Origin of the sequence: Streptomyces sp. Wb2n-11, from assembly GCF_001049855.1 — a bacterium.
GTDB classification, from domain to species: Bacteria; Actinomycetota; Actinomycetes; order Streptomycetales; family Streptomycetaceae; genus Streptomyces; species Streptomyces altiplanensis.
The window spans coordinates 928,695-1,154,290 of record NZ_CVPB01000001.1; the positions used below are offsets into that span (position 1 = coordinate 928,695).

Below are 225,596 nucleotides of genomic sequence, written 5' to 3' on the forward strand. Positions count from 1 at the left end.
GGCGGTGAATCCCCAGTCCTGCATGCCGTTGGCCACCAGGGCCCCGCCCAGCGAGGGGCCGACGACCGCGCCGAGCCGGCCGACACCGGTGACCCAGCCGAGGCCGGTGGCGCGCTGACCGGGCGCGTACACCGTGTTGGTGGCGGCGTAGACCATCACCTGGGCGCTGAACAGCCAGACGCCGGTGAGGAACACGACGCCGTACATCAGGGCCAGTCCCAGCTCCTGCCCCATCAGCAGCGCTCCGGCGGCGGTCAGGACGAACCACAGGGCGGAGACGCGCACCGCGCCGAAGCGGTCGGCGGTGCGTCCGGCGACCAGCATGCCGACGATGCCGCCCGCGTTGATGACCATCAGGAAGCTGATGGAGGAGGTGAGGCCGTAACCCGAGGCGCGCATCAACTGCGGGAGCCAGGTGCTGACTCCGTACACGAGGAGCAGGCCGCAGAAGGACGCGACCCACAGCAGCGGGGTCGCCCAGCGGCAGCCGGGGGCGAACAGCGCGAGCACCGAGTCCCAGCGGCCCTTGGCCCCGGCGGCCGGCGCCTCGGCGGGCTCGGGGCGCTCCAGTCCGTACCGGTCGGCGATCGCGTCGGCCTCGGCGCGTCGGCCGCGGGCGAGCAGCACGCCGGGCGACTCCGGCAGGTGGCGCACGATGAGCGGTACGGCGACGATCGCGGGAGCGACACCGGCCCAGAACACCCAGCGCCAGCCGAACGCCGGGGCGAGGGACAGGCCGAGGCCGGTGGCCACCATGCCCCCCGCGTGGTACGAGGTCATCAGCAGCCCGGTCGCGAGGGCGACCCGGCCGCGCGGGGCGAACTCCATGACCATGGCCAGGCAGGTGGGCATCAGCCCGCCGAGCCCCAGGCCCGCGACGAAGCGCCCGGCGCCGAAGAACGCGGGCCCCTCGGCCAGCGCGCAGAGCGCCGAGCCGAGCGAGAAGAGGATCACGGACCAGATCACGACGGGCCGCCGGCCCAGCCAGTCGGTGAGGTTTCCGGCGGCCAGCGCGCCCAGGAGCATGCCGAAGGTGGTCCAGCTGCCGATGGTGCCCGCACTGGCCGGAGTCAGGCCCAGGCCCTGGTCGTCGAGCATGTGCGGCATGACCGCGCCGTAGATGTTGACGTCCATGCCGTCGAAGAAGACGGCCAGCCAGCACAGGCCGAGTACGAGCGCCACGGGGCGCAGGGATCTCTGGGGCATGGGAAACCTTCGGATCGGGGCGGGCAGATCGGGGGCGGGGCGGATCAGGGCGGGGCAGGACAGAAAGAGCGTGCGTTCGCTCAGTGAACTTAAGTTCGCGATCAGTTCGCCCCGCAGTTTCCGCCCGCCCTCCGCGCGTGTCAATGGGTCTGCGGGCAGCGGCGCACTCAGAGGCCGGGGCTCATCGCGTACACCCGCCGGACGCTCGTGCCGAGACGCGACAGGTCCGCGCCGTACACATGGAGGGAGATCGCCACGTCCGTGCCCGCGTTCCAAATCTGGTGAATGTCTCCGGGCGGCGCGAGCCCGCACACCGTTCCCCGTGGGTTGACGACGTCCTCCGTCGCGACCAGCCGCGCCGCCGTACCGCCGCAGGACGGGACCAGCCGGTAGCGCCGCTCGTGTTCGGCGGTGAGCAGGTCGTCGGCGCCGAGGCGCGGCGCGATCCGCTCGCCGACGAGGTACGCCGTCGGGTCGGGCGGCAGGCCGAGGGCGACGGCCTCGCGGACTTCGGAGATCAGTACGGCGAGACGCGTGGTCGCGCGCCCGGTCATGGCTGTGGTCTCGGTGGTCATACGGGCAGCCTCGCGCCGCCCGGCCGCGGCGTCCAAGGAGGGTTTGTGCGGCAACGGCCAAGCTCCGCTTATGGGTTTACGGGCGGGGCGCCGTCAGCAGCCGATCCTGTTCGCCGCGACCGTCCTGAGCTCCCCGAGCACCAGCGCCGTGGCCGGAATCCGCAGCCGCTCGCGCAGGACGTACGCCGAAATCCGACGCCGGGACGCCGGTTGCAACGCCCGTCCCGCCACTTTCGGGTGGCGGAGGAAGTCGAGGACCAGGCCCGGCATCATGGCCACCCCGAGTCCCTCCGCGACGAGGCTCTGCACCACGAGGTTGTCGTCGGTGGTGAAGGCGATGTCGGGCGCGAAGCCCTGTTCGGCGCACTCGTGCAGGAAGTGGACCCGGCAGCGGGGGCAGCCGGCGATCCAGCGTTCGTCCGCGAGGTCGACGAGCCGCACCGCGCGCCGCCGCGCGAGCGGATGCCCGGCCGACAGCAGGACCAGCAACTGGTCTTCCATCAGCGGTACTTCGCCGACCTCGTCCGGCACGTCCTCGTGCGGCCCCGGATAGGTGAAGGCAAGCGTGACGTCGCATTCGCCGCGTACGAGGCGCCGCAGCGACCGGGGCGGCTCGTCCTCCAGGAGTTCCACTCCCACCCCGGGGTGGCCGGCGGCCAGCAGGGCCACGGCCTCGGGGACGAGGGTGGCGCTGGCGCCGGGGAAGGCGCAGACGCGTACCCGTCCCGCGCGCAGCCGGGCGAGGGAGTCCATCTGCTGCCGGGCGGCGGACATGTCGTCGAGGATGACGGCCGCGTGCCGCGACAGCGTCTCCCCCGCTTCGGTGAGCCGCAGGCCACGGCCGGCCCGGGTGAACAGGGGCGTACCGGCGTCGCGTTCGAGCGCCTTCATCTGCTGGGTGATCGCGGGCTGCGTGTACCCCAGGGCACGGGCTGCGGCGGAGTACGAGCCGGTCCTGACCACTTCGTGGAAGGTCCTGATGTGCCGCGTGTCGAACACCCGTGAAGCACAAGCAGGTTTTGGGGTCTGCGGACATTGCTCATTCAGCCGTGACGGACGGCCCGGCCGGCGGCGGCCCGGCCGGTGAGGCGGGCGGCGATGCGCAGGTGCCGGCCGCCAGGGTGGCCGGTGGCAGGGAGCTCGGCCGGCGGATCAGCCGGCGCGGGGTGGCAGCGTGGAGCGGCGTACGACCAGTTCGGGCTGGAGCACCACGCGCTGGTGCTCGTGCTCGTGGTCGGGGCCGGGGTCCGGCGCGGTGGCGGTCCCGGTCTCCTCCAGGAGGAGACCGGTGGCCATGGCGCCCATGGTCGGAGCGGGCCGGCGCACCGAGGTGAGGGGGACGGCGGCAGCGGCGGCGAATTCGATGTCGTCGTACCCGACGATCGCCAGCCGGTCCGGCACGCCGACACCCGCCGCGTACATCGCCTGGAGCACGCCGAGCGCGAGCAGGTCGTTGGCGCAGAAGACGGCGGTGGGCCGGTGCGCGTCGGGCAGGCCGAGCAGCCGGGCGCCCGCGTCGCGGCCCGCCGCCACGTCGAGACGGTCGGTGGGGATCTCCTTGAGCGCACCGGGCTCCAGGCCCGCCTCGGCGAGTGCCGTGCGGGCGCCGTCGCGGCGGTCCTTGACCTGCTGGAGCCGGACGGGGCCGCCGACGAACGCGATGTCGCGGTGGCCCGCGTCGACGAGGTGGCGTACGGCGAGCGCCCCGCCGGTGACGTCGTCGACGGAGACGGAGCATCCGTCCCGCCCCTCGGCGACGCGGTCGACGAGGACGAAGGGGATGCCGTGGCGACGGAAGTCCTCGATGGTGCGGCCGGTGGCGTCGGCGGGTGTGAGCAGCACGCCGCGTACTCGCTGTTCGGCGAAGAGGCCCAGGTAGTCGGCCTCCTCGGCGGGGCTCTGGCCGCTGTTGCAGAGCATGACGCCGAGCCCTGCCGCGCGCGCCGCGCGTTCGGCGCCGCGCGCGACCTCCACGAAGAACGGGTTGCCCATGTCGAGTACGAGCAGGGCGATCATGCGGCTGCGGCCCGCCCGGAGCTGGCGCGCGGAATCGCTGCGCACATAGCCCAGCCGGCTGATCGCGGACAGCACCCGGATCCTGGTCGGCCCGGCGACGGTATCGGGCCGGTTGAGGACGTTCGACACCGTGCCGACCGAGACCCCGGCGGCGCGGGCCACGTCCTTGATGCCCGGCGGCTGTGCCATGGCCAAGTCCATGCCTTCTTCCTTCGGCCGGCGGGCGTCGGTCCCGGCCTCCGCCGCACCGCGCCCGCCCGCCCATGAGTCGTTGTGAATGGTTCGGTCCGCAGAGCCCGTCGGCTCCAAAAATTCTGACGGTGTGTCAGGTGCCGGGCCGCACGACCCGCACTGCGCCGGCCGGCCGTCGAGCGGCGCCTTCGTGGCCGGCGCGGTGCCGTGGACGCGAAGAGGTGGCTGCCGGCGTCCTCGGCCGCGGCGGACAGGGCCGGGTCCGGTCCGGCTCCCGGGCGCCGAGGCGGGTGGAGACGGACCGGGCGATCCCCTTGCCGCACCGGTGCCGGACGACGGCGGGCCCGGCGGGGCCTGCGGCGTCCGGCACCGGCCTGCTGTGTACGGCCTGCGGCGCCCGGTCGTACGGCCTACGGCATCCGGTCACCGATCAGCGCCAGGTTCTCGATGGCGGCGAGGCCGTACAGCGCGGTGTCGTTGGTGTAGACCCAGTTCGCCTCGCTGCCCGGCACGAGCGTGACCGGCCCGCTCACCTTCTCCGTGGCCCACGGCGACGACTCCTTGTAGCCGTCGCTGTTGTAGAACTTCTCCCAGGCGCGCCTGGCCAGCTTCTCGTCGCCGCTCTGCACCGCCGCGTACGCGTCGAGCCGCGAGTGTCCCTGGAAGAGGATCAGCGAGCCGAAGTTCTTGCCGTAGCGCGCGGCCTGTTCGGCCTTGGTGGCGTTGAAGTAGCGGCAGTAGTCGAGGTACGCCTCCTTGAACTCCGGCATGTCGACGAGGTGGATCAGCTCGGCGCACAGCTCGTTCAGTCCGAAGACCGCCGACAGGTGCGAGACCTCGACCTTGGCCTCCTTCGCGACGGCGAACCGGCCGGTGTCGAGGTCGTACAGGCCGCTGCCCTGGACGAAGCCGTTGGGCTGGGCGGCGATCGTCTCCATGGTGGACAGCACCCGGGCCTTGGCCTTCGCCGCCTTGGGGCCGCCGCGTTCCCACTCGGTGAGCCAGGCCGAGACCAGTCCGCTCCAGTCGGTGCCGAAGCCGACGGACAGGGCGTGCCGGTCGGGGGTGTACGGCTCGGTGCGGATCTTGCGGATCGGGTCGAGGGCGAGGAAGGTCTCGTCGGAGTCGACGTTGGCGTGCATGAGGTCGCCGGTGCGTTCGTCGGCGGTGAGGAAGTAGTAGAAGCGGCGGTAGGTGGTGTTGGCGATGCGCTGCTGCTTGGCGCTGTCCGCGTAGTGCTGGATGCCGTGCCGGGTGCCGAGGCCCGCCCAGGTGCCGAGGTGGTAGACGTCGACCTCGCCGGTGTGGCGGGTCATGGCCTCGGCGAAGCGGAAGATGTCGGCGCGGCCGGAGCGCAGGTAGGCGTACCAGAGCCAGAGGTCGGGCGAGAGCTCGGAGTTGTCCCAGGCGTAGCCGCCGACGTCGTAGCGCCACTGGTGGCGGGCCGGGTCGTAGCTGTGCATGACGTCGCCGTAGTCCCAGAAGCCGTACCAGCGCCGCATCTCGACCTGGTCCTTGTAGTAGGTGAAGAGGAAGTCCAGGTGGTCCTCGATCTTCGCCTTGGCGGGCACGGACCGGTCGGGCTCGGAGAACAGGCCGCCGAAGACCTTGGCCTTGATCAGCTGCTTGGGCGGGGCGGCGAGCTGGGGCGGGGTGCGGACGGCCGTCACCTCCTGCGCCAGCGCGGCGGCGTCCGGTGTGGAACCGTGGGCCCAGAAGAGGAGTTCGCTGGTGCGGGCGATGCCGTACGGGGTGCCGAAGCCGGGCTCGTAGTCCTCGTAGGTGATGTTGAGGCCTTCGAGCTGTTCGGCGTAGGTGTCCTGGCCGAGGCCGTCGTGGTAGAAGCGCAGGTCCATGGGCGGGGCCTCGGGCGACCAGAGCCAGAGCGTGACCTCGGCCTCGTCGGTGTGCGCGCCGCGGATGTCGAGTCCGGCCGGGTGCTTCTCCCAGAAGTCGCGCAGCCCGAAGGAGAGCCCGCCGCTCGCCCCGCCGACGTAACCGAAGCCGGAAGCGCGGCGTCCGCCGCCGGCCGGGATCCAGCCGTGACCTTCCTTGGTGCGCTTGCGCAGGGTGAAGCCGTCGGCGGAGAGCTGGCTGAGGGTGTAGTCGCCCCAGGTGGGGATGAGGTGGAGGCGGCTGGTGACGCGCTGGTCCCAGGTGGCCGGGTCGGGCAGCTTCTTCCCCTCGAACTGCGCGGCCTGGACGGCGGCTCCTGGGTCGCGGCGCAGGCCCGTGATGCCCTTGACGGCTTCGCGCAGCAGGCCCGTGCCGTCGCCGCCGATCCGGATGTGGCGGTCGTACGCCTCGTCGCGCATCGGCACGGTGAAGCGGACGCCGAGGCCGCGGATGAAGTCGCCGCTCGCCCTGCCGGGCTCCTGGGTGCCGTCGTACGTGATGGTGTGCACCATGCGGAACGACTCGGCGCCCGCGTAGAAGTAGAGCCGTACGGAGAACGGCAGCCAGCTGCGGTTTCCGCGGCGGTGCCTGCCGTCGATACGGACGACGGCGCGGACGGGCCCGTCCTGCTCCACCTCGGTCCTGGAGATGGCGCTCTCGAAGCGTTCGTACTTCGTGCTCCCCTGGTCGCCGTCCTCGATCTCGCCCTGTCTGAGGAGGACGAGCCGTCCGTCCCCGGCGATCTCGGTGGCGCCACGGCGGACGGACTTCACCAGGGTCGAACCGCTCTTGCCGATCTTCGCGGTGATGACGCCCGTGGACACGTCGATCGTGCCGCCGCCGGCGGAGACCGTGACCTTGCGGGCGGGCGCGGCCGGCGTCCCGGCGCTGAGCGTGAACGCGGCGGCGGTCGCCTCGGGGCCGACGGCGTGCGCGGTCCACTTCAGCGAGCCGTCGGGCCAGTGGGCGAGCGGCCAGGACTGGACGGGGACGTCCTTGCCCTCGGCGGTGGTGAGCGCGAACGTCTGGTCCTTGTCGTACGCGCCCTTGGGCCACGGCACTCCGAGGGTGGCGCCGGGGGCGGCTCCCAGGCCGGTGTCCTCCAGCCACTTCAGGGTCACCGGGTCCGTGTCGGCGGCGTCGGCCCGGGGCGCGGCCTGGGCGTCGGCGGTGCCCAGGGCCCAGCTGAACTGGGCGGCGGCGCCGGCGACCGCCGCCGCCTTGAGGAGGGACCTGCGGGGGATCGGAGACATCGTTGTGCCCTTCCGTTGGGGGAAGCGTGGTGTGAGGCGTGGTGGGGTGAGGGAGGCGGCGGCCTCAGCGGGTCGCGTACCGCTGCTCCACGGCGACGGCCGCCGCCGTGACGGCGCCGGTCACCGGCACGGCCAGCGGCGCCACGAACCAGGCGGAGGCGGCGACCACCGCGAATCCGCCGACGATCAGGAGCGATCCGGCGGGGTCGAGGACCGTACGCCGGCCCGCCGCCCCCAGCAGGACGCGCCAGGAGGCCGACGGCCGCCAGTCGGCGGCCGCCCGCAGCACCGCCACCGCGCAGCCGATGAAGGCGAGGATGCCGACCGTGCCGACGAGGGGGCCGCCGGGCAGGCCCGCCCGTACCGCCGCGAGGTCCAGCCACAGCAGCCAGGCCACCGCCCAGCCGGCCAGGCCCACGGCCCAGCCCCGGCGGGCCGCGAGACGGAAGTCGGCGGCGAACTCCCGCCATCCGGCGCTCTCCTCGCCGGCCAGATGGCGGCGCAGGTGCCGCGCCCCGGCGGCGAGCGCCGCGGGCCACGTCACCAGCGGGAGCGAGGCGAGTGCGATCCACACGCCGGTGAGCAGGCACTCGGCGAAGACCCCGAAACGCTCCTGGAAGCGGGACACGGCCGCTCAGCCCTTCAGGCCGGAGGTGGCCATGCCGTCGATGAGGTAGCGCTGGAAGGCGAGGAAGAACGCCAGCACGGGCAGCAGTGCCACCAGCGACATGGCGATCATGCCGCCGTAGTCGGCGACCGCGTCCTGGTCGACGAACATCTTCAGCCCCAGCGAGACGGTGTACTTCTCGGGCTCGTTGAGATAGAGCAGCGGGCCCATGAAGTCGTTCCAGGCGTTGATGAAGGTGAAGATCGCGCTGGTGATCAGGGCGGGGCGGCACAGGGGCAGCACGATCGACCAGTAGATCCGGAAGTGTCCGCAGCCGTCCAGGCGCGCCGCCTCGTCCAGCTCCTTGGGCAGGGCACGCATGAACTGCACCATGAGGAAGACGAAGAAGGCGTCGACGGCGAGGTACTTGCCGAGCAGCAGCGGGACCATCGTGTTGATCAGTTCCAGCTTCTGGAACAGCACGTACTGCGGGATCATCAGGACGTGGTACGGCAGCAGCAGCGTGCCGATCATCAGGGTGAAGAGGAGGTTGCGCCCCGCGAACCTGATCCTGGTGAAGGCGTAGGCGGCCAGCGAGCAGGAGATCACCACTCCGCCGACCGAACCCACGGCCAGGATGGTGGAGTTGACGAAGAAAGTGGAGATGGGGATGCCCGCGATGCCTTCGGTGAGCCGCGTGTAGTTGGCCACGATCGGATCGGTCGGCAGCAGGTCGAGGCTGCCGATGATCTCGTTGCCGGGCTTGAAGGACCCGCCGAGCACCCAGACCACCGGGTAGAGCACGACGGCGAGTACCGCCAGTGCGCCCAGGTGCCAGCCGAGTGATCCGGCGTGGCTGCGCCGGCCTGACGAGGTGGGGTCGAGAGTAAGGGTCACCGGGCGTTCTCCTCGTAGTGCACCCAGCGCTTCTGCGACCAGAACAGCACCGCCGTCACCAGGCCGACCGCTATCAGCAGCATCCAGGCCATGGCGGAGGCGAAGCCCATCCGGCTGTTCTCGAAGCCCTGCTGGTAGAGGTAGCAGGTGTAGACGAGCGTGGCGTCGGCGGGCCCGCAGGGGTTGCCCTGGCCGCCGAGGATGTACGCGGAGCCGAAGATCTGGAAGGAGTGGATGGTTTCCAGCAGGACGTTGAAGAAGAGCACCGGGGAGATCATCGGCAGGGTGATGTTCCAGAACCGGCGCCAGGGGCCGGCGCCGTCCATCTCGGCCGCTTCGTACAGCTCGCGCGGCACCTGCTTCAGCCCGGCCAGGAAGATGACCATGGGCGCGCCGAACTGCCAGACGGTGAGCGCGACCAGGGCGTACAGGATCATGTCGGGGTCGCCGACCCAGCCGCCGGCGTCCATGCCGAAGAGCTGCTGCGTACGGTCGACCACGGCGTCGTCGGTGAAGAGCGCCCGCCACACGACGGCGACGGAGACGCTCGCGCCGATCAGCGACGGGGCGTAGAACGCGGCCCGGTAGAAGGCCTGGCCCCGGCGGCTCTGGGCGAGCAGCAGGGCGACGCCGAGCGCGGCGGCGAGTTTCAGCGGCGTACCGATGACGACGTACTTGACCGTGACCTCGACCGACTTCTGCCAGCGGGGGTCGGCGAACATGTCGCTGAAGTTCTGGAGGCCGATCCACCGGGGTGCGTCGAAGAGGTTGTAGTCGGTGAAGGCGAAGTAGAGCGAGGCGGCCATGGGGCCCGCCGTGAGGAGCAGGAAGCCGGCGATCCAGGGCGACATGAAGAGGTAGCCGGCCAGGTTCTCGCGGCGGTTGCTGCGCCGCAGTTCGGCGGGGCGCTCCGTGCCGCCCCGCCCGGCACCGGGCGGGGGCTCGGCGCGGGCGGCCGCCGGCGGCGGGGCGTGTCCGGTGTGCGTCACTGTCCGCCCCATCAGGCGTTCGCGGTGAAGGCCGTCTTCGCCTCCGTGAAGAACTTGTCGACCGCCTCGCCCGGTGACGCCTTGTCGAGGCTCATCTCGGTGGCGAGGCGCAGGAAGGCCGCCTCGATGACGTCGGCGCCGGCGGGGTGCGGGGTGATGGGTTCGAGCACGCCCGTTCCGGCGATCTTCGTCTCGTACTCCGAGATCTGCTTGCTCACCTTGTCGGTGGGCTCGAACGCCTCGAACTGCTCGGTGGTGGAGAGCACTCCGCGGTCGTAACCCATGATCCGGCCCACCTCCGGGTCGTGGACCATGAAGTTGATGAAGGTGGCCACTTCCTTGGGGTGCTTGGTGCGGGCGGTGCCGCTGAGCATCAGGGAGCCGAGGTACTGGCCCGTCTTCTTGCCGTCGGTCGTCGGGATGGGCGCGATGCCGTACGAGCTCTTCCCCTCGGCGGCGTAGCGGACGGTGAAGTTGTCCCAGGTGAACTCGCCCGCCGAAAGTCCACCGGCGGTCGCGGCCTTGGGCTTGATCTGCTCGACCCTCTTGGCGTCGCTGTAGACGCCGGACCTGATTCGTTTCATTGCTTCGGTCCACTCGGCTTCGAGGTCGCTCTCCTGGAAGCCGAGTCCGTCCTCGGTGAAGAACGCCTTGCCCTGCTGCCGCAGCTTCAGGTCGTAGTAGTACATGATCGAGTGCGGTCCCGAGTCGCCGGGGACGCCGGTCCTGCTCTTGATCTTCTGCAGGCCGGCGTACCACTCGTCCCAGGTCCAGCCGAACTCGGGCGTGACACCGGCCTTCTCGTAGACCTTCTCGTCGATGATGTAGCCCATCGAGTTCGAGCCGACCGGCAGGCCGAGCAGCTTGCCGTCGATCTCGGCGAACTTCTCCAGGCCGGCGCGGAAGTTGTCGGTGCTGAGGTTGCCCGCCTCGACCTGGGGGTTCAGGTCGAGGAGCACGTTGCGGGCGGCGTACTTGCGCAGGAAGGTCACCGCGTTCTGGATGACGTCCGGCGGGTTCCCGCCCGCCGCCTGCGTGTTGAACTTCTTCCAGAAGTCGACGTAGGGCTGGAAGTCCGTCTTGACCTTGATCTTCGGGTGCTTCTTCTCGAAGAGGGCGATCGACTCGTTGATCTTCTTGGCGCGGTCGTCGGCGCCCCACCAGGCATACCTGATGGTGACGGGGCCGCCACCGGAGGAGCCGCTGCCGCCCCCGCACCCCGCGGCGGTCAGCCCCACGGTCGCCAGTGAGGCGCCGGCCGCCTTCAGGAAGGTACGCCTCTCGACATGCCTGGTTGTGCGCATGGTTCACCCCTTCGGCTGGCGATTGAATCGTTTTAGGAAAGCGCTTGCCGGGGCAATGTACGAGTGCCCGCCGGGCCCGTCAACGGTTTGCGCAGGAGGTCGGTGAATCAGCTGCCGGGCGCACGGCCCAGCACTGCGCCCGCGTCGGCGGCGGAGCCGCGGACGCGGGCGGGAGAGTGGCGCCGGCGTGTCAGGGGCGTCCCTTGCCGACGAGCCTGACCGGCCCGTCCGCGACGGGGACGCCGAAGTCCGGGGTGCCGTCCGGCTTCCAGCGCAGACGCTGGATGCGGGTGTGCCGGTTGGGGTCGTGCAGCGGGTCGCCGCTGATCTCCTTGTACTGCCGGGCGTGGTAGACGAGGACGTCGGTACGGCCGTCCTCGGCGACGGTGAAGGAGTTGTGCCCCGGGCCGTACTGGCGGGTCGTGTCGTTGCTGGTGAAGACCGGCACCGGCGACTTCGCCCAGGCACCGGGGGCGAGCAGGTCGGCGTCCTCGTCGGCGGTGAGCAGGCCCATGCAGTAGTTCGCGTCGGTCGCGCTCGCCGAGTACGTCATGAAGAGGCGGCCGTTGCGCCGGATCACCGCGGGCCCCTCGTTGACCTTGAACCCGATGCGCTCCCAGTCGTACTCGGGCGTGGTCAGGCGCACCTGGGGTCCCGTGAGGGTCCACGGGTTCGCCATCCGGGAGAGGAAGACGCCCGTGTTGTGGTCGATTCCGGGCTCGTGCTGCGCCCAGGCGAGGTAGCGGCTGCCCCGGTGGGTGAAGGTGGTGGCGTCGAGCGAGAAGGTTTCCCAGGCGGTGGTGAGCTGCCCCTTCTCGGTCCAGGTCCCCTCGAAGGGATCGGCGTTCCGGTTCTCCAGGACCCAGATGCGGATCTTCCAGACGTCGTCGGCGGGCGCGGCGGCGAAGTAGATGTACCAGGCCCCGTCGATGTGGTGGATCTCGGGCGCCCAGATGTGCGCCGCCATGTCACCGGTGGTGTGCCGGCGCCAGATGACGGACTCCTCGGCCGTCGCCAGACCGGCGAGGGTGCGGGAGCGGCGCAGGATGATCCGGTCGTACTCGGGCGAGGTGGCGGTGAAGTAGTAACGGCGGTCGGTGTGGCGGTGGATGTGCGGGTCGGCGCGGTGGCGGACCAGGGGGTTGGCGGGGGCGGCGACGGCGTGGGCGGGGGTCGCGACGGCGGGAACGGCGGCGACGGCGCCCAGTGCGAGGGCGCCCTTCAGCACTCCTCGGCGGGTGGCCGGTATGTGATCGCGGCTCACGGAGCCCTCCTCAGGGAAATGTTCGACATGTCGAACGACGTACGAAATCCTGTGCAGCGGAGACGGTAATCGGCAGCGGGCGCGCACACCAGCCCCCTTGGAGCGCGACCGAAGGGTTTTTCCGTCCGACCACCCGAACGCCGCGCTTGATTTCGAACGGATTCCGCCCGGGGCCCTTGTCGGCGTGTCGGGCGGGGGGTTAGCGTCCGGCACCGTCAGGGCGTTGCGCCCTGCGGGGCTCTTCCCTCCTGCCCGCCCCTTCCCGGACCGGGGCGAGTCCCGGACCTCCGACCTCCCTTCGGGCGTGTCCCCGAACTCCCCGGGCTTCGTCCGGGGCCCCGACGAGCCCGAAGCCGCCGCTCACGGCACCCCCGAAAGGACCCGCGCCCTTGCGCCCACGCATCCTGTTGCCCCTGCTGTCCCTGCTCGTCGGCCTGCTGGCCGTACCGGGGAGCGGCCTCGCCCACGCGGGGCCGGCACCCGGCGACGACACCGCGGCCACCGCCCTGGCCGCCCGGGAACTCACCGTCCACAACCTCGACGACGTACGCGGAAATCTCACCCTGCCCACCGCGGGCTCCCACCGCACGGCCGTCCGCTGGGCCTCCGACGAGCCCTCCGTCATCGACGCCACCGGTCTCGTGCACCGGCCCAAGCACGGCAAGGGCCCCCGCGCCGTGGAGCTCACCGCGACCGTCACCCGCGGCGAGGCCCGGACGCGCCGCACGTTCACGGCCACCGTTCCCGCACTGCCGAAGAAGCGGAAGTACACCGGCTACGCCTTCAGCTACTTCACCGGTGAGGGAACGTCCGACGGCGAGCAGGTCCGGATGGCGCTCAGCCGGGGCAACGACCCCCTGCACTGGCAGGAGCTGAACGGCGGCAGGCCGGTCCTCACGTCCACGCTCGGCACCAAGGGGCTGCGCGACCCGTTCGTCATCCGCTCCCCCGAGGGCGACAAGTTCTACCAGATAGCCACCGACCTGCGGATGCACGGCGGCAGCGGCGGCAGCTGGGACCAGGTGCAGCGCACCGGCAGCAAGTCCGTCATGGTGTGGGAGTCCACCGACCTCGTCCACTGGACCGACCAGCGCCTGGTGAAGGTCTCCCCCGACACCGCGGGCAACACCTGGGCGCCGGAGGCGTACTACGACGAGAAGCTCGGTTCGTACGTCGTCTTCTGGGCGTCCAAGGTGTACGCCGCCGACGACCCGGGCCACACCGGCACCACGTACAACAAGATGCTGTACGCCACGACGCGCGACTTCCACACCTTCAGCGAGCCCGAGGTGTGGCACGACCCCGGCTACTCCGTCATCGACTCGACGGTGATCCGCCACGACGGCAGCTACTACCGCTTCACCAAGGACGAGCGGAACAACTCCTCCACCACTCCGTGCTCCAAGTTCATCACCGCCGAGAAGTCCGACGACCTGCGCTCCACGTCGTACGGCTTCGTCGCCGACTGTATCGGCAAGGGCGCGATCGCGCGCGGCGAGGGGCCGACGGTCTTCAAGTCCAACACCGAGGAGAAGTGGTACCTGTTCATCGACGAGTTCGGCGGCCGCGGCTACATCCCCTTCGAGACCACCGACCTCGACTCGGGCAGGTGGACGGTGCCCGAGAACTTCGAGCTGCCGACCAGTCCCCGGCACGGCACGGTACTGCCGGTGACGAAGGCGGAGTACGACCGGTTGCTGGACGCGTACGCCCGCTGAGGCAACTCACCGGCCCGGCGCGGAAGTTCTTTTGCGCGAAACATTGACGGCACATGGCTGCGGGCTTAGCTTCATCGCGTCGTACTTCGTACGTCATATATGAGACGCGATACACGAGATATGTGAGTGCCCATGGCTTTCGCTCCGAGCCCGATCCCCTCCCGCACGCAGTACGTGCTGGAGGGGATCAAACACGCCATCCTCACCGGCGGCCTCAGTCCCGGGCAAGCCCTGGTCGAGACCGAACTGGCCGCTCAGTTCGGGGTGTCCAAGACCCCGGTGCGCGAGGCGCTCAAGACCCTGGCCGGCACCGGGCTCGTCGTGATGAACCAGTACAAGGGCGTCACCGTGCGGACCGTCGACGCGGCCATGGCGCGTGAGGTGTACGACGTACGACTGCTGCTCGAACCGGAGGCGCTGCGCCGCACCATCGCCTCGCAGGCCTCCCTGGAAGCGGCCCGCGAGGCGCTCGTCAGGGCCGCCGAGGCCACCGACCGGGCCGAACGCTCGCTGGCCAACCGGGAGTTCCACCGCGCGCTCTACCTGCCGTGCGGGAACCCGCTGCTCGCCAGGATGCTGGACGAGGTGCGCGACCAGGCAGCCCTCGTCTCGGCCGTCGCCTGGGCCGCCGTCCCGTCCTGGGAGCAGGAGGCGCGTGAGCACATGGAGATTCTGCGGCTCGCGCTCGACGGCGACGCCCCGGGCGCCGCCCGCGCCCTGCACGCCCACATCGCCGACTTCGTCCAGCGAGCCTTCCCGGAAGGGGACCCCATATGACCAGCGCAGACTTCTCCGCCCTGCGGAGCGCCCTCGCCGATGTGGTGGCGATCCCGGTGACCCCGTTCGCCGCCGACGACTCCCTGGACACCGCCGCCCACCGCGCCCTGCTCGGCCGGCTGCTGGACGGGGGCGTACGGACCCTGACGCCGAACGGGAACACGGGCGAGTTCTACGCGCTGTCCCCGCAGGAGCGCCGCGCCGTCACCGAGCTGACCATCGAGGAGGCGCGCGGCCGGGCCATGGTCCTCGTCGGTGTCGGGCACGACGTGCCGACCGCCGTCGCCGCCGCCGAGCACGCCCGGGACGCGGGCGCCGAGATGCTGATGGTGCACCAGCCCGTCCATCCGTACATCTCGCACGACGGCTGGACCGACTACCACCGCGCCATCGCCGACGCCGTCCCCGGGCTCGGGGTCGTGCCGTACGTCCGTGATCCGCAACTGAGCGCGGAGAGCCTCGCCGCGCTCGGCGAAGCCTGTCCGAACGTCATCGGCGTGAAGTACGCCGTGCCGGACACGGCGCGCTTCGCCGCCTTCTCGCGGGACGCGGGCCTGGACCGTTTCGTCTGGATCGCCGGGCTCGCCGAGCTGTACGCCGTTCCCTACTTCGCGGTCGGCGCCACCGGGTTCACCTCGGGCCTGGTCAATGTCGCCCCGTCCGTGTCGCTGGGCATGCTCGACGCGCTGCGCGCGGGCGACTATCCGGCCGCCATGAAGACCTGGGAGCAGATCCGCCCCTTCGAGGAGCTGCGGGCGGCCCGGCAGTCCGCCGACAACGTCACCGTGGTGAAGGAGGCCCTGGCCTCCCTCGGCCTGTGCCGGCGCGAGGTGCGCGCACCCAGCCGGGTCCTGCCCGAGGACCGGCGCGCCGAGATCGCGGAGCTCGTGGCGGGGTGGGCCGTATGAGCGACAGGGCGCCGGAGGAGCTGCGCAGCCATCAGTGGTACGGGACGGACGGGCTCCGCTCGTTCAGTCACCGCGCCCGCACCCGCCAGCTCGGCTACCTCCCCGAGGAGCACCTGGGCAAGCCGGTCATCGCGGTCCTCAACACCTGGTCCGACATCAACCCGTGCCACGTCCATCTCCGGGACCGGGCGCAGGCGGTGAAGCGCGGGGTGTGGCAGGCGGGGGCTTCCCGCTCGAATTCCCGGTCTCCACTCTCTCCGAGACCTTCCAGAAGCCGACCCCGATGCTCTACCGGAACATGCTCGCGATGGAGACGGAGGAGCTGCTGCGCTCCTACCCCGTCGACGGCGCCGTGCTGCTCGGCGGCTGCGACAAGTCCACGCCCGCGCTGCTGATGGGCGCCGCGTCCGTCGACCTGCCGGCCGTCTTCGTCCCCGCGGGCCCATGCTGCCGGGCCACTGGCGCAACGAGGTGCTCGGCTCCGGTACGGACATGTGGAAGTACTGGGACGACAAGCGGGCCGGGCTGATCGGCGACACCGAGATGGCCGAGCTGGAGAACGGGCTCGCCCGCTCCCCCGGCACCTGCATGACCATGGGCACTGCCTCGACGCTGACCGCCGCGGCCGAGGCGCTGGGCGTCACCCTGCCCGGCGCGTCCTCCGTACCGGCCGTGGACTCCGGGCACGACCGGATGGCGGCGGCCTCGGGCCGCCGGATCGTCGAGCTCGTGCACCGCGATCTGAAGCTGTCGCGGATCCTGACCCGCGACGCGTACGAGGACGCGGTCGCGACCGTGCTGGCGCTGGGCGGTTCGACGAACGCCGTGATCCATCTGATCGCGATGGCGGGGCGCTCCCAGGTGCCGCTCACGCTCGACGACTTCGACCGGATCGCGCGGACCGTGCCGGTGCTCGCGAACCTGCGGCCGGGCGGCCAGTACCTGATGGAGGACTTCCACTTCGCGGGCGGGCTTCCGGCCTTCCTGGCGCAGCTCACGGACGTGCTCCACCTGGACCGGCCGACCGTGGCGCACGACTCGCTGCGCGAGCAGCTGGCGGGCGCGCTGGTGCACAACCCCGAGGTGATCAGGCCACGTTCCAGGCCGCTCGCCGAGGAGGGCGGGGTCGCGGTACTGCGCGGCAACCTGTGTCCGGACGGCGCGGTCATCAAGCACATCGCCGCCGAACCGCACCTGCTCCGCCACACCGGCCCCGCGGTCGTCTTCGACGACTACAGGACCATGCAGCGCACCATCAACGACCCGTCGCTCGGCATCACCGCCGACACCGTGCTCGTGCTGCGCAACGCCGGCCCCAAGGGCGGTCCCGGGATGCCCGAGTACGGGATGCTGCCGATCCCCGACCACCTCCTCAAGGAGGGGGTCCGGGACATGGTGCGGATCTCCGACGCCCGGATGAGCGGCACGAGTTACGGCACCTGCGTGCTGCACGTCGCCCCGGAGTCCTACGTGGGCGGGCCGCTCGCGCTCGTACGGACCGGGGACTCGATCACCCTCGACGTCGCGGCCCGGTCGCTGCGGCTCGAAGTGACGGACGAGGAACTGGAGCGGCGCAGGGGCGAGTGGAGCCCGCCGCCCGCGAAGTACGAGCGCGGCTACGGGGCGCTGTACAGCGAACAGATCACCCAGGCCGACACCGGCTGCGACTTCGCTTTCCTCTCCCGGCCGGGAGAGGTTCCCGATCCGTACGCGGGCTGAGCCGTCCGCCCGCGCTGCCCGCACCGCACCGTCCCGCACCGCACCGTCCTGTCCAGCGATGGCCGGTATCTCGAACGACATCCGGAAAGCGCTTCACCACCCGCACTTATGACTTGAGAACGGAGAAGCAGTCATGGCCTCAGCCTCAGCCGTGGCCGACAAGCCCAGGGCGCCGGGGCGCCGCGTGGGGGCACCACCCCGCCGGCTCCCGTATCTGCTCATCGCGCCCGCCGGGCTGCTGATGCTGGGCTTCATCGCCTATCCGGTCATCAGCGTCTTCTACTACAGCCTGCAGAACTACAACGTCACCAAGCCGTGGCGCAACGGCTTCGCGGGCTTCGACAACTTCACCCGGATCTTCACCGACGATCCGCAGTTCTGGACCACCCTCGGCTTCAGCGCCCGCTGGGTCGTCGTCCAGGTGAGCCTCCAGCTCGCCCTCGGACTCGTCCTCGCCCTGCTGGTCAACCAGACCTTCGTCGGACGCGGTATCGCCCGCGCGATGGTCTTCTCGCCCTGGGCCGTGTCGGGCGTGCTGACCACCACCATCTGGATGCTGCTCTACAACCCGTCCACCGGCGTCAGCCGCTACCTGGCGGACGCGGGCATCGGCTCGTACGGCACCTCGGTGCTCTCCGACACGGGCACCGTCTTCTGGGCCGCCGTCCTCGCCGAACTCTGGCGCGGTGTCCCCTTCTTCGCGATCCTCATTCTCGCCGACCTCCAGTCCGTCCCGAAGGAGCTGTACGAGGCGGCCTCCGTCGACGGTGCCGGCCGGATGCGGCAGTTCTTCCACATCACGCTGCCGCACCTCAGGGACGCGATCGTCCTCGCCACGCTGCTGCGCGGCGTGTGGGAGTTCAACAACGTCGACCTGCTCTACACCCTCACCGGCGGCGGACCGGCCGGCGTCACCACCACGCTCCCGCTGTACGTCGCCAACACCGGCATCGAGGGCCACGACTTCGGCTACGCCTCCGCGCTGACCACGGTCGCCTTCGTGATCCTCCTCTTCTGCTCGATCCTCTATCTGCGCCTGAGCAAGTTCGGAGGCGACACCAAGTGACCGCAGCACTCGCGGAGAAGGACCCCCGCTCCCCCGCGGCCCCGGACTCCGCCACCGACGCCCCCGCACCACCGGGCCGCGGCGCGCGCCGCAGGAACCGGCGCGAGCGCGCCTTCGACGACGTACCGCGCTGGCAGATCTACCTGCCGCTCGCCCTCTACCTCCTCTTCACGCTCGTCCCGTTCTACTGGATGCTGCTGTTCGCGGTACGGCCCGCGGGCTCCACCTCGCTGGTGCCGTGGCCGATCACGTTCGAGCACTTCGAGAAGGTCTGGACCGAGCGCAGCTTCGGGATGTTCTTCGAGAACAGCATGATCGTCGGGGTGGCCACCCTGGTCATGACGACGGGGATCGCGCTGGCCGGCGGCTACGCCCTGGCCCGGTTCGAGTTCCGGATCAAGAACGGCTTCATGCTGGCCCTGCTGTGCTCGCAGTTCATCCCGGGCGCGCTGATGCTCGTACCGCTCTTCGAGATCTTCAAGAACCTCCAGATGATCAACTCCCTGGGGAGCGTGATCATCGCGGAGACGGTCTTCCAGCTGCCGCTGTCGATCATCCTGATCAGCGGATTCATCAAGAACGTGCCGGTCACGCTGGAGGAGGCCGCCTGGGTGGACGGCTGTTCGCGCTTCCGGGCCTTCTGCGCGGTGGTGCTGCCCCTGCTGCGGCCCGGCCTGATCGCCGTCGGCTCCTTCGCCTTCGTCCACAGCTGGAACCACTTCCTGTTCGCCCTGATGTTCCTCAGCGAGCAGGACAAGCAGACCATTCCGGTCGGCCTCAACACCCTGATAGGAGCGGACAGCGTGGATCTCGGAGCACTGGCCGCGGGCGGCGTCATCGCCGCGGTTCCGGTCGTGATCGTCTTCGCCTTCATCCAGAAGTGGCTGATCACCGGCTTCAGCGCCGGGGCGGTGAAGGGATGAGCCCCCTGCCCCTCCCCGTGCCCCTGCCCGTCGTACTCGCCGGCGCACGCGGTCACGGCCGCTGGCACCTGCACAACATCCGCCGCCTCGAAGCGCTGGGCCTGGTCCGGCTCGCCGGGATCTGCGAGCTGAAGCCGCTGGACGCCGAAGAGCTGGACGGCTTCGGTACGCCCGAGCAGTCCGCCGACTTCGGCGGGCTGCTGGACTCCACCGGCGCCCGGGTCGCGATCGTCTGTACGCCCATCCAGACCCACACCGACCTGGCGCTGGCGGCGGCCTCGCGCGGGGTGCACCTGCTGCTCGAGAAGCCACCCGCGCCGTCGTACGCGGAGTTCGAGCGCATGGCGCACGGGGTGCGGGCGGCCGGCACCCGCTGCCAGATCGGCTTCCAGTCCCTGGGCTCGCACGCCCTGCCCGCGATCCGGTCGCTGATCGACGGGGGCGCGATCGGCGAGCTGCTGGGCGTCGGCGCCGCCGGGGCGTGGGTACGGGACACCGCGTACTTCACCCGGGCCCCGTGGTCGGGGCGCCGCCGGCTGGGCGGGACCGACGTGGTGGACGGCGCGCTGACCAATCCGCTGGCGCACGCCGTCGCCACCGCCCTCGCGGTGGCCGGGAGCCCGCGGGCCGAGGACGTGGCGGGCATCGAGTCCGAGCTGCTGCGGGCCAACGACATCGAGTCGGACGACACCTCCTGCGTACGGATCACGACGGCGCGCGGGATCCCGGTCACGGTGGCCGCGACGCTCTGCGCCGAGGAGCCGGGCGAGCCGTACGTCGTCGCCCACGGCGAACTGGGCCGGATCACCTTCTGGTACAAGGAGGACCGCGTGCTGGTGCAGCGCGCCGGGCGTGGTCCCGAGGAGTCCGTGTACGGCAGGACCGACCTGCTGGAGAACCTGGCCCGCCACCTGACCCAGGACGCGCCGCTCCTCGTGCCTCCGGAGCTGACCGGTGCCTTCATGCGGGTCGTCGAGGCGATCCGGCTCGCTCCCGACCCCCTCGCGCTGCCCGCGTCCGCCTGGCGGACCGCGCCCGGTGAGCGGGCGCCGCGCCGGATCGTCACCGGGGTGGACCGCGTGGTCGCCGCGAGCGCCGAGACCCTGACCCTCTTCTCCGAGCTGGGCGCCCCCTGGGCGCGCTCCACCGAAGCGAGCACACCGTGAACCCGACACTGACACTGCGCTGTTCGGGACGTCCCGTCGGCCGCTACACCTACCGGCCCGCGCTCGGCGCCCGGCTCGCGCCGCGCCCGTACCTGCACCCCCTGTCGACACTGGGCGGCGCGGCGGTCACCGAGGAGATGCCCGACGACCACGTCCATCACCTGGGGGTGGGGCTCGCCGTGCCGGACGTGGCGGGACACAACTTCTGGGGCGGGAGCACCTACGTACGCGACCGGGGCCCGACGGAGCTCGACAACCACGGCGCGCAGCTCCACCAGGAGTGGCTGCAACGCGACCCGGACGGCTCCGGCTTCGTGGAGGAGCTGAGCTGGCGCACCGGTACGGACCACGCGGACGAGCTGCTGCACGAGCGGCGCACCGTCGCCGCCGTCGCGCTGGACGACACCGCCTGGGCGCTGGATCTCACCTTCTCCCTCACCAACACCTCGGGCGGCGACCTGTCCATCGGCAGCCCGGCCACCAACGGCCGGGCGGGCGCGGGGTACGGCGGTTTCTTCTGGCGCGCCCCCAAGCAGGCCGCTGCGCCGACGGCCTTCACGGAGGCCGCGGAGGGCGAGGACGCCGTGCACGGGCGGGCCGCCGACTGGCTGGGCCTGGCGGGCGACGGCTGGACGCTGGTCTTCGCGGGGGCGACGGCGGACACCCGCCGCGACCCGTGGTTCGTACGGACGGCCGAGTACCCGGGCGTCGGGTCGGCGCTCGCCTGGTCGGACCGGTTGCCCGTACCCGCCGGGGAGACGGTCGTGCGCCGCGTGGTCACGGTGGTGGCCGACGGCCGGCTGGACCGGGACGCCTCGGCGGCGTACGTCCGCAAGGCGGTGGGCGCGTGAGCCGGCCGTGGACCGCCGACCGGGGCGACGGCACGTACCGCAACCCGGTGCTCGCCGGTGACTGGTCCGACCCGGACGTGGTGCGGGTCGGTGACGACTACTACCTCACCGTCTCCAGCTTCGGCCGGGTGCCGGGACTGCCGCTGCTGCACTCGCGCGACCTCGTCAACTGGACGCTGACCGGGCACGCGCTGGAGCGGCCGGCGCAACCGGAGGGCGCGGAGGAGGGGCAGGAGGCCGCGGAGCCGCGGCACGACGGTGGCGTCTGGGCGCCGTCCATCCGGCACAGCGGCGGCCGGTTCTGGATCTTCTGGGGCGATCCGGACGTGGGAATCCACCAGATCAACGCGGAGGACATCCGCGGGCCGTGGACCGAGCCGCACCTGGTGAAGGCGGGCAAGGGCCTGATCGACCCGTGCCCGCTGTGGGACGAGGAGAGCGGCCGGGCGTACCTCGTGCACGCCTGGGCCAAGTCCCGGTCGGGGGTGAAGAACCGGCTGACCGGACACCGGATGAGCCTGGACGGGCGCACCCTGCTCGACGAGGGCGAGGTGATCGTCGACGCGGACCTGATCCCCGGCTGGTTCACCCTCGAAGGACCGAAGCTCTACCGCCACGACGGCTGGTTCTGGATCTTCGCGCCGGCCGGTGGCGTGGAGACCGGCTGGCAGGGGGCGCTGCGGTCGCGGGAGTTCTTCGGCCCGTACGAGGAGCGGGTCGTCCTGGAGCAGGGCCGCACCGAGGTCAACGGCCCCCACCAGGGCGGCTGGGTGCGCACCGGGGCCGGCGAGGACTGGTTCCTGCACTTCCAGTCGCGCGGCGCGTACGGGCGGGTGGTGCACCTCCAGCCGATGCGCTGGGACGAGGCGGGGTGGCCGGTGATGGGGGACGCGGGCGAGCCCGTGTCCGTACACCCGAAGCCGGACCTGCCGCCGCAGCCGGTCGCGGCCCCGGCCACCGACGACAGCTTCCCCGGCGGGCGTTACGGGCGGCAGTGGCAGTGGACGGCCGCCCCGCGGGCGGGGTGGACGGTGCCGCACTCCGGGGACGGGCTGCTGGCCACCTGTCTGCGGACGGCCGACGCGCACGACCTGCGGCGGCTGCCGAACGTGCTGGTGCAGCGGCTGCCCGCGCCCGAGTTCACCGCGACGGTCGAACTGGCCCTCGACAGCCCGGAGCCGGGGGCCAGGGCCGGGTTCGCCGTGCTGGGAGACGCGTTCTCCTGGATCGGCCTGGAGCGGGGCGCCGACGGCGGCGTACAGCTGGTGCACCGGTACGCCGAACCGGTCGCCGAACGCGAACGGGACGCGGAGTACGCCCGCCCGGCGCCCGGAGGGCGGGCGCGGCTGCGGATCGAGGTCTCGGCCGGGGCGCGCTGCCGGTTCGCCGCCGACACCGGGGACGGATTCACCCCCTCCGGCCAGGTCTTCGCGGCCGTGCCGTGGCGCTGGGTCGGGGCGCAACTCGCCCTGTTCGCCGCCGCGCCGGCCGGGGCGGGCCCCGCCGGCACCGCCCTCTTCAGCAGTTTCCGTATCAACGCCTGAGCACGGCCTGGACACGGCCTGATCAGGGCCCGACCACCGCACGACATCTCCGAGGAGCCGCAATGACGCACACCGAGAGAGAAGAGCAGCCCATGAGAGTTTCTTCCGGCCGACGCCCCCGGGGGCGGGCCACTGCCGCGGTCGCCCTGACGGCGGTGCTCGCGCTGACCGCGACGGCCTGCGGGGACGACGGCAGCGGCGCGAGCGGCACCGAGGGCTCGGGCAAGGGCGAGATCACCTTCTGGGACAACAACGGCGGTCCGCGTACCGCCGTCTGGAAGGAGATCATCAAGGACTTCGAAGCGGCCAACAAGGACATCAAGGTCAAGTACGTCCCGATCCCGATCACCGACGTGCAGTCGAAGTACGACACCGCGATAGCGGGCGGCGGCCTGCCCGACGTCGGCGGTGTCGGCACCGCGTACCTCTCCAACATCGTCGCGCAGGACGCGCTGGAGCCGGTCGGGGACCGGATCAAGGACTCCTCGCTGGACGGCAAGCTGGTGGAGTCGATGGTCGAGGGGGTGCGGACGGCCGGCGGGCGCGGGGACGAGATGTACACCGTGCCGACATCCGCGAACAACGGCACCCTCTGGTACCGGACCGACCTGTTCGAGAAGGCGAAGCTCGAGGCGCCGACGACGTGGGACGCGTTCTACACGGCGGCCGAGAAGCTGACCGACGCGGACAAGAACGCCTTCGGGTACACGATCCGCGGCGGCGCCGGGTCCGTCGCCCAGGCGCTGGACACGATCTACGGGCAGTCCGGCATCACCGAGTTCTGGAAGGGCGAGAAGACCACCGTCAACGACCCCAAGAACGTCGCGGCGCTGGAGAAGTACGTCGGGCTGTACAAGAGGACGACGCCCGAGGCCGACGTCAACAACGACTTCGCCAAGATGGTCGCCCAGTGGGACTCCGGCACCATCGGGATGCTCAGCCACAACCTCGGCTCCTACCAGGACCACGTGAAGGCGCTGGGCGAGGACAAGTTCGCCGGCATCCCGAACCCGACGGGTCCCGGCGGTGTGCGGGTCCAGGTGTCCAACCCCGTGGACGGGCTCGGTCTGTTCAAGGGGAGCAAGAACAAGGCCGCGGCGTGGAAGTTCATCGAGTTCGCCGCGTCCCATCAGTCGAACAGCAAGTGGAACGAGGCGGCGGGCGCCATCCCGGCGAACACCGAGGCGGCGAAGGACGAGTGGATCAACGAGTCCGAGCCGACGAAGCTCGGGGCGCGGTCCCTCACCGACGGCTCCACCAAGATCGTGCAGCTGCCGTACTACCTGCCCGACTGGAACTCGATCACCAAGGCCGACAACGAGCCCGAGTTCCAGAAGGTCCTGCTCGGCAAGACCACGCCCAAGGCGTTCCTGGACAAGCTCGCCGGTGAGCTGAACGAGGCGCAGGCCGAGTGGGAGCAGCAGAACCAGTGACCCCGCACACCCACCGCGCGCGCACGGTCTTCATCGCCGGAGACTCCACCGCCGCCGACAAGCACGTCACGGCCGCGCCCGAGGCCGGCTGGGGCATGGCGCTCCCCTTCTTCCTGCACGAGCACCTGACCGTCGCCAACCGCGCGGTCAACGGCCGCAGTTCGAAGAGCTTCATCGACGAGGGGCGGCTCGCGCCCGTCCTGGAGGCGATCCGCCCCGGCGATCTCCTGCTCGTCCAGTTCGGCCACAACGACCAGAAGCACGACGACCCCACCCGCCTCACCGAGCCGTGGACCGGCTACCAGCAGCACCTGCTCCAGTACGTCGCCGGGGCACGGGACCGCGGCGCGCGTCCCGTACTGCTGACCTCCGTCGAGCGCCGGCGGTTCGACGCCGCCGGCACGGCGCTGGCCACGCACGGCGCGTACCCGGAGGCGGTGCGGGCGCTCGCGGCCGCGCACGAGGTGCCGCTGCTGGACATCGCGGCGCTCTCGCTCGCGTTGTGGCAGAAGCTCGGCCCCGAGGTGAGCAAGGGGCACTTCCACTGGCTGGAGCCGGGCGAATCCCCCAACTATCCGGACGGTGTCGCCGACGACACCCACTTCCACCCGCGCGGCGCCGTCGAGGTGGCCCGGCTGACGGCGCGCGCCCTGGCAGCGGAGGGCGTGCTGGCGGCGGACGAACTGCGGCGCCTGGACGCGGACATACCCGAGACCTGGCTGACCTGGCACGAGGAGTCCTGATGCGCAGAACACAGACACGCCGTACACAGACACGCCGTACACGTCTCGTCTCCCTGCTCGCCGCGGTGGTGACGCCGGGCGTACTCGTCGCCCTGCCCGGCGCGAGCGCCCACGCCTCACCGGTGCGCGACGCCCACGTCCTGCCCGCGCACGACGGCTGGGCCTCGGCCGACGGCGGTACCACCGGAGGCGCCGGGGCCGACGGAGCGCACACCTACACCGTCACCACCTGGGAGGGGCTCAAGCGCGCGCTGAAGGACGGCGGCGACGCCCCGAAGGTGATCAAGGTCAGAGGCACGCTCGACGGCATGGGCGGCCGGAGCTGTGAGAACTTCGCCACCGGCGGCTACTCCCTGGACGCGTACCTGGCGGCGTACGACCCGAAGACCTGGGGCACCGCGCCGCCCGCAGGCCCGCAGGAGGAGGCCCGCGCCGCTTCCGCCGCCGCGCAGGCCCAGCAGGTCAAGGCGTACGTCCCGGCGAACACGACGATCGTCGGCGTGGGCGGCGGCGCGCGGCTGCTCGGCGGGTCCCTCCAGGTCAAGGACACCGACAACGTCGTGGTCCGGGGCCTCACCTTCGAGGACGCCTTCGACTGCTTCCCGCAGTGGGACCCCACGGACGGCGCCGGGGGCGCGTGGAACTCCGAGTACGACAACCTCGTCGTGCACGGCTCGACGCACGTCTGGATCGACCACAACACGTTCACCGACGGCCGCCGCCCGGACAGTGAACAGCCCGTCTACTACGGCCAGTTGTTCCAGCAGCACGACGGCGAGCTGGACGTCGTCAGGGGCGCCGACCTGGTCACCGTCTCCTGGAACGTCTTCGCCGACCACGACAAGACCCTGATGATCGGCAACAGCGACAGCGCGGGCGCCACCGACCGGGGCAAGCTGCGGGTCACCCTCCACCACAACCTCTTCCGGAACATCGTCGAGCGCGCGCCGCGCGTGCGGTTCGGGAAGGTCGACGCGTACAACAACCACTTCGTGGTGGCGAAGGGGTACGCGTACTCCTTCGGCGTCGGCTTCGAGTCCCAGCTGTACGCGGAGAAGAACACCTTCGCGCTGCCGGCGGGGGTGAGCGCGGCGAAGATCCTGAAGAAGTGGAAGGACGCCCCGGTCACGGCCGAGGGCAACCACGTCAACGGCAGGCCGACCGACCTCGTGGCCGCCCACAACGCCGCGAACCCCGGCGACCTGCTCCGCGAGGGCGCCGGCTGGACCCCGGCCCTGCGCACCCGGGTCGACCGGCCGCAGGCCGTCCCGTCCCTGGTCACGCGCCGAGCGGGCGCGCCCCGAACCCACTGATGCACCCAACAGTCTGTCAGGAGCCGCAATGACGCACCCTCACAGCAAGCGATCCAGAACCCGGGTCCTCGGCCTGCTCGTGGCACTGGCCGCGGCCGTGGCCGGACTCCCCCCGACGGCGACGGCGGCAGCACCCGCCGGCGCCGCCGGCCCGGCGCCGTCCTCGCACCGCGCCTGGTCCGACACCCCGCACGGCTTCGCGTCCCTCGACGGGGGCACCACCGGCGGGCGGGGCGGCAAGGTCGTCACCGTCAGGAACCAGGCCGACCTGGCCAGGTACGCGGGCGCCGAGGAGCCCTACATCATCCGGGTGGCGGGCACGATCGCCGTCGAACCGTTCGGGTCGGACATCGACGTCGCCTCCGACAAGACCATCGTCGGCGTCGGGAGCACCGCCGAACTCGTCCACGGCGAGCTGCACCTGAACCCCGGCACCCACAACGTCATCATCCGCAACCTCACCATCAGGGACTCCTACGTCGAGGGCGACTGGGACGGCAAGACGACGGACTTCGACGCCATCCAGATGGACTCCGTCCACCACGTCTGGATCGACCACAACCGCTTCACGCACATGGGTGACGGACTGCTCGACGTACGCAAGGACAGTGAGTACATCACCGTCTCGTACAACCGCTTCGACCACCACAACAAGGCGTTCGGGATCGGCTGGACACCCAACGTCAAGACGCAGATCACCATCGACCACAACTGGTTCAGCGGCACCAAGCAGCGCAACCCGTCCGCCGACAACTGCGCCTACGCCCACCTCTACAACAACTACCTGTCCGCGCAGGTGGAGGACGGCGACCCGGTCTTCTCGTACGGGAACTGGGCGCGCGGCAGGACGAAGATGGTCATCGAGAACAGCTACTACGAGGACGTCCAGCACCCCTACCAGGCCGACGCCACGGCGGAACTGGTCCAGCGCGGGTCGGTCACCGAGAACACCACCGGCCGTCACGACGCCTGGGGCACGGCCTTCGAGCCGCGCGACTTCTACCCGTACCGGCTGGACCCGGCGGCGGCCGTCCCGGCGCTGGTGACGAAGTTCTCGGGGCCGCAGAAGTCGATCGGCACGGACACCGTGCTGCGCCTGAAGGCGGACGGCAGCGGCGACTACCCGACCCTGCAGGCCGCCGTCGACGCGGTTCCGGCCCGCAACGACGGCCGGGTGACCCTGTCCCTGGCGCCGGGTACGTACCGGCAGAAGGTGCGCGTCGGCAAGGAGCAGCACCGCATCACCTTCGCCGGCACCGGCAGGCACCGCGACGACACCCTGATCGTCTTCGACACCCCGGCGGGCGAGGCGAAGCCGGGCGGCGGGACCGTCGGGTCCTGGGGCAGTGCCACCGTCGTCGTCGAGGGCGACGACTTCACCGCGCGCAACCTGACCTTCTCCAACGACTTCGACGAGGCGGCCGTCGAGATCAACGGCGAGCAGGCGCTCGCCGTGAAGACCACCGGTGACCGGCTGCTCTTCGAGAACACCGGTTTCCTCGGCAACCAGGACACGCTGATGACCGACACCCCGGTCCTCACCGAGACCGCGCGCGTCTACGTCAGGGACTCGTACATCGAGGGTGACGTCGACTTCATCTACGGACGGGCCACGACCGTCGTCGAACGGTCCGTCATCAGGGCGCTGAGCCGCGGTTCCGCCACCAACAACGGTTACATCACCGCGGCCAGCACCTGGAAGGGCAACCCGTACGGCTTCCTGATCACCCGCAGCAGGATCGTCAGCGACGCACCGGCCCAGTCCTTCCACCTCGGCCGGCCGTGGCACCCCAGTGGGAACCCCGACGCCGTGGGCCAGGTGCTGATCCGCGAGACGGCGCTGCCCGCGGCGGTCAAGTCCGCCCCGTGGACCGACATGAGCGGGTTCCCGTGGCAGGAGGCCCGGTTCAGCGAGTACCGCAACCACGGCCCCGGCGCGGCGGTCACCCCGCAGCGCCCGCAGATGCCCGCCGGCGAGGCGGCCCGCCACCAGGTCTCCGACTACCTGGCGGGCCAGGACGGCTGGGCGCCGCACCGCACCCGCGCGCGTACCGCCTGAGAGGGCTTGAGAGGGTCCGCAAACGCCCGGGCCGGCTCCACGGCGCTCGCCGTGGAGCCGGCCCGGGCCGGTGGTGTTCCCGCCGTCAGACCAGGCGGATCATGTTCCAGGACATCGGCTCCAGGGTGGCGCTCAGCGTGCCGCCCCGCAGCGTCGTTCCCGTGGCCTCGCGCGGAGTGACGCGATCGGGTTCGGCGAGGGTGTTGCGGGCTTCCGGGTCGGTGTCGGCCAGCACGCTGTGTTCGACGACCGAGGCCGGCGACAGTCCGTGCAGGGCCACTTCGAGCGGCAGCGACTCGCTCTGGCTGCGGTTGACCGCGAAGACGGTGACGGCGCCGTCGTCGCCGCGTACCGCCGTGGCGTGCAGCAGGGGCACCTCGCCGTACTTGCGCGTCTCGTACGTGGGTGAGTCGACCCGTACGTCGAGCACGCGGCCCCGCCCGTACCGGGACGCCTGTGCGAACGGGAAGAAGGTGGTCTGCTTCCAGGCCGGTCCGCCGGGCTCGGTCATGATCGGCGCGATGACGTTGACGAGCTGGGCGAGGCAGGCGACCGTCACCCGGTCGGCGTGGCGCAGCAGCGCGATCATCAGGGAGCCGAAGACGACGGCGTCGGTGACGGAGTAGTTGTCCTCCAGCAGCCGAGGCGCCTCGGGCCAGTCGAGCGGTTCGGCGTCGGCCTGCTCCTGGAAGCGCCTCATGTACCAGACGTTCCACTCGTCGAAGGAGAGGTTGATCTTCTTCGACGACTTGAGGCGGGCGCCGACGTGGTCACAGGTGGCGACGACGCTCTCGATGAAGGACTCCATGTCGACGGCGGAGGCGAGGAAGGAGTCCCGGTCGCCGTCCAGCTCCTCGTAGTAGGCGTGCAGCGAGATGTAGTCGACGAGGTCGTACGTCTCGGTCAGTACCGTCGCCTCCCACTCGGCGAACGTCTCCATGGCCCGGCTGGAGCTGCCGCAGGCGACCAGCTCGACGTCCCGGTCGATCTGCCGCATCGCGCGCGCGGTCTCGGCGGCGAGCCGCCCGTACTCGGACGCGGTTTTGTGGCCGGTCTGCCAGGGGCCGTCCATCTCGTTGCCGAGGCACCACAGCCGGATGCCGAAGGGGTCCTTGTCGCCGTGCGCGATGCGGCGCTCGGAAAGTTCGGTGCCGGCCGGGTGGTTGGCGTACTCCTGGAGCTCCAGCGCCTCGGCGACGCCGCGCGTGCCCAGGTTCAGGGCCATCATCGGCTCGGCCTGCGGGCCGATCTTCTTCAGGAAGGCGATGTACTCGCTGAGGCCGAAGCGGTTCGTCTCGGTGGAGCGCCAGGCCAGGTCGAGGCGGCGCGGCCGCTCGTCGGCCGGGCCGACGGAGTCCTCCCACTTGTAGCCGGAGACGAAGTTGCCGCCGGGGTAGCGGACGGCGGTGACGCCCAGTTCGCGGACCAGGCCGAGCACGTCGGCGCGCAGTCCGGCCTCGTCGGCGGTGGGGTGGCCGGGCTCGTAGATGCCGGTGTAGACGCAGCGGCCGAGGTGCTCGACGAACGAGCCGAACAGCCGGGGGTCGACGTCGCCGACGGCGAAGGCCGGGTCGAGGGTGAAGCGGGCGGCGGGGTCCGCGGGGTGGGTCATGCGTGCGGTTCCTTTCATGGCTGTCATGGGGGGCACGGCGCTCATGGCGGCGTTACTGGCCGGCCAGACCGGTGTGGGCGACGCCGCGCACGATCTGGCGCTGGAAGAGCGCGAAGACGATCAGCAGCGGGAGCCCCGCGATGACGACGGAGGCCATCATCTGGGCGTACCGGAGCCCGTAGCTCGACTGGACGTTGACGAGTCCGACGGGGAGGGTCATGCCGCCCGGGTCGGTGGTCACCAGGAACGGCCAGAGGAAGTTGTTCCAGGTGGAGATGAACGTGAAGATCGCGACGGCCGCGAGGACCGGCCGGGACAGCGGCATGACGATGGTCCAGAAGACCCGCCAGCGCCCGGCGCCGTCGACGAAGGCGGCCTCCTCCAGCTCGCGGGGCACGCCGTCGAAGAACTTCACCAGGATGAACACCATGGCGGGTACGGCGACCTGGGGCAGGATCACGCCCCAGTACGTGTCGACGAGGCCGAGCTGGACCATCTCGGCGAAGAGGGGGGCGATCAGCACCTGCGGCGGCACCATGATTCCGGCGAGCACCAGTCCGTAGAGCGCTTTGCGCCCCCGGAAGTCGGTGCGGGAGAAGCCGTAGGCCGCCATCGCGCACAGGACGACGGTCAGCACGGTCGTCATCACCGAGATGTAGACGGAGTTGAACAGCCACTGGGTGAGATCGCCGGACTTCCACACCTGCCGGTAGGCGTCGAAGGTGATGGTCGAGCCGATCCACTCCAGCGGTGTCTTCGTCGTCTCGCCCTCCGGCTTGAGGGAGGTGGCGACGGCCCAGGCGAGCGGCAGCACCCACACCACCACCAGGGCGAGGGCGGCGAGCAGCATCGCGGCGCGGCCCGGGGTCCAGCGGGCCCGGCGGCCCGTGGTGTCGGCCGGGGCGTGGGCGCTCATCGGGCGTTCTCCTCGCGTGTACGCCGGGACAGCCGCAGCTGCACCAGGGAGACGATCAGGATCAGGGCGAAGAAGATGTACGAGACGGCGGACGCGTAGCCGATCCGGTAGCCGGTGAATCCGGCCTGGTAGACGTACTGGAGGATCGGCCGGGTCGAGTCGTCGGGGCCACCGCCGGTCATGATGTAGACCTGGTCGAAGATCTTCAGGGAGGCGAGCACCTGGAGGACGACGACCACGCCCGTGGTGCGGCTCAGCAGGGGCAGGGTGATGTGGCGCAGGCGGTGCCACGCCCCGGCGCCGTCGAGTTCGGCGGCCTCGTAGAGGTGCTGCGGGATGGCCTGGAGCGCGGCGAGGTAGAGCAGGAAGTTGAAGCCGACGGTCCACCACACGGTGGTGAGGACGATGGAGAGCATCGCGTAGCGCTCGTCGGTGAGCCAGCCGATCCCCGGGTTCAGTCCGACGGCGGCGAGTGCCTGGTCGGCGAAGCCGAAGTCGGACGGGAAGATCACCCACAGGAAGAGCAGGCCGACGACTCCGGAGGGCAGCAGGAACGGCGCGAACCAGCTGAGCCGCCACAGCCACTGGACGATCCGGAGGTGGTGGGAGAGCAGGGCGAGGACCAGTCCGGTGACGACCAGGGGCACGGTGGACAGGACCGTGAACCAGACGGTGTTCCAGAGGGAGGACCAGACGTTCGGGTCCTGGAGGGCTTCGGCGTAGTTGTCGAAGCCGACGAACTCGCCGCCCGTACCGGCGATGTTGTCGCTGCTCAGGCTCATGCCGATGCCGGAGAGCAGCGGCCACACCAGGAAGAGGCCGTAGAAGAGGAGGAAGGGCGCGACGAAGACGAGCCCGTGCTCGCTCCAGTGGCGGCGTACGGTCATGGGCCTGGTGGCGGGCTCCGTCGCGGGGGTCCGCGCTCCGGCGGCCGGTGGCACGGTGGCCGGGTGGGTCACGCTCATGCCGCGCCTCCGAAGGGGTTGGGGGTCTCCAGCAGGGTGCGGACCCTGGCCTTGGCCTCGGTCAGGGCGTTCTCGGGCGTGCGCGATCCGGTGAGGACGCCGGAGAAGACGGCGCCGAGTTCGATCCACATCATGGAGGCCGAGCCGGCGAACCAGGCGGGCTCGTCGAGTACCACGTCGTCCACCACCGACCGGTAGGCGGACTGCGGGGTGAGCTTCAGGTAGTCCGGCCTCTCCAGGGTCGGCAGGTAGGCGGGTACGTGGCCGCCCTTGGCCCACTCGACGGTGTTCTTGAGCATCCAGGCGACGAAGGCGTGCGCCGCCTCGTTGGTCTTCCCGCCGCGCTCCTTCTGGTGGGGCAGGACGAAGGCGTGGCAGTCGGCCTGTGCGGTGGGGCGGCCGAAGAGGTTCGGCACGCGGGTCATCGAGAACGGCAGCCTGGTGGTGAGGAAGGAGCTGATCTCCCATTCGCCGTTGAGGTAGAAGCCGGTCTTCGCGTTGTTGAAGACGCCGATGGCGCCCGCGTAGTCGACCCGGCGGACGGCGAGGCCCTCCTCGACGAGCATGCGCATGTACTTCAGCGCGGTCAGCGCCTTGGCGTCGTCGACGGCGAGGGACTTCCCGTCGGGCGACAGCATGGTGCCGCCCAGCTGGGAGTAGAAGGTGGAGAAGAGCCGCCAGGGGCCGATGCAGTCGGCGCCGAGCGTCTCGGTGACCAGGGCCGGCTGCCCGGTGACCTTCTTGACGGCGCGCAGCGCGGCGGTGAACTGTTCGGCTCCCTCGATGGGCCGGAGGGTCTTGTCGGCGGCGAGCAGTCCGGCCTTCTCGCAGACCTCGGTGTTGTAGAAGAGCACCATGGGGTGGGTGTCGAGCGGGATCGCGTACTGCTTGCCGTCGACCGCGCCGCGCCGCCAGATGCCCTCGGGGAAGTCGTCCGCGTGGACGCCGTGCTCGGCCAGCAGGTCGAGGTCGAAGGGGTCGAGCAGCTTTCCGGGTCCGAAACCGGCGAGGCGGGCGAGGTGGAGCGCGGCGACTTCGGGGGCCCGGCCGCCCGCGCCCGCCATGCCGAGTTTGGTGTAGTAGGGGGCGCCCCACTGGAGGGTGGCGGATTCCAGGGCGATGTCCGGGTGCTCGGCCCGGAAGGCGTCGAGCATCACCTGCATGTTGACGCCGTCGCCGCCGCCGAAGAGGTGCCAGTAGCGGAGCCTGGTCTTTCCGTCGGCGACCGCCTGTGGCGCGGCGCATCCTGTCGCACCGGCCGCGAGAGTGCCGGCTGCGGCCAGTCCGCCTATCCCGGCAAGCACATTCCTGCGGCTCAGGAAAGGTCGTGCCATCCCCACCCCTAGTGTTCGGTATTTCGAATGGTGCTCGTAACTTCGAACGGGACCGTAGATTCAAACACCACGCACGTCAATGGAGTCGCACGGATTTTCTTCAAATCTCCGGACGTCGTTCGAAATTACGAACAATCGGCCGCGGTGCCCGCGGTGCGGGGAGGGTGTCTACGGCGCCGCCGTCGCGGACCTTGCCGGAGGCACGTCGTAAGGCCGCGGTGAGCAGGGGGGAATCGGCAGTCGGCGCCGTGGGGCGGAGAGGCCGGGAAAGGCCGCTGGCTGCGCCACGCCCGCCCGACGGCGGAGGACCCGGTGAAGGCGGACAGGAACCCGGGCAGCTGAAGTGCGTCGACGGCCGCGGCGCCGAAACAGCTCAGGGCCGGCCGCGGCACGAGAACGGCGAGGGATCCCAGAGCGAGGGCTGCGGCTCTCCCGGGCGAGCCGCGTGCCGGTGGACGAGCAGCGAGATCCGGGCGGGAGCGGGAAGCCGTACGGGGATGAGGCTCCCCCAGCAGGCCGGACAGCCACTCGCCCACCACGTCGTCGGGGACGACATGCCGATCGCCTCGGCGGAGGCGGGCAACCCGCTCGGCCGCGACCTCCGCGGCGCGCGGCACAGATGCCGGGCCTGCCTTCGTCGCGGAGGCGCCCTGGTGCTCGCCGGCTCTCCTGTGGCAGACGGGGCAGCCGTCCGGAACACCAAACCCCGGCCGGGCATGGGGAACAGGGACGCCGAGGGCCCGGGCCGGGGTGGAATCCCCCGCGCCCGCGCCCGCGCCCGTCAGAAGAAGACCCCGCAGCGCAGCAGTACGTTCGCGTACGGCCGCGCCTCCCCGGTCCGTACGATCAGGCGGGCCCCCGCCGACAGCGCCTTGAGTTCGTCGTGCGGGACCAGGGTCAGGTCCGGCAGACAGTTCTCCAGCAGCCGCGCCGCCGCCGGGTTCGCCTCCCGTACCTCGTGCGCGGCCGTCGCGCCCTCGATCACCAGCTCGGCCAGCAGCCCTTCCAGTACGTCGGCGAAGGACGGTATCCCGGCCCGGAAGGCCAGATCGACGACGCGCGGACCGGCCGGGACGGGCATGCCCGCGTCGCAGACGAGGACCCCGTCGCCGTGGCCCAGTTCGGCCAGCGCCCCCGCCAGATGGCGGTTCAGAATGCCGGTCCTCTTCACAGCGCGGAGACCTCCTCGGCGGTCGGGAAGGACGCCTGCGCGCCCTCTCCGGTGACGGCGGCAGCGCCCACCCGTACCGCGAAGGCGGCGGCCTGGGCGAGGCCCTCGCCCAGGCTGAGCCTCCAGGCCAGGGCCGCGGTGAACGCGTCACCGGCACCGGTGGTGTCGACGGCGTCGACCCGGGGGCTCGGGACCCGTACGGCGGAAGCGTCCGTACCGCCCTCGGCGACCAGCGCGCCCTCCGCGCCCAGCGTGACGACCACCGACCGCGGGCCGAGCGCGAGCAGCGCCCGCGCCCAGTCCTCGGGGTCGCGCCCCGCCGCGTCGCCGAGCACGAACCTGGCCTCGTGCTCGTTGACGACCAGCGGATCGCAGGCGGCGAGCACGTCCGGGGGCAGCGGCGCGGGCGGCGACGGGTTCAGTACGAACCGGGCGCCGCCCGCCCGCGTACGCACCACCTCGGCCACGGTCTCCAGGGGGATCTCCAGCTGTGCCGAGACGACCCGGGCACCGGCGAGGAGTTCCCCGGCGGCGCGGACGTCCCCGGGGGTCAGCCGGGCGTTGGCGCCGGGCGAGACGACGATGCTGTTGTCGCCCGACGGGTCCACGGTGATCAGCGCGACCCCGGTGGGCGCCCCGCCGACCAGGACACCACCGGTTTCCACACCGGCCGCGCGCTGCGATTCCAGCAGCAGCCGCCCGTGGGCGTCGTCGCCGACCCGGGCGAGCAGCGCGGTCCTGGCACCGAGGCGGGCGGCGGCGACGGCCTGGTTGGCGCCCTTGCCGCCGGGGTGGACGGCCAGGTCGGAGCCGAGCACGGTCTCACCGGGCGCGGGGCGGCGCTCGACGCCGATCACCAGGTCGGCGTTGGCCGACCCCACGACCAGCAGGTCGTAGTCGTTCATGCTCTCCTGCTTTCGCTGTTCGTCGCGGTCACGGTCGCGATCGCGGTCGACCTCACCCTCACCGTCACCGTCATGAGAAGTCGGCGACGTTCTTCTCCGTCACGACCTTGACCGGCACCTTGACCATGCTGTCGATCTTCTTGCCCCGCGCGGCCTCGACCGCGTTCCGGACTGCTATCTTCCCGAGTTCCCTGGGCTGCTGGGCCACGGAGGCGTAGAGCGTGCCGGCCTCGACCGCCTTGAGGCCGTCCGGCGTCCCGTCGAACCCGACGACGTCCACGGACTTGCCCGCCCTGCCGCCGAGCGCCTTGGCCGCGCCGAGCGCCATCTCGTCGTTCTCGGCGAAGACGCCGGTGATCCTGGGGTGGGACTGGAGCAGGTTGGTCATGACGTCCAGGCCCTTGGTGCGGTCGAAGTCGGCCGGCTGGGTGGCGACCACCTTGATTCCCGGGTACGCCTGGAGCCCCTCGGCGAAGCCCTTGCCGCGCTCGCGGCTGGCGGAGGTGCCCGCCGTGCCCTGGAGGACGACGATCTCGCCCTTGCCGCCGAGCTTCTCGGCCAGCGCCTTCGCCGCGAGCCTGCCGCCCGCGACGTTGTCGGAGGCGACGAGCGTGGCGGTGTCCGCCTTGTTGACGCCACGGTCGGCGGCGACCACCGGGATGCCGGCCTTGTTGGCCGCCCGCACGGCGGGGCCCGCCGCGTCGGAGTCGACCGGATTGACGATGATCGACTTCACGCCCTCGCCGGTGAAGTTCTGGAGCTGGTTGGCCTGCTGGGAGGCGTCGTTCTGCGCGTCCGTCACCGTGAGGTCGATGCCCGCCTCCCCGGCCTCCGCCTGCGCGCCCTCCTTCATCTGTACGAAGAAGGGGTTGTTGAGGGTGGAGAGCGACATGCTGACCTTGGTGACCGTACCGGTGGAGCCGGAGTTGAAGAACGACATGGTGCCGACGACGGCGGCCACGCACACGGCGGCGACCGCGAGTTTCGCCGCGCCCTTGCGGCCGGACCCGGACGCACCGGCCCCGGACGAGGCCGCGGGGGCCGCCGATCCGCCGCCGGCCCGGCGCCGCAGCGTGTCCAGCAGGACCGCGAGCGCGATCACGACACCGATGACGACCTGCTGCCAGAAGGCCGAGACGGACAGCAGGTTGAGGCCGTTGCGGAGCACGGCGAGTATGAGCGCGCCGATCAGCGTGCCGGACGCCTTGCCGACGCCGCCCGCCAGGCTGGCGCCGCCGATGACGACCGCGGCGATCGCGTCGAGTTCGTACCCCTGCGCGGCCTGCGGCTGCGCGGAGACCAGGCGGGAGGCCAGGACGATGCCCGCGACGGCGGCGAAGAGGCCGGACAGGGCGTAGATGACGAGCTTCTGCCGCTTGACGCGCAGTCCGGAGAGCCGGGCCGCTTCCTCGTTGCCGCCGATCGCGTACATCGAGCGTCCGATGTACGTACGGCCGAGGACGAGCGCGGTCACGAGTCCCATCACGACCATCACGAGGACCGGCACCGGCAGCCAGCCGCCGAGCGTGTCGCCCAGCACCGACACCGGCTCGGGGAAGGCGATCGGGCTGCCCTGCGAGATGACCAGGGACAGTCCGCGGCCGATCGAGAGCATGGCCAGCGTGGCGATGAACGGCGGGAGTTTGCCGTACGAGACGAGGGCGCCGTTGACGAGGCCGCAGGCGATGCCCGTGGCGACGGCGAGGATCACCGCGATCCACACCGGGACGCCCTCGGACGTGGCCGTCCAGGCGAGCACGGTCGCCGAGAGCGCCGCCACCGACCCGACGGACAGGTCGATGCCCGCCGAGACGATGACGAAGGTGACGCCGAACGCGAGGATCGCGGTGACGGCGGCCTGCACCCCCACGTTGAGCAGGTTCTGGGTGGTGAGGAAGTCGCCGGAGAGCAGCGACATCGCCGCCACCAGGACCACCAGGGCGCTCAGCGCGCCGTTGTCGAGCAGGACGCGGCGGACCGTACTCGCGGCGCTCGCGCCCGTGTTGCTCTTGAGCGTGTCAGTGGCCACGGGGGCCCTCCACTTCGTTCTTCGCTGCGTTCGGGTTCGGGGCGCCGGCCGCCGGGGCGCTGACGGCGAGCGCCATCACCGCGTCCTGGGTCGCAGCGCGTGCCGGGAGTTCGCCGGCGATCCGGCCCTGGGCCATGACCAGCACCCGGTCGCTCATGCCGAGGACCTCGGGCAGGTCGCTGGAGATCATCAGGACGGCGTGCCCGGAGGCGGTCAGTTCGTTGATCAGCTGGTAGATCTCGACCTTGGCGCCGACGTCGATGCCACGGGTCGGCTCGTCGAGGATCAGCACCTTCGTGTCGGCGAGCAGCCACTTCCCGATGACGACCTTCTGCTGGTTGCCGCCGGAGAGGGTGCGGACGTGCTGGCCGAGTCCCGCCATCCGTACGCCGAGCTGTTCGGCGATCCGGGCGGCGGCCGTGCGCTGCCCCTTGAGGTCCACGAGGCCGGCGCGGGTGGCCGAACGCAGCGTGACCAGGCCGAGGTTCTCCTCCACGGAGGCGTCGAGCACCAGGCCCTGGCCCTTGCGGTCCTCGGGCACGAGGCCGATCCCGGCGCCCATGGCGGCGTTCACGTCGCCCTTGGCCAGCCGCTCGCCACGCACCTCGACGCTCCCGGCGTCGTAGGGGTCGGCGCCGAAGACGGCGCGTACGACCTCGGTGCGTCCGGCGCCGACGAGCCCGGCGAGTCCGACGACCTCACCGGCGTGCACGTCGAAGCCGACGTCGTGGAACACACCGTCGCGGGTCAGCCCGCGCACGGAGAGCAGCGGCTCTCCCGTTTCCGGGCGTTCGCGCGGGTACTGCTGCTCGATGCTGCGCCCGACCATCAGCCGTACGAGCTCGGCCTCGGGCGTGGAGGCGGGCACCTGGTCGATGCTGCGGCCGTCGCGCAGGACGGTGACGCGGTCGCCGAGGGCCGCGATCTCCTCCAGGTGGTGCGTGATGAAGACGATGCCCACCCCGTCCTCGCGCAGTTGCCGCACGATCCGGAAGAGCTTGTCCACTTCCTCGCTGGTCAGTACGGCGGTCGGCTCGTCCATGATCAGGACGCGCGCGTCCAGGCTCAGCGCCTTGGCGATCTCCACCATCTGGAGCCGGGCGATGCCCAGTTCGCGCACCTTGGCCTTCGACGAGACCCGCACGCCGACCCGCTTCAGCAGCTCCTCCGCGTCGGCCTCCATCCGCCTGCGGTCGATCATCCCGAAGCGCCGGGGCTGGCGGCCGAGGAAGATGTTCTCGGCCACGGTGAGCTCGGGCACCAGGTTGAACTCCTGGTAGATGGTGGCGATGCCGAGCCGCTCGGCGTCCTGCGCCCCGTGGATGCGGACCTCGCGCCCGTCGACCAGGACCCGTCCGCTGTCCGGGCGGTAGGCACCGGACAGCATCTTGATCAGCGTGCTCTTGCCCGCCCCGTTCTCGCCGAGCAGGACGTGCACTTCGCCGCGCCGCAGGTCGAAGTCGACGGAGTCGAGCGCGACCACACCGGGGAAGGTCTTGCGTATGCCTTCGATGCGCAGCAACTCTCCTGGGCTGCTCACAGGTTGCTCCTCTGGCTCTCGTGCGGAGAATGCGAAGACCGCTCCTCGCCGCAGGACCGGCGTACGACGAGCCGGGCGGGAAGCGTGACGGACTGCGGCGGCCGGCCCTCGATGAGGTCGACCAGGGCCCGTACGGCGGCCCGGCCCAGCTCGCCGGTCGGCTGGGCGATCGCCGTGATCGGCGGATCGGTGTGGACGAACCACGGGATGTCGTCGAAGGCGGCGAGCCCGATGTCCTGCGGGACCCGCAGACCGCGCTCGCGGATCGCGTCCAGCGCGCCGAGCGCCATCAGGTTGTCGGCGGCGAAGACGACGTCGGGCGGCTCGGGCAGGGAGAGGAAGCGCGCGGTGGCGCGCCGTCCGCTGGCCGCCTGGAAGTCGCCCTGGCCGATGCAGGCGTCGGGCAACGGCAGTCCGTGCTCGCGCAGCGCCTCGCGGAACGCCTCGACGCGCTCACTGCCGGTGGTGGTGGCCGCAGGACCGGCGATGATCGCCAGCCTGCGGTGGCCGAGGCGGTGGAGGTGGCCGACGAGGTCGCGTACGGCGGGGCAGCCGTCGGCGCGCACGACCGGCACGTCCACACCCGGAATCCAGCGGTCGACGAAGACCATGGGGGTACCGCCGCGCGCGGCGTCGAGTATCTGCGGGGAGCCGCCGTCGGTGGGCGACACGAGGAGCCCGTCGATCCGGCGGTCGAGGAGCGTACGGACGTGGTGGTCCTGCAACTCGGGCCGCTCGTCGGCGTTTCCGATGATGACGCTGTAGCCGAGCGCGCGCGCCGCCTCCTCGACGGAGCGGGCGAGCGCGGTGAAGTACGGGTTGAGCACGTCGCTGATGACGAGCCCGAGGGTGCGCGTCTGGTCGGTGCGCAGCGACCGGGCCACGGCGTTGGGCCGGTAGCCGAGCGCGTCGACGGCGGCGAGGACGCGGGCCCGCGCGTCGGGGCTGACGGACGGGTGGCTGTTGAGGACGCGCGAGACCGTGGCGACGGACACTCCCGCCTCGGCCGCGACATCTTTGATGCTCGCCACTACCGGACCACCTCCTTGTGGTTTCGGTGAACCTCGGTTCCGGGGGCCGCAGACAGGGTCCGTCCCTCATGGAATCGATTACACGCCTGATTGGAAACGATTACATGCACCGGAAGCAATACCTCCACCCCACAGCGAGACCGGATCGTGACCGACTGCCGCTCAGATGAGCACCTCACCTCACCGCGCCGGACCCGGCCCCGCGAACGTGCGGTCAGCCGACCAGCCCCACGACCGCCCAGGCGGTCTTCGCACCGGCCGGTTCGGGGACGAAGCCCCAGTTGACGGAGAGGGCGGAGACGAGGAGGAGTCCCCGGCCCTGCGCGTCGTCGCCGTCGGCGGGGACATCGGCGGGGGCGGCCCCGGAAAGCGGCAGGAGATCGCCACGGGGGTCCGTGACGTCGATCCGCAGTACGGACGCCCTGGGTGTGACCGGCACAAGGGCGAGTCCCAGCCGGAACCCGCGTCCGGGCACGCGGCCGTGCAGGACGGCGTTCGCGGCGAGCTCCGCGACGACCAGCTCGGCGGCCCGTACGCAGTCGTTGTCCGGCGGCCACCCCCACGCGTCGAGCCGCTGCACGGCAAGCAGCCGCGCGAGGCGGGCGCCGCGTCGGGTGGCACCGAGCAGTTGCGTGAACCGCTGGGCGGAGACGGCTGTTCGAGCCGTGGTGATCCTGGAGTTCATGCGGCTCAGCGTGGCCGGACCGGGGATCCCCCGGCCAGGGGACGGGGTGGTACGGGAGGCACGCGTACCGGCGTGGAGCACCGCGCGTACCACCGGTCGGGCACGGGTGGGCCGACGGTGCACGTGGGGGTGATCTCCACCCTTTGCTCACTGTGCGTGTGCGATCGCTCGTACTCTGGTGACGACAGCGGGCGGTACGGCGGGGTGGCGTACCGGCCGGGGCGAGGATTGGTCGGGGCGGGTCGGACGGTGGACGCGATGGCGGCAGCGGATGCGCGGGCAGTGGTGGAAAGCCGGGATGCGGAGACGGGGGACGACCGGCTGCGGCCCGGCCCCGCACCCGCCGACGAGGAGCACGGGGACGACGGGGACGGTGGCGGGGACCTGTTCCGGACGATCGGCCGCCAGGTGCGGCTGCTGCGGGAGCGGGCGGGGTGGACGCAGCGGGAGCTGGGCGAACGCCTCGGATACGGGGAGGACCTGATCTCCTCCCTGGAACGCGGCAGGCGGACACCGCAACCGGAGTTCCTGCGGGCGGCGGACGGCGTTCTCGGTGCGGGCGGGCTGCTGCGGGCTGCGGAGGAGGACGTCGTACGGGCGAAGGCTCGGGCCCGGGTGCGGCATCCGGCCTGGTTCCGGGACTATGCGCGGCTGGAGCGCCAGGCTGTCGAGCTCTGCTACTACAGCAACCACACGATTCCGGGCCTGCTGCAGACCGAGGAGCACGCGCGTGCTCTCTACATCATGCGGAAGCCGCTTCTGGACGAGGAAACGATCGAGCAGCGGGTGGCCGCACGGCTCGCTCGGCAGGAGATTCTGACCACTTGGCCGGTTCCGATGGTGAGTTGCGTCATCGAGGAAACCGTCCTTCGACGACCCATCGGTGACTGGGCCACACACGCAGGACAGTTGGAAGCGCTACTCCGGCTCGGTGCTCTGCGCAGCATGGAACTGCAGGTGATGCCGACGGACCGGCGTGAACACGCCGGCATGGGTGGCCCGTTCATTCTGCTGACCCCGAAAGGCAAAGCACAGGTGGCGTACCTGGAGGTCCAGAACTCCAGCCAGCTGATCACCGACGCTGAGGAAGTTCGCATTCTGGCTGCACGGTACGGCAGTATCCGGTCTCAGGCCCTCACACCACGTGAGTCCTTGGCCTTGATTGAGAGCTTGCAGGGAGAGCGATGAACACCGACGCACACGGCACGGAAGAACTCGCTTGGTCCAAGAGCAGCTACAGCAGCAACGAAGGCGGCGAATGCGTGGAGGTCGCGGTGTGCGCCGGCGCCGTTCACGTCCGCGACTCCAAGGACCCGGCCAGTGCGCAACTCACGGTGGCGGGGGCCTCGTGGACCGACTTCGTGCGCTTCGCCGCCCAGGCGTAGATTCCCCCCTGTCAGCGGCGCCGTCTACTGTTCAACGCATGGCGCTGACGGACATAACCACCACCGAGATCCTGTGCGCGATCGAAGAGTTCGACCGCGTGGGGCGGGAGTCCTTCCTCCACGGCCGCTTCCGCCCGGCACGCCGGTACCTGCTGGCGCACAACGGCAGGCAGTACGGCTCGAAGGCGATCGTCGGAGTCGCGCACGGCGAACGCCCCCGGCTCGACCGGCTCTCCGCCGCCCGGGTGCCGCAGACCGTCGGTCACGGAGCGGCACTGTGACGGCGGGAGGGACGCACCGGATCCCGGCCGACATGTTCCGGTTCACCGCCGGTGACCGGGCGCCGCTGTACTCCGCCATCCTCCAGGCCTTCGGCGACGCGAACGAGCGGCTGGTGACGGCGCTCGGTCTGGACGACGTACGGGAACGGCTGCGCGGCGTCGGCTGGTTCGACGCGCTGACCGACGACGACCTGACCCAGGCTCTGAAGCAGCTGCGGGAGTGGCAGTTGCTGGACGTGATCCAGAACCACGCGGAGAACTACCGCACCGCACAGGAGTACGAGCGCCGCAACCTCCAGTACTCCCTGACCCGGCGCGGCGAGGCGGCGTTCGCCGGCGTGCAGCACGCTCTCACCGTCCTCGCGTCGACCGGCGCCCTCCAGACCGCCGTGCTGGACGCGATCGCGGACCGGCTCGCGGAGCTGGACCGTCTGCTGGCGGACACCGGTTCCGGCGACCGGCGGATCTTCAGCACCCTCCAGGAGCTGGAAGGGCACCTCGACGCGCTGCGCGGCAACACCAAGCAGTTCAACGGGGAGCTGCAGCGGCTGCTGCGCACCGACGGCGCCGAGCTGTCGACGTTCCACGAGGTCAAGGGCGCCACCGTGGCCTACCTCCAGGAGTTCCTCACCAACCTCGACCAGCGGTCCCACGCCGTCGCGGCGGCCGTCGCCCGGATCGAGGACCGCGGCCCGGAAACGCTGTGGCAGCGGGCGCTGCGCGGCGCCGAGCTTCCGCCGTCCGGCGGCGCCGACCCGGCCTCCGAGTGGCTCGCGCGCCGCCGCGCCCGCTGGGAGGGGCTGCGTGCCTGGTTCCTGCCGGGCGACGGTTCGCCCGCCCGGGTGGAGCAGCTGCACCATGTGGCGCGCCGCGCCATCGTCACCCTGCTCCAGGTGCTCGACAGGATCACCGAGTCGCGGCGCCGCTCCACCGGCGCCGTACAGGACTTCAGGGAGCTGGCGCGCTGGTTCGCCGCCGCGCCCACCGACGACGACCTGCACCGGCTGTGGTCGACGGCGTTCGGGCTCGGGCCGTCCCGCCACGCACATCTCGCGCACGCCGACCCCGAGTTGACGGCGGCCACCGAGAGCTGGCGCGACGCCCCGCCGGTGGAGGTGTCCGCGCTGCTGCGCACCAGTGGCCGTACGGAGCGTTTCACCCGCACCGGCCGGGTGCGCGACGTGGCGGAGCTCAAGGCGGTGAGAGCCGAGCGGGCACGGGCGGAACGCGCCGAGCTGGAGGCCGCCTGGAGTCTGCTGCGCGCTCAGGCCCCGGTGCGGCTCTCGCACTTCGGCGCGCTGGACCACGAGGTCTTCGAGCGGCTGATGGATCTGCTCGGCCGCGCCCTGGCCGTCCGCCCGGACTCCACGGGGGTGCGCCGGGCCGTGACCGGCGACGGCCGGGTGGAGGTGGTCCTGCGGCCACCGGCCGCCGGTGCCGCCCCGGCCATGCTGCGTACGCCGCGCGGCACGCTGACCGGCCCCGATTTCGTCGTCGAAGTACACACGGCCGGGACGGTTCCGGCCGGAGCGGCCCTGGAGGAGGCGACCGGATGAGCAACTTCGCCAATCAGCTGGTCGTCGCCGAACGGGAGGAGCTGGCCCGCTGCATCCGGACACTGCTGGCCCGCCCGCTGCTCACCGAACGCTCCGACCCGGCGGCCTTCGACCTGGTGCGCCGGCGCCGGGACCCGCTGATCCACTGGTTCGACTACCACTGCGGCTGGACGCTGGTCGTCGAACCGCGGCTGGGTTACGCCCGGCTGCTGAAGGTCCGGGCGGACGCGGACGCGACGCGGCCCGCCCGGCGGACCCGCCCGGGACGCGCCCCCTTCGACCGGCGGCGGTACGTCCTGCTCTGCGTCACCGCCGCCGAGCTGCTCTCCGTCCCGGTCACCACCATCGGGCTGCTGGCCGACCGGGTGGTCCAGGCTTCGGCCGCGGACGGGGCGCTGCCCGCCTTCGACACCGCGCAGCGTGCGCAGCGCGTGGCCTTCGTCGACGTGCTGCGGCTGCTGGAGTCGTACGGCGCCCTGCAGGCCGTCGACGGGACGACGGACAGCTTCGCCGACTCGGCCGAGGCGAAGGTGCTCTACCGGGTGGACGCCACCGTGCTGATGCGGCTGCTCGCCGCGCCGTGCGGTCCTTCCCGTCTCGCCGTCCCGGCCGCCGGGATACCCGGCGGGTTCGAGGCGCTGCTGACCGGTCTGGTGCGGGAACGGCGGTACGGGCCCGCGGCCACTGAGGCCACGGCCACCTCGGACGCCCCGGACGCCCCGGAGGCTCCGGACGCCCCGGAGGCTCCGGACGCCCCGGGGACCTGGGAGGACCCGGAGGGCCCGGACGATCCGGGGACCGGCGCCCCGGAAGCCCCCGCCTCGCCGGTGCAGCGCAATCTCTGGCTGCGTCACTCGGTGCTGCGCCGCCTGTTCGACAATCCCGTCCTGCACCGGGACGAGCTGACCGGGGCCCAGCTCGGCTACCTCACCTCCCCCACCGGCCGCCAGATCCTGCGGCGCGCCGCGGAACAGGCGGGGTTCGTGCTGGAGGAGCGCGCCGAAGGGTTCCTGCTGGTCGACCCGGACGCCATCGCCACCGACAGCAAGTTCCCCGACGACGCGAGCCACGCCAAGGTCGCCGCCCTGCTGCTCCTCGACACGCTCACCGCCTCGCCCGCCGGGTGCACGCCCGAGCAGCTGGCCGCCGAGGCAAAGAGCCTGCTGGGGCGTTTCCCCCGCTGGGGCAAGGCGTACCGCACGGAGGACGGGGCCTCGGCCCTGGCCTCGGACGCCGTACAGGTCCTGGCCGAATTCGGTCTGGTACGCAGCGAGGGCGGCCGCGTCGTCCCCCGGCCCGCCGCCGCCCGCTACCGGGTCACCGGTGCCACTCTCGAGGAAGAACCCCCCGCATGACGGTCACCGCACTCCCCCGCCGCGCCTCCGCGGACTCCGAAGGCTCCGGAGCACGCGGCCGTACCCCCCGCTGGCAGCCGTCCCGCGCGGGCGTGCTCAACGTCTGGCGCTACTACGACGAGGTCTTCACCTTCCACCGCGGCCGTCTGCTCCTGCGCGGCCCGAACGGCACGGGCAAGTCCAAGGCCCTGGAGGTGCTGCTGCCGTTCCTCTTCGACGCGAGCCTGCGCCCCCACCGGCTGTCCACCTTCGGCGGCTCCGAGCGCACCATGCACTGGAACCTGATGGGCGAGGGCGCCACCGGCCTCACCCGGGTGGGGTACGTCTGGCTGGAGTTCCGCACCGGACAGGAGCAGGGGCGGGAGCAAGGGGAGGGCCCGGACGGCGGCGGCGACGCCTGGTTCACCGTCGGGGCACGGCTCCAGGCCGGCGAGCGGACCACGTCGGTGACCGCCGACTTCTTCACCACCCGCCGCCGTATCGGCGCCCCCGGCGGCTTCGACCTGGTCAACGACGCGGGCCGGCCGCTGACCAGGGCCGCCCTCGCGCAGGCCCTGGCCGGACAGGGCGAGGTGCACGCCTCGGCCTCCGAGTACCGCGACACCGTACGGCAGACCCTCTTCCCGGGACTGAACGAGCAGCGCTACGACGCGCTCATCACCGCGCTGCTGCAGTTGCGCACGCCGAAGCTGTCCCAGCGCCTGGACCCCTCGCTCCTGTCCGAGCTGCTGTCCCGCGCCCTGCCCCCGCTCGACCGGGGCGAGATCTCCGAGCTGGCCGACGGCTTCGAGCGGCTCGACCGGCGGCGCGAGCACCTGTCCCGGCTGGAGGACGAGGTGCGGGCGGCGCAGGCCCTCGGCGCCCGGCAGCGCGCGTACGCCCAGCGGGTGCTCCGCTCCGGCGCCGCCGCCGTGATCTCGGCGACGACCGAGATGGACAACCGCGCCCGCGCGGCCCGGGAGAGCGAGGAGGCGCACCGGGCGGCCGTCGAGGAGCAGGGGCGGGCCGAGGCGGAGCACGCCGAGGCCGAGGCGCTCGCCGAGGAGCTGGCCTCCAGGATCGAGGGCCTCACGGAGTCCGACGCCTACCGCCAGGGCCGCGACCTCGACCGGCTGCGGCAGCAGGCGGACGACGCCCGCCGGGACGCGCGGGAGCGGCGGGCCAAGGCGGGCGCGGCCCGCGAAACGGCCGGCCAGGACGCCCTGCGCCGGGCGCGGGCCCAGGAGGCGGCCGACGCCCAGGAGGAGAAGGTCCGCAGCGCCGAGAGCGACACCTGGCAGGTCGCCCGGAGCGCCGGAATGACGGCGTCCTGCACGGAGGTGGCCGCCCTGCTCACGGCGGGATCCGCGGACCGGGCCCGGCAGATCCTGCACGGCGCGGTGCGGGGGCGGCGGAGCCAGGTCGAGGAGGTGCGCGGGGCGCTGTCCGCGCACCGGGCCGCGACCGGCGAACGCACGACGGCCGAGGAGCGGCTGGAGGAGTGCCGGTCCGACCTGGCCGCCGCCTCGGAGCGGCGCGCGCAGCGGACGGCTCAGTACGAGCAGGCGTCCGCGGCCCAGGCCGAGCGGCTGCGCGTCTGGGCCCGGCAGTGCGCGGAGCTCGCCTTCGACGGCGGTGCCGTGGAGGAGCTGGCCGCCCGCGCGACGGACGAACCCGGGGTGCTGGCGCTGACCGACGCGGCCGTCCGCGCGGTCGAGCACGCCCTGACCGCCGCGGAGACCACCGCCGCCTCCCGCCGCGCGGCCCTGCGGGCACAGCGCGAGACACTGGCCGCCGAGGCCGGGGCGCTGGAGCAGGCAGCCGAACTGCCGCCCGCTCCGCCGCCGTTCCGTACGGCCGACCGTTCCCGGCTGATGGGCGCCCCGCTGTGGAAGCTGGTGGCCTTCCGCGACGAGGTGCCGGCCGGCACGCGCGCGGCGGTCGAGGCCGCGCTGGAGGCGAGCGGTCTGCTGGACGCCTGGGTCGCCCCGTACGGCGGTGCGTTCGCCCTCGGCCACGACACCTTCGCCGAGGCCGACTGGTCGGTGCCCGCCCCGGGCCGGTCCCTGGCCGAGGTGCTGCGGCCGGAGCCGGGGGCGCCGGTCACGGCGGAACGCATCGGCCAGCTGCTGTCCGGCATCGCGTACGACGACACCCTGCCGCAGGGGCACGGCGCCGCGATCGGCGGGGACGGCACCTGGCGGCTGGCGAGCGCGACGGGAAGCTGGGCCAAGGCGGAGGCCGCCCACATCGGCGCGTCCGCGCGCGCCCGCGCCCGCGAGCAGCGGCTGGCACAGCTGACGGCGCAACTGACCGGCCTGGACCACGAGATCACCGAACTGGACACCGCCCTCACCGCTCTCGCCGGCCGCCGCGCCGCCCTGGAGGCCGACCGGCGCTCGCGCCCCGACCACCGGGCGGTCGTCGCGGCGGAGCGTGATCTCGACCGGGCGCAGGCCGACGCCGCCGCCCGGGACGACGCCGTACGGTCCGCCGTCGCGCGGCTGAGCCGGTGCGAGAGCGCGGCGCAGACCACCCGGGCCCTGCTCGACCGCACGGCGGCCGAGCACGGGCTGCCGGCCGACCCGTCGGCGCTGGACGCGGTGGCCGAGACGGTCCAGAGGCTGCGGGACACCGCCGACCAGTGGTTCTTCGCCCACCTCCAGCTGGCTTCGGAACGGCGTACGGCGGCGGAGGCGAAGGCCCGCGCCGAGCGGTCCGGCGAGGCCGCCCGGGGGCTGGAGGCCGAGGCGGGCCGCGCGGAGTCGGGCGCCCGCGCGCTGGAGGCCCGGCTGGAGGAGATCGAGCACACCGTCGGCGCGGAGTACGAGGAGGTGCTCGCCCGCATCGAGGAGCTGCGCGCGTCGCACCGCGCCGCCCTGTCCGGCCTGCGCGACCTGAACGCGCTGCTGCTGAAGGTCGCGGGCCGCATCGGCTCGCTGGACAGCGAGCGGGGCACGGCCGCCGCGCGGCGGGACGCGGCGGTGACCGCGCGCGACGCGGCCGCGGACCGCTTCCGCCGCCATCTGCGGCTGGGTTTCGCCGTCGACGCGGGGGCGGAGGCGGCGGGGACCGTGCGGGCCGACGAGGGGATCAAGTCCACCCTGGAGGCGGCCCGCACGATCGGGGCGCTGTGGCCGTCCGTGCCGTACGAGCCGAAGAACATCGCGGACGCCCTGGGCCGTCTCGCCGAGACCGTCCACATCAGCCGGCAGGCGCTGGGCGAGCGGGCCGATCTCTCGCTGGAGTCGGACGACGACGTCCAGGTGTTCTCGGCGGCGATGGACGGCATGCGGATGGGCGCCGCCGGGCTGCTGGCCTCCCTGACGGCCGAACGGGACCGCAGCCAGGAGGAGATCACCGCCGACGAGCGCGAGCTCTTCGACCGTACGCTCACGGGCAACACCCGGCGCCACCTGGCGGCCCGTATCCGCCAGGCCAACGAGCTGGTCGACGCGATGAACTCCCGCCTGGAGCGGGTGCGTACCGCCTCCCGGGTCGCGGTGCGCCTGGTGTGGCAGGTCGATCCGGCGCTGCCGCCCGGTACCAGGGCCGCCCGCGACCTGCTGCTGAAGGATCCGGTGCGGATGTCGGACGGCGACCGCGAGGCGCTGCACCGCTTCTTCCGCGACCGCGTCGAGGAGGCCAAGGCGTCCGACACGGCGAGGAACTGGGAGGAGCAGCTGACGCGGGTGCTGGACTACACCGCGTGGCACCGGTTCGTGGTGAAACTGGACCGTGCGAACGGGCAGGGGTGGCAGCTGCTGACGAAGAAGCTGCACGGCGCGCTGTCGGGCGGGGAGAAGGCCATCGCCCTGCACCTGCCGCTGTTCGCCGCCGTGGCGGCGCACTACCAGGCGGTGCCGCGGGCGCCCCGGCTGATCCTGCTGGACGAGGTGTTCGTCGGCGTGGACGCGGCCAACCGGGGCCAGATCTTCGCGCTGCTGTGCTCGCTCGACCTCGACCTGATGCTCACCTCGGACCACGAGTGGTGCACCTACCGGGAACTCGACGGCATCGCCGTGCACCAGCTGATCACGGGCGGGGACGGGGGCGGCGGGGACGGGGGCGGGGGCGGCCCCGCCGACGACGCCGTCACGACGGTCCGCTTCGTCTGGGACGGCACGGACCTGCGGTCCGACGAGGAGCCGCGGTGAGACACCCCGAGGCGGAACCCTCTCCGGCGGGACACCCTGCGGCCGGATTCCCTGCGGCGGGGCACCCGCTGGACCGCCCCGAACTGGCGCCGCTGTGGCGGGCGTTCCACGACCGGCTGTCCACCGGGCAGCCGGTCGCACGGGTACGGACCGGACCACTGGACGAGGCCGCGCAGAACGCCGTCGCCGACCTCCTGGGCCTGGACCGCCTCCCCGGCCCGCGCCCCACCCTCTCGCTGACCCGGCTCGACCAGGCCCTCCGCGACAGCTGCGGCGAGGACACCCGCTCGGTGGTCACCGCGATCGTCGGCCCGGTCGGCGACCGGGCCGCGGCCCGCGCGACCGACCGGGCCGACCGCGCCGCCCTGTGGGAGTGGCTGGCCGCCCACCCGGTGGTCCTGGCGCAGCCCGCACTCGGCGCCTGGGTGGCGCAGGTACGCCGCGCCGGCCTGATCGGCGACTCGGTGGCCACCACCCGGAACGCTCTCACCGACACACTCCGCGCCCTGTCCGAGCTCCCCGCGCGGGGCGAACCGCTACCGGTCTTCGCCACCCGCGTCCTGAACGACTCCCACGCCCTCGACGACGGAACCCGCCTGTCCGGCCTGGTCCTGCGCGCCCTCGCCGCGCTGTACGACACGGCCGCCCCCGAGTCGGCCCCCGAACGGCGCGCCCTGTGGGCCCGGGCCGGAATCGCCGACGACGCCCTGTCCACCACGGTCCTCACCGCCGGCCTGCGCCCCACGGGCGACGGCCCGGTGGCCCGCGCCGTGACGACGTACTCCCGCGCCGGCCACGCCACGCACCTCACCCTGGCCCAGCTGCGCACCCCCGGCGAGCTCCGCTTCCCTTCCACCACGGTCCACATCACCGAGAACCCGAGCATCCTGGCCCTCGCCCTCCAGCGCTTCGGCCCGGCCTGCCCGCCCCTGGTGTGCACCTCCGGCTGGCCGAACAGCGCCGTACTCCTCCTGCTGCGCCACCTCGCCGAGGCCGGAGCACCGCTCCGCCACCACGGCGACTTCGACGGCGAGGGCCTGCGCATCGCCGCCCACGTCCTGGCGAAGACACCGGCCGCCCCCTGGCGCATGTCGGCCACCGACTACCTGACCGCCCACACCCGCACCGGGCCGGGCCCGCCCGCCGGCAGGATCACCGAGGCCCCGTGGGACCCCGCCCTGTCCGAGGCCCTGCTCACCCACCGGACCGCCGTCCTGGAGGAACACGTGGCCGAGGACCTGCTGGCAGACCTGTCCCGGCACACGGACGGCCGGAACGCACCGGCCACCTGATCCGTGCGCAGCACCTACTCTCCCGCGTATGCCTTCTGAAGTGCGGCGACATCGAGCTCGGACATCGAGAACATCGCCTCGGTGGTCCGCCCGGCCTTCTCCGGGTCCGGGTCGCCGAGCATCTCGACGAGCCCGTCGGGGACGACCTGCCAGGACACCCCGTACTTGTCCTTCAGCCAGCCGCAGGGGCCTTCCGAGCCCCCCTCGGAGAGCCTGCCCCAGTAGTAGTCCACCTCGTCCTGGCCGGCGCAGTGGATCTGGAACGAGATCGCCTCGCTGAACGTGAACTCCGGCCCGCCGTTCAGCCCGACGAACCTCTGGCCGTTGGCCTCGAACTCGACGACCATGGCGGGCCCGGCGGGCCCCGGCCCGGCCTCGGTGTAGCGCCCGATCCGTCCGGGCTTCGAGTCCTTGAAGACCGAGACGTAGTGCTCCGCGGCCTCCGCGGCCTCCTCGGCCTGCCCGTCGAACCACAGACAGGTGGGGAATCCCTTGGCAACCATCGGTTCCTCCAGCGCATGAGCGCGTGTACCCATGAAGACCGGCCCCGCGTCCGAAACTCATCGGTAGCGACGCCGCGTCGGCGTCGGTGAACGGCCGCAGTCGCAGGCGGGCGGTGTGCATCTGGGGGGTGGGCACGCTCATGCGGAGCGTCCTGCCGCGTCACGCTCGCCCCGACCATCCGTTTACCCGGACGGTCGGGGGCGCGTACGTCCGCGGTGACGCCGGACGCGCCGGACGGGCGGTGAGTCCGCAGTACCGTGCCGGCACGGTGAGCAAACGGCGGCCATACCGGCGCACCTTCGGGACACCGACCAGCCTCGTCCTGTACCGGACCCCGGACGGATGGAGGTACGCCGTCCACCTCACCGGGCCGGCCGGCATCGCCGACGGCTCGCTCGCCGGTCCTCCGCCCTCGTCCGAGCCGCACATCGCGCAGGCGGCCCTGGTTCGGAAGGCGGGGGAACTCCCCCACCGCCGGCTCGACGTCCTCCGGCACGTACCCGATCAACCGGACTGGTGGACCGGGACGGTCACCGTCGCGGGGCCGCTTACACCTGCCTGGAGCCGGCGCATCGATGCAGTCAGGGCACCGGACCCCGACGGCGTCGGCCATCACACCCAGCAGCAACCCCCCGTGCCCGTGCTGCTGTCGAAACCCGTGAACATTTCCATTCCCGCTCGGGTGGCGGCTGCCTCCCAAACCGGTGTACATCCGCTGCCCGCTCTCGCGGGCGGGAGCCACTGCCTGTTGTCCGTGGCGTGCACGCGGGCGCGGGACGGGTTGTACGTGTCGTGGTCGGGCACGCCCAGCCCGTTCTTCACGGAAGCCGGGCTGACGGGCTGAACCGGAGGATGAACCACCCGGGGGCCGCGTCAGAGGGCGCTGTATCGGAGGAAGGGTTCAGCGGGGCCACCGGGCGAGTCGCAGACCGCTCTCGAAGCGGCGCGGGGCGCCGGTAAGCGGGTCGGTGAACTCCAGGACCCGGGCCAGTAGTTGCAAGGGGCGTTGCCAGTCCTCCGGTGAATCGGCGAGGACCTCGGGGTAGTACGGGTCGTCCAGGATGGGCAGGCCCAGGGTGTTCATGTGCACGCGCAGCTGGTGGGTGCGGCCAGTGGTCGGCAGCAGGCGGTACCGGCCGAGACCGTCGCGCTCCTGGACCAGTTCGACGCGGCTCTCGCTGTTCGGCTCACCCGGCTCCTCACGGGCCGCGAGCACCCCGCGCTCCTTGACGATCCTGCTGCGCACGGTGCGCGGCAGCTCCACGGACGGGTCGTACGGCGCGATCGCCTCGTACTCCTTGCGGACCCGGCGGTCGCCGAACATCGTCTGGTAGGCACCCCGGTCCTGTGGCCGTACGACGAGGAGCAGCAGCCCCGCGGTGAGTCGGTCCAGTCGGTGCGCCGGCTGGAGCAGGGGCAGCTTCAGATCGCGGCGCAGCCGGGCCTGAACAGTGTCGGTGACGTGGCTGCCGCGCGGCGTGGAGGCCAGGAAGTGCGGCTTGTCGACGACGACGAGGTGCTCGTCCCGGTGCACGATGCCGATCTCGAAAGGGACCGGCCGCTCGGCGGCGAAGCGGCGGTGGAACCAGAGGTGGCGCCCCGCGACGTACGGCTCGTCGGCGGTGACCGGCCCGTTCTCGCCGACGATCCGGCCCTCGCGGAACATGGCGTCGACCTGCTCGGCCCCGATGGCGCCGGCGTAGCGCTCGACGAAGTAGCCACGCGCGCTCGCCCACCGCCCACCCGGATCGGCGGGCAGTCTCAGCCGCACCGGGTCGACGCCGTCGCGCTGAGACAGGGGCGCCGGGGGCGGGGCTTTGTGTCTGCGTCTCACCGGGGAGACTGTACAAAAGGCGGACCGGCACCGATCACCCACGGGTGGCACCGCCGGCACGACGTTGCCGATGCGCTGCACCGCCGCGCTGCGCCACGCCACGCGTTGAGCCTTCGCAGGCTTCTCGGGGCGGCCGCCCTGCTCACGGCCGCGTACGCTCGATCCGGTCCGCGGCTTCGGACCGACGGGGCGCAGCGCCGTTCAGGGGCGGGGAATACCGATCTCGTCGAAGCGGCGCATGAGCGCCGGCTTGCTCCGGTGGGTCTCCCGGAGCGCGGTGGTACGCCGGTCGTAGTCGGCCAGCTCCTCGGAGCTGCGCGCGGTGACGGCTCGGAGGTCGGCGAGGAGGGTGGCCGCCCGGTCGTAGGCGGTGGGCTTCTTCTGCCCGATCAGGATGTCGACCTCACGCCAGATCTCGCCGGGATCCGCAGCGATCGTGGCCAGGTGCGCGGCGCGCTGTTCCTCGGCAGCCCGGCGTCGTGCCTGCTCGGCCGCCTCGCGGGCCTGCTGTTCCCGCTCGTGCCGCCCGGTGCGGTGCCGGTGGGCGGCGTCAAGGAGCTCGGCGGCGCTGCGGCGCGTACGGGCGGCTGCCGGATCCGCAGGTCTGTGGGCGGCACGGAATCGGGCCAGCAGACGCGGCCCGGCCAGGTGGCCTCCTCCCCGTACGACATCGACCAGCAGCGCGTCCTTGTCCCGGGCGGGCAGCGCCGCGATGAACGCCTCCAACGCCTCATTCCGTTCTGCCGATGACGTCTGCTCCATGGGCGCGGAGGTGCGCGCGGCGACGGCCAGCAGGTCCTCGTCCACCTGCAGGAAGGTCGTGAGCGCCCGTTGCGCTCCGGTCAACTCGCCGAGCCCGTCCGGTACCTGCGGCTCCAGCTCATGGATGTACTCCTCCTCGTCGTCTTCAGCCAGCTCCCACACCCGCAGGCCCGCCAGCCACGCCAGGTACAGCGGGCGCAGGTCCCCGGCGGCGAGCTCGGCCCGCAGTCCGACGAATTCCGACAGCGAGAAAAACGACCCGGAATCCCACTCCTCGGCGTCCTCCGGGCTCAGCGAGAAGTCCAGCAGGGTGTACCCACCCCTGGTCCGGACCGTCAGGGACTCCTCCAGCACGTACGGCTCGGCCTCCTTCTTCGCGAGGAGCGCGGAGGGCAGACGCAGCAGCAGACGACGTGAGCCCCAGTTCGCGCAGTACAGGTGCGCGTCGTAGAACTGCTCGACCATCTTGGTGGTGTCCCCGTGGAAGTCTCCGAAGTGGTACTCATTGACGAACCTCGTCGCGGTGATCTCGGCCCGCGTGGACAGCGCCCGCACCTGGGCCTGCTCGTCCTTCGTCAGCGGCCGGTCGACGGCCAGGAACTCGTAGTACTGGTACTCGCTCACTTACCCGCCACCCCTGCCGCTGTGGAAGATCGTTCCACCCGTCTGCCCGCCACGTGTCGCGGCCGCCATTCTGAGCGATGTGTCCCACGAGGGCCGCGTCGTGGTACTCGCCCCTCGCGCAGCCGGGGCAGCGCCGCGATCCGCGCAGAGGCCGAACTCACGCCGGGCATCCTCGCATACAACGAAAAATCCCCACGATCTCAGAAAGATCATGGGGATTTCGGTGGTGTCCGAGGGGGGACTTGAACCCCCACGCCCGATAAAGGGCACTAGCACCTCAAGCTAGCGCGTCTGCCATTCCGCCACCCGGACCAGGTGGTCGGCCCCGGTTTCCCGCGGCGACATGGAAAACAATACCAGGGGTTCAGGGTGGCTTTCACCTGCGTATCCCGTGGTCAGTGGCTTGCGGTGGCCCGCCCGGATCGACCCGCCGCCGTTCCGCCGCCGTGCGTACCGCGCGTCGCCGTCCGGGCACGCGCAGCGTTCGGGCGGTGACACACGGATACGGATCCGGTGGGCGCGGGCACCGGCGGCCGCGGGCCCTGTCGCCGGTGCGTGAGCATCTGCGGGACACCTTCTGGTTCGCGCCGAGCCTGGGGCTGATGTGCGCGTTCGCCCTGTGGTGGGCGGCGTCGGAGCTCGACGCGGAGCTCGTCGCGTACCTGCAGGGCGAGAAGGCGTACGACGAGGTCGGCGATCTGATCGGGATCGTCGAGGACGCGAAGACCGTCGTCACCACGATCAGCTCGGCGATGACGACCTTCATCGGTGTGGTCTTCAGCATCTCGCTGGTGGCGGTGCAGATGGCGAGCGGGGGGTTCACGGGATCGACGATCTGTTGCTGCTGGCGCCGGAGGGCAGGAGGGAGCCGCTGCTGCGGCACCGCACGCTCCTCGTCCAGGCCGTGGAGCGCACGGTGCCGGAGGCGGCCGAGCGGGCGTTCGCCCTGCTCCCCGATCACCAGGGGATCGGTTGGCGGGTCACGGCATCAGGTGGTAGTCCGGGAAGTTGCCGGGGAGGCGTTCGCCCCGCGGGCCCTCGGTCACCGAGTGGACCAGGAGTTCGCCGCCCACGAACGCGCCTCGCCACGAGGCGCCGAAGCCGCCGAAGAGTTCGTTCCGGTCGCCGCGTGAACGGGGCTTTCCGTGGCCGACCTTGAAGGAGCGGATCTGGGGCGCCAGCCGTTCGTACGTCGAGGGGTCGTCGGTGGAGAGGGTCGCCACCAGGGCTCCGTTGGAGGCGTTCATGGCGGCGAGGAGTTCCGCCTCCGTGTCCACCAGGACGATCGTGTCCACCGGGCCGAAGGGCTCCGCGTGGTGGAGGGGGGACGAGGGCGGCGGGTTCAGGAGGGTGACGGGCGGCAGGTAGGCGCTGGTGTCCTGGCCGGGGAGGAAGCGCGCGTCGGCGAGGGAGCCCCGGTGGAGCGGGACCGCGCCCCGGTCTATGGCCTCGGCGACCTGGTCGGTCAGTTCCTTGGCCTTGGCCGCGTTGACCAGGGGGCCGAAGTCCAGGGCGGGGAGCGGGTCTTCGGGGTTCTCGACGGCGAGGGGGTGGCCGGTGCGGACGGAGCGTACGGCGGGGAGGTACGCCGCCAGGAACGCGTCGAACAGGGTCCGCTGGACGACGAAGCGCGGGTAGGCGGTGCAGCGCTGCTTGCCGTAGTCGAAGAGCTTGGGGACGAGGGAGGTCAGGGTGGGCCAGTCCGTGTAGTTCCAGACGCCCCAGGTGTTCAGGCCCTCCTGTTCGAGGACGTGGCGCTTGCCGAGGTCGGCCACGGCGGTGGCGATGCGGGCGCCCGTGTCGCGGCCCCCCACGAACGAGACGCAGCCGATCTCGGCCGAGTGGACGAGGGAGGCGGACAGTTCGCTGCCGCTGCCGCTGAGGAGGGTGACGGGGATGCCTTCGCGGGCCGCCAGGGCCGAGGCCAGGGTGAGGCAGGCGACGCCGCCGTCGGTCGGGGTCTTGGCGATGACCGCGTTGCCGGCCAGGGCCTGCACCAGCATGGCGTGGACCAGGACGGACATCGGGTAGTTCCAGCTGGCGATGTTCGAGACCGGGCCGGAGAGGGGGGTGCGGTGGGCGAGCATGGGCTCGATGCCGTCGACGTACCAGCGCACGCCGTCGATCGCGCGGTCGACGTCGGCCTGGGCGAGGCGCCACGGTTTGCCGATCTCCCAGACGAGGAGGAGGGCGAGCAGTTCGCGGTGTTCGGTGAGGGCGTCGAGCGTGGCGGCCACGCGGGCGCGGCGCTCGGGCAGCGGGACGTGGCGCCAGGCGCGGTGCTGGTCGAGGGAGGCGCGTACCGCCCGGTCGGCGGTGGGGGCGTCCAGGCGCGGCGGGCCCGCGACGGGGCTGCCGTCGACGGGTGAGGTGGCGGCGAGCGCGCGGCCGTCGGGCTTCCAGGCCGACGCCCAGAGGTTGAGTACGCGGTCGTCCCGGAACGCCTCGGGGGCGACGGCGGCGCAGCGCCGCCAGGCGTCGGACCAGGCCGTGCCCGGCTTGAGGGTAAGGGTGGGGGCCATCGTGTCTCTCCGCTCGTGAAGGGGGCGGGGGCTGGGGCTGAGTGGCGCGGGGCCGCCCCTGCACGGGGGCGGCCCCGGAAGGACGGTGGTGGCGTGGGCTGCGCGGTGGGAGGCGGCCGGGGCGGCTGTGCGTGGTGTCACGTGAGCCGGGCGAGGGCTTCCAGGGCGAGGCGGGCCGTCTCCGACGGCGTGTCGCCCACCCGTACGCCCGCCGCTTCGAGGGCCTGTTTCTTCGCCTGCGCGGTGCCCGACGAGCCCGAGACGATCGCGCCGGCGTGGCCCATCGTCCTGCCCTCGGGGGCGGTGAAGCCCGCGATGTAGCCGATGACGGGTTTGGTGACGCGGGAGGAGATGTACGCCGCCGCCCGTTCTTCCGCGTCGCCGCCTATCTCGCCGATCAGGATGATCAGTTCGGTGTCGGGGTCGTCCTCGAAGGCCGCGAGGCAGTCGATGTGGGTGGTGCCGATCACCGGGTCGCCGCCGATGCCGACGGCCGTGGTGAATCCGGTCCCGCGCAGTTCGTACATCAGCTGGTAGGTGAGCGTGCCCGACTTGGAGACCAGTCCGATGCGGCCGGGTTTCGTGGCGATGTCGGCCGGGATGATCCCGGCGTTGGACTGGCCGGGGCTGATCAGGCCGGGGCAGTTGGGGCCGATGACGCGGGTGGACCGTGTTCTCGCGTACGCGTGGAAGGCGACCGCGTCGTGGACGGGGATGCCCTCCGTGATGACGACGGCCAGGCCGATGCCGGCGTCCGCCGCCTCGACGACGGCCGCCCCGGCGAAGGGCGGGGGGACGAAGACGACCGTGACGTCGGCGCCCGTGGCGGCCATCGCCTCGGACACCGTGCCGAAGACCGGGACCGTACGGTCGTCGAAGCCGACGGCCTGTCCCGCCTTGCGCGGGTTGACGCCGCCCACGACATCGGTGCCGGCGGCGAGCATGCGGCGGGTGTGCTTCATGCCCTCGGCCCCGGTCATGCCCTGGACGAGGACCTTGCTCTCCTTGGTCAGGTAGATGGCCATGTCGGTCTCTCCTCGGGCTCAGGCGGCGGTGGCGGCGAGGTGGGCGGCTCGGCGGGCGGCGCTGTCCATCGTGGTGGCCTGGTGGACGAGGGGGTGGGGGTGGCTGTCGAGGATCGCGCGGCCCCGGGCGGCGGCGTTCCCGTCGAGGCGTACGACGAGGGGCCGGGTCAGGCGGACCCGCTCCAGGGCCCGCACGATGCCGTCGGCCACCGCGTCGCAGGCGGTGATGCCGCCGAAGACGTTGACGAGGACCGACTTGACCGCCGGGTCCGAGAGGATGACGGACAGGCCGTCGGCCATGGTCTCGGCCGAGGCTCCTCCGCCGATGTCGAGGAAGTTCGCGGGGCGGGCGCCGCAGCCGGCGACGACGTCGAGGGTCGACATGACCAGGCCCGCGCCGTTGCCGATGATGCCGACCTCGCCGTCGAGTCTGACGTAGTCGAGGCCCTTGGCCGTCGCCGCGGCTTCGAGCGGGTCCGTGTGCGGGTCGGCGGCTTCCGACTCCTCGCGGGTCCGGCGGAAGCGGGCGTTGTCGTCGAGGGTCACCTTGCCGTCCAGGGCGAGGATCCGGCCTTCGGTGGTCCGTACGAGCGGGTTGACCTCCACCAGGAGGGCGTCCTCCCGGGTCAGCACCTCCCAGAGCCGGAGGAGTACGGGGGCCGCTTCCGGCGGGAGTTCCGCCGCCGCGGCGATTTCGGCGGCCCGTGCGGGGGTGACGCCCTCGGCCGGGTCGACGGGGATGCGGACCACCGCGTCGGGGCGGGTGGCCGCGACCTCCTCGATGTCCATGCCGCCCTCGGCCGACGCGATGGCGAGGAAGCGGCCGGCGGCGCGGTCGAGGACGTAGGAGACGTAGAACTCGGCCTCGACGGAGACGGGCCGGGCGAGCATGACCTTGCGGACCGTGTGGCCCTTGATGTCCATGCCGAGAATCTGACGCGTGGTCAGTTCGGCCGCCGCCGGGTCGGCGGCGGTCTTCACCCCGCCCGCCCTGCCCCGGCCCCCGGTCTTCACCTGGGCCTTGACGACGACGCGGCCGCCGAGGCGCCGCGCCGCGCGCCGGGCCGCGCGGGGTGTGTCCGCCACTTCGGTGTCCGGTACCGGCACGCCGTACCGCGCGAAGAGTTCCCTTGCCTGGTGTTCGTACAGATCCATGCCGGCTCCTCAGCCCTCGGTCGGTCCGGAAAGTGCCGCACGCCCCCTGGACACCACCCACCGGATGCGGGATAACAAGCTTCATACAGTATTCGTCGACTGTATGCAATGTACCGCGCCACCGCTCCAGCACCGCTCCAGCACCGCTTCACCACGGCTCCAGCACCCCTACGAAGGGAACGGACTTCGCCATGCCCGACGACAGCCAGGAACTCATCTCCGGTGGGCATTTGGTCGCCAAGGCGCTCAAGGCCGAGGGGGTCGACCGCATCTACACCCTCTGCGGCGGCCACATCATCGACATCTACGACGGCTGCGTCGACGAGGGCATCGACGTCGTCGACGTGCGCCACGAGCAGGTCGCCGCCCACGCCGCCGACGGTTACGCGCGCATCACCGGAAAGCCGGGGTGCGCCGTCGTCACCGCCGGCCCCGGCACGACCGACGCCGTCACGGGGGTCGCGAACGCCTTCCGCGCCGAGTCGCCCATGCTGCTGATCGGCGGCCAGGGCGCGCACACCCAGCACAAGATGGGCTCCCTCCAGGACCTGCCGCACGTCGACATGATGGCGCCGATCACCAAGTTCGCCGCGACCGTGCCGGACACGGCGCGCGCCGCCGACATGGTGTCCATGGCGTTCCGCGAGTGCTACCACGGCGCCCCCGGGCCGTCGTTCCTGGAGATCCCGCGCGACGTGCTCGACGCCAAGGTGCCGGCCGACAGGGCGCGGGTGCCGCAGGCGGGCCGGTACCGGGCCTCCACGCGCGCCGCCGGTGACCCCGAGGCGGTCGAGAAGCTGGCCGACCTGCTCGTGCACGCCGAGAAGCCGGCGATCCTGCTCGGCAGCCAGGTGTGGACGACGCGTGCGACGGACGCGGCGACGGAACTCGTACGGACGCTGAACGTGCCCGCGTACATGAACGGCGCGGGACGCGGAACACTGCCGCCCGGCGACCCGCACCACTTCCAGCTCTCGCGCCGCTACGCGTTCACCAACGCCGACCTCATCATCATCGTCGGCACCCCCTTCGACTTCCGGATGGGGTACGGGAAGCGGCTCTCGCCGACCGCGACGGTCGTGCAGATCGACCTGGACTACCGGACGGTCGGCAAGAACAGGGACGTCGACCTGGGGATCGTGGGCGACGCCGGACAGATCCTGAAGTCCGTCACCGAGGCGGCGTCCGGGCGGCTCAACGGCGGCTCCGTCCTGCGCAAGGCATGGCTGGAGGAGCTGCGCGCGGCGGAGCAGGTCGCCCTGGAGAAGCGGCTGCCGCACCTGAGGTCGGACGCGTCGCCCATCCACCCGTACCGGCTGGTGAGCGAGATCAACGACTTCCTGACGGAGGACTCCGTCTACATCGGGGACGGCGGCGACATCGTCACCTTCTCCGGTCAGGTCGTCCAGCCCCGGACCCCCGGCCACTGGATGGACCCGGGACCGCTCGGCACGCTCGGCGTCGGGGTGCCCTTCGTGCTCGCCGCGAAGCAGGCGCGGCCGGACAAGGAGGTCGTGGCGCTCTTCGGGGACGGCGCGTTCTCCCTGACGGGCTGGGACTTCGAGACGCTGGTGCGCTACGACCTGCCCTTCGTCGGGATCGTCGGCAACAACTCCTCGATGAACCAGATCCGTTACGGCCAGAAGGCGAAGTACGGCGACGAGCGCGAACGGGTCGGCAACACCCTCGGCGACGTCCACTACGACAAGTTCGCGCAGATGCTCGGCGGTTACGGCGAAGAGGTCCGCGACCCCGCCGACATCGCGCCCGCCCTGCGCCGCGCCCGCGAGTCGGGGCTGCCCTCGCTGATCAACGTGTGGGTCGACCCGGACGTGTACGCCCCCGGAACCATGAACCAGACCATGTACAAGTGACGGAGGCCAGCCAGTCATGACCAAGGCCCTTGAGGGCGTGCGCGTCCTCGACATGACCCATGTGCAGTCCGGCCCTTCCGCCACCCAGCTCCTCGGCTGGCTCGGCGCGGACGTGGTGAAGCTGGAGGCGCCGGGCGGCGACATCACGCGGAAGCAGCTGCGCGATCTGCCGGACGTCGACTCCCTCTACTTCACGATGCTCAACTGCAACAAGCGGAGCATCACCCTCAACACCAAGACGGAGCGGGGCAAAGAGCTCCTGACCGAGCTCATCCGGCGCTCCGACGTGATGGTGGAGAACTTCGGGCCCGGCGCCGTCGACCGGATGGGGTTCACCTGGGAGCGCATCCAGGAGATCAACCCGCGGATCGTCTACGCCTCCATCAAGGGCTTCGGCGAGGGCCCGTACACCGGCTTCAAGGCGTACGAGGTCGTCGCCCAGGCCATGGGCGGGTCCATGTCCACCACCGGGTTCGAGGACGGTCCGCCGCTCGCCACCGGCGCGCAGATCGGGGACTCCGGGACCGGCGTGCACGCCGTCGCCGGGATCCTCGCCGCGCTCTTCCAGCGCGAGAGCACCGGGCGCGGGCAGCGGGTCAACGTCGCCATGCAGCACGCCGTGCTGAACCTGTGCCGGGTGAAGCTGCGCGACCAGCAGCGGCTCGCGCGCGGCCCGCTCGCCGAGTACCCGAACGAGGACTTCGGCGACGAGGTGCCGCGCAGCGGCAACGCGAGCGGCGGCGGGCAGCCTGGCTGGGCGGTGAAGTGCGCGCCGGGCGGCCCCAACGACTACGTGTACGTCATCGTCCAGCCGGTCGGCTGGCGCCCGCTCGCCGGGCTGATCGGGCGGCCGGAGCTGGCCGACGACCCCGAGTGGGCGACCCCGGCGGACCGGCTGCCCAGGCTCGGCAAGATGTTCCAGCTGATCGAGGAGTGGTCGTCGTCCCTCCCCAAGTGGGAGGTGCTGGAGCGGCTCAACGCCCACAACATCCCCTGCGGGCCGATCCTCTCCACCAAGGAGATCTTCGAGGACGCGTCGCTCGCCGCGAACGGGATGGTCGTCGAGGTCGAGCACCCGGAGCGCGGCACCTTCACCACCGTCGGCAACCCCATCAAGCTGTCCGACTCCCCCTTCGAGGTGGTCACTTCACCGCTGCTCGGGAGCACAACGCGGAGGTGTACGTCGGTGAGCTCGGCCTCGGCGACGAGGAGCTGCGGCTGCTCAAGACGAACGGAGTGATCTGATGGCCACCCCTCACGGCGCCGCCGCGGTACGGGCCGTGCTGGACGCGGCGCGCGGCGAGGGCCGCGGTGCGCTGACCGCCCCCGAGGCGAAGCTGATCGCCGACGCGTACGGCATCCCGGTGCCGGCGGAGGCGCTCGCCGAGACCATGGACGAGGCGGTCTCCTTCGCCGACCGGATCGGGTTCCCCGTCGTGCTCAAGATCGTCTCACCGGAGATCGTGCACAAGACGGACGCGGGCGGCGTGCGGACCGGGCTGAAGTCGCCGAGCGAGGTGCGGGCGGCGTTCACGCAGATCGTGGCCGGCGCCCGTGCGTACGATCCGAAGGCGCGCATCCGGGGCGTCCAGGTCCAGCAGATGGTGCCGGCGGGACAGGAGGTCATCGTCGGGGCCGTCACCGATCCGACCTTCGGGAAGATCGTGGCGTTCGGTCTCGGCGGGGTGCTCGTGGAGGTGCTGAAGGACATCACCTTCCGGCTCGCTCCGGCCTCCGAGGCCGACGCGCTGTCCATGCTCGACTCGATCCGGGCCGCCGAGGTCCTGCGCGGTGTACGGGGCGGGGCGGCCGTGGACCGTACGGCGCTCGCCGCTCTGATCGTGCGGGTCTCGGAGCTGGCCGCGGACTTCCCCGAGATCGCGGAGGTCGACCTCAACCCCGTGTTCGCGACGGCGGGCGGGGTGATGGCGGCCGACGTACGCATCCTTCTCGGCGGCCCCTCCCCCGCGCCCCGGCGCCGGTACGGCCGGGACGAGATCCTCACCTCGATGCGGCGGCTGATGCAGCCCCGGTCGGTCGCCGTCGTCGGCGCCTCCAACGAGCCGGGGAAGATCGGCAACTCGGTGATGCGCAACCTCGTCGACGGCGGTTTCCCCGGCGAGATCCACCCGGTCAACCCCCGGACCGATGACATCCTGGGCCGCAAGGCGTACAAGAGTGTGACGGACGTCCCGGGTGAGGTGGACGTGGCGGTCTTCGCGATCCCCGCGAAGTTCGTCGCGGCGGCTCTGGAGGAGGTCGGGCGCAAGGGGATCCCCAACGCCGTGCTCATCCCCTCGGGCTTCGCCGAGACCGGGGAGCACGCGCTCCAGGCGGAGATCGTGGCCATCGCCGAGCGGCACGGCGTACGGCTGCTCGGGCCGAACATCTACGGCTACTACTCGACGTGGCAGGACCTCTGCGCCACCTTCTGCACGCCGTACGACGTCAAGGGAGGGGTGGCGCTGACCTCGCAGTCGGGCGGCATCGGGATGGCGATCCTCGGCTTCGCGCGGGCGACGAAGACGGGCGTCTCGGCGATCGTCGGGCTCGGCAACAAGTCGGACCTCGACGAGGACGACCTGCTGACCTGGTTCGCCGAGGATCCCCGCACCACGTGCATCGCCATGCACCTGGAGGACCTGAAGGACGGGCGGGCCTTCGTCGAGGCGGCACGCGCGACCGTGCGGAAGAAGCCGGTCGTCGTGCTGAAGGCGGGCCGTACGAGCGCGGGCGCCAGGGCGGCCGGCTCGCACACGGGGGCACTCGCCGGTGACGACGCGGTGTACGAGGACATCCTGCGGCAGGCCGGGGTGATCAGGGCGCCCGGCCTGAACGAGATGCTGGAGTACGCGCGGGCGCTGCCGGTGCTGCCCACGCCGCGGGGCGACAACGTCGTGATCATCACGGGGGCTGGGGGCTCCGGTGTGCTGCTGTCCGACGCGATCGTCGACAACGGGCTGTCGCTGATGGAGATCCCGGACGATCTGGACGCCGCCTTCAAGGCGTTCATCCCTCCCTTCGGGGCGGCCGGCAACCCGATCGACATCACGGGCGGCGAGCCCCCCTCGACGTACGAGGCGACCATCCGGCTGGGGATGGAGGACCCGCGGATCCATGCGCTGGTGCTCGGTTACTGGCACACGATCGTCACGCCGCCGATGGTCTTCGCGGAGCTGACGGCGCGGGTGGTGGAGGAGTTCAGGGCGCGGGGCGTCGAGAAGCCGGTGGTGGCGTCGCTGGCGGGTGACGTGGAGGTCGAGGAGGCGTGCGCGTACCTCTTCGAGCGGGGTGTCGTCGCGTATCCGTACACCACGGAGAAGCCGGTGGAGGTGCTCGGCGCCAAGTACGCGTGGGCGCGCGCGGCGGGCCTGCTGGGCGGTGGGCGATGACCTGAGGGCGGTTCGAACCGCGGGGTCTGCGGCCGACCGCTCGGTCGCGGGCCCCGGCGCGAAGTGAGAACGGGCAGGGGGCGCCGGCCAGACTTCTTCCACGCAAGGGGTTCGATCGACATGGCGACAACAGACATCTCCACACCCGTCCCCTACCGGGAGGTGGCGGACGCCAACGGGCGCGTGTACCGGCTCGGCGAGACCGACATCGACATCATGGGGCGCAAGCGCAAGTGGATGGTCATCCTGCCGTGGGTCGGCATGATGGGCATCAGCTCGGCGGAGTACGCGTTCGCGTCCGCCGAGGAGACACTGCACATCGCGCACAGCTGGAACAGCCTGCACATCTTCTGGATGCTCGGCGTCTGGGTGTTCTTCCAGGCCGCCGTGGCGTTCCCGGCGGGCAAGCTCAGGGAGAGCGGCAGGCTGCCGGCCCGCTGGGCGATGATGCTGGGGGCACTCGGCACGCTGCTGGGGTACCTCTCGCTCGCGTTCGCGCCGCATGTGATCGTCGCCTACGTCGGGTTCGGCATGTTCAGCGGCATGGGCGCCGGAATGGTGTACGCGACCTGCGTCAACATGGTCGGCAAGTGGTATCCGGAGCGCAAGGGCGGCAAGACCGGGTTCGTGAACGGCGGTTTCGCCTACGGTTCGGTGCCGTTCGTGTTCATCTTCAACCAGTACATGGACCTGACGAACTTCCGCTGGGTGCTCGTCTCGGTGGGGGTGTTCCTGGCCGCCACGGTCGCGGTGGCCGGTCACTTCTTCAGGGACCCGCCGAAGAACTGGTGGCCGGCCGAGGTGGACCCGCTGCGTCCGCCGGACGACCCCCGGGCCCGGCGCGCGATGGCCATGAACCCGCCGGCCGTGAAGCAGTACACGCCCAAGGAGGCCTGGCAGACCGGCCGGGTGGCACTGATGTGGTTCTGCCTGCTGTGCACCTCGGGCGTGAACATCTTCGGTATCGCCTTCCAGGTGGAGATCGGTGAGGAGGCCGGCTTCGCGGGCGGCATCGTCTCCATCGCCATGTCGCTGAAGGCGATCGTCAACGGCACCGGGCGCGGGGTGATCGGCTGGCTGTCGGACCGTTACGGGCGCAAGCGGTGCCTGATCTTCGTCTGCATCGTGCTGGGGCTGTCGCAGTACGGGATCCTGTGGGCGGCGAACACCGAGAGCCTTCCGCTGTTCCTGCTCTTCTCCTCGGTCTCCGGCTTCGGCGGCGGTGCGATCTTCCCGATGTTCGCGGCGATGACCGCCGACTACTTCGGTGAGAACAACAACGCCTCCAACTACGGCCTGGTCTACAGCTCGAAGCTGGTGTCGGGTCTGCTCGGGTCCGGTATGGGGGCCGTGGTCGTCGCCAACTGGGGGCACGGCGGGGCGTTCACGCTGGCGGGGTCGATCTCGTTGTTCGCGGCGTTCATCGCGCTGTTCCTGTCGCAGCCGGGACGCCCCCGGAGCAAGGGCGTCACGGCCAATCCGAGGCCGATCAGCCGGGACGCGGACTGACGGAGGACGGCAGGAGTGCGGGGCCCGGAATCCTCCCGGGCCCCGCACTCCTGCCGTGCCGTGGGTGTCAGTCGCCGCAGCGGCCCTCGCGGAGCGAGTGCAGGTGCGCGCTGGACTTGCGGGCGAAGGCGAAGGACTCGGCGGGGTTGTCGTGCTCGGCCTGCCAGTGGTGGTACGTGCGGCCGCGACGGGAGCGCCCGGTGACCGCCGACAGGAACTTCCTGTAGTCGATGTCGCCGTCGCCGACGTCGGTCATGCGGTAGCCGTCGCGGACGGTGTCGTCCTTGATGCCGTCCTTGACGTGGAACAGCGGGTAGCGCTCGGGCTGGTCGAGGACGTACTTCAGCGGGTCGAAGGGAGCGGGGGTGCCGTCCGCCCTCTTGCCGAAGCGGAACTGGCCGGCGTACGCCCAGTAGATGTCCATCTCCAGGTAGACGAGGTCGGGGTCGGTCTCGGCGAGCAGGACGTCGTAGAGGCGGACGCCCGGCTTGTCGGTGGCGAAGGAGAACTCCTCGGCGTGGTTGTGCTGGTAGAACTTCATGCCGCGCTCGCGGGCCGCCGCGCCGTAGGTGTTGAAGTCCTCGGCGGCGCGCTTCCAGCCGTCGACGGTGGAGCCGTAGCGGAACGGGCCGGACGCGGTGCCGATGTGCTTGAGGCCGAGGGCCTGGGCGTCGTCCATGACCTGGGTGAGGCTGGTCGCGAAGGAGTACGCCTTGGGGTCGGACGAGTAGTAGTTGACGTGGCTGCCGATGGGGTCGAGGCCGTGGTCCCCGGCCAGCCGCCTGAGCTGGGCGAGGGTGATGGCGCCCGCGGACCCCTGGGTGTACCCGGCGAGTTCGATCTCGTCGTAGCCGTACTTCTCCAGTTCGGCGAAGACGGGGGCGAAGCCGAGGGTGGAGACCTTGTCGCGGAGGCTGTAGAGCTGGATGCCGAGGCGGCCGGGCGGCAGGACGGGGCGGCCCTTGCCGTGCCCCTTGCCATGGGCCTTGCCCCGGTCCTCGCCGCGGTCCTTGCTGTCGGCGGCGGCCGGGCCGATGCCGAGGAGGGCTGCCGCGGTGGCGCCCGCCGCGACGCCGAGGACGTTGCGGCGGCTGAGTCGGTGGGCGAGTTCGGGGTCGTGCGGAGTGCGGCTCATGGGTCTCACGGTGGAACTCCCTTGGTCAGTGCAGTCCGGCGAGCTGAAGGAGCAGGGCTTTCACATCGGTGGCCGCGACGCGGCCCTCGACGGCGCGGGGGGTGGAGCACAGGATGAGCGGACCGTCCTCGTCGCGCTCGGGCAGGCGGCCGTGGCTGCCGCGGACGGGTGAGGGGTCGAGGGGTACGACCGCCATGCGGTAGCGCATGCCGAGTTTCTTGCGGGCGAGGGCCTTGGCCGCCTTGACGCGTACGTACGGGTCCTGGGGGTCCATGAAGAGCTCGACGGGGTCGTAGCCGGGTTTGCGGTGGATCTCGACGAGCTGGGCGAAGTCGGGTGCCTTCGCGTCGTCGAGCCAGTAGTAGTACGTGAACCAGGCGTCGGGTTCGGCCACGGCGATCAGTTCGCCGGAGCGCGGGTGGTCGAGGCCGTGCGCCTTCTTGCCCTCGTCGTCGAGGAGTTCACCGATCCCGTCGACGCCCTCGAGGACTTCGCGCACGGCTGTCATGTCCTCGGGCCTGCGTACGTAGACGTGCGCGAGCTGGTGGTCGGCGACGGCGAAGGCGCGGGAGGTCATGGGGTCGAGGTACTCCATGCCGTCCTGGGTGTGAACCTCGACGAGGCCGGCGCGGCGCAGGGCCCGGTTGATGTCGACGGGGCGGCTGACGCGGGTGATGCCGTACTCGGAGAGGGCGACGACCGTGCGGCCCTCGGCCTTCGCGTCGGCGAGCAGGGGCGCCAGGGCCGTGTCCAGGTCGGTGGCCGCCCGGTGGGAGCGGGGGTCGTCGGGGCCGTACCGCTGGAGGTCGTAGTCGAGGTGGGGGAGGTAGCAGAGCGCCAGGTCGGTGGGGCGGGTGCGGAGGATGTGGCGGGTGGCGTCGATGATCCACCGGGAGGAGACGATGTCTGCGCCCGGACCCCAGAAGTGGAAGAGGGGGAACGTGCCGAACTCGTCGGTCAGTTCGTCGTGGAGCGCGGGGGGTCTGGTGTAGCAGTCGGGTTCCTTGCGGCCGTCGGCGTAGTAGACGGGGCGCGGGGTGACGGTGATGTCGGTGTCGGCGCCCATCGCGTACCACCAGCAGATGTTGGCGACGGTGTAGCCGGGGTGGACGCGGCGGGCGGCGTCCCAGATCTTGTCGCCTTCGACCAGTCCGTTGTGCTGGCGCCAGAGGAGGACCTCGCCGAGGTCGCGGAAGTACCAGCCGTTGCCGACGATGCCGTGCTCGGCGGGGAGGGTGCCGGTGAGGAAGGTGGACTGGGCGGCGCAGGTGACGGCGGGGAGGACGGTGCCGAGGGCCGCCCCGGAACCGGACTGCCCGAGCGCCTTGAGGTGCGGCATGCGGTCGAGGAGCCGGGGGGTGAGGCCGACGACGTCCAGGACCAGGAGCGGGGTGGGCTTCCGGGCGGGAGCGGGGCTCATGGCAGCTCCTTGAGGCCGAGGCCGGCCAACAGGTCGCGGGCGAGGGTCAGTTCGGCGGCGATGCCGTCGGCCAGCTGGGTGCGGGTGCGGGGGCGCAGCTCGGGCGGGAGCGCCTGCCAGGTGTACGTCTCCACCTCCAGGTGGCGGGTGAGCGGTTCCGGGCCGCCGACGAGATGGGTGAGCGCGTCCTGGAGTACGGGGAGGGTGGAGGTGAGCGGCGGGGCGGGCGGGGCGTGCAGGGGTACGTGGAAGTGGGCGCGCCAGGGGGCGCCGTCGGGGAGGGCACCGCCGGTGAGGGCCTCGTCGAGGTCGTCGGTGCCGCGCGGGCCGGCGGTGGTGCGGGTGCGGGTCTGGTGCAGGAAACGGGGTTCGGCGAAGGCGGCGAGGGCTTCGCGCACTTCGGGGAGGTGGGGTTCCTCGGCGTGCAGGGCGGCGGAGAGCTGCGCCTTGGGAATGGTGACGCCGGCGGCGGTGAGCGCGCCGAGGGCGGTCGCCGGGTCCTCGAAGGAGGTGGCGAGGTGGCAGGTGTCGACGCAGACGCCGATGCGCGGGGCGGCCAGGTCGGTGAGCGGGCCGATGGCGTCGGCGGTGGTCTCGACGGTGCAGCCGGGTTCCGGTTCGAGGCCGATGCGGAGGGACTTGCCCGTCAGCTCCTCCAGGGCGTCGAGGCGCTCGGCGAGGGTGGTGAGGGCTGCGCGGGCGGCCTGGGCGCCGGCCGCGTCGAAGGGGGTGCGCCAGGCGATCGGGAGAGTGGAGACGGTGCCTTCGGTGACGTCGTCGGGCAGGAGGGCGGCGAGCAGGCGGGCGAGGTCGGTGGTGTGGGCGAGGCGCTCGGGGTCGGTCCAGTCCGGCTTGTAGACGCGGTACTTGACTTCTCCGGCGCCGAACCCCTCGTACGGGAAGCCGTTGAGGGTGACGACTTCCAGGCCGCGCCGGTCCAGTTCGGCGCGCAGGCCGCGCAGGGCCGCCGGGTCGGTGGTCAGGGCGCGCGCGGCGTCCTTCGCGAGCCACAGGCCGATGCCGAGGCGGTCGCGGCCGAGGCGCCTGCGGACGGGTTCGCAGTGGTCGCGGAGCTGGGCGAGTACGCCGTCGAGGGTCTCGGCGGGGTGGACGTTGGTGCAGTACGCGAGGTGGACGGTGGAGCCGTCCGGGTGGCGGAAGCGCATCGTTCACTCCCCGCCGCGGAGGATGGAGTTGCCTTCGTGGAGAGGTGCGGGGGCGCCGGGCACGTCGAGCTGGAGGCGGCCGCTGAGACCGTAGAAGGCGACCGGGTTGCGCCACAGGACCTGGTCCACGTCGTCCTCGCCGAAACCCGCGGCAAGCAGGGCGTCACCGACCCGGCGGGTCTTGAGGGGGTCGCTCTTCCCCCAGTCCGCGGCGGAGTTCACCAGCACCTTCTCCGTGCCGTACTCCCTGATCACCGCGACCATGCGCTCCTCGTCCATCTTGGTGTCGGGGTAGACGGAGAAGCCGAGCCAGCAGCCGCTGTCGGCGGCGGCCTTCACGGTCGTCTCGTTGAGGTGGTCGAGGAGGACACGGTCCGGGGGGAGGTCCGATTCGCGGATGACGTCGACGGTGCGGTGCAGACCGGCGAGCTTGTCGCGGTGCGGGGTGTGGACGAGGGCGGGCAGCCCGTGGCCGGCGGCCAGCTGGAGCTGGGCGGCCAGGGCGGTGTCCTCGGCGGGGGTCATCGAGTCGTAGCCGATCTCGCCGACCGCGACGACCCCGTCCTTGACGAGGTAACGGGGGAGCGCGTCGAGGACGGGGACGCAGCGGGGGTCGTTCGCCTCCTTGGGGTTCAGGGCGATCGTGCAGTGGTGGGCGATGCCGTACTGGGAGGCGCGGAAGGGTTCCCAGCCGAGGAGCGCGTCGAAGTAGTCGAAGAAGCTGGCCGGCGAGGTACGGGGCTGGCCGAGCCAGAAGGACGGCTCGACCACGGCGCGCACCCCGGCGGCGTACATCGCCTCGTAGTCGTCGGTGGTGCGGGAGGTCATGTGGATGTGGGGGTCGAAGATGCGCATCAGGACTCCTGGGTGGGGGCGGCCGTAAGAGCCAGGACGCGGTCCAGGCCCTCCGGAACCGGGCGGCCGGCGGCGGTGCGCTCGGCGGCGTAGTCACGGAGCATCCGGGCCAGTTCGGCATCGCCGGCGGCCCGGCCGGCCAGGTCCGCGACGGCGCCGACGGGGACGCCGGTGAACAGGCACTTGAGGACGGCGTGCCGCCAGGCGTGCTGATCGAGATGAGCGGCGGCGTACCCGCCGACCGCGGCGGCGACCAGACGCGTGTCGTTCGTCCGCAGCGCGTCCTCGACCAGCGGGAGCGCGGAACCGGCGGGCACGTCGCTCAGGTGCGGCAGCGCGAGCAGGACCGCGCGGCGCTCGGCCGCGGTGCCGTGGGTGTAGAGCCGGGTGGCGGTGGCGTGGTCGGCCCGCACGGCGTGCAGGAGGAGGACACGGGCGGCGTCGGCCAGGTCCTGGGCGCCCGGGCCGGGCGGGCCGGCCTGGGCCGGGTGGCAGTGGCGGCCTGCTTCGGCGAAGCGGGTCTCCCAGGTGGGAAGGGACCACGGGGGGCGGTCCGCCGGTCCGGGCGACCCGGCTTCCGCCTCGGCCTCCGCCTCCGCTTCGGCCAGGGCCTCGTGCAGCCAGGCGCGGTCCGCGCCGGCGAGTCGTTCTTCGAGTGCGGCCTGGAGGGCGGCGGGCGGTGCGCCGTCGGTCAGCCCGGTCAGCCCGGTCAGCCCGGTCAGCATCGTGCGCCTCCTGTCGGGAGGGCCTGTCCGGTGGGCAGTGCCGCGCGGAGGAAGTCGAGGGAGCGTGCGGCCAGGTCGGGGCCGGCGTGCGAGTGGCGGGGCAGTTCGACGACCGTCAGGCCCTGGTAGCCGATGGCCGCGAGTGCCTCCAGGACGGGTGGGAAGTCGATCTCGCCCTCGCCGAACGGCAGGTGCTCGTGCACGCCGCGCCGCATGTCCTCGATCTGCACGTGCCGCAGCCAGGGCGCGGCCTCGCGTACGCAGTCGGCGGGTGGGGACGGTTCCAGGCACTGGCAGTGCCCGATGTCGAGGGTCAGGCCGAGGGGGGACGGGTCGCCGAGGGCGCGGCGCAGGTGGTGGAAGTCGGTGAGGGTGGCGAGGAGGTGCCCGGGTTCGGGCTCGACGGCGAGCGGTACGCCGGCGGTGGCGGCGGCGTCGATGACGGGGGCGAGCGACTCCGTCAGCCGCTGCCAGGCGGTGCCGGGCGGGGTGTCCGCCGGGGTGACGCCGCTGAAGCAGTGCACGGCGTGGGCGCCCAGGTCGGCGGCGACGCGTACCGCCGTGAGGAGCAGCCCGGTGCGGGCGGCACGGCCTTCGGGGTCCGGGTCGAGCAGGGACGGGCCGTGCTTGCGGCGCGGGTCGAGGACGTACCGCGCACCGGTCTCGACGGTCACGCCCAGGCCCAGGCGCGACAGTCTGCGGGCGACCTGGCCGGTGCGGGCGGCGAGTCCGGGGGCGAGGGGATCGAGGTGCATGTGGTCGAGGGTCAGGCCGACCCCGTCGTAGCCGAGGCCGGCGAGGAGGGCGAGGGCGTCGTCCAGGCGGAGGTCGGTGAGGCCGTTGGTGCCGTAACCGAAGCGGACGGGGGCGGGAGTCGGGGTGGAGGTGGGGGCGGGAGTGGGGCTCATGTGGGGCTCACCTTTCGCGACAGCTTCCGGGCGACGGGTACGAGCCCCATGAGCGCCGCCCCTGCCCCGGCCCCGGCCGCGCCACTGCGGGCCGCGAGCGCCGCCTGCAGCGGGATCATGGCCCGGATCCCACCGCCCACGGCGCGCTGGGTGAGGGGCGGGGAGGGGTTGAGCGCGGCGTGGAGGAGGGGCTTGGCCGCGGTGCGGAAGTAGGCGGCGGCCGCGAGGGCGGCGGGGCTCGCCAGGCGGGTGGCGAGGCGTACCGCTCCGTGGCGGGAGGCGGCGGCGTGCGCGTACGGGGCGCGGCTCGTGGCGCCGGGGCGTTCGCGGGCGGCCAGGGCGGCCAGTACGGCGGTCGCCGCGAGGGCGGCGAGCGGCGCGGCCGTCGAGCCGCCCCGCGTCTCGCGGCGCGAGACCGCCGTGACGGCGTAGGTGTGCGCGCCGAGCATCGCGGCGGCGGTCAGGGTGTCCCGCGCACCGAAGTCGCGGGCCGCGCCCCCCGCGGGACCGGGGCGTGCCCGGCGGAGCCCGCTCCCCGCACCGGGGCTCCGCACCGGGCCCCGGCCCGCGGGCTCCCCCGGAGCCTCGGGAGCAGGGGAGGGCCCCCCTCGACGGGCCGGGTTTCCCGGGCGCGGCCCGAACCGGGCCGCGCCGCGAGAACCGGTCCCCGCCGGACCGGGCCCGTTCGCCCGCGTGGCCGTCGCGCCGAGGAGCAGGTCCAGGGCCCGGGCCGTCGCCATCGCGGCGGGGGCCGCCGGAGTGTGCTTCAGGCGCAGGTCGTACGCCCAGACCGTGGCGGCCAGCGGGACGGCCACCCCCAGGGCCGGCCGCCCCGCCCCGGCCGCCAGGGCGAGGCCCGCCGCCGTCAGCGCGCACGACGCCGCCAGGGCGGCCCGGGGGGTGACCCGGCCCGAGGGGATCGGGCGGTGCGGGCGGTCCACCGCGTCCTCGGCCCGGTCCGCCCAGTCGTTCAGGGCCATGCCCGCCTCGTACAGGCACACCGAGGCCCCGACGGCCAGCGCGGTCCCCCGGTTGGGGCGCGCCCCGGCGGACGCCGCGCCCGCCACCGCGTCGCCCACCACGGTGAACAGCGCCGATACGCGCAGGAGTTCAGCCCACGCAGTGCTGCGCGTGGGTGTCATCGGGCCTCCCGCAGGCGGGTCCCGAAGGCCAGGAGCGCCTCGTACTGCTCCCCCAGCGCCGCCGGGCCGCCGTCCGGGTCCTTGAAGTAGAAGCCCAGCTCCGGCAGGGGGCCCGAGATGCCCGCCTCGTGGGCGCGGGCCAGCAGCCGGGCCAGGTCCAGGACCAGGGGCGCCGCGAGCGCCGAGTCGCACCCCTGCCACGTCGTCTGGAGCGTCATCCGTGATCCCAGGAACCCCTCGAAGGCGATGTGGTCCCAGGCCGTCTTCCAGTCGCCGAGCGCCGGTACGTCATCGATGTGGACCTCGCCCTGGGGAAGCGTGCCGAGGGTGTCGGTCAGGACGCGGTTCTTGCCCGCGTTCTTGGCCGCGGCCGCGGCCGGGTCGGCCAGCGCTGCTCCGTCCCCGCCGCCGAGCAGGTTCGTGCCGGACCATGCCCGTACGGACAGGGCGCGCTGCGTGAACATCGGGGCGAGTACGGAACGGAGCAGCGTCTGGCCCGTCTTGCCGTCGCGTCCCGCGTGGGGAAGGCCACTGGCCGCGACGGCGCCTCGGAGGGCTTCGGCGCGCAGCCCGGTGGAGGGGGTGAAGTTGACGTACGGGCAGCCGGCCCGCAGTGCCGCCGCCGCGTAGAGGGAGCTCGGCGGAAGCGTGTGGTCCGCGGGGACGGGTTCGGTGGAGGCGACGTTGACGACGACGAGCCGGTCGAGCCGCCGCCGGTGCGCGAAGTCGAGCAGGTCCGCGGCGAACGCGGCGATGAGCTCCTCGTCGCCGCGCGTGTCGCCCGGCAGCGGGCCGCCGGTCCGGATCTCCCGTTCCGCCGCGGCCAGTTCGCTGCGTACGGCCGAGGCCAGACCGTGCGGCAGGACGCCGCCCGCCTCCAGTTCCTCGGCCCGCTTGGGCAGGGGGCAGCTCGCCGTGTCGTGCCCGCCGAAGACGAGGGAGGAGAGCGGCGGAAGGCCGCTCCCGGCGAACGGCGGGGTCTCGGTGACCATGCCGTCCGCCGCGTGGAGCCCCGCGGTGAGCGCCGCGCAGCCCGCGACGGCGGTCGTGGCGACGGAACCTCGTGCTCCGACGAACCACACTCCGGTCCGTGCCGTGTGCGCCGTTGTGCCTTCGGATGGGGTGGTCACGGGCTGCCTCCCTGCCAGAGCGGTGAAGAGATGCGGAAGTACACGCGTGCCAGGGGGTGACGGGCGGGGGCTCGGCGTGCTCCCGCCCGCCACCGGTCCTGGCGGTCGTGCCGGTCCAGGAGCTAGGAGCCGTCTGCCGCCGGCAGCTCCTTGACCTTGATGTTGCGGAACGAGACGTCGTCGCCGGCACCGTGGTTCTGGATGCCGACGTGTCCCTGGGCCAGGCTCCGCGCGGGGTCGGTGTTGGTGAAGTCGTTGATCTTCGCTCCGTTGAGGAAGACGCGCAGCCGTTCTCCCTCGACCCTGATCTCGTAGGTGTTCCACTCCCCCGGCGGGTTGAGCGCGGCGTCCCGTGCGGCGGTGTTCGCCGCCTTGAAGCCGTACACGGACCCGGTGGTCCGGTCCGGGGCGTCCGACGCGTCGATCTGGATCTCGTACCCCTTGTCGACGGCCGACCACGGGTCGTCGGAGGCCGGGAAGCCCACGAAGATCCCGGAGTTGTCGTCACCGGTCATCTTCCAGTCGAGCTTCAGGGAGTAGGACGAGAGTTCCTTGGCCTGGTACCAGAGCAGACCCATGCCGCCGACGGAGTTCAGCGTGCGGTCGTCCTTGATCTCGAAGGAGCCGGGACCCGCCTGCTTCCACCCTTCGGAGGTCTCGCCGTTGAAGATCGGCCGGTAGCCCTTGGAGGGCTTGCAGTCGGCCTTGGCGATTCCGGCGGCGTAGAGCATTCCGCCCAGCAGGTGCTTGCGGAAGGCCGGTTCGGCGTACGACTCCTTGGTGTGGCCGCCGCCGGTGTAGAAGGAGCGTCCGCCCTCGTACGGCTGGCACCAGGCGATCGGGTGGTCGCCCTTCATGGTGCCGCCGGTGTAGGTGGTCTCGTCGAGGGTGGCCAGGACGCGGGCCTGCTCACGCGGGTTGGTGCGGTAGTTGTACCACTCGTCGGTGCGCTGCCAGCTGCTGTCCAGGTGCGCGGTGGCGGGGTGGTCGTGGTCCTCGACGCGCACGGTCGCCTTCTGGATCTGCGGGTGCGAGTGGAAGTGCGCGCCGACGAGTCCGCCGTAGAACTTCCAGTCGTACTCGGTGTCGGCGGCGGCGTGGATGCCCAGGTAGCCGCCGCCGTCGGCGACGTACTGCTCGAAGACCGTCTGCTGGTTGGCGTTCAGCACGTCACCGGTCGTCGAGAGGAAGGCGACCGCGTCGTAGCGGGCGAGGTTCTCGGGGGTGAACTGCTTCGCCTCCTCGGTGGCGTCCACGGCGAGGCCGCGCTGCGCGCCGAGCTCCTCGAGGGCCGTGATGCCCGCCCCGATGGAGTCGTGGCGGAAGCCGGCGGTCTTGGAGAAGACGAGGACCCGCTTCTTGGGTGTGGCGTCGCCCTTCGCCGTGGAGAAGGTGAAGTCGTCGATGTCGTAGAGGGCTCCGGCGCCGCCCTTGAAGACGAGGTAGAGGGTGGTGGTCCCGGCCGGGGGCCGCTTGATGGTGGTGGTGACGTCCTGGAAGGTCTCCCAGCCGCCGGTCACCGGCACGACGGTCGATCCGACGAGCTTGCCGTCGGGCGATCCGGTGCGGACTTCGAGCGTGCCGCCCGCGCCGCCGGACGAGATCCGCGCGGTGAGGGAGGTGGCGTCGCCGATCCGGTACGGCTCGAAGGCGATCCAGTCGCCGTTCTCGATGTCGCCGACGGTCTTGCCGCCGTGTGCGGGCGTCTTGTTGAAGACGGTGACGCCCGAAGACTTCGAGAAGTGCTCGGCCTGGCGGTGCTTGGGCTGGGTGACGGCCTGGTCGTGGGTGGTCAGCGGCGCCTGGCCGCCGGCGCCCTTGTCCGTGTACTCCGCGTCGAACGCGCCGAAGATGTTGGCGTTCGGGTCGTGCTCGCCGTCGGCGATCGTCTTGATGGTCCCGGTGCAGCCGAACGCCTCGGTGATCTTGTGGCCGTGGCTGTCGTGACCGAGGAAGTGCGACACCTTGACCTTCGAGCAGTCGATCGCGCCGTCCTCCGCGTCGGTGACCTTCACCCTGAACGGCACCTCGTCGCCGAAGGTGAAGAGCTGGCCGTCACCGGGCAGTTCGAGGGTCACCTTGGGCGCGGTGTTCCCCACGACGACCTGCACGCTCGCCGATCCGGTCCGCCCCGTGGCGTCCTTGGCGGTGACGGTCGCGGTGTACGTGCCGTTCTTCTTGTAAGTGTACGTGGGGTTGGCCGACGTCGACGTACCGCCGTCGCCGAACGCCCAGGAGTACTTCAGGGCGTCGCCGTCGGAGTCCGTCGTCCCGGCCGACGAGAACCTCACGCGCAGCGGGGCCTGGCCCGACGTCTTGTCCGCCGCGGCTTCCGCGACCGGCGAGTGGCCGCCGGTGGCGTTCTCGATGCGGTAGAGGCCGGAGTGCTCGTCGCCGCCGAACCAGGCGGTGCCGTAGTCGAGGACGTAGAGCGCTCCGTCGGGGCCGAAGGCCGAGTCCATGACCTGGGTGCCGGTCCACGGGACGGGGTTGATGGACTGCACGGCGCCGTCGGCGTCCTGCTCGATGCGCTTGATCCAGCGCCGGCCGAACTCGGTCGCGAAGAAGTCGCCGTCGTACGCCTCGGGGAACTTCACCGGGGAGTCGAGGTCCTTGTCGTACCGGTAGACGGGGCCGCCCATCGGGGACTCGGACCCGGTGCCGAACTCGGGGACCGATCCGCCGTCGTACGGGATCCATGCCTCCTGGGCGGGCGGCAGGTCGGTCAGGCCGGTGTTGTGCGGCGAGGTGTTCTTGAGCGCGGCGCAGTCGAACTTCGCTCCGGACTCCTTGGTCGCGAAGTCGTAGTCGACGTAGGCCTCGTTCTTGCCGGTGCAGAAGGGCCAGCCGAAGTTTCCGGGCTGGGTGACGCGGGCGAACTCGACCTGTCCCGCCGGGCCGCGCTCGGGGTCGGCGGCGCCGGCGTCGGGGCCGTAGTCACCGACGTACAGCACGCCGGTGGCCTTGTCGACGCTGAAGCGGAAGGGGTTGCGGAAGCCCATGGCGTAGATCTCGGGGCGCGTCCTGTCGGTGCCGGGAGCGAAGAGGTTTCCTTCGGGAACCGTGTACGAGCCGTCCTCGTTCACCTTGATGCGGAGGATCTTCCCGCGCAGGTCGTTCGTGTTGCCCGAGGTCCGGCGCGCGTCGTACGCCGGGTTGCGGCCCGGGCGTTCGTCGATGGGGGTGAAGCCGTCGGAGGCGAAGGGGTTGGAGTCGTCGCCGGTCGACAGGTAGAGGTTGCCCTGCGCGTCGAAGTCGATGTCGCCGCCGACGTGGCAGCAGATGCCACGGGTGGCGGGTACGTCGAGGATCTTCTTCTCGCTGGCGTTGTCGAGGGTGCCGTCGGCCTTGAGTACGAAGCGTGAGAGCCGGTTGACGCCGTCGAACTTCGCGAAGTCGGCGGCGGTGCCCTCGTTGGGCGCGTCACCCGCCGGGGTGGCCATCGGGGGCGCGTAGTAGAGGTAGATCTGCCGGTTCTGGCTGAACCCCGGGTCGATGCCGATGCCCTGGAGGCCCTCTTCGTCGTGCGAGTAGACCGGGATCGTGCCGACGACGCGGGTGTTGCCCGCGCTGTCGGTCATCCGCAGCTCGCCGTCGCGCGAGGTGTGCAGCACGCTGCGGTCGGGAAGCACCGCGAGCGACATGGGTTCGCCCGTCTCGGGCTCGCCCTTGGCGAGGGTGACCTGCTGGAAGTCCTCGGCGGCGGACGGGGCGGCGCCGCTGCCCGGTGCGGGCATCTCGGCGGCGGTGGCGGTGAGGGTCAGTGAGGTGGCGACCAGGAGGCCGCCGGTGAGGAGTGCGAGGGTCTTTCGGGCCGATCCGGCTCTGAGCCGTTTCCTGTGCACGAGTGTCCTCCGGGAGTGGGCCGGGCGGTGCTCGTCCTGCACCACGCCGGGCGGGGAAGCTCTCTGTAGCGGGAAGTGGAACCGGAGTGCGCCGTCACGCCGGACCCATTTATGTCCTGTACACCTCAGGGACGGTAACCCCGTTCGTCCGGAACGGAAAGGCCTTGCGCAGCAGGTAAGTTGAACTTTCTCCCGCCGCAGGACAAAGCCGCATCCGGGCAGCCGGAACCCGCCCTCGGGCGCCGGAGGGGCTGGAGGGTGCCGCGACCCGGCGATCTCAGCCCCTGCGGTGCCCGAGGAGCGGGGCCCGGGGCAGCGCCCCGTGCGTGAAACCTAGTCGCCGCCCCCGAACGCGGCGTCGAACGAGGCCGACGGCGGGTCGAAGTCGTAGCGCTTCAGCGTGGCGAGCGCTTCCGGGGCGCCGGTGAGGCGGTCCATGCCGGCGTCTTCCCACTCCACCGAGACCGGTCCCTCGTAACCGATCGAGCGCAGCATCCGGAAGACGTCCTCCCACGGGACGTCGCCGTGTCCGGCGGAGACGAAGTCCCAGCCGCGGCGCGGGTCGCCCCAGGGCAGGTGGGAGCCGAGGCGGCCGTTGCGGCCGTCGAGGCGTTTGCGGGCCTCCTTGCAGTCCACGTGGTAGATCCGGTCGCGGAAGTCGTAGAGGAAGCCGACCGGGTCCAGGTCCTGCCACACGAAGTGGCTCGGGTCGAAGTTCAGCCCGAAGGCCGGCCGGTGCCCGACCGCCTCCAATGCCCGCTTCGTCGTCCAGTAGTCGTACGCGATTTCGCTGGGGTGCACCTCGTGGGCGAAGCGCACCCCCTCCGCGTCGAAGACGTCCAGGACCGGGTCCCAGCGCTCGGCGAAGTCCTCGTACCCCCGCTCGATCATGTGCGGCGGCACCGGCGGGAACATCGCCACCAGATGCCAGATCGACGATCCGGTGAAACCGACGACCGTACGGACCCCGAAGGCCGCCGCGGCGCGCGCGGTGTCGGCCATCTCCGCCGCGGCCCGCTGCCGCACTCCCTCGGGTTCGCCGTCGCCCCAGATCCGCGCCGGCAGGATCGCCCGGTGGCGCTCGTCGATGGGCGCGTCGCAGACCGCCTGGCCCACCAGGTGGTTGGAGACGGCCCAGCACTTGAGCCCGTACTTGTCCAGCAGGGCGTGACGCCCGTCGAGGTAGCCGGGCTCGTTCAGGGCCCTGTCGACCTCGAAGTGGTCGCCCCAGCAGGCGAGTTCGAGGCCCTCGTAACCGAAGTCGCGGGCGAGCCTGCAGACCTCTTCCAGGGGCAGGTCGGCCCACTGGCCGGTGAAGAGCGTGAAGGGACGTGGCATACGGGGACGACCTCCTACAGGGATACGGGTGTGTAGACGGCGTTCTTCTCTGCACTCTCCTCCACCGCCGCCAGCACCCGCTGCACCTGCAGCCCGTCCGCGAAGGACGGCTGCGGTCCGGTGCCGGTGGCGATGGCGTGCACCAGATCGCGCGCCTGGTGCACGAAGGTGTGCTCGTACCCCAGGGCGTGACCGGGCGGCCACCACCCCTCCAGGTACGGGTGTTCGGGTTCGGTCACCAGGATCCGGCGGAACCCGGCGGTGACCGCCGGCTCGGTGTGGTCGTGGAAGGACAGTTCGTTCAGCCGCTCCAGGTCGAAGGCCAGCGAACCGCGCTCACCGTTGAGTTCGACGCTGAGCGCGTTCTTGCGCCCCGCGGCCGTCCGCGTCGCCTCGAAGGAGGCCAGCGCCCCCGAGACGAGGCGCCCCGTGAACAGCGCCGCGTCGTCGACGGTCACCTCGCCGCGCTCCGCCTCGGCGCCCCCGGCCCCCGAGATCCCCGTCGTGGCCCCGGCGGGCAGGGGCCTGGACCGCACGAAGGTCTCGGTCAGCGCGGACACGCCCACCAGCGGCTCCCCCGCCAGGAACTGCGCGAGGTCCACGATGTGCGCGCCCAGGTCGCCGAGCGCGCCCGAGCCCGCGTGCTGCCGCTGGAGCCGCCAGGTCAGCGGGAACTCCGGGTCGACGAGCCAGTCCTGGAGGTAGGTGACGCGTACGTGCCGCAGCGCCCCGAGCCTGCCCTCCGCGATCAACCGGCGGGCGTACGTCATGGCGGGCACCCGGCGGTAGTTGAAGCCGACCATCGCCACCTGGCCACGGGCCCAAGCGCGTTCGGCGGCGGCCGTCATGGTCTCCGCCTCGGCGACCGAGTTGGCCAGCGGCTTCTCGCACAACACGTGCTTGCCCGCCTCCAGGGCGGCGACGGCGATCTCCGCGTGGCTGTCGCCCGGGGTGCAGATGTCGACGATCTGCACGTCGTCCCGGGCGATCAGGGCCCGCCAGTCGGTCTCGGCGGCGGCCCACCCGTGCTGGTCCGCCGCCGCCCGTACGGCCGTACGGTCGCGTCCGCAGACGGCCGCGAGGACCGGCCGCGCCGGCAGGTCGAAGACGCGGCCCGCGGTGCGCCAGCCCTGGGAGTGGGCCGCTCCCATGAACGCGTATCCGACCATGCCGACGCCGAGCGTCGGCGGCGCGCCGGACGCGGCCCCGGCTTTCGCCTGCGCACCTGTCTCCGTCTCTTCCTTACCGGCCATACGGATTCCTCCTCGAACTCGTCACTCGCACGGTGGGGGCTGGCGGCGCGGCCCGGTCAGCTGAAGCCGGTCGGCAGGTACTGGTCGACGTTGTCCTTGGTGACGACGGCCGAGTAGAGGGTGATCGACGCCGGGATCTCCAGCTCCGACATGCCGCCCACGCCCTTGCCCTGGCCGAGCGCGCGGGCCAGGTCGATGGCGGAGGCGGCCATGGTGGGCGGGTAGAGGACGGTGGCCTTCAGCACGCTGTTGTCCGCCTTGATGGCGTCCATCGCGGCCTTCGCCCCGGCCCCGCCGACCATCAGGAAGTCGTCGCGCCCGGCCTGCTGGATGGCGCGCAGGGCGCCCACGCCCTGGTCGTCGTCGTGGTTCCACAGCGCGTCGAACTGCTTCTGCGCCTGGAGCATCTGGGCCATCTTGGCCTGGCCGGACTCGACGGTGAAGTCGGCCGCCTGGCGGGCGACGCGCTCGATGTTGGGGTAGTTCTTGAGGGCGTCCGCGAAGCCCTGGCTGCGCTGCTTGGTCAGCTCCAGGTTGTCGAGGCCGGCCAGCTCCACCACCTTGGCGTTCTTCTTGTCCTTGAGCTGCTCGCCGATGTGGTTGCCGGCGTTGAGTCCCATGCCGTAGTTGTCGCCGCCGATCCAGCAGCGGTACGCCTGCGGTGACGCGAAGATCCGGTCCAGGTTGATGACCGGGATGCCCGCCTTCATCGCCTGGAGGCCGACCTGGGTGAGGGCCTTGCCGTCGGCCGGCAGGATCACCAGGACGTCGACCTTCTTGTTGATCAGCGTCTGGACCTGGCCGATCTGTGCCGCGGTGTCGTTCGACCCCTCGGTGATCTCCAGGGTCACCTCGGAGTACTTCCCGGCGCGCGACTTGGCGTTCTCGTTGATGGCGTTGAGCCAGCCGTGGTCGGCCTGCGGTCCCGCGAACCCGATGGTGACCGGCTTGCCGGGCTTGTCACCGGCGGCCGCCGGCCCGGTGTCGGCGGCCGGCTCCTTCTTCTTCGGCTCGTTGCTGGTGCAGGCGGTGAGCAGGGCCCCCGCGGACACGGCCGCGGTGCCGAAGAGCAGTCCTCTGCGACTGGTTTGTGGCATGACGGTTCCAACCCTTCAGGTCAGGTCGTACGAGTACGGGCGGAGCAGGGGCGGGGTCACGCCTCGCCATGGAGCGCGGTGCGGCGCTGGACCAGTACGGCGGCGACGATGATCGCGCCCTTGGCGATCTGCTGTACGTCGCTCTGCAGGTTGTTGAGCGCGAAGATGTTGGTGATCGTGGTGAAGACGAGGACGCCGAGCACGGAGCCGACGATCGTGCCCCGGCCGCCACTGAGCAGCGTCCCGCCGATGATCGCCGCCGCGATGGCGTCGAGTTCGTACAGGTTGCCGTTGGTGTTCTGCCCCGAGCCGGACAGGACGATCAGCAGGAAGGCCGCGATGCCGCAGCACAGACCGGACAGCAGGTAGAGGTAGAGGCGCTGGCGCCGTACGTCGATGCCGGCGAGCCTGGCCGCCTCCGCGTTGCCGCCGACCGCGACCGTGCGCCGGCCGAAGGTGGTGCGGTTGAGCAGCAGCCAGCCGACGACGGTGACGAGGGCGAACACCCAGACCAGCGGCGGTACGCCGAGCACGTACGAGTCGGGAACGCCCAGGTCGAGCACCGATTCGACGGTGACGATCTGCGTCTTGCCGTCGGTGATCTGCAGGGCGAGGCCGCGGGCCGACGCCAGCATGGCGAGCGTCGCGATGAACGGCACCATCCCGCCGTACGCGATGAGCAGTCCGTTGACGAGCCCGCAGGCGAGCCCGACGACCACCGCCGTGAAGAGGATGCCCCCGAAGCCGTACTCCTGGGTCGCCAGCGTCGTCGCCCACACCGAGGCGAGCGCCACGATCGCGCCCACCGACAGGTCGATGCCACCGCTGGTGATGACGAAGGTCATGCCGACGGTGACGACGCCGATGACGGATGCCTGGGTGAGGACGAGCTGGAGGTTGCTGCTGTCCAGGAACTGGTCGGGCTTGGTGATGCCGCCGACGAGGACGAGGACGGCGAGTACGCCGAGCAGCGACAAGTTGCGTACGTCGAGGCGCAGCCCGAGCTTGTGCCGGGCCGGCCGCCGGGTGGGCGTCTTGGCCGGGGCGGCGGCCGGTCCGTCCTGCTGCTGCGCCGGCGAGACGGGCTGCGTCATGACGTCGGGCTCCCTTCCATCACGAGGTCGAGTACGCGGTGTTCGTCGAGTTCGCGGGCGGGCGCGGTGTGGACGACGCGCCCTTCCTTGAGGACGAGCACCCGGTCGGCGAGCCCCAGGACCTCCGGGACTTCGCTGGAGACGAGAAGTACGGCGAGGCCTTCGTCGGCCAGCCTGCGGATCACGGCGTACAGCTCGGCGCGTGCCCCGACGTCGACGCCGCGCGTCGGTTCGTCGAGCAGCAGCACCCGGCAGCCACGCAGCAGCCAGCGGGCGAGTACGGCTTTCTGCTGGTTGCCGCCGGAGAGGGTGCGGACGGGGGCGTCGGGGTTGTCGGGGCGCAGGGACAGTTCGCGGGTGGCGGCCTGCGCGGCCCCGCGTTCGGCCGTACGGTCGAGCCAGCCGCCGCGCGAGAAGCGGGACAGGGTCGACACGGACACGTTGCGGGTGACGGATTCGAGCATCAGCAGGCCCTGGGCCTTGCGTTCCTCGGGGGCGAGCCCGATGCCGGCGCGGACGGCGGCGCGGACGCTGCCGGGGCGCAGGGGCTGCCCGTCGACGAGGACGCGGCCGGCGCTGGGCCTGCGCGCCCCGTAGATCGTCTCCAGGACCTCGGAGCGCCCGGAGCCGACGAGACCGGCGAGGCCGACGATCTCACCCGGGTGGACGTCGAGGTCGAGAGCCGCGAACTCCCCTTCCCTGGCGAGCCCTTCGACCCGCAGCACGGGTCCGGCTGCCGGATCCCCGCCCGCGGCCGCCGCCCGCTCGGGGAAGACGTACCCGACGTCGCGGCCGGTCATCAGGGAGACGACCTCGCGGGTCGGGGTGGTCTTGGCGGGCAGTCCGACCGCGACCGCCCGGCCGTCCTTGAGCACGGTCACGCGGTCGCCGATGCGCCGGATCTCCTCCAGCCGGTGGGAGATGTAGACGACGGCGACGCCGTCCGCGGTGAGCGCCGCGACGATGCGGAAGAGGTTCTCGACCTCGTCGGGGTCGAGGGCGGCGGACGGCTCGTCCATCACGATGAGCCGTACGTCGTGGGAGAGCGCCCGCGCCATGGAGACGATCTGCTGCTGGGCGGCGGAGAGCGAGCCGACGAGGGAGCCGGAGTCGATCTCCTGGTGGCCGAGGCGCTTCAGCAGGGCGGTCGCGGACGCGCGGGCCTCCTTGCCCCGTACGACGAAGCCCGCGGTGGTCGGCTCGTGGCCGAGGAAGATGTTCTCCGCGACCGACAGGCCCTCCACCAGGTCGAGTTCCTGGTAGATGGTGGCGATGCCGAGGCGCATGGCGGCGATGGGCGACCTGAGGGTGACCTCGGCGCCCTGCCAGGTGATCTCGCCGCCGTCGGGCTGGTGTACGCCCGCGAGCACTTTGATCAGGGTGGACTTGCCGGCGCCGTTCTGGCCGAGCAGGCAGTGGACCTCGCCCGCCTGGACCTCCAGGTCGACGCCGTCGAGGGCGCGGACGCCGGGGAAGGACTTGGTGATGCCGGACATCGTGAGAAGAAGGGGTGGGGCTGCTTGCGGTGGTGCCATGACGGTTCCCCTCGGCTGGTGCGGCGGCCGGTGAGCGAGCAGGGCAGGAGCAGGGCGGGGCGGATCTGGGCAGGACGGATCCGGGCACGGCGAAGCCGCCCGTGTGCGGTGGTGCTGTGCGGGTCGTACGGATCAGGCAGGCGAGAACAGGTGGTCGCTGATGAGCCTGGCCGCGCCGATCACGCCGGCGGCGGGCCCCAGTTCGCCCAGGACGATGGGCAGGTTGCCGGTCGCCAGGGGCAGCGACTGGCGGTAGACCTGGGTGCGGACGCTGGCGAGCAGGGTGTGGCCGAGGCCGGTCACCCCGCCGCCGATCACCACGAGGCCGGGGTTGAAGAAGCTGACGAGTCCGGCGATGACCTGGCCGACGCGGTTGCCGCCCTCGCGGATGAGGTCGATCGAGGCGGCGTCGCCGGCCGCCGCGGCCGCGGCGACGTCGGCGGCCGTGAGCCGCCCCGCCGCTTCGAGCCGCGCGGCCAGTTCGGGTGAGCTGCCGGAGCGGGCCGCTTCCTCGGCGTCGCGGGCGAGCGCGGCGCCGCTGAAGTGGGCTTCCAGGCACCCCTTGTTGCCACAGGCGCAGGCGCGGCCTTCCGGTTCGACCTGGATGTGGCCGATGTCGCCGGCGCTGCCGGTCGTACCGCGGTAGACCTCGCCGCCGACGACGATGCCGCAGCCGATACCGGTGCCGATCTTGACGCAGAGGAAGTCACCGACGGAGCGTGCGACGCCGGCGTGCTGCTCCCCCATCGCCATCAGGTTCACATCGTTGTCGACCATGACGGGGCAGCCCAGTTCCTGGCTGAGCGCCTCGCGTACGGGAAAGCCGTCCCAGCCGGGCATGATCGGCGGCGCGACCGGCACGCCCTCCGGGAAGCGGACCGGGCCCGGCACCCCGATGCCCGCCCCGTCGAAGCCCTCGGCGAGGCCGGACGCCCTGAGCTTGGCGGCCAGGGCGAGGGCCTGTTCGAAGATGGCGACCGGGCCTTCCCGTACGTCCATGGGGTGGTTGAGGTGGCCGAGCACCTCCAGCTCCGCGTTGGTGACGGCCACGTCGATCGAGGTGGCGCCGATGTCGATGCCGAGGAAGCGCAGGCCGGGCGCGAGCCGGATGTTGTGCGAGCGGCGGCCGCCGCGCGAGGCGGCGAGGCCGTCCGCCACGACCAGACCGGTGTCGAGCAGCCGGTCCACCTCGACGGCGAGTTTCGAACGGGAGAGGTCGACCTGGTCGCCCAGCTGGGCACGGGAGTTGGGTCCGCCGTCACGCAGCAGGCGGAGCAGTCGCGCCTGATGCGCGTTCGCGGGTCGCGCCGTCATCCGCCTCACGTGCCCCTCCCTGCCTGTCGGCCGTTCTCCGTCGGGCTTTGGAGGGGAACGTAGCAGCGGGTGCCGGGAGTGGGAAGAAGTTGAGCAGGAATCCGCCTCAACTTTCTCCACACCGAGGACAAAGCCGGTTTCCCGGGCAGCACACGGGACCCGGGGACCGCGCCCCGGGCCCCGGGCCTCCGGCGTGGGGCTACCGGGCCCCGCGCTGGTGGTAGGTCGTGCGGGTGTGCTCGGTGTGCGCCCGCATGACCTCGGTGGCGCGCTGTTCGTCACGGTCGGAGATCGCGGCGATCAGCGCGCGGTGCTCGGTCCAGGACTGCCTGCCGCGCTGCCGGGCGACGGGGGTGTAGTACCAGCGGACGCGCCGGCCCACCTGCGCCGCCAGTTCGCCGAGGACGGCGTTGCCCGCCAGCTCCATGACCTTGGCGTGGAACTGGGCGTTGAGCGACACGGCGAGGTCCACGTCGTCGTCGGCGACGGCCCGCTCGCCCCGGTCGCACACCTCTTCGAGCGCGGCGATGCCGGCGGACCCCGCGTTGGCGGCGGCGAGTCTGGCCGCCTCCGCCTCGAGGAGCGTACGGACGGAGAGGAGCTGGTCGGCCTCCTCCTCGGTGGGCTCGTGCACGAACGCGCCCTGCGCGGGCCGCAGATCGACCCACCCCTCGGTGTTGAGCCGCTGCAACGCCTCGCGCACCGGCTGCCTGGACACCCCCAGGTGCCCGGCGAGCTCGCTCTCGATCAAGTGCTGGCCGGGCCGCAGGGCCCGGGTCGTGATGAGTTCGAGCAGCGCCTCGTACACGCGCTCGCGGAGCGGCCCCGGCCTCTCCAGCTTGGGTACGGTCCCTTGCGGCAGTCCTGCGGACAACATCGCGGTCCCCTTCTGGCCAACATCGGCGAGCGGTAATTGGCTATCGTCTACAGTCTACCGAGCGCAATCCTCCTCATGCCGAGGTCCTCGCCACCCCGGCTGCGCGTCGGTCGTTGCCACGGCGGCCCACGGCCTCGGATCCGGCAGCACCGACCGCGCGGAACGAGGTGCCTCCATGCCCGCGGACCGCATCAGCCGCCGCATCGGCCGCCGCCCCCTGATGGCCGCCACCGCCGCCCTCGGGGCGGCCGTGCTCGCCCTGACGCTCACCGCCGCGAGCGAGGCCCGGCCCGCCGCTCCCGCTTCGGCGCGGCCCGGCTTCCTCGCCGCCCGGGACCTGCCGCAGGCCGAGGGGATCTCCTGGTCGGCGGGGAGGATGACCGGTGGCGCGCCGGACCCGCGGCGGTTCTGCCTGGAGAGGGTGGTGCCCGTCGGCGACAGCACCCGGCACCGCGGTTTCAGTACGGAGCTGGACACCTGGGCGGTGCAGGTCACGGTGCGGGCGAAGGACGCCGCGGACTGCGCGGCGGACTGGCCGCGCGCCACGCCCGGCGGCACCGCGTCCTGGGAGGACTACGGCCCGGTCCCGGGCGAGGAAGGGGTGCACGTCTACGGCGTCCACACGTCGGTACCGGATTCCGAGCCGGGCGTCCACCCGATCGGCGTGGGCAGGGACGGCCGCACCGTGACGCTCGTGCAGTGGGCGCGGACGGGCGGCCTGAGCGACGCGCCGGTGCCCGCGTTCAAGCGGACGGCCCGCACGGCGGTCGCGAAGCTGCACTGACACCGCTCGCCCGTGGCACGCCGCGTCCGGCCCCCCGGTGGCGCCGGGGGCCGGGCGCGGCGCGCCACGGGCGTTACGGGCGTCACGGGCAGCGGATGACCTGGCCCGCGTACGAGAGGTTCCCGCCGAAGCCGAAGAGCAGCACCGGCGCGCCGGACTCGATCTCACCGCGCTCGACGAGCTTGGACAGGGCCATCGGGATGCTGGCCGCCGAGGTGTTGCCCGACTCGACGACATCGCGGGCGATCACGGCGTTGACCGCGCCGATCTTCTGCGCGACGGGCTCGATGATCCGCAGGTTCGCCTGGTGCAGGACGACCGCCGCCAGTTCCTCCGGCGTCACCCCGGCCCGCTCGCACACCTTGCGGGCGATGGGCGGCAGCTGGGTGGTGGCCCAGCGGTAGACGGACTGGCCCTCCTGGGCGAAGAGCGGGGGCGTGCCCTCGATCCGTACGGCGTGGCCCATCTCCGGCACCGAGCCCCAGAGCACCGGGCCGATCCCCGGCTCCTCGTCCTCGGCGCACGCCTCGACGACCGCGGCGCCCGCGCCGTCGCCGACGAGTACGCAGGTGGTGCGGTCGGTCCAGTCGGCGATCTCGGCCATCTTGTCGGCGCCGATGACCAGGACGCGGGTGGAGGAGCCGGCCCGTACCGCGTGGTCGGCCGTCGCGAGGGCGTGGGTGAAGCCCGAACAGACGACGTTGAGGTCCATCGTGGCGGGAGACGGCATGCCGAGGCGGGCCGCGACGCGGGCGGCCATGTTCGGGGAGCGGTTGATCGCGGTGGAGGTGGCGACCAGGACGAGATCGATGTCGGCGGGGGTGAGTCCCGCGGCGGCAAGGGCCTTGGCGCCGGCGTGCGCGGCGAGCTCGTCGACGGGCTCGTCGGGTCCGGCGACGTGGCGGGTCCTGATGCCCACCCGGCTGGTGATCCACTCGTCACTGGTGTCGACCATGGCCGCCAGATCGTCGTTCGTGAGCACCTTGGCAGGCTGATAGTGCCCGAGCGCGACGACTCGTGAGCCGGTCATTGGCGGTTCCACCCCTCTTTGCGGACAGTCGGAACGGCCCAGTCTTCTTTGTGACTCACCGGTACGGGGGCAGGTGAACCGACAGGATTCGCTCCCGACTCTTTGGAGCTTCCTGCTGACCACGACCTGTTCGCGGCCCTTGACCCCTCTAAAGGCATACTGTAGACAATATTCTGTCGACCCTTTCCGCTCCCCCTCACTCGGTCCCTCAACCGATCGGAGAGCCCCGTGAAAGTCGCAGTTGTCGGCGCCGGAGCCATCGGCGCGTATGTCGGGGCCGCGCTCCACCGCGCGGGCGCCGAGGTCCATCTCATCGCCCGCGGCCCGCACCTGGCGGCCATGCGCGAGGGCGGCGTACGGGTGCTCAGCCCGCGCGGCGACTTCACCGCACGGCCCGCGGCGACCGACGACCCGGCCGAGGTCGGCCCCGTCGACTACGTCTTCCTCGGTCTGAAGGCCAACTCGTACGCGGGCTCGGGCCCTCTCGTACACCCGCTCCTGCACGACCGCACGGCGGTGGTCGCCGCCCAGAACGGCATCCCCTGGTGGTACTTCCACGGGCTGCCGGGACCGTACGCGGGCCGCCGCATCGAGAGCGTCGACCCGGCGGGCGCGGTCAGCGCGACGCTGCCGCCGGCGCGCGCCATCGGGTGCGTCGTGTACGCCGCGACCGAGCTGGAGGCGCCCGGCGTCGTACGGCACCTGGAAGGCACCCGCTTCTCGATCGGCGAACCGGGGCGCGAGGTGTCGCGGCGCTGTCTGGACTTCAGCGAGGCCATGCGGGCGGGCGGACTGAAGTGCCCCGTCGAGCCGGACCTGCGCAACGACATCTGGATCAAGCTGCTCGGCAACATCTCCTTCAACCCGATCAGCGCGCTGGCCAGGGCCACCATGGGCGAGATCTGCCGCCACCCCGACACCCGCGCGCTCGTCGAGTCGATGATGCGCGAAACCCTGGAGGTCGCGGCCGCCGTCGACTGCCGCCCCGGGATCTCCGTGGAGCGGCGCATCGCGGGCGCCGAGCGCGTCGGCGACCACAAGACGTCCACCCTCCAGGACCTGGAGAAGGGCAAACCGCTCGAACTCGACGTACTGCTCGCCGCCGTCGTCGAACTGGCCCGCCTCACCGGTACGTCCGTACCGACCCTGCGCGCCGTGCACGCACTGGCCGACCTGCTGGCGAAAACCTCCTCCTCCACCGGGAGCGCACCGTGAAGAAGAAAGACAGGCAGCCCGAGCAGTACGCGCGGCTGACACACCCGCTCGTACGCGACCCGGGCGGGGCACTGCGACGCGCGAGCTGGGACGAGGCCCTGGAACGGGCCGCGGCCGGGTTCCGGCGGGCGGCACGGACGCACGGGCCGGACGCCTTCGCCCTGCTGTCCTGCGCCCGCGCGACCAACGAGATGAACTACGTCGCCCAGAAGTTCACGCGGGTGGTGATGGGCACCAACAACGTCGACTCCTGCAACCGGACGTGCCACGCGCCGAGCGTGGCCGGCCTCTCGGCGGCCTTCGGCTCGGGCGGCGGAACCTCCTCGTACGAGGAGGTGGAGCACACCGACCTGATCGTGATGTGGGGCTCCAACGCGCGCTTCGCGCACCCGATCTTCTTCCACCACGTCCTGAAGGGCATCAGGAACGGCGCGCGCATGTACGCCGTCGATCCGCGCCGCACCTCGACCGCCGAGTGGGCGGAGGGCTGGCTCGGCCTCAACGTCGGGACGGACATCCCGCTGGCCCACGCGATCGGACGGGAGATCATCCACGCGGGCCTGGTGAACCACGCCTTCGTGGAGCGCGCCACGAGCGGTTTCGCGCAGTACGCCGAACTCGTCGAGGTGTGGACCCTGTCGGCGGCGGAGAAGGTGACCGGCGTGCCGGCGGCCGCGATCCGCGAGCTCGCGCACGCGTACGCGACCGCCGAGCGGGCGCAGCTGTGCTGGACGCTGGGCATCACCGAGCACCACAACGGCACCGACAACGTGCGGGCCCTCATCAACCTGTCGCTGCTCACCGGCCATGTCGGGCGGTACGGCGCCGGGGTGCAGCCGCTGCGCGGCCAGAACAACGTGCAGGGCGGCGGCGACATGGGCGCCATACCCAACCGGCTGCCCGGCTTCCAGGACATCCTCGACCCGGCGGCACGGGGCAAGTTCGAACGTACCTGGCAGACGGTCATCCAGCCGCGGTACGGCAAGACGCTGACGGAGATGTTCGAGGCGATGGAGAGCCGCGAGCTGCGGGCCGTCTACTGCATCGGTGAGAATCCGGCCCAGTCGGAGGCCGACAGCGAACAGGCGGTGCGGCGGCTGGCGGCGCTGGACCACCTGGTGGTGCAGGACATCTTCCTGACGAAGACCGCGCGGATGGCGGACGTCGTCCTGCCGGCCACGGCGGCGTGGGCGGAGACGGACGGGACGACGACGAACAGCGAGCGGCGCGTGCAGCGGGTGCGGGCGGCGGTGAAGCCGCCGGGCGAGGCACGGGAGGACATCGACATCATCTGCGCACTGGCGCGGCGGCTCGGCCACGCCTGGGAGTTCGCGGACGCGGAGTCCGTCTGGAACGAACTGCGGTCCCTGTCCCCCGACCACCACGGCATGACGTACGACCGCTTGGAGGAACACCAGGGGCTGCAGTGGCCGTGTCCCGACACGGACCGCCTCCCCTCCACCTTCCTGCACGCGCGGCTGTGGGAGACGGATCCGCGGCGGCGTGGCCCGGCCGCTCCCTTCGGCCTGGTGGCACACGACCCGCCGGTCGACCTGACGGACGAGGACTATCCGCTGCGGCTGACCACAGGCCGACGGCTGGACTCGTACAACACCGGTGTGCAGAGCGGAAGTTTCGCGTCGCCGCTGCGCCGCGGCGAGTACATCGAACTCTGCCCGGAGGACGCGGCGGCGTACGGCGTCGAGGTGGGCGAGGAGGTCCGGGTCTCGTCACGGCGGGGCACCGTGACCGCCCCGGTGTGGGTGGACCCCGGGCTGCGGCCGGGACTGGCCTTCATGACGATGCACTTCCCCGACGAGGTCGACACGAACCGGCTGACGATCGAGGCGAACTGCCCCATCGCGGGGACGGCCGAGTTCAAGGCGTCGGCGATCCGGATAGAGAAGCTGGTGCCGGAATGGACCTGAAGTTCACGAACGCGGAGCCGTCCGAGGACGAACGGGCGGCGGTGGACGAGCTGCTGGGCGCACCGGAGTCGGGCTGGGAGGGCGCCGACCGGTCGGGGGCCGACCTGCGGTGGGCACGGGGCGGGGCGGCGGCCCGGGAGCGCCGGGACCTCCTCCTTCCGGCACTGCACGCGGTCAACGACCGGGTGGGGTGGCTGAGCGGGGGCGCGCTGGACTACATCTGCCGCCGGCTCACGGTGCCGCCGGCGGAGGCGTACGGGGTGGCGACGTTCTACGCGATGTTCTCGGTGAAGCCGCGCCCGGCGAAGGTCCTGCACGTGTGCACGGACCTGGCCTGCGCGGCACGGGGGTCGGGGGCGCTGTGCGCGGGGCTGGAGGAGCGGATGGGCGCGGCGGGCTCGGCTGCGGGTGGGGCGGTATGGCAGCCGAGCCCGTGCCTGGGCCTGTGCGAACGTGCCCCGGCGGCACTGCTGTTGCAGGCGGGAGCGCCGTCGACGGATGACGGGCGCCCGCACGCACATCCAGCCCGTCAAGGGGGTCCCGCCCCTGCCCTCGAGGCTATGGGGGAGTTCGAGGACCGGGGCCCGGGGCGGAGCCCCGGTGCGGGAAGGGGCGGGGCGGGGGAAGAGCCCGCCGCGGGTGCGGACGTGGCCGCCGCGCCGCACCCCGCCGCACCACGCCACCGTGCGGCCGCCGTCATCGCCCCGGCGACGGCGGACGCCCTCGCCGAAGCCGTCGCCGCACCGGAGCACGCACCGCCGGAACCGGACGCCACCACCGCCGTACCGCAGGCCGGCGACCCGGACCTCGTACTGCTGCGCCGGATCGGGAGCGTGGACCCGTACAGCCTCGACGCCTATCGCGCCGCCGACGGGTACACCGCCCTGCGCCGGGCCTTCGCGCTCGGGCCCGCCGGAGTGATCCGGGAGGTGCTCGACGCCGGACTCGTCGGGCGGGGCGGTGCCGCGTTCCCCACCGGACGGAAGTGGGAAGCCACCGCCCGGCAGCCCGACCACCCCCACTACCTGGTCTGCAACGCCGACGAGAGCGAGCCGGGCACCTTCAAGGACCGCGTCCTGATGGAGGGGGACCCGTACGCGCTCGTCGAGGCGATGACCGTCGCCGGGTACGCCACCGGGGCCCACCGGGGTTTCCTCTACCTCCGGGGCGAGTACCCCCGCGCGTACGAACGCCTCACCCACGCCATCGGCCAGGCCCGGTTGCGCGGCCTCCTCGGGCCGGACGTCCTCGGCCACGGCTACGCCTTCGACATCGAGATCCGGCGCGGCGCGGGCGCGTACATCTGCGGCGAGGAGACCGCGATCTTCAACTCGATCGAGGGGCAGCGCGGCGAACCGCGCAGCAAGCCCCCCTTCCCCGTGGAGAAGGGCCTGTTCGGGAAGCCGACCGCCGTCAACAACGTCGAGACGCTGGTCAACGTGTTGCCGATCCTGACCGGCGGCGCGGCGGCGTACGCCCGTACCGGCACCGAGTCGTCCACCGGGACGAAACTCTTCTGCGTGTCCGGGCAGGTCGAACGCCCCGGCCTCTACGAGCTCCCCTTCGGCGCCCGCCTCCGCGACCTCCTCGGACTCGCCGGCCCGCCCGCCGGCCTCCGGGCCGTCCTCCTCGGCGGCGCGGCGGGCGGCTTCGTACGCCCCGACGAGCTCGACATCCCGCTCACCTTCGAGGGCACGCGCGCCGCGGGCGCCACCCTCGGTTCGGGCGTGGTCCTCGTCCTCGACGACACGGTCGAACTGCCCGCCGTCCTCATCCGCATAGCCGAGTTCTTCCGCGACGAGTCGTGCGGGCAGTGCGTGCCCTGCCGGGTCGGCACCGTACGCCAGGAGGAGGCCCTGCACCGCGTCAAGAACCGTACGGGCGCTGCCGCCGCCGGTGACATCGCGCTGCTGCGCGAGGTCGGCGGGGCCATGCGGGACGCCTCGATCTGCGGTCTCGGACAGACCGCCTGGAACGCCGTCGAGTCCGCCATCGACCGCCTGGGAGTCTTCGAATGACCGCGATTCCGCTTCAACCGCCGCGCCGGCTCGTCCAGTTCACCCTGGACGGGCAGGAAACCCGCGTCCCCGAGGGGACCACGGTCCTCGACGCCTGCCGGGCCGCCGGCAAGGACATCCCGACCCTGTGCCAGGGCGACACGCTCACCCCCAAGAACGCGTGCCGGGTGTGCGTCGTCGAGGTCGAGGGCGCCCGCGTGCTCGCTCCGGCCTGCTCGCGCCGGGCCGAGCCGGACATGGTGGTGCGTACGGACACCGAGCGCGCCCGGCACAGCCGGAAGGTCGTGCTGGAGCTGCTCGCCTCGTCCACCGACCTGTCCACGACGCCGCGCGCCGCCGAGTGGATCAAGGAGTACGAGGCGAAGCCCGAGCGCTTCGGCCCGGACGCGGCCCGCCTCGGCGAACAGCCCAGGATCGACAACGACCTCTACGTCCGCGACTACGACAAGTGCATCCTCTGCTACAAGTGCGTGGACGCCTGCGGCGAGCAGTGGCAGAACACCTTCGCCATCGCCGTCGCGGGCCGCGGCTTCGACGCCCGCATCTCGGTCGAGCAGGACGCCCCGCTGACGGATTCGGCGTGCGTGTACTGCGGGAACTGCATCGAGGTCTGCCCGACGGGCGCGCTCAGCTTCAAGTCGGAGTTCGACATGCGGGCGGCGGGGACCTGGGACGAGGAGTCCCAGACGGAGACGACGACGGTGTGCGCGTACTGCGGCGTCGGCTGCAACCTCACACTGCACGTGCAGGACAATGAGATCGTCAAGGTCACCTCGCCGCACGACAACCCGGTGACCCACGGCAACCTGTGCATCAAGGGCCGGTTCGGCTACCAGCACGTACAACAGCGCTGATCATGAAGATCACGAAGAAGTGAGTGGGACTGATCACCATGGGACGGGTCACCGAGCGCCGCCGCGTCATCCGCGTCAGGGACGGGGCGGTGAGCGCCCGGCCGGACACGCTGGTCGCCGAGGAGCCACTGGAGATACGGCTGAACGGCAAGCCGCTCGCGATCACCATGCGGACGCCGGGCGACGACTTCGCGCTCGCGGCGGGGTTCCTGGTGAGCGAGGGGGTACTGGCGGCCGCCGACGACGTGCAGTCGATCGTGTACTGCGCGGGGGCCACGGCGGAGGGTGTGAACACGTACAACGTCGTGGACGTGAGGCTCGCGCCCGGTGTCCCCGTCCCGGACATCACCCTGGAGCGCAACGTCTACACGACGTCGTCCTGCGGGCTGTGCGGCAAGGCCAGCCTCGACGCGGTACGTACGACCGCGCGCTTCCCGATCGCCGACACCCCCCGGGTCCGGCTGACGCCCGAGCTGCTCGCCGGCCTCCCCGACCGGCTGCGGGCGGCGCAGCAGGTGTTCGACAGGACCGGGGGGCTGCACGCCGCCGCGCTCTTCTCGGAGACGGGTGAGCTGCTCGACGTACGGGAGGACGTGGGCCGCCACAACGCGGTCGACAAGCTGGTGGGCCGGGCGCTCCGGGACGGCCGGCTGCCCTTGTCCCGTGCGGTTCTCCTGGTCTCCGGGCGGGCGTCCTTCGAACTGGCGCAGAAGGCGGTGATGGCGGGGATTCCGGTACTGGCGGCGGTCTCGGCGCCTTCCTCCCTGGCCGTGGACCTGGCGGCCGAGACGGGCCTGACGCTGGTCGGTTTCCTGCGCGGGCCGAACATGAACGTGTACGCGGGCGACGAGCGCATCGCCCTGCACTCCGGGGTCTGACGCGCCCCGCGGCACGGGATGCGGGCCCGGCCGGCGGGGAGCGCCCCCTGCGCCGGCCGGGCCTCTCCGTGGTGGCGCGGTCAGCGCCGCCCGCGCCGGGCCCGCTGCCGGGCCTGTGCCGGGGGCGGGATGAACTGGAGCGCGAGGGCGGCCGGGGGCTTCGCGACGCCGGGGCCGCCGGCCGCGACCCAGGCCAGGATGTCGTCCGTGCAGTCGTCGTCCAGCGCCCAGCCGATCCACGCCGCGCGCCCGCCTCTGCGGCGGCCCTCGGTGGAGGGTTGGACGACCACGACGTTGGCCTGACCGCACGGGCCGAGGCAGTCGCTGGTACGCACGGCGAGCGTCCCGCCGGACGCGGCGGCCGCGTCGCGCAGGCGGCGCAGCTGGCCCTCGTGGTCCGTACCGGGGTTCTTGCGGGCGTCGCCGCAGCAGCAGCCGCGGCACACGGTGAGGGCGCAGGGGCGGGGGCCGAGGGGACGTATCGCGGAAGTCACTCGACGATCTTGCCAGGCCCGGGGCCGGCGCGGGTGCAGGTACGGGCGCGGGTACGGGCGCACATGCGGGTGCGTCGGGGCGGACGCGGGGCGCTCACCCCGCCACCGGTACGGAGGATACGGACGGTGCCGCCTCCGCGCCCTCCCCCGCCGCGTCCCGCGACCGCCGTTTCGCGATCACCGCGCACACCATCAGCTGCATCTGGTGGAACACCATCAGCGGCAGCACGGCCAGGCTCGCCTCCGCCCCGAACAGCACGCTCGCCATGGGAAGCCCCGCCGCCAGCGACTTCTTCGACCCGGCGAACTGGATCGCGATCCGGTCCGCCCGTCCGAAGCCGAGCCGCTTCGCCCCGTACCAGCTCAGCGCCAGCATCGCCGCGAGCAGCACCGCCTCCACCCCCACCAGCGCGCCGAGCCGGCCCGGGCTCACCTGGTGCCAGATGCCCTCGGTCACGCCCTGGCTGAACGCGGTGTAGACGACGAGCAGGATCGAGCCGCGGTCCACATACCCGAGCGCCTTCTTGTGCCGCACCAGGAAACCGCCGACCCACCGGCGCAGGAGCTGGCCCGCCACGAACGGCACCAGCAGCTGGAGCACGATCTTGAGCAGCGAGTCCGCCGAGAAACCGCCCGCGCCGCCGCCGATCAGCAGCGCGGCGAGCAGCGGGGTCAGGAAGATCCCGACGAGGCTGGAGAAGGAGCCCGCGCAGATCGCCGCCGGCACGTTGCCGCGTGCGATCGAGGTGAAGGCGATCGAGGACTGGACGGTCGAGGGGACCAGGCAGAGGAAGAGGAGGCCGCCGTACAGCTGAGGGGTGAGGACGTACGGGACGAGGCCCCCCGCCGCGAGGCCGAGCAGCGGGAAGAGCGCGAACGTGCAGGCCAGGACCGTCAGATGCAGGCGCCAGTGCCGGAGCCCGTCGAGTGCCTCACGGGTGGAGAGCCGCGCGCCGTACAGGAAGAACAGCAGCGCGACGGCCCCCGCCGAGACCCCGCCCACGGCGTCGGCGGCCGTGCCGGACGTCGGCAGCAGTGTCGCGAGGACGACCGTTCCGATCAGCGTGAGGACGTAGGGATCGAAAGGCAGCCAGGACGGCAACTGCAACGTGCGGCGGCTCATGTGCTCCACTTGCTCTCGGTCCGGTACGCGCCCTCTCCATGGTCCACCTGATCCGGGCGATCGGGAATCCCGTACACCGAACTCACTGCCATCACGATCGGTGATGACCGGCGGCGATCGCCGCGCTACCGTCGCTCCATGTACGACCCGACCCAGCTCCGCACCTTCCTGGCGGTCGCCCAGACCCTGAGCTTCACCCGGGCCGCCCGGCGCCTCGGTCTGCGCCAGTCCACGGTGAGCCAGCACGTACGCCGGCTGGAGGAGGCGACGGGGCGCCGGCTGTTCACCCGCGACACGCACCGGGTGGAGCTGACGGTGGACGGCGAGGCGATGCTCGGTTTCGCCCGTACGATCCTGCGCGCCCACGAGCGGGCCGCGGCCTTCTTCACCGGGACCCGGCTGCGGGGGCGGCTGCGCTTCGGCGCGTCGGAGGACTTCGTACTGACCCGGCTGCCCGAAATCCTGGAGTCGTTCCGCCGGGACCACCCCGAGGTCGACCTGGAACTGACCGTCGAGCTGTCCGGCACCCTGCACCGGCGGCTGGAGGCGGGCCGGCTCGATCTGGTCCTGGCCAAGCGGCGGCCCGGCGACACCCACGGCGAGCTGGTGTGGCGGTCGACGCTGACGTGGATCGGCGCGCCGTCCCTGCGCCTCGATCCCGGCCGCCCGGTGCCGCTGATCGTCTTCCCGCCGCCCGGCATCACCCGGGCCCGCGCCCTGGAAGTGCTGGAGGAGGACGGCCGCCCCTGGCGCATCGCCTGTACGAGCGGCAGCCTCAGCGGCCTGATCGCGGCGGCCCGCGCGGGGCTCGGCGTCATGCCCCACACCCGGGACCTGATCCCGCCGGGCCTGGCCCCCGTACCGGCGAAGGCGGGCCTGCCGGAGCTCGGCGGCGTGGACTTCGTCCTGCTGCACGGCCGCAGGCAGGCCGCCGCCCAGGAGGCGGCGGACGCGCTGGCGGCGGCGATCCTGGCGGGCGGCGACCGGCTGCACCGGCCGCCGGCCAGCCGGCGATGACGCCGCCGGGCGCGGACGGGACCGGGGAGTGCGGATGCGCGGCAGGCGTACAGATTCCGTGGAGATTCCCGCGCACCGTACTCACCCCGGCGCCAGAAGCACGCGCGGGCCTTGTCCGTGCGATCGTGTTTCACCTGCTGACCCGTGCGTACACATATGAATCCGGATTTTGCGACCCTCTCCCGCGGCCGGACACCGTGGGATACCGTCACGGCGCCGTGCGGAGTGCCACAAGGAGTAGTCATTGCGCGAGTTCACTGTTCCACCCCTGGTGACGGCGCCTCAGGTCGGCGGACTGGCGGACGCCGTCTTCGACCACGCCGAGCAGGACCCGCACCGTGTCGCGCTCGGGCGCAAGGGCGAGGACGGGCACTGGCACGACGTGTCGGCGGGCCGGTTCCGTGACGAGGTGCTGGCCGTCGCCAAGGGGCTGCTGGCGCACGGTGTGCGGTTCGGTGACCGTGTCGCGATCATGTCACGTACACGCTATGAGTGGACCCTCTTCGACTTCGCGCTCTGGACGGTCGGGGCCCAGCCGGTGCCGGTCTACCCCACCGCCTCCGCCGACCAGGTCTTCTGGACCCTGCACGACGCCGGGGTGACGGCCTGCGTGGTCGAGCACGAGGACCACGCGATGACCGTCGGCTCGGTGATCGACCGGCTGCCGATGCTGGGGCGCCTGTGGCAGCTGGACGCGGGCGCCGAGGCGGAACTGGTCCTGGCGGGGGCGGACATCGACGACGAGGTGGTGCACCGCCACCGGCGGGCGGTGACGCCGGATTCCGTGGCGACGGTGATCTACACGTCCGGCACCACGGGCCGGCCCAAGGGCTGTGTGCTCACGCACGCCAACTTCATGTACGAGTGCGACACCCTGCTGGCCCGCTGGGAGCCGGTGTTCCACTCCACACCGGGCGACGAGGCGGCGACCCTGCTGTTCCTGCCGCTCGCGCACGTCTTCGGACGGATGGTCGAGGTCGCGGCGGTGCGCGGGCGGGTCAGGCTCGGGCACCAGCCGGTGCTCGCGGCGCAGGCGCTGATGCCGGACCTGGCGGCCTTCCGGCCCACGTTCATCCTGGCCGTGCCGTACATCTTCGAGAAGGTCTGCGCCGGCGCGCGGCGCAAGGCGGAGGCGGACGGGAAGGCCGGGGTCTTCGACAAGGCCGTCGAGGTGGCGGTGCGGTACGCCGAGGCGCAGGAGCACCGCGCCTTCGGCACCGGCCCCGGGCCTTCCGCGGCGCTCCGGCTCCAGCACCAGTTCTTCGAGAAGACGGTGTACGCGAAGGTGCGCGAGGCCCTGGGCGGGCGCGTACGGCACGCGATGTCCGGCGGCTCGGGCATGGAGCGGCGGCTCGGCCTGTTCTTCGCGGGCGCGGGCGTGACGATCTTCGAGGGGTACGGGCTCACCGAGTCGACGGCGGCCGCGACCGCCAACCCGCCCGAGCGCACCCGCTTCGGCACGGTGGGGCTCCCCCTGCCCGGTACGACGGTCCACATCGCGGACGACGGGGAGATCTGGCTGCACGGCGGCCAGGTCTTCTCCGGATACCTGAACGACCCCAAGGCCACCGGCGCCGTACTGCACGAGGGCTGGCTGGCCACGGGGGACATCGGCGCGCTGGACGAGGACGGCTACCTGACGATCACCGGACGGAAGAAGGAGATCCTGGTCACGTCGGGCGGCAAGAGCGTGTCGCCGATCGGCCTGGAGGAGCGGGTCCGGGCCCATCCGCTGGTGGCCCAGTGCATCGTCGTCGGCAACGACAGACCGTACATCGCGGCGCTGGTCACCCTCGACCAGGATGCCGTGGACCACTGGCTCCACATGCGCAGCAAGCCGCCGCTGGCCCCGGCCGACCTGGTGCGCGATCCCGACCTGGAGACGGAGGTACGGCGCGCGGTGGTGGCCGCGAACACGCTCGTCTCGCAGACCGAGTCGATCCGTACGTTCCGGATACTGGCCCACCAGTTCAGCGAGGAGCACGGGCTGCTGACCCCCTCGCTCAAGCTCAAGCGCAAGGCGATCGAGGCGGCGTACGCGGTGGAGGTCGAAGCGCTTTACCGCTGACGGGAATGTGCGGGGTTCCGTGATCGTTGACGGGGGGAGTACCAACCGACGACGTAAGGATCGATCGCTCGTGAGCAAGGCCCCTTCCCTCACCCTGAACAACGGCGTCGAGATGCCCCAGCTCGGTTTCGGCGTCTGGCAGATGCCTGACGACGAGGCCGAGAAGGCTGTCGGAACCGCGATCCAGGCCGGGTACCGCTCCATCGACACGGCCGCGATCTACGAGAACGAGACGGGCACCGGGAAGGCCATCGCCTCCTGCGGTGTCGCCCGTGACGAGCTGTTCGTCACGACGAAGCTCTGGAACACGGAGCAGGGTTACGACTCCACGCTGCGCGCCTTCGACAGCTCGCTGGAGAAGCTCGGCCTGGACTACGTCGACCTGTACCTGATCCACTGGCCGCTGCCGGCCAAGGACGCGTACGTGGACACGTACAAGGCCTTCGAGAAGATCTACGCGGACGGCCGCGCCAAGGCGATCGGCGTCTCCAACTTCCTTCCCGAGCACCTCGAGCGCCTGATCGGCGAGACCTCGGTCGTCCCGGCCGTCAACCAGATCGAGCTCCACCCGCAGCTCCAGCAGGAGGCGTCCCGCGCCTTCCACGCCCAGCACTCCATCGCGACCGAGGCGTGGTCGCCGCTCGGCCAGGGCAAGGGCCTGCTGGAGGTCCCGACGGTCGTCGCCGTGGCCCGCAAGCACGGCAGGACCCCGGCCCAGGCGGTGCTGCGCTGGCACCTCCAGATCGGCAACGTCGTGATCCCCAAGTCCGTGACGCCCTCCCGGATCGAGGAGAACCTCGACGTCTTCGACTTCGAGCTGGACGCCGACGACCTGGCGGCCTTCGCCGCGCTCGACGAGGAAAGGCGCCTCGGCCCCGACCCGGCGACCTTCGGCGCCTGACGCGGAGCGCGGAGCCGGAGTCCGGAACCCAGCACGGAGTCCGGAACCCGACGGCGCCTGCCGGACCCGGTCCGGCAGGCGCCGTTCGCCGTCCACAATTGCCTCGACTGCCTCAACTGCCTGAAGGAGCAAGAGACATGAGCGGGGAAGCCCGGGAGCCGCGACTCAAGGTCATCAAGGAAGGACCGTACCGGCTGCGCAACGTGGGCAGCGGACTGCTCCTGGAGGTGTACGGCGGCGGCAGGGGCAGCGGCGTCAACGTCCAGCAGGGCAAGGACACCGGCGCACCGGCGCAGCAGTGGGAGGTGTCGGCCGTGCACAGTGGCGGCGGCCTCTACCACCTGGTGAACGCCGCGAGCGGCAAGCGGCTCGACGTGGCCGGGGCCTCCACCGAGAACGGCGCCAACGTCCAGCAGTGGAAGGCCAACAACTTCGGCGCCCAGGAGTGGATCATCGAGCAGCACCTGGACGCACCGGGCACGGTCACGCTGATCAGTTACGTCAGCGGGCTGCTGCTGGAGGTCGCCGACGGCAGCATGGACGACGGCGCGAACGTGCAGCAGTGGGAGGACACCGACTCCCCCGGCCAGTGGTGGCAGCTGGAGCCGGTGGTCGCCCTTTAGGCCCGGTCCGCCGGCCGGTCAGACGCGGTGCGCGAGGTGCAGGGTGCGCGCCTTCAGCAGGAACATGTCCGGACGATGCGCCAGCCCCGCCGCGTCCTGCGCGTCCAGCAGCCGGTCCAGCGTCGCGGTGTCGTCGGCCGCCAGGTGTTCGGCGAACACGTCGCGCTGCCGTGCGAAGGTCTCGACGACCATCTCGCGCGCCGCGGCCGACAGCGGCGCCGGCAGGTCGAGCAGGAACGAGCGGCTGCCGTCCGGGGTCAGCCCGGCGGCGGCCAGCAGCGCGCTCCAGTCCTCCACCTCGGCCTTCGCGCCGGGCAGCGCCTCCCGCATCGCGGTGAACCACTCGACCGACACGGCCTCCAGTCGCGCCTCCAGGCCCGGCCTGCCGATCCCGACGTCACGGGGCAGGTGGCGCGCCGGCAGGCCGCCCTCGAACAGGGCCACCGCTCCGCCGGGCCGCAGCAGCCCGGCGAAGCCGGTGAGGGCCGCGCGCTGGTCACCCACATGGTGTAGGGAGTTGGAGGCCCAGACCAGGTCGGCTTCGCCCAATGAGCCCAGCTCGCCGGGGACTTCGGCGGTGATGGTACGTACCCGCTCCCCCAGCCCGGACCGCTCCGCCCGCGCCCGGGCGCGTTCCAGGAGCGCCGGGGTGCTGTCGACGGCCACGACCTCCGCGTCCGGGAACGCTTCGGCGAGCAGGCAGGTGATCAGTCCGGGGCCGCTGCCGATGTCCAGGACGCGGCGTACGCCCTGCGGTCCCCGGAAGCGCTCGGCGATCCAGGCGGCGGCCTGCTCGTACACCGGGCGGTGCACCTCGGCCTCGTGCTCCAGGTGCGTGGCGAGCGCGTCCCAGTCGAAGTCGGTGGCGTGGTGGTCAGGGCCGTGGTCGTGGCGGTGACCGTGGCCGGCACTGTGGTGGTCTCTGTGGGGCGTCATGCCCCCACCTTCCCGCCGGATCGCTCCCGCGGCGAATCTTCTTGCCGCTTCGGCAAAACGCCGCCCCTCTGGCACTCCCGCGAGACGGTGGCAGCCGGCGCGCGGGGCGTTTTCACGGCCGGCGGCGAGAAGGCCTGGCCCGCCCCGACCGGTCATGGGCTTCACCCGCCGGACATGGCCTGCCGAACGCGCCGTCCGTCCCGGGTAGGACGCAGAGGTGCGACGCAGACGTATTGCTGAGGCGAACCGGCGGCCATAGCTTGCGGGCATGGAGTTGGAGCTGCGCCACCTGCGGACCGTACGGGCCATCGCCGACGCCGGAAGTCTCACCAAGGCGGCGGCGTCCCTCGGGCTGGCGCAGCCCGCGCTCAGCACGCAGCTGCGGCGGATCGAGAAGGCGCTCGGCGGCCCCCTCTTCGACCGCGACCACACCGGTTCGCGGCCCACCCCGCTCGGCGAACTGGTGCTGGAGCGGGCGCGGGTACTGCTGCCCGCGGTCCGTGAACTCCAGGAGGACGCGGTCCGTTTCGCCAACACCTGGGCGAACATCCAGCGCTTCCGGCTCGGCGGTACGCACGGGCCGCTGCTGGGCGGCCTGGTCGACCGGCTGGCGACCGCCCTCCCCACGACGCCCGTCACCACGTACACCACCTGGTCGGTGGGTGAGATCAGCACGATGCTGGTCGAGGGCAGGCTGGACTTCGGGCTGATCGGGACCTGCGGGCAGAGCTCACCGCCCGCGACGGACCGGCTGACCTGGCAGCTCGTCGGGGTCGATCCGGTCTTCGTGATGCTGCCCGAGTCCCATCGGCTCGCGGGCAGAACGGAGTTGGAGCTGGGATGGCTGGCCGGGGAGTGCTGGACGGACGTGCCGGGCGAGGGCTGCTTCGCGGACTGTTTCGCCGCGGCCTGCGCGCGGGCCGGTTTCGCCCCGGTGTCGGTGTACGAGACGGACACGGCGTCCTGCGTCCACCTCGTCCAGGTGGGGCGGGCGGTGGGCCTGTGCCGGGCGACGTTCCCGCCGACGCCGGGAATCGTCACGCGCCCGCTGGCCGGGGCGCCGCTCAGCTGGCGCCATCTGCTGGGCTGGCATCCGGGGGCGCCGGCGGCCGACGCGGCGGTGACGGTGAGCGGGCACACGCGCGGGGCGTACACCGACGCGGTGGCGCGCAGCGAGAGCTACCCGGCGTGGCTGGCGTCCCACCCGCGCTTCGGCGCGACGTCCTGACGGGTCCTCCACCGCCGCCGGCCGGGCGCCCGTCCCCTCCCCGCGCGGCCCGCGGAGCGAGGGGCGGGCGCCCGGCCGCGTCAGCTCGCCCCGTGTCCCGGCGCGATGTCCTCGATCCGGCGTGCGAGCTCGAAGTCGAGTTCGGTCACGGCGCCTCCCGCGCTGTGCGTGTTGACGGTCAGCGCCACGGTGTTGTATCCGAGTGTCAGGTCGGAGTGGTGGTCCAGCTCGTCCTGGATCCCGGCGACATGGACGACCAGCGCGGTGGCCGCGAAGTGCGTGCCGAGCCGGTACGTACGGGTGATCCGGTCGCCGTCCAGCGACCAGCCCGGGAGTTCACGGAGACGGTCCTCGATCTCCTTCTGCGACAACGGCTCAGTGGGCATGGGGAAGCTCCCTCCACGATGCGGTGTTGCTGGTCAGCCTGCCACTTCCGGCCGGAACGGGCACGCGCGACCGCGGGTCGGTTACCGTCTTGTCCCATGACAACTGTCGCGGTCGACCAGGGGGTGGGCACGCTCCTTCGCGGCTGGCGCGAGCAGCGCCGGCTGAGTCAGCTGGAGCTCGCCCTGCGCGCGGATTCGTCCGCCCGGCACATCAGCTTCATCGAGACCGGCAGGTCGCGCCCGAGCGAGGAGATGGTGCTGCGCCTGGCCGAGCACCTCGACGTACCGGTGCGGGAGCGCAACGCCCTGCTGCTGGCGGCCGGTTACGCCCCCCAGTACGCCGAGACCTCGCTCGACGACCCGGCGCTGGGCGCCCTGCGGGAGGGCATCGGGCAACTGCTGGCGGGATACGAGCCGTACCCGGCCCTCGTCGTCGACGGCTCGTACACCGTCATCGCCGCGAACCGCGGGATCATGATGCTGCTCGACGGCGTGCCGGAGCACCTCCTCGCGCCCCCGCTGAACGCGATGCGGCTGACCCTCCACCCGGAGGGCCTCGCCCCGCGGATCCGCAATCTGCCGGAGTGGCGCGGGCATCTCCTGGCGCAGATGGAGCGCCAGATCGCGCTGGCCAGGTCACCGGTGCTGCGCGCGCTGTACGACGAGGTGGCGGCCTATCCCGTGCCGGAGCCCGGGCCGGGAGAGGCGCCACGTCCGGAGGATCCGCCGTACCCGTACTTCGCGCTGCCGCTCCAGGTCGAGCACGACGGCCAGGTGCTGTCGTTCGTCTCGTCGATCTCGACCTTCAACACGCCGATGGACGTGACGGTCGCCGAGCTGGCCATAGAGACGTTCCTCCCGGCCGACCCGGCGACGGTCAAGTACCTCCGGTCGCTGTCCGTCTGAGCGGGCGGCCACTCCCACCGGCCGCCCGCCCCGGCCCCTCAGCCCCTGGCGCGCAGCGCGAGGTGCTGGAGCCCGGCGAATCCGGCGACGGTGGCGGCCTGCACCGGAATCCAGAACGTCCCGGCGGCCGTCGGCGAGAACCACAGCACGAGCGCGGCGAGACTGGCCACGGCCCACACCAGGTTGGCCTCGATGACGGCCTTGACGGGGAAGGCGGCGGGCTGCCGGCGCGAGGCGAGGTGTCCGACCCCCGCCCCGAACAGCACGAGGAACACCCCGATGGCGAGCAGCTGCCCGGAGCCGACCCCGAGGAGCCGTCCGACGGGGCCGGACGCGGCGACGTACACGAGCCCGTTGGCGGTGGTGACCACGGCGTCGAGCGCGAGGAAGCGGCGCAGCATCGTCTGCGGGTCGGTGGTGCGGGACAGGTTGGCGAGCAGGGTTGCGGACATGACGCGTCAGCCTCCGTCGGGGTCGTACGGACCGGAAGGGGGCCGGGGACCGGGCGGAGTGCGCCGCCCGGTCCCCGGTGACCGCAACGATGCCGGGTCTGCGGGAGGGGGTCGATTACCCCGGGGGTAACGCGGCAGCGGGACGCCCCTCGTATGGCACCGGGTGGAATGCCGCCGCGGGGCGGGCGTGGTGTGCTGGCCGCGGACCAGGCCGTCGGCGCGGCGGCGGGGAGGGACCGGACCTGTTCACACGGAGGAGATTCCCGATGGCGATTTTCATGCAGGCCGAACTGACGGGCGTGACGACCGGGCAGTACGACGAACTGCACGCCAAGCTCCGGTCGCTTCCCGGCAACCCCTTCGATGGCTGTCTGGCGCACGTCACCGTCCCGACCGGATCCGGCCTGCGGATCTTCGATCTGTGGGAGTCCGAGCAGGCCCTGCGGCGGTTCAACGAGACCGTCATGCCGGTCGCGGCGGAGGTCGGCATCCCGCAGGGCGGCATGCCGCAGACCTCGCAGGTGCACAACTACTGGGTACCGGGGATGTAGGCGGCCCGAGCACCCCGGCGGCCGCTCCGGAAAATTCTTCGGAGGATTCCGGGCGGGCTGTCGATCCTGGTGTCTCCCGTTCGACGCAAGGGTGAGAGGCGGGGAAAGCCCCCGCCCTCCCGCACCGAGGAGTCACCGTGCCGCGCTTCCTGACGCTGATCCGCATCGACGAGCAGAACGCCCCCGCCGAAGGCCCCAGCCCCGAACTCGTGGAGCGCATGGGCGCGCTGTTCGAGGAGATCACCAAGGCCGGGGCCATGCTGGACACGGCCGGGCTCACGCCGACCTCCGAGGGCACCAGGGTCACCTGGTCCGGCGGGAAGACGAACTGCACCGACGGGCCCTTCACCGAGAGCAAGGAGGTCATCGGCGGTTACTCCATCATCCAGGCCAAGGACAAGGCCGAGGCGGTGGAGTGGACCAAGCGGTTCCTCCAGACCCACGAGGACTACTGGACCATCACCGCCGAGGTCCGCGAGATCACCGAGGGCTGATCCGGCCGCGCTTGCCCCGCCCTCGTGCGGCTGCTCTGATAAGTGGCCGTGACAGCAGCAAGTGACGTGGCCGAGACGGTCGAAGCGGTGTTCGGGATCGAGTCCGCGCGGATCATCGCAGGTGTCGCCCGCATCGTGCGGGACGTGGGCATCGCCGAGGAGCTCGCGCAGGACGCTCTGGTCGCCGCACTGGAGCAGTGGCCGGAGTCAGGTGTCCCGGACAGGCCGGGCGCCTGGCTCATGGCCACCGCCAAACACCGCGCGATCGATCTCGTACGCCGCAAGGAGACGTACGCGCGCAAGCTGGCGGAGGTGGGCCGGGCACTGGAGGACGTGCCGCCGCCCGAGCCGGCGGACGCCGACGGCATCGACGACGACCTGCTGCGGCTGATCTTCACCGCGTGTCATCCGGTCCTGTCGACGGAGGCCCGGGTCGCGCTCACGCTGCGGCTGCTGGGCGGGCTGACGACGCAGGAGATCGCCCGCGCGTTCCTGGCCTCGGAACCTGCGGTCGCCCAGCGGATCGTGCGCGCGAAACGGACGCTCGCCAAGGCCGGGGTGCCCTTCGAGGTGCCGTACGGCGCCGAACGGGCGGCCCGCGTCGAGTCGGTCCTCGAAGTCATCTACCTGGTGTTCAACGAGGGGTACTCCGCGACGGCCGGCGACGACCTGGTGCGTCCAACCCTGTGCGAGGACGCGCTGCGGCTCGTGCGCGTCCTCGCGGCGCTGATGCCCGGGGAGCCCGAGGTCCACGGTCTGGCCGCGCTCCTGGAGTTCCAGGCGTCGCGCATCGCGGCCCGCACGGGCCCCGGCGGCGAGCCGGTGCTGCTCGCCGACCAGAACCGCGCCAGGTGGAACCGCATGCTCATCCACCGCGGCATCGAGACCCTGCGACGCGCGGGTCTCGGCCCGTACTCCGTCCAGGCCGCGATCGCCGCGTGCCACGCGCGGGCGATCCGCTACGAGGACACGGACTGGGCGACGATCGCCGCACTGTACGGCCGGCTGGCGGCGCTGGTCCCGTCCCCCGTGGTCGAGCTGAACCGGGCGGTCGCCGTCTCGATGTCGGAGGGACCGGCGGCCGGCCTGACGCTGGTGGACGCGCTGGCCGACGAGCCGTCCTTGAAGGACTACCACTTGCTGCCGAGCGTCCGGGGCGACCTGCTGGAGCGTCTGGGGCGGGCAGAGGACGCGCGCGCGGAGTTCGAGAGGGCGGCTTCCCTGACCCGCAACGCACGTGAGCGGGAGCTGCTGCTGAAGAGAGCCGATGCCGCCGGTCCGGCGGAGAAGCGACCGGAACACAAGATCGCTTCACATAGGGTTACCGGCAGGTAATGACCGACCCGCACCAGGGGGAAGCTCTCATGCTTCGACGTATTTCCACGCTCGCCGTGACCGCCGCGACGACCGGCGGCGTTCTTCTCACGGCTCTGCCGGCGCACGCCGCCACGACCGGCCAGCAGGCCGTGGCCGCTCGCGGTGGCGCCCTCACCGTCAACATCGAAGAACCGCGCAAGCAGTCCGCCGATCTGAGGGCCGAGGCCAAGAAGCTGGACCGGATGGGCGAGCCCGAGGCGGCGAAGCGCGCCCGCGCCCAGGCCGCGGCGATCGACCGGCGGATCAAGCAGCTCATCGACGCCGGGAACAACATGTGATCCGCTCCACCGCACGCCGTCGCCCGTCCCCGCGTCCGCCGGGGGCGGGCGATGTGGCGTCCTGCGCCCCGAAAGCGGGCCCGCTGGCTTACGATCACCGCTGACGGCTCGGTCTTCCCCGCCGGCGCCCGCGCCCCGCCCCATGGAGGTCAACCGTGTCCAGGACGGCCAAGGGCCACCGCGCCCGCCGCTTCCGCACTCTCGCCGCCGCCGGTGCCGCGGCAGCCGGACTGTTCCTCGCCGTCGGCTGTTCTTCGGACGACGAAGGGCCGGGCGAGGCCGCCGGGGGCGTACCCGTGGTCGAGAAGGGCAAGCTGACCACCTGCACCCACCTGCCGTATCCGCCCTTCCAGTCGGAGCAGGACGGCAAGGTCGTCGGCTTCGACGTGGCACTCGTCGACCTCGTGGCCGAGAACCTCGAGGTCGAGCAGAAGATCCTCGACACCCCGTTCGAGAACTTCAAGACGGGCGCGTTCCTCAACTCCGGCGAGTGCGACCTCGCCGCCGCCGGCATGACCATCACCGACGAGCGCAAGAAGAACGTCGACTTCTCCGTGCCGTACTTCGACGCCACCCAGGCGCTGCTCGCGACGAAGAAGAGCGGCGTCAAGACGCTGGACGACGTCAAGTCCGGGAAGAAGAAGCTCGGGGCACAGACGGAGACGACCGGCGAGAGCTACGCCACGAGCAAGGGCTTCGACCCGGTGGCGTTCGAGAGTTCCGACGCCGTACTGAACGGGCTGCGCACCGGTCAGGTCGACGCCGTCGTCATCGACTACCCCGTCGTGCAGGGCTGGCTCAAGGACAAGGCCAACGCCGACGCGTTCGTCCTCGGCCAGAACATCGAGACCGGTGAGAAGTACGGGTTCTCGGTGAAGAAGGGCAACACCGAGCTGAAGGCCGCCATCGACAAGGCCATCAGCGACGCCAGGGCCGACGGCACGTACAAGAAGCTCTACGAGAAGTGGATCGGACCGATGCCCAAGGTCCAGTCGTGACCTCCCGGCTCTCCAGGCGGCAGCGGCGCCGCGTCTCGCAGGGCATCCAGTACGCCCTCTTCGTGGCGGTCCTGGTCCTGCTCGGTTTCCTGGCCGACTGGGACCGGCTGCAGAACCAGTTCGCGCAGAAGGACCTGGTCGCGGAGCTCTTCCCGGAGATCATCACCACCGCCCTGCGCAACACGGTGGTGTACACGCTCTCCGGGTTCGCGTTCGGGCTGGTGCTCGGCCTGGTCGTCGCGCTGATGCGGCTGTCGTCCGTGGCCCCCTACCGGTGGGTCGCGAGCGTCTACATCGAGATCTTCCGCGGCCTGCCCGCCCTGCTGATCCTCATCTTCGTGGGCGTCGCGGTGCCGCTCGCGTTCCCGGGGACCGAGATTCCCGGCGGTACGTACGGCAAGGTCGCCCTCGGCCTCGGTCTGGTCGCCGCCGCCTACATGGCCGAGACCATCAGGGCGGGCATCCAGGCCGTGCCCAAGGGGCAGATGGAAGCGGCCCGTTCGCTGGGCTTCTCCCACGCCCGGGCGATGGTTTCGGTGATCATCCCGCAGGCGTTCCGCATCGTCATCCCGCCGCTGACCAACGAGCTCGTCCTGCTGTTCAAGGACTCCTCGCTGGTGCTGTTCCTCGGCATCACCCTCAATGAGCGGGAACTGACCAAGTTCGGCAGGGACCTGGCCAGCCAGACCGCCAACTCCACCCCGATCCTCGTCGCGGGGCTGTGCTACCTGATCGTGACGGTGCCGCTGAGCTTCGTGGTGCGCCGCCTGGAAGCCCGCGCCGACAAGGCCAAGTGAGGACGAGCCGATGCCACAGCCCGAGATCGAGATCGAGATCGAGATCCGTGCCCTGCACAAGTCGTTCGGGGACAACCACGTCCTGCGCGGCATCGACCTGGAGATCGCCCGGGGCGAGGTGGTGTGCGTCATCGGGCCCTCCGGCTCGGGCAAGTCGACGCTGCTGCGCTGCGTGAACCTGCTGGAGGAGCCCAGCAGGGGCCAGGTCTTCGTCGGCGGTACGGAAGTCACCGACATCGAGGTCGACATCGACGCGGTGCGCCGCCGCATCGGCATGGTCTTCCAGCAGTTCAACCTCTTCCCGCACGTCACCGTGACCGAGAACCTCACCCTGCCCCAGCGGCGGGTGCTGGGCCGGGGCAAGGCCGAGGCCGCCGAGGTGGCCCGGGAGAACTTGGAGCGCGTCGGACTCGCCGACAAGGCCGACGCCTACCCGGCGCAGCTGTCCGGCGGGCAGCAGCAGCGGGTGGCCATCGCCCGCGCGCTGGCCATGGGGCCCGAGGTGATGCTCTTCGACGAGCCCACCTCCGCGCTCGACCCGGAGCTCGTCGGCGACGTGCTCGCGGTCATGCGGGTGCTCGCCTCGGAGGGCATGACGATGATGGTCGTCACCCACGAGATGAGCTTCGCCCGGGAGGTCGCCGACCGGGTCGTGTTCATGGACGGCGGGGTGATCGTCGAGGAGGGCCCGGCCGAGCAGGTCGTGGGCGATCCCCGGCACGAGCGGACCAGGAACTTCCTCAACCGCATCCTGGATCCGTCCGCCGCCGCCGCGCCGGGCGCGGGCACCGGCGGGCCCGCGGCGGACTGACCGTGCGGGCGACAACCGTGCGGGCGGCGGTGGAGGCCGGGCGGCCGGAGGCGGTTCAGCGAGCCGTCGGGTAGCAGTGCGCCGGGGCGTCCGGGAGGTCCAGCTCCGGGCGCCAGGCGCGCAGTACGGACGCCGACGGTACGAAGAGGTCCCCGGGCACGTCGTCCGCCCCGAACCACTCCCACCGCACGATCTTGTGCGGCTCGGTGACGCGCGGCGTGCCCGTGGCGCCCTCCAGCACCGCGGCGGCCGTGACCCGGGTGACGCCGCGGACGCCGTCCGTGACGCCGTCCATGAGTACGGCGACGATGCGGACCGCGGCGGCGTCGGCGCGCAGCGAGGTCTCCTCCGCCAGCTCGCGCACGGCGGCCTCCTCGAAGCTCTCGCCGGGGTCGACCTTGCCGCCGGGGAGCTCCCAGCGGCCGTCGTGCGCGAGGCCCAGCAGGACGCGGCCCCCGGGGCCGGCGACGACGACTCCTACGCCGGTGAGCCCGTTCGGCGCGGGGCGGGCCCGCTCGGGGTGCGCGGCGGCGGCAGCGGGGTGGGCCGTCATGTGTACCTCCTGGTCCGGAACGGGTGCGGGGTGCCCGAGGGAGGGTAGCGGGCGCAGGGGGCCCGGGGCACGGGATGCCTGCGGCGCTTTCCCCCGCCCGCCCCTTCCCACGACCGGGCCCCGCCCCGGCCCCCGGGGGATCAGGTACTCAGGCGGCGGCCCCGGCCCTGGCCTTGCGGGCCGCGATCCACGCGTACACCAGCACCCCCGCGAACAGGAACAGCACGCCCTGGTAGACCGCCGCATAGCCCGAGCCCGCGACCAGCCACATCGAGAAGCCGAAGGCGAGGGCCGCGAGGACCGCGTCGCGGACCAGGCGGCGGCGGTCGACGCGGGCGGACCGGCCGGAGGCGAGGAAGTAGATCTGGGCGGCCGTGGACAGCAGATACGGGACGGTGGCCGTGAAGGTCGTGACCAGGACCAGGATCTCGAAGACGCCCTCGGGGCCCGCCGTGTAGTTGTAGACCGTGAGGAGCGAGGCCAGGACGGCCGTGACCAGGACGCCGACCGTCGGGACCCCGCGCCGCTTCGTGGCGAACACGGCGGGGAAGAGGCCGTCCTTCGCGGCGGCGTACGGCGTCTGTGCGCTCAGCAGCGTCCAGCCGTTGAGCGCGCCGACCATGGAGACCAGTGCGGCGCAGGCGACGGCGGTGCCGCCCCACGAGCCGCCGAACATCGCGTTCACGGCGTCGGAGAAGGGCGCCGTGGAGCCGACCAGCTTGTCGTGGGCGACGGTGCCGAAGACCGCGAGCGTGCCCAGCAGGTAGATGAAGGCGGCGCCCAGCGTGCCGAGGATGGTGGCGCGGCCGACGTTGCGCCGCGGGTCGCGGACCTCTCCGGCGCTGACGGCGGCGGACTCCACGCCGAGGTAGCTGAAGAGCAGGATGGCGGCGGAGGCGGAGACGGCGCCGAGCGGGCCCTGGCCGCTCGCCTGGAACGGGCCGAGGTTGGACGGGTCGAAGAAGAAGAGCCCGCCGACAGCGACGAGCAGCAGCGGCGCGAACTTCAGGACCGTCGCCACGAGCTGGACGGCGCCGACGTAGCGCGTGCCGGCCAGGTTGGCGAGGGCGGGCAGCCACTGGAGCACCAGCGCGGCCGTGATCGTGGCGGCGACGGAGCCGTGGACGGGCATGAGGATGTCGAGGTAGCCGACGGCGGCCACCGCGAGCGCGGCGTTGGACACCCAGGTGGTGATCCAGTAGCTCCAGGCGGCGAGGAAGCCGGCGAAGTCGCCGAAGGCCTCGCGGGCGTAGACGTACGGGCCGCCAGTCCGCGGGTGCCTCCCGGCGAGCCGCCCGAAGACCAGGGCGAGCGCGATCGCGCCGAGGGTCAGGACTCCGAAGGCGACCAGGCTGATGGTGCCGAAGGGGGCGACGGAGGCGGGCAGCAGGAAGATTCCGCCGCCGATGATGTTGCCCATGACCAGGGCGGTCGCCACCGGCAGCCCGAAGCGCCGGGCGTGCTTGCCGCCCTCGTCGGCGTCGCTCGCCGGGGTGACTGTGGGGGGTGGGGTGGTCAGGGTGGTCATGGGGGGTGCGCCTCTCTCCGTACCAAAGCCCGACCATGCTCCGGTACGGGAAACAGTGCACCAAATCAGGCGGATTTATCCTGTACGGTGCCGCCCCTGACCGGAAAAGGTCCTTCCGCTTCCGTTTCTGACCGGGGATCCTCCGTCGCCGTCAGCGGCACCTGCGGCCCCTGGCACTCGCGCAGCCAGCGCCGCAGCACCCGGTGCACCTGCTCGGCTCCGGCCAGCTCCCGCCCGTCGGCGACGGGCGGGGAGAGGGTGTACGGCGACATCAGGAAGGGCCGGGCCTGTTCGCCTCCGAGGCCGCCGTGCGAGCCGATCTGCTCCTCGAAGGCGTGCACGCGACCGGTGTCCGGGTCGTACCGGGAGTTCACCATGATGTCGGCGACATGGGGGAAGCCGTCGGTCCGGCGTACGGCGTCGGCGGCGCCCGGGCCGAACACCGCCAGCGGCCCGGTGTCCCCCGTGCCGTCGTCGTCGAGACGCAGCTGCGCGCCGTCGGCCCCGAGCACCAGTGCGCCGTGCTCCTCGCTCCGTACGAGCAGGAAGCCGATGCCGGGGTGGTTGGCGAGCGTCGTCAGCAGCGCGGGGTGGTGCCGGTCGATCTGCTCGCGCGTCGCCCGGCCCGCGGCGTCGGGGAAGGAGATCAGCCCCAGGTTGCCCGAGGCCAGCACGACCGGGTCGGTGCCGGGCTCCGGGCGCTCCTCCTCGTCGTCGGCCACCGGGCGGTGCAGCGCGGTCCGCACGGCGTCGCGCGCCTCCGACGCGCTGACGGTGCGCGCCGCACGGCGCGGGACGGGCAGTCCGCAGCCGGCCCTGACGAGGTTCGCGAGGGTGAGTCCGTACGCGCCCTCGAAGGTCTCCCCCGGGCTCTGCCCGTGGTCGGAGAGGAGGACGATCCGGTACGCGCGCGGGGCATGCTCGGCGACCTTGGCTATCAGCCCCAGCGACCGGTCGAGCCGCTCCAGGACCTTCAGCGCGTCCGGGCTGTGCGGCCCGGAGTGGTGCGCCACTTCGTCGTACGCGACGAGGTCGGCGTAGACGGCGGTACGCCCGGCGAGCATGTCGCCGAGCACCGCGGCGACCACCACGTCGCGCTCGACGACGGTCGCGAAGGCCCTGATGAAGGGGTAGAAGCCGCCCCGCTTCACGCGCGGGCTGTCGCTGCGCAGCCACGCGGCGGTCGACTGGCCGATCTCCCGGGCGACCTCGGCGACGAAGGACATGCTGGTACGCACCGTATTGGCGGGGTCGGAGAAGTACGCGAAGTAGCCGGCGCGGGACCGGTTGGACCTGCCACGCCTGGCGGCGATCGACAGGACGAGGGCGAGCTGGTCGGCGCCGCCGCTGAAGAGGTTGCCGCGGCTCGCGCCGTCGAAGGCGAGCAGGCCGCCGTCGCCGGTGCGTTCGATCGCGCGGCGCTGCATCAGGGCGGCGCTGGCGGGGCGGCTGGAGACGACGACCTCGCCGCTCTCCTTCTCGTACCAGCGGAAGGCGGGGACGTCGAAGTTCGAACCGTGCAGGATGCCGAGCTGGCTGGCGCCGGTCTGGCTGGACCAGTCGGTGCGCCACGGGGTCAGCCGGTGGGTGGGCTCGTCACCGCCGAGCCAGGCGGCGACGGTCGGCATCAGTCCGTCGGCGACCGCCTCGCGCAGCGCCTCGTGGCCGACGCCGTCGAGTTGCAGGAAGAGCGTGCCGGGCAGCCCGTTGCGCCCGTCGTCGCCGACCCGCCGGTGGCGGCGGTGGGCGAGCCGGTAGAGCCTGCGCCGGTACGCGTCGTCGTCGCGTACCGCGAGCGCTCCGGAGGTGGCCGACGCGACGGCGGACATGACGGCGGCGACGACCACGGCGGTCTCGGGGTCGGCCTCGCCGCGCCCGTCGGGGATGAGGCTGAGCGCGACGAGCAGCAGGGAGCCGTTGAGGAAGAAGGCGAGCAGGCCGACGACGAGGGCGGGGACGAGCAGCAGCGCGCGTACGGCCAGCGGCCAGACCAGGGCGCCGAGCAGTCCGAAGGCGCCGGCGCCCCAGACCGCGGTGAGCGCGACCCGGGTGATGCTGTCGCCGTCGTCGTCCTGGAGCTGGAAGTCCGGCAGGATGCCGGCGAGCACCAGCATCGTGAGCGTCGAGACGGCCCACACCGCGACCACCCGCAGCAGGGCACTGACCGCGCTGCGCCATCGCCCTCGGACCACGCCGTCCCCACCTCACGTTCCGGGCCGCACCCGGGCCCGCTTCCCAGCGTGGCACAGCGGGACGGGGTCGCCCCGGCTGTCCGAGCCGGTGGGGAGGGCGGCCGGGTGCAGAAGAGAGTGCAGAAGAAACCGAAGAGAACCGGTGCGCCGGAAACGGTCAGCAGCCGTCGTACCCGGCCGTGGGCATCGACAGTCTCCGGTGCACGCCGGCCTTCATGGCGGCGCTGTACGCGGGCTCGTCGAGGCCCGCCGTCTCCAGGCGCACGCCCCGGCGCCCGCACTCCGCGGAGAATTCCGGCACGGAGGTCAGCGCCCGCGCCAGCACGCGCTCGCCGGGCGCGACGAAGAGGTCCGCCGCACCCGCCTCGATGTCCGCCCACAGCCCGGGGTGGTCGGGGCGCATGCCGTAGAAGAGCAGCTGCCGTACGACGACATAGCCCTGGTCGGCGGCCCAGCGCGCGCACACGGCCTGCTGGCTGCGGGTGTCCACCAGGAACGGGTCCGTGTCGAGCTCCTCGAGCGGAGTCAGGCTGGCGATGACTGCCACGCGTACCTCGTCCATGCCCCCACCCCTTGTGCCGGCTGCCGTCGCCGACGACCCTACTCCGGTCATGCCCAGGGGAGGAGGAGCGGAGTCCCCGCACGCGTGACAGAGCCCCCCGTCGTCCGGAGTGACTGCCCGGACCGGCACCGCCTACGCTCGTACCGGAGACGTTCCCAGCGAGGAGGCCGTTCGTGTCGGTGGAGATCACCTGGTGGGGACACGCCACCTGCACCGTCGCGGACTCCGGGACACGGGTGCTGACCGACCCCCTCTTCGCGCGGCGCCTCGCCCACCTGCGCCGCAGGCGCGGGGCGCTGCCGCCGCCCGAGGCGGCCGAGGCCGAAGCCGTGCTCGTCTCGCACCTGCACTCCGACCACCTGCACCTGCCGTCGCTGCGCCGCCTCGCGCCCGGCACCGCGCTGATCGTGCCGCGCGGCGCCGCGCGGGCCGTGCCCGGCCTGCGCCGGCTCCCAGGGCTCGGGCTGCGCATCACCGAGGTGGAGCCGGGCGACGAGGTGCGGGTGAAGGATCTGGTCGTACGGGCGGTCCCTGCGCTGCACGACGGGCGGCGGCTGCCGATGGGGCCGCACCGCGCCCCCGCGCTCGGTTACGTCGTCACCGGTGAGGCGCGCACGTACTTCGCCGGGGACACCGGGCTCTTCGACGGCATGGCCGACGCCGTGGGACCCGTCGACGTGGCCCTGCTTCCGGTGGGCGGCTGGGGGCCCTTCCTGGGGCACGGTCACCTGGACGCGCGGCGGGCGGCGCAGGCGCTCGCGCGGATCGCGCCGCGCTCGGCCGTGCCGGTGCACTACGGCACGTACTGGCCGATCGGGATGGACGGGGTCAGGCCGCACGAGTTCCACGCCCCGGGCGACGAGTTCGTGCGGCAGGCGGCGCGGCTCGCACCGGAGGTCGCGGTGCACCGGCTCGGACACGGCGAGAGTGTCCGTCCGGAGGCCGGCCGGTGAGCCACGCCGTGCTCGTGCAGGACGTGGTGCGCCAGGTGCCCCCGGAGTCGACCCAGCAGGCGATCGGCTATCCGGCGCTGTTTTTACTGGTGCTGCTGGGGTCGCTGGTGCCGGTGGTGCCGACGGGTGCGCTGGTGAGCACGGCCGCCGTGGTGGCCTTCCACCACAGCGACCCGTTCGCGCTGCTCGTCGTCTTCGCGCTGGCGGCGTCCGCCGCGTTCCTGGGCGACATAGGCCTGTACTGGCTCGGTCTGCGCGGGGTCCGCTCGATGAACGGCTCCCGCCTGCTGGAGACGCTGCGCGGCCGGGCCGCGCCCGACCGTCTCGAACAGGCGCGGCGCAAACTGCACGAGCACGGGGCGCAGGTGCTGGTGCTCTCCCGCCTCGTGCCGGCCGGACGCATACCGGTGATGCTCGCGTGCCTGCTGTCGACGATGCCGATGCGCGGCTTCGCCCGGGGCGACGTCCCGGCGTGCCTCGCCTGGGCGGCGGCGTACCAGCTGATCGGCATCCTCGGCGGTTCGCTCTTCCCCGAGCCGTGGCAGGGCGTGGTCGCGGCGGTGGCGCTGACGCTGCTGATCAGCGGGGCGTCGGCGGTGTGGCGCAGGCTGCGGGGCGCGTAGTACCGGGCTGCCGGGCGCGGCTTCCCCGGCGCACCGTCAGGGTTCCAGTACGCGTGAGCCGCCGATCGGCAGGTCCCACAACTGCTCACGCGGCCGGCCCGCCTGCTGCCAGGCGGCGCGCACCCGGGTCAGCGGCTCCAGGACCGGCTCGGCGGAGAGGACGAACGTGCCCCAGTGCATGGGCGCCATGCGCGCCGCCCCGAGGTCCTGGCACGCCTGTACGGCCTCTTCCGGATCCGTGTGCACGTCGCTGAGCCACCAGCGCGGGTCGTACGCGCCGATGGGGAGCAGCGCGAGGTCGATGCCCGGGTGGCGGGCGCCGATCTCCTTGAACCAGTGGCCGTAGCCGGTGTCGCCCGCGAAGTAGACGCTCTGCCCCGGGCCCTGGCGGTCCGTGAGCACCCAGCCGCCCCACAGCGAGCGGCAGGTGTCGGTGAGGGAGCGCTTGCTCCAGTGGTGGGCGGGGACGAAGTCGAAGCGCACGCCGCCCAGTTCGGCGGCCTCCCACCAGTCGAGCTCGGTGACCCGGGTGAAGCCGCGGCGCCGGCACCAGCGGGCCAGCCCCGCCGGGACGAACAGCGGTGTGTCGCGCGGGAGCCGCTTGAGGGTGGGGGCGTCCAGGTGGTCGTAGTGGTTGTGGCTGATGACCACGGCGTCGATCCGCGGCAGGTCCTCCCAGGGCACGCCGACGGGGGTGACGCGGGCCGGCGTGCCGAGGATCTTCCGCGACCAGACGGGGTCGGTGAGGACCGTGAGCCCGCCGATGCGCACCACCCAACTGGCGTGGCCCGCCCAGGTGACGGCGAGGGTGGAGGTCCCGGCGGCGGGCAACGGGCCGGGTTCGTAGGGCAGCAGCGCGATGTCGCGCAGGCCCTCGGGGCTCGGCCGTATGGCGCCCTCGCGGGCGAATCTGGCGAAGGCCTTCACACCGGGGAGCGGGGTGGTGAGGCGGTCGGCGAACGACCGGGGCCAGGAACGGACCTCACCGAGGGGGCGGGGCGGGGCGGGGGTGCCGGGGACGGCAGGAGGGGCGGGGGCGGCGGGGGCGGCGAGAGAGCGCTCGGCCTGCTGCTGCGTCTCCGTCATCAAGGGTGCTCCGTTCGGTGGCGTAAGCCTGCGTAGGGTCATCGAAGTTCGTCGAAGGCCTTCACGAACGCGCTCAACGCTCGGGCCACGTGGGGCAGTTCCAGTGGGTCGGTTGCTGCAAGAGACTCCAGGCACTGCTCCGGGGTTGACCCGAGCAGCGGGGCGGTCGCGATCCGGACACGCAGCGCGCCCATTTCGTCACCGAACCGGTGGCCTCCGGGGACAAGGGTTTCCAGCCGTGCGCTCAGGTACTCCTCCAGGTCCATGGAGTCGTCCACCCCCCGGGCGGCGAGGCCGGCGCGCAGCGGTCCGAGGTCGGCGTACAGGTGGCGGCCGGCGTGCGGCGGGCGGGCGAGCGCGCCGGAGGCGAGGACCGCGTGGTGCGCGGCGGCGGCCACGCGCGCGTGCAGCGCGGCGGCGGCCCGGATCCTGTCGGCGACGGGCCCGGGCTCACCGAGCGCGTACGCCGCAGCCTCGGCGACGGGCCCCGGCACCACGGCGCCGATCGCGGTCAGGAGGTCGAGGGCCCTGGCGCGCAGCGCCGCCCCCTGCCCGGTGAGGGGGCAGCGGGCGACAGCCGTCGGCCAGCTCGCCGGTGTGTACGCCCCGGCCAGGTCGGCGAGGACGGTCACCTGGCCGGGGAACATCTCGGCGGGGCTGAGGAACACCGTCTCCTGCGGCCGGTGCAAAGTATCGGCCCAGGTCTCGTCGCTGACGATGTGCAGGCCTTCGGAGACCGCCGCTTCGCAGACCTCGTGCACGAGCTCGGGCGGGGCGACGGTGGCGGTCGGGTCGTCGGGGACGCAGAGCAGCATCAGACGCGGGTCGCCGCCCTCGTCGCGGACCCGCCGTACGGTTTCGAGCAGCGCGAACGGATCGGGTACGCCGCCGCACTCGGCCGGCGTCGGCACGTGGTAGGCGGTCCGGCCGAGCATGGTGGCCTGCGGCACCCACCAGGCGGGGCAGGGGCGCGGCAGCAGGACGTCGCCGCCGACGGCCGCCATCAGCGCGAACAGCAGCGGCTGCGCGCCGGACGCGGCGGCCACGCACCCCGCGTCGGCGTGCAGCCCGCGGCGCCGCCAGTACGCGGCGGCGGCCCCGCGCAGCGCGGGGCCGCCGCCGGGCGGCTCGGGGTCGGTGCGTCCGGCGGCGGCGGCGAGCACGGCGGACAGCTCGGGCAGGACGGGCAGGCCGGGCTCGGGGGCGGGCGGCCCGTACTGGACGGGGCCGCGGCCTTCCTCGGCCGTCCGCTGCATGATGCCGTCACCTCCACACCGATCGGATCACCCTGTATACGGTTACTTGCCCCGTATACGGTTATACGGGTGGTTCCAGCGCGGCGCTTCTGGGGCCGGGCCCGGGAGGCGGGCCCCTAGGGACGCGGTGCGAACCGGGCCAGGGTGCTCTCCAGGCCGCGCCCCCTGCTGCGGACGACCGCCTCGGCGACCTCCGCCAGCTTGCGGTTCGTCCGCTGCGACATCTGCCGCAGTACCGCGAACGCCTCGTCGCTGTCGCAGCGCAGTACATGCATCACGATGCCGCTGGCCTGGTCGATCACGGCGCGCGAGCGCAGCGCCGTCTCCAGCTGGCCGACCTCGGCGAGGGCCTCGCGGTAGCGCCGGTCACGGACCAGGCTCGCGGTGGTCTGCTCGCCGAGGACGCCCACCGGGCCGTACGCCGCGCGCTCCAGGGAGCCGGGGCGGAAACTGTAGAGACTGACGGTGACCTCCATGCCGGCCCGGCAGAACGGAATGGTCATGCTGGCCCTCACCCCGGAATCGAGCGCCAGGGCCCGGTACCGGGGCCACCGCTCCTCGTTCAGCAGGTCCTCCGTGTCCACGGGTTCGCCCCGGTCCAGCGCGGTCGGGATCGGTCCGTCACCGAGGTCGAGCTGGACGGAGGCGAGCGCGGCCAGGTCCGGGTGGGTCGCCGTGGTGCGCCGTTCCGTGCCGCCGTCGGCGATCGTCGCCACGGCGCCGCAGCAGGCGGGGGCGCAGCGCGCGGACTGCTGCGCCAGCTCGGACAGCCTGCGCACCACGGAGTCGGACTCCGGTCCTTGGGGTTCCTGCTCGGTCAGCATGGCGGCGTCCTCCCTGTCGTGATGCGGCTTCCCGTCCCCGGGTCCGCAAAACCGCTGGACCGGTTAGCTTTCTCGTATGACGCAGACGGACGACTTCGGCGCGGAACTGGCGGATTTCGTCAGGCGGGTCGGTGAATTGAGGGCGGGCCGTGCCCTGCCTCCCGATGAACATCTCGCCCTTCTGGACGCGGCCCTCTTCGAACTCCGGCACGTCGCCGACACGTTGTGGCCGCGGTACGAGCAGCTGAAGGCGGCCGCCCCCAACGCCCCCTCCCCCGACCGGCAGGAGCGACAGGAGCGACAGGAGCTCAAGGCCCTGTTCCAGCGGCTGCCGCTGCCGGTGGCCCTGGTGGACAGGGACACCGTCGTACGGCGGATGAACTTCGCCGCGACGGGGCTCACCGGTGTACGGGCCGGATATGCGACGGGACGGCCGCTGACGGCCCTCCTCAGCCCCGGTGACCGGGCCGCGTTCCGCTCGCAGGCCGCGGCCGTGGCCCGCGGCGAAGGCGACCGGAGTCTGACCGTCCATCTCCAGCAGCGCCCGCACGAACGGCTGCTGGCCACCATGAGCGCGCTGCGCCCGCCGGACGAGCCGCATCCGGTGGTGCTCACCGTCCTCCAGCCGGGCCTCTCCATCGGTGCGTACCCGGCTCCGGGGGCCGTCGCGGCGGGGCGGCGCCCCACGCTGCCGGACCTGTCGGAGACGACCCGTCACGCGGAACTGATGGATCTCGTCGACGCGATGACCACACAGCTGCTGTCCGTCGCGCCCGGCGACCGGGAGGGGGTTCTCGCGGGCGCCGCGCGGACCCTGCACGGGCGGTTCGCCGACTGGGTGGTCGCCGACGCCGTCGCGGGCAGGCGGCTCAAGCGCGCCCTGGTCCTCGGTCCGGGGGACCCCGGCGCCCAGGCCCTTGCACAGGCGGTGGCGGGTCAGGACCCGGCCTCGTGCCCGCTGGTGAGGGAGGCCGCCCGCGGCGGCTGCGCGTCCCTCCAGGTGCAGCCGGAGGACACGGACGGCTTCGGCCGGGATCCGGCGGGCGACCCCGTGCTCGTACGGGCGGACGTCACCTCACTGCTGTGCGTGCCGCTGACGGCGCCGGCCGACGGCGGGTCCACCGGGCCCGTGCAGGGGGTGCTCACCCTTTTCCGTACGGGCGCCCGACGGGCGTTCTCGATGGCGGAGGGCCAGGCCATGGACCTGGTGTCGCGCCATGCCGCGCTCGCTATGCGGCGTCCCGCAGAGCCTCGTCGCGCAGGCGGGTACAGCAGCGGCTGATCAGCCGGGAGACGTGCATCTGGGAGAGCCCGAGGTCCTCGGCGATGCGGCTCTGCGTCATGTCCCGGAAGAAGCGCATGTAGAGGATCTTCTTCTCGCGCTCGGGGAGCCGGTTGAGCGCCGGCTTGACCGCCTCGCGGTCGACGATGACGTCGAGCGCGCCGTCGAGGCCGCCGAGGGCGTCGCTGAGCGAGTACCCGTCGCCCGTACCGGGCAGCTGGGCGTCGAGGGACAGGGCGGTGAAGGAGTCGAGCGCCTCCATCCCGGTGCGGGCCTCCTCCTCGCTCATGCCGGCGTGCTCGGCGATCTCCGCGACGGTGGGGGCACGGCCCGACACGGTCGTGGCCAGGTCCTGGCTGGCGGCGCGGACCCGGTTGCGGAGGTCCTGGACGCGGCGCGGCACGTGGAGGGTCCACATGTGGTCGCGGAAGTGCCGCTTGATCTCGCCGGTGATGGTCGGCACGGCGAAGCTCTCGAAGGCCGAGCCGCGGTCCGGATCGTACCGGTCGACGGCCTTGACCAGGCCCAGTGCGGCCACCTGACGCAGGTCCTCGATGGCCTCGCCGCGATTGCGGAACCGGCCAGCGAGCCGGTCCGCCATCGGCAGCCAGGCGTTCACGATCTCCCGGCGCACGGCGTCCCGCTCCTCGCCCTCGGGCATGGCGCACAAGCGGCGGAAGGCATCGGTGGTGTCGGGGGCGTCGTCGTGTGGGTGCGTCCTGCGAACGGCGGTTGTACGCATCTTCGTTGCAACTCCCTGAACGGTGCAGACGGCGGACGGGTGTCACCGTGGGGAGGCTGCCGGGCTCCTGGACGTGACACGTCCGGAGCTCATTGCCGCTCCCACGGACGTGCCTCCGGTCCGAAGCACATGGAGCACGTGCCCCCGCCTCGGCACGCCAAACGGGTCGGGTTCGCGGGCGTCCGGTTTCCGTCGCCGCATCCCTGGTACTCGGCACAGTGCTGCCTTTTCGGCCGCTCCGCATGTCCAGCCGCTCCGCACAGCCCGTAGGAGGCCCCCATATGAGCACCGATGTTGCCGACCGGATCCTGTCGCGCCTGCGCGAGTGGGGAGTCGAGTGCGTCTTCGGCTATCCGGGGGACGGCATCAACGGCCTGCTGGCCGCCTGGGGCCGCGCCGAGGACCAGCCGCGTTTCATCCAGTCCCGGCACGAGGAGATGGCCGCGTTCGAAGCCGTCGGGTACGCGAAGTTCGGCAACCGGCTCGGCGTGTGCGTCGCGACCTCCGGGCCCGGCGCGATCCACCTCCTCAACGGCCTGTACGACGCCAAGCTCGACCACGTGCCGGTGGTGGCCGTCATCGGCCAGACCGCGCGCAGCGCGATGGGCGGCTCGTACCAGCAGGAGGTCGACCTGCACTCGCTGTTCAAGGACGTCGCCTCCGACTTCGTGGAGACGGTGACCGTGCCGGAGCAGCTGCCGAACGTGCTGGACCGGGCGATCCGCACGGCGTACGCCCGGCGCTGTCCGACCGCGGTCATCGTGCCGGCGGACGTGCAGGAGCTGGAGTACACTCCGCCGCCGCACGCCTTCAAGATGGTCCCCTCCAGCCTGGACCGCAGCAGCTGGACGGCGATGCCCTCGCCGGACGCGCTGCGGCGGGCGGCCGACGTGCTCAACGCCGGCGACAAGGTCGCGATCCTGGCCGGTCAGGGCGCGGCCGGGGCGCGCGCCGAGGTCGCGGAGGTCGCGGAGCTGCTGGGGGCGGGGGTCGCGAAGGCGCTGCTCGGCAAGGACGTGCTGTCCGACGAGCTGCCGTACGTCACGGGCTCGGTCGGGCTGCTGGGCACCCGTCCGTCGTACGAGATGATGCGGGACTGCGACACGCTGCTGACCATCGGTTCCAGCTTCCCGTACTCCCAGTTCCTGCCGGAGTTCGGCAAGGCGCGGGCCGTGCAGATCGACATCGACCCGCATATGATCGGGATGCGCTACCCGTACGAGGTGAACCTCGTCGGCGACGCGCGGGCGACGCTGCGCGAGCTCATCCCGCTGCTGCGGCGCCAGGAGTCGCGGGACTGGTTCGACGAGATCTGCGCGGGCGTCGCGCGGTGGACCGAGGTCATGGAGCGGCGGGCCTCCCTGTCGGCCGACCCGGTCAATCCGGAACACGTGGCGGCGGCGCTGTCCCCGCTGCTGCCGGACCACGCGATGATCACGGCCGACTCGGGGTCGGCCACCAACTGGTTCGCGCGCCACGTGCGGCTGCGCGGGGACATGCGGGCGTCGCTGTCGGGGACGCTGGCCACGATGGGGTGCGGCGTGCCGTACGCGATCGGGGCGAAGTTCGCCCACCCGAACCGTCCGGCGATCGCGCTCGTCGGTGACGGGGCGATGCAGATGAACGGCATGGCGGAGCTGATCTCCGTCGCGAAGTACCGGCACATGTGGGAGGACCCGCGGCTGGTGGTCGCCGTCTGGAACAACCGGGACCTCAACCAGGTGACCTGGGAGCTGCGCGCGATGGGCGGAGCCCCGTCCTTCCTGCCGTCGCAGTCGCTCCCCGACGTGTCGTACGCGGCGTTCGCCGAGTCGGTCGGCCTCACCGGGATCCGGGTGGAGAAGCCGGAGGAGGTGGAGGGCGCGTGGCGGGCCGCGCTGTCGGCGGAGGGCCCGGTGGTGCTGGACTTCGTCACCGATCCGTCGGTGCCGCCGGTCCCGCCGCACGCGACGTGGGACCAGATCGAGGCGACGGCGTCGGCTCTCGTCAAGGGTGACGCGGAGGCCGGCGCGGTGGTGAGGCAGGGCCTGAAGTCGAAGCTCCAGGAGTTCCTCCCCGGCGGGGACGCGGGCTGACCGGAGGGCCGGATCCGGGACCGGCCCCGGATCCGGCCCCGCAGGGGCCGCACGCGAGCGGCGGGCGGGTTCGGTCCCCGAACCCGCCCGCCGCTCGTGAACACCACGCCCCGAGGGCGTGCGGGTCACTCCGGCCAGTGGCCGGTCGCCCGGTGGACCGCGATCGCTCCGCCGCGCTCCACCGCGGCGCGGACCACCGCGAACGTCGCGCCCTGCAGCGCGGCGGCCGGGAGGATCTCGCGCCAGCGTCCGTCCCGGTCCATGGGCTGGGGGGCCTCGGTCTCGCCCGCGACCGTCTTCCACAGACGCTGGAACGCCATGCCCGCCAGCATGCCCGCGGCCATGCCCAGGAGCATCCCCGCAGGCTTGTACAGCACTGTGCCCTTCTCTGCCATGTACCTCTCCCGCATCAGCTGCCGACGGGCCGGCCGACCGGATCACGGTCCTTCGCCTCCGCCGACAGTATGAATTCTTCGTAGCGGCCGAGTGCGACGATCACGCCCAGCATGAGAACCGGAATGATTACCGGGATCAGCACGGCTAAACCCGCCATGGCTCCGCCCTCCCTGAGGGAACGGCCTGCGACACCGGGCCGCCGGTACGCGCACCCCGGACCGTCGTGCGCGGCCTCGGGCTCCCGTTCCTCTTCCCGCACAGCCGCTCGGCCGCGTACCGGGTCCCCCTCCGCGACCGGGCTCAAACACCTCGTGACGGCGGACGTTTGCCGCCCGTGCCACGGGTACCCGCGCCAATGGCCGACAGCGCGAATGAAGAGATGAGGCGGGCACCCATGGCCCGGTACGTGAGGGAAGTCATGACAGCAGGCGTCGCGGCGGTACGCCCCGACGCCTCGCTGGTGGAAGCCGCGCAGCTGATGCGCGCGCAGGACATCGGTGATGTGCTGGTGGCGCGGGACAACCAGCTGATCGGGGTGCTCACCGACCGGGACATCGCGCTGCGCGCGGTCGCGGACGGCGTCGATCCCCTCACGGTCAGCGCCGAGTCCGTATGCACGCCGGCCACGGTGTGCGTCGGCCCGGACGACGAGGTGTCGACGGCGGTCGCCCTGATGCGGCAGCACGCGGTCCGACGGCTTCCCGTGGTCGAGGGCGGCCTGCCGCTCGGCGTGGTGAGCATCGGCGACCTCGCCGAGATCCGGGACCCGCGGTCGGCGCTCGCCGACATCAGCCGGGCGGCACCCGGCTCAGGTGCCGGCACCTGAGGCAGGACGGCACACAGCACCGAAGCAGTCACACGGAAGGATCACCATGCGGATCGCGTTTCTCGTGGCGCCCGAGGGCGTCGAGCAGGTCGAACTCACCGAGCCCTGGCAGGCGGTGACCGACACGGGTGACACGCCCCGGCTGGTCTCCACGAAGCCGGGCAGGATCCAGGCGTTCAACCACCTCGACAAGGCGGACACCTTCCCCGTCGACCAGGTGGCCGGCGAGGCGTCGGTCGAGGAGTACGGCGCCCTGGTGCTCCCGGGCGGCGTCGCGAACCCCGACTTCCTGCGCATGGACGAGAAGGCGGTGGCGTTCGTCCGCGCCTTCTTCGACGCGGGCAAGCCGGTCGCGTCCATCTGCCACGGCCCCTGGACGCTCGTCGAGGCGGACGTCGTGCGCGGCAGGACCCTGACCTCGTGGCCGAGTCTGCGTACGGACATCCGCAACGCGGGCGGCACCTGGGTCGACGAACAGGTGAAGGTCTGTGACGCGGCCCCCGCCACGCTGATCACCAGCCGCAAGCCGGACGACCTCAAGGCGTTCTGCGAGACCTTCACCCAGGAGTTCGCCCGCTCCTCCGCGAAGTAGCCCGGCGAGCGGGTGGTCCGGGCCGTCAGACGCGGCGCCCCAGCAGGGAGAGCAGCTTGGCCTGTACGCCGGCTCCGGCGGGCGGTTCCACCGGAGCGGCGAACAGGCCGCTCTTCTCCAGTTCGGCGGAGTGCGGCCCCACTTCACGCACCGCGAAGTCGACCAGGCCGTCGGGCAGCCGCTCGTCGGCGCCGATCGCCCGCGCCAGGTCCCACGCGTGCACCACCAGGTCGGTCACCATCTGCGCGCAGTACGCCGCGCACGAGGTCTCCCCGTACGACAGCTGTACGGTCCGCTCCAGCGCTCCCGGCGCGGCGAACGCCTCGTGCGCGCCCGCCGCCGCCCGTTCCCAGGCCGCCACCGGGTCGTCGCCGAGCACGTCGCCGTCGATGTCGACGTCGAAGGAGCCCTCATACGCCTCCTCGATCGTGCGCCGCTCGGTCACCAGCGGCGGCACCCACAGCTGTTCCACGGTCAGGTGGTTGACGAGATCGCGCACCGACCACTCGGTGCAGGGGGTCGGCGCCTGCCACTGGTCCTGCCGTACGGCCCGCACATGGCCGCCGAAGAGGGCGAGCGCCTCGTCGTGGCGTGAGAGGAGCGGGTTCGTGTTCGGTTCCATGGTGTTCATGGTTCACCTTCGGGTACCCGGGGCGCACGCCCCACCAGACATCCCGGAGGGAGAAATGGACCTCTCATTCCTCACCCCACTGTACGAACGTCCCGGCCCCTGGGCATCCGTCTATGTCGATACGTCCACCGTCGACGAGTCCACGCCGGAACGGCGTGAGCTGCACGCCCGCCAGGCCTGCCGCGACCTGCTGGAGCAGGGGGCCGACGAGGCGACGGGGTACGCCGTGTACGACGCCCTGGTCTCGTACACCCACGGCGCGGCGCCGGCCGGCCGCGCCGTCTTCGCACGGGGCGGCGAAGTGGTGCTGGACCCGCCGCTGGCCACCCGCCCACCGGCCCCCGTGGCGAGCTGGTCCGCGCTGCCGCGGGTCGGCCCGCTGCTGGGCCTCGCGGGCGAGGAACCGGTCTGCCTCGTCGCGTACATCGACCGCAAGGGCGCCGACTTCGAACTGCGCACCACCCTCGGCAGCCGTCCCGCCGGGCAGATCCACGGCGAGGACTGGCCGGTGCACCGCACCGCGAGCGACGACTGGTCCGAGCGCCACTTCCAGCTGAAGGTCGAGAACACCTGGGAGCAGAACGCCCGCGACACCGCCGAGGCGCTGAGTGCCTGTCAGGAGGAGACCCGGGCCGGGCTGCTGGTGCTGGCGGGCGACGAGCGCGAGCGGCGCGCCGTGCACGACGCGCTGCCGCAGCGGCTGAAGCCCCTGGTCGTCGAGACGGACCACGGCGGCCGGTCGGCCGGGTCCGGCTCCCGGCTGCTGGACGAGGACGTGGAACGGGCCAGGCAGGCGCACGCGCGCAAGCGGGCCGCCGCCGAACTGGAGCGCTTCCGCGCCGCGCGGACCCCGTCGGCGGACGGCGGCACCGTCGTGGCGGCCGAAGGGGTGCCCGCGCTCGTGGACGCGGCGCGCGAGCACCGGATCTCGGAACTGCTGGTGGACCCCGAAGGACCCGACGCCGGACGCGAGGTGTGGGTGGGCGAGGAGCCCGACCAGCTGGCGGTACGCCGTACGGACGCGCGGTACCTGAGCGAGCGCGAGCCGTTCGCCGCCCGCGCCGACGACGCGCTGCTGCGCTCGGCCGCCATGACCGGGGCCGAGGCGATCCGTGTCCCGCCGGACGGCGACGGCACGCCGGACGCGGGGCCTGCGGGCGGCCTCGGCGCGCTGCTGCGGTGGTCGCGGCCGGACGGGACGTGACACGGGGGGCCGGGACACCGCCCCGCCCCCCGGACCTTGGGGCCCGCCCGGCGTGCCGCTGGATTCGGAAGGCGTCGCGCCGGGTACTCGCGTGCCATGTCTTCACCCAAAGCGCATGACCCGCTCCGAGGGCCGGGGCGGATCGCCGCCTGGCTGAGCGCCCGTGACCGGGGGCTCTTCCACAGCGTCGCGACCCACCACTGGCCGGGCGCCGACCGCGTCCTGCCGCGGCTGAGCCACGGAGCGAACCACGGCGTGCTGTGGTTCGGTGCCGCCGCCGGAATGGCGGTCTTCGGCGGCTCCACCCGCGCCCGCCGGGCCGCGGCGCGCGGGGTGGCCTCGCTGGCACTGGCCTCCCTCACCGTCAACACCGTGGGGAAGCGTTCGGTGCGCCGGGGCAGGCCCGTCCTGGACGCGGTGCCGATGATCCGGCAGCTCAAGCGCCAGCCGATCACCACGTCCTTCCCCTCGGGGCACTCGGCCTCCGCCGCCGCCTTCGCGACGGGAGTGGCGCTGGAGTCCAGGGGGTGGGGCGCGGTCGTCGCCCCGGTCGCGGCGTCCGTGGCCTTCTCCCGCGTCTACACGGGCGCGCACTATCCGAGTGATGTGCTGGTCGGGGCGGCGCTGGGCATAGGGGCGGCGTTCGCGGTGCGCGGGCTCGTACCGACCCGGGCGCAGATCCCCGCGCCGGGGAGGCCGTACGCCGAAGCGCCCGCGCTGCCCGAGGGCCGGGGTCTGGTCGTCGTGGTCAACAAGCGGTCGGGCTCCGCGACGGCCAGGGCGGTCGCGGTACGGGACGCGCTGCCGCGCGCCGAGGTCGTCGAGTGCGAGCCCGACGAGCTGACGGCCACGCTGGAGAAGGCGGCGCAGCAGGGCCGGGCGCTCGGGATCTGCGGTGGGGACGGCACGGTCAACCGGGCGGCGGTGACCGCCGCCCGCCACCGGGTGCCGCTGGCCGTCTTCCCCGGCGGCACGCTGAACCACTTCGCGTACGACCTGGGCATCGAGGAGGTCCAGGACACCTGCCGGGCCCTGGCGAGCGGCGACGCGGTCAGGGTGGACCTGGGCCGGTTCACCCCCGGCCCGGGGCCGGACGGCGAGCCCGGCCACTTCCTCAACACCTTCAGCCTGGGTGTCTATCCCGAGCTGGTGCGGATCAGGGAGCACTGGGCCCCGCGCATCGGCGGCTGGCCCGCGGGCGTACTGGCCGCGGTGGAGGTGCTGCGCGCCGAGCGGCCGCTGGACGCGACCATCGGGCAGCACAAGGGGCGCCGCCGCGCGCTGTGGATGCTGTTCGCGGGCAACGGCATGTACCAGCGCTTCGGCCCGACCCCCGGCCGGCGGCTCGACCTGGCCGACGGGCTGCTCGACGTACGTGTGGTGCACGGCGGCCGGCTGCCCGGCCTGCGGCTACTGGCCGCGGCGCTCGCGGGGCCGCTGAGCCGCTCGCCCGTCCACGCGGCGCAGCGGCTGCGCAGGGTGTGGATCTCGGGGCTGGCGCCGGGGACGCTGCTCGCGTACGACGGCGAAGTGGCGGAGGCGCCCCCGGAGTTCCTCATCGACAAGGCCGACGAAGCACTCACCGTGTACCGTCCGCTCGCCCAGTAGCGGCTCGGAGACCCTGGGAATCATGGGGCTCATGGACCTCCTGGGGCTCCGGAGGTTCTGGGGGCTCTTGGGGGGCCTCGTCGGAAGGGGCCTCCGTGATGTCGAGAAAGACCTGGTCGGCCTGCGGCCAGGTCTTTCGCACGGAGCGCTTGATGCGTACGCAGGCGAGCTCCACCTCCTCGCTGTCCAGCCCCGGCGTCAGGTCGACGCGGGCGGCCACCAGGAGCGAGTCGAGGCCGAGCCGCATCGTCAGCAGTTCGGCGACGTTGTCGATCTCCGGCTGGGCCCCGACGAGCGCGCGGATGCTCTCGCGCAGTTCGGGGTCGGCGGCCTCGCCGACGAGCTGGGCCCTGGCGTCCCGGCCGAGCCGGTAGGCGACGTACACGAGCAGGAGGCCGATGGAGAAGGACGCGACGGCTTCGTAGACGGCGTCGCCCGTCGTCATGTGGAGCGCCATGCCGGCCGCGGCGAGGAGCACCCCGACGACGGCGGTGCCGTCCTCCGCGACGACCGTGCGCAGGGCCGGGTCCCGGACCGGTCCGGTGCCCGGCCGGCGCCGCACCTGGTAGAGGGCGCGGGCCAGGGAGGCGCCCTCGGCGAGGAAGGCGACACCCAGGACGGCGAGCCCGGCGACGTAGCCGGTGTACGACTCCTCGCCGCTGGCTCCGCCGAGCGCTTCGAGGCCCTGGAAGAAGGAGAAGCAGCCGCCCATGACGAAGATGCCGACGGCGGCGAGCAGGGCCCAGAAGTAGCGCTCCTTGCCGTATCCGAAGGGGTGCTTCCCGTCGGCCGGGCGGCGGCTGCGGTGCAGGGACGCGAGCAGGAAGACCTCGTTGACGCTGTCCGCGACGGAGTGCGCCGCCTCCGAGAGCAGGGCGGGTGATCCCGACACCAGTCCGCCGACGGTCTTGGCGGCGGCGATGACGAGATTGGCGGCGAGCGCCACCAGGACCGTGATCCGTGTCCTGCGGTCGGGCTTTTCGGTCACACCAGGTCTCCCTGCATTCGTGTACGAGGGCAAAATTCGGGGAACTCAAGAGTTCAGGAGGTGCACGCCATGGTTCCCATCCTTCTGGTCCTGCTTCTCGTACTGATTCTCTTCGGCGCCGGATTCGCAGTGGAGATTCTCTGGTGGATCGCCATCGCGGTTCTCGTCATCTGGCTGCTGGGATTCCTGCTGCGCAGCACATCGTCCACGGGCACCCGGTCCCGCTGGTACCGATGGTAGAAACGGCACAGGGAGAGACAGGAGGAGCGGGGCGGCGGCCTTCGGGCCACCGCCCCGTTTCCATTTCTCTGCCTCTCCCTTCCCTTCCCGCTTCTATTCGCCTCGGGGCAGCAGGGGCCCCAGGGGTCCCAGGTCGATATTGAGGTCCTCGGGTTCGAGGCCGAACCGTGTGCGCAACACATCCATCCGGTCCTCCAGGAGCATCAGCGTCATCCCGATACGCTCCTCCTGTTCCTCGCTGAGGTCCCCGGTCTCCACGCGGCGCAGCGCCTGGCGTTCCATCAGCTGGCGCAGCAGTTCCACGACCGTCAGGACGAGCTTGACGAGATCGCGCTCGACGGTGTCGGCGTCGAGCTCCACACGGCGGCTCTCGGTGGTCACGGGCGCTCCTCCTCTTCCTCCTCGAACGGGGACGGCACGTTGGCGTTGACGGAGCTGATGAGGGCGTTGAGGTCGACGCGCACAAGATCGACGTCGGCGATACGGAGGGTCAGGTCGCCCGCGATCACCACCCCGCCCGCCAGCAGCCGGTCCAGCAAGTCGACGAGAGCGAGCTCACGCTGGGCGAGGGGCGCGGCGTCGGAGGGCACGGTGCCGGGGGGCGTCATCGGCCGGCCTCCCCCCGCACCGGCTGTTCCGGCTGCCCCGGTCGTTCCGGCTGTTCCGGGTGCCCGGCCTGCCCCGCGAAGGAGTACGGGGCCCAGGGCCCGGTGAGTTCCACCCGTACGCCCCGGTCCTTCGGGGTGAGCCGGCCGACCTCCTCCACGAACTCCTCGCTGGTCCCCCGCGGCACCAGGTACGCCGCGTTGAGGATGTTCTGCCCGGGCGCCTCGGAAAGCCGTGCGTCCTGCGGGCGGTGCAGGGCGGCGGCCTCCGCGCGCAGGGAGAGTTCCGCGTGCAGCCTGCGCGACAGGGCGTCGGCGCGCTCGAAAGAGCTCTCGCGCGCCTGGCGCCGGCTGAGCCGTCGGCGCAGGTAGTCCCGGCCGGTCGTCGCGGGGGCGGCATCGGCGGCTTGTGCCTGAGGCGCCTCGGGCGGCTCCCGCGCGGGCTCCGGCTCGGGTTCAGGCTCGGGCTCGGCGTACACCTTGATGCCCCATTCGACCCGCCCGTCCAGCCGTTCCAGCGTCTGCACGAAGCGGTCCCGGCCCGTGTCGAGCAGCCGGCGTACACCGCTGTCGTCGACGCACACGGTGGCCAGGCGCAGCGGCACGGGGCAGGTGACGGTGGTCAGGGCGCCGACGACGGCCTCGTGGGTGCGGGCGGTCGCGGAGAGCCAGTCGAGGTTCTCCAGGTGCTTCTTGAGCGGTGCCTCACCGAAGTCCTCGGCCGGGACCGGGCTGACCACGGCGACGAGGCCGTCGTGGTGGAGCAGGCGGGGCGGCTCACCGTCGAGGCCGCGTACGCCTTCGGGGAGTACGCCCTCGAAGGGCCGGGTGACCGCGTACACGTAGCGCAGTTCGTTCATTCCTGGTCCTTGCGGTCCTCAAGTGCGGGCGCCGCCTCCAGATCGGCGATGCGCCGCTGCAACCGCTCGTTCTCCTCGGCGAGTTCACGGCGACGGGCACCGGAGGAGAGGGACGGATCGTCCTCCCACCAGTCGATTCCCATTTCCTTCGCCTTGTCGATGGAGGTGACGATGAGGCGCAGCTTGATGGTGAGCAGTTCGATGTCGAGGAGATTTATCTTGATGTCTCCCGCGATGACAATTCCCTTGTCCAGTACCCGTTCAAGGATATCGGCGAGATTCGCGCCCCCATTGGAACCGTACGAGTCGGGAAGGCCGTTCACCGGGGACGTCATCGGCTGTCCCGGATTCCGCTGTCCGCGTATTCACGCTGCTTTCGCGTGTCGGGGTCCTCTTCTTCGTATTCGCCTTCGTCCTCGGCCTCGTCCTCGTCCTCGGCCTCGTCTTCCGCGGCGTATTCCTCCTCTTCCTCTGCCCCTGCTTCCTCCGCCTCGGGCTCGTCGTCCTCGTCGGCGTACTCCTCGTCCTCGTACTTGCCCTCGGGCTCCGCCTCTTCCTCTTCTTCCTGCGGCTGCTCTTCGCCCTCCTCCTCCACCACCGCGTCGTCGTGGCTGCGCACGACCTCGCCGTCCCGTATCTCGCCGCGCCAGCCGTCCTCGGCCTCGCCCTTGATCGAGATGTGCCGGGCGAAGTGCTTCAGGTCCAGACGGACCCGCCGGCCCTGGGCGCGCCAGAGGTTGCCGGTCTTCTCGAACAGCCCCTTGGGGTAGTACTCCATGACCAGCAGCACCCGGGTGAGGTTCTCGCCCAGCGGGTGGAAGGTGACGACGCCCTTCGTGGTGCCCTTGGCGCCCTCGGACGTCCAGGCGATCCTCGTGTCCGGCACCTGCTCGGTGGTGTGCGCCTTCCAGCTGCGGTTGGACCAGAAGACCTTGAGCTTCCAGTCCGACGTGGTGTCGTCGGCGGAGCCCGCGCTCCTGACGCCCTTCGCGAAGGTGGAGAAGTCCTGGTACCGGGTCCACTGGTCGTACGCGTCACGGACCGGAACGCCCACGTCGACGTGCTCCATGATGACGACCGGCTTGTTGCCGCCGCCGCCCTTCCTGCTCTTGTCGCCCAGGCCCTTGAGCGCGTCCATCGCGTTGTCCTTGAGGTGGGAGGCGCCGATCTCGAGGGCGCCGCGCACCGGCCCCTTGCCCTCGGCGAGCTTCTGGCCGCCCTTCTTCGCGAGTTCGGCGAATCCGGGGCTCCTGCCCTCCGCGATGTCGTTGAGCTTGAGGGTGCTCTCGCCGAGCTTGCGGCCCGCGCCGGTCAGCATCCGTACGGCCTGCGCCATGAGGTACGACTGGAGTTCCTCCTTCAGCCGCTGCGTCGCCTCGTTGTCCCCGCTCAGCAGGGACTGGGACCCCTTGGTGTCAGCCACGGCTCCGGCCTCCCTTCGGGGCGGCGGCGGTCCTCTTCGCGGCGGTCTTCTTCGCCGCGGTCTTCTTCGCCGCGGTCTTCTTCGCCGCGGTCTTCTTCGCCGCCGCCGGGGCCTTCCTGGCCGGTGCCTTCCTGCGGCGTTCACGCCGCTCACCGTCCGGCTCCGACCGCTGCCGGGGCTCGTCGCGCTCCTCCGGCTCTTCCTCCCGGACCTCGTCCTCGCCGTCGTCCTCGTCCTCGTCCCGCAGATCCGGTACGTCGTCGGGGACCACGCCCGCGAGCCGGTCCTCCACGTCCAGCCTCCGGTCGTGCAGCCGGTCGGCGACCGCGTTGATCTGCCGGGTCACGAGCGCGCCCGTCGCGGCCTTGCCGACCCCGCGCAGGTCCTCGCGCAGCTGGTCGCCGATCTCCTTGAACTGGGGGTTGTTCTGGAGCTGCGAGGACGCGAGCTCCGCGAGCGCGCGCGGGCTGAGCTGGAGCTTCTTGCCCATCACCATGGTGCCGATGCCGAAGGCGAGCTTCGCCTTCTTCGTGCGTCCGAGGAAATAGCCCGCGCCCACCGCGAGGCCCATCGCGAGTCTGTTGTTCATGTCGTCGGGTTCCTCTTCTCCAGCCGGTCGAGGAGCTCGTCCTCACGGCGGTCGAATTCGGCCTCGTCGATCTCCCCCGCCTCGAGCTGCCGCTCCAGGGCGGAGAGTTCTCGCTGGATGGCCGAGGGGTCGTAGTACTGCCGCTCCGCCTCCGTGACCACCTGCCGCAGCACCCATGAGGTGCCGCGGACAGGGGCCAGGGGCAGGAGCAGCAACTCTCCCAGGAGGCCCATCAGGCCCTCACTCCACGAAGCTGTAGGGCGGCAGCGGGCCGTTGACCTGGAGGACGAGGTGGGGGTGCTCCTTGCGCAGGGCGTCCACCGCCTCCACGAAGTCCGCGGTGCGGTCGCGGTCGACCAGGAAGGAGACGTTCGCCAGCCAGCCGGAGCTCTCGGGCCCGGGGCTGACGGCTCCCGCCGCCGCCTCCAGGGCCTGCCTCACCAGTTCGCCGTCGCGCTTCTCGCGCTGCTGCACCGCGGCCACGACGCGTTCGCCGAGCCGCAGCTTCTGCTCGTACGTGCCGCCGCCGGCCGCACGGTTGGCCTCGTTGAGCGCGCGCAGTTCGGCGTCCTCCGCGAGGACCTGGTGGAGGACGGCCTCCTCGTCGTGCGAGGCCTTCACGTTGTACTCGACCTTGTTGTCGAGTGCGTCGAGGCGCTCCAGGTAGTGCTTCTCGCGTTCCGCGAGGACCGTGCGCACCGACTCGTCGTCGGACGACAGGCTGCCGAAGCGCATCGGCAGCACGGCGCCCACGGCGCCCGCCTCCGAGAGGACGGTCTGGTGCGCCAGCAGGTCGCGGCGCTTGGGCCTGAGGTCCTCGGGCGCGTCACTCACCAGGGCGGCCAGTTCACCGACCCTGAGGGCGCGCACGGGCATCGGCGGGTTTCCGACGCCGGTCGTCTGCTCGGGGAGCTCCGGGTGACTGCCGCGTGCGATGCCGTAGACGTACGTACTCACTCCTGCTCCTCCTTCCGGCGGGACGTGGTGGTGCGGCGGGCGCGGGGCTTCGACTCGGACTGGCCGTCACCGCCGCTGCGGGCCTGCTGGAACGCGTCCGAGATGGTCTCGGCGGCGCCGGACAGCGCGCCCTTGGACTTGCCCCTGGCGCCGGATTCGGTGACCTCACCGACGATCTCGGGCAGGCCGGGGCTCTTGTTGGCGCCGGTTTCGAGGTCGAGGCGGTTGCACGCCTCGGCGAAGCGCAGATACGTGTCGACGCTCGCCACCACGACCCGGATGTCGATCTTGAGGATCTCGATGCCGACCAGGGAGACACGTACGAACGCGTCGATGACGAGACCCCGGTCGAGGACGAGCTCCAGGACGTCGTAGAGGCCGCTGGTACCGCCGCCGCCTCCGCCTTGCTGTGCCGGGACTACGGTCATGCTGACCGGCCCTCCTCTTGTCGGGTGTACCGGACTTGCCGGTTTGTCAGATGTATCTAATGTTTCCGTTTTGTCAGATATCTATGGGTGTCTATGAACGGTCCGCCCGGCCGCGCTCGTAGCGGTGGACACGTCGGTACCCGGTGAGTGCTCCTTGGGCGTCGAGTGTGACTTCGTACGACGCGAGCAGGCTCATCGTGTCGGGGACCCGGGCGAGTTCGAGCACCTCGACCCGCAGCATCCAGCCGTCGCCCTCCGTACGCTCGAAGGAAGAGACGGACTCGGCTTCCATACCGGTGAGCTCCGCCAGCTGTGCCCGCGCGCCGCGCAGCACTTCCATCGGGCCCGGCCGGCTTTCCGCCGGGGACTGCGAACTCTCTTTGTTCTTAGGCGTGTTGCTGTTCTGAGATGTCATGTCACCCTCCGACTTCGGGTAACCCGCCACACCGGATCCAAACCCTCTGCGTCAGCGCACGGACTCGACAGGGCGGTCGGCGGTCTCGTCCGCGGGCCGGGTCCGGCGGAGGTGGAAGGCGATCGCGGCGCCCGCGGCGAGGACCGAGGCCGCACCGCCGACGAGGAGACCGGACCGGGCGCCCAGGGTTTCGGACAGGCCGCCGACGAGAAGCGCGCCGAGCGGGGTGGTGCCCTGGAAGACCAAGGTGTAGAGCGCCATCACCCGGCCGCGGTAGGCCGGATCGGTGCCGAGCTGGATCCGGTGGTTGGCCGCCTGCGCGAAGCAGACGGACGCGAAGCCCGTGAAGAACAGCGCCACCGCGGCCATGGTGTAGGTCGGCGCGAGACCCGCCAGGATCTGCACCGCACCGAACGCGGCCGCCGTCCCGATGACGAGACCGAGCGGCGGTCTGCCCCGGCGCAGGGTCGTGGCGAAGGCCGCGCCGAGCGAACCCGCCGCCAGCGCCGTGGTCAGCAGCCCGAAGGCGGCGGCATCGGCGTGGAAGACCGTCTTGGCGAGCAGCGGCAGGGTGAGCTGGAAGTTGAAGCCCAGCATGCCGACCACCGCGACCAGCGCCATCGGCAGCAGAAGGTCGGGCTGGGCCACCACGTGCCGGATCCCGTCCGCCACGCGGGCGCGCCGGGGCGCCGGGCGCCACGGTGCAGTTCGTCGGGGCGGATCAGCCACAGTCCGGCCACTGTCGCCAGATAGCTCACGGCGTTGACCAGCATCACCGTTCCGGTACCGAACCAGCTGATCAGCAGGCCCGCCGCAGCCGGGCCCAGCACCCGCGCGGTGTTGAAGTAGGCGGCGCTGAGCGCGGACGCGTTGGGCAGCAGGTCGGCGCCGACCAGTTCACTGACGAACGACATCCGGGCCGGTATCTCGACGGCGTTGACCAGGCCGATTCCCAGCGCGAACAGACCGACATGCCACAGCCGCACCCCTCCCGCCAGCACCAGCACGCCGAGCAGCACGGCCAGCACGCCCGAGGCGAGGTTGGCGCCCATCAGCAGCCGGCGCTTGTCGTGACGGTCGGCGAGGCCCCCCGCGTGGAGCGTGAACAGCAGCAGGGGTGCGAACTGCAGGGCGGTGATCACGCCCAGGGCGGAGGCCGAGTCGTCGGTCAGGGAGAGCACGAGCCAGTCCTGGGCCACGATCATCATCCAGGTGCCGCCGACGGAGACCAACTGCCCGGCTGCGAACAGCCGGAAGTTGCGGACGGTCAGAGACTGGAACATTCCGGCGAGGGTGTTCCTCATGGTGCTCCTCCCCCGGCCCGGGGGCGGACCGGGTCGCGGGGGTGACTCGTCGTCGCTGTCGTTACCCGGCTCCGTCAGTCGGTGCCGCGGAAGATGTGGCGGTCGGGGTTCTCCCCCTCCTCACCGGCGAGGAGCGCCGGCCGTGGGGCGTGCGGCTCTTCGCGGGGCGTGGCTTCGTGCTCGATGACGTCTGCGCCCACCTCTGCCTGCCTCTCCTTCGGATCTGCTGGAAGGACCGGACGGATCACCGGCCGGTTCAGACCGGACTGCTCACACACTCCAGGCCGGCCGCCGCCCGCCGCTCGGCGGATCCGTGGCGGGCCTCCGGGAGCGCCGCGTCGTGGGCCAGGAGGCATTCCTCCAGGAAGGCCAGCGCGCGGAGGTGATACGTACGGGCCGCCCACCCGAGGCTGATGTTGTGGCCGGCGTTCGGCTGGTGGTCGACCAGCACCTTCGGCGCGGCCAGCGGATGCCTGAGCGCGGCGACGGCCTCCTCGTCGAACCGCCACCACTGCTCCTGCTCGGCGAAGGTGAAGCGGACCGGCACCCGGACGCGGGCGGCGATGCCGGGATACAGCTCGGGCCACAGCGGGCCCTCCGCCACCTCACTGGCCGGCACCGGCGACAGCAGTTCGCGGCCGAGCCGGAAGGCGTCCGGCGGGTAGAGCCGCAGGGCGCCCCAGTGCCGGCGCCACTCACCGTGCCCCGCCGCGCCGGGCAACTGGTGCGGGTACACGGCGAACCGGTTGCCCAGGCCCGACACGTCCAGGCCGAGCAGGGTGTCGCCGCGTTCGTGCGCGGCGGCGGCCAGCGCGAGCTTGCCGCCGTTGGAGTGGGCGACCATGAAGAAGCCCGCTCCGGTGTCGTGGGTGGCCGCGAAGTCGGCCAGCGCGGCGTGCAGGGTCACCGCCTGCTCCTGGAGCGTCTGCCCCTCGGGCAGACACGGAGCGGACCGGCCGTAGCCGGGGCGGTCCACGGCCAGCACGGTGTATCCGAGCTCCGCGCCGAGGGTCAGCAGCGAAAGCCCGGGGCGGGACCGGCTGTCGAAGTAACCGGCCCGCATCCCGCCGCCGTGTACGGCGACCACCACGGCCCGCGGCGGCCGGGGCCATGTCTCGGCGACCAGGCCCGAGACGGGGATGCCCCCTGCGTCAAGAGTGATGCCACGGACTTCCGGAGCACTCGAATCCAGTAGCTCTGCCATCTGATCAGTACTCCTGAGGGGAGGAGGCTTGGTCCGGCGGTCGAGGAGTTCCCTGCTTATGCGGCCCTTCCGTGCCCGCCGGGAGCGGCGCTTCGCCAACTGCGCGGGGTGCGGTGGCCGGAGGAGCGCTCCGGACGGCGCCAGCGGACGACGGCCCGGACCTCGTCCGTCCCGGTGCCGGCGCCGTCCGCCCGGGCGGACGCCCGGGCGAGCAGGACCGCGGTGAGCGCGGCCAGCTCGTCGGCGTCGGGGGCGCCTTTCTCGATGCGTATGAACGTCTCAGCAGTCGCTCCGGACATGTCCATGGCCGTCGCCTCCGTCTTCGCGGTCCTGGGCGGGAAAATCGGGGGAGCGGGCCGTACGGGCCCGGGGAAGGCGCCGGGCCCGTACGCCCGGTCGGTGCGGTCACGCGGACGGGCCCCGGCGACCGGGGGTCATCGGGAGGTCACTTCACCTCGAAGATCTTCCAGTGACCGCGCTTGATGAGGCTGCTGCCGTCCTTGGCGTCGCTGAAGAAGTCGACCACCACGTAACGGCCCGGCTGGAAGGTGAGTTCGAGCAGCGAGGTCTCGCCGGAGTTCATGGGCAGCCCACCGGTGCCCTGGTCCAGGTCGAGGGGGCCGGTGTAGTCCGGGAACGCGCCGGTGTCGCCGAAGTCGTTGACGTAGGCCCGTACGTCTTCCTCGGTGGTGTCCTCCGCGAGGCGGAAGAAGATGGCCTCGATGTTCTGACCGGCGGGCATGGCGTTGCGGAAGCGGACCGCGTGGCCCGCCTGCACGGTGCCGTCGAGGTCCCAGTACGGCCGGCCGTCGACCAGCTTGCCCGTGAGGGTGGCGGTGGGAGTCGGCCTCGCGGCGGTGCCGGCGGCGCCGCTGACCTCGAGGACGCTGTGGCGCGGGTTCTCGGCCCGGATGTGCTGGTAGTCGAAGAACCAGTACGTGCCCGGCTCCACGGTCCTGGTGAAGGACGCCGGGAGGTTCGGGTGGATGACCGTACCGCCGAGCAGTTCCGCCTTCTGCTGGATCTCGGCGCTGCCTCGACGATGTCGGGCCCGACCGCATTGATGATCTTCAGCAGGGAGGAGCGGAAATCCCCGAAGCTCACGCCGGGCTTCGGGCGGACCAGCGATATCCAGCCCGACGCGGGGTCCGTGGTGGAGACCCGGAAAGTGATCTGGCCGGGGCGCGCGGTGGCCGGCGCGTCCATGCCGCCGGCGGAGGACTTGATCTCCAGGACCTGGCGGCCCTGCTCCTCGGCGGCGGACTGGACCACGGCGGACCGGGCCGCGGGCTGGACCGCGGCGGCGGTGCTCAGGCCCGTCGTCGCGGTGAGGACCAGCAGCGCGCCGGTGGCGGTGGCGGCCCATATATGACGTGGACGCTTCAATCTCATACGAGTGCTCCTACGGGTGGGAAGGACGGTGCCGAGGTAAGGGGGGAAGCGGTGGAAAACGACGGAACATCGAGTTCAGGCGACGGAACACTGGATTCAGCGGTCGGCCGCGATGGCGGCCGCCAGTACGTTCCGGAAGGCCTCCTCGGACTGCGCACCGGCCACCAGAGCCCCGCCGTCGAAGCGGAACACCGGCACGGAGCGGATACCGAGGGACCGCACCCGGGTCAGTTCGGCCCGCAGCTCCTCGGCCCCGCCGGGGGCCGGCCGGACACCGGTCTCGGCGGCGAGCCGGTCGAGTGTGGCGCGGTCGCCGATGTTCAGCCCCTCGGTCAGGTACGCCCGGAACAGGCGCTCGGCCATCGGCTCCCCCAGCCCCTGGCCCGCCGCGGCGGCCAGCAGGCGGTGGGCCTCGAAGGTGTTCACATGCACGGCGCGCGCGAAGTCCAGCTCCAGGCCCTCCTTGGCGCCGACGGCCGCCATGCCCGCGGTCGCCTGGGCGGCCCGCTCCGCGCTGCCGAAGAAACCGAGGTGCACCTCGGACAGCGGCATTCCCTCCGGTGGCGCGTCGGGAGAGACCTGGAAGGGGAGGAACACCACGTCGAGTTCCCCGCCCGCCGCACGGTGGCGGCCGGCGACCCGCTCGAAGCGGGTGAATCCGATGTAGGAGTGGACGCAGGTGAGATCGAGGGCGATCTCGACCCGCAGGGATGTGCTCTTGACAGCGGTCACTGCTGGTGGCCCTTCAGTTCACAACGGTCTGGAAACCGGGTTCCGGTGCGACGGATCGCCCCGGGGACGGTTGTCCCGTCGTCCGGCGCGGTTTCAGGCCGCCTCGATGTCGGCGGCCACGGTGCACAGTACGTATGCGGGCGGCGCCTCTTCGAGGCGTGCGATCTCCTCCTGCCCCTCGGAGATCCTCGGGTCGGCCATCCACGCGTGATACGAGCTCTCGTCGGCCCACATCACGTAGTTGACGAATGTCCTGCCGTCAGGGCTGATGTGCGGCGTGGTCGAGATGAACCCGCGGTGGCGGCGCTTCCATTCACCGCTGCGGGCCAGCAGGCCCATCAGGGTGTCGAAGGACTCGCGGCCGTGCAGGTGCCGGGTGGCGACGGCCACGTACTCCGGTCGCGCGCCGAGCCGGGGACCGTCGATGCCGGGGGCCGGAGCCCCCCGGAAAGCCGTCACCGCCCGTACGTCCGGCCTGTTCGACAGCGCCGTCAGCACGTCGGGGGTGCGGCCGTCCGCGAGCGCGGCCCGGTGGTCCGCCGCGCCGCGCCACTGGCCGCGGTGCACCACCGTCCGCCGGTCCGTGCTCACGTGGACGCGGGAGGAGATGAAACCCGGGCTGTGGCGCGTCCGCGCCGTGGACTCGGCGGTGATGGCGTCGACCAGTTCGTCGGCCGTCTCGGGCCGTTCGGCCGCCAGGACGTCAAAGGTGACGAAGCCGGCCTCGGGCGCGGGGATGTCTGTCATGTCGGAACTCCGTACGTGGTGTTCATGGGACTGGTGCCGCTCGGTCGCTGTCGCTCAGCGGAAGGCGTCGGCCCGCGCCGCGGCCCATGAACGGAAGTTCCGGGCCGGCCTGCCGGTCACCTCTTCCACGACGTTCGAGCCGACCTCCGGCTCCTTGGTGAGCGTCGCGAAGTAGTCGAGCGCCCCGTCCGCGTACGAGGGCGGCCAGCCGCTGTCCACCATCGCCTGCCGAGCGGCCCCGTGCTCGACGTCCTGCCAGGACAGTTCGCGCCCGATCACCTCGCCGATGATGCGGACCTGCTCCGCCTGGGAGAGCTCTTCGGGGCCGGAGACCAGGTACTTCTTCCGGGCGTGCCCGTCGCTGGTGAGCGCCTTGGCTCCGACGGCGGCGAGGTCGCCCTCGTCCACGGAGGTGCGGGTGGCCTCGCCGTACGGGTACCGCACCACGTCGCCGGTACTGATCTGGGCGGCGAACCCCAGGGCGTTGCAGTGGAATCCGGTGGTCCGCAGGAACGTCCACTCGAGGGTCGTCCGCTCCAGCAGTTGCTCGATGTAGGCGTGGCAGTTGTTGTCCACCGGTTCGAGGCCGATGTGCACGCCGACGGACGAGACGAAGGCGACGCGCCGTGCTTTCGCCTCGATCTTCTTCAGGACCGCGGGCGCGGTGTCGACCGGAAGCGCGAAGAAGGGCCACATGAGGAAGACGCCGTCAACGCCTTCCAGGGCCTCGTCGAGGCTGTCCGGTTCGGCGAGGTCGCCGTAACAGATCTCGACGCCCTGCGGCAGACGGCCGATGTTCGGGTCGTCCCGAAGGACCAGGGCGCGGACCCTGGCACCGGCGTCGAGCAGGTGGGCCACCGCGTGCGGCCCGACATTTCCGGTGGCCGCGGTGACCAGGACAACATTGCGTGCAGTCATGATGACTCCCTCGTGGAAACGGATGTGACACCGGAGACGCGGCAGCTCAGCCGACCGGGCGCTGCGCCCACGCCGAGACCATGAGCGTCGTCATGTCCCGCCCCTCCGGACGCCCCAGCAGACCCATGAAGTCCGCGAGTTCGTCCGCGGTGACCATGCCGCCGTCCACCAGCGCATGACCCTCCTGCCTGAGCCGCAGGCCGATCAGTTCGTCGTCGGCCGCGGACTGGCCGGGGCCCGCGGGCGTGAGCCGCACCTGGGGCGACACCAGTCCGGCCCGGGCCAGTGCGGCGGGCAGGTGCCGCGCCCACCCCATGTCGGCCCCCTGCTCCTGCATGCGCCGCACGTACCCGCCGACCAGGGTGCGTCCCACTGCGGTCGCGGCGTGCTCGGCGGGCAGGTAGTAGAAGTCCTCCACCACCAGCCAGCCACCGGGGGCCAGCCAGCGCGTCGCACGGGCCAGCAGCTCGTCGGGGTCCTTCAGGTGTTCCAGTACGGCCCGCGCGAGGACGAGGTCGTAGGCGCCTTCCTGGAACTCCTCGGTGACTATGTCGGCCTGATGGATCGTCATGTTCCTGGCGCGGCCGGTGTCCAGCCGGCTCGTGTCGATGTCGACAGCGAGCACGCCGCCCTCGGTGACCCGTTCCGCCAGCCAGTAGGACATCGACCCGGCTCCGGCACCCAGTTCGAGGCACTGCCAGTCGCGGCTCACGGGAAGTGCCTCGACGACGGCCCGGGTCACCGGATCGTATTTCCTCTCGAACAGCTGCATCTGGTCGAGCTGCGAGAATTGATTCCGGGTCAGCGATCCCGTGCTGTAAGACTGCGCCGGAGCACCGTCCGCCATATTCAATGCCTTTCACGTCCGATGGCGTTTCTTCGCCTGTGCAACCAGCTTCTTCGGTCACGGAGAGCTGTTCAAGGATTTCCGTATCAGATGTATCCGCGACTCTGTCACGCTTGCGTCAAATTCAGCCGGGCACTACGGACGCCGGCCGGCACGGGCCGCGCGGAGCGGAGCGCCGGCCGTGGGGGCGAGGAGGACACGGCCGGCGCTCCGGTCCGCGGGAGGGGGGAGGGTCACTGCGGGGGGTTGCCGTGCTTGCGCGAGGGCAGGTCCGCGTGCTTGGCCCGCAGCATGGCGAGCGAGCGGATCAGGACCGACCGGGTCTGACGCGGGTCGATGACGTCGTCGATCAGGCCGCGTTCGGCCGCGTAGTAGGGGTGCATCAGCTCGTCCTTGTACTCCGCGATCCGCTGCTCGCGCACGGCCTGCGGGTCGTCGGCCGCGTTGATCTCGCGCCGGAAGACCACGTTGGCCGCGCCCTCCGCACCCATCACCGCGATCTCGTTGGTGGGCCAGGCCAGCGCCAGGTCGGCGCCTATCGAGCGGGAGTCCATGACGATGTAGGCGCCGCCGTACGCCTTGCGCAGCACCAGCGAGATCCGCGGCACGGTGGCGTTGCAGTACGCGTACAGCAGCTTGGCGCCGCGCCGGATGATGCCGTTGTGCTCCTGGTCCACGCCGGGCAGGAAGCCGGGCACGTCGACCAGGGTGACCAGCGGGATGTTGAAGGCGTCGCAGAACTGAACGAAACGGGCACCCTTTTCGGAGGCTTCGATGTCCAGCACACCCGCCATGGAGGCGGGCTGGTTGGCGACGACGCCGACGACATGGCCGTCGAGGCGGGTGAACGCGCAGACGATGTTGGTCGCCCAGGCCGGGTGCACCTCGAAGTACTCGCCGTCGTCGGCGAGCTCCTCGACGACCTTGCGGATGTCGTACGCCTGCCCCGATCCGGCCGGGACCAGGTCGAGCAGGGCTTCGTTGAGCCGGTCGGCCGGGTCGGCGCAGCGCTCGACGGGCGCCAGCTCGCGGTTGTTGGCGGGCAGCAGCGACAGCAGGTACCGCACGTCCTCGATGCAGTGCTCCTCGTCGTCGTACGCGAAGTGGGAGACGCCCGAGACACCGGCGTGGACGTCGGCGCCGCCGAGGCCGTCCTGGCTGATCTCCTCACCGGTGACGGCTTTGACGACGTCGGGTCCGGTGATGAACATCTGCGAGGTCTCACGGACCATGAACACGAAGTCGGTGAGCGCCGGGCTGTAGGCGGCGCCGCCCGCGCAGGGGCCGAGCATCACCGAGATCTGCGGGATGACCCCGGAGGCGCGGGTGTTGCGCCGGAAGATGCCGCCGTACCCGGCCAGCGCGGTGACGCCCTCCTGGATCCGGGCGCCCGCCCCGTCGTTGAGGCTGACCACCGGTGCGCCGGCGGCCTCGGCCAGGTCCATGATCTTGTGGATCTTCTGCGCGTGCGCCTCGCCGAGCGCGCCGCCGAAGACCCGGAAGTCATGGGCGTAGACGAAGACCGTACGGCCGTGGACGGTGCCCCAGCCGGTGATGACACCGTCGCCGTACGGCTTCTTGTGCTCCAGGCCGAAGCCGCTCGCCCGGTGCCTGCGCAGAGCTTCGACCTCGTTGAACGATCCCTTGTCCAGGAGCAGTGCGATGCGCTCGTGGGCGGTCAGCTTTCCCTTGGCGTGCTGGCGTTCGGTGGCCGCCGGATCGGGCCCGCGCCGTGCCGATTCCTTGATGTCGGTCAGTCTGCCGATCCGGGACAGGATCGTCTCTTCTACTCCGGACATGAGGTGTGCACCTTCCGTGGGTAGGTGGTGGCCGCGGCGAAGGCGCCGTCGGCCGGCTCCAGCCGACGGATCTCGACCGTCCGTGGAGCGGGCCCCCGGACGGCGGCCGCTGCGGCGTGCGTAGGGGGGCAGGCGACGTCGAACACGGCCCAGCCGGGCGGGTGCCCGCCCCGGTCGGCACCGAGGTAGTCGTGGGCCGGAGAGCGGCTCAGCCCCGTTCCGATGCCTTTGAGGTAGGCCTCCTTACGGGTCCAGAGCCGGCCGAACGGCTCGCTCCTCTCCCCGGGGGGAATCCGCGCCAGCTCGGCGCGCTCCCGCGGGTGCAGCGACGGGGTGCAGACCTCGACGGTCTCCTCGCGGGGCAGCCGCTCCACGTCCACGCCGACGGGGACGGCCGCAACGCCGACGAGGGCCAGACCGGCGCTGTGGGAGAGGGAGAAGTGGAGGGGCGGCGAAGCCCGGGCCAGGGCCGGGCGGCCGTGCGCCCCGCCGCAGCCGGGGCAGGGCTCGCGGACGAACCGTACGTCCTGGGGCGCGATGCCCGTGTAGCGGCCCAGCAGCCGGCGCAGTGCGACGTGGGCGGTCGCGTAGAGCAGCGCCTGGGCCGGACGGACGAAGGACCCTGCCCGGCGCCGCTCGGTGTCGTCGAGTTCCGAGAAGCCGGGTCCCGAGAAGTCGGTTTCCGGGAGGCCGGGTTCCGGGAGGCCGCGCGCTGCCGCTCCGCTCCCCCGGGGGCCGGGCACCAGCCACAGGTCGAGCCGGTCCGGGGGGACGGGGCCCGGTACGCCGGCGTGTCCGCTCACCGCAGGCCGCGCAGCGCGACGAGGAAGCCGGCCAGGCCGACGGCCGTGAGCAGCCCCAGGGCGGGGCCGTACCCCACGGTGTACAGCGCGGAGGTCAGCCCGATCATGAGCGCGGCGCCCAGTTGCACCGCCGTCTGGTACAGCCCGCTCGCCGCCGCCTGCCGCTGGGCGGCGACCGATCCGGTGGCCTGGAGGTGGAGCGCCGTGAAGGCGAGCACGAACGCGGCGCCGACGAGCAGCATGGTGGGCAGTACGTCGGTGAGGTACCGCACCTCGGCGGGGGCGCCGCGCGGGTAGAGCAGGTAGCCGACGGGTGCGGCGGCGGCACCGGCCGCGATCAGCCGGGCCGGGCCGAACCGGGCCACGACGCGGCCCGAGTGCAGCGCGGTGAGCGCGAGCGGGACGCTGGCCGGCAGGAAGGCGAGCCCGGTCTCCAGCGGGCTCCACCCGGCGCGTTGCTGCAGGTGCAGGGTGCTCAGGAGGAGCAGTCCGAGGTACGAGCCGTTGAACGCCGCGGCACCGAGTGCGGAGCGCAGCAGCGGCCCGTGGGTGAGCAGCCCCAGGTTCAGCAGCGGCTCCCGGGCCGTCAGCTCGCCGCGTACGTACACCACGCCGAGCAGCACCGCGAGGGCGAACGCCCCGGCCGTACGCGGATGCTGCCACCCGGTGCCGGGCACGGAGGTGATCGCGTACACCAGCAGCAGCGTCGCGCCGGTGAGGCTGAGCGCGCTCGTGAAACCGTACCGCCCGGTGGTGTCCTTGCGCGGTGCGTCGTGCGGGACCAGCCACAGCCCGGCGGCGAACAGCAGCAGGGCGACCGGGGCGGGGAAGGCGAAGGTCCAGCGCCAGCTCACCTCGGTGAGCAGCCCCGAGAGCAGCAGTCCCGCCGAGAAGCCGCTGGCGCCGAAGAGGGAGTAGACCGACACCGCCCTGCGGCGGGCGGGGCCCTCGGGGAACACCGAGGTGATGATGGCGAGTCCGGTGGGCGCGGTCAGCGCGGCGCAGAAGCCCTTCACCAGGCGAGTGGCGATCAGCAGCGGCCCGCTGTCCGCGAGGGCGCCCGCCAGCGACGCGGCGGAGAAGACGAGGAGCGCGGCGAGGTAGACGCGGCGGCGTCCGAGCAGCGTCACCACGCGCCCGCCGAAGAGCAGCAGCCCGCCGAACCCGACGGCGAACCCGCTGACCACCCACTGCAGTTGCGCCACGGGCAGGCCGAGGTCGCCGCCGACGGCGGGCAGTGCCACCAGTGCCACGGACACCTCGAGGGCGTCGATGAGCATGTTGCCGGCGAGCACGAACAGCAGGCCCCACAGGGCCGGGCTCCACTGCCGGGCCGTCGTGTCCGGCACGGTCGGGGGGCGGGGCGTCGTCGGAGGTGTCATAGTCCCGTTCCGCCGTAGTGGCTGGGTGACTGGCAAGGGGAAGGGCCGGCCGGCCGGCGGGGGTCCGCCGGCCGGCCCGGTGTGCCGGCTGTTTCAACCGAGCAGCGTGCCCCCGGTGGCGTCCACGAAGGAGCCGGTGATCCAGCGGGCCTCGTCGGTGGCGAGGAAGGCCACGACGTCGGCGACGTCCTCCGGCTCGCCGATCCGGTTGAACGCGGAGAGCTGTGCCATCTGCTCGACCGCCTCGGGGATGCCGAAGACGGGGTTGTCGTTGCGGGTGATGCCGGGCGCCACGCTGTTGATGGTGATGTTGCGCGGCCCGAGGTACTTGGCGAAGTGCAGCGCGAGCTGGTCGACGGCTCCCTTGGTCATCGCGTACGCGATCTCGTCCGGATTCGCGAAACGGGTGAGGCCGGAGGTGATGTTGATGATGCGTCCGCCGTCGGGCATGTTCTTCAGGGCCCGCTGGATGAGGAAGAACGGCGCCTTGGCGTTGACCGCGAAGAGCTGGTCGAACTTCTCGGGTGTGGTGTCCTCGGGCTTGACGCCGCCCATGACGCCCGCGTTGTTGACCAGGATGTCGAGGCCGGTGGTTCCGGTGCGCTCCCGCAGCCCGCTCTCCAGGCCCAGGAACAGCTCGTGGACGTCACCGGGGACGCCCAGCTCCGCGCGGACGGTGAAGGCCCGGCCGCCGTCCTTCTCGATCAGCGTGACGACGTCGTCGGCCGCTTCCCGGTTGGCGGTGTAGTGGACGGCGACGAGCGCGCCCTCCTGTGCCAGCCGCAGGGCAGCCGCACGGCCCATGCCGCGGCTCGACCCTGTGACGAGCGCGGTCTTGCCCGTGAGCCTGTTCATGTGTGTTCTCCGATTCTTCTTCGCGGGTGCCGGTGCTGTGACCGGCGCTGTGACTGGCGCTGTGAACGGGACTGCGGCCGGGGCCCCGGCCGCTCGGGGCGGCTCCTTGAACCAGCGGTCCAGGGCCGTCGCAAGGTCCGTGCCGTCGGTGTCGGCCCACACCACATGGCCGTCGGGCCGCACCAGGAGAGCGCCGGTGTCCGGCGCCGTGAGGCCCTCGGACACGGAAGTGGCCGTCACCGTGCGCACCAGGTCCGCCCAGGGGGCGGCGAGGGTGCGCAACTCCTCGCGGCGGGCGTCGTCGCCCGGCAGGAGGAGCAGCACACCGCGCCCGCTGCGCAGCAGGGAGGCACTGGTGGTGGTGGACTCGGCGGTGGTGATGTCCGCGTGCGGGAGGCGGCGGCCGAGCAGCGGGTGCCGGCCGGGGCCCACGTCGTAACGGATGTCGAGACCGGAGATCATTCCGGCCAGGTGCGCGCGTACGTTCTCGCTGCCCGCGGCCAGTTCGGCGAAGACCTGCCGGACCGGCTCGACCTCGGCGGAACCGAGCAGCAGCAGCGCCTGCGCCCTGATGTTGTTCAGGACCCGCCGCCCGACGGCGTGCCGCTCGCGGTGGTAGCTGTCGAGCAGGCCGTCGGGGCCCCGCTGCCGCACCTGGGCGGCCAGCTTCCAGCCGAGGTTGACGGCGTCCTGCAGGCCCAGGTTGAGGGCCTGGCCGCCGATCGGCATCTGCTGGTGCGCCGCGTCACCGGCCAGGAAGAGCCGGTGGTCGCGGTAGCGGCCGGCCTGCCGGGAGGCGTCACCGAAGGAGTTCACCCACAGCGGGGTCCCGGCGCTGATGTCCTCCCCGGTGACGCGCTTCCAGGTGTCGGCGACCTCCGCGAAGCCGGGCTGCGCGCCACGCGGCCGGGCACCGAACTCGTGCACCATCACCCGGGTCACACCGTCGGGACGCCGGGCGGCGACGGCGAGTCCGCCCTCCAGCCGCTCGAAGCGGCGGTTGGGCACGTCGATGCCGGCCACGTCGGCGCGCAGCATGTCACGGGTGGCGTCGCCGCCGGGGAAGCCGAAACCTCCCAGGCGGCGCACGGCGCTGTCCTCGCCGTCGCAGCCGACGACGCACAGGGCCCGGAAGGTCGCCGTCGTACCGTCCGGGAGGCGCACCCGGGCCTCGGCGCGGTCCTCGGTCACGGTCAGCCCGGTCAGCTCGTGACCGCGCCGGACGTCCGCGCCCAGGTCCTGCGCCCACTGGCCCAGCAGCTCCTCGATCCGGGTCTGCAGGACCTTCCACTGGCCCGGGTAGGGGCCGGGGAGCGTGAGGTCGAGCGGGATGCCCCCGAAGTGGCCCCTGCGGTCGTTCGGCACCTCGCCGAGCGGCCGCAGCAGGCCCCGGCTGTCGAGGATCTCCATGGTGCGGGCGTGCAAGGTGGACGCCCGCGACTCGGTGGTCGGCGCGGTGAGCTTTTCGAGGACCACCACGTCCGCGCCGGCCAGCCGCAGCTCCCCGGCGAGCATGAGCCCGACCGGGCCCGCGCCGACCACGATCACCTGGGTGCTGGTGCGGTCCTCCCCCATGATCAGGCCTTGGCTTCCGCGTAGTCCTTGGCGTGGTTCAAGGTGGCGCGGCTGTTGGTGCTCAGGGCCGTCCGTACGTACTCCCGGGCGTCGGCGACGGTCGCGTCGGCGCCCAGGATCCGGGTGATGTTCTCGGTGTTGATGGTGACGGTGTGCTGCGAGGACGCGGCGACCCCGGCGCCGCTCTCCGCGAACGTCCAGTAACCGGTGTGCAGGGTCATCAGCGCCGGCAGGGTGACCTGCTTGTAGGCGATCTTCTGGTGCGGGAAGGTCACCCGGTAGGACTTGGTGGTGTGCACCGAGCCGTCCTTGGCCCGGGTGTCCATCTCCAGCGTCTGCAGGCCCGGGGTGTCCTCGTCGAGCCGGACGGTGGCCACGTGCGGGAGCCGCTCGGACCACAGGTGGGCCTCGTTGATGAAGTCGTAGACGTCCTTGGCCGAGCCCGCGACGTGGACCGTGTCCTCGAAGGAGAAGGTCAGCTCCTCGGACGCGTGGGCCAGTTCGACGTTCGTCTTGAGCGCGGCGAGCTCGGAGCGGGAGTTGCGGTCGACGGCCTCGTCGATCCACCGCAGGCTCTGCGGGTCGTCGTCGACGGCCCGGTAGTCGTGCAGCAGCCGGACCCGGGCGGTGGACCCGGAGAGCGGCTCGATGACCCAGGTGCCGCCCATCGAGGCGACCGGGGGCGCGGAGACCTCCTGGCGGAAGGTGATCCGCAGCTGTTCCGGATCGAGGGTGCGATGCGACGTCCAGTTCTTGGCCTCACCGTTGGCGGTGGCCCAGATGCGGATGCGCTCGGTGCGCCCGCTCTTCTCGACGTGGTCGACGTGGATGGTCGGCGGGAAGATCCTGGGCCAGTTCTGCACCTCGGCGATCAACCGGTAGACGGCGGTGGCCGGGGCCGAGACCGTGATCTCGTGCTCCACCTCGCGCAGGCCGGGCTGCGGCATGGTCATACTCCTCGGGTTCGGGTTCGCTTCTCGGGACCGGCTCAGAAGTTGCCGAGTCCACCGCAGACGTTGAGGGCCTGGGAGGTGATGGAGGCCGCGGTGTCGGAGGCCAGGTAGCCGACGAGGCCGGCCACCTCCTCGGGGGTGGAGTAGCGGCCCAGCGGGATCTTCGCCTGGAACTTCTCGAGGATCGCCTCCTCCGAGGCGTCGTACGCGGCCGCGTAGCCCTGCCGGACGCGCTGGGCCATCGGCGTCTCGACGTAACCGGGGCAGACCGCGTTGACGGTGATGCCGGTGGGGGCCAGCTCGTTGCCGAGCGCCTTGGTGAAGCCGACGACGCCGTGCTTGGAGGCCGAGTACGGGGCGCCGAGTACGACGCCCTGCTTGCCGGCGGTGGAGGCGATGTTGATGATCCGGCCGCGGTTCTTGTGGCGCAGCCCACCGGTGGTGAGCACCTCTCGGGTCAGCCGGAACACGCTGTTGAGGTTGGTGTCGATGACGTCGTGCCACAGCTCGTCGTCGATGTCGGCGGTGACTCCCCCGCCGCTGCGACCGGCGTTGTTGACCAGTACGTCCACGGTGCCGAAGCGCTCGACGGCGGCCTGCACGAAGGCGCGGGCGTCGGCGGACGAGCGGACGTCCAGGGTGGTGCCGTCGACCTGAAGGCCTTCGTCCTGGAGCTGCTTGATGGTGGCGGCGACGTTCTCGGCGTTGCGCGCGCCGATGAACACCCGGTGCCCCTGGGCGGCCAGGAGGCGCGCGACGGCGAGCCCGATTCCGCTGGTCGCGCCGGTGACGAGGGCTACTGGCTGGTCCTGCTGCGACATGTCTCTCTTCTCCGGTGAGTGCTCGTGTCCAGGAGCGGCCGCCGCGGGCTGCGCGGCGGCCGCGAGCGGGCTGTCAGGCGGTGACGGCGTCCTTGATGCAGGCGTTGACCGCCGCGACCAGGGCGCGCGGGGTGCGGTGGTCGGTGAAGATGTCGTCGTCCAGGGAGATGCCGTACTCGCGCTCGATCCGGCCACCGGTCTCCAGCAGGGCCAGCGACTCGTAGCCCAGCGCCTCGAAGTCGGTGTCGAGGATGTCGCCGTCGAGGTCGATGTTCTCGTCGGCCCCGGCGCTCTCCAGCAGGATCTGCTTGAAGGCCTCGATGGTGAATTCCTGCTCGGACATGGGGTCCCTTCATCGGTCGTACGCGGCCGGATGCCCGGCCGCGGAGTGGGGGGTGCCCGCCGCCCCGCCCCTGGGGACGCGGGCGGCGGTGGGCGAAGCCGTGGGGTCAGTCGGCGGCCCGGACGACCACGGCGGAGTTGAAGCCGCCGTAGCCGCGGGCGAGGACCAGCGCGGTGCGTACCGGGGCGGGCCGGGGCTGCCCGGTCACCAGGTCGATGGTGTACTCGGGCGACAGCTCCACGTTGGTGGTGGGCGGGATCAGCCCCTCGCGGATGGCCAGCACGGCGGAGACCACGTCCACCGGAGCGGCGCCGGAGTAGAGCCGGCCGGTCATCGTCTTGGGCGCGGTGACCGGCACCCCGGAAGGACCGAAGACGGCGCTGATGGCGTCGGCCTCCTCGCGGTCCAGCCGCGGGGTGCCCGCGGCGTCGGCGAACACCACGTCGACCTGGCCCGCCTCGACGCCGGCGTCCGCGAGCGCCACCTCGATGGCGCGGCGCAGTCCGGGCTCACGGCCGGTTCCCGGTTTCGGATCGAAGGTCGAGCCGTATCCGGCGATCTCGCCGTAGATGTTCTGCGCGCCGCGCTCGCGGGCCGTCTGCTCGTCCTCCAGGGTGATCAGCGCACCGCCCTCGCCGGGCACGTAGCCGTCGGCGGCCGCGTCGAAGGGCAGGTAGGCCCGGTCGGGGTCGCTGCTGGTGGACAGCCGGCCGCCGGCGATCTGCGCGACCCAGCCCCAGGTGCAGATCGGGGCGTCGAAGCCGCCGGAGAAGATCAGTTTGCTGCCCTTGCGGATCTGCCGGCGGGCCTGGGCGATCGCGTCGAGGCCGCCCGCGTGGTCGCTGACGACCACACCGCTGGGGCCCCGCATACCGTTGCGGATGGAGATCTGGCCGCTGTTGACCGCGTAGAACCAGGCGAAGGACTGGTAGGCGCTGACGTACTCGCTGCCCTGGCTCCACAGTTTCTTGAGCTCGTTCTGGCCGAACTCGAAGCCGCCGGCCGTGGAGGCGGTGACGACGCCCATGTCGAACTCGGGGATGTCGCCGGGCTGTATGCCCGCGTCCTTGAAGGCGCAGTCCGCGGCGACCAGGGCGAGCCGGGTCATCCGGTCCGTCTGCGGGAGCAGTCGGCTGGGCAGGAGTTCCTCGGCGACGAAGTCGCTGATCTCGCCGGCCAGCTGGGACGGGTAGGGCGTCGGATCGAAGCGGGTGACGCGGCCGATGGCGTTCTTGCCGACCCGGGTCGCGGCCCAGAAGCCGTCGACGCCGAGCCCGTTGGGGGTGACGACACCGATGCCGGTGATCACTGTCCTGGCGCTCATGCGGTGCTCCTCTCGGGACGGGCCAGCACCATCGCGCTCTGGAACCCGCCGAATCCGCTGCCGACCGTGAGCACCGCGTCGGTGCGCTGCTCGCGTGCGGTGAGCGGCACGTAGTCCAGGTCGCACTCCGGGTCGGGGGTGTGCAGGTTGGCGGTGGGCGGCACCACCTGGTTCTCCATGGCGAGCACGGAGGCGGCGATCTCGATCGATCCGATCGCGCCCAGCGAGTGGCCCACCATCGACTTGATGGAGCTGACCGGCGTGCGGTAGGCGTGCTCGCCGAGGCTGAGCTTGAACGCCGCGGTCTCGTGGCGGTCGTTCTGCTTGGTGCCCGAACCGTGTGCGTTGATGTAGTCGACGGACTCGGGGTTCATCCGCGCCTCGCCCAGCGCCACCTTGATGGCCTCGGCCATCTCCCGGCCGTCGGGGCGCAGCCCGGTCATGTGGAAGGCGTTGCAGCGGGAGGCGTACCCGGCTATCTCGGCGTAGATGTGCGCACCGCGCTTGCGCGCGCTGTCCAGCTCCTCCAGGACGAACACGGCGGAGCCCTCACCGAGCACGAAGCCGTTGCGGGTGCCGTCGAAGGGCCGCGAGGCGTGCTCGGGGTCGTCGTTGCGCGGGGTGGTCGCCTTGATGGCGTCGAAGCACGCCATCGTGATCGGGGAGATCGGGGCGTCCGTCGCGCCGGTGATCATGACGTCGGCGGTGCCCTCACGGATCAGCTCGGCGGCGTGGCCGACCGAGTCGATGCCGGAGGTGCAGCCGGTGGAGACCACGGTGGCCGGTCCCTCGGCGCCGACCGCCCAGGCCACCTCGGCCGAGATCGAGCTGGGTACGAAGTAGTTGTACAGGTGCTGCGGGGCGTAGGTGTGGTCGACCAGGTCGAGCCGGCCGTCGTCGCTCACCACCCGGTACTCGTCGTCGAGCCCGGTGGTCGCGCCGACCGCACTGCCGATGGTGACACCGGTGCGGTGGGGGTCGAACCCGGCGAGGTCCAGGCCGCTGTCGGCGAGCGCCTCGCGGGCGGTGACCACGCCGAACTGGGCGGCGCGGTCCATACGGCGGATCTCCTGGGGAGACAGCCCGTGCAGCTGCGGGTCGAAGTCGATCTCGGCCGCCACCCGGGAACGGAACGAGGAGGGGTCGAAGAAGGTGATCGCCCGGGTCGCCGTGCGGCCTTCGCTCAGCAGACTCCAGAAGTTCTTGGCACCGATACCGCCCGGTGCCAGCACTCCGACCCCCGTGATCACTACTCGGCGTCCCATCAGTGGTCGCCTCCCCTCGTGTCGGCGTGCTGCGGGCTCATGCGGAAGCCGTCCAGTCGTAGAAGCGGGTGGCCATCGCATCGGCCGGGGAACGCCAGGTCGCCGGGTCGTACGCCCCGATGAACGGCTTGAGGTCCTGGCTGATCTGCATGAACCTCGGGTCCGTCTTGGCGTCCTCGATCAGTTCTCCGCCGTTGTCCGCGTCGAAGTCCTGAAGGTGGAAGTACAGGCCCTTGTAGGCGAACAGCTGACGGCGGCGCGTGCCCATGCGGTGCGGCATCTCGCTCCGGTCGAACTCCGCGAAGAGCTTGCCGACTTCGGCGCTCGACTCGAGGTCCATCCGGGCCACGATCAGGGTGCTGTGCATCTGTTCTCTCTTCCGTGGGTCGACGAGGGGGTGCGAGGGGGGCCGGACGGGGCTCAGACCGGGCGAGGTTCTCCGAACCAGGTCTCCAGGGCCGTCGGCAGGTCGTGGTGACTGCCCGGTGCGGCCCAGGCGACATAGCCGTCGGGACGGACCAGTACGGCCGAGGTCCCCTGGAGGCCGCCGGCCCGGCCGGCCGCGTGCGGCTCGGCGGTGACGATGTCCACCCGGTCGGTCCAGCCGGCGGCCCGGCGCCGCAGGCGCGGGTTGTCCTCGAGGTCGAGCAGCACGCCGCGGGCGGAGTGCAGGAGTTCGGTGCTGCTGGTCCTGCGGACGTCACCGGCCAGTTCGAGGTGCGGCATCCGCCTGCCGAGCAGCGGATGGGTGCCGGCGCCGACGTCGTAGGTGATCTCCAGGCCGCTCACCATGGCGGCCAGGTGCTGGGCGACCTCTTCGTAGGCGAGGAGTTCGGTGAGCACGTCGCGCAGCGGCTGCACCTCGGGGCCGCTGAGGAAGAGCAGCCCCTGGGCCTGGGTGTTCATCAGCAGGCGCTTGCCGACCGCGTGGCGTTCGCTGTGATACGTGTCGAGAAGACCCTGCGGTGCCCGGCCGTTCACGACGGCGGCGAGCTTCCAGCCCAGGTTGACCGCGTCCTGGATGCTGGTGTTCATGCCCTGTCCACCGGCCGGGAGGTGGATGTGCGCGGAGTCACCGGCCAGGATGACGCGCCCCCGGCGGTACTCGGTGACCTGGCGGGTGGCGTTGCCGAAGGAGCTGACCCATACCGGCTCGGCGTGCGAGATGTCGTCGCCGGTCAGCCGCTTCCACGCGTCGGCCACTTCCCCGAAGGACGGCGGGACCTCTCTGCGCTGCGGCGGGGTGCCCCGCTCGCAGACGATGATGCGGGTGGTGTCGCCGGGCAGCGGGCCGGCCATGACCATGCCGCCGGGAAGCGTCTCACCGATCATGCGGGGCTGGATGTCGACGCCCTTGATGTCGGCGAGGAACATCTCCATCGTGGCGGCGGTGCCGGGAAAGTCGAACCCGGCCGCCTTGCGCACCGCGCTGCGCCCGCCGTCGCAGCCCACCAGGTAGGCGGCGCGCAGCGTGTGGGTGCCCGCGGGGCCGCGGACCTCGACCTCGACGCCGTCGCCCTCGTCCGTCAGGGAGAGGACCTCGTGGCCTCGCCGGATGTCGGCTCCCAGGCTGGTGGCCCACTCCTCGAGATGCGTCTCGGTGACGGACTGCGGCACGGTCTTGGCCGCCTGCAGGGCACCTTCCAGGACACCGAAGTCGATGGGCAGGCCGCCGAAGTGCCCCTGGTTGCTGGTCTCGATCTCGCCGAACCGGGAGAGCACCCCCCGCTGGTCGAAGACCTCCATGGTGCGCGCGGTGAATCCCAACCCCCGCGACTCTCCGGTGCGCTGCGTGAGCCGCTCCAGGACGACGACGTCGACTCCCGCGAGCCGCAGTTCACCGGCGAGCATCATCCCGGCAGGACCCGCGCCCACGACAATCACTGCAGCGTCCATATACCTCTCCTCGGCCATCTCAGGGGTTCCTTCAAAGGGTTGGAGCATCGACGGCACCAGTGGCCCGCAAATGCTGGATCACATGCAGCTCAAGACGGTTCAACAGAAGCTGTTAATGAGCCTGTTCGTCCGGCAAAAGAATTTCAAGACGCACCTCTTCATGCCTGCGTGATATTTCCTCATGCAACTGCACACCGGGAAGAAACAGGTGAGGGAAGCGTCAGGAGAATGCAAACCCGCTGTTCCGGCCGCCGGGACCGCCGTACGCACCGCGGCATCCGGGAAAGAATTCAGACGAATACCAGGAGTCCGCGGAGGGAAAATCTCGCGGCGGCCCGCGGGAGGTTCTGGAATCAGCGCCGTCGCGGGCCGGACGCACCGGGTGTGCGCAGGGCCCCGCCGGTTTCGGCGGGGCCCTGGGGTGCTGGTGCGGCCGGTGGTTGTCCGGTGGTCCGCGGCCGTGGCCGGGGTCAGTCCTTGATCTCGCAGATGACGGCGCCGGAGGTCAGGGAGGCGCCGATCTCGACGGCCAGGCCCTTGACGGTGCCCGAGCGGTGGGCGTTCAGGGGCTGTTCCATCTTCATGGCCTCCAGGACGACGACGAGGTCGCCCTCGCTGACCTGCTGGCCCTCCTCGACCGCGATCTTGACGATGGTGCCCTGCATCGGGGAGGCCAGGGTGTCGCCGGAGGCGGCCGGGCCGGACTTCTTCGCCGCCCGGCGCTTGGGCTTGGCGCCGGCCGCCAGGCCGGTGCGGGCCAGGGACATGCCCAGGCTGGAGGGCAGCGAGACCTCCAGGCGCTTGCCGCCGACCTCGACCACGATGGTCTCGCGCCCGGACTCGTCCTCCTCGCCGTCCGCGCCGGGCACGGTGTAGAGCGCAACGGTGTTGACGAACTCGGTCTCGATCCACCGGGTGTGCACGGTGAACGGGTCCGAGGTGAACGCCGGGTCGGTGACCACCGCGCGGTGGAAGGGGATCGCGGTGGCCATCCCCTCGACGGTGAACTCCGCCAGCGCCCGGGCGGCGCGCTGCAGCGCCTGCTCGCGGGTGGCGCCGGTGACGATCAGCTTGGCCAGCAGCGAGTCCCAGGCCGGGCCGATCACCGAGCCGGACTCCACGCCGGCGTCCAGGCGCACGCCGGGGCCGGTGGGCGGGGTGAAGGCGGTCACCGTGCCCGGGGCGGGCAGGAAACCGCGGCCCGGGTCCTCGCCGTTGATCCGGAACTCGATGGAGTGCCCGCGCACCGCCGGGTCGTCGTAGCCCAGCTCCTCGCCGTCGGCGATGCGGAACATCTCCCGCACCAGGTCGATGCCGGTGACCTCCTCGGAGACCGGGTGCTCGACCTGCAGACGGGTGTTGACCTCCAGGAAGGAGATGGTGCCGTCCGCGGCGACCAGGAACTCCACGGTGCCCGCGCCCACGTAGCCGGCCTCCCGCAGGATCGCCTTGGAGGCGGCGTACAGCTCGGCGTTCTGCTCCTGGGTCAGGAACGGCGCCGGGGCCTCCTCCACCAGCTTCTGGTGGCGGCGCTGCAGCGAGCAGTCCCGGGTGGAGACCACCACCACGTTGCCGTGCGCGTCCGCCAGGCACTGGGTCTCCACGTGCCGGGGCCGGTCGAGGTAGCGCTCGACGAAGCACTCTCCGCGCCCGAACGCCGCGACCGCCTCGCGGACCGCGGAGTCGTAGAGCTCGGGGACCTCCTCCAGGGTGCGGGCCACCTTCAGACCGCGCCCGCCGCCGCCGAACGCCGCCTTGATCGCGATCGGCAGCCCGTGCTCGCGCGCGAAGGCCACCACCTCCTCGGCGCCGGAGACCGGGTCCGCGGTGCCCGCCACCAGCGGCGCCCCGGCACGCTGCGCGATGTGCCGGGCGGCGACCTTGTCGCCCAGGTCCCGGATCGCCTGCGGCGGCGGACCGATCCAGGTCAGCCCCGCATCGATCACCGCCTGGGCGAACTCCGCGTTCTCCGACAAGAACCCGTACCCCGGATGGACCGCGTCCGCCCCCGAGTCCTTCGCCGCCGCCAGCACCTTGGCCATGTCCAGATAACTGGCGGCCGGGGTGTCACCGCCCAGAGCGAACGCCTCGTCCGCCGCACGGACATGCACCGCGTCCCGGTCCGGATCGGCGTAGACGGCCACGCTCGCGATCCCGGCATCCCGGCAGGCCCGAGCAACGCGGACAGCGATTTCGCCACGGTTGGCGATGAGCACCTTGCGCACGACGGATCTCCTCATGGCTTGTCCGGAAGCTGAATGTCAGCTTGTTCCGGGCGCTCATCAGGATCAAGGCGCCATTGTCCAGGCTTTGGTGAACTTCCTTCACAGATCCCGCAGTTCCGCGTAACAGGTGAGAGGCCGACCAGCAAATGTCAGGGATACGTCAAAGGTTCGGCCGGGTTACGGAGCCTCTGACGCCCCGTAACCCCCAGGACACCGCTTACGGGTGTCCGAGACGGAAGCCGACTCCCCTGACCGTGACGATCCAGCTACTGGAACCGAGCTTGTTGCGCAGGCTGCTCACGTGCGTGTCGATGGTCCGGCCCGGCCGCGACCAGGAGTCGTCCCACACCTGGACCATGAGCTGTCTGCGCGAGATGACGGCCTCGGGCTGGGAGGCCAGCAGGTGCAGCAGGTCGAACTCCTTGCGGGTCACCTCGACGTGCCGCCCGTCGAGCCGGACCTCGCGCGTCCGCGCGTCGATGCGCAGCGACCCGCGCGTGATGACCTGCTCCACGGGCTGCTGCGGCCGGGCCCTGCGCATGACCGCTTCCATCCTGGCCATCAGCTCACGGAAGCCGTACGGCTTGGCCAGGTAGTCGTCCGAGCCCGCCTGCAGACCCAGCACCCGGTCGAGTTCGGTGTCCCGGGCGGTGACCACGATGATCGGCGTGTCACACGTGGCCCGGATGCTCCGGCAGATCTCCAGCCCGTCCAGGTCGGGCAGTTCGAGATCGAGGAGGACCAGATCGGAGCTGCGGTGCACCTGCAACGCCTTGGCGCCGGTGGCCACGCTCTCGGCCCGGTAGCCGTGCCGGCGCAGCCCCTGGACCAGGGCTTCGGCGGCACGCGGCTCGTTCTCCACGACAAGGACCCGCACGGCTTCCCGCCGGGGACGGGTCCCGGCCTCCGCGGACGGCGCACGGGTGGGCGGCGGAACTAATCGATCTTCATGATTTCGGCCAGGTATGTGAGGTTCCAGTGTGCCAGTGGACTGCTGTGTCATCTGCCGCTCCTGCACATCCGCGCGATGGGCGCATCACCAGTAGACCCTTCCGCCGCGAAGATACAAACCGGTAAGCCGGTTTGTCAAAGTTTAAAAATGCGAAGACATCCTTCCACCCGCCTCACCTTCACCTGACCGGCCCCCCGCGAACTACCGCAACAAGAGAGTGACTGAAGCCCAACTCTTCCCGATTGGCGCGTATTTGCCCCCAGGCATGAACAGGGGCGCCAATAGCCGACCCTTCCCTGTGCGACAGAGCGTCACCGCGAGTATACAAACCATGCAGTTGGTTTTATAGTTGCCGCAGTACCACCCCCTTCCCCAGGCCGCCAGGCCGCAGAGGTAGTCCCAGGACTGGAGCCGTCCGTGACCAAACAGGAACGGGGCATCCGCACCCGCCATGCGCTGATCCGTTCGGCGGCCAAGTTGTTCGAGCGTCATGGATACGACCGGACGCGCCTGGCCGAGATCAGCTCGGACGCGGGTGTGAGCCCCGGTGCACTGCACTTCCACTTCAGCAACAAGGCGGCCGTGGCCGACGCCGTCGTGACCGCTGCCGCACGCGCCCTTCACCGGGCGGCGCACAGGGCCTCGCAGGACCAGCCGAACGCGCTCCAGACGCTCACCGACATCTCGCACACCTTCGCCTTCCTGCTGAGCCAGGACGTGGTGGTGCGAGCCGGCTTCCAGCTCGGCTACGACACCGTCCGGCCCTCCGGCCTGAACCTCCGGCAGGAATGGAGGGAGTGCGTGGAGCGGCTGCTGGCCCGGGCCATGGAGGAGGGCGTCCTCGCCGAAGAAGTGCCCCTGAAGCCGATGGCCGCGACCGTGGTGGCGGCGACCACCGGCTTCGAAGTACTGGGCAGGGGGGACGGGGAGTGGCTGTCGCGCCATTCGCTCACCGGGTTCTGGCAGCTGCTCCTGCCCCGGATGGCCGCCCCGCAGGCGCTGAACACGCTGGCCCCCGGCGGCACGGACTTCGTGATCGACGAGTCACTGCTCACCCCCGAGGAGTTCGTACCGGAAACCGGCCCGCAACCGCACGGTTTCCGTTGCCGCACCGCGCGCTCATGGCCGTAGGACCACCTTGCCCGTGGTGCGGCGGGCCAGCAGATCCTCGTGCGCCCGACGCGCCTCGGCCAGCGGGTACTCGGCGCCGATGACGGGCCGCAGGCGTCCCTGAGCGGTCAGCGAGAGCAGCTCCTTGAGCGGCTCGGTGAAGCCACCGGGGCGGGCCAGGGCGGGGCGCAGCCAGAAACCGACGACTCCCGCGCCGAGGCGGCTGAGCCGCGCGGGATCAACGGGGGTGAACGGGGTGCGGGAGGCGTTTCCGTAGGTCACCAGGCGGCCGGAGTCGGCGAGGGAGTCGAGAGCCCGGTCGAAGAGCGGGCCGCCCGTCGCGTCGAGGATCACGTCGGCAGGCTCGTCCAGCGGGTACTCGGCCACATCATCGGCGCCCAGCGCCAGGGCGAGTTCCCGCTTGGCGGGGGTGGAGGCCATGGCCCGCACCCGCCGTGCGCCGAACTGCTTGGCCAGTTGTACGGCGAGGCTGCCGACACCACCCGCGGCGGCATGGACCACGACGCTCTCGCCGGGCAGCAGACGGGCGGCGGTGCGCAGCAGGTGCCAGGCGGTCAGCCCCTGCATCAACAGGGCCAGCGCCTGGCCCGCGGGCAGGTCGTCGGGGATGTCGATCACCGACTCCGCACCGGCCAGGGCGAGTTCGGCGTATCCGCCCGTCGTCCGGGCCAGGACCCGCCGCCCGTCCCGGGTCCTGCCGACCACCTCGCTGCCCGGTACGTACGGCAGCCGGTCCGGGCTCAGGTAGGAGCCGTCGACCTGGTGGGTGTCGGCGAAATTGACCCCGGCCGCCTCGACGGCGATCAGTAACTCGCCCTGCCGCGGAGACGGTTCGGGCAGGTCGCGGAGGGTCAGCACCTCTGGGCCGCCGAAGCGGTCGAACTGGATGGCACGCATGGCGGGTGAACGCCGCCAGCCCGGGCCGGTATTCCACCGTGTGACGCCGCAGACCGTTTACCCGTTTGGTGTGAACTCGTCAACGTCGGGCTGGAAGACTGCAGAGCATGATCGGAAAAGGCCAACTCCTGCAAGACAAAGTCATATTCATCACGGGAGCGAGCAGCGGCATCGGCGCCGCAGCCGCCTCCGTCTTCGCCCGGGAGGGAGCGGCGGTCGTACTCGCGGCACGCCGGAAGGAGAGACTCTCGGCCGTCGTGGCCGAACTGGGCGACAAGGGATTCGACGCCTCCTACGTGGTGACCGACCTGACCCGCGCCCAGGACGTACGGGAGGCGGTCGGCTTCGTGGTGGAACGCCACGGCCGGCTCGACGGGGCCTTCAACAACGCCGGCATCGGCGGCGACCAGGCACCACTGCACCTGATGAAGGACGACGTCTACGACTCCATCATCGACACCAACGTCCGCGGGGTGTGGAACTGCCTGCGTGCCGAGATCAGCGCCATGCTGGACAACGGCGGCGGCTCGATCGTGAACAACAGCAGTGTCGGAGGTCTGGTGGCCATACCCGCGGCCGCCCCCTATGTGGCCTCCAAGCACGCGGTCGTCGGTTTCACCCGGGCCGCGGCCGACGAGTACGCGCGCCAGGGGATCAGGGTCAACGCCGTGGCGCCGGGGTCGACCCGCAGCGAGATCACGGCCGACTGGTACGACCGCAATCCCGGTCTGGAGGACTCGATCCACGCCATCACTCCCCAGGGGCGCACCGCGGCCCCGGAAGAGATCGCCGAGGCGGCGGCCTGGCTGCTCAGTGACCGGGCGTCGTACGTCACCGGCGTCGTGATGCCGGTGGACGGCGGCTTCGTCAACCGCTGATCCCTGCGGCCGGCCCCTGCGAGGGTGAGGACGCCCCGGCAGAACAGGCGTCCTCACCGGACGGTCTAGGCCACGGAGGCAAGGGTGAGGCTGAACGCCGCCCTGCCGTCCTGCACACCGGTGACCTCGACCCGCGTGACGCCGTCGCCCGCCGGGGGGACGACGGCCGCATCGATCCAGCAAGGGGCGTCGAACTCGATGTAGTGAGCGTACGTGCTGGCCACCTCGACCGGACGGAACGCCGCCGGACCGGTGACGGCCTGTGCGGCCTGGCACGCCGCCTCTATCAGGACCAGCCCGGGAACATGGTCCACGGGGTGGTCGTACAGGGCCACGTTGCCGACGTCCGTACGCAGTTGCCACCGTCCGGGCCAGCCGGTGGGCGCGAGGACCACGTCGGACGCGTGGGTACGCCCGACGGCGGGCGCGGGAACGGGCGCGGGGACGAGGCCCTCGTCCCAGGCGATGTGCAGGTGCTCGCCGCGCAGCCGGCGGTATACCGCGGGAGCTATCCAGCTGAAGTCGACCACCGACTCCCCGACCGGGCGCCCCGCGTGCAGCAGGACCAGCTCGACCCGCATCGAGCGGTGGCCCGTGCTCCGGCAGGACACCTCGACGGTCAGGTCGACCGGTTCGTCCCGGGGGACCCGGTAGTCCCGGTCGAGAGAGAAGTCCAGGCGCTCCATCAGCGTCTGGTGCGCCAGCGGAACCGATCTCTCCGCATGGGCGACGACCAGGCAGCTCTGCCGGATCGTCTGCGTGACTAAGGAGGGTTCGAAGGGCCCGCCCGCCGCCGCGGGCCACCGCGCGGTGACGGTGTACCGGTCGGAACCGCGCGAGGACCAGCCGGTGAGCAGGACGGCTTCCTCCCGGTGCAGATGCACGTACTTCTTGAGAACGCCGATCCCGACGCGCCGCTCCACCTGACCGTAATCTGCAAGCAAACTATTGGACACGTTTCCCCCTCGAAAGGCCGCTGAAGTCCCCTGCCCGAGTTAAGATACCGACCCATCGGTTCTTTTTTAAGAGTTTGACTATTTCCCCAGGGAGCCCAGGCGTGGCGCAACAGGAGCGGGCGGTCCGAACCCGCAGGGTCATCTTGGAGGCCGCTGCCGCCGTTTTCGACGAGCTGGGTTACGAGGCCTCGACCATCTCGGAGATCCTGGAGCGGGCCGGCGTGACCAAGGGCGCCTTCTATTTCCACTTCCGCTCCAAGGAGGACATGGCCCGGGGAGTGCTCAGCGAGGCGGTGACGACCGAAGGCGTCCTGCCCCAGGGGCTCAAGCTCCAGGAAGTCCTGGACATGATGATGCTGATGGCCTACCGGCTGCCTCGGGAGCCCATGTTCAGCGCCGCGTTGCGCCTGGCGGTGGACCGCAACTCACGGAGCATGTTCGGAACGCGCTGGCCCGACTGGACCGATCTCCTGGCGTCGTTGCTGGGTGAGGCCAAGGCGCGGGGCGAGGTGCACGCGTACATCGAGGAGACGGAGACCGCCCGCCTGCTGCTGTCCGCCTGGACCGGCGTCCGCATCGTGTCCGAGGGGATGCCGGGTGAGTACGACCTGCCCACCGAGGTCGCCGCACTGCTCCAGCTGATGCTGCCCAGCATCGCCGTGCCCACGGTCCTCCCCCGGCTGGAGATCTCCGCGGACCGTACCGCCCGGCTCTTCGCCCTGACGGGCAAGGGCGATCCGGAAAGCGCCGGCGACACCTCCGGGAATGCGGCGGACCGGCACCCGTAGGCGCCGGTGACGGCGATCCGCCGCCACCGGCAGGGCCCGGCGGACGACGCTCACCACCGGCACGGGCGGCCCCTCACTTGATCCGGGCGGCGGGCCCGGCGGAAGGGGCCGGCACCGGGCTGCCGGGCTGGGGACCGGCCACGCCCGCCCGGCTGACCCACAGGGCGATCAGGGCCAGTGCGGGCACGGTTGCCGCGAGGAGGAACCCGGTGGTGGGCGAGGTGGCCTGGATCAGCGGGCCGATCAGCAGCGGAGAGGCGAACTGCCCGGCGAAGGTGGCTGTTCCCGACAGCGAGGTGGCCTGGCCGCGTACGGCCGCGGGCACGCCCTCGCCGATCAGCACGGTGGTCACCGGGAAGAACATCCCCTGGCCGAGGCCGAACAGCAACGGCGCCAGGAACAGCAGGGGGCGTTGGGTGCGACGGCGAGCAGCAGGAAGGCCGCCGTCCACAGCGCCAGCGACCCCCGCAGCAGCACGCTGTAGGCCAGGCGGGTACGGAGCGAGGCGTACGCGAGGCCGATGAGGCTCATCGCGCCGGACATGCCCACGGTGTACAGGGAGACCAGCAGCGGATCCTCGACACCGGACTCCGCCAGGCGCTGCGGGAGGAAGACCACCAGCGCGTACAGCAGCAGCGAGCCGCAGAACTGCAGCCCGTACCAGACGAGCAGGATGCGGTGCCGGCGCAGCATCTGCCACGCTCCGAGCCTTTCCCCGGCGGGACGGGCGGCCCCCTTCGGCCGCTCACGGGGCAGGAGCAGAGCGGTGGCGATCCCGAGTGGCACGCCGATCAGATAGACCCCGAAGGGAAGGTGCCAGGAGATTCCCCCGACGCCTCCGGCCAGCAGGGGCCACAGCACCCCGCCCATGCTGGTGGCCGTCCCGCGCCAGCCCATCGCACGGTCCTGCGCGGGGCCCTTGTAGAGGTTGAGCAGGGCCAGGGTGGTGCCCGAGAACACCAGGGCGGCTCCGGCACCGAACGCGACACGACTGGCGATGAGCGCCGGGTAGCTGTCGGCGACCAGGCCGGTGCCCCCCGCCAGCCCGTACAGAACGAGTCCGCCCGCCAGCGGCAGCCGCACGCCCCAGCGGTCGAGCATCCATCCGGCCAGCGGACTGGTCACGGCGATGGAGAGGCTGTGGGTGGTGATGATGAGGCCGGCCTCGGTGCCGCTGAGCTGGAGGTCGCCGCGGATGACCTGGATGACCGGCGCGAGGATGGACCCCGCCATCACCGTCAGGGTCGAGGCGAACAGCAGGAGCGGCAGCGTGCCGGGCCGGACCGGGGCCGGTGCGGGTTCGGGTGCGGGAGTGCTCACCGGACTCCTTCCAGTACGGGGGCTCCGACTCCGCCGGGGCTGGCCAGACCGTGGTTGGTCAGGTGCAGGGTGCGGGTGTTGAAGGCCATGAAGGGCTGGATGAGACCGTCGACGAAGATCAGGAAGGCGAGAGTCCCGATGCCGACGGGTCCGCCCAGCAGCCAGCCGAGGGCGAGCAGGACGGTTTCGACGCCGACCTTGGCGGCCCAGAAGGGCACCTTCAGGCGCTGGTTGAGCGAGATGACGATCAGGTCCATGGCACGGATGCCGGTACCGCTCATGATGATCAGGGCGGAGCCGTAGGAGCACAGCAGGACCGCGACGACCAGGGACGGTACGGAGGCGAACCAGCCCAGGTCGGCCAGGAGCATCAGGTCGATGAGGCTGCCGCACAGGAGGAAGGTGACGAACGGCATCACGACCGGGCGGCGGCGGTTCCACACCGACCAGATGACGATGCACACGGCCGCGATGAGCGCCTGGGCCAGGCCGATGGTCAGCGGGAAGTGCTCCAGGAGGCCGAGGGAGAGGACGTCCAGGGGGTCCACGCCGAGACCGGAGTGGATGAACAGGGTGGCACCGGAGGCGAAGACCAGACACCCCGCGAGATAGAGCGCGTAGCCCTGGAGACGATCGCGCAGGTCGATGCTGTGACGGGGTCGGACGCGGGCGGGGGTGCTGAGTAACTTCGACATGACGGGTTCCTCATTGCGACAGATGGGCGCGGGCCGCCCTGAGGAGCGGAGGAAGGGTCGGACGGCCCGCGGGTGGAGGGGGGTGATCAGGCGTTGACGAAGATCAGGTTGTTCCCCGCGGGGTCGCTGATCTCGAAACGCTCACCCGTCTTGTGCGGGACGACGCCGGTGGGGCGGAGGTCTTCCACGGCCGAGTGGGCGGCGGGGATGTCCACCTGCGTGAAGGCGAGGCTGATGGGCTGGTCGCCCTTCTGGATGATCAGCTCGCCGTCATGGCCGGTGTCGAAGACCACGGAAATACCGGGGTACTCCTCGCGGATCTTCAGGCCGAGCCGGTCGCGGTAGAAGGCGACCATGGTGTCCAGGTCCGTGCAGAAGATCTTGATAACCGTCAGCTTGCCGAACATGACGTCCTACCTCTCGTGAACACCCCTTCTTCAGGGGGCTGTTGATGCGTCGACGGGGCCGGGCAGGCCCGGAGCGGAGACGGGAGGCGCAGGACCTCGCCGGATCTCCCGACAAGAAGGAAACTACACGGTGTAGTTCCGTAAGTAAACCGGGCAGGGCAAAAAGCGGCCCGTCATGAACGAGCGCCCACCGGGGCGCGGCGAGGACGGGGCCCCGGAGGGCATGTCACGTAAACTAGCCGGTGTAGTTTCGTTCGATCCACGCCGGCCGGCGCGATCCGAGGAGTGAGCCGCCATGACGTCCCCCGCCACCGCCGCCCGAACAGGGCGTCCCGCCAAGCGCACCGCGATCGACTGCGCCGCCCGCGCCGTCTTCGGCCGTGAGGGCTACACCCGCGCCAGCGTGGACACCATCGCGGCCGAGGCCGGGGTCTCCAAGCGCACCATCTACAACCACTACCAGGACAAGGAGCAGCTCCTGCTGAGCGTGCTCCAGGAGAGCACGCACGCGGTGGCGGCCCATCAGGAGGAGCTGATCGACCAGCACCTGACCGGCCCGGCCGACCTGAGAACCGAGCTGATGGTGCTCGGCCGCGCCCTGGCCGCTCCGCAGAGCGGGTTCGAGGGGCACTTCGCCCTGGTGCGGGTCATCTTCGCGGAAGCGCCACGACTGCCCTCCGAGGTCATCGAGAGCTGGCGCACCGAGGGGCCTCGACGCACCCAGGCACGACTCGCCCAGCACTTCACCACCCTGACGGCGGCCGGCCGGCTGCACACGGACGACCCCCAGGACGCCGCCGCCCACTTCACCCAGCTGGTCATGTCCGAGGCCTACGAACGGTCCTTCCACGGCGCCCTGCCGCTGCCGCAGGGCGAGCTGGACGCGCTGGTCGCCTCAGGAGTGGCCGCCTTCCTGCGGCTGTACGGAAGCGGGATCTGACCCCTTCCCCCGCGGGGCCGGCCGGCACCCCGGCGCGCCCCCGCGACGCAGCGCGGCAGTCGGCGGGTCTCACCGACCGCCGTGCCCCTTCTGCCACTTCCATGGTCGACGGTGAGGCCGCGCGTTCGGCCGCGCCGCACCCCCACGACCGCTTCGACGCAGTCGGCGAAAGCGGGATGGGGAGGGCCGGGAGACTTTTTGCTCCGCACGGTGTAGTTTACTTTCGAGCCGGGGCAGCATGCCCCACCGGCCCCATCCGTCTCTTCCGGAGGTAGACCATGACCACCCAGCCCCTGTCCCTCGCCGTCATCATCGGCAGCGCCCGCGGCGGACGCCTCGGCGACAAGGTCGGTCACTGGTTCGCCCAGCAGGCCCAGACCCGCGGCGACCTGACGGTCGATGTGATCGACGTCCTGGAGCACCCGCTGCCGATGTCCATGCCGGCGATGGGCGAGCAGCCGGCCGACCACGTGCGAACGGTCAAGGACGCCCTGTCCCAGCGGCTGGCGGCGGCCGACGCGTTCGTCGTCGTCACCCCGGAGTACAACCACTCCTACCCCGCCTCGCTGAAGAACATCATCGACTGGCACCTCCAGGAGTGGGCCGCCAAGCCGGTCGGCCTCGTGTCCTACGGCGGCATGGGCGGCGGCCTGCGCGCCGCCGAACACCTGCGGCAGGTCTTCGCCGAGGTACACGCCATGACGGTCCGCGAAATGGTCAGCCTGCACAACCCCTGGACCGCATTCACCGACGGCGAGGCGCCCCAGGGCGCGGACGCGGCAGCGAAGAAGCTGCTGGACCAGGTGGCCTGGTGGGGCAAGGCGCTGCGCACCGCGCGCGCCGAACAGCCCTACGCCCTCTGAACCCGCCCGCACCGCGGTGCCGTCGGCACGGACAGCGCCGTGGGACCCGTGCGGCTCCCACGGCGCCGGGGCGGCACCGGCGTCCGTTCCCGCAGCAGCCGAACGTCCGGAAGGTGAGGTTCCCATGCCGTCGGTCAGCTACAGCGACGCGGTCAACGAAGCCCTGGAACAGATGGACGACCTCGGGTACGAGCGCGGGCAGGGCGTGGACCTCGCCAACCACGGCCCGATGGGCGCCGAGGCCCTGGCCCTGCTCGGGCAGGAGGACGAAGTCGCCCGGTGGGTACGGCGCTACCGGGCCGCGATGGAGCACCACGAGCCGCCCGCCGCGCGCTTCGCCCTGGACCCCGCGGACGAGTCCTCCTGGCGCCCCGCGCTCGGGAGCTTCGACCGGGCCGGGGACTGGGAGCGGCTCTTCGTCCGCGAACTGGCCGGGGCGCACTGGCGCGAGGTGCTGGTCCGCTGGTGGCCGCGCCTGCTCCCGGGCCTGTTCGCCGGCCTGACCCACGGCCTCATCCGCACCGCGCACGCGGTACGCGGCCTGTACGCCGCCGCCGACAAGCCCACGCGGCTCCAGCTCGACGAGCTGGCCCGCGGACTGGCGTACTGGGCCGCCCGCCACACCGAGCTTCCCGGCCGCCCCCGGCTGCGCGGCCCCTACGGCCTGTCCGCCGCGGTCGCCGCGCTGCCCCGTGTGGCACAGGACGGCCCGATGGGTCCGGGCATCGCCCGCCGGCGGCTGGACAGCCTCGACGAACTGCCCGGCTACAACGCGTCGCTGGAATGGCTGGCCCCGGAGCAGGCGCCCCGGCTGCTGAGCGAGATGACGGCCCAGTTCGCCGACGTCTTCCTCGGCCACCCGAGGTCTACCCGGTCCCGCTGGTCCACGGCGTCACCGCACCGGCCGCCGTACGCATCCTGCTCCCGCACCTGCCGCACGAGCTCCACGAGCCGACGCTGGCCCGGCTGTGGCAGGTGCACACGGCGTTCCTGCTGGCCTTCACCACCGACCGGCGCGACGAGGGCACGGCGGCCTGGCGGTCGGAGGTCCCGGACCTGCCGCCGACGGACGAACTGGGCGCGCGGGCCGCCGAACACGGCGACGAGCACGTCATCAAGTTCACCGAGGCGTGCCTGCGCGAGTACGCCCTGCGGCCCGATCCCCGCTACCCGGCCGCCGCGTTCGCCGCGCAGCGCCGCATCCCCCGCCTGGACGCGGGCGGCGGCGCCGGGGGCGTCCGGCCCGGCAGGCCCTTTCCCGCGTAGCTCCGGGCCGGTCAGCGCAGGGCGCGCAGGCGCCTGCGCGCCGGACCCAGCGCCCGGCCCCGGGAGGACACGTCCGACCAGGGATTCGTGCGGGCCTGCTCCAGTACGGCGCCGGTGTCCGTCAACGCCCAGCTGCGCGCGGTCAGTTCCTTGTCGTCGAGCTGCCCCCACGAGAGGGGCACGGCGACCGGCGCGCCCTCCTTGGGCCGGACCGACCAGGGGGCGACGGCCGTCTGCGCGTAGGCGTTGCGCTGGACGTCGAGGTAGAGGCGGTCGCCCCGGGACTGTTTGCGTACGGCCGTGGTCAGCGCGTCCGGGTGGCGCTCGGCGAGGGTGTCCGCGACCTCCTTGGCGAAGGCGCGGGAGTCGTCGAACGTGGTGTTCCCGTCGAGGGGCACGATCACGTGCAGGCCCTTGGAGCCCGTGGTCATGAGCGTGGACGGCAACCGCAGCTGGTCGAGGAGTTCGCCGAGCCGGTGCGCCGCCTCCCGTACGGCCGGGAAGTCGTCCCCGGGAGGGTCGAGGTCGAAGACCAGCCGGTCGGGCCACTCGACGCGGTCGGCCCGCGAGAGCCAGCGGTGGAAGGTCAGGCACGCCTGGTCGGCCAGGAAGACGAGGGTGGCGCTGTTGTCGCACACGGTGTGCGTGACGGTGCCGCCCTCCTTGGGGACCCGCACCCGGCGCACCCACTCGGGGTAGTGGGCGGGGGTGTCCTTCTGCATGAAGCGCGGGCCTTCGGTGCCGTCGGGCCGGCGCTCCAGCATGAGGGGCCGGTTGCGCAGCTGGGGCACCATGAAGGCCGACATCCGCCGGTAGTAGTCGGCGACATCGGCCTTGGTGAGGCCGCAGTCGGGGAAGAGGACCTTCCCGGGCCGGTGGACGGTCACCGTGCGGTGTCCGGCCCGCACGGTCGTGGTGTCGTCGCTCATCGTCTCTCCTCCTGGGCCCGCTCCGGGCCGTACAGCCACAGCGGCCGTGTCCGAAAAAGCACGAGCGCGGGCCCGCCCCCGGTGGGCGGGCCCGCGCGGCGTGAGGAGGACGGCGGGGTGTTCAGGGCGCCCCGCCGGCCGCTCCCCGCCGCTCTCTCACCGTACGACCGCCTTCTCCGCCAGGAGCTTCACGGCGGCCGCGATCGAGTCCGCGTCGATGCCCGACGCGTTCAGCTGCTCCTGCTCCGTGGCGGAACCCGGCATGTTCCCCACGGCCAGGCGGACCAGCCGCGGCGCCGGGCGCCCGTCGGCGAACACCTCGGCGACCGCGTCGCCCAGGCCGCCCTGCGGGTGGTGGTCCTCCACCGTCACCAGGCAGCCGGTGGCCTCCGCCGCCGCCTGTACGGCGCGCTCGTCGACCGGCTTGACCGAGTACAGGTCGACGACCCGGACCGGCAGGCCGTCCCGGGCGAGCAGGTCGGCCGCGCGCAGCGCCTCGTGGACCGTCACGCCCGCGGCGAGCAGGGTGAGCCTGTCGTCGTCGCCGGAGCGCAGCAGCTTGCTGCCGCCGACCGGGAACTCCTCGTCGGGCCCGTAGAGGACGGGCATCGCACCCCTGCTCGTGCGCAGGTAGCGCACACCCCGGCTCTGCGCGTCGCCCTCCGCCATCGCGGCGACGAGGTGCGCGGTCTGGTTGGCGTCGCACGGGTACAGGACGGTGCTGCCGTGCACGGCGCGGAACATCGCGAGATCCTCGAGGCCCATCTGGGAGGGCCCGTCCTCGCCGATGGCCACTCCGGCGTGCGAACCGACCACGTTGACGCCGGCCCTGCTGACCGCCGCCATCCGCACGAAGTCGTGGGCGCGGGTGAGGAACGCCGCGAAGGAGGAGGCGTACGGGACGTAACCGCGCGTCTGCATCCCGACCGCCGCCGCGACCAGCTGCTGCTCGGCGATGTAGCACTCGAAGAACCGGTCCGGATGCTCCTTCGCGAAGAACTGCGCCCGCGTGGAGTCGCTCACCTCGCCGTCCAGGGCCACGACGTCGGGGCGTGCGGTTCCGAGTGCGGCGAGCGCCTCGCCGTACGCGTTGCGCGTGGCGACCTCGTCGCCCCGCTCGTAGCGCGGCAGTTCCAGGGGGCCTGCGGCGGAGGTGCCCGGACTCCGGTCGGCGTGCGGCTTGTTGACCTCCACCCGGACGAACCGGGGACCGCCGAGCTCCTCGATCGCTTCCCCCGCGTCCTTCAGGGGCTTGCCGTGCTTGCCTTCCTGGTCCTCCACGGCGGCGACGCCGCGCCCCTTGCGGGTGCGCGCGACGACCGCGGTGGGCCGCCCGGTGGTCGAACGCGCCTCGCCGAAGGCGGCGTCGACGGCCTCGACGTCGTGCCCGTCGACCTCGATGGTGTGCCAGCCGAAGGCGCGCAGCCTGCGGGTGTACGCCGCCAGGTCCCAGCCGTGCCGGGTGGGGCCGCGTTGCCCGAGCCGGTTGACATCGATGATCAGGGTGAGGTTGTCGAGGTGCTGGTCGGCCGCGTGCTCGACGGCCTCCCACACCGATCCCTCCGCCATCTCGCTGTCGCCGCTCAGCACCCACACGCGGTAGGGGACCTGGTCCAGGCGCTTGCCCGCCAGCGCCACTCCGACGCCGACCGGCAGCCCCTGCCCGAGCGAGCCCGTCGCCACGTCCACCCAGGGGAGCCTGGGCGTGGGGTGCCCTTCGAGGCGGCTGCCGAGCCGCCGGTACGTCAGCAGTTCCTCGTCGTCGACGGCGCCGGCCGCCCGGTACATGGCGTACAGCAGGGGCGACGCGTGGCCCTTGGAGAGGATGAACCGGTCGTTGCCGGGATGGTCCGGCCGGTCGAAGTCGTAGTGCAGGTGCCCGGCGAGGAGTACGGCCGCGAGGTCCGCCGCCGACATCGACGAGGTCGGATGGCCCGACTGGGCCGCGTCGGCGGCCCGTACCGCGTCCACCCTCAGCTGCTGCCCGAGCTGGATGAGCTGTTCGCTGTCCATGTCACTCCTTGTGGTCACTCCTCGTGGTCACCCCTTGTGCGTGATTGTCGTCCGGCCGCCCGCGTGCGCCGGGGACCTTGGCCAGTTCCGGTGACGAGGTGTCGAGCGGGACCGACCAGGACCGTACGAGGCCCAGCTGGACGGCCTGGCGCGGCAGTACGGCGTCGAGCGCCCAGTCGGCCGCGACCCGGATCCGGTTCCCCGGCATGGCGGCGAGGTGGTAACCGCGCGTCACCGCGCCCGCGACCGGTCCGGACAGGGGTACGCCGAACGGGTTGGCGGCGGCCTTGACCCCGCCGAGGTCCACGAGGAACCCCATGTCGTTGTGGCGGTACGCCTGCCGCTCCCCGTACCCCAGGGACGCGGCGACATTGCGGCCCGCCACCTTTCCCTGCCGAGCGGCGTGCTGCGCGGTCATCGGCGTGAACTCCCCCGGCCGGGTGAGGTCCGGCACGGCCGCGGCGTCGCCGCAGGCGAAGACCTCCGGGTGCCCGGGCACGTTCAGTTCGGGTTCGACGAGCAGGCGCCCGCGTTCGACCGGCAGGCCGACCTCGGAGACCAGCGGGTCGGGTCGCACGCCGACGCACCAGATCAGGGACTTCGTGCCGACGAACTCGCCGTCGTCCAGCCGGACCCCTTCCGGGGTGGCCTCCTTGACGGACGTCCGCGTCCGTACGTCGACCCCGCGCCCGCGCAGCACCCTGTCCGCGGTCTGCGACAGGCGCCGGTCCAGTTCGGGCAGGATGCGCGGCGCGATGTCGAGGAGCAGCCAGCGCGGCTTGTGCTTGGCGTGCCGCCAGGCACTCTGCTTGCGGACGAGGGCGTCGGTGAACATCTTGCCCTGGGCGGCGACCTCGGTCCCGGTGTAGCCGGCGCCGACGACGACGAAGGTGCAGCGCGCGGCGCACTCGTCGGGGTCGCCGGTGGCGGCGGCCAGTTCGATCTGGCGGGTCACGTGGTCGCGCAGGTAGAGGGCTTCGGGCAGACCCCGGAAGCCGTGGGCGTACTCGGAGACGCCGGGGATCGGCAGCAGCTTGTTGACGCTGCCGACGGCCAGCACGAGCCGGTCGTACTCCAGCTCGCCCGTGTCGCCCTCGGGGCCCGTGTAGTGCACGCGGCGCGACGCCAGGTCGACGCGGTCCGCCTCGCCGAGGACCAGCCGTACGCGGGGAAGCGTCCCCGGCAGCGACACCGTCACCCGGCGCGGTTCGAGGATGCCGGCGGCTACCTGCGGCAGGAGGGGGAGGTAGAGGAAGTAGTCGGTGGGGTTGAGGAGGACGATCTCGGCCTTGTCCCGGACCTCCCGGGAGAGGGTCTTCGCGGCCTGATGGCCCGCGAAGCCGGCTCCGACGATCACGATGCGGGGACGTTGACGGGTCACGCTTTCACCTCGTACACGGGGCGGTGGCGATGGACCTTCCCGGTGCCCCCGAGCCCGGGGGCCAAACACCGGGTGGCGCGGGTTTCCCCGGGCGCGCGCCGGTTACCCGCCCGCGGAAACCGTTCAGGCTGGAGGCACTTCCCATGACCGAGTTCGGATACTTCCTGTCGAGCGAGGAGTTCGGCCCCCAGGACCTCGTCGAGCAGGCGCGGATGGCCGAGCAGGCCGGCTTCCAGGCCCTGTGGATCTCCGACCACTACCATCCGTGGAACGAGGAACAGGGGCAGAGCCCCTTCGTCTGGTCGGTGATCGGCGCCCTGTCCGAGGCGGTCTCCCTGCCGGTGCAGACCGCCGTCACCTGTCCGACCGTGCGGATGCACCCGGCCGTGGTCGCCCAGGCCGCGGCCACGGCGGCCGTCCAGCTCGGCGAGGGCCGGTTCCGGCTCGGTGTGGGCAGCGGCGAGGCGCTCAACGAGCACATCCTGGGCGGCGCCTGGCCCAGCACCCGGGCACGGCTGGAGATGCTGGAGGAGGCCGTACAGCTGATCCGCAGCCTCTTCGACGGCAACGAGGTCAGTCACGAGGGCAAGCACTACACGGTGGAGAACGCCCGGCTCTACACCGTGCCCGACGAGCACGTCCCGATCGACATCTCCGCCTTCGGCCCCAAGGCCATGGCGCTGGCCTCGCGCATCGGCGACGGGCTGATCACCATGGCCCCCGACGAGGACGCGGTGACCCGCTTCCGGAGGGGCGGCGGCTCCAAGCCGGCCAGCGGCGGCACCAAGGTCTGTTACGGACCCGACCGTGACGCGGCGGTGCGCACGGTCCACCGGCTGTGGCCGAACGACCAGCTGCCCGGCGAACTGGGCCAGGTCCTGCCCGCACCACGCCACTTCGAGCAGGCGTCGACCCTCGTCACCGAGGACATGGTCGCCTCGAACGTGGTGTGCGGCGACGACGCCGACGCGCACGCGCGTGAGCTGCTGGCCTACGCCGACGCCGGTTTCGACCGGGTGTACGTGAATCAGATCGGCCCCGACCAGCGCGGCTTCTTCGACTTCTACCGCACGAAGGTGCTGCCGCAGGTACGGGGCACATGAGACCGCCGAAGCACGACGTCTCGCATCTTGAGATATGCGTCTCATATTCCGGCATGGCGGCGTAGCGTACGGCGTACCGCTTCCGCGAGAAGCCGAGAACAAGGAGTACGCCATGCCGGAGGAAACCGCGGTCTACACCCATGGGCACCACGAGTCGGTGCTGCGCTCGCACAGCCGGCGGACCGCCGCCAACTCGGCGGCGTACCTCCTGGACGAACTGCGGCCGGGGCTGGACGTGCTGGACGTGGGCTGCGGTCCCGGCACCATCACCGCCGACCTGGCCGCGCTCGTCGCCCCCGGCCGGGTGACGGCGGTCGACGCGGCCGGGGACGTGCTCGGGCGGGCGCGCGAGGTGGCGGCGGAACGCGGTCTGACCACCGTGGAGTTCGCGGTGGCCGATGTCCACGCGCTCGACTTCCCCGACGACTCCTTCGACATCGTCCACGCCCACCAGGTGCTCCAGCACGTCGGCGACCCGGTGCGGGCCCTGCGGGAGATGCGCCGCGTGTGCCGCCCCGGCGGCGTCGTCGCGGCGCGCGACAGCGACTACGCCGCGATGACGTGGTTCCCCCAGGTACCGCTCATGGACGAGTGGCAGCAGCTGTACGGCCGGGTCGCCCGCGCGAACGGCGGCGAACCGGACGCGGGCCGCAGGCTCCTGTCCTGGGCGCGGCGCGCCGGCTTCACCGACGTACGGGCCTCGGCGGCGGCCTGGTGCTTCGCCGCGCCGGACGAGCGCGCCTGGTGGAGCGGGCTGTGGGCGGACCGTACGACGGCATCCGTGTACGCCGAACTGGCGGTGGACGGCGGCCACGCGACCGCGGACGAGCTGGCGGCGATCGCGGGGGCGTGGCGCGAGTGGGGCGGCCGGGACGACGCCTGGTTCATGGTGCCGCACGGGGAGGTGCTCTGCCGCGCGTGACGTACCGGGGTACGGGCCGGCGCCTTGCGGGACCGGTGCGCACCAAGGGCATACGCCGGCCGGACGGCCGGGCCACCAACTACCCTGGCCCCCATGGAGATCCTCGGAACCACGCTGCGCATCTGCGTCGACGACCTGGAGACCACGGTGGCCTTCTACGAACGCCTCACCCAAAGCCGCGCCCTGCGCTTCGAGCGCGGCGGGGTCTCCGTCGCCGCGGTCGGCTGCTTCCTCCTGATGAGCGGCCCCGAGTCCGAACTCGAAGTGCTGCGCAAGGTGTCGGCCACCATCGCCGTCAAGGACGTCGACGAGGCGGGCGCGGCCCTGGCCGGGGCCGGCGCCCGCATCATCGCGGGCCCCGTCCCGACCCCGGTGGGCCGCAACCTGATCGCCGCGCACCCCGACGGCTCGGTCTTCGAGTACGCCGACCGGCGCGCGGCCGTCTGACCGCCGGCTACTCCGCCGCCGGCCGCATCCGGTAGTCGTACGCCTCGGGCAGCGGCTCGTCGCCGGCCACCGCCGCCCACACCTCGCCCAGCACCTCCGCGCCCTCGCGCAGGTCGGGCACCTCGAAGCCGGCGTCGAAGAGCGCACGGGCGCCCTCCCTGTCCCCCTCGGCGACGAGGAGCTGGGCCTCGACGAGCCGGAAGCGGCCGCTCTCGCGTACGGCGGGGAGCAGCCCCTCCCAGACGGCGCGGGCCGCCTCCGGACGCTGTGCCGCGAGAAGCGCGGCGATCGCCTCGCGGCCGAGGGCGGCCGTCGCCGCGGTCCACGCCTCGCCGTCGGCCCGCTCCTGTCCCTCGCCGTCGGCCCGCTCCTGCCGGAGGAGGTCGTCGAACGCCTCGGCGTAATGGTCGGCGGCGCGCCCGGAGTTGCCCGCCTCCCGGTCGGCGACGGCGAGGCAGCGCAGCAACGGCCAGCGAGCGGAGGCCAGTTCGAGCCCCCGCTCCCAGCTGCGCACGGCCTGGGCCACGTCGCCCGCGTGCCACTGGGCGACCCCCAGGTGGTATTCGGTGAGGGGCTCCGCCGGCGCCGTCTCCAGCATGTCCCGCCAGTGCGGCGCGACCAGCGACGGGCCCGGCAGGGTCACCTCGCGCGAGGCCGGGAAGGTGCCGCTGCGCTCCAGCTCCAGCCACGGCAGCTGCTGTTCGCCGAGCGTCGCCTCGTCGAAGGGCGTGCCGGGGAGCACCAGTGCGGCGCGCACGACTTCGAGCGCGCCCCAGCCGGAGCCGGTGGCGAGCGACTCGCCGGGCTCGTGGTCGGCGTACGGCCGCCACGCCTCGTAGGCCGCCTCCACCCGCGCGCGCGGCAGCGCGTCCTCCAGCCGGGCCCCGGCCTCCGCGCGGGCCGCCGCCCAGTCCTCGCCGTGCACCGCCCCCGGGTCGGCGGCCAGCGGACCGTACGCCTCCAGCCAGCTGAACTCGGCGCCGGCCTCCAGCGGTACGTGCTCCAGCTGGGTGCGGGCGAGGCCGGCCTGGATCTCGGCGTACCCCGGGGTCCCCGGTTCGGTCAGCCACTGCTGCCAGCGCCGTCCGCCGCGGCCCGCACCCCACAGGAACAGTTTGCGGCCGCGCAGCAGGTCCGTGGAGGTCTGGACGAGCCCCCGTCCGTCGGCGTCGAGCGAGGCGATCCACTTGCGGGCCCCTTCGGGCACCTCGTAGAAGTAGTCGGCCGGGAACTCGCCGCGCAGCGGGTACGTGCGGTCGATGCCGTCGCCGTGGGACTCCGGCACCGGCACGCGCCGCAGGCGGCGTTCGTACCCGAAGTGCCAGGCTTCGTCCGCCGGGGCGAGCACCCGGGTCCCCTCGTCCTCCGGGACCGCGATGTTGGACCACCAGTAGGTGGGTACGGTCCGCTCGTGCGGGTTGCGTATGCGTACGCCGACGTACAGGAAGTCGGAATCGGCCGGCAGCCACAGGTCCACCTGGAAGGGCAGGTCGCGCAGCCGTTCCCACTCCCAGAGCCTGACCATGTCGCCGCCGTCGGGGGCGGGGACGACCGCGGCGTGCAGCGGGGCGCAGGACAGCGCCGTGTGCCCGGTGGCGCCGATGTTCCACTCCAGCCCGCCGGAGAACCAGGCGCCGTTGAGCGCGAAGTCGGCGGGCTGGAAGACCGGGTTGCGGTAGAGCAGTTCGCGCCCCGACGGCTTGTGGAACAGCGAGTGCACGCGCCCGCCGAGCCCCGGCAGCACGGTCGCGCGCAGCCGGTCGTTCTCGATGACGATCGCGTCGAGGTCCGTCTGCGCGCGCTCGCGTCCGTATCCGTCCAGGACGCGTACGGGCAGGAGGGTGCGCAGCGGTTGGTAACCGGCCTGGCGGGCCATGTCGCGCGGCAGCAGCGCGCGCGAACGCTCGTCGATGACGTGGGTCTCGTCGAGGGGGCGGAGTACCGGCAGCGGGTTCTCCGGCCCCAGAGGGGCGGCGGGCAGGGTCAGTACGGCACGTCGCACGGTCGTGGCCAAGGCAGTCTCACTCCCTCACACGGGCCGCCGTCCACCGGCGCCCGACGCCCATCCGAACACGGCGGACGCCTCTGTGACCAGGGGGTCCTGAGGAGGACCGCCGAGGGTCAGCGGCGCATCTCCGAGGTGATCGCCCACCGTTCGTGGTCGCGCCAGGCGCCGTCGATGTGGATGAAGTCCGGCGAGAAGCCCTCCAGCCGGAACCCGGCCCTGCGGACGAGCGCGATGGACGCCTTGTTCGCGGGCTGGATGTTGGCCTCCAGCCGGTGCAGGCCCATGGGGCCGAAGGCCTGGTCCATGACCAGGCCGAGGCCCTCGCTCATCAGGCCGCGGCCCGCCGCGTGCGCGAACGCGCCGTAGCCCAGCGCGCCGCACAGGAAGTTGCCCCCGACGATGTTGTTGATGTTGATGAAGCCCGCGATGCGGCCGTCCGGGCGCTCGTACACCAGGAAGCCGGCCCGCGCCGGGTTGTCGATGAGCAGGCTGGCGTAGGCGGTGTACGCCGCGGGCCGCTCCGGCGGGAAGAGCCACGGGTGGTGCAGGCTCCTGCTCTCGCGCGCCGACGCGGTGAACTCGTCGGCGTCGGCGTGGCCGAAGTGCCGCAGGCCCACGCGCGGGCCCTCGGCGAGGCAGGGGGCGCGCTCGGGGCTCTCGGACATTCCTCCAGGCTACTTCCGCCCTCCCCGGCGCGCGTGACCGGGCGTGCGGCGGGGAGCGCCGTCAGCCGAGCGAGCCCCTGGTCACCGGAAGCTCCAGGACACCGGTGTCCTCGGGGGTGCTGGTGACCGTCACCGGCCTGACGCCCCGGTTGCCGTAGTACGCGAAGGCGGGGCCGGTGTCGGTGCCCTTCCTGCCGTGCGGGTAGCGGTCGAACCGGGCGAGGATGCGCCGGCCGACGTAACTGGTCTCCAGATCGTCCCGGGCGAGGTCGAGTTCACCGGCTGCGGGGCCGGTGAGGCCGCCGCTGTGGCCCCAGGACTGCCGGATCATGCGGGTCTCGGTGCCCTGGGCACCTTACCGACCGGTCGGTATCGGCGCCCGTCATGCTGGGACCCGCGTCGTACGGCTGTCAACGGACGCGGCCGGGGCGGATGCCGGAGAAGCTGTGGAGAACGGCCGGACCGGTCCCGGCCACGACTTCGGGAAGAGCGCTGTCGGACCCGGCTGTTACGTTCCGGGAATGACGAAACGTGTTCCCTTCACCGGTGGCGAGAAGGAAAGTCTCCGGGCCGCCCTGGACCGGCACCGTGATGCCGTGCTGTGGAAGCTCGACGGCCTCGACGACGAGCAGCTGCGCCGGCCCATGACCCCGTCCGGGACCAGTCTGCTGGGCCTGGTGAAGCACCTGGCGAGCGTCGAGTACGGGTGGTTCTGCACCACGTTCGGGCGCGAGAGCGAGCCGATGTGGTTCGAGCCGCAGGACGACATGACGGTGACGGACGACGAGTCCACCGCGGACATCGTGGAGTTCTACGGCCGCGCACGGGCCGCCGCCGACCGGGCGGCAGCCGAGCTCGGCCTGGACACGCGGGGCAGGTCGTGGTCGGGCAGCACCGTGTCGATGCGCTGGGTGCTCATCCACATGCTGGAGGACACCGCGCGGCACGCGGGCCACATGGACATCATGCGTGAGCTCATCGACGGGGCGACGGGCGACCACCCGGGGACCTGAGCGCCTGCCGCCTCACCGCAGCGCGGGCACGTCGAGGGTGAGGGTGCGGGTGTCCGTGTCGAGTACGGCGGGTACGCCGAGCGGCATGGTCAGGGCGGTCGAGCAGTGCCCGAAACCCAGCTCCTCGACGACCGGCACCCCCAGGGAGCCCAGCCGGTCGTGCAGCAGCGTCCGCACCTCCTCCTCGTACGGGCCGCACCCCTCCCACGAGCCGAGGGCGATGCCCGCCACGCCGTCCAGCCAGCCGGAGCGCAGCAGCTGGGTGAGGATCCGGTCGAGGCGGTACGCCTCCTCGCCGATGTCCTCGACGAGCAGCAGACCGCCGCGGGCACCGGGTCTGGCGTACGGAGTGCCCAAGTCGGCGGCGAGCAGGCTGACGCAGCCGCCGAGCGTGATGCCGCGCGCCCGGCCGGGGGCCAGGACGCCCGCCGCCTCCAGGCCGAGCGTCATGACCGACTCGGGCTCGAAGAGCGTGGCCCGCAGCGAATCCTGCGACGGGCCGTCCTTGAGGAAGGGAACGCTCGCGGCCATCGGCCCGTGCAGCGTGGCCAGACCCAGCCGTACGGCGAAGGCCTCGTGGAGGGCGGTGATGTCGCTGTAGCCGACGAAGACCTTGGGTCCGGCCGCGCGCATCGCCGCCCAGTCGACCAGGTCCACCATGCGCTGGGATCCGTAGCCGCCCCGCGCACAGATCACCGCGTCCACCGAGGGGTCGCACCAGGCCTCCTCCAGGTCCCGGGCCCGTGCCTCGTCCGTTCCCGCCAGGTACCCGAACCGCCGGTGCACGTCCAGCACATGGGGGCCTGTCACCGGTTCGAGGTCCCAACTCCGCAGGATGTCGAGGCCCTCTTCGAGCCGCTCCTCGGGAACGGGCCCGCTGGGGGCCACGACGGCGACCCGCGCCCCCGCCCTCAGCCGCGCGGGCCTGGTCAGAGGCGTCAGAGGCATCGGAGGCATCCGAGGAACAGGGGTCATGTGGTGAGCTCCAGAGAGGGTACGTCGTCGCGGTCGATGCCGAAGGTCCGCACATAGAGGGAGAGTTCGGCCTCCAGTGCGCGGGTCATGGTCTCGGCCCTGCGGAAACCGTGTCCCTCCCCCTCGAAGGCGAGGTACGCGTGCGGGATGCCGCGTCCCGCCATGCGCTCCAGGAACCTCTCGCACTGCGCGGGCGGGCAGATCACGTCGTCGAGCCCCTGGAGCAGCAGGAACGGTGCGGTGATCCGGTCCGCCCGGTGCACGGGCGAACGGTCGCGGTAGCGGTCGGGACAGGCGGCGAGCGGTCCGACGAGGCTCTCCAGGTACCGCGACTCGAAGTCGTGGGTCTCGCCCGTCGCCCAGCCCTCCAGGTCGAGGATCGGGTAGATCACGGTGCCGCAGGCATAGACGTCGGTGCCGGCCAGCGAGGCCGCCGCCGTCCAGCCGCCCGCGCTGCCGCCGCGGATCGCGAGCCTGCGCGGATCGGCCGTGCCCTCCTCGGCCAGGGCGACGGCGACGGCGGCGCAGTCCTCGACGTCCACGACGCCCCACTGTTCGCGCAGCCGGTCGCGGTACTCGCGTCCGTACCCGGCGGAGCCGCCGTAGTCGACCTCGGCGACGCCGATGCCGCGCGAGGTGAAGTAGGCGATCTCCAGGTCGAGTACGAGCGGGGCGCGCCCGGTCGGCCCGCCGTGCGCCCACACCACGTACGGCGGCAGCTCGTCGCCGGGGGCGACGCGGCCGGGGTTGTGCGGCGGGTAGATGTGGGCGTGGATCTCGTGGCCGTCGGGTCCGGTGAAGACGCGGATCTGCGGCTCGGGATAGAAGGCGGGGTCCACCGGGTCGTCGTGCGCGGAGCCGATGACCCGGGTGTGCCCGGTGAAGGTGTCGAGCTCCATGACCTCGTACGCGCTGCGCGGGCTGGCGGCGACGCCGACGACCCGGCTCCCGTGCACGGCGAGCGTGGGGGCCCACTCGGTCCAGGGGCCCGCCGAGTCGACGACTTCGCAGCTCTCCGGGTCGAGAATGCCCAGCGCTGTGGTGCCGCTGCCGTGGATGACGGCGATCAGGCCGTTGTCCAGCGGGTGGAACCAGCGCAGGCCGATCTTCCAGAGCGGCCCGGCGAACTCCTCGGCGCGGGCGCAGAGCGGGACCACCGCTGCCCCGTGCGGGTCCGCGCGGTACAGGTTCCACCACCCGCCGGCGTCACTGGCGTAGAGCAGCTGTCCGTCGGCGGTCCAGTCGACCTGGGCGATCGACTCCTCGGGTCCGCCGAGGAAGCTCCGCGGGTCGCGGAAGGTGCCGTCCTCGGCGACGTCCGCGAGGATCACTTCCGTGCCGTCCCAGGGCATCCGGGGGTGGTCCCAGGCGATCCAGGCCGCCCGCAGTCCGTCCGGGCAGACGCGGGGGCCGGTGACGAAGCGATGCGCGCCGTCGGAGAGTTCCCGTACGGCAGCGCGGTCCTCGGCGGCGGAGCCGTCGAGCGGTACGGCGACGATGACGCGCCGTACGTCGGTGGGGGCCTCGCCCGTGAACTCCTCCATCACGCACCACACTTCGCCTGCCGCGCCCCGGCCCGTGCGCAGCTGCGGGTCGACCCAGCGCAGTCCGCCGCCGACGGCCGAGACGGGGGTGAGGGGCCGGGGCTCGGCGCCGGGCATGTCGGGTTCGTACGCGTAGAGCCGCTGGTCGGGGAAGTGGACGAAGACGACGAGCGGGCCGCCCGCCGCGCGCTGGGTGCCGGCCCAGGGCAGGCCGCCGTACTCGACGACTCTGCTGCGTACGTTCCAGGGGGCCGGCAGAACCGATTCCTCGGCGCCGTCCGCCCGTCGGCGCACCAGCGCGCGCCGTCCGCCCTCGGTGGGGCGCGGCGCGGTCCACCACACCTCGTCGCCGATCATCCCGACGTACTCCGGGTGCCCGCCGTGCGAGGCGGCGAGCCCGGCGCCGATCGGCGACGGCCAGCTTCCGTACGGCCCTGTGGGCACCATGCCTTCCAACTCCCCGAACTGTGGGATCTGCTGTGCGGTCTGCTGTGCGGCCTGCTATGCGGTCTTCAGGTAATGGTCGAGCACCCGCACGCCGAAGTGGAGGGCCTCGACCGGAACGCGTTCGTCCACGCCGTGGAAGAGCGCCCCGTAGTCGAAGTCGGCGGGCAGCTTCAGCGGCGAGAAGCCGTACCCCGTGATGCCGAGCCGGGAGAACTGCTTGGCGTCCGTGCCGCCCGACATGCAGTACGGCACGACGTGCGCGCCGGGGGCGAAGTGCTCCACCGCGGCGCGCAGTTTCGCGTACGTCGGCGAGTCGGTGGGCGCCTGGAGGGCGGTCTCCCGGTGGTGGAACTCCCAGTCCACCAGGTCTCCCGTGAGCAGGTCCATGGTCCGGCGGAACTCCTCCTCGCCGCCGGGCAGGAACCGTCCGTCGACGTAGGCGGTCGCCCGTCCCGGGATGACGTTGACCTTGTAACCGGCGTCCAGCATGGTCGGGTTGGCGCTGCCCCGCACCGTCGCCTCGACCAGCGCGGCGGCCGGGCCCAGCTTGTTGAGCAGCGCGTCCACGTCGAAGCCGGGCGCGTCGAAGTCCGGTGCGTCGAGGTGGTGCAGGGCGGCGAGCTCGGTGAGGGCGGCCCGGACGGTCGGGGTGAGCCGCACCGGCCACTCGTACGCGCCGATCCGGGCGACGGCGGCCGCCAGCCTGCTCACGGCGTTGTCCCGGTTGACCTTGGAGCCGTGGCCCGCCGTGCCGACGCCGGTGAGCTTGAGCCAGCCGGTGCCCCGCTCCCCCGCCGCGATCGGGTAGATCTCCATGCCGGGGCCCGCGTGGAAGGTGTAGGCGCCGGATTCGCTGATGCCTTCCGTACAGCCCTCGAAGAGCTCGGGGTGCTCGTCGGCGAGGAAACCGGAGCCGTCGGCCGCGCTGGCCTCCTCGTCGGCGGTGAAGGCGAGCACGATGTCGCGGCGGGGCCGCGTGCCGGAGCGCGCCCAGGCCCGTACGACGGCGAGGACCATCGCGTCCATGTTCTTCATGTCGACGGCGCCACGGCCCCAGACCACGCCGTCGCGGACCTCCCCGGAGAAGGGGTGCACGCTCCAGTCGGCGGGCTCGGCGGGTACGACGTCGAGGTGGCCGTGGACGAGGAGGGCGTCGGCGGACGGGTCCGTGCCGGCGATCCTGGCCACGACGTTGGTCCGTCCGGGGGTCCGTTCGAGCAGGAGGGGGGCGAGCCCGGCGCCGGCCAGCCGCTCGGCGACGTACTCGGCGGCCGGGCGCTCGCGGCAGTCGCCGTCGCCTCGGTTGGTGGTGTCGATCCGGATGAGGTCGGACGTGAAGGTCACGACCTCGTCGAGCGCGAGCGCGTCGACCGTTCCCCCGTCGGCCGGCTGGTGGTCAGCCATACTGCTCCTCCACTGCGGCCGAGACGATCGTCGTCACGGCCTTGAACGTACGAATGCCCTCATACATCGTCCCGCTGGTGTACGCGACACGCCGCTCTCCGGTCGCCTCCACCCCCGGTACCACGGTCGCGACGCCCGAAAGGTGCTCCGCGTCGAATTCCAGCTCCACGGTGAACGGGCCGCCGCGCACCGGTTCGTGGCGCACGGCGAGGGCCGTCGCCTCCTTCGCGGCGGCCCTGATGTCGGCGGCGGTGCGGGCCGGGGTGCGGCACACCGCGGCGTACCGCGAGACGTGGTCCTTGACCGCGACCTTGCGGGCCCGGGGCGCGTAGCCCTCGGCGTCCTCGCAGGTCAGGTCGTCGCCCGTGACGAGGACCACCGGTACGCCGTACTCCGCGACGACGTGGGAGTTGAGCAGGCCCTCACTGGCCCGCTCGCCGTTGACCCACACGCCCGTGATGGAGTTGGCGAGGTAGGTGTGCGCGAGGACGCCCTCGGTGCCGGCGCCGGTGTGGTAGCCGACGAAGGCGATGCCGTCCACGTCCCCGTGCTGCACGCCCTCGACCATGCTGAGCGACTTGTGCCGGCCCGTGAGCATCTCGACGCGCTCGTCGAGGTGCTCCAGGAAGAGGTTGCGCATGGTCCAGTGCGCCTCGTTGACGAGCACCTGGTCGGCGCCCCCGTCGAAGAAACCGAGGACGGCCGCGTTGACGTCGGACGTGAACAGGGAGCGGCAGCGCTCCCACTGCGGTGTGCCCGGCAGCACGTCGGCGGGCCAGGTGACACCGGTGGCGCCCTCCATGTCGGCGCTGATGAGGATCTTCATGAATCAGCCGTCTCCTCGCAGGTCATGCCGCGTCACGTTACGCGCCGGGCCCCCGCCGGGCCAGAGCCACATGCGAGTTCAGTGGTCCAGTCCTCTGCGAGGGGAGGGCGCGGGGCGGGCGAGGGGAGAGCCAGGGGGCCGGTCAGTCCTCCGGCCCCTCGACCAGAACCACCTCCAGGGTGCGCGGGCCGTGCACGCCCTCGACCCGGTCCAGCTCGATGTCGCTGGTCGCCGAGGGGCCCGAGATCCAGGTCAGCGGCCGGCGGGGATCCAGCCGCTCCAGGGCCTGGGGCACCGAGCCGACCACCTGGTCCGGGACCCGTACGACACAGATGTGGTGATCGGGCACCAGAGTGATCCGGCGCCTGCCCTGGTCGGGGCCGCCGTCCAGAACGATCGTGCCGGTCTCGGCGATCGCGACCGCGCAGCCCGTGACCACGCTGTCCACGGCGTCGAGCTGACGCGTGGTGCTCGCCTCCCGGTCGTGCACCCGGACCGGGTCCGCGGAGGCCAGCCAGTGCGGCGGGAGCCCCGGCGGTACGAGCACCGACTGCGCGCCGCGCTCGGCCAGGAGCCGCACCAGCAGGCCCTCCAGCCCTGCCGGGTCCGTCCGGTGCACGACCGCCCGGTAGTCCGCCAGGTTCTCCGCGAGCAGTCCGACCGTCTCCTCGGTACTCCGGTCGCCGTGCACCCGCAGGTAGCCGCGCTCCACCCGTACGTCCTGCGGCCGCTCGCCGGCCGGTACGTCCGCCAGGGCCCGGCGCACCCGCGCCAGCACCCGCTCCCTGCTGCCACCAGTACCGCTGCCGCTGCTCACTTGGCTCCTCCGCGGGTGCGCTGCCACCAGTCCCTGAACGGTTCCGCGGGCAGCTCGGGCAGTGCTCGCGTGTCGCTCCACGCGCGCCCCGGCCCCGGCAGCCGCTTCGGATGGATGCGGCGGGTACGGGACGCCAGCCGCTGTCCGGCCCGCAGCGCGCCCGGGTGGTCCAGCGCCCAGCGCGCCGCGCGCATCGCCGCGCGCTCCGCCGTGTGCCCCTTCGCGGGCCTGATCGTGACCCGCGCCCCGTTCCTGGTCACCGTCCCGCCCTCCACCACCCGCTCCCGCAGGTGCACCAGCACCTCCGGGATGTCGATGGCGACGGGGCACACCTCGTAGCAGGCCCCGCACAGCGACGACGCGTACGGCAGCGAGGCGTCGACCTCGCTCCCCGTACCGCGCAGCTGCGGGCTGAGGATCGCGCCGATCGGCCCCGGGTAGACCGAGCCGTACGCGTGCCCGCCGGCCCGCTCGTAGACCGGGCACACGTTCAGGCACGCCGAGCAGCGGATGCAGCGCAGCGCCTGGCGCCCCACCTCGTCGGCCAGCGTGTCGGTGCGGCCGTTGTCCAGGAGCACCAGGTGGAAGTCGCGCGGCCCGTCGCCGTCCGTCGTACCGGTCCACATGGTCGTGTACGGGTTCATCCGCTCCGCCGTCGAGGAGCGGGGCAGGAGCTGCAGGTACACCTCCAGGTCCCGCCAGGTCGGGACGGTCTTCTCGATGCCGACGACGGAGATCAGTGTCTCGGGGAGGGTCAGGCACATCCGCCCGTTGCCCTCGGACTCGACCACGACGAGGGTGCCGGTCTCCGCCACCATGAAGTTGGCGCCCGAGATGCCGACCTTGGCGCGCAGGAACTTCTCCCGCAGGTGCAGCCGGGCCGCCTCGGCCAGTTCGGCCGGGGTGTCGGTCAGTCCTTCGGGGGCGGCCCGCCCCCAACTCCCCATCTCCCGCGCGAAGATGTCGCGGATCTCGCCCCGGTTGCGGTGGATGGCGGGCACCAGGATGTGCGACGGCCGGTCGTCGCCGAGCTGCACGATCAGCTCCGCGAGGTCGGTCTCGTAGGCGCGGATGCCCTCGGCCTCCAGCGCCTCGTTGAGGCCGATCTCCTGCGTGGCCATCGACTTGACCTTGACGACCTCGTGCTCCTGCGTGTCGTCGCCGACGGCCGCCTTCACCAGCCCGGTCACGATCCGGTTGGCCTCCTCGGCGTCCGCGGCCCAGTGCACGGTGCCGCCGGCCGCCGTGACCGACTCCTCCAGCTGGACGAGGTAGTGGTCGAGATGGCGCAGCGTCCGGTCCTTCACGTCCTTGCCGGCGGCGCGCAGCTGCTCCCAGTCGTCCAGCTCGGCGACGGCCCTGGCGCGCTTGTCGCGGATGGTGTGCGTGGCGTGCCGGAGGTTCCTGCGCAGCGTCTCGTTGCCCACGGCCTCCCGCGCGGCGGCCGGGAACGCCGGCATCCCCAGGTACGTACCGCTCGTACCGCTCATGTGTACGGCTCCTCCTCGGTCGCGGCGAGGATCTCCGCGATGTGCACGGGCCGCACCGCGGACCCCTGCCTGGTGAGCGTCCCGCCGATGTGCATCAGGCAGGAGTTGTCGACGGTGCACACCGCCCCGGCGCCCGTGGACTCGATGTTGCGCACCTTGTCCGCGCCCATCGCCGCCGACACGGCGGCGTTCTTCACGGCGAACGTGCCCCCGAAACCGCAGCACTCCTCCGCGCCCGGCAGTTCGCGCAGCTCCAGCCCCCCGACCCGCTCCAGCAGCCTGCGCGGCCGGTCGCGCAGGCCCAGCACGCGCAGCCCGTGGCAGGTGGGGTGGTAGGTGACGGGGTGCGGGAACCAGGCACCGACGTCGGTCACACCGAGGACGTCGACCAGGAACTCCGTCAGTTCGTACGTCTTCGGCACGGCCCGCGCCGCGGCGTCCGCCAGTGCCCGGCCGCGCCCTTCGGCGACCGCCCTGGCACCGATCCGCGGGTAGTTGTCGCGGACCATCGCGGCGCAGGAACCGGAGGGCGTGACGACGTACTCGTAGTCGGCGAAGGCCGCGTCGTACCGCCGCACCAGCGGCTCGGTCTCGTGGCGGTAGCCGGTGTTGAACTGCGGCTGCCCGCAGCAGGTCTGGGCCTGCGGGAAGTCCACCTCCACCCCCAGCCGCTCCAGCAGCCGCACGACGGCCTGCCCGGTGCGCGGATAGAGCGTGTCGTTCACGCAGGTGATGAAGAGAGCTACGCGCACGTCACATCCTCCTCCCCCGGCAGCCTGTGCCGATCCGGTCCGCGGCCTCGTCCCATGCGGAACGATCACCCGCCGGACGGTAGTACCGCAAGGGCTGGGTGGCGCGCAGCAGGGCCCGCAGCCCGGCGAGTCCGCCGCCGACCGCCCCGGCCGCGCGCGCCTGGACCAGTACGTTGCCGAGCGCCGCCGCCTCGGCGGGGCCCGCGACGACCGGCAGGCCGGTCGCGTCCGCCGTCAGCCGGCACAGCAGCGTGTTGTGCGCGCCGCCGCCGACGACGTGCACCGTACCCGCCGTCCGGCCGGACAGCGCCTGGGCCTCCTCGACGGCCGCGCGGTGGGCCAGGGCGAGCGAGTCGAGCACGCAGCGGGTGGTCTCGACGGGTGTACGGGGCTCCGGCTGCCCGGTGCGGGCGCAGGCCCGTGCGATACGGCGGGGCATGTCGTCCGGCGCGAGGAAGCCGGGATCGCCCGCGTCCACGACCGAGCGCAGCGGGGCCGCCCGCGCCGCCCCGTCGAGGAGGGCGGCGAGGTCCTGCGGACCCCCCTGCGCCTCCCAGGTGCGCAGGCACTCCTGCAACAGCCACAGCCCCATGATGTTGCGGAGGTAGCGGACGGTGCCGTCCACCCCCAGCTCGTTGGTGAAGTTCGCGGCCCGGGACGCCTCGGTGAGCACCGGCCGGTCGAGTTCGAGCCCGGCGAGGGACCAGGTCCCGGTGGCGATGTACGCGAAACCGCCCCCGTCCGCCCCCTCGTCCGCGGGGACGCCCACCACCGCCGACGCCGTGTCGTGCGAGCCCACGGCGGTCACCGGGACGGGGCCGGTCAGTCCCGTCTCGGCCAGCACCTCGGGCCGCAGCACTCCGGCCGGGTCGCCGGGGCTGCGCAACGGCGGGAACAGTCCGAGGTCGATGCCCAGGCGCGCGGCGACGACGGGCGACCAGGTGCGGGTGCGCGGATCGACGAGCTGGGTGGTGGAGGCGTTGGTGATCTCGGTGCCCGCCTCGCCCGTCAGCCAGTACGAGATCAGGTCGGGGATCAGCAACAGCTGCTTCGCGGCGGCGAGTTGTGGCGTCCCCTGGGCCGCGACGAGCTGGAAGACGGTGTTGAACGGCAGGTGCTGGAGTCCCGTGGCGGCGTACAGCTCCTCGGGCGGCAGCGCGGCGGCGACCTTCTGCGGGGCGCCGTCGGTCCGGGTGTCCCGGTAGTGCACGGGGTTGCCGAGCAGGGCGCCGCCGGCGTCGAGCAGCCCGTAGTCCACCGCCCAGCTGTCGATCCCGACCCCCGCCAGCCGGCCGCCGGCCGCCGATCCGGCCGCCCGCAGACCGTCGAGCACGCCCCGGTAGAGGGCGAGGACGTCCCAGTGCAGCGTCCCGCCGGTCCTCACGGGCCGGTTCGCGAAGCGGTGCACCTCCTGGAGGTCCAGGGTCCCGGGCCCGACCCGGGCGACCATGACGCGTCCGCTGGAGGCGCCCAGGTCTACGGCGGCGAAGGTGTGGGTGGATGGCATGAGTTCCTCGTGGAGTGCGGCGGGGTGGGGACGGGGCGGGGCGGGGCGGCGGAGCTGTTCCCCACCCCGTCCCGCCCCGGACCGGGGCTGCGGCCCGGGCCCCGCTCCTCGAACGCCGGAGGGGCGGCAAGCTGCCGCACGGGCACATCCGGCGCAGCCGGATCAAGCCCGTCCGGCGATTGAGGACACGCCCGGGGGCGTCCGGGGCCGGGGCCTGCCCCGGTGCGGGAAGGGACGGCGGGGTGGAGCAGGGCGGGGACCAGCCGGAGCGTTACCGCAGGAACGCCGCCGCGACCCCCGCGTCCACCGGGATGTGCAGCCCCGTCGTGTGTGTGAGCTCACCACCCGTCAGCGCGAACACCGCGTTCGCGACGTGCTCGGGCAGCACCTCCCGCTTCAGCAGCGTCCGCTGGGCGTAGAACTCGCCCAGCTTCGCCTCCTCCACCCCGTAGACGGCGGCGCGCTGCGCGCCCCAGCCGCCCGCGAAGATGCCGGAGCCCCGCACCACCCCGTCCGGGTTGACGCCGTTGACCCGGATCCCGTGCTCGCCGAGTTCCGCGGCGAGGAGCCGCACCTGGTGCGCCTGGTCGGCCTTGGTGGCCGAGTAGGCGATGTTGTTCGGTCCGGCGAAGACGGAGTTCTTGGAGGCGATGTAGACGATGTCGCCGCCCACGCCCTGCGCGATCATGACCCGTGCGGCCTCCCGCGAGACCAGGAAGGAGCCACGCGCCATGATGTCGTGCTGGAGGTCCCAGTCCTTCGCCGAGGTGTCCAGCAACGGCTTGGAGACGGAGATGCCGGCGTTGTTGACCACCAGGTCGACCCCGCCGAACGCCAGCAGCGCCTCCCGGAAGGCCCCGGTGATCTGCTCCTCGCTCGTCACGTCGACCGTGACCGCGACCGCCCTGTCCGGCCCGCCCAGTTCCTCGGCGGCCTCCGCCGCCTTCCGTGCGTCGAGGTCGGCGACCACGACGCACGCGCCCGCCGCGACGAGCCGGTGCGCGATCGCCCTGCCGATGCCGGAGCCGGCGCCGGTGACCAGCGCGATCCGCGTCGCAAGGGGCTTGGGCTGCGGCATCCGCCGCAGCTTGGCCTCCTCCAGCTCCCAGTACTCGATGCGGAACTTCTCCCGCTCCTCGATCGGCGCGTACGAGGAGACCGCCTCCGCGCCCCGCATCACGTTGATCGCGTTGACGTAGAACTCGCCCGCGACCCGCGCGGTCTGCTTGTCCTTGCCGAAGGAGAACATCCCGACGCCGGGAACCAGCACGATCGCCGGGTCCGCGCCCCGCATCGCGGGCGAGGTGGGTTCCGCGTGCCGCTCGTAGTACGCGCGGTACTCCTCGCGGTACTCGGCGTGCAGTTCCTTCAGCCGGTCCACCGCCTCCTCCAGGGGCGCGGACGCCGGCAGGTCGAGCACCAGCGGCCTGACCTTCGTGCGCAGGAAGTGGTCCGGGCAGGAGGTACCCAGCGCGGCCAGCCGCCCGTGTTCGGCGCGGGAGACGAAGTCCAGTACGGCGTCGGAGTCGTCGAAGTGGCCGACCTGCGGCCGGTCGGCGCAGGCGAGCGCCCGTACGTACGGGGCGAGGGCGGCCGCCTTCTCCCGGCGTTCGGCCCCGCCCAGCGGCTCGTACCCCTCCAGCACCGGCCCGAAGGGCTCGGGGCGGCCCCGCTCGGCGAGGAAGGCCTCGGCGGTGCGGATGATGTGGAGCGAGTTGGCCTCGCACTCCTCGGACGTGTCGCCCCAGGCCGTGATGCCGTGCCCGCCCAGAACGCAGCCGACCGCACCGGGGTTGGCCTCCTTGACCGCGGCGATGTCCAGGCCGAGCTGGAAGCCGGGCCTCCGCCAGGGCACCCACACCACGCTGTCGCCGAAGCACTCGGCGGTCAGCTTCTCCCCGTCCGCCGCACAGGCCAGCGCGATCCCCGAGTCGGGGTGGAGGTGGTCCACGTGGGCGACGTCGAGGAGTCCGTGCATGGCGGTGTCGATCGAGGGGGCCGCGCCGCCCCTGCCGTGCAGGCAGTAGTCGAAGGCGGCGACCATCTCGTCCTCGCGCTCGACGCCCGGGTACACCCCGGTCAGTGCGCGCAGCCGGTCCAGGCGCAGTGCGGCGAGCCCCTCCGCCTCGAGCGTGCCCAGGTCGCCGCCGGACCCCTTGACCCACATCAGCTCGACGTCGCCGCCGGTCACCGGGTCGACGGCGGTGCCCTTGGCCGACGTGTTGCCGCCGGCGTAGTTGGTGTTGCGCGGATCGGCTCCCAGCCGGTGGGAGCGCTCCAGCAGTGCGTCCACCGCTTCATGCTGCCGTGCCATACGGATCACGCTCCCCATCCGGCCTGGGCTCCGCCCACGCGCTCGTCGACGATCTTCCGGGCCCAGCCCGAGCGGTGGTACGCCGCCATCGGGTCGGGGTCGATGCCCAGGTCCTCGCGCACCTCGGCGAGCAGCGGCCGGACATCGGTGTTGTACGCGTCCATGAGGACCGCGTTGGCGGCCAGCACGTCGCCCGACGCCTGGGCCTCGGCGAGCGCGCCGCCGTCCACCAGCAGCGCCTTGGCGGTGGCCTCCTGGACGTTCATCACGGAGCGGATGATCGCCGGGATCTTTGCCTCGATGTTGTGGCACTGGTCGAGCATGAACGCCACGTCGGAGGTGAGCCCGCCGCCCCGTACCACCTCGTACATGATCCGGAACAGCTGGAACGGGTCCGCCGCCCCGACCATCAGGTCGTCGTCGGCGTAGAAGCGGGAGTTGAAGTCGAACCCGCCGAGCCGGCCCTCGCGCAGCAGCAGGGCGACGATGAACTCGATGTTGGTGCCGGGCGCGTGGTGTCCGGTGTCCACCACCACCTGCGCCTTCTCACCGAGCTTGAGACAGTGCGCGTACGCCGTGCCCCAGTCCGGCACGTCCATGGTGTAGAAGGCGGGCTCGAAGAGCTTGTACTCCAGCAGCATCCGCTGGTGGTCGCCGAGGCGCTCGTACACCGCGGAAAGGGCCTGCGCGAGCCGGTCCTGACGGGCCCGGATGTCGTCCTGGCCGGGGTAGTTGGTGCCGTCGGAGAACCACAGCTTCAGATCGCGGGAGCCGGTGGCGTCCATGATGTCGACGCACTCCAGCAGGTGGTCCAGGGCCTTGCGGCGCACGGCGGCGTCCGGGTGGCAGACGCTGCCGAGCTTGTAGTCGTCGTCCTGGAAGACGTTGGAGTTGATCGCCCCGAGCCGCAGGCCGCGCTCCTCGGCGTACTTGGCGAGTTCCGCGTATCCGCCGGAGCCGTCGACCCTGTCCCAGGGGATGTGGAGAGCGACGGTCGGGGCCGCGCCGGTGTGTTCGTGGACGCGGGCGGCGTCGTCCAGTTTCTCCTGCGGGGTACGGGGGACCCCGCGCTGCGCGAACACCTTGAAGCGGGTGCCCGAATTCCCGTACGCCCACGACGGCGTCTCGATGGCCTGTGCTCTGAGGGCTGCTTTCACGGTGGAGACGTCGGCTCGGCTCGTCATCGTCAGCGCTCCTGTGTGCCACGCGAATGTGTGAATCGTTTCATTGCCGTGAAGCTATGGGTGCCCACAGCACCTGTCAAGAGCCCGAAGGAAACGGCCGCCCGCACCTCGCGAATTGAACAGGCCGCAAAAGTTTCAAGGACCGACCCATTGACGGGGTCGGCGCACCACGTCTAGCTTCCGGTGAACTTCGCTGAAACCTTTCACGGTGTGGGAGGCGGCAACCACCGCCCTTGAGGAGCCCCCATGAACCAGCCCGGCACGGGCCCGGCCCCCGTCATCGCGCCGGAGGGCGTCTCCCCGCCCTCCGGCGCGGTGCGGGCCCCGCAGGACGTGTCCGTGCAGTTCTTTCCCGGCGAGTCCCACGCCCTCGCCGGGGAGAACGGCGCGGGCGGGTCCACCCTCGCCAGAACCCTTGCCGGAGCGCACCGCCCGGACACCGGCCGGGTGCTCCCGGGCGGCGCCCCGGTGGACCTCCACGGCCCGCCGGCCGTCTTCGGCGGGAAGAACACCGACGAGTCCGACTTCTGATTCCGGCCCCGGGACGAGAGAGGCACCACGAGGACATGCAACGCGTCTGTTTTCTGCTGAAGGTCCGCCAGGACCGCATCGAGGAGTACCGCGAACGGCACGCGGCGGTCTGGCCCGACATGCTCGAAGCCCTCTCGGCCACCGGCTGGCACAACTACTCGCTCTTCCTGCGCGAGGACGGACTGCTCGTCGGTTACCTGGAGACGGAGGACTTCGCCGAGGCCCGGGCCGCCATGGCCGCCACGGACGTCAACGCCCGCTGGCAGGCCGAGATGGCCCCCTTCTTCGAGGACGAAGGGCCCCCCTTCCCGGCGCAGACACCCGGCGGCGACCGGCCCGACGAGGCGATGAAGCCGCTCACCGAAGTGTTCCACCTGGCTTAGCGGATCCCTCGGAGAAGGCCGGAAGGACACCATGCCCCTCGCCCGCACACCCGCCGTCGTCCGCAGGCCCCGCACCGGGCCCGGCCTGGGCAGGGGCGGAGAGTGCCGGTCCGTCGCCGCCGAAGGTAAGGTGGTCGGCGGCCCGCTGCCGGAGACCGGCGACACGACATCGCGTGTCGGCTCCGGCCGCGACTCCGGTGAGGGGACCGACGCGTGGAGCGCGAGCGGTGTCGCCCACCACCGGGCGCTCGCCACGGGCAGTCTTCTGCCCGGTCCGCGGGCGCCGGCCGGTCTGAGTGGACTGGAGCTCGTGGAGGTCTCCGCCTGATGGCGCAGTCGGTGGGTATCAAGGACGTCGCCCGGATCGCCGGGGTCTCCGTCGGCACGGTCTCGAACGTCATCAACCGCCCCGAGTCGGTGACGGAGGAGACGCGGGCGCGGGTCCTGTCCACCATCGACCGGCTCGGCTACGTACGCAGCGAGTCGGCCCGCCAGCTGCGGGCGGGCCGCAGCCGGATCATCTCCCTGCTCGTGCTCGACATGGCCAACCCCTTCTTCGTGGACGTCGCCTCCGGCGCCGAGCGGGCCGCGCGGGAGGCCGGGCTCGGGGTGATGCTGTGCAACAGCGGCCAGAGCACCGACGAGGAGACGGAGTACCTCGGCCTCTTCAGTGAGCAGCGGGTGCGGGGCGTACTGATCACTCCGGTCGACCCCACCGGCGGCAACCTGCGCCACTTCCGGAGGCAGGGCATCCCCTACGTGCTCGTCGACCGGGTGGCCCCCAGCGCCGAGGGGTGCTCCGTCTCCGTCGACGACGTCCTGGGCGGAACGCTGGCCGTACGGCACCTCCTCGCCCAGGGCCACACCGAGATCGCGTACGTCAGCGGGCCCCTGCACCTCGCCCAGTGCCGGGACCGGCAAGCGGGCGCCCTCCGGGCGCTGGCCGAGGCCGGGCTGCCGGCGGAGCGGCTGCGGCTGATCGAGGCCGAGCGGCTCGACGTGGCGGCGGGGCGCGACTCCGGTGCGCGGCTGCTGGGCATGCCGTCCCGCCCGACCGCGGTGTTCTGCGCCAACGACCTGCTGGCACTGGGGATGCTCCAGGCGCTCTACGGGGCCGGGGTGAGCGTTCCCGACGACGTGGCCCTGGTCGGTTACGACGACATCGAGTTCGCCTCGGCGGCCGCGGTGCCGCTGACCTCCGTACGCCAGCCGGCCTTCCGGATGGGGCGGATGGCCGCCGACCTGCTCATCGAGGAGACCGGCGACGGGGCGCAGAGCCACCAGCACCAGCGGATCGTGCTCCAGCCGGAGCTGGTGGTGCGGGACTCGTCGCTCTCCCGCCGCCGCTGACGCGCCTGCGCCGGACCGGCCGCACGCGTCGCGCCGCACGACGAGGGAGCCGCTCGCCGGGGAGGTGGGCGAGCGGATGCGGGGTAGTCGCAGGGCATGAGCGACCAGGAGAGGCACGCCACGCCGGGAAAGGACGCCCGCACCACCGCCGCCCGTCTCGAACGGACGGCCGCCGAGGTGTTCGGCTGGCAGGAACTGAGGCCCGGACAGCTGAAGGCGATGGAAGCGGTCGCGGCCGGCCGCGACACCCTCGTGGTCATGCCGACCGGCGCCGGGAAGTCCGCCGTCTACCAGGTGGCCGCGCTGTCTCTCCCCGGCCCGGCCGTGGTCGTCTCCCCGCTCATCGCCCTGCAACGGGACCAGATCGCCGGGCTGCTGCGGCGCAGCGCCCCGGAGGCGGTCGCCGTCAACTCGGCCCAGGCGGCCGAGGAGACCACGGCGGCCTGGGAGGCGGCGCGCGGTGGTGACGCCGAGTACCTGTTCCTCTCCCCCGAGCAGCTCGCCAAGGACGACGTGGTCGAACGCCTGGCGCAGGCGGGGCCCGCGCTCTTCGTCGTCGACGAGGCGCAGTGCGTGTCCGCCTGGGGCCACGACTTCCGCCCCGACTACCTGCGCCTGGCCCAGGTGGCCCGGCGGGTGGGCCGGCCCACGGTCCTCGCGCTGACGGCCACGGCCGCGCCTCCGGTGCGCGAGGAGATCGTGGAGCGGCTGGGCATGGAGGACCCCGCGCTGGTCGTCGCCGGGTTCGACCGGCCGAACATCGCGCTGGAGGTCCGCCGTTTCCTGGACGACGAGGACAAGCGCCGGGCGGTGGTGGAGAGGGCAGCGGCGGAGGCCAAGCCCGGAATCGTGTACGCGGCCACCCGCAAGGACGCGGAGGGCTACGCGGCCGAACTCGCCGGGCTGGGTCTGACGGCCGCCGCCTACCATGCCGGTCTGCGCGGCGAGGAACGCTCGCGGGTGCACGACGCCTTCCTGGCCGGGGAGACGGACGTGGTCGCCGCGACCTCGGCCTTCGGCATGGGCATCGACAAGGAAGACGTGCGGTTCGTGCTGCACGCCTCCGTGCCCGGGTCCCTCGACGCGTACTACCAGGAGACCGGCCGGGCCGGGCGTGACGGCGCGCCCGCCGTCGCCGTACTCCACTACCGGCCGGAGGACACCGGCATGCAGAACTTCTTCGCCGCCCGCACGCCCGGCGAGGACACGCTCACCGAGGTCACGGCCCGTCTGCACGAGCACGGCGGCCCCCTCGCGCTGAAGGAGCTCAGCGAGGAGACCGGCCTGTCGCGCAACCGCGTGACCGCGGCGGCCAACCTCCTCGAACAGGTGGGGGCGGCGACCACGGACGAGGACGGGGACGTGCGCGCCGTCCCGGACGTGACGGCGGACGACGCAACCGAGCGGGCGGCACAGGCGGCGCAGGCGCGGCGGAAGCTGGAACGCTCACGGGTGGAGATGGTCCGGGCGTACGCCGAGACCACCGGCTGCCGCCGCCGCTTCCTCCTCGGTTACTTCGGCGAGTCCTACGAGGCTCCGTGCGGGAACTGCGACGTGTGCGCGGCGGACTCCGGCGACAGCCGGCCCGGGGCCGGGGAAGGGCTCGAAGAGAGGCTTTTCGAACGGGGCAGCGGTACGCCCGGACATCCGGCGGCCGCCGAGTTCCCCACGGGGACGCGGGTGCGGCACAGCGAATGGGGCGACGGCATGGTTCTCGGCGAGGAGGGCGACCGGATCACCGTCCTGTTCGATTCCGTGGGTTACCGCACCCTGTCACTGGCGGCGATCGCCGGCCAGGACCTTCTCACCGTGGTCGCGAAGCCCGCCGGGTGAGTGACCGGTCACCCCTGACGACCGGGCGATCAAGGGGCATGACGTCGTCGGAAGTGGGCATCAGGATTTCCTCGGATGCGGAGGATGCCATGACCATGACGGAGGAGCCGGCCGGCTCGAACACGGCGGTTCGCGAGTGTGCCTCTTGCCAGGCGGTAGCTCCTGGCACCGGACCCGCCCACGAACCGCCGGAGCCGGCGCGCGAGCGGGTCAACCGCCGGTGGAACGAGATCCTGCAGGAGACGAGGGTCGCGCAGACCGGCGTGCAGATCCTCTTCGGCTTTCTGCTCAGCGTGGCCTTCACCCCCCTCTTCCGGGACCTGGCCACGATCGACCGCGCCATCTACGTGATCACCGTGGTGCTCGGCGCGTCGGCCACCGGATCGCTGATCGCGCCGGTGTCGATCCACCGCTTCCTGTCCGGGCAGCGCATGAAGGACGAAGTCGTGGAGGCGGCGAGCCGGCTGATGATGTGCGGCATGGTGCTGCTCGCACTGACCATCGGCTGCACGCTCCTGCTGATACTCCGCGTGGTACTGCCGAGCGTCCTCGCCGAGGTCCTGGCCGGCGGTGTGATGCTGTGGTTCGCCCTCTGCTGGTACGCGCTCCCGCTGCGGCTCCGCCGCCGCTCCGCCGCCCAGCGCGGCGACACTTAGGCGCTGGTCCGGCGCGGCCGCCTCCCATGATCACGTATGTGCATCGAATCGCGCCGCGCTCTGGCCCCGCCCCTCTCTCGTGAAGATCATTTTCACAGGCCCCCACACATGGAGGCATTACGGGAGCAGAGGGCTGATGCGCAAGCGTTTCACACTGGTGGGTGCGGGCGCCCTGGGGGCGGCCGCCGTGGCGGTCGGTATCTGGCTGATCTGGTTCCGGCTGCCCTACGGCCTGGCCGACTCCCCGTCGGTCGACGTCACGGTGCGGGCGGAGAAGTCCGAGTACCAGGACGTCGAGGAGACCACGGAGGACGTCGACACGCTCGTACGGGTGTACGTACAGCGGCTGAAAGCCGAGGACGCCGAAGGGCTGGCACGACTCGCGGGCCCGGACTACGACCGGCCCGGCCCCGAGGCGCGGGGGCTCGTCCGCGAGTACGGCGCGGGCGCGCGAGGCCGTGTGGAAGCGACGGTGCTCGAGAGCGACGTGCCGTACTTCAACCAGGTGGAGCTGGCGTACGAGAAGACGGGAAAGCGGCAGAAGCTGCTCCTCGTCAGGGACGAGAGGAACTGGTGGATCGCCATCGGCGAGGGAGATCCGGCGGCGGGCCTCGAAGCGCGTTGAGGGGATCCCCCGGCACCGTCACCCTCCCCCGGCGGCCGGCAGCGTCTGCGTGATCCGCCACAGGCGGCGTGGCAGGTCGCCCTCCTCGAAGGCGTGGACCTCGCGGAGCTCCCACCCCTCGGCGAGGGCGTCGACCAGCTCGCGGTCGAAGAAGTGCACCGCGAACCCGCCGTGCTCGAAGACGCCGTCGCCGTGGACCGCGCCCGCCCCGTAGTGGGCGTCGCCGGTGTGCCGGACGGTGTAGACGAAGGTGCCGCCGGGCCCCAGCACCCGCCGGACCTCGCCCACCAGCGCGTGGATCTCCCCCGTCGTCAGCGCCATGCACAGCAGCATGTGGGCGAAGACGGCGTCCACCGATCCGTCCGGCAGCGGCAGCGGGCGCCGCACGTCGTGGACCACGGCGCTCACCGAAGGCCCGAGGCCCGACTCCGCCGCCCGCTCCTCCAGCTGGCCCAGCCCCGTGGCGCTGAAGTCCGCGGCCCGGACGGTGAACCCGCAGCCGGCGAAGTACAGGGCGTCTCGCCCGTGCCCCGCCCCCAGCTCCAGCACGTCCTGCGCGCCGGCGACTCGGAACACCGCGGCGGCATGGACCGCGGCCGCGGAGGGGGCGTCCCCGTACATCCGCGGGTGGTCGGCGTACGTCCGCTGCCACTGCCCGCGCTGCGCGTCGGCCGGCTCGCGGCCCTGCTCCGGCATCGTTTCTCCCGTGGGTCCGCCGGTGCCCCGCACCGGGGCCGGGCCCAGCGTAGGACCGGGCACCGGTCCCGCCCCGCCCCAGCGCGCCCGCGACCCTCCGGTGCCACTCCGAACGGCCCACGGCAACCGCTTCGCCCCCGGGGCACGGCCCCGGGGGCGAAGCGCGGAGCGGTGACGCGGCAGGCCGTGCGGACCCGCGGTCCGGGGCCCGCGCGAAGGTCAGTCCGCGTGGCCGAGCTGCAGGTCGCGTTCGGTCCGTCCGCCGCCGGCGACCTGGAGCACGGTGGCGACCGGCGGGTAGCCCGCGGCGATCACCGTGTACTCGCCGGACGACAGGTCGATGAAGCGGAACGTGCCGTCGGGCCCCGTGGTGAGCGTGTCCACCACGTTGCCCCCGGCGTCGAGCAGCGTCACCCGGGCGTCCTCGACGGGCCGGCCACCGGTCGCGCGTACGGTGCCGCGCAGCATCGCGCCGCCCGCCAGTTCGATGTCCTGCCTGGTCTCCCGCGAGGCCTGCACGCTCACCGGCAGCGCGGCGGGCCGGAACGCCGGGGCGCTTCCCGCCAGGGTGTACTCCCCCGCCACCAGCTCCGTGATCACATAGCCGCCTTCGCGGCCGCTGCGCGTCGACGCGACGACCTCTCCGCGTACGTCGGTGAGCGTCACGGCGGCGCCGGGCACCGGTGTCCCGTCCGCGGTGCGCACGGTCCCGGCGAGGCGGCCCGCACCGCCGAGCACCACATCGAGTTCGACGGGGCGTTCGCCGACGGTGACGGTGACGGCCTGCGGCTGGTGCCCGCCGGCCGCCGCGATCATCACGTACGACCCCGATCCGGCCACGCTCAGCGCGTACCGCCCGTCGTCGCCGCTCGCGCCGCGCCCGACCTGGCGCCCCGACCCGTCGATGAGGGTGAGGGCGGCGCGCGGCACGACGCTGCCGTCGTGGTGCTGGACGGTGCCGCAGACGGGCACGCCCGCCGGACAGGGGGCGGCAGGGTACGGGGCGGCGGCGCGGGCCGTGGGGATCGTGGGGGACTCGGCTGCGGGGGCGTTGTGGGACACCAGCGGTTTCTCCTTGAGGAAGCAGGCGATGAGCAGGCCGAGGACGAGCACCGGCACGAGGTAGAGGAAGATCCGCGGCATCGCCTCGGCGTACGCCCCGATGTAGGCGTCGCGCAGCGCGGGCTCCATGGCGTGCACGAGCTGGGGCGTGATGCCCGCCGGATCGGGGAGGCCGGTGCCCGCGGGCAGCCGCTCGGCGAGGGCGTCGCCGAGGCGGTTCGCGAAGAGGGTGCCGAAGACCGCGGCGCCGACGCTGCCGCCGATCTGCCGGAAGTAGTTGTTGGCGCTGGTGGCGGTGCCCAGGTCGGCCGGGGGCACGGAGTTCTGCACGGCGAGGATGAGCACCGGCATGACCAGGCCGATGCCCGTGCCCAGTACGGCCATCCAGACGCTGTAGTGCAGCCGCGAGGTGTCGGCCTCCAGCCGGGACAGCAGCCACATGCCGAGCACCGAGCAGGCGCTGCCGGCGACCGGGTAGACGCGGTAGCGGCCGGTGCGGCTGATGAGGTGTCCCGAGACGATCGAGGCGACGACCACACCGCCCATCATCGGCAGCATCAGCAGTCCGGACTCCGTCGCGCTGGCGCCGTCGACCATCTGGAGGAACGTCGGCAGGTAGCTGGCGGCGCCGAAGAGCGCGATGCCGACGACCGCGCCGACGAGTCCGGTGACCGTGAAGACGGAGTCGCGGAACAGCCGCAGGGGCATGAGGGGTTCGGGCGCGTAGTGCTCGGCGACGACGAACAGCAGGGTCGTTCCGGCGGCCCCCGCGGCGAGGCCGAGAATGACCCGCGAGTCCCAGGCGTACTCCGTACCGCCCCAGCTGGTGAGCAGGACCAGGCAGGTGGACGCGGCGGCGAGCAGCAGCGCGCCGAGTACGTCGAGGCGCGGCCGTACGCCCGGCTTCGGAAGTTTCAGTACGACGGCGATGACGGCCATGGTCACCAGCCCGAACGGGACGTTGATGTAGAAGCACCAGCGCCAGGACGCGTGGTCGGTGAAGAACCCGCCGAGCAGCGGCCCCGCCACCGACGCGAGGCCGAAGGCGGCGCCGATGAGCCCCATGAAGCGGCCGCGGTCCCGGGGCGGCACGATGTCGGCGATGATCGCCTGGACACCGATCATGAGACCGCCGGCGCCGATGCCCTGGATGGCGCGGAAGGCGATGAGCTGGTCCATGGTGCGCGACCAGCCGGCCAGCGCCGAACCGACGACGAAGACGACGATGGCGAACTGGAAGACGCCTTTGCGGCCGAACAGATCGCCCAGTTTTCCGTAGACCGGGAGACCGATCGTGGCGGTGAGCAGGTAGGCGGTGATCGCCCACGACATCCGGTCCAGGCCCTGGAGTTCGCCGACGATCTTCGGCAGGGCGGTGGCCACGATCATCTGCTCCAGCGCCGCGAGGAGCAGCGCGAGCATCAGCCCGAAGAAGACCAGCCGGACGCGGCGCGGGCTGAGGGGCCGGTCCTCGGCCCTTTCCGTGGGCGGGAGTTGGACTGGGGGTGGCGGCGGCTCAACGGCCCCGGCCGCCGCCGTCTTCGCCAGAGTGATCCCGCCCACGTACTGCTCCCCTCGTCGCACTGCGCCGCCCTTTTCTCGCATTACGCGACAACTGGGAGCAAGCCGGGCGATGGAGGGGGGAGGCGTACGCGGGCGGCTTCACCCCCGGTGGGAGCCCCTGCGGCGCACAACCGGCGCGCGGGGAAGACCACTCGAACCGGTGACGGGCTACTTCTCGACCTCGGTGGCGAGGTTGGCGAGCAGGACGTCGTAGATCCGGCCGAGGCCCTTGGGCGCGAAAGTCCTCTCGAAGAAGCCGCCGATGCCGCCGGCGCCGTCCCAGACGGTGGTGACGACGGCCTTCGACCTGCCCTCGCCGGCCGGGGTGACGGTCCAGGTGGTGACCATGGACGAGTTGCGGTCCTTCTCGACGAGCTGCCCGTCGGTCGGCTCGGTCACTTCGAGCAGGCAGTCGCGGACGCGCTTGCTGGTGGCCTGGAGCTTCCAGTGCACGAGGGTGCCCTCGCCGTCGCCGCCCTCGCGCACCTCGTACTCGGAGAATTGCTCGGGCAGGAGCTTTCCGCGCGAGCCGCTGTAGTCGGCCAGCGTGTCGAACACCGTCTCCGCATCCGCCGCGATGATCCGCTCCGTGGTGGCCTCGACCTGCGCCATGCCTGTTCCTCCAGCACTTGGGTTTTCAAGGGTGCGGCTTACCCAACCACCTCCGGTGGGGCCGCCCAAAATCGGGGCCGCGGGAAAGACCCGTCAGCGGCCTCCCGGCCGGCCTTTTCGCGTCCGCGGGCCGGGGGGTGGCGGCAAAACGAGTCGGCGGACCGCCTGTTGAACGGTGGTATGAACACCGGCTGCCGCGTGAAGCAACCGTCGCGCGGTGGCCCCGCCCCGAGTTCGGAAGGTGCTCATGTGCGCTGTCAGGACGCATGCCGACGGGGCAGACATCGACGTGTCTCTCGTACGGCGCCTGGTCGACGGGCAGTTCCCGCAGTGGGCGGGCCTTCCCGTGGAGCCCGTCGTCTCCTCCGGCACGGAGAACGCCATGTACCGGCTCGGCGAGGACATGGCCGTCCGGCTCCCCCGCAGGGAAGGGGCCGCCGGCGACGTGGAGGGGGAACAGCGGTGGCTGCCGCGGCTCGCCCCGCACCTTCCGGTCGCCGTTCCGGCCCCGCTCGCGAAGGGCGGGCCCGCCGAGGGCTGTCCCTGGAGCTGGTCCGTCTACCGCTGGCTGGAGGGCGGGAACCCCGTCGCCGGCCGCGTCGCGGAGCCCGGCCCGCTCGCCGGGGACCTGGGGAAGTCCGTCACCGCGCTGCGGGAGATCGACCCCGTGGGCGGGCCACCGTCGGGCCGGGGAGTTCCGCTGGCGACGCGGGACGCCCCGACGCGCGCGGCGATCGGGGAGATGCACGGAATCATCGACACCGAAGCGGCGACCGCCGCGTGGGAGGAGGCCCTGCGGATCCCCGAGCGGTCCGGGCCGGCCGCCTGGTCCCACGGTGATTTGTCGCCCGGGAACGTGCTGGCCGACCGTGGACGGCTCAGCGCCGTCATCGACTTCGGGGTCGCGGGCGCCGGCGACCCCTCCGTCGACCTGATCGTGGCGTGGAACCTGCTGCCCGCCGAAGCGCGCGGCGTCTTCCGCGAGGCCCTGCGAGCCGATGACGCGACCTGGGCACGCGGCCGCGGACGGGCCCTGTCGATCGCGTTCATCCAGCTTCCGCACTACCGGAACACGAACCCGGTGCTCGCGGCCGGCGCACGGCACGTGATCCGTGAAGTCTTCGCCGATCACGGCTACGCGGCACGGGCCGGCCGGGGAGCGGGCGGCTGACGCGGACTGCCGCCGGCGGGCGAGGGACGTCGCCGCCCCACGTCGGCAGCGCCCCGGACACGCCAGCACCCGGGGAACGCTCCCAACGGCCTTCCCCCCGGCGGCGATTGCCGCCGCGCCGCCCGGGGCACCGGCCGGGTCGCGGCGGTGACCGGCTGCTCCGCCCGCCCGGCCCTGGCTAAAGTGCGGCCCCATGAGCAGCGGCGGCACACACCTGCGGGACATGACCATCGACGACTGCGAGGCCGTCGCCCGCGTGCGGGTGCGGGGATGGCAGTCGGCGTACGCCGGAATGATCCCCCAGGCCCACCTCGACGCGATGAGCGTCGAGGAGGACGCCGCGCGGCGCCGCGCGCATCTCGCCGAAGCCGAGGCCGAGGCAGCGGGCACGGGCGCGGGCGCGGGCCGCGATGTGGTCGCCGAGCGCGACGGTCAGGTGATCGGCTGGGGCTGCTACGGGCCGTACCGCGACGAGGGGGAACCGGCCGCCGGCGCCGAGCTGTACGCCCTCTACGTCCTGCCGGAGCACCGCTCGACCGGTGCCGGCCGTGCCCTGACGGCCGAACTGCTCGCCCGCGCCGCCACCGACGGCCACCCGCGCATGCTGCTGTGGGTCCTCACGGAGAACACTCTCGCCCGCCGCTTCTACGAGAAGGCGGGCTTCGCGCCCGACGGCGCCGAGACGTCCTCCGACGTGCGGGGCGTCGCCGTCCCCGAGACGCGTTACGCGAGGCGGCTGAGCGCGGCGGACGCGGCGGCCGTCAGGCGCGGGTGACCCAGCGCCGCTTCGAGCACCGGCCGCGCCCGCGCGTCCCGCAGCTTCCCCAGACCCTCGACGCAGGCGAGCGCCACCCGCCAGTGCGGGTTGCCCGGCGCGAGCAGCCCGCGCAGGGTGGTGATCAGCGCGGGTACGGTCTCGGGCGCCCGGAGCTCGGTGAGCAGCCGCACCGGGTGCAGCGCGTACGCGGTGCGCAGCGGGTTGGTGGCGAGCGCGGCGGCGGCGCGGGCGGTGCGCGGGTCGCCGAGGCGCGCCAGCGCGTACGCGGCGGTGACGCACCGCTCGGGATCGCGGTGGTTGAGGAGCAGCACCAGCGTCTCGAAGGCCCGCCGGTCACCGGCGCAGCCGAGGCGGAAAGCGGCGGTCTCGCGGGCCCACAGGGGCCGTTCGGCCTCGGTGAGCACCAGGGCGAGCTCGTCCAGGTCCTCGGTGGCGAACAGCCGCTCGTACGCCGCGGAACCGTCCGCCCCGGCGTCCGTCCCCGCGTCCGCCCCGTCCCGTGCCTCGCCCCGCACCCGGTCCATGAGCGACCGCAGCTCCTCGTCCATGGCGTCAGCGTATAAGCGCACCGGGCGTCCCAGATCACATCCCGCCAGGTCTCCCCAGGGCTGGCGCGCTCGTTACTGGCCGGTTACCCTCAAGTGAGCGGGACACCCCCGCTGATTGACCACCTCGTGGCGGCCTGGTGACGCAGCCGCCCGAGTGCTTTGTCGGTTCGGTGTTTTTCTCCACGACGTGACTCCGGGACAGGGTCCGTCGGCCCCGCACTACGACCTGCGCTTTCCGCACGCGATTCGCGACCCTCCCGCACCGTGCGCCCCTCAGTCGTCACTCATTCTCTGGAGTCCCCTGATGGACATCCCTCTCCGTACTGTCGCCGTGGTCGGCCTCGGCACCATGGGCACCGGCATCGCCGAGGTCCTCGCCCGCGCCGGCCGTGAAGTCATCGGCATCGACATCAGCGAAGCAGCCGCCCGGCAGGCCGTCTCCTCGCTCGAGGCCTCCACCGCCCGCGCGGTGGAGCGCGGGCGCATGACCGACGAGGAGCGGCGGGACGCCCTCGCCCGTTTCCGTACCTTCTCCGACCTCCAGGCCGTCGCGGACGCCGATCTCGTGATCGAGGTCGTGCCCGAGTCGTACGAGGCCAAGCAGCAGGTCTTCCGCGCCCTCGACGCCATCGTGCGCCCCACGACGGTCCTGGCCACCGGAACGAACGCCCTGTCCGTGACCCGTCTCGCCGCCGATTCGGCGCGTCCCGAGCGGGTACTGGGCCTGCACTTCTTCAACCCGGCACCCGCGATGAAGCTGGTCGAGATCGTCTCCTCGGTGCTCACCGCGCCGCAGGCGGTCGAGGCCGTCACCGCGCTCGCCCGGGATCTGGGCAAGGAGCCGGTCGCGATCGGCGACCGGCCCGGTTTCGTCGCCGACGGCCTGCTCTTCGGTTACCTCAACCAGGCCGCCGCGATGTACGAGGCCAAGTACGCGTCCCGTGAGGACATCGACGCCGCGATGCGGCTGGGCTGCGGCCTGCCGATGGGCCCCCTCGCCCTGCTCGACCTGATCGGCGTCGACACGGCCCGCACGGTCCTGGAAGCGATGTACTCCGAGTCCCACGACCGGCTGCACGCGCCCGCCCCCGTCCTGAAGCAGCTCAGCGAGGCGGGGCTGAACGGGCGCAAGTCGGGCCGCGGCTTCTACACGTACGCGGCGGCCGGCAGCCAGGAGGTGGTGCCCGATGCGCTCACCCCCCGGGAGTCCGCGGACACCGCCGTCGGCCGGCCGGTGCGGTCGGTGGGGGTCGCCGGCTCCGGGACCATGGCGTCCGGCATCGCGGAGGTGTTCGCGAAGGCCGGATACGAGGTGGTGCTCGCGGCCCGGAGCCAGGAGAAGGCGGAGAAGGCGAAGGCCCGTATCGCCAAGTCCCTCTCCCGCTCTGTCGACAAGGGACGGATGACGGCCGAGGCGCGCGAGGAGGCCCTGGGCAGGGTCGCTCCCGCCGACTCGCTCGACGCGTTCGCCGACGTCGACCTGGCGGTGGAGGCGGTCGCGGAGGACCTGGAGGTCAAGCAGCAGCTCTTCGCGACGCTCGACAAGGTCTGCAAGCCGGGCGCGGTGCTCGCCACGACCACGTCCTCGCTGCCCGTCGTCGCCTGCGCCCGCGCGACCTCGCGCCCGCAGGACGTCGTCGGGATGCACTTCTTCAACCCGGCGCCCGCGATGAAGCTGGTCGAGGTGGTCCGTACGGTCCTCACGTCGGACGAGGTCCACGCGACCGTCCGCGAGGTGTGCGGGAAGATCCGCAAGCACCCCGTGGACTGCGGCGACCGGGCCGGGTTCATCGTGAACGCGCTGCTCTTCCCGTACCTGAACAACGCGGTCAAGATGGTCGAGCAGCACTACGCGTCGCTGGACGACATCGACGCCGCGATGAAGCTGGGCGGCGGCTACCCGATGGGCCCCTTCGAGCTCCTCGACGTGGTCGGCCTCGACGTCTCCCTCGCCATCGAGCAGGTCCTGCACCGCGAGTTCCGCGACCCGGGCCTGGCACCGGCGCCGCTGCTCGAACACCTGGTGGCGGCGGGGTGCCTCGGCCGCAAGACGGGGCGCGGCTTCCGGGAGTATGCCGGACGCTGAGCGGGAGGGTGTGACCGGATGGGGCGGGCTGCTGGAGCCGGCCGGCGGTCCGCACCCACAGGCGCGCTCTCCTGCGCAGATGCAGTACGTTCGGAGCATGTCCCAGCCCGCTGACTCCCCCCGACGGCCGTCCCGTACGAGCTCCGCGTCCGACGCGCCCGAAAGCGCCGCGGGCAACCGCGCGGCGGCGCAGCGGCTCAAGATGCGCCGTGAACTGTCGGCGGCGGCGATGGAGCTGTTCGCGACGAAGGGGTACGAGGCGACGACCGTCGACGAGATCGCCGCCGCCGGCGGGGTCGCCCGCCGGACCTTCTTCCGGCACTTCCGCTCCAAGGAAGAGGCGATCTTCCCGGACCACGACGACACGCTGGTGCGCGCCGAGGCGGTCCTCAACGCGGCTTCCCCGCACGAGCACCCGCTCGACACCGTCTGCCGGGGCATCAAGGAAGTCATGCGGATGTACGCGGCGTCCCCCGCGGTCTCCGTCGCCCGCTACAAGCTCACCCGTGAGGTCCCCACGCTCCGCGAGGCGGAGATCGCCTCGGTGGCCCGCTACGAGCGGCTGTTCACGCGCTACCTGCTGGGCCACTTCGACGAGCACGACCACCACGACGACAACGACGACCCGCTGCTGGCGGAGGTGGCCGCCTCCGCCGTGGTGACGGCCCACAACCACGTGCTGCGGCGGTGGCTGCGGGCGGGCGGCCAGGGCGACGTGGAGGCGCAGCTGGACCACGCGTTCTCGATCGTCCGCGACACCTTCGGCACCGGCATCGGCGCGGGCCGCTCGACGGCCCGTCCGAAGCAGGCGCAGTCGGCGTCGGCCTCGGTGAGCGGCGACGTGCTGGTGACGGTGGCCCGCACGGACGCGCCCCTGGACGAGGTCATGCGCACGATCGAGCGGGCGCTCAAGCAGAACTGACCGGTACAGGTCCACCACCGGACGAAGACGCCGTCCGCCCCCGGAAGCCGGGAGGCGGGCGGCGTCTTCGCGTGCTCTGATGAATCCAAATCGATCGATCATCGCTCACATGTGACGGCGAGGTGACAAGTGAGAGAAATTGTTGGCACTCAGTGTCTTGTCACGTGGCACGGGGTGTCATACGTTGATGTCGTCCGGGCGGCCGGCGTGCAGTGATCCCCCGTACGCAGGCTGTCCCCGCAAGCCATGTGCCTGCGCGCCCGGACGCCTGCGTCACAGGCAACCTCCCGCGCTACCCGCGCTGCCGAAAACCCGCACCATCGCCGAACCGACGGCACACCTCCACAGCAGCACCCCGACGTTCCCCTCATAGCGTTCCCCGAGGACGCGCTTCGCCGGAGGCCCCCGTGAAGGAAATCCTGGACGCGATCCAGTCGCAGGACAGCTCCGCCGCAGATTTCGCGGCCCTGTCCGTCCCCGAGTCGTACCGCGCGGTGACCGTGCACAAGGACGAGGCCGAGATGTTCGCCGGCGTCGCCAGCCGCGACAAGGACCCCCGCAAGTCCCTCCACGTGGAGGACGTGCCGGTGCCCGAGCTCGGTCCGGGCGAGGCCCTGGTCGCGGTCATGGCCAGCTCGGTCAACTACAACTCCGTCTGGACCTCGATCTTCGAGCCGGTCTCGACCTTCGGCTTCCTGGAGCGGTACGGCAAGCTCAGCGACCTGAGCAAGCGCCACGACCTCCCGTACCACGTCATCGGCTCCGACCTCGCGGGCGTCGTCCTGCGCACCGGCCCCGGCGTGAACGCCTGGAAGCCCGGCGACGAGGTCGTCGCGCACTGCCTGTCCGTCGAGCTGGAGTCGTCCGACGGCCACAACGACACGATGCTCGACCCCGAGCAGCGCATCTGGGGCTTCGAGACCAACTTCGGCGGCCTGGCGGAGATCGCACTCGTCAAGTCCAACCAGCTGATGCCCAAGCCGGACCACCTCAGCTGGGAGGAGGCGGCGGCCCCCGGCCTGGTCAACTCGACGGCGTACCGCCAGCTCGTCTCGCGCAACGGCGCCGGCATGAAGCAGGGCGACAACGTGCTGATCTGGGGCGCGAGCGGCGGACTCGGTTCGTACGCCACCCAGTTCGCGCTGGCCGGCGGCGCCAACCCGATCTGTGTCGTCTCCAGCGACCAGAAGGCGGACATCTGCCGCGCGATGGGCGCCGAGGCGATCATCGACCGCAACGCCGAGGGCTACAAGTTCTGGAAGGACGAGCGCACCCAGGACCCCAGGGAGTGGAAGCGCTTCGGCAAGCGCATCCGCGAGCTCACCGGCGGCGAGGACATCGACATCGTCTTCGAGCACCCCGGCCGCGAGACCTTCGGCGCGTCCGTGTACGTCACCCGCAAGGGCGGCACGATCACCACCTGCGCCTCGACCTCGGGTTACATGCACGAGTACGACAACCGCTACCTGTGGATGTCGCTGAAGCGCATCATCGGCTCCCACTTCGCGAACTACCGCGAGGCGTGGGAGGCCAACCGCCTGATCGCCAAGGGCAGGATCCACCCCACCCTGTCGAAGGTGTACTCCCTGGAGGACACCGGCCAGGCGGCGTACGACGTCCACCGCAACCTGCACCAGGGCAAGGTCGGTGTGCTGGCCCTGGCGCCCCGCGAGGGTCTCGGCGTCCGCGACCACGAGCTGCGCGAGCAGCACATCGACGCGATCAACCGCTTCCGGGACGTCTGATGAGTGAGCGTCGGAAGGACCGGCCCTGGCTCATGCGGACGTACGCCGGTCACTCGACCGCCGAGGCGTCCAACGAGCTGTACCGCAACAACCTCGCCAAGGGCCAGACCGGCCTGTCGGTCGCGTTCGACCTTCCGACGCAGACCGGCTACGACCCCGACCACATCCTCGCCCGCGGCGAGGTCGGCCGGGTCGGGGTCCCGGTGTCCCACCTCGGTGACATGCGGCGGCTGTTCCAGGACATCCCCCTGGAGCAGATGAACACCTCCATGACCATCAACGCCACCGCCATGTGGCTGCTGGCGATGTACCAGGTGGTCGCGGAGGAGCAGGGCGCCGACATCACCAGGCTCCAGGGGACGACGCAGAACGACATCGTCAAGGAGTACTTGTCGCGCGGGACGCACGTCTTCCCGCCGGTGCCGAGCCTGCGCCTGACGACGGACATGATCACCTACACGGTGAACCACATCCCCAAGTGGAACCCGATCAACATCTGCAGCTACCACCTCCAGGAGGCCGGCGCCACGCCGGTCCAGGAGATCGCGTACGCGATGAGCACGGCCATCGCCGTCCTCGACGCCGTACGGGACAGCGGCCAGGTGGAGCCGGAGAAGTTCGGGGACGTCGTCGCCCGCATCTCCTTCTTCGTCAACGCGGGTGTCCGCTTCGTCGAGGAGATGTGCAAGATGCGCGCCTTCGGCCGCATCTGGGACAAGGTCACGCGCGAGCGGTACGGCATCGAGGACGCCAAGCAGCGCCGCTTCCGCTACGGCGTGCAGGTCAACTCCCTCGGTCTGACCGAGGCGCAGCCGGAGAACAACGTCCAGCGCATCGTCCTGGAGATGCTGGCCGTCACCCTCTCCAAGGACGCCCGCGCCCGCGCCGTGCAGCTCCCCGCCTGGAACGAGGCGCTCGGGCTCCCCCGCCCCTGGGACCAGCAGTGGTCGCTGCGCATCCAGCAGGTGCTCGCCCTGGAGAGCGACCTGCTGGAGTACGAGGACATCTTCGCGGGGTCGCACGTCATCGAGGCCAAGGTGGAGGCGCTGGTCGCCGAGTCCTTCGCCGAGATGGACCGCATCGCGGAGATGGGCGGCGCCATGGCGGCCGTCGAGTCCGGCTACCTCAAGTCGCAGCTGGTCTCCTCGCACGCGGAGCGCCGCGCCCGCATCGAGTCGGGCGAGGAGAAGATCGTCGGCGTCAACTGCTACGAGTCGACCGCGCCCAGCCCGCTCACCGCGGACCTGGACGGCGCGATCATGACGGTCGACCCGGCCAATGAGGCCCGCGTCGTCGCCAAGCTCCACGAGTGGCGCGACAACCGCGACGAGGCGCGCGCCTCCGAGGCCCTGGCGGCCCTCAAGAAGGCCGCGGCCGGTACCGAGAACCTGATGGGCCCCACGGTCGAGTGCGCCCGCGCGGGCGTCACCACCGGCGAGTGGTCCTGGGCGCTGCGGGACGTCTTCGGCGAGTTCCGCGCGCCGACCGGCGTGAGCAGCGCCCCGGTCGCGGTCACCGCCGAGGCGGGCACCCCGCTCGCGTACGTACGGGAGAAGGTGGCCCGTACGGCCGACGAGCTCGGCTCGGGAAGGCTGCGCCTGCTGGTCGGCAAGCCCGGCCTGGACGGCCACTCCAACGGCGCCGAGCAGATCGCCGTACGGGCCCGCGACGCGGGCTTCGAGGTGGTCTACCAGGGCATCCGGCTCACCCCCGAGCAGATCGTGAGCGCCGCCCTCGCCGAGGACGTGCACTGCGTCGGTCTGTCCATCCTGTCCGGCTCGCACGCCGAGCTGGTGCCCGACGTGCTGGTACGGCTCCGGGGGGCCGGCGCCACCGACATTCCGGTGATCGCGGGCGGGATCATCCCGCCCGCGGACGCCGAGGCACTGCGCGCTGCCGGAGTGGCCGCGGTTTTCACCCCGAAGGACTTCGGGATCACGGAGATCATCGGCCGTATCGTCGACGAGATCCGCACAGCGAACAAGCTCGACCCCCTGGAGGTCTCCGCATGACCACGCCCACGCCCGCCGTCAACCGCCTGCGCCCGCGCCGCTCCTGCCTCGCCGTGCCCGGCTCGAACCCGCGCTTCCTGGAGAAGGCCCAGGGCCTTCCGGCCGACCAGGTCTTCCTGGACCTGGAGGACGCGTGCGCGCCGCTCGCCAAGGAGGGCGCCCGGCACACCATCGTCGACGCGCTGAACAACGGCGACTGGACGGGCAAGACCCGGGTCGTGCGGGTCAACGACTGGACGACCCACTGGACGTACCGCGATGTCATCACGGTCGTCGAGGGCGCGGGCCCGAACCTCGACTGCATCATGCTGCCGAAGGTCCAGGACGCCCAGCAGGTCGTCGCGCTCGACCTCCTCCTCACCCAGATCGAGAAGACGATGGGCTTCGAGGTCGGCAGGATCGGCATCGAGGCGCAGATCGAGAACGCCAAGGGCCTGGTGAACGTCGACGGGATCGCCGCCGCCTCGCCGCGCCTGGAGACGATCATCTTCGGTCCGGCCGACTTCATGGCGTCGATCAACATGAAGACGCTGGTCGTCGGCATGCAGCCGCCCGGCTACGGCGCCGACGCCTACCACTACATCCTGATGCGCATCCTGATGGCGGCCCGTACGCACGACCTCCAGGCGATCGACGGCCCGTTCCTCCAGATCCGCGACGTGGACGCGTACCGTGAGGTCGCGGGCCGTGCGGCGGCGCTGGGCTTCGACGGCAAGTGGGTGCTGCACCCCGGTCAGGTCGACGCGGCCAACGAGGTGTTCTCGCCCTCGCAGGAGGACTACGACCACGCCGAGATGATTCTCGACGCGTACGAGTGGTGCACGTCCGAGGCGGGCGGCAAGAAGGGCTCCGCGATGCTCGGCGACGAGATGATCGACGAGGCCAGCCGCAAGATGGCGCTGGTCATCTCCGGCAAGGGGCGCGCGGCCGGCATGCAGCGCACCTCCAAGTTCGAAGCCCCGGAGGCCTGACCATGCAGTTCGGACGCACGTACGAGGAGTTCGAGGTCGGCGCCGTCTACAAGCACTGGCCCGGGAAGACGGTCACGGAGTACGACGACCACCTCTTCTGCCTCCTCACCATGAACCACCACCCGCTGCACATGGACAGCAATTACGCCGAGAGGACGACCGACTTCGGCAAGAACGTCGTCGTCGGCAACTACGTCTACTCGCTGCTGCTCGGCATGTCGGTGCCGGACGTCTCCGGGAAGGCCATCGCCAACCTGGAGGTCGAGTCGCTCAGGCACATCGCGCCGACCTTCCACGGCGACACGATCTACGGCGAGACGACCGTCCTCGACAAGACGCCGTCGAAGTCCAGGAGCGACCGCGGGATCGTCTACGTCGAGACGAAGGGCTACAAGCAGGACGGCACCGTCGTCTGCGTGTTCCGGCGCAAGGTGATGGTCCCGACCGAGACGTACATCAAGGAGCGCGGCGGCGAGCAGCCCGGCCGCCCGACGGCATCCAACTGACCACGTGAAGACGCAGGAGAAGTAGCCATGGCCCGTCTCGCCCAGACCGCCGGTCTGACCGACATCCAGCAGGAGATCCTGGCCACCGTCAGGAACTTCGTCGACAAGGAGATCATCCCTGTCGCGACCGAGCTGGAGCACCGCGACGAGTACCCGACGGAGATCGTCGAGGGTCTCAAGGAGCTCGGCCTGTTCGGGTTGATGATCCCCGAGGAGTACGGGGGTCTGGGCGAGTCCCTCCTCACCTACGCGCTGTGCGTGGAGGAGATAGCCCGTGGCTGGATGAGCGTCTCCGGGATCATCAACACGCACTTCATCGTGGCGTACATGCTCAAGCAGCACGGCACCCAGGAGCAGAAGGACACGTTCCTGCCGCGCATGGCGCTGGGCGAGGTGCGCGGCGCGTTCTCGATGTCGGAGCCGGCGCTCGGTTCCGACGTGTCGGCCATCACGTCGAAGGGCGTGAAGGACGGTGACGAGTACGTCCTGAACGGCCAGAAGATGTGGCTGACGAACGGCGGCTCGTCCACGCTCGTCGCGGTGCTGTGCCGCAGTGACGAGGGTCTCCCCGAGGGCACGGCCCCGCACAAGCAGATGACGACCTTCCTGGTGGAGAAGGAGCCGGGCTTCGGTGAGGTCCGTCCGGGCCTGACCATCCCCGGGAAGATCGACAAGATGGGCTACAAGGGCGTCGACACCACCGAGCTGATTATGGACGGACTGCGCATTCCGGCCAATCGCATACTCGGCGGGGCAACCGGCCGAGGGTTTTACCAAATGATGGACGGCGTCGAGGTCGGCCGCGTCAATGTGGCGGCGCGTGGTTGCGGCGTCGCGCAACGTGCGTTTGAGCTGGGCGTCTCGTACGCCCAGCAACGCCAGACCTTCGGCAAGCCGATCGCGCAGCACCAGGCGATTCAGTTCAAGCTGGCCGAGATGGCTACCAAGGTCGAGGCCGCCCATGCCATGATGGTGAATGCAGCACGCAAAAAGGACTCCGGGGAACGAAACGACCTAGAGGCAGGGATGGCGAAGTACCTCGCCTCCGAGTACTGCAAGGAAGTCGTCGAGGACGCCTTCCGTATCCACGGTGGCTACGGGTTCTCGAAGGAGTACGAAATCGAGCGTCTCTACCGCGAGGCGCCGATGCTGCTCATCGGTGAAGGTACCGCCGAGATCCAGAAAATGATCATCGGTCGGCGACTCCTCGAAGAGTACCGATTCCAGGGTTGATTGCCCCTTTCGGGGGGAAATGACCGCGAAGAAGATCACACCCTGTCATCGTCTTCAGGCCTCCGACTCGTCTTCTGGCTTGCCCAGTTGCGCCCCGCAACCGCTACCATCGCCGGTAAGCCGCCGTCCCCCTGTTGCCAGCGCGGCATCATCCGCTACGAAGGTCATCCATGCCCCACAGCCAAACCTCTGCATCACGCGACGGCCTCCTCCAGGGACGCCTTGCTCGCGGAGCATCGCCGTGGCTTCTGCCGACCGTCGCCACCGCGGCGCTCAGCCTCGCCCGGGCCCGCAAGTCCGGCCGCTGGGCCGCCGTCGCCGTGCCCACCACCGCGCTCGCGGCGGGCATGCTGTGGTTCTTCCGCGATCCCGAGCGCGAGATCACTCGGGGCCGGGTCATCTCCCCGGCCGACGGAGTGGTGCAGAGCATCATGCCGTGGAAGGACGGACGTACCCGCGTCGCGATCTTCATGAGCCCGCTCAACGTCCACGTGAACCGCGCGCCCCTCGCGGGCACGGTGACGTCGGTCGAGCACATCCCCGGCGGGTTCGTGCCGGCGTTCAACAAGGAGAGCGAGAACAACGAGCGCGTTGTCTGGCACTTCGACACCGAGCTCGGTGACATCGAGATGGTGCAGATCGCCGGCGCGGTCGCGCGTCGCATCGTCCCGTACGTGCCGCAGGGCACGAAGGTCGAGCAGGGCGAGCGCATCGGCCTGATCCGCTTCGGTTCGCGCGTCGACATCTACCTTCCCGAAGGTGTCGAGGCCGATGTCGAGGTCGGACAGGTCACCACCGCGGGGGTGACTCGCATTGACCGTGACTGATTCCGAGACACAGGCCGGCTGGGTGCCCGAGGCCGAGGAGGAGAACGACGCCGAGGACATGCCGCTCTCCCTGCGGCTGTCGATAGCGGACACGCTCACCCTCGGCAACGCGACCTGCGGGTTCATGGCGGTGTACTTCACCACCACCGGAATCCTCATCCCGCACCTCCAGGGCAGCCAGGAGACCGGCATGGCGCGGCACAGCGCCGCGACCGCCGTGATCCTGATGCTCCTCGCGGCGATCTTCGACCTCTGCGACGGGCTCGTGGCGCGCAAGCTGCGCAGCTCGCCGATGGGTGCGGAGCTGGACAACCTCTCCGACCTGATCAGCTTCGGGCTCGCCCCGGCCTATTTCGTACTGGTGTACGGAATGGTCGCGGACGACGCCCACCAGCGGATGTCGGCGCTGGCGGCGATCGTGGTGCTGCTGGCGGTGGTCCTGCGGCTCGCCAGATTCTCCTGCGTGACGATGAAGGACGGCATGTTCCAGGGCATGCCGAGCCCCTTCGGGGCGCTGACGGTCGTCTCGATCGTGCTGCTGGAGCTCCCCTTCATCCCCACGCTGCTCGCCATCATCGGCGTCGCGTGGCTGATGGTGAGCCGGGTCGAGTACCCGAAGCCGCGGGGCGTCCTCGCGGTGGCGATGCTCGCCTGGATCGTGGGCGCGATGGGTCTGCTGGCGGCCTGGGCGTTCGACGCCCCGGGCGGCCAGGTCCTACTGGCGACCGGCTGCGCGCTCCAGGTGGTCCTGGGCGCGGTGATCCCGCTCTTCGCGACGGCGCGGCGTGTGAACACGTTCCGCGACAACCGCCGCGTGGCGCGTGCGGCCCAGCTGCCGTAGACGTGACCGTACGTACGGCCGAGGGCCCCGGAGCACATGCTCCGGGGCCCTCGGCCGTTTCCCGCCGGCGGGGCCGTCAGCCGCCCGCGGTGTAGCTCCGGGCGGCCTGGGACGCCTCCGCCTCGCGGACCACCTTCGTGCCCCCGGTCACGCTCTTGTCCGGCTGGAGGATGACCGTCTCGCGCGAGGAGGGTGCCTTCGGGTCGGTGAAGTCGTGGGTGGTGCCGAAGCCGGAGTCGTAGGCGTCGATCGTCAGCAGGGCCTTGCCGACGCCCTCCCGGGTCAGGTCCTTGGACGCGCACGCCTTCTTCAGCGCCTCGCCGAAGGCCGAGGCCGCCGTCCAACCGGCCACCACGCCGTTGTCCAGGGCGTCGGACGGGTACGCCGCCTTGTAGTCCGCCACGAGCTCCTCGGCGTCCGGCGTGTCCGTGCCGATCGGCTCGCTGGGCGAGGCCACGTAGTAGCTCTTCTCCAGCGCGGGGCCGGCCTGGGTCGCGAGCAGCTGCGGGGAGAACGCCGAGTTGTTGCCGATGATCGGCGCCCGGAGCCCGACCGCCGCCGCGACCCCGACGAACGAGGCGGCCTGGCGCGGTCCCGCGCTGATGACGACGCCCTTGACCCCGGCCTTCTTGAGCGCCGCGACCTGAGCCGTCATGTCGTTGTCGGTCGGTTTGATCTTCTGCTCGACGATCGTGAGCCCGGCCTGTTCCGCCGCGTACTCCGACCCGGCGAGCGCGTTCTCGCCGTAGTCGCCCTCGAAGTAGACGTGGCCGATCCGGTCGCCCTTCCTGACGCCCTTGTCCCGCGTCAGGAAGTCGATCGCGTTGATCGTCTCGACGTCGTACGTGTTGCCGATGACGCGGACGTACGGACTGCCGAGCAGCGAGGCGGACCAGGCCTGCGGGATGACGAGGCCCTTGTCCTGGCCGTCGATGCGCTGCTTGACCGCGGCGACGAAGGGCGAGCCGATGAACTGGGCGAAACCGAGGACCTGCGGCGACAGCTCGGTGTAGCCGGAGACGGCCTTCTGCGGGTCGTAGCCGTGGTCGCGGACCGTGAGCTCGATCTTCCGGCCGCAGATGCCGCCGTCGGCGTTGGTCCTCTTCACGTAGAGCTGCTGGGCCTGGGTGACGCTCTTGCCGAGCGAGGCGTAGACGCCGGTCATGTCGGTCAGCGCACCGAGCTTGATCGTCTTGTCCGTGACGCCCTGGCCGGTCCTGACCCCGCCGGCGTCCGCCTTGCCGTCGCCCTTGCCGCCTTCCTTCGCCTTCGAGCTGCATCCGGCCGCCGTCAGCGCGAGCAGCGCGGCGAGCGTGGCGGCAGTGGTCCTGGTGACCTGCTTGCGCGTGGTCATCGTTACTCCCCTGGGGTTGTTGTCTTGCGCCGGAGGGCAGGCCGCACCAGGCCGCCCGGCAGGAAGAGCACCACCGCGACGACGGCGGCGCCGTAGAGGTACCGGGACGCCTCGCCCGGAGCGACCCCGCCCGTACCGGGGGCGGAGACCAGGGGCAGGGCGTCGCTGTACCGGGTGAGGAGCTGGGGCAGCAGGGAGACGAAGACGGCTCCCACCACCGCTCCCGCGACCGAGCCGAGACCGCCGATGACGATCATGGCCAGATATTCGAGGGACAGGATCATGCCGAAGTACTCCGGCACGGTCCGCTGGAAGACCAGCGCGAGCAGGACGCCCGCCAGACCCGCGTACATGGAGGAGAGGACGAAGACCCCGGCACGGTAGCGGGCGACGGGCACCCCCATGACCCCCGCGGCGATGCGGTGGTCGCGGATGGCGTTCATGGCCCGTCCGGGGCGCCCGCGCAGCACGCCGCGGGCGAAGAGGGCACAGCCCGCCAGGGTGGGCAGCGCGACGTACCAGAGCTTCTCGGCGCTGCCGAAGGGCACGGCGGCCACCATCAGCTCGCTCTCGTCGAAGGTGATCCCGAAGAGGCTGAGCGGGGGGACGTCGCGGCCGTTGAAGCCGCCGGTCAGGTCGTGGGCGTTGAAGAGGACGTGCTGGCCGATGAAGATGAGCGCGAGCGTGGCGATGCCGAGGTACGCGCCCTGGAGTCGTCCGGAGATGGGGCTGAAGAGACCGCCCGCGACCCCGGCCAGCGCCACCGCGAGGACGGCGGCGAGCCAGCTGGGAAGGTTCAGGCCGGTGAGGCCGCCGGCGGAGTCCCCGGCGAGGACGCAGTAGCCGTACGCGCCGACGGCGAGGAAGAAGGCGTGGCCCATGGAGAGCTGGCCGGTGGCACCGGTGAGGAGGTTGAGGCCGATGGCGCCGATGGCGGCGGCCATCGCGAAGAGCCCCGCCTGGAGCCAGAACCGGTCGAGGTAGAAGGGCAGCGCGAGGAGCAGGACCGCTCCGGCGGTCCACAGCGCCGGGCGGCGGATCCGCTTGGTCGGGTCAGACACGGGCCAGCTCCTTCGTACCGAAGAGACCGGCCGGGCGGACCAGCAGGACCGCGACCATGACGAGGTACGGAGCCAGGTCGCCGATGCCGCGCCCGAGGAAGGTGAGGTCGCTCTGGTAGCCGGTGGCGAGCGACTCGGTGACGCCGACGAGGAAGCCGCCGACGAGGGCGCCGGTGGTGGAGTCGAGGCCGCCGAGGATCGCGGCGGGGAACGCCTTCATCGCGGCGAGCGAGGTGGAGCGTTCGAGACCCGGCGTCGGGAAGACGGTCAGGAAGAGCGCCGCGACGGCGGCGAGTCCGCCCGCCACGGCCCAGGCGCCGAGGGAGACCCGGCCGAGGCGTACGCCCATCAGCGCGGCGGTCTCGGAGTTCTCGGCGGCGGCGCGCATCGCCACGCCCCAGGAGGTGAGGCGGAAGGCCAGCAGGAAGGCCGTGATGAGCAGGGCGGCGGCGACGAACGCGGCGATCCGGGTGTGTGCCACGGTCACCCCGCCGAAGGTGAGCACCGCGTCGCCCCAGGGATCGCCCAGGGCGAGCACATCGGTGCCGATGCGCCGGGTGAGTTCGGTCGTGAGGAGGATGTCGACGCCGATGGTGACGATGGCCAGCACGCTGTGGTTGGAGCCCCGGTAGCGGCGCATCACCAGGAACTCGACCCCCGCTCCGACGGCGGCGGCACCGCCGATCCCGGCGAGCAGGGCGAGCCAGAAGCCGATGTCGTCGTGCAGGACGGCGGTGACGTAGCCGCCGGCGAGCAGCAGCGAGGCGTGGGCGAAGTTGACGACCTCGGTGGCGCGGAAGATCACGACGAAGCCGAGGGCGATCAGGGCGTAGACGGAACCGATCGAGATCCCGTTGAGGAGGAGCTCGGCGAAGGTGGTCATGAAGCGGCCTCCTCTCCCAGGTAGGCGCGGACGACGGCGGGGTCGGACTGGACGGAGGCGGGCGTGCCGTCGGCGATCAGCCGCCCGAAGTCGAGGACGGTCACGGTGTCGGCGAGTCGCATCACCACCCCCATGTCGTGCTCCACCAGCACGATGGAGATGCCGAGGCTGTCCCGTACGCCCGCGACGACGGCGGCGGTGGCCCGGCGTTCGTCGGCGGTCATTCCGGCGACCGGTTCGTCGAGGAGCAGGATCCTGGGCTCCATGCACAGGGCGCGGGCGAGCTCGGCGAGCTTCTGCTGCCCGTACGGGAGGGTCCCGGCGGGGCGGGCGAGCTGGTCATCCAGTCCCACGAACGCGGCGATCTCCCGGACACGTTCGCGGTGCCGGGCCTCCTCCCGTACGGCGGAGGGGAGCCGCAGCCCGGCGGCGACGAACCCGGTGCGGGTGAGCCGGTGGCGGCCGAGCATCAGGCTGTCCTCGACGGTGGCGCCGGGCGGCAGGGCGAGGTTCTGGAAGGTGCGGGCGACGCCGAGGTCCGCGATGCGGTGGGGCGCGAGGCCGGTCAGCTCCCGACCGCCGAAGCGGACGCTGCCGGAGGTGGCCCGGTACACGCCGGAGAGGACGTTGAAGCAGGTGGACTTGCCGGCGCCGTTGGGTCCGATGACGGCGTGCACGGTTCCCGGCCGTACGGTGAAACCGACCGCGTCCAGTGCGGTCAGGCCGGCGAACCGCACGGTCAGGTCCCGTACTTCCAGCGTCGGGGCCTCGGTGCTCATCTCCCCTCCCAGACGCTGAGGGTGCGGTGGGCCGCCACGGCCCGGGAGGCGTCGGCCGCGGCCGCCTCGTCGACGACGCCGAGGTAGCGGCGGCGTACCTCGTCGGAGGCGGCGAGTTCACCGGCGGGCCCCGACAGCACGACCTCGCCCACGTCGAGGACGTACGCGTGCGAGGCGAGGCGCAGCGCGATGGCGGCGTTCTGTTCGACGAGCAGTACGGCCGTGCCCTGCGCGTTGATCTCGGTGATCGTCTCGGCGATCCGCTGTGCCATCAGCGGGGCGAGGCCGAGCGAGGGCTCGTCGAGCAGCAGCAGTTTCGGTCCGGCCATCAGCGCCCTGGCGACCGCGAGCATCTGCTGCTCGCCGCCGGAGAGCAGTCCGGCGCGCTGCCCGGCGCGTTCGGCCAGGACCGGGAAGAGCTCGTGGACGCGCCGCAGCGCGGCGGCCTGGGCGGCGCGGTTGCCGGTGGAGCCGAGTGCGCCCGCGCGCAGGTTGTCGGCGACCGTCATCCGCGCGAAGACCTGGCGCCCTTCCGGTACTTGGCAGAGCCCCGCGGCCACCACCCGGTCGGGGGGCAGGCCGGTCAGCGGCCGGCCGCCGAAGGCGACCGTGCCCGCGGTGACCGCTCCGCCGTGGAACGACAGCGTGCGCGAGACGGCGCGCAGGAGCGTGGACTTGCCCGCTCCGTTGCTGCCCAGTACGGCGACCACGGCCCCTTCGGGCAGCGTGAGCGACACGTGTCGCAGCGCCCTCACGGGTCCGTATCCCGCCGACAGATCCCGTATTTCCAATGTGGCGCCGGCCATGGCACCCCTTCCTCGGGCCGTTCGGTGGCGCTCACCTCAGCACCGGCCGCGTCCGCCGTCCACGGGTGATGACCGAACCGCTGCCGGTGACCAGTCACACGTACGACCGGTTGTGCACGCGCACAACACCGCGTGTCAGGGGCTGTCGGAGGAAGCCCGGCTCATGGCACGCTCTCGCCCCATGGGAGGCCGCAGAGCACGGACGGGACACGACTGGGCGGTGCTGACCGAGGCATGTACAGCGCTGCTCGACCGGCTGCCGGAACTGGTGGATCAGCACATGCGCGAGCTGCACGCGCACTCGCCGCTGTACGCGCAGGTCCTGTCGCAGGACCAGCACTGGCAGGAGACCGAGCAGGCCATGCGGATCGGCATCGAGGCGATCTCCGCGCCGAAGTCGCAGCCGCGTCGCGATCTGGAGTACGCGGAGTGGACGGGCCGGCGCCGGGCCCAGCAGGGTTTTCCGCTGGAGCTGCTGGTGCACTCCTACCGGCAGGCGGGCTATCTGATCTGGGACGCGCTGCTGGAGAGCGCGGAAGGGAGCGGTCCGGAGAAGCTCACGGTGCTGATGCGGGCCGCGTCGACGGTGTTCACTGCGGTGGACGCGGAGACCGCGACCGCGTCGGAGGCCTACCGGGCGACCGAGGCCGAGCTGCGCCACCGTACGGACGAACGGCTGCAGGCGCTCCTCGACGCGCTGTTGGAGGGCAAGGAGTCACCGGGGCTGGCGGCCCGCGCGGCGGCCGGTCTCGACCTGCCGGAACAGGGACGGTACGCGGTGGTGGTGCTGCGGCTGGAGCGGCGGGACGGGCGCGAGCCGTTCCACCGGCGCATCCAGGGGACCGGGATGCGGTTCATCTGGCGGATGCGTACGGACTGCGAGGTGGGCGTGGTCTCGCTGGGCGAGGACACCACGCTGGCCGCCCTGTCGGAGCTCCTCGCCGCGCGCTGCCCCGGGCCGGGCGGTATCAGTCCGGTGGTGGAAGGTCTCGCCGGGCTGGGCGAGGCCCGGCGGCTGGCGGATCTGGCGCTGCGGACGTGTGCGCCGGACGCGACCGGGATCGTACGGCTGGACGAGCGGATGCCGACGGCCCTGGTGGTCAGTCAGCCGGAGCTGGCGGGACGGCTGGTGGCGGACGTGTTCGGCACGCTGCTGGAACTGGACGCGGCGGACCGGGTGGTGCTGCTGGAGACGCTGGACGCGTGGCTGTCGTGCGAGGGGTCGGCGGGGCGGACGGCGGGGCGGCTGTACTGCCACCGCAACACGGTGTTCAACCGGCTGCGCAGACTTGAGCAGCTGACGTCCCGTTCGCTGTCCCGGCCGCGGGACCTGATCGAGATGACACTGGCGCTGGACGCGTTCCGGCTGTCCGGGGCGTGACGCGGACCGCATGGACGAGCCGTGACGCGGACGGCGCGGACGGGCCGTCCGCGCCGTCCGCGGACCGCCGGCCCGCGGCGCGTGCCTCCTGTTACGACAGCGTGTCCACGACCACCGATGCCGCTTCCGCGATCAGTTCGTTGTCGTAGTCGGCGTCTTCCTCGCCGCGGTTCGACATGATCGCCACGACGATGGGGGCGGTGTCGGGGGGCCACACCACGGCGATGTCGTTGCGGGTGCCGTAGGTGCCGCCGGCTCCGGTCTTGTCACCGACCACCCAGCCCCCGGGCACCCCGGCCCTGATGAGCTCGGACCCGGTGGTGTTGGTCCGCAGCCACTTCGTGAGCTGCGCGCGTTCACCCTTGCCGAGGACGTCTCCGAGGACGAACGCGCGCAGGTCGTCGGCCAGGGCCCGCGGCGTGCTCGTGTCACGCGTGGCGCCCGGAGCCCACTGGTTCAGCTCCGGCTCGCGGCGCTCCATCCGGGTGACGTCGTCGCCGATCTCCTCGAGTACGGCGTCCAGGCCGTGGGGGCCGCCCAGTTGGTCCAGGAGCAGGTTGGCCGCGGTGTTGTCGCTGAAGCGGACGGCGGCGTCGCACAGCGCGCGCAGGGTCATCCCGGTCCCGACGTGCTTCCCGGTCACGGGGGAGTGGGCGGCCAGGTCGTCCCTGGAGTACGTGATCACCCGGTCCAGGCCGCTCAGGGAGTACTTGCGCAGTACGGCACCGGCGGCCAGCGCCTTGAACGTGGAGGCGTAGGCAAACCGCTCGCCGTCGTTGTAGGCCATCTCGCGCCCGGTGCCGGTGTCGACGGCGTAGACGCCCAGTCGCGCGTCGAACTTGCGCTCAAGTTCCTTGAAGTCGCGGGTGAACGGCTTCGCGTCCGCGCCCGGCCCCCGGCTCGCGGCCGCACCGGGCCCCGCCGTCTTCGCGGGCGGGGACGACGGGGCCGGCGGGTCGCCCTGGCCGCAGGCCACGAGCGGGACGAGGACGAGCGTGGCGAGGGCACCGAGAACGGCGCGCCGGGCACGGGTGTGCTGCATGGTCCAGAACCTCCGGATCGCCCCGCACACGGGGCGCGTAGGGGACGGAGAGGCACGGCCCCGTCCCGGTGCGTGGTCATGAGTGCCGGGACCACCCTCGCCCTCGGGCGACCATGCGGTCCAATACCCCCGCGCACTGTTCCATGCCGATCCGGCATAGAGTTGCGGGCTGTGGATCTGGTGGGAGCGTGTCGCGCGTTTGTCAGTGTCAGCGAGCACGGCGGTTTCACCGTCGGAGCGGCCGCGGCCCGGATGTCCCAGTCGGTGGCCAGCCGCCGTGTCGCCGCCCTGGAAGAGCGCTTCGATGAGCAGTTGTTCGAGCGCACGTCGCGGCGGGCCGTCCTCACCCCCTTCGGCCGGGACATGCTGCCGGCGGCCAGGCAGCTCGTGCAGGCGGCCGATGTGCTGCTGCACGAGGCGGGAGCCGCCAAGCGCAAGCCGTGGCGGCTCGCGGTGCCCGGCATCTGCCCCACCGCCGGCCTGGCCCGCCTCGTCGCCGAGGCGCGGGGGCACGGTGTCACGCTCGACCTCCGTGTGGCGGCGCCCGCGCAGCGCATGGAGCTCGTCCACGCGCAGCAGGTGCGTGCCGCCCTGCTCGCGGTGCCCGCGGACGAGGCCACCTGGTCCGTGCCGCTCGGGCTCGCCGGCGCCCAGGACCCCGGCGTGAAGCGCGTCTACCTGGAGACGCTGCGGATCGGGCGGGCCTCCCCCGGCCCGGCCCGCCGTGTCTGGATCCAGCCGGAGGACGACGTACCGCACATCCGTGACCCGCTGACGCGGCTGCGCGACGCGGTGGGCCTGCGGCCCGCACAGCTCGTCGCGGCGGCCGACCTGACGAGCGCCGCGGCGGAAGTCCTCTGCACACACGACCTGTTGCTGTGCTCCCCCGCACAGGCCGGGGAACTCGCCCTGAACTGGCGGCCCATCGGGGAGATCACGCTCGGCCGGGGGTTCGCCCTGGCCGTCGCCGCGGGCGGCAACCCCCAGCACGTCGAGGCACGCCTGGGCGACGCCATCGCCCGCTGCCTCGGCGCGGGCACCGCGGGAGATGCGGCGGCGTGAGCACCGAGGCACTGCTCCACGACATGAGACGGCAGCTGCACGACGGCGGGCTGCACGGCTGCCTGCTCGTACGGGACCTGCACACGGGGGAAGAGCTGGGGATCGAGCCGGACACGCAGCTGCCCTCCGCTTCGCTGGTCAAGGTCCCGCTCGCGCTGGCGACGGCGGAGCGCATCCGGCGGGGCGAGCTCGACGGGGCGACGATGCTCGACGTACGGCCCGGGCGGATCACCACGCCCGGTCCCACCGGGCTGAGCCGGTTCCGCCACCCCGCCCGGATCGCGGTCGACGACCTGCTCTACCTGAGCACCTGCGTGAGCGACGGAACGGCCGCCGACGCGCTGTTCGGCCTCACTCCGCCCGACCGGGTCGCCGGCGTCCTCCACGAGCTCGGCCTGCGCGGTATCACCGTCCGGCACAGCATGCGTGAGCTGTCCGACACCCCAGTGGAACGCTTCGACGCCGACCAGGCCCATCTCGCCCACGCCCTCGCCATCGACGCCGGCACCAGCGGCCGCGGCCACCGGGTGCCGCAGCTCGACACCACCCGCGCCAACACCGGCAGCGCACGCGCCTGGGTCGAACTGCTCCAAGCCCTGTGGACGCCGTCGGCGGTCCCCCCGGAAACGGCCGGGCGCGTGCGCGGTCTCATGGCCCACAACCTGCTCCGGCACCGGCTCGCCCCGGACTTCAGCTCCGACGCCACCACGTGGTCCTCCAAGACCGGCACCCTCCTCAACCTCCGCCACGAAGTCGGTGTCGTCGAGCACTCCGACGGTCAGGCCTTCGCCGTCGCCGTCCTGACCGAGTCGCTCGTTCCGGCGAG

Annotated in this window: 204 protein-coding genes, 1 tRNA gene and 7 pseudogenes (2 of these 212 cut by a window edge); 85 read left to right on the plus strand and 127 right to left on the minus strand. The window is 72.0% G+C overall.

Annotated features, from left to right (window positions below):
• From BN1555_RS04050 to BN1555_RS04095, 10 genes are all read right to left on the minus strand, one after another.
• Positions 1-1,206 carry the 5' portion of an MFS transporter gene (locus tag BN1555_RS04050; protein ID WP_093797909.1) on the minus strand. Its footprint begins 111 nt before the window's first position, so 1,206 of the gene's 1,317 nt are visible here — the first part of the coding sequence; the start codon lies at positions 1,204-1,206; its stop codon lies off the left edge, out of view.
• A 167-nt stretch (positions 1,207-1,373) separates the two neighbouring features.
• A complete protein-coding gene (locus BN1555_RS04055; RefSeq protein WP_093797911.1) occupies positions 1,374-1,781 on the minus strand; it encodes a cupin domain-containing protein in 408 nt (135 codons plus the stop codon).
• A 93-nt stretch (positions 1,782-1,874) separates the two neighbouring features.
• Complete coding sequence (locus BN1555_RS04060; RefSeq protein WP_093797913.1) at positions 1,875-2,780, minus strand: LysR family transcriptional regulator; 906 nt, start codon at positions 2,778-2,780, stop codon at positions 1,875-1,877.
• 153 nt (positions 2,781-2,933) lie between these two features.
• Positions 2,934-3,986: a LacI family DNA-binding transcriptional regulator gene (locus BN1555_RS04065; protein ID WP_093803165.1), complete on the minus strand. Its 1,053-nt coding sequence runs from the start codon at positions 3,984-3,986 to the stop codon at positions 2,934-2,936.
• A 413-nt stretch (positions 3,987-4,399) separates the two neighbouring features.
• Entirely contained in the window at positions 4,400-7,138 is a 2,739-nt protein-coding gene (locus tag BN1555_RS04070; protein ID WP_093797915.1) for an exo-rhamnogalacturonan lyase family protein, read from the minus strand.
• Positions 7,139-7,202: 64 nt separating this feature from the next.
• Positions 7,203-7,766: a hypothetical protein gene (locus BN1555_RS04075; RefSeq protein ID WP_093797917.1), complete on the minus strand. Its 564-nt coding sequence runs from the start codon at positions 7,764-7,766 to the stop codon at positions 7,203-7,205.
• 6 nt (positions 7,767-7,772) lie between these two features.
• Complete coding sequence (locus BN1555_RS04080) at positions 7,773-8,642, minus strand: carbohydrate ABC transporter permease (RefSeq protein WP_093797919.1); 870 nt, start codon at positions 8,640-8,642, stop codon at positions 7,773-7,775.
• The gene (locus BN1555_RS04085) at positions 8,639-9,643 is read right to left on the minus strand and encodes a carbohydrate ABC transporter permease (protein ID WP_093797921.1); all 1,005 of its coding nucleotides are present in this window, start codon (positions 9,641-9,643) and stop codon (positions 8,639-8,641) included. Before BN1555_RS04085 ends, BN1555_RS04080 begins: the two co-directional genes overlap by 4 nt.
• Positions 9,643-10,935 (minus strand): ABC transporter substrate-binding protein, encoded by a 1,293-nt coding sequence (locus BN1555_RS04090; protein WP_093797923.1) that lies wholly within the window; start codon positions 10,933-10,935, stop codon positions 9,643-9,645. The genes BN1555_RS04085 and BN1555_RS04090 overlap by 1 nt, the downstream gene beginning before the upstream one ends.
• Positions 10,936-11,125: 190 nt before the next feature.
• Complete coding sequence (locus tag BN1555_RS04095) at positions 11,126-12,199, minus strand: glycoside hydrolase family 43 protein (protein WP_093797925.1); 1,074 nt, start codon at positions 12,197-12,199, stop codon at positions 11,126-11,128.
• A 485-nt stretch (positions 12,200-12,684) separates the two neighbouring features.
• Here BN1555_RS04095 and BN1555_RS04100 point away from each other — a divergent pair.
• From BN1555_RS04100 to BN1555_RS04160, 13 genes and pseudogenes are all read left to right on the plus strand, one after another.
• Positions 12,685-13,908 (plus strand): annotated as a pseudogene (locus BN1555_RS04100) (immunoglobulin-like domain-containing protein); the annotation flags it as partial.
• 141 nt (positions 13,909-14,049) lie between these two features.
• Positions 14,050-14,694 carry a GntR family transcriptional regulator gene (locus tag BN1555_RS04105; RefSeq protein ID WP_093797929.1) on the plus strand — a complete coding sequence of 215 codons (645 nt, stop codon included), beginning with the start codon at positions 14,050-14,052 and terminating at the stop codon, positions 14,692-14,694.
• The gene (locus BN1555_RS04110; protein WP_093797931.1) at positions 14,691-15,602 is read left to right on the plus strand and encodes a dihydrodipicolinate synthase family protein; all 912 of its coding nucleotides are present in this window, start codon (positions 14,691-14,693) and stop codon (positions 15,600-15,602) included. Before BN1555_RS04105 ends, BN1555_RS04110 begins: the two co-directional genes overlap by 4 nt.
• Positions 15,599-17,321: pseudogene (gene araD, locus BN1555_RS04115) on the plus strand (L-arabinonate dehydratase). Before BN1555_RS04110 ends, araD begins: the two are co-directional and overlap by 4 nt.
• A gap of 133 nt (positions 17,322-17,454) precedes the next feature.
• On the plus strand, positions 17,455-18,387 hold the full coding sequence (locus BN1555_RS04120) for a carbohydrate ABC transporter permease (protein WP_093797933.1): 933 nt from the start codon (positions 17,455-17,457) through the stop codon (positions 18,385-18,387).
• Entirely contained in the window at positions 18,384-19,310 is a 927-nt protein-coding gene (locus BN1555_RS04125) for a carbohydrate ABC transporter permease (RefSeq protein ID WP_093797935.1), read from the plus strand. The genes BN1555_RS04120 and BN1555_RS04125 overlap by 4 nt, the downstream gene beginning before the upstream one ends.
• Complete coding sequence (locus BN1555_RS04130; protein WP_093797937.1) at positions 19,307-20,476, plus strand: Gfo/Idh/MocA family protein; 1,170 nt, start codon at positions 19,307-19,309, stop codon at positions 20,474-20,476. Before BN1555_RS04125 ends, BN1555_RS04130 begins: the two co-directional genes overlap by 4 nt.
• Positions 20,473-21,327, plus strand: coding sequence for a DUF6807 domain-containing protein (locus tag BN1555_RS04135; protein ID WP_093797939.1), 855 nt, complete (start codon positions 20,473-20,475; stop codon positions 21,325-21,327). The genes BN1555_RS04130 and BN1555_RS04135 overlap by 4 nt, the downstream gene beginning before the upstream one ends.
• Complete coding sequence (locus BN1555_RS04140) at positions 21,324-22,871, plus strand: glycoside hydrolase family 43 protein (RefSeq protein ID WP_093797941.1); 1,548 nt, start codon at positions 21,324-21,326, stop codon at positions 22,869-22,871. Before BN1555_RS04135 ends, BN1555_RS04140 begins: the two co-directional genes overlap by 4 nt.
• A gap of 92 nt (positions 22,872-22,963) precedes the next feature.
• Positions 22,964-24,304, plus strand: coding sequence for an ABC transporter substrate-binding protein (locus BN1555_RS04145; protein WP_093803166.1), 1,341 nt, complete (start codon positions 22,964-22,966; stop codon positions 24,302-24,304).
• Positions 24,301-25,047 (plus strand): rhamnogalacturonan acetylesterase, encoded by a 747-nt coding sequence (locus tag BN1555_RS04150; RefSeq protein WP_255305873.1) that lies wholly within the window; start codon positions 24,301-24,303, stop codon positions 25,045-25,047. The genes BN1555_RS04145 and BN1555_RS04150 overlap by 4 nt, the downstream gene beginning before the upstream one ends.
• The gene (locus BN1555_RS04155; protein ID WP_093797945.1) at positions 25,047-26,360 is read left to right on the plus strand and encodes a pectate lyase family protein; all 1,314 of its coding nucleotides are present in this window, start codon (positions 25,047-25,049) and stop codon (positions 26,358-26,360) included. The genes BN1555_RS04150 and BN1555_RS04155 overlap by 1 nt, the downstream gene beginning before the upstream one ends.
• Positions 26,361-26,388: 28 nt before the next feature.
• Positions 26,389-28,419: a pectinesterase family protein gene (locus BN1555_RS04160; protein WP_093797947.1), complete on the plus strand. Its 2,031-nt coding sequence runs from the start codon at positions 26,389-26,391 to the stop codon at positions 28,417-28,419.
• An 85-nt stretch (positions 28,420-28,504) separates the two neighbouring features.
• On the opposite strand, the gene BN1555_RS04165 is transcribed toward BN1555_RS04160, so the two are convergent.
• From BN1555_RS04165 to BN1555_RS04210, 10 genes are all read right to left on the minus strand, one after another.
• A complete protein-coding gene (locus BN1555_RS04165; protein WP_093797949.1) occupies positions 28,505-30,031 on the minus strand; it encodes an arabinosylfuranosidase ArfA in 1,527 nt (508 codons plus the stop codon).
• A gap of 52 nt (positions 30,032-30,083) precedes the next feature.
• Positions 30,084-30,947, minus strand: a complete 864-nt coding sequence (locus BN1555_RS04170; RefSeq protein ID WP_093797951.1) for a carbohydrate ABC transporter permease — start codon at positions 30,945-30,947, stop codon at positions 30,084-30,086.
• Positions 30,944-31,834 carry a carbohydrate ABC transporter permease gene (locus BN1555_RS04175; RefSeq protein WP_255306358.1) on the minus strand — a complete coding sequence of 297 codons (891 nt, stop codon included), beginning with the start codon at positions 31,832-31,834 and terminating at the stop codon, positions 30,944-30,946. The genes BN1555_RS04170 and BN1555_RS04175 overlap by 4 nt, the downstream gene beginning before the upstream one ends.
• A 74-nt stretch (positions 31,835-31,908) precedes the next feature.
• Positions 31,909-33,246, minus strand: a complete 1,338-nt coding sequence (locus BN1555_RS04180; RefSeq protein ID WP_093797955.1) for an extracellular solute-binding protein — start codon at positions 33,244-33,246, stop codon at positions 31,909-31,911.
• Positions 33,247-34,027: 781 nt separating this feature from the next.
• Positions 34,028-34,417 (minus strand): D-ribose pyranase, encoded by a 390-nt coding sequence (gene rbsD, locus BN1555_RS04185; protein WP_093797957.1) that lies wholly within the window; start codon positions 34,415-34,417, stop codon positions 34,028-34,030.
• Positions 34,414-35,322, minus strand: a complete 909-nt coding sequence (locus BN1555_RS04190; protein WP_093797959.1) for a ribokinase — start codon at positions 35,320-35,322, stop codon at positions 34,414-34,416. Before BN1555_RS04190 ends, rbsD begins: the two co-directional genes overlap by 4 nt.
• 70 nt (positions 35,323-35,392) lie before the next feature.
• A complete protein-coding gene (locus BN1555_RS04195) occupies positions 35,393-37,351 on the minus strand; it encodes an ABC transporter permease/substrate-binding protein (RefSeq protein ID WP_093797961.1) in 1,959 nt (652 codons plus the stop codon).
• Positions 37,341-38,891 carry a sugar ABC transporter ATP-binding protein gene (locus tag BN1555_RS04200; protein WP_093797963.1) on the minus strand — a complete coding sequence of 517 codons (1,551 nt, stop codon included), beginning with the start codon at positions 38,889-38,891 and terminating at the stop codon, positions 37,341-37,343. Before BN1555_RS04200 ends, BN1555_RS04195 begins: the two co-directional genes overlap by 11 nt.
• Positions 38,888-39,922: a LacI family DNA-binding transcriptional regulator gene (locus tag BN1555_RS04205; protein ID WP_093797965.1), complete on the minus strand. Its 1,035-nt coding sequence runs from the start codon at positions 39,920-39,922 to the stop codon at positions 38,888-38,890. The genes BN1555_RS04200 and BN1555_RS04205 overlap by 4 nt, the downstream gene beginning before the upstream one ends.
• A gap of 214 nt (positions 39,923-40,136) precedes the next feature.
• Entirely contained in the window at positions 40,137-40,607 is a 471-nt protein-coding gene (locus BN1555_RS04210) for an ATP-binding protein (RefSeq protein WP_093797967.1), read from the minus strand.
• Between the two features lie 258 nt (positions 40,608-40,865).
• Here BN1555_RS04210 and BN1555_RS04215 point away from each other — a divergent pair, with 258 nt between their 5' ends.
• From BN1555_RS04215 to BN1555_RS04245, 7 genes are read left to right on the plus strand one after another with little or no spacing between them, the layout of a single operon-like run.
• Positions 40,866-41,795: a helix-turn-helix domain-containing protein gene (locus tag BN1555_RS04215; protein WP_093803167.1), complete on the plus strand. Its 930-nt coding sequence runs from the start codon at positions 40,866-40,868 to the stop codon at positions 41,793-41,795.
• A complete protein-coding gene (locus tag BN1555_RS04220; RefSeq protein ID WP_093797969.1) occupies positions 41,792-41,992 on the plus strand; it encodes a DUF397 domain-containing protein in 201 nt (66 codons plus the stop codon). The genes BN1555_RS04215 and BN1555_RS04220 overlap by 4 nt, the downstream gene beginning before the upstream one ends.
• A 38-nt stretch (positions 41,993-42,030) precedes the next feature.
• The gene (locus BN1555_RS04225) at positions 42,031-42,273 is read left to right on the plus strand and encodes a ScoMcrA-related endonuclease (RefSeq protein ID WP_093797971.1); all 243 of its coding nucleotides are present in this window, start codon (positions 42,031-42,033) and stop codon (positions 42,271-42,273) included.
• A 32-nt stretch (positions 42,274-42,305) separates the two neighbouring features.
• Positions 42,306-43,829, plus strand: a complete 1,524-nt coding sequence (locus BN1555_RS04230; RefSeq protein WP_093803168.1) for a TIGR02677 family protein — start codon at positions 42,306-42,308, stop codon at positions 43,827-43,829.
• Positions 43,826-45,184 (plus strand): TIGR02678 family protein, encoded by a 1,359-nt coding sequence (locus BN1555_RS04235; protein WP_093797973.1) that lies wholly within the window; start codon positions 43,826-43,828, stop codon positions 45,182-45,184. Before BN1555_RS04230 ends, BN1555_RS04235 begins: the two co-directional genes overlap by 4 nt.
• Positions 45,181-49,320 carry a TIGR02680 family protein gene (locus BN1555_RS04240; protein ID WP_093797975.1) on the plus strand — a complete coding sequence of 1,380 codons (4,140 nt, stop codon included), beginning with the start codon at positions 45,181-45,183 and terminating at the stop codon, positions 49,318-49,320. Before BN1555_RS04235 ends, BN1555_RS04240 begins: the two co-directional genes overlap by 4 nt.
• The gene (locus tag BN1555_RS04245) at positions 49,317-50,612 is read left to right on the plus strand and encodes a TIGR02679 family protein (RefSeq protein ID WP_093797977.1); all 1,296 of its coding nucleotides are present in this window, start codon (positions 49,317-49,319) and stop codon (positions 50,610-50,612) included. The genes BN1555_RS04240 and BN1555_RS04245 overlap by 4 nt, the downstream gene beginning before the upstream one ends.
• A gap of 14 nt (positions 50,613-50,626) precedes the next feature.
• Here BN1555_RS04245 and BN1555_RS04250 read toward each other — a convergent pair whose 3' ends face one another.
• From BN1555_RS04250 to BN1555_RS04270, 5 genes and pseudogenes are all read right to left on the minus strand, one after another.
• Positions 50,627-51,115 carry a VOC family protein gene (locus tag BN1555_RS04250; RefSeq protein WP_093797979.1) on the minus strand — a complete coding sequence of 163 codons (489 nt, stop codon included), beginning with the start codon at positions 51,113-51,115 and terminating at the stop codon, positions 50,627-50,629.
• Positions 51,116-51,179: 64 nt separating this feature from the next.
• Positions 51,180-51,257, minus strand: a pseudogene (locus tag BN1555_RS40090) (GNAT family N-acetyltransferase); the annotation flags it as partial.
• A 760-nt stretch (positions 51,258-52,017) separates the two neighbouring features.
• Entirely contained in the window at positions 52,018-52,950 is a 933-nt protein-coding gene (locus BN1555_RS04260) for a pseudouridine synthase (RefSeq protein WP_093797981.1), read from the minus strand.
• Between the two features lie 201 nt (positions 52,951-53,151).
• On the minus strand, positions 53,152-54,336 hold the full coding sequence (locus BN1555_RS04265) for a hypothetical protein (protein ID WP_093797983.1): 1,185 nt from the start codon (positions 54,334-54,336) through the stop codon (positions 53,152-53,154).
• 224 nt (positions 54,337-54,560) lie between these two features.
• A tRNA-Leu gene (locus BN1555_RS04270) sits at positions 54,561-54,648 on the minus strand.
• Positions 54,649-54,827: 179 nt separating this feature from the next.
• Here BN1555_RS04270 and BN1555_RS04275 point away from each other — a divergent pair.
• Positions 54,828-55,151: pseudogene (locus BN1555_RS04275) on the plus strand (DUF2254 family protein); the annotation flags it as partial.
• A gap of 165 nt (positions 55,152-55,316) precedes the next feature.
• On the opposite strand, the gene BN1555_RS04280 reads toward BN1555_RS04275, so the two are convergent.
• The 3 genes from BN1555_RS04280 to sucC all read right to left on the minus strand — a co-directional run bounded on the left by BN1555_RS04280 (position 55,317) and on the right by sucC (position 59,038).
• A complete protein-coding gene (locus BN1555_RS04280) occupies positions 55,317-56,858 on the minus strand; it encodes an aldehyde dehydrogenase family protein (protein ID WP_093797985.1) in 1,542 nt (513 codons plus the stop codon).
• Between the two features lie 137 nt (positions 56,859-56,995).
• On the minus strand, positions 56,996-57,883 hold the full coding sequence (gene sucD, locus BN1555_RS04285) for a succinate--CoA ligase subunit alpha (protein WP_093797987.1): 888 nt from the start codon (positions 57,881-57,883) through the stop codon (positions 56,996-56,998).
• A gap of 18 nt (positions 57,884-57,901) precedes the next feature.
• Complete coding sequence (gene sucC, locus BN1555_RS04290; protein WP_093797989.1) at positions 57,902-59,038, minus strand: ADP-forming succinate--CoA ligase subunit beta; 1,137 nt, start codon at positions 59,036-59,038, stop codon at positions 57,902-57,904.
• 191 nt (positions 59,039-59,229) lie between these two features.
• Between sucC and BN1555_RS04295 the strand changes: the two genes are divergently transcribed.
• The 4 genes and pseudogenes from BN1555_RS04295 (at position 59,230) to BN1555_RS04310 (ending at position 65,813) form a co-directional block, all read left to right on the plus strand.
• Entirely contained in the window at positions 59,230-60,912 is a 1,683-nt protein-coding gene (locus tag BN1555_RS04295; protein ID WP_093797991.1) for a thiamine pyrophosphate-binding protein, read from the plus strand.
• Between the two features lie 16 nt (positions 60,913-60,928).
• Positions 60,929-62,157 (plus strand): annotated as a pseudogene (gene frc, locus BN1555_RS04300) (formyl-CoA transferase).
• Positions 62,157-64,304 carry an acetate--CoA ligase family protein gene (locus tag BN1555_RS04305; protein WP_093797993.1) on the plus strand — a complete coding sequence of 716 codons (2,148 nt, stop codon included), beginning with the start codon at positions 62,157-62,159 and terminating at the stop codon, positions 64,302-64,304. The pseudogene frc and the gene BN1555_RS04305 overlap by 1 nt, the downstream one beginning before the upstream one ends.
• Before the next feature lie 120 nt (positions 64,305-64,424).
• Positions 64,425-65,813: an OFA family MFS transporter gene (locus BN1555_RS04310; protein ID WP_093797995.1), complete on the plus strand. Its 1,389-nt coding sequence runs from the start codon at positions 64,425-64,427 to the stop codon at positions 65,811-65,813.
• Positions 65,814-65,880: 67 nt separating this feature from the next.
• On the opposite strand, the gene BN1555_RS04315 is transcribed toward BN1555_RS04310, so the two are convergent.
• The 16 genes from BN1555_RS04315 to BN1555_RS04390 form a co-directional block, all read right to left on the minus strand.
• The gene (locus tag BN1555_RS04315; protein WP_093797997.1) at positions 65,881-66,948 is read right to left on the minus strand and encodes a sugar phosphate isomerase/epimerase family protein; all 1,068 of its coding nucleotides are present in this window, start codon (positions 66,946-66,948) and stop codon (positions 65,881-65,883) included.
• Positions 66,949-66,973: 25 nt separating this feature from the next.
• On the minus strand, positions 66,974-68,368 hold the full coding sequence (locus tag BN1555_RS04320) for an alkaline phosphatase family protein (protein ID WP_093797999.1): 1,395 nt from the start codon (positions 68,366-68,368) through the stop codon (positions 66,974-66,976).
• The gene (gene eboE / locus BN1555_RS04325) at positions 68,365-69,534 is read right to left on the minus strand and encodes a metabolite traffic protein EboE (RefSeq protein ID WP_093798001.1); all 1,170 of its coding nucleotides are present in this window, start codon (positions 69,532-69,534) and stop codon (positions 68,365-68,367) included. Before eboE ends, BN1555_RS04320 begins: the two co-directional genes overlap by 4 nt.
• Before the next feature lie 3 nt (positions 69,535-69,537).
• Positions 69,538-70,389, minus strand: a complete 852-nt coding sequence (locus BN1555_RS04330; RefSeq protein WP_093798003.1) for a TatD family hydrolase — start codon at positions 70,387-70,389, stop codon at positions 69,538-69,540.
• Positions 70,389-71,114 carry an EboA domain-containing protein gene (locus tag BN1555_RS04335; RefSeq protein WP_093798005.1) on the minus strand — a complete coding sequence of 242 codons (726 nt, stop codon included), beginning with the start codon at positions 71,112-71,114 and terminating at the stop codon, positions 70,389-70,391. The genes BN1555_RS04330 and BN1555_RS04335 overlap by 1 nt, the downstream gene beginning before the upstream one ends.
• Positions 71,108-72,022 (minus strand): sugar phosphate isomerase/epimerase family protein, encoded by a 915-nt coding sequence (locus BN1555_RS04340; RefSeq protein WP_093798007.1) that lies wholly within the window; start codon positions 72,020-72,022, stop codon positions 71,108-71,110. The genes BN1555_RS04335 and BN1555_RS04340 overlap by 7 nt, the downstream gene beginning before the upstream one ends.
• Complete coding sequence (locus BN1555_RS04345) at positions 72,019-73,164, minus strand: SCO3242 family prenyltransferase (RefSeq protein WP_093798009.1); 1,146 nt, start codon at positions 73,162-73,164, stop codon at positions 72,019-72,021. Before BN1555_RS04345 ends, BN1555_RS04340 begins: the two co-directional genes overlap by 4 nt.
• Entirely contained in the window at positions 73,161-74,294 is a 1,134-nt protein-coding gene (locus tag BN1555_RS04350) for an inositol-3-phosphate synthase (protein WP_093798011.1), read from the minus strand. The genes BN1555_RS04345 and BN1555_RS04350 overlap by 4 nt, the downstream gene beginning before the upstream one ends.
• 122 nt (positions 74,295-74,416) lie before the next feature.
• The gene (locus BN1555_RS04355; RefSeq protein ID WP_093798013.1) at positions 74,417-78,139 is read right to left on the minus strand and encodes a ThuA domain-containing protein; all 3,723 of its coding nucleotides are present in this window, start codon (positions 78,137-78,139) and stop codon (positions 74,417-74,419) included.
• Between the two features lie 333 nt (positions 78,140-78,472).
• Positions 78,473-79,477 (minus strand): sugar phosphate isomerase/epimerase family protein, encoded by a 1,005-nt coding sequence (locus BN1555_RS04360; RefSeq protein WP_093798015.1) that lies wholly within the window; start codon positions 79,475-79,477, stop codon positions 78,473-78,475.
• Positions 79,478-79,491: 14 nt separating this feature from the next.
• Positions 79,492-80,730 carry a Gfo/Idh/MocA family protein gene (locus BN1555_RS04365; RefSeq protein WP_093798017.1) on the minus strand — a complete coding sequence of 413 codons (1,239 nt, stop codon included), beginning with the start codon at positions 80,728-80,730 and terminating at the stop codon, positions 79,492-79,494.
• Positions 80,731-80,786: 56 nt separating this feature from the next.
• Complete coding sequence (locus tag BN1555_RS04370) at positions 80,787-81,827, minus strand: substrate-binding domain-containing protein (RefSeq protein ID WP_093798019.1); 1,041 nt, start codon at positions 81,825-81,827, stop codon at positions 80,787-80,789.
• 56 nt (positions 81,828-81,883) lie between these two features.
• Positions 81,884-82,921, minus strand: coding sequence for an ABC transporter permease (locus BN1555_RS04375; protein WP_093798021.1), 1,038 nt, complete (start codon positions 82,919-82,921; stop codon positions 81,884-81,886).
• Positions 82,918-84,417 carry a sugar ABC transporter ATP-binding protein gene (locus BN1555_RS04380; RefSeq protein ID WP_176709945.1) on the minus strand — a complete coding sequence of 500 codons (1,500 nt, stop codon included), beginning with the start codon at positions 84,415-84,417 and terminating at the stop codon, positions 82,918-82,920. Before BN1555_RS04380 ends, BN1555_RS04375 begins: the two co-directional genes overlap by 4 nt.
• 171 nt (positions 84,418-84,588) lie before the next feature.
• Positions 84,589-85,770 (minus strand): ROK family transcriptional regulator, encoded by a 1,182-nt coding sequence (locus BN1555_RS04385; RefSeq protein ID WP_093798025.1) that lies wholly within the window; start codon positions 85,768-85,770, stop codon positions 84,589-84,591.
• A 199-nt stretch (positions 85,771-85,969) separates the two neighbouring features.
• Positions 85,970-86,647: a GntR family transcriptional regulator gene (locus BN1555_RS04390; RefSeq protein WP_093798027.1), complete on the minus strand. Its 678-nt coding sequence runs from the start codon at positions 86,645-86,647 to the stop codon at positions 85,970-85,972.
• 175 nt (positions 86,648-86,822) lie between these two features.
• On the opposite strand from BN1555_RS04390, the gene BN1555_RS04395 reads away from it, so the two are divergent.
• Positions 86,823-87,431, plus strand: coding sequence for a hypothetical protein (locus tag BN1555_RS04395; RefSeq protein ID WP_255305874.1), 609 nt, complete (start codon positions 86,823-86,825; stop codon positions 87,429-87,431).
• Positions 87,432-87,513: 82 nt separating this feature from the next.
• Here the strand turns inward: BN1555_RS04395 and BN1555_RS04400 are convergent, their stop codons facing one another.
• Positions 87,514-88,461 carry a beta-ketoacyl-ACP synthase III gene (locus BN1555_RS04400; RefSeq protein WP_093798029.1) on the minus strand — a complete coding sequence of 316 codons (948 nt, stop codon included), beginning with the start codon at positions 88,459-88,461 and terminating at the stop codon, positions 87,514-87,516.
• Positions 88,462-88,629: 168 nt separating this feature from the next.
• Between BN1555_RS04400 and BN1555_RS04405 the strand changes: the two genes are divergently transcribed.
• Genes BN1555_RS04405 through fdhD form a run of 5 tightly spaced genes read left to right on the plus strand, consistent with a single transcriptional unit; the run spans position 88,630 to position 95,354 of the window.
• On the plus strand, positions 88,630-89,676 hold the full coding sequence (locus BN1555_RS04405; protein WP_107081060.1) for a 2-dehydropantoate 2-reductase: 1,047 nt from the start codon (positions 88,630-88,632) through the stop codon (positions 89,674-89,676).
• A complete protein-coding gene (locus BN1555_RS04410) occupies positions 89,673-91,604 on the plus strand; it encodes a molybdopterin oxidoreductase family protein (protein ID WP_093798032.1) in 1,932 nt (643 codons plus the stop codon). The genes BN1555_RS04405 and BN1555_RS04410 overlap by 4 nt, the downstream gene beginning before the upstream one ends.
• Entirely contained in the window at positions 91,595-93,622 is a 2,028-nt protein-coding gene (locus BN1555_RS04415) for an NAD(P)H-dependent oxidoreductase subunit E (RefSeq protein ID WP_176709946.1), read from the plus strand. Before BN1555_RS04410 ends, BN1555_RS04415 begins: the two co-directional genes overlap by 10 nt.
• Positions 93,619-94,476, plus strand: a complete 858-nt coding sequence (locus BN1555_RS04420) for a 2Fe-2S iron-sulfur cluster-binding protein (RefSeq protein ID WP_093798034.1) — start codon at positions 93,619-93,621, stop codon at positions 94,474-94,476. The genes BN1555_RS04415 and BN1555_RS04420 overlap by 4 nt, the downstream gene beginning before the upstream one ends.
• Positions 94,477-94,514: 38 nt before the next feature.
• Entirely contained in the window at positions 94,515-95,354 is an 840-nt protein-coding gene (fdhD, locus tag BN1555_RS04425) for a formate dehydrogenase accessory sulfurtransferase FdhD (protein WP_093803171.1), read from the plus strand.
• A gap of 80 nt (positions 95,355-95,434) precedes the next feature.
• On the opposite strand, the gene BN1555_RS04430 is transcribed toward fdhD, so the two are convergent.
• Together BN1555_RS04430 and BN1555_RS04435 are read right to left on the minus strand one after the other, a co-directional pair.
• On the minus strand, positions 95,435-95,848 hold the full coding sequence (locus tag BN1555_RS04430) for a hypothetical protein (protein WP_093798036.1): 414 nt from the start codon (positions 95,846-95,848) through the stop codon (positions 95,435-95,437).
• A 94-nt stretch (positions 95,849-95,942) separates the two neighbouring features.
• Complete coding sequence (locus BN1555_RS04435; RefSeq protein WP_093803172.1) at positions 95,943-96,971, minus strand: bile acid:sodium symporter family protein; 1,029 nt, start codon at positions 96,969-96,971, stop codon at positions 95,943-95,945.
• Positions 96,972-97,109: 138 nt separating this feature from the next.
• Here BN1555_RS04435 and BN1555_RS04440 point away from each other — a divergent pair, with 138 nt between their 5' ends.
• The 4 genes from BN1555_RS04440 (at position 97,110) to BN1555_RS04455 (ending at position 101,580) form a co-directional block, all read left to right on the plus strand.
• Positions 97,110-97,988 carry a LysR substrate-binding domain-containing protein gene (locus BN1555_RS04440; RefSeq protein ID WP_093798038.1) on the plus strand — a complete coding sequence of 293 codons (879 nt, stop codon included), beginning with the start codon at positions 97,110-97,112 and terminating at the stop codon, positions 97,986-97,988.
• A 244-nt stretch (positions 97,989-98,232) separates the two neighbouring features.
• Positions 98,233-100,056, plus strand: a complete 1,824-nt coding sequence (locus BN1555_RS04445) for an AMP-dependent synthetase/ligase (RefSeq protein WP_176709947.1) — start codon at positions 98,233-98,235, stop codon at positions 100,054-100,056.
• 70 nt (positions 100,057-100,126) lie between these two features.
• Positions 100,127-100,957, plus strand: a complete 831-nt coding sequence (locus BN1555_RS04450) for an aldo/keto reductase (RefSeq protein ID WP_093798040.1) — start codon at positions 100,127-100,129, stop codon at positions 100,955-100,957.
• 137 nt (positions 100,958-101,094) lie between these two features.
• Positions 101,095-101,580 (plus strand): RICIN domain-containing protein, encoded by a 486-nt coding sequence (locus BN1555_RS04455; RefSeq protein WP_093798042.1) that lies wholly within the window; start codon positions 101,095-101,097, stop codon positions 101,578-101,580.
• A gap of 18 nt (positions 101,581-101,598) precedes the next feature.
• Here the strand turns inward: BN1555_RS04455 and BN1555_RS04460 are convergent, their stop codons facing one another.
• Positions 101,599-102,516, minus strand: coding sequence for a class I SAM-dependent methyltransferase (locus BN1555_RS04460; protein ID WP_093798044.1), 918 nt, complete (start codon positions 102,514-102,516; stop codon positions 101,599-101,601).
• A 268-nt stretch (positions 102,517-102,784) separates the two neighbouring features.
• Between BN1555_RS04460 and BN1555_RS04465 the strand changes: the two genes are divergently transcribed.
• Positions 102,785-103,744, plus strand: coding sequence for a LysR family transcriptional regulator (locus BN1555_RS04465; protein WP_093798046.1), 960 nt, complete (start codon positions 102,785-102,787; stop codon positions 103,742-103,744).
• A gap of 80 nt (positions 103,745-103,824) precedes the next feature.
• Here the strand turns inward: BN1555_RS04465 and BN1555_RS04470 are convergent, their stop codons facing one another.
• Positions 103,825-104,130, minus strand: a complete 306-nt coding sequence (locus BN1555_RS04470) for a 4a-hydroxytetrahydrobiopterin dehydratase (RefSeq protein WP_093798048.1) — start codon at positions 104,128-104,130, stop codon at positions 103,825-103,827.
• A 96-nt stretch (positions 104,131-104,226) separates the two neighbouring features.
• On the opposite strand from BN1555_RS04470, the gene BN1555_RS04475 reads away from it, so the two are divergent.
• Positions 104,227-105,036, plus strand: a complete 810-nt coding sequence (locus BN1555_RS04475) for a helix-turn-helix domain-containing protein (protein ID WP_093798050.1) — start codon at positions 104,227-104,229, stop codon at positions 105,034-105,036.
• A gap of 38 nt (positions 105,037-105,074) precedes the next feature.
• Here the strand turns inward: BN1555_RS04475 and BN1555_RS04480 are convergent, their stop codons facing one another.
• Positions 105,075-105,488, minus strand: coding sequence for a hypothetical protein (locus BN1555_RS04480; RefSeq protein ID WP_093798052.1), 414 nt, complete (start codon positions 105,486-105,488; stop codon positions 105,075-105,077).
• A 266-nt stretch (positions 105,489-105,754) separates the two neighbouring features.
• On the opposite strand from BN1555_RS04480, the gene BN1555_RS04485 reads away from it, so the two are divergent.
• From BN1555_RS04485 to BN1555_RS04515, 7 genes are all read left to right on the plus strand, one after another.
• Positions 105,755-106,039 (plus strand): hypothetical protein, encoded by a 285-nt coding sequence (locus BN1555_RS04485; protein ID WP_093798054.1) that lies wholly within the window; start codon positions 105,755-105,757, stop codon positions 106,037-106,039.
• 137 nt (positions 106,040-106,176) lie between these two features.
• Positions 106,177-106,533, plus strand: a complete 357-nt coding sequence (locus tag BN1555_RS04490) for a YciI family protein (protein WP_093798056.1) — start codon at positions 106,177-106,179, stop codon at positions 106,531-106,533.
• A gap of 48 nt (positions 106,534-106,581) precedes the next feature.
• On the plus strand, positions 106,582-107,868 hold the full coding sequence (locus BN1555_RS04495; RefSeq protein WP_093798058.1) for an RNA polymerase sigma factor: 1,287 nt from the start codon (positions 106,582-106,584) through the stop codon (positions 107,866-107,868).
• 29 nt (positions 107,869-107,897) lie between these two features.
• Complete coding sequence (locus tag BN1555_RS04500; protein ID WP_141662807.1) at positions 107,898-108,188, plus strand: hypothetical protein; 291 nt, start codon at positions 107,898-107,900, stop codon at positions 108,186-108,188.
• Between the two features lie 155 nt (positions 108,189-108,343).
• Positions 108,344-109,186, plus strand: coding sequence for an ABC transporter substrate-binding protein (locus BN1555_RS04505; RefSeq protein WP_093798062.1), 843 nt, complete (start codon positions 108,344-108,346; stop codon positions 109,184-109,186).
• Complete coding sequence (locus tag BN1555_RS04510) at positions 109,183-109,983, plus strand: amino acid ABC transporter permease (protein ID WP_093798064.1); 801 nt, start codon at positions 109,183-109,185, stop codon at positions 109,981-109,983. Before BN1555_RS04505 ends, BN1555_RS04510 begins: the two co-directional genes overlap by 4 nt.
• A 10-nt stretch (positions 109,984-109,993) precedes the next feature.
• On the plus strand, positions 109,994-110,794 hold the full coding sequence (locus BN1555_RS04515) for an amino acid ABC transporter ATP-binding protein (protein WP_093798066.1): 801 nt from the start codon (positions 109,994-109,996) through the stop codon (positions 110,792-110,794).
• A gap of 55 nt (positions 110,795-110,849) precedes the next feature.
• Here the strand turns inward: BN1555_RS04515 and BN1555_RS04520 are convergent, their stop codons facing one another.
• The 4 genes from BN1555_RS04520 to BN1555_RS04535 form a co-directional block, all read right to left on the minus strand.
• On the minus strand, positions 110,850-111,347 hold the full coding sequence (locus BN1555_RS04520; protein WP_093798068.1) for a nucleotide triphosphate diphosphatase NUDT15: 498 nt from the start codon (positions 111,345-111,347) through the stop codon (positions 110,850-110,852).
• A 148-nt stretch (positions 111,348-111,495) separates the two neighbouring features.
• Positions 111,496-112,875, minus strand: a complete 1,380-nt coding sequence (locus BN1555_RS04525; RefSeq protein WP_093798070.1) for an amino acid permease — start codon at positions 112,873-112,875, stop codon at positions 111,496-111,498.
• Positions 112,876-112,940: 65 nt separating this feature from the next.
• A complete protein-coding gene (locus BN1555_RS04530; RefSeq protein WP_176709949.1) occupies positions 112,941-115,067 on the minus strand; it encodes a phage holin family protein in 2,127 nt (708 codons plus the stop codon).
• A 157-nt stretch (positions 115,068-115,224) separates the two neighbouring features.
• Positions 115,225-115,629: a hypothetical protein gene (locus BN1555_RS04535; protein ID WP_093798072.1), complete on the minus strand. Its 405-nt coding sequence runs from the start codon at positions 115,627-115,629 to the stop codon at positions 115,225-115,227.
• A 173-nt stretch (positions 115,630-115,802) separates the two neighbouring features.
• Here BN1555_RS04535 and BN1555_RS04540 point away from each other — a divergent pair, with 173 nt between their 5' ends.
• Together BN1555_RS04540 and BN1555_RS04545 are read left to right on the plus strand one after the other, a co-directional pair.
• On the plus strand, positions 115,803-116,582 hold the full coding sequence (locus BN1555_RS04540) for an MBL fold metallo-hydrolase (RefSeq protein ID WP_093798074.1): 780 nt from the start codon (positions 115,803-115,805) through the stop codon (positions 116,580-116,582).
• Positions 116,579-117,205, plus strand: coding sequence for a DedA family protein (locus BN1555_RS04545; protein ID WP_255305876.1), 627 nt, complete (start codon positions 116,579-116,581; stop codon positions 117,203-117,205). Before BN1555_RS04540 ends, BN1555_RS04545 begins: the two co-directional genes overlap by 4 nt.
• Before the next feature lie 36 nt (positions 117,206-117,241).
• Here the strand turns inward: BN1555_RS04545 and BN1555_RS04550 are convergent, their stop codons facing one another.
• From BN1555_RS04550 to BN1555_RS04560, 3 genes are all read right to left on the minus strand, one after another.
• Positions 117,242-118,291: an MBL fold metallo-hydrolase gene (locus BN1555_RS04550; protein ID WP_093798076.1), complete on the minus strand. Its 1,050-nt coding sequence runs from the start codon at positions 118,289-118,291 to the stop codon at positions 117,242-117,244.
• A gap of 38 nt (positions 118,292-118,329) precedes the next feature.
• Positions 118,330-119,547: an aminotransferase class I/II-fold pyridoxal phosphate-dependent enzyme gene (locus tag BN1555_RS04555; RefSeq protein WP_093798078.1), complete on the minus strand. Its 1,218-nt coding sequence runs from the start codon at positions 119,545-119,547 to the stop codon at positions 118,330-118,332.
• A 116-nt stretch (positions 119,548-119,663) separates the two neighbouring features.
• A complete protein-coding gene (locus BN1555_RS04560; protein WP_093798080.1) occupies positions 119,664-120,371 on the minus strand; it encodes an ANTAR domain-containing response regulator in 708 nt (235 codons plus the stop codon).
• 76 nt (positions 120,372-120,447) lie between these two features.
• On the opposite strand from BN1555_RS04560, the gene BN1555_RS04565 reads away from it, so the two are divergent.
• Complete coding sequence (locus BN1555_RS04565; RefSeq protein WP_093798082.1) at positions 120,448-121,653, plus strand: PAS domain-containing protein; 1,206 nt, start codon at positions 120,448-120,450, stop codon at positions 121,651-121,653.
• On the opposite strand, the gene BN1555_RS04570 is transcribed toward BN1555_RS04565, so the two are convergent.
• Entirely contained in the window at positions 121,601-122,395 is a 795-nt protein-coding gene (locus BN1555_RS04570) for an RNA polymerase sigma factor SigF (protein WP_093798084.1), read from the minus strand. The genes BN1555_RS04565 and BN1555_RS04570 overlap by 53 nt on opposite strands.
• Before the next feature lie 281 nt (positions 122,396-122,676).
• Between BN1555_RS04570 and BN1555_RS04575 the strand changes: the two genes are divergently transcribed.
• A complete protein-coding gene (locus BN1555_RS04575; RefSeq protein WP_093798086.1) occupies positions 122,677-124,470 on the plus strand; it encodes a thiamine pyrophosphate-requiring protein in 1,794 nt (597 codons plus the stop codon).
• 125 nt (positions 124,471-124,595) lie between these two features.
• On the opposite strand, the gene BN1555_RS04580 is transcribed toward BN1555_RS04575, so the two are convergent.
• Together BN1555_RS04580 and BN1555_RS38835 are read right to left on the minus strand one after the other, a co-directional pair.
• Positions 124,596-124,865 carry a DUF4235 domain-containing protein gene (locus tag BN1555_RS04580; protein WP_093803178.1) on the minus strand — a complete coding sequence of 90 codons (270 nt, stop codon included), beginning with the start codon at positions 124,863-124,865 and terminating at the stop codon, positions 124,596-124,598.
• 14 nt (positions 124,866-124,879) lie between these two features.
• On the minus strand, positions 124,880-125,023 hold the full coding sequence (locus BN1555_RS38835) for a hypothetical protein (protein WP_176709950.1): 144 nt from the start codon (positions 125,021-125,023) through the stop codon (positions 124,880-124,882).
• Between the two features lie 237 nt (positions 125,024-125,260).
• Here BN1555_RS38835 and BN1555_RS04585 point away from each other — a divergent pair, with 237 nt between their 5' ends.
• Positions 125,261-125,692 (plus strand): CBS domain-containing protein, encoded by a 432-nt coding sequence (locus BN1555_RS04585; protein ID WP_093798088.1) that lies wholly within the window; start codon positions 125,261-125,263, stop codon positions 125,690-125,692.
• Between the two features lie 46 nt (positions 125,693-125,738).
• Entirely contained in the window at positions 125,739-126,284 is a 546-nt protein-coding gene (locus BN1555_RS04590) for a type 1 glutamine amidotransferase domain-containing protein (RefSeq protein ID WP_093798090.1), read from the plus strand.
• A 25-nt stretch (positions 126,285-126,309) separates the two neighbouring features.
• Here the strand turns inward: BN1555_RS04590 and BN1555_RS04595 are convergent, their stop codons facing one another.
• Positions 126,310-126,906: a TIGR03086 family metal-binding protein gene (locus BN1555_RS04595; protein ID WP_093803179.1), complete on the minus strand. Its 597-nt coding sequence runs from the start codon at positions 126,904-126,906 to the stop codon at positions 126,310-126,312.
• A 64-nt stretch (positions 126,907-126,970) separates the two neighbouring features.
• Between BN1555_RS04595 and BN1555_RS04600 the strand changes: the two genes are divergently transcribed.
• Positions 126,971-128,119 carry a baeRF2 domain-containing protein gene (locus BN1555_RS04600; RefSeq protein ID WP_093798092.1) on the plus strand — a complete coding sequence of 383 codons (1,149 nt, stop codon included), beginning with the start codon at positions 126,971-126,973 and terminating at the stop codon, positions 128,117-128,119.
• A 96-nt stretch (positions 128,120-128,215) separates the two neighbouring features.
• Positions 128,216-129,727 carry a bifunctional phosphatase PAP2/diacylglycerol kinase family protein gene (locus BN1555_RS04605; protein ID WP_093798094.1) on the plus strand — a complete coding sequence of 504 codons (1,512 nt, stop codon included), beginning with the start codon at positions 128,216-128,218 and terminating at the stop codon, positions 129,725-129,727.
• Here the strand turns inward: BN1555_RS04605 and BN1555_RS04610 are convergent.
• Positions 129,699-130,715 carry a cation diffusion facilitator family transporter gene (locus BN1555_RS04610; protein WP_369688938.1) on the minus strand — a complete coding sequence of 339 codons (1,017 nt, stop codon included), beginning with the start codon at positions 130,713-130,715 and terminating at the stop codon, positions 129,699-129,701. The two genes, BN1555_RS04605 and BN1555_RS04610, sit on opposite strands and share 29 nt — an antisense overlap.
• 69 nt (positions 130,716-130,784) lie before the next feature.
• Between BN1555_RS04610 and BN1555_RS04615 the strand changes: the two genes are divergently transcribed.
• Entirely contained in the window at positions 130,785-130,955 is a 171-nt protein-coding gene (locus BN1555_RS04615) for a hydrophobic protein (protein ID WP_093798098.1), read from the plus strand.
• Positions 130,956-131,048: 93 nt separating this feature from the next.
• Here BN1555_RS04615 and BN1555_RS04620 read toward each other — a convergent pair whose 3' ends face one another.
• The 16 genes from BN1555_RS04620 to BN1555_RS04685 form a co-directional block, all read right to left on the minus strand.
• Complete coding sequence (locus tag BN1555_RS04620; RefSeq protein ID WP_093798100.1) at positions 131,049-131,336, minus strand: gas vesicle protein K; 288 nt, start codon at positions 131,334-131,336, stop codon at positions 131,049-131,051.
• Positions 131,333-131,563, minus strand: a complete 231-nt coding sequence (locus BN1555_RS41535) for a gas vesicle protein (protein WP_093798102.1) — start codon at positions 131,561-131,563, stop codon at positions 131,333-131,335. Before BN1555_RS41535 ends, BN1555_RS04620 begins: the two co-directional genes overlap by 4 nt.
• Positions 131,560-132,420 carry a GvpL/GvpF family gas vesicle protein gene (locus BN1555_RS04630; protein WP_093798104.1) on the minus strand — a complete coding sequence of 287 codons (861 nt, stop codon included), beginning with the start codon at positions 132,418-132,420 and terminating at the stop codon, positions 131,560-131,562. The genes BN1555_RS41535 and BN1555_RS04630 overlap by 4 nt, the downstream gene beginning before the upstream one ends.
• Positions 132,417-132,755: a gas vesicle protein gene (locus BN1555_RS04635; RefSeq protein WP_093798106.1), complete on the minus strand. Its 339-nt coding sequence runs from the start codon at positions 132,753-132,755 to the stop codon at positions 132,417-132,419. The genes BN1555_RS04630 and BN1555_RS04635 overlap by 4 nt, the downstream gene beginning before the upstream one ends.
• Positions 132,752-133,756, minus strand: a complete 1,005-nt coding sequence (locus BN1555_RS04640) for an SRPBCC family protein (protein WP_093803180.1) — start codon at positions 133,754-133,756, stop codon at positions 132,752-132,754. Before BN1555_RS04640 ends, BN1555_RS04635 begins: the two co-directional genes overlap by 4 nt.
• 79 nt (positions 133,757-133,835) lie before the next feature.
• Entirely contained in the window at positions 133,836-134,432 is a 597-nt protein-coding gene (locus BN1555_RS04645; protein ID WP_093798108.1) for a DNA primase, read from the minus strand.
• A complete protein-coding gene (locus BN1555_RS04650; protein ID WP_093798110.1) occupies positions 134,429-134,665 on the minus strand; it encodes a gas vesicle protein GvpG in 237 nt (78 codons plus the stop codon). The genes BN1555_RS04645 and BN1555_RS04650 overlap by 4 nt, the downstream gene beginning before the upstream one ends.
• A 7-nt stretch (positions 134,666-134,672) precedes the next feature.
• Entirely contained in the window at positions 134,673-135,389 is a 717-nt protein-coding gene (locus BN1555_RS04655) for a GvpL/GvpF family gas vesicle protein (protein WP_093798112.1), read from the minus strand.
• Positions 135,386-135,817 (minus strand): gas vesicle structural protein GvpA, encoded by a 432-nt coding sequence (locus BN1555_RS04660; RefSeq protein WP_093798114.1) that lies wholly within the window; start codon positions 135,815-135,817, stop codon positions 135,386-135,388. Before BN1555_RS04660 ends, BN1555_RS04655 begins: the two co-directional genes overlap by 4 nt.
• Before the next feature lie 91 nt (positions 135,818-135,908).
• Complete coding sequence (locus BN1555_RS04665; RefSeq protein ID WP_093803181.1) at positions 135,909-136,232, minus strand: gas vesicle protein GvpO; 324 nt, start codon at positions 136,230-136,232, stop codon at positions 135,909-135,911.
• A 51-nt stretch (positions 136,233-136,283) separates the two neighbouring features.
• Positions 136,284-136,853 (minus strand): MFS transporter, encoded by a 570-nt coding sequence (locus tag BN1555_RS40095; RefSeq protein WP_255305877.1) that lies wholly within the window; start codon positions 136,851-136,853, stop codon positions 136,284-136,286.
• Entirely contained in the window at positions 136,745-137,536 is a 792-nt protein-coding gene (locus tag BN1555_RS40100) for an MFS transporter (protein ID WP_255305878.1), read from the minus strand. The genes BN1555_RS40095 and BN1555_RS40100 overlap by 109 nt, the downstream gene beginning before the upstream one ends.
• Before the next feature lie 74 nt (positions 137,537-137,610).
• A complete protein-coding gene (locus BN1555_RS40105; RefSeq protein WP_255305879.1) occupies positions 137,611-137,736 on the minus strand; it encodes a hypothetical protein in 126 nt (41 codons plus the stop codon).
• A 56-nt stretch (positions 137,737-137,792) separates the two neighbouring features.
• Positions 137,793-138,740, minus strand: coding sequence for an alpha/beta hydrolase (locus BN1555_RS04675; RefSeq protein ID WP_093798116.1), 948 nt, complete (start codon positions 138,738-138,740; stop codon positions 137,793-137,795).
• A 56-nt stretch (positions 138,741-138,796) separates the two neighbouring features.
• Positions 138,797-139,039, minus strand: coding sequence for an acyl-CoA carboxylase epsilon subunit (locus BN1555_RS04680; protein WP_093803182.1), 243 nt, complete (start codon positions 139,037-139,039; stop codon positions 138,797-138,799).
• 146 nt (positions 139,040-139,185) lie between these two features.
• Positions 139,186-139,692 carry a hypothetical protein gene (locus BN1555_RS04685; RefSeq protein ID WP_093798118.1) on the minus strand — a complete coding sequence of 169 codons (507 nt, stop codon included), beginning with the start codon at positions 139,690-139,692 and terminating at the stop codon, positions 139,186-139,188.
• A gap of 30 nt (positions 139,693-139,722) precedes the next feature.
• Here BN1555_RS04685 and BN1555_RS04690 point away from each other — a divergent pair, with 30 nt between their 5' ends.
• Complete coding sequence (locus BN1555_RS04690; protein ID WP_093798120.1) at positions 139,723-140,112, plus strand: hypothetical protein; 390 nt, start codon at positions 139,723-139,725, stop codon at positions 140,110-140,112.
• 116 nt (positions 140,113-140,228) lie between these two features.
• On the opposite strand, the gene BN1555_RS04695 is transcribed toward BN1555_RS04690, so the two are convergent.
• The 17 genes from BN1555_RS04695 to BN1555_RS04775 form a co-directional block, all read right to left on the minus strand.
• Positions 140,229-140,864, minus strand: a complete 636-nt coding sequence (locus BN1555_RS04695; RefSeq protein ID WP_176709951.1) for a DsbA family oxidoreductase — start codon at positions 140,862-140,864, stop codon at positions 140,229-140,231.
• A gap of 93 nt (positions 140,865-140,957) precedes the next feature.
• Complete coding sequence (locus tag BN1555_RS04700) at positions 140,958-141,611, minus strand: antibiotic biosynthesis monooxygenase (protein WP_093798122.1); 654 nt, start codon at positions 141,609-141,611, stop codon at positions 140,958-140,960.
• Between the two features lie 54 nt (positions 141,612-141,665).
• Entirely contained in the window at positions 141,666-142,529 is an 864-nt protein-coding gene (locus BN1555_RS04705) for an NAD(P)H-binding protein (protein WP_093798124.1), read from the minus strand.
• 46 nt (positions 142,530-142,575) lie between these two features.
• Complete coding sequence (locus BN1555_RS04710) at positions 142,576-143,301, minus strand: class I SAM-dependent methyltransferase (protein WP_176709952.1); 726 nt, start codon at positions 143,299-143,301, stop codon at positions 142,576-142,578.
• A 308-nt stretch (positions 143,302-143,609) separates the two neighbouring features.
• Positions 143,610-145,175 (minus strand): acyl-CoA carboxylase subunit beta, encoded by a 1,566-nt coding sequence (locus tag BN1555_RS04715; protein ID WP_093798128.1) that lies wholly within the window; start codon positions 145,173-145,175, stop codon positions 143,610-143,612.
• Positions 145,163-145,978 (minus strand): 4'-phosphopantetheinyl transferase family protein, encoded by an 816-nt coding sequence (locus BN1555_RS04720; RefSeq protein ID WP_255305880.1) that lies wholly within the window; start codon positions 145,976-145,978, stop codon positions 145,163-145,165. Before BN1555_RS04720 ends, BN1555_RS04715 begins: the two co-directional genes overlap by 13 nt.
• On the minus strand, positions 145,975-147,360 hold the full coding sequence (locus BN1555_RS04725; RefSeq protein ID WP_093798130.1) for an MFS transporter: 1,386 nt from the start codon (positions 147,358-147,360) through the stop codon (positions 145,975-145,977). Before BN1555_RS04725 ends, BN1555_RS04720 begins: the two co-directional genes overlap by 4 nt.
• A gap of 93 nt (positions 147,361-147,453) precedes the next feature.
• On the minus strand, positions 147,454-149,790 hold the full coding sequence (locus tag BN1555_RS04730; protein ID WP_093798132.1) for an SDR family oxidoreductase: 2,337 nt from the start codon (positions 149,788-149,790) through the stop codon (positions 147,454-147,456).
• Between the two features lie 2 nt (positions 149,791-149,792).
• Positions 149,793-150,737, minus strand: coding sequence for an aromatase/cyclase (locus tag BN1555_RS04735; RefSeq protein WP_093798134.1), 945 nt, complete (start codon positions 150,735-150,737; stop codon positions 149,793-149,795).
• A 41-nt stretch (positions 150,738-150,778) separates the two neighbouring features.
• The gene (gene fabG, locus BN1555_RS04740; RefSeq protein ID WP_093798136.1) at positions 150,779-151,564 is read right to left on the minus strand and encodes a 3-oxoacyl-ACP reductase FabG; all 786 of its coding nucleotides are present in this window, start codon (positions 151,562-151,564) and stop codon (positions 150,779-150,781) included.
• Between the two features lie 73 nt (positions 151,565-151,637).
• A complete protein-coding gene (locus BN1555_RS04745; protein WP_093798138.1) occupies positions 151,638-151,907 on the minus strand; it encodes an acyl carrier protein in 270 nt (89 codons plus the stop codon).
• A 106-nt stretch (positions 151,908-152,013) separates the two neighbouring features.
• Positions 152,014-153,231 (minus strand): ketosynthase chain-length factor, encoded by a 1,218-nt coding sequence (locus BN1555_RS04750; protein ID WP_093798140.1) that lies wholly within the window; start codon positions 153,229-153,231, stop codon positions 152,014-152,016.
• Positions 153,228-154,499: a beta-ketoacyl-[acyl-carrier-protein] synthase family protein gene (locus BN1555_RS04755; protein WP_093803185.1), complete on the minus strand. Its 1,272-nt coding sequence runs from the start codon at positions 154,497-154,499 to the stop codon at positions 153,228-153,230. Before BN1555_RS04755 ends, BN1555_RS04750 begins: the two co-directional genes overlap by 4 nt.
• Positions 154,500-154,533: 34 nt before the next feature.
• Positions 154,534-154,863: a TcmI family type II polyketide cyclase gene (locus BN1555_RS04760; protein ID WP_093798142.1), complete on the minus strand. Its 330-nt coding sequence runs from the start codon at positions 154,861-154,863 to the stop codon at positions 154,534-154,536.
• A 53-nt stretch (positions 154,864-154,916) separates the two neighbouring features.
• Positions 154,917-156,392 (minus strand): FAD-dependent monooxygenase, encoded by a 1,476-nt coding sequence (locus BN1555_RS04765; RefSeq protein ID WP_093798144.1) that lies wholly within the window; start codon positions 156,390-156,392, stop codon positions 154,917-154,919.
• A gap of 470 nt (positions 156,393-156,862) precedes the next feature.
• Positions 156,863-158,617, minus strand: coding sequence for an acetyl/propionyl/methylcrotonyl-CoA carboxylase subunit alpha (locus BN1555_RS04770; protein WP_093798146.1), 1,755 nt, complete (start codon positions 158,615-158,617; stop codon positions 156,863-156,865).
• 217 nt (positions 158,618-158,834) lie between these two features.
• Positions 158,835-159,620: a response regulator transcription factor gene (locus BN1555_RS04775; protein ID WP_093798148.1), complete on the minus strand. Its 786-nt coding sequence runs from the start codon at positions 159,618-159,620 to the stop codon at positions 158,835-158,837.
• A gap of 366 nt (positions 159,621-159,986) precedes the next feature.
• Here BN1555_RS04775 and BN1555_RS04780 point away from each other — a divergent pair, with 366 nt between their 5' ends.
• A complete protein-coding gene (locus BN1555_RS04780) occupies positions 159,987-160,700 on the plus strand; it encodes a ScbR family autoregulator-binding transcription factor (RefSeq protein ID WP_093798150.1) in 714 nt (237 codons plus the stop codon).
• On the opposite strand, the gene BN1555_RS04785 is transcribed toward BN1555_RS04780, so the two are convergent.
• Entirely contained in the window at positions 160,689-161,597 is a 909-nt protein-coding gene (locus tag BN1555_RS04785) for a quinone oxidoreductase family protein (protein ID WP_093798152.1), read from the minus strand. The genes BN1555_RS04780 and BN1555_RS04785 overlap by 12 nt on opposite strands.
• Before the next feature lie 107 nt (positions 161,598-161,704).
• Here BN1555_RS04785 and BN1555_RS04790 point away from each other — a divergent pair, with 107 nt between their 5' ends.
• A complete protein-coding gene (locus tag BN1555_RS04790; RefSeq protein ID WP_093798154.1) occupies positions 161,705-162,475 on the plus strand; it encodes an SDR family NAD(P)-dependent oxidoreductase in 771 nt (256 codons plus the stop codon).
• Between the two features lie 65 nt (positions 162,476-162,540).
• Here BN1555_RS04790 and BN1555_RS04795 read toward each other — a convergent pair whose 3' ends face one another.
• On the minus strand, positions 162,541-163,431 hold the full coding sequence (locus tag BN1555_RS04795) for a ScbA/BarX family gamma-butyrolactone biosynthesis protein (protein WP_093798156.1): 891 nt from the start codon (positions 163,429-163,431) through the stop codon (positions 162,541-162,543).
• 101 nt (positions 163,432-163,532) lie between these two features.
• On the opposite strand from BN1555_RS04795, the gene BN1555_RS04800 reads away from it, so the two are divergent.
• The gene (locus BN1555_RS04800) at positions 163,533-164,219 is read left to right on the plus strand and encodes a ScbR family autoregulator-binding transcription factor (protein WP_093798158.1); all 687 of its coding nucleotides are present in this window, start codon (positions 163,533-163,535) and stop codon (positions 164,217-164,219) included.
• Positions 164,220-164,292: 73 nt separating this feature from the next.
• Here BN1555_RS04800 and BN1555_RS39620 read toward each other — a convergent pair whose 3' ends face one another.
• The 4 genes from BN1555_RS39620 to BN1555_RS04815 form a co-directional block, all read right to left on the minus strand.
• Entirely contained in the window at positions 164,293-164,583 is a 291-nt protein-coding gene (locus BN1555_RS39620) for a hypothetical protein (protein ID WP_369688941.1), read from the minus strand.
• A complete protein-coding gene (locus BN1555_RS04805) occupies positions 164,568-165,539 on the minus strand; it encodes an MFS transporter (RefSeq protein WP_218058177.1) in 972 nt (323 codons plus the stop codon). The genes BN1555_RS39620 and BN1555_RS04805 overlap by 16 nt, the downstream gene beginning before the upstream one ends.
• Positions 165,536-166,234, minus strand: a complete 699-nt coding sequence (locus tag BN1555_RS04810) for a YczE/YyaS/YitT family protein (RefSeq protein WP_218058178.1) — start codon at positions 166,232-166,234, stop codon at positions 165,536-165,538. The genes BN1555_RS04805 and BN1555_RS04810 overlap by 4 nt, the downstream gene beginning before the upstream one ends.
• 86 nt (positions 166,235-166,320) lie before the next feature.
• Positions 166,321-166,641 (minus strand): VOC family protein, encoded by a 321-nt coding sequence (locus tag BN1555_RS04815; protein ID WP_093798160.1) that lies wholly within the window; start codon positions 166,639-166,641, stop codon positions 166,321-166,323.
• 295 nt (positions 166,642-166,936) lie between these two features.
• Between BN1555_RS04815 and BN1555_RS04820 the strand changes: the two genes are divergently transcribed.
• The 3 genes from BN1555_RS04820 to BN1555_RS40110 all read left to right on the plus strand — a co-directional run bounded on the left by BN1555_RS04820 (position 166,937) and on the right by BN1555_RS40110 (position 169,710).
• Positions 166,937-167,581: a TetR/AcrR family transcriptional regulator gene (locus tag BN1555_RS04820; protein ID WP_093798162.1), complete on the plus strand. Its 645-nt coding sequence runs from the start codon at positions 166,937-166,939 to the stop codon at positions 167,579-167,581.
• A 278-nt stretch (positions 167,582-167,859) separates the two neighbouring features.
• Complete coding sequence (locus tag BN1555_RS04825; RefSeq protein ID WP_093798164.1) at positions 167,860-168,444, plus strand: NADPH-dependent FMN reductase; 585 nt, start codon at positions 167,860-167,862, stop codon at positions 168,442-168,444.
• 783 nt (positions 168,445-169,227) lie between these two features.
• Positions 169,228-169,710, plus strand: coding sequence for a questin oxidase family protein (locus BN1555_RS40110; protein WP_255305881.1), 483 nt, complete (start codon positions 169,228-169,230; stop codon positions 169,708-169,710).
• 11 nt (positions 169,711-169,721) lie between these two features.
• Here BN1555_RS40110 and ligD read toward each other — a convergent pair whose 3' ends face one another.
• The 3 genes from ligD to BN1555_RS04845 form a co-directional block, all read right to left on the minus strand.
• The gene (gene ligD, locus BN1555_RS04835; protein WP_093798166.1) at positions 169,722-170,639 is read right to left on the minus strand and encodes a non-homologous end-joining DNA ligase; all 918 of its coding nucleotides are present in this window, start codon (positions 170,637-170,639) and stop codon (positions 169,722-169,724) included.
• A gap of 156 nt (positions 170,640-170,795) precedes the next feature.
• The gene (locus tag BN1555_RS04840) at positions 170,796-172,652 is read right to left on the minus strand and encodes a transketolase (RefSeq protein WP_093798168.1); all 1,857 of its coding nucleotides are present in this window, start codon (positions 172,650-172,652) and stop codon (positions 170,796-170,798) included.
• Between the two features lies 1 nt (position 172,653).
• Positions 172,654-174,033, minus strand: coding sequence for an NAD(P)/FAD-dependent oxidoreductase (locus BN1555_RS04845; RefSeq protein ID WP_255305882.1), 1,380 nt, complete (start codon positions 174,031-174,033; stop codon positions 172,654-172,656).
• Positions 174,034-174,176: 143 nt separating this feature from the next.
• On the opposite strand from BN1555_RS04845, the gene BN1555_RS04850 reads away from it, so the two are divergent.
• The 3 genes from BN1555_RS04850 to BN1555_RS04860 all read left to right on the plus strand — a co-directional run bounded on the left by BN1555_RS04850 (position 174,177) and on the right by BN1555_RS04860 (position 176,505).
• Positions 174,177-175,136 carry a TIGR03557 family F420-dependent LLM class oxidoreductase gene (locus tag BN1555_RS04850; RefSeq protein ID WP_093798172.1) on the plus strand — a complete coding sequence of 320 codons (960 nt, stop codon included), beginning with the start codon at positions 174,177-174,179 and terminating at the stop codon, positions 175,134-175,136.
• A 112-nt stretch (positions 175,137-175,248) separates the two neighbouring features.
• Positions 175,249-176,058 carry a class I SAM-dependent methyltransferase gene (locus BN1555_RS04855; RefSeq protein ID WP_093798174.1) on the plus strand — a complete coding sequence of 270 codons (810 nt, stop codon included), beginning with the start codon at positions 175,249-175,251 and terminating at the stop codon, positions 176,056-176,058.
• A gap of 93 nt (positions 176,059-176,151) precedes the next feature.
• Positions 176,152-176,505 carry a VOC family protein gene (locus BN1555_RS04860; protein ID WP_093798176.1) on the plus strand — a complete coding sequence of 118 codons (354 nt, stop codon included), beginning with the start codon at positions 176,152-176,154 and terminating at the stop codon, positions 176,503-176,505.
• Positions 176,506-176,512: 7 nt separating this feature from the next.
• Here the strand turns inward: BN1555_RS04860 and BN1555_RS04865 are convergent, their stop codons facing one another.
• The 3 genes and pseudogenes from BN1555_RS04865 to BN1555_RS04875 form a co-directional block, all read right to left on the minus strand.
• Positions 176,513-178,519 carry a DUF5107 domain-containing protein gene (locus BN1555_RS04865; protein WP_093798178.1) on the minus strand — a complete coding sequence of 669 codons (2,007 nt, stop codon included), beginning with the start codon at positions 178,517-178,519 and terminating at the stop codon, positions 176,513-176,515.
• 107 nt (positions 178,520-178,626) lie between these two features.
• Entirely contained in the window at positions 178,627-179,178 is a 552-nt protein-coding gene (locus BN1555_RS04870) for a GNAT family N-acetyltransferase (protein ID WP_093798180.1), read from the minus strand.
• 154 nt (positions 179,179-179,332) lie between these two features.
• Positions 179,333-179,530: pseudogene (locus BN1555_RS04875) on the minus strand (peptidase S15); the annotation flags it as partial.
• Between the two features lie 169 nt (positions 179,531-179,699).
• Here BN1555_RS04875 and BN1555_RS04880 point away from each other — a divergent pair.
• Complete coding sequence (locus tag BN1555_RS04880; RefSeq protein WP_093803188.1) at positions 179,700-180,191, plus strand: DinB family protein; 492 nt, start codon at positions 179,700-179,702, stop codon at positions 180,189-180,191.
• A gap of 12 nt (positions 180,192-180,203) precedes the next feature.
• On the opposite strand, the gene BN1555_RS04885 is transcribed toward BN1555_RS04880, so the two are convergent.
• From BN1555_RS04885 to rhaI, 10 genes are all read right to left on the minus strand, one after another.
• Entirely contained in the window at positions 180,204-181,139 is a 936-nt protein-coding gene (locus BN1555_RS04885; RefSeq protein ID WP_093803189.1) for a S66 peptidase family protein, read from the minus strand.
• A 23-nt stretch (positions 181,140-181,162) separates the two neighbouring features.
• Complete coding sequence (locus tag BN1555_RS04890; RefSeq protein ID WP_093798182.1) at positions 181,163-183,157, minus strand: S9 family peptidase; 1,995 nt, start codon at positions 183,155-183,157, stop codon at positions 181,163-181,165.
• A 54-nt stretch (positions 183,158-183,211) separates the two neighbouring features.
• Positions 183,212-184,561 carry a M20/M25/M40 family metallo-hydrolase gene (locus tag BN1555_RS04895; RefSeq protein ID WP_093798184.1) on the minus strand — a complete coding sequence of 450 codons (1,350 nt, stop codon included), beginning with the start codon at positions 184,559-184,561 and terminating at the stop codon, positions 183,212-183,214.
• The gene (locus BN1555_RS04900; protein WP_093798186.1) at positions 184,554-185,387 is read right to left on the minus strand and encodes a M55 family metallopeptidase; all 834 of its coding nucleotides are present in this window, start codon (positions 185,385-185,387) and stop codon (positions 184,554-184,556) included. Before BN1555_RS04900 ends, BN1555_RS04895 begins: the two co-directional genes overlap by 8 nt.
• Before the next feature lie 142 nt (positions 185,388-185,529).
• Positions 185,530-186,204, minus strand: coding sequence for a LutC/YkgG family protein (locus BN1555_RS04905; RefSeq protein WP_093798188.1), 675 nt, complete (start codon positions 186,202-186,204; stop codon positions 185,530-185,532).
• Positions 186,201-187,694, minus strand: coding sequence for a lactate utilization protein B (locus tag BN1555_RS04910; protein ID WP_093798190.1), 1,494 nt, complete (start codon positions 187,692-187,694; stop codon positions 186,201-186,203). Before BN1555_RS04910 ends, BN1555_RS04905 begins: the two co-directional genes overlap by 4 nt.
• A complete protein-coding gene (locus BN1555_RS04915) occupies positions 187,691-188,446 on the minus strand; it encodes a (Fe-S)-binding protein (protein ID WP_093798192.1) in 756 nt (251 codons plus the stop codon). Before BN1555_RS04915 ends, BN1555_RS04910 begins: the two co-directional genes overlap by 4 nt.
• A gap of 1 nt (position 188,447) precedes the next feature.
• Complete coding sequence (locus tag BN1555_RS04920) at positions 188,448-189,953, minus strand: rhamnulokinase (protein ID WP_093798194.1); 1,506 nt, start codon at positions 189,951-189,953, stop codon at positions 188,448-188,450.
• 271 nt (positions 189,954-190,224) lie between these two features.
• The gene (locus tag BN1555_RS04925; RefSeq protein ID WP_093803190.1) at positions 190,225-192,267 is read right to left on the minus strand and encodes a bifunctional aldolase/short-chain dehydrogenase; all 2,043 of its coding nucleotides are present in this window, start codon (positions 192,265-192,267) and stop codon (positions 190,225-190,227) included.
• Between the two features lie 5 nt (positions 192,268-192,272).
• Complete coding sequence (rhaI, locus tag BN1555_RS04930; protein WP_093798196.1) at positions 192,273-193,451, minus strand: L-rhamnose isomerase; 1,179 nt, start codon at positions 193,449-193,451, stop codon at positions 192,273-192,275.
• Between the two features lie 246 nt (positions 193,452-193,697).
• Between rhaI and BN1555_RS04935 the strand changes: the two are divergent.
• The 7 genes and pseudogenes from BN1555_RS04935 to BN1555_RS04965 all read left to right on the plus strand — a co-directional run.
• A pseudogene (locus BN1555_RS04935) lies at positions 193,698-193,937 on the plus strand (ATP-binding cassette domain-containing protein); the annotation flags it as partial.
• Between the two features lie 80 nt (positions 193,938-194,017).
• Entirely contained in the window at positions 194,018-194,365 is a 348-nt protein-coding gene (locus BN1555_RS04940) for an L-rhamnose mutarotase (protein WP_093798200.1), read from the plus strand.
• A 31-nt stretch (positions 194,366-194,396) separates the two neighbouring features.
• Positions 194,397-194,693 (plus strand): hypothetical protein, encoded by a 297-nt coding sequence (locus BN1555_RS04945; protein WP_176709953.1) that lies wholly within the window; start codon positions 194,397-194,399, stop codon positions 194,691-194,693.
• The gene (locus BN1555_RS04950) at positions 194,693-195,715 is read left to right on the plus strand and encodes a LacI family DNA-binding transcriptional regulator (RefSeq protein ID WP_093798202.1); all 1,023 of its coding nucleotides are present in this window, start codon (positions 194,693-194,695) and stop codon (positions 195,713-195,715) included. The genes BN1555_RS04945 and BN1555_RS04950 overlap by 1 nt, the downstream gene beginning before the upstream one ends.
• 96 nt (positions 195,716-195,811) lie before the next feature.
• Positions 195,812-197,548, plus strand: a complete 1,737-nt coding sequence (locus tag BN1555_RS04955) for a RecQ family ATP-dependent DNA helicase (RefSeq protein WP_093798204.1) — start codon at positions 195,812-195,814, stop codon at positions 197,546-197,548.
• 89 nt (positions 197,549-197,637) lie between these two features.
• Entirely contained in the window at positions 197,638-198,204 is a 567-nt protein-coding gene (locus BN1555_RS04960) for a DUF6328 family protein (protein ID WP_093798206.1), read from the plus strand.
• A gap of 136 nt (positions 198,205-198,340) precedes the next feature.
• Positions 198,341-198,829, plus strand: coding sequence for a hypothetical protein (locus BN1555_RS04965; protein WP_255305884.1), 489 nt, complete (start codon positions 198,341-198,343; stop codon positions 198,827-198,829).
• Between the two features lie 18 nt (positions 198,830-198,847).
• On the opposite strand, the gene BN1555_RS04970 is transcribed toward BN1555_RS04965, so the two are convergent.
• The 3 genes from BN1555_RS04970 to BN1555_RS04980 all read right to left on the minus strand — a co-directional run bounded on the left by BN1555_RS04970 (position 198,848) and on the right by BN1555_RS04980 (position 202,762).
• Positions 198,848-199,525, minus strand: a complete 678-nt coding sequence (locus BN1555_RS04970; RefSeq protein ID WP_093798208.1) for a class I SAM-dependent methyltransferase — start codon at positions 199,523-199,525, stop codon at positions 198,848-198,850.
• 219 nt (positions 199,526-199,744) lie between these two features.
• The gene (locus tag BN1555_RS04975) at positions 199,745-202,150 is read right to left on the minus strand and encodes an MFS transporter (protein ID WP_255305885.1); all 2,406 of its coding nucleotides are present in this window, start codon (positions 202,148-202,150) and stop codon (positions 199,745-199,747) included.
• Between the two features lie 168 nt (positions 202,151-202,318).
• The gene (locus BN1555_RS04980; RefSeq protein ID WP_093798212.1) at positions 202,319-202,762 is read right to left on the minus strand and encodes an SRPBCC family protein; all 444 of its coding nucleotides are present in this window, start codon (positions 202,760-202,762) and stop codon (positions 202,319-202,321) included.
• A gap of 247 nt (positions 202,763-203,009) precedes the next feature.
• Here BN1555_RS04980 and BN1555_RS04985 point away from each other — a divergent pair, with 247 nt between their 5' ends.
• Together BN1555_RS04985 and BN1555_RS04990 are read left to right on the plus strand one after the other, a co-directional pair.
• Complete coding sequence (locus tag BN1555_RS04985) at positions 203,010-203,933, plus strand: aminoglycoside phosphotransferase family protein (RefSeq protein ID WP_093798214.1); 924 nt, start codon at positions 203,010-203,012, stop codon at positions 203,931-203,933.
• Positions 203,934-204,126: 193 nt separating this feature from the next.
• Positions 204,127-204,708, plus strand: coding sequence for a GNAT family N-acetyltransferase (locus BN1555_RS04990; protein WP_255305886.1), 582 nt, complete (start codon positions 204,127-204,129; stop codon positions 204,706-204,708).
• Here BN1555_RS04990 and BN1555_RS04995 read toward each other — a convergent pair.
• Positions 204,657-205,259: an adenylosuccinate lyase gene (locus tag BN1555_RS04995; protein WP_093798216.1), complete on the minus strand. Its 603-nt coding sequence runs from the start codon at positions 205,257-205,259 to the stop codon at positions 204,657-204,659. The two genes, BN1555_RS04990 and BN1555_RS04995, sit on opposite strands and share 52 nt — an antisense overlap.
• A 304-nt stretch (positions 205,260-205,563) precedes the next feature.
• Between BN1555_RS04995 and BN1555_RS05000 the strand changes: the two genes are divergently transcribed.
• The 9 genes from BN1555_RS05000 to pssA all read left to right on the plus strand — a co-directional run bounded on the left by BN1555_RS05000 (position 205,564) and on the right by pssA (position 216,402).
• On the plus strand, positions 205,564-207,345 hold the full coding sequence (locus BN1555_RS05000) for a 3-hydroxyacyl-CoA dehydrogenase family protein (protein WP_093798218.1): 1,782 nt from the start codon (positions 205,564-205,566) through the stop codon (positions 207,343-207,345).
• 79 nt (positions 207,346-207,424) lie between these two features.
• Positions 207,425-208,267, plus strand: coding sequence for a TetR family transcriptional regulator (locus BN1555_RS05005; RefSeq protein ID WP_218058179.1), 843 nt, complete (start codon positions 207,425-207,427; stop codon positions 208,265-208,267).
• A 407-nt stretch (positions 208,268-208,674) separates the two neighbouring features.
• Positions 208,675-210,012: a crotonyl-CoA carboxylase/reductase gene (ccrA, locus tag BN1555_RS05010; protein ID WP_093798222.1), complete on the plus strand. Its 1,338-nt coding sequence runs from the start codon at positions 208,675-208,677 to the stop codon at positions 210,010-210,012.
• Positions 210,012-212,024: a protein meaA gene (locus BN1555_RS05015; RefSeq protein ID WP_093798224.1), complete on the plus strand. Its 2,013-nt coding sequence runs from the start codon at positions 210,012-210,014 to the stop codon at positions 212,022-212,024. The genes ccrA and BN1555_RS05015 overlap by 1 nt, the downstream gene beginning before the upstream one ends.
• The gene (locus BN1555_RS05020; RefSeq protein WP_093798226.1) at positions 212,021-212,995 is read left to right on the plus strand and encodes an HpcH/HpaI aldolase/citrate lyase family protein; all 975 of its coding nucleotides are present in this window, start codon (positions 212,021-212,023) and stop codon (positions 212,993-212,995) included. The genes BN1555_RS05015 and BN1555_RS05020 overlap by 4 nt, the downstream gene beginning before the upstream one ends.
• A 2-nt stretch (positions 212,996-212,997) precedes the next feature.
• A complete protein-coding gene (locus BN1555_RS05025) occupies positions 212,998-213,501 on the plus strand; it encodes a MaoC family dehydratase (RefSeq protein ID WP_093798228.1) in 504 nt (167 codons plus the stop codon).
• 27 nt (positions 213,502-213,528) lie between these two features.
• Positions 213,529-214,734, plus strand: coding sequence for an acyl-CoA dehydrogenase family protein (locus BN1555_RS05030; protein ID WP_093798230.1), 1,206 nt, complete (start codon positions 213,529-213,531; stop codon positions 214,732-214,734).
• 170 nt (positions 214,735-214,904) lie between these two features.
• Complete coding sequence (locus BN1555_RS05035) at positions 214,905-215,561, plus strand: phosphatidylserine decarboxylase (protein WP_093798232.1); 657 nt, start codon at positions 214,905-214,907, stop codon at positions 215,559-215,561.
• Between the two features lie 22 nt (positions 215,562-215,583).
• The gene (gene pssA / locus BN1555_RS05040) at positions 215,584-216,402 is read left to right on the plus strand and encodes a CDP-diacylglycerol--serine O-phosphatidyltransferase (protein WP_176710247.1); all 819 of its coding nucleotides are present in this window, start codon (positions 215,584-215,586) and stop codon (positions 216,400-216,402) included.
• Positions 216,403-216,478: 76 nt separating this feature from the next.
• Here pssA and BN1555_RS05045 read toward each other — a convergent pair whose 3' ends face one another.
• The 5 genes from BN1555_RS05045 to BN1555_RS05065 are packed head-to-tail and all read right to left on the minus strand — an operon-like array spanning position 216,479 to position 221,285.
• Positions 216,479-217,756, minus strand: a complete 1,278-nt coding sequence (locus BN1555_RS05045; protein WP_093798236.1) for an ABC transporter substrate-binding protein — start codon at positions 217,754-217,756, stop codon at positions 216,479-216,481.
• Positions 217,757-217,758: 2 nt separating this feature from the next.
• Positions 217,759-218,817, minus strand: a complete 1,059-nt coding sequence (locus BN1555_RS05050) for a branched-chain amino acid ABC transporter permease (RefSeq protein WP_093798238.1) — start codon at positions 218,815-218,817, stop codon at positions 217,759-217,761.
• Positions 218,810-219,700 (minus strand): branched-chain amino acid ABC transporter permease, encoded by an 891-nt coding sequence (locus BN1555_RS05055; protein WP_093798240.1) that lies wholly within the window; start codon positions 219,698-219,700, stop codon positions 218,810-218,812. The genes BN1555_RS05050 and BN1555_RS05055 overlap by 8 nt, the downstream gene beginning before the upstream one ends.
• A complete protein-coding gene (locus BN1555_RS05060; protein WP_093798242.1) occupies positions 219,697-220,479 on the minus strand; it encodes an ABC transporter ATP-binding protein in 783 nt (260 codons plus the stop codon). Before BN1555_RS05060 ends, BN1555_RS05055 begins: the two co-directional genes overlap by 4 nt.
• Positions 220,476-221,285 carry an ABC transporter ATP-binding protein gene (locus BN1555_RS05065; RefSeq protein ID WP_093798244.1) on the minus strand — a complete coding sequence of 270 codons (810 nt, stop codon included), beginning with the start codon at positions 221,283-221,285 and terminating at the stop codon, positions 220,476-220,478. Before BN1555_RS05065 ends, BN1555_RS05060 begins: the two co-directional genes overlap by 4 nt.
• A gap of 181 nt (positions 221,286-221,466) precedes the next feature.
• On the opposite strand from BN1555_RS05065, the gene BN1555_RS05070 reads away from it, so the two are divergent.
• A complete protein-coding gene (locus tag BN1555_RS05070; protein ID WP_093798246.1) occupies positions 221,467-222,666 on the plus strand; it encodes a PucR family transcriptional regulator in 1,200 nt (399 codons plus the stop codon).
• Between the two features lie 91 nt (positions 222,667-222,757).
• On the opposite strand, the gene bla is transcribed toward BN1555_RS05070, so the two are convergent.
• Positions 222,758-223,708 carry a class A beta-lactamase gene (bla, locus tag BN1555_RS05075; protein ID WP_093798248.1) on the minus strand — a complete coding sequence of 317 codons (951 nt, stop codon included), beginning with the start codon at positions 223,706-223,708 and terminating at the stop codon, positions 222,758-222,760.
• Between the two features lie 171 nt (positions 223,709-223,879).
• Between bla and BN1555_RS05080 the strand changes: the two genes are divergently transcribed.
• Positions 223,880-224,770, plus strand: coding sequence for a LysR family transcriptional regulator (locus tag BN1555_RS05080; protein WP_176709954.1), 891 nt, complete (start codon positions 223,880-223,882; stop codon positions 224,768-224,770).
• On the plus strand, positions 224,767-225,596 hold the 5' portion of the coding sequence (locus BN1555_RS05085) for a serine hydrolase (RefSeq protein ID WP_176709955.1). 73 nt of this gene lie beyond the right edge of the window; only the first 830 of its 903 coding nucleotides appear in the window; it begins with the start codon at positions 224,767-224,769; its stop codon lies beyond the right edge, outside the window. The genes BN1555_RS05080 and BN1555_RS05085 overlap by 4 nt, the downstream gene beginning before the upstream one ends.

Excerpts from the sequence above, each read along its gene's own strand:
- BN1555_RS04055 (WP_093797911.1), bottom strand. The coding sequence starts at position 1,781 with ATGACCACCGAGACCACAGCCATGACCGGGCGCGCGACCACGCGTCTC.
- BN1555_RS04065 (WP_093803165.1), bottom strand. The coding sequence starts at position 3,986 with ATGGCACAGCCGCCGGGCATCAAGGACGTGGCCCGCGCCGCCGGGGTC.
- BN1555_RS04070 (WP_093797915.1), bottom strand. The coding sequence starts at position 7,138 with ATGTCTCCGATCCCCCGCAGGTCCCTCCTCAAGGCGGCGGCGGTCGCC.
- BN1555_RS04085 (WP_093797921.1), bottom strand. The coding sequence starts at position 9,643 with ATGGGGCGGACAGTGACGCACACCGGACACGCCCCGCCGCCGGCGGCC.
- BN1555_RS04090 (WP_093797923.1), bottom strand. The coding sequence starts at position 10,935 with ATGCGCACAACCAGGCATGTCGAGAGGCGTACCTTCCTGAAGGCGGCC.
- BN1555_RS04105 (WP_093797929.1), top strand. The coding sequence starts at position 14,050 with ATGGCTTTCGCTCCGAGCCCGATCCCCTCCCGCACGCAGTACGTGCTG.
- BN1555_RS04110 (WP_093797931.1), top strand. The coding sequence starts at position 14,691 with ATGACCAGCGCAGACTTCTCCGCCCTGCGGAGCGCCCTCGCCGATGTG.
- BN1555_RS04120 (WP_093797933.1), top strand. The coding sequence starts at position 17,455 with ATGGCCTCAGCCTCAGCCGTGGCCGACAAGCCCAGGGCGCCGGGGCGC.
- BN1555_RS04130 (WP_093797937.1), top strand. The coding sequence starts at position 19,307 with ATGAGCCCCCTGCCCCTCCCCGTGCCCCTGCCCGTCGTACTCGCCGGC.
- BN1555_RS04145 (WP_093803166.1), top strand. The coding sequence starts at position 22,964 with ATGAGAGTTTCTTCCGGCCGACGCCCCCGGGGGCGGGCCACTGCCGCG.
- BN1555_RS04155 (WP_093797945.1), top strand. The coding sequence starts at position 25,047 with ATGCGCAGAACACAGACACGCCGTACACAGACACGCCGTACACGTCTC.
- BN1555_RS04160 (WP_093797947.1), top strand. The coding sequence starts at position 26,389 with ATGACGCACCCTCACAGCAAGCGATCCAGAACCCGGGTCCTCGGCCTG.
- BN1555_RS04165 (WP_093797949.1), bottom strand. The coding sequence starts at position 30,031 with ATGACCCACCCCGCGGACCCCGCCGCCCGCTTCACCCTCGACCCGGCC.
- BN1555_RS04170 (WP_093797951.1), bottom strand. The coding sequence starts at position 30,947 with ATGAGCGCCCACGCCCCGGCCGACACCACGGGCCGCCGGGCCCGCTGG.
- BN1555_RS04175 (WP_255306358.1), bottom strand. The coding sequence starts at position 31,834 with ATGACCGTACGCCGCCACTGGAGCGAGCACGGGCTCGTCTTCGTCGCG.
- BN1555_RS04180 (WP_093797955.1), bottom strand. The coding sequence starts at position 33,246 with ATGGCACGACCTTTCCTGAGCCGCAGGAATGTGCTTGCCGGGATAGGC.
- BN1555_RS04190 (WP_093797959.1), bottom strand. The coding sequence starts at position 35,322 with ATGAACGACTACGACCTGCTGGTCGTGGGGTCGGCCAACGCCGACCTG.
- BN1555_RS04210 (WP_093797967.1), bottom strand. The coding sequence starts at position 40,607 with ATGAACTCCAGGATCACCACGGCTCGAACAGCCGTCTCCGCCCAGCGG.
- BN1555_RS04215 (WP_093803167.1), top strand. The coding sequence starts at position 40,866 with ATGGCGGCAGCGGATGCGCGGGCAGTGGTGGAAAGCCGGGATGCGGAG.
- BN1555_RS04220 (WP_093797969.1), top strand. The coding sequence starts at position 41,792 with ATGAACACCGACGCACACGGCACGGAAGAACTCGCTTGGTCCAAGAGC.
- BN1555_RS04225 (WP_093797971.1), top strand. The coding sequence starts at position 42,031 with ATGGCGCTGACGGACATAACCACCACCGAGATCCTGTGCGCGATCGAA.
- BN1555_RS04230 (WP_093803168.1), top strand. The coding sequence starts at position 42,306 with ATGTTCCGGTTCACCGCCGGTGACCGGGCGCCGCTGTACTCCGCCATC.
- BN1555_RS04235 (WP_093797973.1), top strand. The coding sequence starts at position 43,826 with ATGAGCAACTTCGCCAATCAGCTGGTCGTCGCCGAACGGGAGGAGCTG.
- BN1555_RS04240 (WP_093797975.1), top strand. The coding sequence starts at position 45,181 with ATGACGGTCACCGCACTCCCCCGCCGCGCCTCCGCGGACTCCGAAGGC.
- BN1555_RS04250 (WP_093797979.1), bottom strand. The coding sequence starts at position 51,115 with ATGGTTGCCAAGGGATTCCCCACCTGTCTGTGGTTCGACGGGCAGGCC.
- BN1555_RS04280 (WP_093797985.1), bottom strand. The coding sequence starts at position 56,858 with ATGGCCCCCACCCTTACCCTCAAGCCGGGCACGGCCTGGTCCGACGCC.
- sucD (WP_093797987.1), bottom strand. The coding sequence starts at position 57,883 with ATGGCCATCTACCTGACCAAGGAGAGCAAGGTCCTCGTCCAGGGCATG.
- sucC (WP_093797989.1), bottom strand. The coding sequence starts at position 59,038 with ATGGATCTGTACGAACACCAGGCAAGGGAACTCTTCGCGCGGTACGGC.
- BN1555_RS04295 (WP_093797991.1), top strand. The coding sequence starts at position 59,230 with ATGCCCGACGACAGCCAGGAACTCATCTCCGGTGGGCATTTGGTCGCC.
- BN1555_RS04305 (WP_093797993.1), top strand. The coding sequence starts at position 62,157 with ATGGCCACCCCTCACGGCGCCGCCGCGGTACGGGCCGTGCTGGACGCG.
- BN1555_RS04310 (WP_093797995.1), top strand. The coding sequence starts at position 64,425 with ATGGCGACAACAGACATCTCCACACCCGTCCCCTACCGGGAGGTGGCG.
- BN1555_RS04315 (WP_093797997.1), bottom strand. The coding sequence starts at position 66,948 with ATGAGCCGCACTCCGCACGACCCCGAACTCGCCCACCGACTCAGCCGC.
- BN1555_RS04320 (WP_093797999.1), bottom strand. The coding sequence starts at position 68,368 with ATGAGCCCCGCTCCCGCCCGGAAGCCCACCCCGCTCCTGGTCCTGGAC.
- eboE (WP_093798001.1), bottom strand. The coding sequence starts at position 69,534 with ATGCGCTTCCGCCACCCGGACGGCTCCACCGTCCACCTCGCGTACTGC.
- BN1555_RS04330 (WP_093798003.1), bottom strand. The coding sequence starts at position 70,389 with ATGCGCATCTTCGACCCCCACATCCACATGACCTCCCGCACCACCGAC.
- BN1555_RS04335 (WP_093798005.1), bottom strand. The coding sequence starts at position 71,114 with ATGCTGACCGGGCTGACCGGGCTGACCGGGCTGACCGACGGCGCACCG.
- BN1555_RS04340 (WP_093798007.1), bottom strand. The coding sequence starts at position 72,022 with ATGAGCCCCACTCCCGCCCCCACCTCCACCCCGACTCCCGCCCCCGTC.
- BN1555_RS04345 (WP_093798009.1), bottom strand. The coding sequence starts at position 73,164 with ATGACACCCACGCGCAGCACTGCGTGGGCTGAACTCCTGCGCGTATCG.
- BN1555_RS04360 (WP_093798015.1), bottom strand. The coding sequence starts at position 79,477 with ATGCCACGTCCCTTCACGCTCTTCACCGGCCAGTGGGCCGACCTGCCC.
- BN1555_RS04365 (WP_093798017.1), bottom strand. The coding sequence starts at position 80,730 with ATGGCCGGTAAGGAAGAGACGGAGACAGGTGCGCAGGCGAAAGCCGGG.
- BN1555_RS04370 (WP_093798019.1), bottom strand. The coding sequence starts at position 81,827 with ATGCCACAAACCAGTCGCAGAGGACTGCTCTTCGGCACCGCGGCCGTG.
- BN1555_RS04375 (WP_093798021.1), bottom strand. The coding sequence starts at position 82,921 with ATGACGCAGCCCGTCTCGCCGGCGCAGCAGCAGGACGGACCGGCCGCC.
- BN1555_RS04380 (WP_176709945.1), bottom strand. The coding sequence starts at position 84,417 with ATGTCCGGCATCACCAAGTCCTTCCCCGGCGTCCGCGCCCTCGACGGC.
- BN1555_RS04385 (WP_093798025.1), bottom strand. The coding sequence starts at position 85,770 with ATGACGGCGCGACCCGCGAACGCGCATCAGGCGCGACTGCTCCGCCTG.
- BN1555_RS04390 (WP_093798027.1), bottom strand. The coding sequence starts at position 86,647 with ATGTTGTCCGCAGGACTGCCGCAAGGGACCGTACCCAAGCTGGAGAGG.
- BN1555_RS04395 (WP_255305874.1), top strand. The coding sequence starts at position 86,823 with ATGCCCGCGGACCGCATCAGCCGCCGCATCGGCCGCCGCCCCCTGATG.
- BN1555_RS04400 (WP_093798029.1), bottom strand. The coding sequence starts at position 88,461 with ATGACCGGCTCACGAGTCGTCGCGCTCGGGCACTATCAGCCTGCCAAG.
- BN1555_RS04415 (WP_176709946.1), top strand. The coding sequence starts at position 91,595 with ATGGACCTGAAGTTCACGAACGCGGAGCCGTCCGAGGACGAACGGGCG.
- BN1555_RS04420 (WP_093798034.1), top strand. The coding sequence starts at position 93,619 with ATGACCGCGATTCCGCTTCAACCGCCGCGCCGGCTCGTCCAGTTCACC.
- fdhD (WP_093803171.1), top strand. The coding sequence starts at position 94,515 with ATGGGACGGGTCACCGAGCGCCGCCGCGTCATCCGCGTCAGGGACGGG.
- BN1555_RS04435 (WP_093803172.1), bottom strand. The coding sequence starts at position 96,971 with ATGAGCCGCCGCACGTTGCAGTTGCCGTCCTGGCTGCCTTTCGATCCC.
- BN1555_RS04440 (WP_093798038.1), top strand. The coding sequence starts at position 97,110 with ATGTACGACCCGACCCAGCTCCGCACCTTCCTGGCGGTCGCCCAGACC.
- BN1555_RS04455 (WP_093798042.1), top strand. The coding sequence starts at position 101,095 with ATGAGCGGGGAAGCCCGGGAGCCGCGACTCAAGGTCATCAAGGAAGGA.
- BN1555_RS04460 (WP_093798044.1), bottom strand. The coding sequence starts at position 102,516 with ATGACGCCCCACAGAGACCACCACAGTGCCGGCCACGGTCACCGCCAC.
- BN1555_RS04465 (WP_093798046.1), top strand. The coding sequence starts at position 102,785 with ATGGAGTTGGAGCTGCGCCACCTGCGGACCGTACGGGCCATCGCCGAC.
- BN1555_RS04470 (WP_093798048.1), bottom strand. The coding sequence starts at position 104,130 with ATGCCCACTGAGCCGTTGTCGCAGAAGGAGATCGAGGACCGTCTCCGT.
- BN1555_RS04475 (WP_093798050.1), top strand. The coding sequence starts at position 104,227 with ATGACAACTGTCGCGGTCGACCAGGGGGTGGGCACGCTCCTTCGCGGC.
- BN1555_RS04480 (WP_093798052.1), bottom strand. The coding sequence starts at position 105,488 with ATGTCCGCAACCCTGCTCGCCAACCTGTCCCGCACCACCGACCCGCAG.
- BN1555_RS04485 (WP_093798054.1), top strand. The coding sequence starts at position 105,755 with ATGGCGATTTTCATGCAGGCCGAACTGACGGGCGTGACGACCGGGCAG.
- BN1555_RS04500 (WP_141662807.1), top strand. The coding sequence starts at position 107,898 with ATGCTTCGACGTATTTCCACGCTCGCCGTGACCGCCGCGACGACCGGC.
- BN1555_RS04515 (WP_093798066.1), top strand. The coding sequence starts at position 109,994 with ATGCCACAGCCCGAGATCGAGATCGAGATCGAGATCCGTGCCCTGCAC.
- BN1555_RS04520 (WP_093798068.1), bottom strand. The coding sequence starts at position 111,347 with ATGACGGCCCACCCCGCTGCCGCCGCCGCGCACCCCGAGCGGGCCCGC.
- BN1555_RS04525 (WP_093798070.1), bottom strand. The coding sequence starts at position 112,875 with ATGACCACCCTGACCACCCCACCCCCCACAGTCACCCCGGCGAGCGAC.
- BN1555_RS04535 (WP_093798072.1), bottom strand. The coding sequence starts at position 115,629 with ATGGACGAGGTACGCGTGGCAGTCATCGCCAGCCTGACTCCGCTCGAG.
- BN1555_RS04550 (WP_093798076.1), bottom strand. The coding sequence starts at position 118,291 with ATGACGGAGACGCAGCAGCAGGCCGAGCGCTCTCTCGCCGCCCCCGCC.
- BN1555_RS04555 (WP_093798078.1), bottom strand. The coding sequence starts at position 119,547 with ATGCAGCGGACGGCCGAGGAAGGCCGCGGCCCCGTCCAGTACGGGCCG.
- BN1555_RS04560 (WP_093798080.1), bottom strand. The coding sequence starts at position 120,371 with ATGCTGACCGAGCAGGAACCCCAAGGACCGGAGTCCGACTCCGTGGTG.
- BN1555_RS04565 (WP_093798082.1), top strand. The coding sequence starts at position 120,448 with ATGACGCAGACGGACGACTTCGGCGCGGAACTGGCGGATTTCGTCAGG.
- BN1555_RS04570 (WP_093798084.1), bottom strand. The coding sequence starts at position 122,395 with ATGCGTACAACCGCCGTTCGCAGGACGCACCCACACGACGACGCCCCC.
- BN1555_RS04575 (WP_093798086.1), top strand. The coding sequence starts at position 122,677 with ATGAGCACCGATGTTGCCGACCGGATCCTGTCGCGCCTGCGCGAGTGG.
- BN1555_RS04580 (WP_093803178.1), bottom strand. The coding sequence starts at position 124,865 with ATGGCAGAGAAGGGCACAGTGCTGTACAAGCCTGCGGGGATGCTCCTG.
- BN1555_RS38835 (WP_176709950.1), bottom strand. The coding sequence starts at position 125,023 with ATGGCGGGTTTAGCCGTGCTGATCCCGGTAATCATTCCGGTTCTCATG.
- BN1555_RS04585 (WP_093798088.1), top strand. The coding sequence starts at position 125,261 with ATGGCCCGGTACGTGAGGGAAGTCATGACAGCAGGCGTCGCGGCGGTA.
- BN1555_RS04590 (WP_093798090.1), top strand. The coding sequence starts at position 125,739 with ATGCGGATCGCGTTTCTCGTGGCGCCCGAGGGCGTCGAGCAGGTCGAA.
- BN1555_RS04595 (WP_093803179.1), bottom strand. The coding sequence starts at position 126,906 with ATGGAACCGAACACGAACCCGCTCCTCTCACGCCACGACGAGGCGCTC.
- BN1555_RS04600 (WP_093798092.1), top strand. The coding sequence starts at position 126,971 with ATGGACCTCTCATTCCTCACCCCACTGTACGAACGTCCCGGCCCCTGG.
- BN1555_RS04605 (WP_093798094.1), top strand. The coding sequence starts at position 128,216 with ATGTCTTCACCCAAAGCGCATGACCCGCTCCGAGGGCCGGGGCGGATC.
- BN1555_RS04615 (WP_093798098.1), top strand. The coding sequence starts at position 130,785 with ATGGTTCCCATCCTTCTGGTCCTGCTTCTCGTACTGATTCTCTTCGGC.
- BN1555_RS41535 (WP_093798102.1), bottom strand. The coding sequence starts at position 131,563 with ATGACGCCCCCCGGCACCGTGCCCTCCGACGCCGCGCCCCTCGCCCAG.
- BN1555_RS04630 (WP_093798104.1), bottom strand. The coding sequence starts at position 132,420 with ATGAACGAACTGCGCTACGTGTACGCGGTCACCCGGCCCTTCGAGGGC.
- BN1555_RS04635 (WP_093798106.1), bottom strand. The coding sequence starts at position 132,755 with ATGACGTCCCCGGTGAACGGCCTTCCCGACTCGTACGGTTCCAATGGG.
- BN1555_RS04640 (WP_093803180.1), bottom strand. The coding sequence starts at position 133,756 with ATGGCGCAGGCCGTACGGATGCTGACCGGCGCGGGCCGCAAGCTCGGC.
- BN1555_RS04645 (WP_093798108.1), bottom strand. The coding sequence starts at position 134,432 with ATGAACAACAGACTCGCGATGGGCCTCGCGGTGGGCGCGGGCTATTTC.
- BN1555_RS04650 (WP_093798110.1), bottom strand. The coding sequence starts at position 134,665 with ATGGGCCTCCTGGGAGAGTTGCTGCTCCTGCCCCTGGCCCCTGTCCGC.
- BN1555_RS04660 (WP_093798114.1), bottom strand. The coding sequence starts at position 135,817 with ATGACCGTAGTCCCGGCACAGCAAGGCGGAGGCGGCGGCGGTACCAGC.
- BN1555_RS04665 (WP_093803181.1), bottom strand. The coding sequence starts at position 136,232 with ATGACATCTCAGAACAGCAACACGCCTAAGAACAAAGAGAGTTCGCAG.
- BN1555_RS40095 (WP_255305877.1), bottom strand. The coding sequence starts at position 136,853 with ATGGCGCTGGTCGCGGTGGTCGGCATGCTGGGCTTCAACTTCCAGCTC.
- BN1555_RS40100 (WP_255305878.1), bottom strand. The coding sequence starts at position 137,536 with ATGAGGAACACCCTCGCCGGAATGTTCCAGTCTCTGACCGTCCGCAAC.
- BN1555_RS04675 (WP_093798116.1), bottom strand. The coding sequence starts at position 138,740 with ATGGCAGAGCTACTGGATTCGAGTGCTCCGGAAGTCCGTGGCATCACT.
- BN1555_RS04680 (WP_093803182.1), bottom strand. The coding sequence starts at position 139,039 with ATGTCCGGAGCGACTGCTGAGACGTTCATACGCATCGAGAAAGGCGCC.
- BN1555_RS04700 (WP_093798122.1), bottom strand. The coding sequence starts at position 141,611 with ATGACAGACATCCCCGCGCCCGAGGCCGGCTTCGTCACCTTTGACGTC.
- BN1555_RS04705 (WP_093798124.1), bottom strand. The coding sequence starts at position 142,529 with ATGACTGCACGCAATGTTGTCCTGGTCACCGCGGCCACCGGAAATGTC.
- BN1555_RS04710 (WP_176709952.1), bottom strand. The coding sequence starts at position 143,301 with ATGCAGCTGTTCGAGAGGAAATACGATCCGGTGACCCGGGCCGTCGTC.
- BN1555_RS04715 (WP_093798128.1), bottom strand. The coding sequence starts at position 145,175 with ATGTCCGGAGTAGAAGAGACGATCCTGTCCCGGATCGGCAGACTGACC.
- BN1555_RS04725 (WP_093798130.1), bottom strand. The coding sequence starts at position 147,360 with ATGACACCTCCGACGACGCCCCGCCCCCCGACCGTGCCGGACACGACG.
- BN1555_RS04730 (WP_093798132.1), bottom strand. The coding sequence starts at position 149,790 with ATGGGGGAGGACCGCACCAGCACCCAGGTGATCGTGGTCGGCGCGGGC.
- BN1555_RS04735 (WP_093798134.1), bottom strand. The coding sequence starts at position 150,737 with ATGCCGCAGCCCGGCCTGCGCGAGGTGGAGCACGAGATCACGGTCTCG.
- fabG (WP_093798136.1), bottom strand. The coding sequence starts at position 151,564 with ATGTCGCAGCAGGACCAGCCAGTAGCCCTCGTCACCGGCGCGACCAGC.
- BN1555_RS04745 (WP_093798138.1), bottom strand. The coding sequence starts at position 151,907 with ATGTCCGAGCAGGAATTCACCATCGAGGCCTTCAAGCAGATCCTGCTG.
- BN1555_RS04750 (WP_093798140.1), bottom strand. The coding sequence starts at position 153,231 with ATGAGCGCCAGGACAGTGATCACCGGCATCGGTGTCGTCACCCCCAAC.
- BN1555_RS04760 (WP_093798142.1), bottom strand. The coding sequence starts at position 154,863 with ATGCACAGCACCCTGATCGTGGCCCGGATGGACCTCGAGTCGAGCGCC.
- BN1555_RS04765 (WP_093798144.1), bottom strand. The coding sequence starts at position 156,392 with ATGGACGCTGCAGTGATTGTCGTGGGCGCGGGTCCTGCCGGGATGATG.
- BN1555_RS04775 (WP_093798148.1), bottom strand. The coding sequence starts at position 159,620 with ATGACACAGCAGTCCACTGGCACACTGGAACCTCACATACCTGGCCGA.
- BN1555_RS04785 (WP_093798152.1), bottom strand. The coding sequence starts at position 161,597 with ATGCGTGCCATCCAGTTCGACCGCTTCGGCGGCCCAGAGGTGCTGACC.
- BN1555_RS04790 (WP_093798154.1), top strand. The coding sequence starts at position 161,705 with ATGATCGGAAAAGGCCAACTCCTGCAAGACAAAGTCATATTCATCACG.
- BN1555_RS39620 (WP_369688941.1), bottom strand. The coding sequence starts at position 164,583 with ATGTTCTTCCCGGTGACCACCGTGCTGATCGGCGAGGGCGTGCCCGCG.
- BN1555_RS04810 (WP_218058178.1), bottom strand. The coding sequence starts at position 166,234 with ATGTCGAAGTTACTCAGCACCCCCGCCCGCGTCCGACCCCGTCACAGC.
- BN1555_RS04815 (WP_093798160.1), bottom strand. The coding sequence starts at position 166,641 with ATGTTCGGCAAGCTGACGGTTATCAAGATCTTCTGCACGGACCTGGAC.
- BN1555_RS04820 (WP_093798162.1), top strand. The coding sequence starts at position 166,937 with ATGACGTCCCCCGCCACCGCCGCCCGAACAGGGCGTCCCGCCAAGCGC.
- BN1555_RS04825 (WP_093798164.1), top strand. The coding sequence starts at position 167,860 with ATGACCACCCAGCCCCTGTCCCTCGCCGTCATCATCGGCAGCGCCCGC.
- BN1555_RS40110 (WP_255305881.1), top strand. The coding sequence starts at position 169,228 with ATGGCTGGCCCCGGAGCAGGCGCCCCGGCTGCTGAGCGAGATGACGGC.
- ligD (WP_093798166.1), bottom strand. The coding sequence starts at position 170,639 with ATGAGCGACGACACCACGACCGTGCGGGCCGGACACCGCACGGTGACC.
- BN1555_RS04840 (WP_093798168.1), bottom strand. The coding sequence starts at position 172,652 with ATGGACAGCGAACAGCTCATCCAGCTCGGGCAGCAGCTGAGGGTGGAC.
- BN1555_RS04850 (WP_093798172.1), top strand. The coding sequence starts at position 174,177 with ATGACCGAGTTCGGATACTTCCTGTCGAGCGAGGAGTTCGGCCCCCAG.
- BN1555_RS04855 (WP_093798174.1), top strand. The coding sequence starts at position 175,249 with ATGCCGGAGGAAACCGCGGTCTACACCCATGGGCACCACGAGTCGGTG.
- BN1555_RS04860 (WP_093798176.1), top strand. The coding sequence starts at position 176,152 with ATGGAGATCCTCGGAACCACGCTGCGCATCTGCGTCGACGACCTGGAG.
- BN1555_RS04870 (WP_093798180.1), bottom strand. The coding sequence starts at position 179,178 with ATGTCCGAGAGCCCCGAGCGCGCCCCCTGCCTCGCCGAGGGCCCGCGC.
- BN1555_RS04880 (WP_093803188.1), top strand. The coding sequence starts at position 179,700 with ATGACGAAACGTGTTCCCTTCACCGGTGGCGAGAAGGAAAGTCTCCGG.
- BN1555_RS04885 (WP_093803189.1), bottom strand. The coding sequence starts at position 181,139 with ATGCCTCTGACGCCTCTGACCAGGCCCGCGCGGCTGAGGGCGGGGGCG.
- BN1555_RS04890 (WP_093798182.1), bottom strand. The coding sequence starts at position 183,157 with ATGGTGCCCACAGGGCCGTACGGAAGCTGGCCGTCGCCGATCGGCGCC.
- BN1555_RS04895 (WP_093798184.1), bottom strand. The coding sequence starts at position 184,561 with ATGGCTGACCACCAGCCGGCCGACGGGGGAACGGTCGACGCGCTCGCG.
- BN1555_RS04900 (WP_093798186.1), bottom strand. The coding sequence starts at position 185,387 with ATGAAGATCCTCATCAGCGCCGACATGGAGGGCGCCACCGGTGTCACC.
- BN1555_RS04910 (WP_093798190.1), bottom strand. The coding sequence starts at position 187,694 with ATGAGCGGTACGAGCGGTACGTACCTGGGGATGCCGGCGTTCCCGGCC.
- BN1555_RS04920 (WP_093798194.1), bottom strand. The coding sequence starts at position 189,953 with ATGCCATCCACCCACACCTTCGCCGCCGTAGACCTGGGCGCCTCCAGC.
- BN1555_RS04925 (WP_093803190.1), bottom strand. The coding sequence starts at position 192,267 with ATGGCACGGCAGCATGAAGCGGTGGACGCACTGCTGGAGCGCTCCCAC.
- rhaI (WP_093798196.1), bottom strand. The coding sequence starts at position 193,451 with ATGACGAGCCGAGCCGACGTCTCCACCGTGAAAGCAGCCCTCAGAGCA.
- BN1555_RS04940 (WP_093798200.1), top strand. The coding sequence starts at position 194,018 with ATGCAACGCGTCTGTTTTCTGCTGAAGGTCCGCCAGGACCGCATCGAG.
- BN1555_RS04945 (WP_176709953.1), top strand. The coding sequence starts at position 194,397 with ATGCCCCTCGCCCGCACACCCGCCGTCGTCCGCAGGCCCCGCACCGGG.
- BN1555_RS04950 (WP_093798202.1), top strand. The coding sequence starts at position 194,693 with ATGGCGCAGTCGGTGGGTATCAAGGACGTCGCCCGGATCGCCGGGGTC.
- BN1555_RS04955 (WP_093798204.1), top strand. The coding sequence starts at position 195,812 with ATGAGCGACCAGGAGAGGCACGCCACGCCGGGAAAGGACGCCCGCACC.
- BN1555_RS04960 (WP_093798206.1), top strand. The coding sequence starts at position 197,638 with ATGACCATGACGGAGGAGCCGGCCGGCTCGAACACGGCGGTTCGCGAG.
- BN1555_RS04965 (WP_255305884.1), top strand. The coding sequence starts at position 198,341 with ATGCGCAAGCGTTTCACACTGGTGGGTGCGGGCGCCCTGGGGGCGGCC.
- BN1555_RS04970 (WP_093798208.1), bottom strand. The coding sequence starts at position 199,525 with ATGCCGGAGCAGGGCCGCGAGCCGGCCGACGCGCAGCGCGGGCAGTGG.
- BN1555_RS04980 (WP_093798212.1), bottom strand. The coding sequence starts at position 202,762 with ATGGCGCAGGTCGAGGCCACCACGGAGCGGATCATCGCGGCGGATGCG.
- BN1555_RS04985 (WP_093798214.1), top strand. The coding sequence starts at position 203,010 with ATGTGCGCTGTCAGGACGCATGCCGACGGGGCAGACATCGACGTGTCT.
- BN1555_RS04990 (WP_255305886.1), top strand. The coding sequence starts at position 204,127 with ATGAGCAGCGGCGGCACACACCTGCGGGACATGACCATCGACGACTGC.
- BN1555_RS04995 (WP_093798216.1), bottom strand. The coding sequence starts at position 205,259 with ATGGACGAGGAGCTGCGGTCGCTCATGGACCGGGTGCGGGGCGAGGCA.
- BN1555_RS05000 (WP_093798218.1), top strand. The coding sequence starts at position 205,564 with ATGGACATCCCTCTCCGTACTGTCGCCGTGGTCGGCCTCGGCACCATG.
- BN1555_RS05005 (WP_218058179.1), top strand. The coding sequence starts at position 207,425 with ATGCAGTACGTTCGGAGCATGTCCCAGCCCGCTGACTCCCCCCGACGG.
- BN1555_RS05015 (WP_093798224.1), top strand. The coding sequence starts at position 210,012 with ATGAGTGAGCGTCGGAAGGACCGGCCCTGGCTCATGCGGACGTACGCC.
- BN1555_RS05020 (WP_093798226.1), top strand. The coding sequence starts at position 212,021 with ATGACCACGCCCACGCCCGCCGTCAACCGCCTGCGCCCGCGCCGCTCC.
- BN1555_RS05025 (WP_093798228.1), top strand. The coding sequence starts at position 212,998 with ATGCAGTTCGGACGCACGTACGAGGAGTTCGAGGTCGGCGCCGTCTAC.
- BN1555_RS05030 (WP_093798230.1), top strand. The coding sequence starts at position 213,529 with ATGGCCCGTCTCGCCCAGACCGCCGGTCTGACCGACATCCAGCAGGAG.
- BN1555_RS05035 (WP_093798232.1), top strand. The coding sequence starts at position 214,905 with ATGCCCCACAGCCAAACCTCTGCATCACGCGACGGCCTCCTCCAGGGA.
- BN1555_RS05045 (WP_093798236.1), bottom strand. The coding sequence starts at position 217,756 with ATGACCACGCGCAAGCAGGTCACCAGGACCACTGCCGCCACGCTCGCC.
- BN1555_RS05055 (WP_093798240.1), bottom strand. The coding sequence starts at position 219,700 with ATGACCACCTTCGCCGAGCTCCTCCTCAACGGGATCTCGATCGGTTCC.
- BN1555_RS05060 (WP_093798242.1), bottom strand. The coding sequence starts at position 220,479 with ATGAGCACCGAGGCCCCGACGCTGGAAGTACGGGACCTGACCGTGCGG.
- BN1555_RS05065 (WP_093798244.1), bottom strand. The coding sequence starts at position 221,285 with ATGGCCGGCGCCACATTGGAAATACGGGATCTGTCGGCGGGATACGGA.
- BN1555_RS05070 (WP_093798246.1), top strand. The coding sequence starts at position 221,467 with ATGGGAGGCCGCAGAGCACGGACGGGACACGACTGGGCGGTGCTGACC.
- bla (WP_093798248.1), bottom strand. The coding sequence starts at position 223,708 with ATGCAGCACACCCGTGCCCGGCGCGCCGTTCTCGGTGCCCTCGCCACG.